Raw genomic sequence first — 227771 nt, 5'->3', positions numbered from 1 at the left:
CGGCCTCAATGGCGGGCTCGGATCGCATGACGTGCCGGAGAACGTCCGTGAAAACCGCCGCCGCATGGCCGCCCATCTCGGCGTCGCGCCCGACCAGTTCCTCAGCCTGCACCAGATTCATTCGCCCGACGTCGTGGTTGCGACCGGGCCCTGGGACGGCCCCGTCAGGCCGAAGGCCGATGCGCTGGTGACCGCGACGCCGAATCTCGCGATCGGCGTCACCACGGCCGATTGCGGGCCGATCCTGTTCGTCGACCCGCATAAGCGCGTCATCGGCGCGGCCCATGCCGGCTGGAAAGGTGCGCTCACCGGCGTGCTCGAAGCCACGCTGCAGGCGATGGAGGAGCTCGGCGCAGAGCGCGGCCGGATCATTGCCGCGATCGGCCCCCTGATCCGCCAGCCGAGCTACGAGGTCGGCGCCGAGTTCGTCACGCGCTTCCTCGACGACGACGCCGAGCACGCGCGCTTCTTCCTGCCGTCGACGCGCGACGGCCACGCGATGTTCGACCTGGCCGGCTTCATCCGGATGCGGCTGGAAAACGCCGGCGTGCTGCTGATCGACGATATCGGCCTCGACACCTATGTCGACGAGCGCTTCTTCAGTTACCGCCGCTCGGTCCATCGCAGCGAGCCGGACTATGGCCGGCACGTCCATGCCATCATGCTCGAAGGCTGAAGCTGGGCGCGATTGTGGCCGCATGTGGATTGCTTAACCCTTTCTGTACAACTGAATGCACTCTGTCCCAATCTGTGGCAGCCGCGACCTAGACGTTAATCGATTTTAACGATATCGCTCCCGACGATGAGGGGAGCGCCGACACCACTTCGACGGATCAGCCGCGCTGCGCAGCACGCCTGCGTTGCCGTTTTGCTAATCACGTCCGCTGCAGCGCTCGGCGGCTGCGCGACCAGCGGCGGTCCGTCCAACGCCTACGCGATGGCGCCTGCATCGGATAACGCCACGATCGCCTTCGAGCAGATCGACGGCCCGCCACCGCAAATCTTCGACCGCATGGTCAGCGTGCTCGACAGCGAGTCCAAGCTGCGCAGCCTCGCCATCGTGTCGCGCGAGGCCCCTGCAGCGTATCGTGTCCGCACCTATCTCTCCGCCCAGGTCGTCGGCGGCAAGGGCGTGATCGCCTGGGTGTTCGACGTCTACGATCGCAATCAGCAGCGCGCGCTGCGGCTGTCGGGCGAAGAGCCGGTCGGCCGCGGCGGCCGCGATCCGTGGAACAATGTCGACGACATGGTGCTTCGGAAAATCGCGCAGGCCGGCTTCAGCGGACTTTCGAACATGCTGAACGGCACCGCGCCCGTCGACGGCGCGCCCCCGGCGGCACCGGCCACCCGCGGCCCTGCGGTCGCTGTGGCCGAGCCCGCATCGCCGGCGTCCGGCGGCACCAGCGTCGCGGCCCTCGGCTACACCGACCGTTAGGCAAGGAGGCGCATTTTGCGCCGTTTTTGACCGGGAAAAACAGCCGTTTGACCGGGAAAAACACTTGCGGCGGGTTGCCATGCGCGCGGTGTCCTTGATATCACCTCGCCCGTGCAAAACTGCCGGTTCCATGGATCGCCCGATATGCTGAACAAGGTCTCCAGCGAGACGCGAGGAGAATTCACGATGTCGGCCAAGAACGGCTCCATCAAACTCGTCGCCGGCAACTCCAATCCGGCTCTCGCCGCCGGCATCGCCGCTGAGCTCGGGCTGCCGCTGACGAAGGCGGTGGTTCGGCGCTTCGCCGACATGGAGATCTTCGTCGAGATCCAGGAGAACGTCCGCGGCTCCGACGTCTTCATCATTCAATCGACGTCCTATCCGGCGAACGACCTGCTGATGGAGCTCCTGATCATCACCGATGCGCTGCGCCGCGCCTCCGCGCGCCGCATCACCGCCGTGGTGCCCTATTTCGGCTATGCGCGGCAGGATCGAAAATCTGCCTCGCGCACGCCGATCTCGGCCAAGCTCGTCGCCAACCTGATCACCCATGCCGGCGTCGACCGCGTCATGACGCTCGACCTGCATGCCTTGCAGATCCAGGGCTTTTTCGACATCCCGGCCGACAATCTCTATGCTTCGCCGCTGATGGTGCGCGACATCAAGGATCGGTTCGATCTCTCCAACCTCATGGTCGTATCGCCCGACGTCGGCGGCGTGGCGCGCGCGCGTGGCCTCGCCAAGCGCATCAACACGCCGCTCGCCATCGTCGACAAGCGCCGCGAGCGTCCCGGCGAGTCCGAGGTCATGAACGTGATCGGCGAAGTCTCCGGCCACACCTGCATCCTTGTCGATGACATCGTCGACTCCGGCGGCACCCTGGTGAACGCGGCCGATGCGCTTCTCAAGCACGGCGCCAAGGACGTCTACGCCTACATCACCCACGGCGTGCTCTCCGGTGGAGCGGCGAGCCGCATCACCTCCTCGCGCCTGAAGGAGCTCGTCATCACTGACTCCATCATGCCGACCGAAGCCGTCCGCAACGCGCCGAACATCCGCACGTTGCCGATCGCGCCGCTGATCGCCGAGGCGATCGGGCGAACCGCTGCCGAAGAGTCGGTGTCGAGCCTGTTCGACTGATATCGTCTCTCGTACGGCAAGAACGTCATCATCAAATTCCACTGTCATTCCCCGCGAAAGCGGGGAATCCAGTACGCCGCGGCGCCTCGATCAATCACAGCCATCTCCCTTTACTGGATCGCCCGGTCCCGTCTTCGCCTTCGGCTTTGACGCGGCCAAGAGCACTTTGGGCGCGCCGCAGCTTCAGCGAAGGCGGCAAGCCGGGCGATGACGCTGGTGTTTGGGCAAAGGGCCTGCCCCACACTCCCGTCATTGCGAGGAGCGCAGCGACGAAGCAATCCAGACTGCCTCCTCTGAAGGATCCTGGATTGCTTCTCTCCGCTCGCAATGACGCCTGTGGTATCTTTCATCAGGACAACATCCGACAGGACTTGCGCATAAGCCTCCGCGATCTCGCGGCGCGTGTTGCGTCCGAGCTTTGATCACAGCATCGCCCTCTTGGTGGAGGGCGCAGGGAAGGCCGGGCGCTGGCCGCGCCCGTGGCCCGCCTGCTAAAAAAATGCAGGCGGCAGGTACCACAGGTCTGGCCGAACACACCCGGCCCTCCCTGCGCGATGGCTTTACGGCTGCTTCGCAGTCTCCCCGGTGCACCGGGCTTTCTGGCCACCGTTGCCCGCGCGGCGCGTGAGCGCCGGCACAGGCGTGACACCAGCGTCGGGGTGTCAGGACCGTGCGACTTGACCGTGCGTGCCGGATCGTTCGTCGGCGCGGCATCCGCCACGCTGCGACCCGACCCGCCCATCGCATTCCGCTGCCGACGTCCGTGACGACCGCGATACGTCCCCTCCGACGCAACGGAACGGCCCGGACCATAATGCTGATTTGGCGAAACCTCCAGCGATTTATTTTTATCCGAAGGGCTGGACAGGACTTGCGGAGAGAAGCGTGATTTGGGCGACGGGCACGCGCTGGACCGAACGGACACTGACGCGGAGAGACGCGGCGGATTACGGCTTCGCCTAATCCGCCCTACGCTCAAACCCGTAGGGCGGATTAGCGCAGCGCAATCCGCCGTTGTCCAGCGCGAGAGTTTCAAGACAGCCTGATCCGGTCAACGCTCGCCGTAAGTCCCGTTCACATCGACATCGCCAGCCCAATCTGCGGAAATACTCCTTCACGCACGTCTCGGTGGAAGGACGAATGCGGCCAGTCCTCCACTCGACTTACCAGGCGAATGCTTCACCGGATTGATGTAACAATACTCCACGTGCCGTGGCATAATCTTCCTCGTCGCGAATGAGATGCTCCCAAAACCGGCGCTGCCAGATGCCGAGTTCCTCCTTGGCGGTGCGACGTGGAGTGAGGTCCTCTGTCTTCGGGAGTGCTCGCGCAAAACGGTTCTTGATCAGCCGCCAACGTGTTGAGAAGTCGGCATCGTCAGGGGGCAGGGTCCAGACCGCATGAAGATGATCCGGCATCACGACAAAGGCATCGATTTCGAACGGAAAACGGCGCCTGATAGCGGCGACGGCAGACCGCAGGACGTCGATGTGCTCGATCAGCAGAGCTTGACGTCGGTCGAGAAGGTTCACGGTGAAGAACCAGGATCCGCCCGGAACGAATGCGCGTCGATAGTTGGGCATGGAGCATGGTCCGCGTCGAGATGACCGACGTAAGCCTACTCGCTGAGGATGTATGGATTCAAGATTTGCGGCGGATTACGGCTTCGCCTAATCCGCCCTACGCTCAAAACCCGTAGGGCGGATTAGCGCAGCGTAATCCGCCGATCAGCCCAACGCCTTGCACAGCTCGTCCCGTTCGGCCAAAACATCCCCTACGACGCCAAGGACAACAACAAGAACACACACCGAGCCCCGCCCCTCCATGTTCAGCGCCATCGAACGCCCCGCGGCCCCGCCGCCCGGCCTCGGCCAGATCATCAGCGATTTCGGCCCGCTGTATGCCTCGCACGGCTTCATCGGCTGGCTGTTCGCGATTACCGGGCCGGTCGCCATCATCCTGTCGGTCGGCGCCAATGGCGGGCTGTCGCAGGCGGAGATCGCGTCGTGGATCTTCGGCGTATTCTTCATCAACGGGCTGATCACGCTCGCGCTGTCGTGGCGCTATCGCGAGCCGTTGGTGCTGTTCTGGACCATTCCGGGCACCGTCCTGGTCGGCCAGTCGCTGACGCATCTGAGCTTCCCGCAGGTGGTCGGCGCCTTCTACGGCACCGCGCTGTTGATGCTGGTGCTCGGGCTCACCGGCTGGGTCAAGCGCGCGATGCAACTGGTGCCGATGCCGATCGTGATGGGCATGGTCGCTGGCGTATTCCTGCGCTTCGGCCTCGATCTCGTCCGCGCCGTGTTCACCGACTTCGCCATCGCCGGGCCGATGGTCGTGCTCTGGCTGCTGCTGACCGCACTCCCTGCGCTGGGCCGGCGCTGCCCGCCGATCATCGGCGCGCTCGTCATCGGCACGCTCGCGGCTCTCCTGTTCGGCAAGTATGATCAGAATGCCTCGCTGCAGATCGCGCTGATCCATCCGGTGATCCCGACGCCATCCTGGTCGCTCGCGGCCATGATCGAGCTGATCGTGCCGCTCGCGGTCACCGTGCTGGTGGTGCAGAACGGCCAGGGCTTTGCGGTGCTGACCGCTGCCGGCCACAAGCCGCCGGTCAATGTGGTGACCGTCGCCTGCGGCATCGGCTCGGCGCTCGCGGCTGTCGTGGGCGGCGTGTCGACCTGCCTGACCGGACCGACCAACGCCATCGTCGTCTCCGGCGGCGAGCGCAAGCGCCACTATACCGCGGCGATGGTCGTCGGCGTGCTTGCGCTCGGCTTCGGCCTGCTGGCGCCGACCTTCACCACGCTGCTGCTGATCGCGCCGAAATCATTGATCACCGCGCTGGCGGGCCTCGCCATGCTGCGCGTGCTGCAGACCGCGTTCGTGACCGCGTTCAGGACCAACTTCTCCCTCGGCGCGCTGATCGCCTTCCTCGTCACCGTGGCCGACGTACCCCTGCTCAATATCGGCGCGGCGTTCTGGGGACTCGTGGCAGGCTTTGCAATCTCGTGGCTGCTGGAGCGGGCGGATTTCACCGCCGCATCGGGCGCATAACGGATTGCCGCGGCGCACCACGCGCTGTCGTCGCATCCCCAGCCGAACGGGCACCATGCTGTTGCAGCGTCGCTGGATCGCGCTACACTTCACGACCAAACAAAAAGTCTTCTGGGAGGATATGATGACCGCGATCACGCGCCGCAACATGCTTGCGGGTACGGCAGCAGCAGGCGCGCTTGCGCTTACCGGCCAGCCCGCCTGGTCGGAGCCACAGTGGAAGAAATATGCCGGCACCAGGCTCGAGGTGATCCTCGCCAAGGGGCCGCGCGGCGACAATCTGCAGAAGAACATCAAGGAATTCACCGCGCTGACCGGCATCGAGGTGGAATCCGAGCAGATCCCGGAGCAGCAGCAGCGGCAGAAGGTCGTGATCGAACTGTCGTCGGGCAAGCCGAGCTTCGACGTCGTCCATCTCAGCTATCACGTGCAGAAGCGGCAGTTCGAGAAGGCCGGCTGGCTCGCCGACATCACCGACATGATGAAGGATCCGAACCTCACCGCGCCGGACCTCGTGCAGAGCGATTTCTCCGCCGCCGGCCTGAGTTACGCCAGCAACGACAAGGGCCGCATGTTCTCGCTGCCGTGGTCGGTGGACTACTTCATCCTCTACTACAACAAGGAGCTGTTCGCGAAGAAGGGCGTCGAGGTGCCGAAGACGCTCGACGAGATGGTCACGGCGGCGCAGAAGCTGACGGATGCCAAGGACGGCATCTTCGGCTTCGTCGGCCGCGGCCTGCGCAACGCCAACATGACGTTGTGGACCAACTTCTTCCTCAACTATGGCGGCGAGTTCCTGGACGCCAAGGGCAACATCCTGACCGACGGCCCGGAAGCCATCGAAGCCACCAAGCTTTATCAGAAGCTGCTGACGACCTGCGCGCCTCCGGGCGTCGCCGGCTTCAACTGGATGGAGTCGATGGCCTCGTTCACGCAAGGGCGCTCGGCGATGTGGATCGACGGCGTCGGCTGGGCGCCGCCGCTGGAGGATCCCAATGCTTCGCGCGTGGTCGGCAAGGTCGGCTACACCGTGGTGCCCGCCGGACCGAAGGGACAGTACTCGGCGACCTATGGCGACGGCATCGGCATTGCGGCTGCGAGCAAGAACAAGGAAGCCGCCTGGCTGCTGTGCCAGTGGCTGGTGTCGAAGCCGCAGGGCGCCCGCCTGGTGCAGGCCGGCGGCGGCGTGCCGTTCCGCAACTCGGTGCTCAACGACCCCGGGGTGCAGGGCGGCGTGAAGATGCCGAAGGAGTGGCTGCAGTCGGCGATCGACTCCGGCAAGATCAGCAAGCTCGGCCTGCCTGTGATCATTCCCGTCGCCGAATTCCGCGATCTCGTCGGTGCGGCGCTGACCGCCACGCTGTCGGGCGCCGATCCCGCGACCGAGCTGAAGAAGGCGCACGAGCAGTTCCGCCCGATCCTGGAGCGCAGCGAGAAAGCGTGAGCACGATCGTCGAACAGGCCGGCGCGGCAGCGGACACTGCTGCGCCGGAACGTGCATTGCGACCGCCGTCCTACTGGCCGTTCGTGGTGCCGGCGCTGGTCACCGTGCTCGCGGTGATCATCTTTCCCTGGCTGTTCACGATCTGGATGAGCTTCCAGGAGTGGAAGGTCGGTTCGCCCACGACCTTCGTCGGGCTGTCGAACTATATCCGGCTGCCGGCCGACCCGCGCTTCGTCGAGTCGGTCGGGCACACGCTGTCCTACACGGCTCTCTCCGTGCTGCTGCCGCTGGTGCTCGGCACCTTCGCGGCGGTGATCTTCCATGCGCGTTTCCCCGGACGCGGGCTGTTGCGCGCGCTGTTCATCATGCCGATGATGGCGACACCGGTCGCGATCGCGCTGGTGTGGACGATGATGTTCCACCCGCAGCTCGGCATCCTGAACTATCTCTTGTCGCTCGTCGGCCTGCCGCCGCAGCTCTGGGTGTTCCATCCGGCCACCGTGATTCCGTCGCTGGTGCTGGTCGAGACCTGGCAATGGACGCCGCTGGTGATGCTGATCGTGCTCGGCGGCATCGCCTCGCTGCCGACCGAACCTTACGAGAGCGCACAGATCGACGGCGCCAGCACCTGGCAGATGTTCCGCTACATCACCCTGCCGCTGATCATGCCGTTCCTGTTCATCGCCGCGATGATCCGCGCCATCGACGCGATCAAGAGCTTCGACATCATCTTCGCAATCACGCAAGGCGGTCCGGGCTCGGCGTCGGAGACCATCAACCTCTACCTCTACAGCGTCGCCTTCGTCTATTACGACCTCGGCTATGCCTCGGCGATCGCGGTGGTGTTCTTCGCGCTGATCGTGGCGCTGACCGCACTGTTGCTGATGCTGCGCCGGCGCGCACAGTGGAATGCGCTGGGGAGCGACACATGAGCGCGCAGACCATCCTCGGCCGGCTCGCCCTTGCGCTCGGCGTCTTCCTGATCGTCTCGCCGGCGATCCTGTTCTTCCTCTGGATGATCTCGCTGTCGGTCAAGTTCGAGGTCGACAACGCCGCCTATCCGCCGGTGTTCTGGCCGGAACACTTCGCCTGGAAGAACTATGCCGACGTGCTGTCGTCCAACCGTTTCTTCACCTACTTCAGGAACAGCCTCTTGGTGACCGGCGGCGCGACGGCGCTGGCGATGCTGGTCGGCGTGCCCGCCGGCTACGGCATCGCCCGCATGGCCGCGCACAAATCGGCGATCGTGATCCTGATCGCGCGCATCACGCCGGGCCTGTCCTATCTGATCCCGCTGTTCCTCTTGTTCCAGTGGCTCGGCCTGCTCGGCACGCTGTGGCCGCAGATCATCATCCATCTCGTCGTCACCGTGCCGATCGTGATCTGGATCATGATCGGCTATTTCGAGACCACGCCGATCGAGCTCGAGGAAGCCGCACGGATCGATGGCGCGACGCGCTGGCAGGTTTTCCGCCACGTGGCATTGCCGGTGGCGAAGCCCGGCCTCGCCGTCGCCTTCATCCTCGCGGTGATCTTCTCCTGGAATAATTTCGTGTTCGGCATCGTGCTGGCAGGGCGTGAGACCCGCACCCTGCCGGTCGCGGTCTACAACATGATCTCGTTCGATCAGCTCTCCTGGGGGCCGCTCGCGGCGGCCGCGCTGATCGTGACCCTGCCGGTGCTGCTGCTGACCGTGTTCGCGCAGCGGCAGATCGTGGCCGGCCTGACGGCGGGTGCGGTCAAGGGCGGCTGACGGGTATAATGCATACCAAGCAGAACCTGCGGCGGAATGCCAAACCTGCCTTGGTCAGGCCATAGTCTGCCACTTGGTTACCTGCGTGGAACCGGGATTCGCCCCGCGCCTGCGGCGCGGCGGTGACCGCGTTGACGGTTTCATCTCGTCTCCGTGCCGGCTTCGTTCCAGCCGAATACCACTGCGCCGCACGATCGACCGGCTCCGGATCTGCGCTCCGCCCGGCCCGTCGTGCAACCCATCACCGGCTGAACGCCAGACCGACGAAAGCTGCATGACGTCCGATCGCGACGCCTCCGCGCCAGACCGATTGACTGCCCTGTTGCAGACCGAGCTGCTCGACTCGCCGCCGGAGCCGGGCTTCGATCGCGTCACCCGTTTGACCTCGCGGCTGCTGCAGGCCCCGGCGGCGATCATCGCGCTGGTGGATCGCGACCGGCAGTTCTTCAAGAGCTCGGTCGGCCTGTGCGAGCCGTGGGCGTCGCTGCGCGAGACGCCGCTCAGCCACTCCTTCTGCCAGCACGTCGTGACCTCGGCGCAGCCGCTGGTGATCAGCGACGCCAACGAGCATCCGCTGGTGAGGGACAATCTCGCGGTGCCGGTTCTCGGCGTGATCGCCTATCTCGGCGTCCCCCTGCGGCTGCCGAGCGGCGAGGTGATCGGCGCGCTCTGCGCCATCGATCACGAGCCGCGGCCGTGGAGCGACGACGACATCGCCCAGCTCACCGAGCTCAGCGAGATCGTGATGGACGAGATCGCGCTGCGCACCGAAAATGCACGGCGACGCACGGTCGAGCAGCACCATCGCGTGCTCGTCCATGAGCTCAATCACCGTGTCAAGAACACGCTGGCGCTGGTCGACAGCGTGATCGCGCTCAGCATCCGCGCCGATTCGGCGCTGGCCGAGTTCGGCGAGGTGCTGCGCGGCCGCATTGCCGCGCTGACGCGCAGCCACGCGCTGGCGCTGGATCGCGGCCGGGAGGCGATCGCGCTCGATGAGCTGGTCTGCGCCGAGCTGGCGCCGCTGCAAGGCGACCGTGTCGCGGTCGACGGCCCGGCCGTGCCGCTTGCGCCGGGCGTCGCGCTGTATCTGTCGATGGGGCTGCACGAGCTCGTCACCAACGCGGTGAAATACGGCGCGCTGTCGAACGATGCAGGACAGGTGACGCTGAGCTGGACCCATGCCGACGGACGGCTCAAGCTGTCCTGGGAGGAGAACGGCGGGCCGCAGGTCTCCCCACCTGCGAGCAACGGCTTCGGCTCGCTGCTGTTCGAGCGCATTCTCGGCGCCGCGTTGAAGGGCGAGGTCACGCGCGACTTCGCGCCGGATGGGCTCCGGGTCTCGTTCGACCTGCCGCTCGCGCCATGACCGAATTCAGCCGCGCTGGCCGCGCCGGCGCACCTGCGTGATCTCGGCCAGGATCGACATCGCGATCTCCTCCGGCGTGATGGCGCCGAGATCGAGGCCGGCGGGCGCCTTGACCTCGTCGAGCAGCGCGGCGTCGATGCCGTCCTTGATCAGCTTGTCGCGCAGGCTGTCCATCTTGCGGCGGCTGCCGACGAAGGCGTGGTAGGCCGCATCGCAGGCGAGCGCGGCGCGCAACGCAGCCTCGTCGCCCTTGCCTTGCGTCGACACGACCACGAAGCGGCTGCTCCCGGCCGGTTGGCCTAGCGCGAAGCCATCGATCAGCACATCGGCCTGCGGTGTCGTGACGAGATCGGACGCCGGCGCCGCCAGCGTCACGTGATAGCCGAGCGGCCGGGCCTGCGCGGCGAGCGCGACCGCGACCGGGCTCGCGCCGAGAATGACCAGCGCGGGATGCGGAAGCACCGGCTCGACGAAGATATCCATGGTGCCCTTGCTCGGGCACATGTTGGCGGCGAAGCGCACGCCTTCCTTGGTTTCGCCCGGCTTGACGCCGAGCTCGGCGAGCAGGTTCTCAGGCTGCACCGAGACCATGCGAGGGATGCCGTCGGCGAGCGCCTCACGCGCCGCCTTCAGCACCGCGCCGCGGGCGCAGCCGCCGCCGATCCAGCCCGCGACGATGCTGCCGTCGGGGCGGATGATCGCCTTGGCGCCGGCCTTCGCGGCCGTCACCGACACCGTGCGGACGACGGTGGCGAGCACGAAGCTTTCCTCGGCGGCCTTGAGCTGCGCGGCGAGATCGAGCAGTTCGACAGTTGCCGTCATGATTGCCTCCTGTGTCGTCGTGAGAGGCGCGGTGCAACCGCGAGGGCAGTCTGTTCCCTCCCCCCTTGTGGGGGAGGGCTAGGGAGGGGGGCGGCTGGCACCGGTGCCCGTGGTACCCCCCTCCCCAGCCCTCCCCCACAAGGGGGGAGGGAGCGCACTGCCGATGCCGTAGCAGAGTGCCTTATGGTCAGATCGATCAGGCTATTCGCCATCCTCACAACCTCGCCAGATACGGCTCCAGTGCGGCCAGCGAATTCAGCGTATGCGCGGGCGCGTAGAGATCGACGAACGGCAGCGCGGCCTTGATGCCGCGTGCGTCCGGCGCGTAGCCGTCCCAGCCGAGCATCGGATTGAGCCAGACGATGCGGCGGCAGCGGCGGCTCAACTGTGCCATCTCACGGCCGAGCAAGGCGGGATCACCGGTGTCGTAGCCGTCGGAGACGATCATCACGCAGGTCCGCGAATGGATGACGCGCGGCGCGTGCCAGCGATTGAAGGTCTGCAGGCTCTCGCCGATCCGCGTCCCGCCGCCGGCGCCCTGCGCCATCATCGAGAGACGGTCGAGCGCCCGCGCGGCGTCCTTCTCCTTCATGGCGTCGGAGACGTAGGCGAGCCTCGTGTGAAACAGGAAGGCCTCGGCCTCGCGAAAGGCGTCGAGCACGCCATGGATGAAGCGCAGGAACACCGCGGTGTAGGGGCTCATCGAGCCGGAGGCGTCCAGCAGCACCACCAGCCGCAACGGCTTGTGCTTGCGTCGCCGGTGCACCAGCGCAATCGGCACGCCGCCATGGCTGATATTGCGGTGGATGGTGCGGCGCAGGTCGAGCCGCTCGCCCGACTTCCGCTGCTGATCACGCCGGGTCAATCGCGTCCGCATCGCCTTGGCGAGCCGCGCCGCGGCCTCATGCGCCAGCGCGACCTGGTCGGGATCGGCGAGCTTGCGGAAGTCGGTATCGCTGATGGCGGCGACGCGCGAGGCGCCTTCGCGCACGCCCTCGCCGCCCGCGTCGCGCGGGGTTTCGTCAGAGGGAATCTGATCGGTCGCGCCGTGAGGCTCCGGCTGAGCGGCATTCGCATCCTGCAGACTCTTCAGGGACGGGCTGTTCGCTCTCGCCGTCGCGCCGGAGACCAGCGAGCGCGAGCGCACGCGCTTGCCGAGCCAGAACGCGTCGAACAGGCCATCGAAGCGATCCCACTCGCTCTTGCGCGCCGAGAACAGATGCTTGAACGCCGAGCGCAGCAGGCCAGGCTTCTCGGCATAGCCCGCACTCATCACTGCCGCCGCGTCCTGCCCCTCCGCCAGGCCGACCGCAAAGCCGTTGTCGCGCAACGTCTTGAGAAACGCACCGAGGCGGCCCGCGACGAGCCGCGCCACCGCATCCAAGTCCTCGTGGTCGGGTGTGGCGCCACAGCAACTCATGCGACCTTCCCCAGCAGCCGCGCCGCGACCTCGCGGGTGATGCGAGCGCGGTCCTCATGGGTCTTGAGCAGGCACATCAAGGTGTCGTGCACGACCTCCGGCTGATCCTTGAGATCGCGCACGTCGAGCCCGACCAGCGCCGCCGCCCAGTCCAGCGTCTCGGCGACGCCCGGCAACTTGCGCAGCTCCTCCTTGCGCAGGGATTCGACCATGCGCGCGATCTGCAGGGCGAGCGAGGCGGAGGCACCTTCGATCCTGGTCAGGATGATGCGCGCCTCGCGGTCGACATCGGGATAGTCGACGTAGTGGTAGAGGCAGCGCCGGCGCAGCGCATCCGATAGCTCACGGGTTCCGTTCGAGGTCAGCACCACATGCGGAATGCTGATCGCCTTGATGGTGCCGAGCTCGGGGATCGAGACCTGGAAGTCGGACAGCAGCTCCAGCAGAAACGCCTCGAACTCGTCGTCGGCGCGATCGATCTCGTCGATCAGCAGCACCGGCGGCATGGCGCGGCGGATCGCCGCCAGCAGCGGCCGCTCGAGCAGATATTTCTCGGAGAAGATCTGATCCTCGAGGGTGTCCGGCTGGCCGCGATGCGCCTCGATCGCCAGCAGCTGGCGCTGGTAGTTCCACTCGTAGAGCGCGGAGCTCTGGTCGAGGCCTTCATAGCATTGCAGACGGATCAGCTCGGTGCCGTGCACGCAGGCGAGCGCCTTGGCGACCTCGGTCTTGCCAACGCCGGCTTCCCCCTCCAGCAGCAGCGGCCGCTTCAACAGCTGCATCAGCGCGATCGCGGTCGCCAGCTCGCCATCGGCGATATAGCCGCAGGCGGCGAGAGATCGGGCGATGTCGTCGCGGGTTTTCATACCGGTTTGTTTCTCGATCTCGCCGCGAAGTCGGTGTGTTCCCTCCCCCCTTGTGGGGGAGGGTTAGGGAGGGGGGTGCCCCGCGCGAGACTGCCGCCGGAGACCCCACCCCCGACCCCTCCCCGCAAGGGGGAGGGGAGCGCACCGGCGATGCGGTTACAGCGCCGTCTCTCTCGGCGTCATTGCGAGCGGAGCGAGGCAATCCAGGGTGATGGACGGGACTCTGGATTGCTTCGTCGCTTCGCGCCTCGCAATGACGAAGGTGCTCTTGGACTTCGTCTATGCAACCGCGCCCAAATTCTTCGCGGCCTGCCAGTTGCGCCAGAAGTCGTGGGGCATCTGGATGTGCGTCGCGCCGAGGAACGAGAACGCGTCGTTCACGGCGTTGGAGAACGCCGGCACGCCGCCGACATTGGGGCTTTCGCCGACGCCCTTGGCGCCGATCGGATGATGCGGCGAGGGCGTGACCGTGAAGTCGGTCTCCCAATGCGGCGTCTCGACCGCGGTCGGCATGAAGAAGTCCATGAACGAACCGGTCACGACATTGCCCTCGGCATCGTAGCGGATCTCCTGCCCCATCGCGATGGCGAAGGCTTCGGTGAGGCCGCCATGCACCTGGCCCTCGATGATCATCGGGTTGATGCGGGTGCCGCAATCGTCCAGCGCGTAGAAGCGCCGGACCTTGTACACGCCGGTATCCACGTCGATGTCCATCACGCAGAGATAGGCGCCGAACGGATAGGTCATGTTGGGCGGATCATAGTAGCTCACCGCCTCCAGCCCCGGCTCCATGCCCGGCGGCACGGAGTTGTAGGCCGCCCAGCAGATGTCCTTCATCGACATCACCTTCTCGGGCAGGCCCTTGACCCGGAAGCCGTCGATGTCCCATTCGAGATCGTCCTCGTGGACCTCGAGCTTGTAGGCCGCGATCATCTGCGCCTTCGCCTTGATCTTGCGCGCCGCCATCGCGATCGCAGCACCCGCGACCGGCGTCGAGCGCGAGCCGTAGGTGCCCAGGCCGTAAGGCGCGGTGTCGGTGTTGCCCTCCTCGACCATGATGTTATCGGCGGGTATGCCGATCTCGCTGGCGATGATCTGTGCCCAGGTGGTCTCGTGGCCTTGGCCCTGGCTCTTGGTGCCCATCCGCGCGATGCCGGCTCCGGTCGGGTGCAGGCGGATCTCGCAGGAGTCGAACATCGCGATGCCCAGGATGTCGCAATTTTTCGACGGACCGGCGCCGACGATCTCGGTGAAGAAGGAGACGCCGATGCCCATGATCTCGCGGGTCTCGCCGCGCTTGAACGCGGCGCGCTTCTCGGCCTGCTCCTTGCGCAGCCCCGCGTAGTCCACGCTCTCCATCATCTTACGCATGGCGGTGTGATAGTCGCCGGAATCGTATTCCCAGCCGAGCGCCGAGTGATAGGGAAACTGCTCCGGCTTGACGAAATTCTTCAGCCGCAGCTCGGCCGGGTCCATGCCGAGCTTCTGCGCGAGAATGTCCATGCCGCGCTCGATGCAATAGGCCGCCTCGGTGACGCGGAACGAGCAGCGATAGGCGACGCCGCCCGGTGCCTTGTTGGTGTAGACGCCATCGACCGCGAGATGCGCGACCGGGAAGTCGTAGGAGCCGGTGACGATGTTGAAGAAGCCGGCCGGCCATTTCGACGGGTCGGCGCAGGCGTCGAAGCCACCGTGGTCGGCAAGCACATGGACGCGCAGGCCGGTGACCTTGCCGTCCTTGGTCGCCGCGATCTCCGTGGTCATGTGATAGTCGCGCGCGAACGCGGTGGCGGTCAGATTCTCGATGCGGTCCTCGACCCATTTCACCGGCTTGCCCGTCACGATGGAGGCGACGGCGGCGCAGATGTAGCCGGGATAGGCGCCGACCTTGTTGCCGAAGCCGCCGCCGATGTCGGGCGCGATGACGTGGATCTTCTGCTCGGGGAGTTTCGCGATCAGCGACACCACGGTTCGGATGACATGCGGCGCCTGGAACGTGCCCCAGATCGTCAGCTCGCCCTTGATCTTGTCGAACGAGCAGACGCACTGGCATGTCTCGAGCGGCGACGGATGGGTGCGGTGATAGGAGATCATCTCCTTGATCGTCACATCCGCCTTCTTGAACGCCGCCTCGGTCAGCTCCTTGTCACCGACGCTCCATTCGAAGATGTGATTGTGATGCTTGCGCGGGCCGTGTGCGCCAGAGGTCTTGCCGGCAAGGTCCTCGCGCAAAACGGGAGCGTCCGGGTCCATGGCCTTGAACGGATCGACCAGCACCGGCAGCGGCTCGTACTCGACGACCACCTTGGAGACGCCGTCATCGGCGGCGTAGCGGTCGGTCGCGACGACGAACGCGACCTCCTGGTTCTGGAACAGCACCTTGCCGTCGGCGAGCACCATCTGCACGTCGCCGGCCAAGGTCGGCATCCAGGCGAGGTTGACCGTCTTCAGCGTCTCGGCGGTGATGACCGCCAGCACACCCGGCACCTTCAGCGCCTCCTCGGTGTGGATCGCCTTCACCCGCGCATGCGCATGCGGCGAGCGCACGAAGTCGCCGTGCAACATGCCAGGCAGCTTGACGTCATCGACGTAGTTGCCCTTGCCTTGCGTGAAGCGAATGTCCTCGACGCGCTTGCGCCGGCAGCCCATGCCTTCGAGGGCGGCTTCGCGTTGTTCCCGCGTGGGAGTCAGGTCGTTCATTCCGCGGCCTCCTGGAATTCCGCGCCGTTGATCTTGGCGGCGGCGTATTGGATCGCCTTGACGATGTTCTGATAGCCGGTGCAGCGGCAGATGTTGCCGGAGATGCCGGCGCGGATCTCGGCTTCCGTCGGCTGCGGATTCTCCTTCAACAGCCGATGCGCGCGCAAAATCATGCCGGGGGTGCAGAAGCCGCATTGCAGTCCGTGCATCATGCGGAAGCCTTCCTGCAGCGGCGACAAGGTGCCGTCGGCATTGGCCATGCCCTCGATCGTGGTGATCTCGGCGCCATTGGCCTGCACCGCGAGCATGGTGCAGCTCTTCACGCTCATGCCGTCGATATCAACAGTGCAGGCGCCGCAATGGCTGGTCTCGCAGCCGATATGGGTGCCGGTGAGCTGCGCCTGCTCGCGCAGGAAATGGACCAGCAAGGTGCGCGGCTCGGCGAGGCCGTCGACCTCGCTGCCGTTCACCTTCATCGTGATGTGGGTTTTGGGCATTCGGTGCTCCCTGAAGACGTCTTCGAACTTTTGCTCAGCTACCAGCCGCGGTGTCAGTGCGCTCCCCTCCCCCTTGCGGGGAGGGCAACCGGCCGCATTCGCGGCCGGCTTTTTTGAAGAACGCCGAAGCAAAGCTTCGGCTGCGGGTGGGGGTCCACGGCGGCGGTCTCGCTTGGGGCTTCCCCCCTCCCCGCCCCTCCCCCACAAGGGGGGAGGGAGAGGAGAGGGCGTGCCGTGGGGCGAGGTGCATCCCGCACGCGGCGACAGTGTGCCAAACTCTGCTACTTCGCCCGGCTCGCCGCGCGCTGCAGGGCGCGCATCACCATGATGCCACCGACATGCTTGCGGTACTCGGCCGGGCCGCGCGCATCGGACGCCGGCTGCATGATCGCGCGCGCCGCCGTCGCGGCGGCCTTTAGCGCGGCATCGTCGAGCGCCGTGCCGATCACGGCGTTCGCCGCGTCGGTCGCGAGCAGCGGCGTCTCGTGCAGATTGGTGAGCGCGATCACGCAGCTCGCCACCTTGCCGCCGGCCATGGTCAACACGACGGCCGCCGCGGCGGTCGCGTAGTCGCCGACCTTGCGCTTCAGCTTATCATAGGCATAGCCGTGGCCCGCGGGTGGAACGGGAATGCTCACACCAGTCAGGATCTCGCCCGGCTCCAGCGCGGTGAAATAGGCCCCCTGGTAGAACTCCCGCGCCGCGACCTCGCGGGCGCCGTTCGGCCCCTCCAGACGGTAGCTTGCATCCAGCGCCAGCATCAGCGCCGGCATGTCGTTGCCGGGATCGCCATTGGCGACATTGCCGCCGAGCGTACCGCGGTAGCGCACCTGCGGATCGGCGATCAACAGCGCGGTCTCGTGCAGGATCGGCAGGCTGGCTCCGATCTCAGTCGAGGCCAGCAGCTCGGCCTGCGTGGTCATCGCGCCGATGACGATGCGGTCGCCCTCGCGGCGGATGCCCTTGAGGCCGGCGATGCCGTGCAGATCGATCAGATGCGCTGGCGTCGCCAGCCGCAGCTTCATCATTGGCAGCAGGCTGTGGCCGCCCGCGAGGGGGCGCGCATCGTCGCCGAGGTCGGCGAGCAGCTTGATCGCATCGCCGACGCTCGCCGGCCGGTGATAGTCGAACGGGCCAGGAATCATGACGTGTCCTCTCCTGTGCTGGCCTGCCTTGCCGGCAAGGCCGTCGCGTTGTTGCGGCGGGCGTTCGTGCTGCGAGAGCGAAGTGCGAACGCGGACGCATCGCGGATTGGCGCGGAGCGTCGATCGTGACAGCCGGCCGCGCAACGAAGCCGGCACGGAGAGCGGCGAAATCGCACGAAATGCGGCTGGCCGCGCACGAATTGCGTCAGCGAGCGCGACCCAATCGCGCGAGTGACGGCATGCGCGGCCGCGCGAGACGCGCGCCCGGTGTTGGATGCGTTGCGAAGAATGGCGGCGCTCTGTTGCGGCCGCGAAATGAACGCTGAGCTCAGGCCGGCCGCCGCAGCCCGAGCCGCGCCTTGACCTCGGCGACCTTGGCGCGGCTCACCGGCACGCGCGGCTTCGAGGGGCCATCGAGCTCGATGATCGCGCCCTCGCCTTCCCGGCCGACATAGATCACATGCTCGATCGCGACGATGTGGCTGCGGTGCACGCGGATGAAGCGGCCGGGATCGAGCTGCGCCTCAGCCTCGGAGATCGACCAGGGGCACATCCGCTCGCGGGTGCCGTCGTGGATCCGGGTGTAGTGCGCATCGGCGCGCACGCTGCGCACGTCCCCGGCATCGATGAAATGGGTGCCGTTGGCGCCCTCCAGCGGCAATCGCGCCGCGGTCGCGCGCGGCGGCTGGCCGATGCCCCCCAGCGGCGCGGCCGTTGCCCGGCTCATGGCGGCGACCTCGACCACCGACTCGGCCGCCGGCGCGGCCGGTTCCGGCGCCAATTGCGGCGCAGCCTCGGCAACGGCCGGCATCGGCTGCGATTGACGGCGCGGGTCCGGCACCAGCGACAGCAAAAATCCGGCGGCGATGACGAAGCACAGCACGGCGACGACGATCGCGAGCGCTTGCGGCGACGCAGCAAGTCCTGGTGCGGCGTGATGATGTCCCTCGCCCATCGGCACGACATGCATTCCCAACATCGCCGTGTAATGCATGCCGGACACGGCGATGCCGAACGCAACCGCACTGATGGCGAGCCGCAGGCCGTCCTGCCGCGCCAGGAAGATGCGCAGGCCGCCATAGGCGGCGCCGATCGCAATCGCCACCGACAGCGCCACCAGCGCCGGATCATGCGTCAGCCCGAACGAGCCGGACAGGCCGTGCATGCCGACATAATGCATGCTGGCGATGCCGGCGCCGAGCAGCAGCGCGGAAGGAACGACGCGCCGGGGCGAGGGATCGCCGATGCTGACGAAGAACAGCGAGATGCCGATCACGAGCGCGCAGATCAGGAACGAGATGATGGTCGGCAGCACCAGATAGACGGCATCGGCCGGCAGCGGCGCCGCCATCATGCCCACGAAATGCATGGTCCAGATGCCCACGGCCAGAATGCCGGCGGCGCCGGACAGCAGCACGCGCGCGTTCTCTCCCGGCCCGCTGCGAATGCGCGCGGTGAGACTGAAACCGGTATAGCCACCCAGGCTCGCGATCACGACCGAGAGCGCGACGAGATAAGGATCGTATCCTTCGATCATCCTTGCCGGCCGCCCGTCGCCACGGGCCAGCCTCCTCCCGCGGATGTTTTACAGGTGCGGCGAGGAAATTGACAACACAAGGCGGGGAGCGGGAGGGGGCGTGATGTCGCTGCGTGGCGGGACTGATGTGCGCGCCACCTTCCGGTCCTCAGCGAAGTTGGGGTTCGAGCTCCCGCCGCCACCCCCTCCCCCTTGCGGGGAGGGGTCGGGGGTGGGGGTCCACGCATTCCGCTCACAATGATGAGCCTCGACTCCCGAGGAAGCAATTTGGCGGAAGTGAGACTCATAGACTACATCGCCCGGAGACCCCCACCCCCAACCCCTCCCCGCAAGGGGGAGGGGAGCCGACTGCCCAGTCGCGAGATATGCGATCGTGCGGCGAGGATACATGTGGCCGGCTCAGCCAGCCACATGCCTTGCCCGTCAGATGATCCCCGCCGCGACCTGGCCGCGCAGCCGCTCCAGGCTCAGCAAGGTCTCGGCACAGGCGGTCGCCACCTCGATGCCCTTGGTCGCAAAATGCTTCCGGAAGAACTCGAAATGCGCCTGCGTCTCGTGGAATTGCTGCGGCGTCAGCACCGCGGAGAACACCGGCACCTCGGTGCGCAATTGCACGTCCATCAGCGCCTTGATCACGGTGTCGGCGACGAACTCGTGGCGATAGATGCCGCCATCGACGACGAGCCCGGCCGCGACGATGGCGGTGTAGCGCCGCGTCTTGGCGAGCAGCTGCGCATGCAGCGGGATCTCGAACGAGCCCGGCACCTCGAAGATGTCGACGCGGTCGCGCGGGATATTCCGTGCTTCGATCTCGTCGAGGAACGCCACCCGGCATTCGGCGACGACGTCGCGATGCCAGGCCGATTGCACGAAGGCTATGCGCTGCGGCTTGCTGAAGCGCGGATGCGACGGCGCCGGTGGCGACTCGTCGGGCGGTGACGCGGCCGGCATGTCCGCCGGCGGCGACGTGGCTGTGGTGAGGGTGTCGGTGGAAGTATCGGTAGGCGCGTCTTGCAACATCTGATTCATGGTTATCCTCGTCAGAGACCAGAATCAGGGCATACGGAACGACGACGCCCCCACGCTGACATGCGCGGGGTGCCGGGACCCGTTCTCTTTCATCCGGACTGTGACCGTCGGCTTCGGAATCGCACCGAATCTGCTGACCCTTCTCTGCGCGGCGCGTTCCGGAGAACAGAATTCTCCAGACCGAGCCTTGCCGAGAAGGCGCTCGCGGGCTCGCGCTCGACCGGGAACGCTTACCGCCGGTGGGGAATTTCGCCCCGCCCTGAGAACATCGGCCGCCCGGGATGGACGGCCTGAACGAACTATGCAGGCGGCCGGCGGCTGCGGCAAGGCCTCACGCCCGCAGTCCGCGACGGGCGGCCATGCAGTCGCCCGCGGCCGTTCCCACGGCCGGATCGGCCCGGACGGAGCGGCTGCGGCGAATCCGATTCCGTTTTGTTCTCATTCGGCGATGATTCCACAGGCCGGACAGGAGTTGTGGACGAAGCGGTGTTTGGCTGTGGACGGACTCGCCCCCCCGTTGCGCAGATTCCGCAAATCACATCAGTTTGTCCTCGCACGCCCGGGTTACCTCCGGGACTGCAAGCCGGGTCTCGAAGCGCCGCGAGGGCGTGGGCCGGGTCGCCGCGTATGTACCAACGAGATCAAGAAGACGAGGTCGAGACGGCATGTCCCTGCTCGAAAGCACTATCGATTCCACCGATCATCCGCTGAGCGTGGTCGAGACCATTGCGGCCGACAACAACTGGATGTTCGAGCGCTCCGGCGAGGACGAGATCACGATCGCCTCCAAGGGCCAGTGGACCGACTACCAGCTCTCCTTCACCTGGATGGCGGAGATCGAGGCGCTGCATCTGGCCTGTGCCTTCGACATGAAGATTCCCGAGGCCCGCCGCGCCGAGGTGCAGCGGCTGATCGCCGCGATCAACGAGCAGCTCTGGCTCGGCCATTTCGACATCTGGACCCACACCGGCATGGTGATGCACCGTCAGGCCCTGGTGCTGCCGGGCGGCATCACCGCGTCGGGACTGCAATGCGAGAGCATGCTGGCCGGCGCCATCCACGCCTGCGAGCGCTATTTCCCGGCCTTCCAGTTCGTGGTCTGGGCCGGCAAGTCGACCCAGGAAGCCATGGCCGCGGCGCTGTTCGATACGGAAGGCGAGGCGTAAGCCGCCGTGGCCTCGACACACTCGGTGTCGTCCCGGCGGACGCCGGGACCCATACCGCGTGATGCATGTGTGAGCCGAGACGCTTGTCGCTCTGCCCTCGCCCCACTAGAACCGCCGGTGGTTATGGGTCCCGGCGTTCGCCGGGACGACAGTGGAGTTCGTCGTGACATCAGCGGACAACAACCTGCTTCATCAGCTCACCGGCACCATCGTGCTGGCCGGCGCCGGCAAGATGGGCGGCGCGATGCTGACCGGGTGGCTGGCCGGCGGCCTTGATCCCGCGCGCGTGGTCGTGATCGAGCCGATGCCGTCGGCCGAGATCACGGCGCTGAAGGCCCGGGGCGTCCGCCTCAATCCGACGACGGCCGCGCCGGCCGAGGTCGTCATCGTCGCCGTCAAACCGCAGATGTTCCCCGACGCCGGCCCCGCCTTGAAGCCGTGGGTCGGCGACGCGACGCTGGTGCTGTCGATCATGGCGGGCATCACGATCGCCGGCCTGCAACAGACGATCGGCGGCGCGGTCGTGCGCGCAATGCCGAACACGCCGGCCGCGATCGGCCGCGGCATCACCGTGGCGGTGCCGGCCGGCAACGTCAGCGCCGCGCAGCGCCTGCTGACGGACGCGCTGTTGCGCGCCACCGGCGCGGTGGAATGGGTCGACGAGGAGGCGCTGATGGACGCGGTGACCGCCGTGTCCGGCTCGGGTCCCGCCTATGTGTTCCTGCTCGCCGAGGAGCTCGCCCGCGCCGGCGTCGCCGCCGGCCTGCCCGAGTCCCTGGCGACGACGCTCGCGCGCCACACCGTGTCGGGCGCCGGCGAGCTGCTGCGCCAGTCGGACCTGCCGTCCGCCACGCTGCGCCAGAACGTCACCTCGCCCGGCGGCACCACCGCCGCGGCGCTGTCGGTGCTGATGGCAGCCGACGGATTCCAGCCGCTGCTGACCAAGGCGGTCGCCGCGGCCACGGCGCGCTCGAAAGAGCTCGCGAAATAGACAACGGCGAGCTGACAGCTCAGCGCGATGGCGTCGGCGGCCCGCCATGCTGCTGGCGCCATTGCAGGAACTGGCGGAACAGGGCACTGCGCTCGGTTGGATCGTTCGACAGCTGTCCGCCGCTCTGGCGCACGAAGCTTTCGAACTGGGTCTGCTGCACGTCGGCGACCTGCGGCCGCGGCACCATGTTGTGCGCCAGCAGCCAGTCTTCCGCGGCCTTGAACCGCTTCCAGTTCGGGATGGCGGCGACGATGCTCGACTCCCGCCATTTCGGATGCCGCGGCGGCTTCATGAACTCGTCGTAGTTGGCGAAGAACGCGTCGACGAAGCGCGCCACCTTGCGGTAGCGCTCGGTATGCTCCGGCCAATTGTAGCTGACGAGCAGCATGCCGATCGCCACCGTCTCGATCGTCTCGCCGGGGTTGAGCAGGTTCGGATATTCCTCGGAGGACAATGTCGTCGGCAGATAGAGGTCCTGCAGCCGGCGGTCGTAGGGGATCGTCACAAGGTGCAGCGCGCGGTTGTCGTTCCTGATGTTGCGGGCGAGCTGGAACACCTTGCCGGTGGAGACGATATAGGCGTCGGCGTCGCCATCGATCAGCTTCTGGATCGATTTGGCGTCGTCGGTCGCGTAGTCGAACGACGCCGTGAGGCCGAGCCGGTTGAAGATCACGCGCGCGGAATAGAAGCCGACATCGGTCGGCGCGATGATGCGCTTGCCGTTGAGATCGAAGATCGAGCGGATCGAGGAGCGCGCGATGACATGGATCTCGTTGTGATAGAGCCGCGCGATGTAGCGGAGCTGCGAGGTGATGTCGGGAATGCCGTATTGCAGGCGGTAGAATTCGGGCACGTCGGCGGCGACCGCGCCCATGTCGATGCTCTTCAGGAACAGAATATCGGAGACGTTGCGCACCGGTCCCTTGCCGAGCACCGGCAGAACGCGGACGTTGGTCTGGTCGTCGAGCACGCGCGCCATGTCCGAGCCGAACACGGAGGTGGCGCCGCCGGCCGGCGCGGTGATGATGGTGACGGTGCCCTCGTTGACGTCGGTCGGGTTGGGCAGCCGCCACACGTCCGGCCCGCTGCCGGGCGCGGGCGACAGCGACGCCGGCAGGCCGGCGGCATGTGGCGGCGCCGGGATCACGGGCGAGCCGTTCGGCCGGGCGGCCGGGGCGACGGGCACGATGATGGAGCGCGTCGCTGCCGGGCGCGGCGGCTGCGGCGGCTGTTGCTGTAGCTGCGGCCAAGCCTGCGCAGATGCCTGGCTCATCATGAGTCCGGCTGCGAGCGCGGCGAGCGCGACTTGCGAAGCTGCTTTCGTGACGGTGGACATAGCGCAACGGCCTCCTGCACCATCGCGGTGCCGCCGCAGCGTTCTCGACCGGTCCGGAGCATTCACCTCGAGGCCTGCCTGGGTCAGGCATGCGACGGGCGACCGCGGCCTCGGCTGAGACCTCGCGACAACCAACCTCGCGATGCGGAGCGCGCCCGAGGCCAAATGGCCACGATCGGCTCCGATCGAGGTCGATAGTTGCGGGAGGTGATTCGATGGATTTGCGGCAGCCGCCGGGATTTTGTATGACGACGTGCATATAAACCCGATATCGGACTCCGGCTGTGGCTCCCGTGCAACGCGTTGCGTTCAGGCCGCCAACCGGTGTTGCCGCCGCGCCAGGATCAGCAGCGTCACGACGATCGCCAGGTTCAGGCCATTCCACGCGATGCCGTTGGCGAAGGCCGCTGAATAGGACCCCGTGGCGTCGAAGATGACGCCCGAGACCCAGCCGCCGAACGACATGCCGAACACCGAGGCGAAGATGATGATGCCGACCCGCGTGGCGGCCTCGCGCGCCGGCATCGCCTCGCGCACAATGATCGCATAGCTCGGCACGATGCCGCCCTGGAACAGGCCGAACATGCCCGAGATCAGATAGAGCGACGTCAGGCCGTCGAAGAACAGATAGAACAGAAGCGCAAAACCCTGCGCCAGCGAGCCGATCAGGAGCGTGCGCATGCCGCCGATGCGATCGGCGAGAAAGCCGGAGCCGATCCGGCTGACGATGCCGAGCGCCATCATCAAGGACAGCATCTGCGCGCCGACGGCGACGCCGTAGCCGAGATCGCCGCAATAGGCGACGATGTGCACCTGCGGCATCGCCATCGCCACGCAGCAGGCGATCGCGGCGATGCTGAGCAGCACAGTCAGCGCATTGGTGGAGATCGGCAGCTCCAGTTGCGGCGGCGCCGCGCCGGCATGGTTCTGCGCGCCGGCACCGTCCATGCGGGCGCGCAGCACCAGCAGCAGCGCGCTCATCGTCACCGCGCAGAAGACGCCGAGCGCGACATGGCTGGCGCGCCAGCCGATCTGCTGCACGCCCCAATTCACCAGCGGCGGCCACACCGTGCCGGCGACGTAGTTGCCGGAGGCGACGATGGTGACGGCGAGGCCGCGATAGCGCACGAACCAGTGCGACGCCTCCGCCATCAGCGGCGCGAATGTGACGGACGAGCCGAGCCCGATCAGGAAATACACCGCCTGAAACTGCCACAGCGTCACCGACGCACCGGCGAGCAGATAGGCCGCGGCGGTCGTCGCGATGCTGAGCGCCATCGCGGTGACGATGCCGAAGCGGTCGGTGATGCGGCCGACGATGACGCCGCCGAGGCCGAAGCCGAACATCGTCAGCGTATAGGCCAGCGAGACGGCGCCGCGGCTGGCGGCGAACTCGGCCTGCACGACCGGCAGCACGACCACCACCGTCCACATCCCGGCGCCGCCGATGGAGCCGATGACGAGCGCAAGCGCCAGCCGCGCCCAAGCCTGGCGCGAGTCCGGAATGAAGTGAGGCGCTTCCTCGAATCTTGTCTGGGGTCCGTGCACGATGCCTGCAACTTCGTTGCCGCACCGCATCAGGTCAAGCCACATTGCTGCGGCATTGGGCATGCAGAAGCAGCGCAACAGGAGGGACCTGCGCGGCAGGGTTCGGCCCTCTTGGCGGCGCGACATTTTGTCATTACGTTGCGCGGGATTGGAGAGATTTGCGCGGATGTCATTGGGACTGACCCGGAAGATGCTGCTGGTGGCAGGACGGTTGCTCGTCCTGGCCTACATCATCTGCGTGGTCAGCCCAGGTGTGGCGCTCGCGCTCGGCAGTGGGGCGCCCTGTCTCGACGAGCCCCCCGTTGCCGCTGTGGTCTCCCCTCATGACGCGACTCGCCACGAGATGGTCATGACGGCGATGCCGCAGACCACGGCGGCGCACGCCCATCATCACGATCACCCTGTCGCCGACGCCGCGATGCATGCTCCGGCGCCCGCGCCGTCGCACCACGATCATGGCAAGATGCCGGGCCCCTGCTGCGCCATGATGTGCGCGGTGGGTCTGGCTGCCGCGCTGCCGGCGGTCGCCCTCCCCGCCTCGCTCGCCGCCACCAGCGTGACGCCGCGCGACGAAGGCCTGCCCGGTCGCACGCCGCAGCGCCTGTATCGCCCCCCCATCGTCCTGGTCTGAGCGAAAAACGCCGGCTTCGCGCCCAGGTGGCGCGGCCGCTCGCGATTCATCGACAGACCAAGGATACCTCATGTTGTCGCAATCCATGGCGGCGCCCGCTGCCGCATGTCCGGCGCGGCGGAGCCTGCCATTCTCCATCGTCGCCAGCGCATTGACACTGCTTGTCGCGACGAGCCTCGCCGCCTGCCAGCCGCGCACGATCGCATTGGCCGGGGCTGATCCGGCCGATCCGGCGGCGAGCGTCGCGCCGGTGCGCGTGTCGGGCGTCGTCGGACCCTACACGCCGCTGCGACCGGCCGCGCCGGCCGCCTGGGGCCAGCGCACCGACCCCGGCGCACCGCGCCCTGAGCCGAGCCGCTAAGGAGCGCCGCATGCAGGGGATCATCAGGCTCGCGGCGCTCGCCGCAGCACTCGCGCTCGCAGGCTGTGCCTCGTTCTCGCCGGACGGCGGCATGAGCGCCGTCGCGGACATCACCGGCCATACCACCGGCAAGGAGATCGCATCCGTCAGAAGCGATGACGACGCCGAACGCGTCCGCGCCGCGACGCGCCGCCTGCTCGCCCGGCCGTTGTCGGCCGATGCCGCCGTGCAGGTCGCGCTGTTCAACAACAAGGGCCTGCAGGCCGCCTACAACGCGCTCGCGCTCAGCGAGGCTGACATGGTCGAGGCCAGCCTGCCGCCGAACCCGACCTTCTCCCTGATGCGCATCAGCGGCGACGGCGCGCTGGAGGCCGAGCGCCAGGTCGCCGGCGACATCCTGGCGCTCGCCACCTTGCCGCTGCGCTCGGAGATCGCGCGCGAGCGCTTTCGCCAGGCCCAGTTGAAGGCGGCGCTGGCGACACTGCGGCTCGCCGCGGAGGTGCGCCGCGCGCATGTGCGCGCCGTCGCCGCCAACGAGCTGGTGGCGCTGCTGGTCGAGGCGCAATCGGCCGCGGAGGCAACCGCGAAGCTCGCCTCCAAGCTCGGCGAGACCGGCGCGCTCAACCGGCTCGATCAGGCGCGCGAGCAGGTGTTCTATGCCGAGACCACGGCCGAGCTCGCCACCGCGCGCCGGGCGGCGGGAAGCGCCCGCGAGCGGCTGATCCGGCTGATGGGGCTGTGGGGCGACGACCTCGCTTTCCGCCTGCCCGACCGGCTGCCCGCGCTGCCGCGCCGCCCGCTGAGCCAGCCCTTCGTCGAGGCCGATGCCGTCGGCCATCGCATCGATCTGCAGATCGCCCGCCTCGAGCTCACGGCGCTCGCAGCCTCGCTGCAGCTCACCGACGCCACGCGCTTCGTCACGCTGCTCGACCTCGCCGGCCTCGACCGCAAGACCGTCGAGCCGGACGGCCGCGTCATCCGCGAGCGCGGCTACGACGTGCAGTTCCAGATCCCGATCTTCGACGGCGGCGAGGTGCGGGTGCGGCAGGCGGCGGAGAGCTACAACATCGCCTTCAACCGTCTCACCGAGCGCGCCGTCACCGTCCGTTCCGAGGCGCGCGACGCCTATCGCAGCTACCGCGCGGCCTTCGACATCGCCGGCCACTACGCCCGCGAGGTGCTGCCGCTGCGCCGGATCATCAGCGAGGAGATGCAACTGCGGTACTCCAGCATGCAGGTCGACATCTTCGCCCTGCTGCTCGAGGCGCGGCAGCGGCTGGCGTCGCGCCGGGCCGCGATCGATGCGGTCAGGGACTTCTTCCTCGCCGACGCCGAGCTGTCCGCCGCGGTCAATGGCGGCGGCACCGGCGGCGAGGACACGACACAGCAGACCGCGAGCGCGCTGGCGCCGGGCAATGACTGACAGGAGAGCATGCATGTTTTCACGCCGCACACTGCTCGGCTCCGCGGCTCTTGCCGGCGCCGCCGCCGTCTCCGGCCGCGTCCAGGCCGCCACGATTCCTGAGGCGCCGACCATGGACAAGGCGGTGATGCAGCCGCCGCTGCATCCGACCGCAGGCCCGGACTATCAGCCGGTGGTCACGCTCAACGGCTGGTCGCTGCCGTTCCGCATGAACGGCGACTGGAAGGAATTTCATCTCGTCGCCGAGCCGGTCACGCGCGAGTTCGCGCCCGGCATGACCACGCATCTGTGGGGCTACAACGGCCAGTCGCCGGGTCCGACCATCGAGGCGGTCGAAGGCGACAAGCTCCGCATCTTCGTCACCAATAAATTGCCGGAATACACCACCGTGCACTGGCACGGCGTGATCCTGCCCTGCGGCATGGACGGCGTCGGCGGCCTGACGCAGCCGCACATCAAGCCCGGCAAGACCTTCGTCTACGAGTTCGAGATGAAGCATGCCGGCACCTTCATGTACCACCCGCACGCCGACGAGATGGTGCAGATGGCGATGGGCATGATGGGCATGATCGTGGTGCATCCGCGCGACCATGTACCGCCTCCGGTCGACCGCGACTTCGTGTTCGTGATGTCGACCTACCGCATCGAGCCCGGCAGCTATCTGCCGAAGGTCAACGAGATGACCGACTTCAACATGTGGACCTGGAATGCGCGGGTGTTTCCCGGCATCGATTCCCTGCCGGTGCGACTCGGCGATCGCGTCCGCATCCGCATCGGCAATCTCACCATGACCAACCACCCGATCCATCTGCACGGTCACAAGTTCAAGGTGATCGGCACCGACGGCGGCTGGCTTCCGGAAACGGCGCAATTGCCGGAGACGACGACCGACGTGCCGGTCGGCGCGGTGCGCGTGCTCGACTTCATCGCCGACAATCCCGGCGACTGGGCGTTCCACTGCCACAAGTCGCATCACACCATGAATGCGATGGGCCATGACATGCGCAACCTGATCGGCGTGCCGCGCAAAGAGCTGGCCGCCGCGGTCGGCAAGCTCGCGCCCGACGGCATGGTGATGGGCAACACCGGCATGGCGATGGGCAGCATGGAGATGCCGGCCCCCGACAACACGCTGCCGATGATGACCGGCAGCGGCCAGTTCGGCGGAATCGAGATGGGCGGCATGTTCACGGTCGTGAAGGTGCGCGAGGGCCTCGCCCGCGACGACTACCGCGATCCCGGCCCTTATCAGTTCCCCAAGGGCACCGTGGCCTACGAGGTCGCGAACGCGCCGGAGCCGCCGCAGCGAACCGGGAGCGCTGCAACGCAGATCCGAACACAACGCTGACGACAGATGCACTAAACGCCACACAACGAGCTGGAGACTACGAATGAAGATTCCGATCGCGATCAGCGCGGCGCTGGCCACCGCCGTGATCATCGCCGCACCGGCTGATGCCCATGAGGCGCACGGATCGCGCGGCTATTCCGCCGGCGAGCCGGGCGATCCCAAGCAGCCGTCGCGCACCATCGAGGTGCTGCTGAGCGAGATGGAGTTCACGCCGGCGCGCATCGAGGTGAAGCGCGGCGAGCAGATCCGCTTCGTGCTGCGCAATACCGGCAAGGAGGATCACGAGTTCCTGCTCGCCACCAAGGCCGAGAACCTGAAGCACGCCGCGGTCATGAAGAAGCACCCGCACATGGAGCACGACGAGCCCAACGGCACCCGGCTCGCGCCGAACAAGACCGCCGAGCTGCTGTGGCGGTTCACCAGGCCCGGCACGTTCGAATATTCCTGCCTGATCCCCGACCACCGCGAGTTCGGCATGACCGGCCACGTCACCGTCAAGTGACGGCAGGTTCGTAGTTCGTAGGGCGGATTAGCGAAGCGTAATCCGCCATTCGGCACCCCCTCAGAAACGCGGCGGATCACGCTTCGCTGATCCGCCCTACGCATCGAGTCAATTGAAGCAGAAGGAACGACACATGAAGACATTCGCTCAGCTCACGACCGCCGCCGCGCTGGCCCTTGCGCTTGTTGCCCCCGCCTTCGCCGCCGAGGCGATCAGCGGCGACGTCAAGAAAGTGGACGAGGCCAACGCCAAGATCACGCTCCACCACGGCCCGGCCAAGAGCCTCGGCATGGACGAGGCCATGACCATGGTCTACCGCGTCAAGGACGCCGCGCTGCTGAAAGGCCTCAAGGCCGGCGACAAGGTGAAGTTCGAGGCGGTCGAGGACGCCTCCGGCTACACGGTGACCAAGATCGAGAAGGGCAAGTAGGCGGCAGCGATTCGAGCCATACCTCTCTCCACCGCCATTCCGGAGCGCGCACGGCGACGACGTCGCCGGACAGCGCGAGCCCGGAATGGCGAGCGGATGGATCGGGTCACGCGCCGGCGGGCGGATGGTTTGCATTCCAAGTTCGGGCTGATCCGCTCTGCGCGAACTGCCCCGTCGCTCCCTGGGCCTTCGCGGGCGCAAAGGCTCCTCCCCGCTATCCCGTTAACCATTTGCTAACCATGGCGCGGGCAAGCTTTGCCGCGTCGCGCCTGCGCGTGGCCGGCGACCGGACGACCACAGGACATCCTGGGCTTTGCTGCCGCCGGGCATGGCGGCGGCCCGGTTGCCGGCCGCAGCGCGTCGCTGCATCCGACGCCCTGCCGTCCTGTCTGTCCGGAGACCCAAGTCCTTGAGCACCGTCGGTTCGCGCGCCTTCCAGAAGGCACGGCAGGAAAAGAAGCAGAAGAAGCTCGTCGAGACGCAGTTGGCGGCGGCGTACAAGGCGTTCCAGGCCGGGCGCCAGGCGGAGACGCAGGCGCTGTGCGCGCAGCTGCTGCAGGAAGTCCCCGGCTGCTTCGATGCGATGCATCTGCTCGGCGTGTCGCTGGTGTCGTCGGCGCGCTTCGCCGAGGCCACCGCCTTCCTGACCCAGGCCGTGGCGATGGAGCCGAATTCCGCCGACGCGCAGTCCAATCTCGGCTGGGCGCTGATCAATTGCGAGCGCTACGCGGAGGCGCGCGCCGCGCTGGAGCGATCACTGGCGCTGCGGCCGAACGCGCCGATCACCCTGCGCAACCACGCCATCGCGCTGCTGCGGCTCGGACAGGGCGAGGCCTCGCTCGCCGCCGCGACACGCGCCCTCGAGCTCAAGCCCGACGACGTCGACGCCTGGTGCAATCGCAGCGTCGCCGAGCTGATGCTGCGGCGCTGGGACGCCGCCGCCGCCAGCGCCGAGCGCGCGCTGGCGTTCAATCCGAACCATTTCGAGGCCACGGTCAACATGGGTCTCGCGCATCTCGAGTTGCACCATTACGAGCTGGCGGAAGCGACCTTGAATGCGGCGCTGGCCGCACGCCCGGCCCATGCCGAGCTGCGGGCGCATCGCGGCCGGCTCTACATGATCTCCGGCCGCACGGCGGAAGCCGAGGCCGATTTCGATGCCGCCGTGACGCTCGATCCTCATCTGCAGATCGGATGGCAGGGCAAGGCGCAGATCTGCATCCTCAACGGCAACGTCGCGCAGGCGATGGCCGCCTGCAAGCGCGTGCTCGACACCAATCCGAAGGCGCAGGTCGCGCTCACCCTGCTCGGCGCCTGCCGCGGCCGGCTCGGCGACGTCACCGGCGCCATCGCGCAATTCGACCAGGCGCTCGCGGTGCAGCCCGACTATGACGAGGCGATCACCAAGAAGATCTTCTATCTCGACTTCCTGCCCGGCGCCGATTTCGCCCTCCAGCAGGCGGCGCGGCAATATTGGTGGATGGCGGTCGGCTCGAAATTCCCCCGCCGCAAGCTTGCGCCGCGCTCGCTCGATCCCGACAGGCGCATTGTCGTCGGCTACGTCTCGGCCGATTTCCGCATGCATTCGGCGGCCTTCGCCTTCCTGCCCGTGCTGCGCGGCCACGACAAGACGCAGGTCCAGGTCAACTGCTACTCGACCTCGCCGCGGCACGATTCCTACACCGCGACGTTCCAGTCGATTGCCGACGTCTGGGTCGAGGCCTCCAGCCTCTCCGACGACGAGCTGGCCGACCGCATCCAGGCCGACGGCGTCGACATCCTGGTCGATCTCTCCGGCTACACCACGGGCACGCGCATGCCGGTGTTCGCGCGCAAGCCGGCGCCGATCCAGGTCACGGCCTGGGGCAGCGGCACCGGCACCGGCCTCGCCACGATGGACTACTTCTTCGCCGATCCGGTCACGGTGCCCGAGAGCGTCCGGCCGCTGTTCGCCGAGCACGTCCACGACCTGCCCTCGGTGATCACGATCGATCCGGTGCGCGACGTTCCGCCGTCGCCGCTGCCGATGCTGACGAACGGCCACGTCACCTTCGGCGTCTACAACCGCATCGACAAGATCTCGGACGCGGCGATCGCGCTGTGGGCACGGCTGCTCGCCGAGATCCCGGACGCGAAGCTCGTCATCAAGCATCTCGCGCTGAACGATCCCGCGGTGCGCGACGGGCTGCTCGCCCGCTTCGTCGCCCAGGGCGTGCCCGAGGCGCGCATCCTCTGCCTCGGCGCCAGCGAGCGGATCGAGCATCTCAAATCCTACGAGCGCATCGACATCTCGCTCGATCCGTTCCCGCAGAACGGCGGCATCTCGACGTTCGAATCGCTCTACATGGGCGTGCCGGTCGTCGCCAAGCTCGGCGCCGGCGCGGCATCGCGCGCCGCGGGCGGCATCCTGACCGCGGCCGGCCTCGCCGACTGGGTCGCCGGCGATGACGACGGCTACATCCGGATCGCCAAGCGCTTTGCCGCGCAGCCCGAGCTGCTGGCAAAGCTGCGGCCCGAGCTGCCCGGCCTGGTCGCGCGCTCGCCGGCCGGCGACGTCGCCAACTACACGCGCTGCGTCGAGGCCGGCTACCGGCAGTTCTGGCGGGACTATTGCGCCAAGGCCGGCAAGACCGGCGCCTGATCGCGCCGGCATCGCCGAGGTCGGCATCTCGCAGCAGGCCGGGAAGCTCCGCCGCACGAACGTCCAGCGACAAACGGCCCCACAACCGCAAGCTGCACCGGTTTCCACTGTGCCATTTCGGCCGGGTGCGATCAGGCGACGACTCGCGGACTGATACCGCGGCGTTTCTCCGTCCAGACCGAGGCGCAATCAAGCCTATGGCTTTTTGGTGGCGATGATGCGCCTCGCAGCAGACCCGGCTGCGACCAACCGGCGAGTAGTAGACCTCATTCGTCAACCAAGGAGATAATGCGCGAAAATCGGCCGTGCCTCACGATCGCCGTGTGGCCGGCAACGGAGGAATTTGGGGCATGCGGGTCGCGGTGTTGAGTTGCGTCGTTGCGGCGGGATTGAGTCTGGTGGCCCCGTTGCTGCCAGCCATGGCACAGACGGCGCGGACCGGAAGGCCGGCGACGGCCGTCGCGGCCGGCGAAGGCGGCAAGCTGCAGGAGTCCAACGAATGGACGGTCGGCATCGCCGGCGGCCTGCTCGAAGGCACCAACATCCGCTTCGCCGCCGAGATGGCCAAGGTGCTCGACGACCGGCCGAACCTGCGCGTGCTGCCGATGGTGACCTACGGCGCGCTGGGGAACATCGAGGACCTGCTCTATCTGCGCGGCGTCGACGTCACGATCACCTCGGCCGACGTGCTCGACGAGTTCGTCCGCAACGGCACGCTCGCCAACATCAAGAGCCGGATCCGCTACATCTGCTCGTTCTACATCAACGAGATGCATGTCTATGTCCGCCCGGAGATCAGGACGCTGGAGGATCTCGCCGGCAAGAAGGTCTCCTTCAACACCGTGGGCAGCGCCGCCAACCTCACCGGCGGCATCGTGTTCGACCGGCTCAAGATCGGCGCGGAGAAGGTGTTCATCAACAATTCGCTGGCGCTGGAGAAGATGCGCAGCGGCGAGATCGCCGGCGTCGTCCACGTCACCGGCAAGCCGACCGATCTGTTCGCCAAGTTCAAGCCCGAGCCGGGCTTTCACTTCCTGCCAATTCCGTTCGCGCGCAGCCTGCAGGACTACTACGTGCCGACCAAGCTGACCTCGCAGGACTATCCCAATCTGCTCAAGCCCGGCGAGAGCGTCGAGACGATCGGCGTGCCGCAGGTGCTGGCGGTCTACAACTGGCCGGCGGAGACCGAACGCTACCGCCGCGTCGCGCGCTTCGTCGATTATCTGTTCAAGCGGTTCGACCAGTTCAAGCAGCCGCCGTTCCACCCGAAATGGAATGAGATCAACCTCGCCTCCTCACTGCCCGGCTGGACCCGCTTCCGCGCCGCGGAGGAGCTTCTGGCCAGCACGCGCCCGCCGCAGGCCGACGGCGCCGCCGTCAAGCAGCAGTTCGACGCGTGGATGAGCACGCGGGCGCCGACCGGCGGCCGGCGGATGAGCGAGGACGAGACCAGGGTCCTGTTCGAGCAGTTCCGCGACTGGATGAAACGGGACGGCAGCCAGCCGGCGCGATAGCGCTGCTGGTGGTGGCGTAGAGCATGATCCGGAAAAGTGGAAACCGGTTTTCCGGAAGGATCATGCTCAACAAAGAGAGGAGGCTACGACGCCGCCGGCTTGCCGCGCAGCGCTGCCGGCGTGTCCGGCTGCGCCAGCGGATGGGCGGAGGCGAAGGCCGGCAGCGCCATCGCCGCCTCGAACACGCGCTGCACCGTCGGCGTCGCGCCGAGGTCGAGGCCTTGATTACGCGCGAAGACGGCGTGGCCGGCGAGGCAGATGTCGGCCATCGTCGGCGCATCGCCATGGCAGAACCGGCCGGTCGCGGCATGGCCGGCGAGCTGGGCCTCGACTGCGGCCAGCATCTCCGCGGCCCAGTGCCTGAGCCAGGCCGCGCGCGCCGCGTCGTCCACGTGCAGCACCTCGGTGAGATAGCGCTGCACCCGCGGCGTCGTCAGCGGATGCGCATCGCAGGCGATCATCGCCGCCAGCGCCCGCACCCCCGCGCGCCCCTTGGCGTCGCCAGGCAGCAGCGCAGCGCCAGGACAGGCCTCGTCGAGATAATCGAGGATCGCCAGCGACTGCGTCAGCACCGTGCCGTCATCGAGCACCAGCGCCGGCAGCGCCATCTGCGGGTTGAGCGCGGCATAGCCGCCGCCACGATGCTGCTGCCGGTCGATATCGACCGCCACCTGCTCGTAGGCGACGCCCTTCAGGTTGAGCGCGATGCGGACGCGAAAGCTCGCGAGCGACCGCCAGAACGAATAGAGCTTCATATGGGCTCTCCTGGGCAGGCGGGTGAATGGCGATCAGTTCACGCTCGATAGAAAGCCTGCGAGGACCGTCCGACTCTGGCTGAGCGCCGCGATGCGTTGATCGATGAGGCCGACCTGCTGCGCCAGCACGCGTCGCAGATTGTCGCAAGGCCGGAAGTCCGGACGGGTGTTGCGCACGCACGGGAGCAACTGCTTGATCGTCTCGAGGGTCAACCCGGCGGCGCCGAGCAGTTTGATCCGGCGCACGGCTTCTTCGTCCGCCGGCCCGTAGTCGCGATAGCCGGACGCGGTCCGTTGCGGCGCAAGCAAGCCCTCGTCCTCGTAGTATCGCAGCATGCGGATGCTCACTCCCGTCCTCCGGGAGAGTTCGCCGATCTTCATCTGAAACCCTCTTGACCCTGACAGTGCTGTCAGACCTTACAGATCGTGCTCATGCAAGTGGAGTCCACTTGTGAAGGGAGCAACGATGAAAGCCTATCATTTGAAGGGCCATGCGGGCGCGGGTCGCCTGGTGCGCACCGAAATCATCAAGCCCGAACCCGCCAGCGGCGAGGTCCGCATCCGGGTCGAGGCGGCAAGTCTCAACTACCGCGACCTGCTGATCCTGGACCGAGCAGGTGAAGGCGGCTTCGACGGCCGCGTTCCGCTGTCCGACGGCGCAGGCGTCGTCGATGCCGTAGGCTCCGATGTCGATCGATGGCGCCCGGGCGACCGCGTGGCCGCATCGTTCTTTCGCGATTGGATCTCCGGGCCGTTCAAGGCGAGCTACGTTCCGTCGTCGCTGGGCGGCAGCACGATGGATGGCACGCTGGCAGAGTACGTGGTGCTGCCGGCGACGGCGCTGGTCGCGGTGCCGGCGCACCTGACGTCGATCGAAGCCGCGACCCTGCCCTGTGCCGCCGTGACGGCCTGGCACGGCCTCGTCACCCGCGGCGGAATGGGCAAGGACGCCACCTTGCTGGTCCAGGGCACCGGCGGCGTCGCGCTGTTCGGCCTTCAGTTCGCCGCGGCGCTGGGCGCCCGCGCCATCGTCATCTCGTCCTCGGATGAAAAGCTCGCCCGCGCCAGGGCGCTTGGCGCCTCGATCCTCATCAACTACCGGGACACGCCCGATTGGGATGTCGCCGTGATGACAGCGACCGATGGCGAAGGCGCCAGTCATGTCCTCGAGCTCGGCGGACCCGGCACCTACGACCGCTCGCTGCGGTCGGTCGCGTCAGGTGGCAAGATCGTCCAGATCGGCGTCTTGACGGGGTTCGGCCCGAAGCCCGACTTGGCCCGCCTGCAATGGGAGAATGCCGATATCATCGGCGTCACCGTGGGTTCGGTCGAACATTTCACGGCCATGAATCGATTCCTGACCGACCACACGATCCATCCGATCGTCGATCGGGTCTACGACTTCGACGACGCTCCCGAAGCGTTTGCCCATCTCCGGTCCGGCTCGCATTTCGGCAAGATCGTCGTGAGGCCGTAGGCGAGACACCATCTCCCCGCGATCACTCCGAGCCGGGCGTGAAATCCTGGTCGGCAACGCTGGCGGTCTGCGGCACCTTGATGACCACCGCGGCGCGATTGAGCGCCTGGTGGCACGAATTGCAGGCTGCCGTAAGATCGGCATAGGAGCGCTCGAAACGGCCGATGTCCTTCTGCTTGATGGCCTGCGCCAGCTCGTCGAACGGCTGCTGCGTCACGGCCGTCGTCATGTCGGCGAACGAATTGCCCTCGACCAGCGGCTGCGCCCGGCCGACCCGGTTGAACGCGCCCTTGAGATTGCCGAGCTCATAGGCACTGAACGCCCAATTGCCGCTATGGCCGGCGATCCAGAGCCTGAGATGACGCGGCTGGATGGTCGCGATCATCAGGTCGCTTATGGTCGGGAGGTAGGCCGGCGCTGGGGGAGGTGTCGGCGTCTCCGCCTTGGGCGCAGCGACCCCGATGAGCGATGCAAGCCCGACGAGGCCAGCGGCTGTCACTGTAAGCCGCAGACGACGGCGGAGCTTCGTTGGATGCATCTTCGGTTCTCCTGGATTTAATTTAGAAGACTTCTAAAGAGCGACGTGCCTCACCGCCAATCGCAAACGCTGATCGCAGCGATCAGAAAAGTTTGATGCCGCCCGCCGTGCCACCCGCACGATACGGCCACATTGCTTTGCGCGACGCGCGCAGCCGTCCCACACGCGAGCGCGGAGCTCTACCGGGTGAACCCGAAAACCTGAATTTCGATTTGACGAAATATTCCTCTTTCATTTTTTCCGAAATCATATATATCTCTCCCCGTCCTGCTTCCGCCGGAGGGGCGTGTCGCGGCCGTCACGAGACGTGGGAGGTGGGATGCGATGGGCGCAGCGAATCGCAGCGTGGCCTCGTGCCGCGCGGACGAACGGTTCGTTGCGTACGGCGAAATCGTGCGGTCCTGATACCCCGACGCTGGTATCAACGTGGCGCAATGCAAACGCATTGCGCCAGGGATGGTGGCCAACAAGCCCGGCGCACCAGGGAGACCACGTATAAGCCGTTCCAACCGTCGCGCAGGGAAGGCCGGGTGTTCCGGGCCAGACCTGTGGTGACTGCCGCCTGCTTTTTTTCTGCAGGCGGGCCACGGGCGCGGCCAGCGCCCGGCCTTCCCTGCGCCCTCCATCTGTTTCGAGGGCGGACCTGACGCACAGCTCGGGCGCGATGCGCCGCGAGACTGCGGGCGCTCGCCGACCAGTCCGATCAACAGCCATGCCGATGAAGGAGGCCGACCAATGTCGTTCAGCTTTCTCCCGCCCGGTTCGCTGCCGCCTGCCCGCAACCTTTTGTTAACCGCCATTAACCGAACGCTAACCATACACCGGGCAAAAATTGCCGAGCGGAACGTGCGTGTCGTGGTTGGGTGCGGTTGACGGAGGAGAGCTTCCGTGGACGCCGGCGCGGTACCTCAGGTTCGGAACGGCGGCCCGTCGGCCGCCGCGCAATCGTTTGGGGCCGGCAAACGCGGCCCGCGGGAAGGGGCGAAAGCCATGGTCGACGTCACGGCGGGTCAAGGCGCGGGGTCTCCGGCCGGCGGGTTCTCATTCGACGATCTGAAGACCGTGATCCTGCGCGGCGACATCGCGCTGGCGCTCGGCATCCTCACCATCCTGGTGGTGCTGATCCTGCCGCTGCCGTCGCTGGTGCTCGATCTTTTCCTGGCGATCTCGATCACCCTGTCGATCCTGATCCTGATGACCGCCCTGTTCATCCAGGCGCCGCTGGAATTCTCGTCCTTCCCGACCATCCTGCTGATCTCGACGATGCTGCGGCTGTCGCTCAACCTGGCCTCGACCCGGCTGATCCTGTCGCGCGGCCATGAGGGAACGGACGCGGCCGGCCACGTCATCGAGGCGTTCGGCAACTTCGTGATGGGCGGCAATTTCGTCATCGGCATCATCGTGTTCGCGATCCTGGTGACGGTGAACTTCGTCGTCATCACCAAGGGTTCGGGCCGCATCGCCGAGGTCGCGGCACGCTTCCATCTCGACTCCATGCCCGGCAAGCAGATGGCGATCGACGCCGACCTCTCCGCCGGCCTGATCGACGAGAAGGTCGCCAAGGTCCGGCGCAAGGAGCTGGAGGACGAAAGCGGCTTCTTCGGCGCCATGGACGGTGCCTCGAAATTCGTCCGCGGCGACGCGGTGGCCGGCCTGCTCGTCGTCTTCATCAACATCATCGGCGGCATCATCATCGGCGTCGCCCAGCAGGGCCTCGGCTTTGCCGAGGCCGCCCGCACCTACACCACGCTGACGGTCGGCGACGGCCTCGTCACCCAGGTGCCGGCGCTGATCGTCTCGACCGCGGCGGGCCTGCTGGTCTCCAAGGCCGGCGTCAGCGGCGCCGCCGACAAGGCGCTGATCAAGCAGTTCTCTGGCTATCCGCAGGCGCTCGGCATGTCCGCCGCGGTCATGCTGGTGCTGGCGGCGCTGCCGGGCATCCCGACCCTTCCGTTCCTGGCGCTCGGCGGCGGCGCCGCCGCGCTCGCGTTCAAGGCGCGCAAGCAGAAGCAGGAGGCCAAGGCGGAGGAAGCCGCCGCAGAAGCTGCGGCCCCTGCCGCCGCCGCCGCGGCCGCGGCCGCCGAGGAGCCGATCTCCGCCGCGCTCAAGATCGACGACCTCAAGATCGAGCTCGGCTATGCGCTGCTGCCGCTGGTCAACGCGCCCGACGGCACCGACCGCCTCACCGACCAGATCAAGGCTCTCAGACGCTCGCTGGCGATCGAAATGGGCTTCGTGATGCCGTCGGTGCGCATCCTCGACAACGTCCAGCTCGAGGCCAACACCTACATCATCAAGATCAAGGAGGTCGACGCCGGCTCCGGCAAGATCTGGCCGAGCCAGTTCATGGTCATGGACCCCGGCGGCAACCAGGTCGCGGTGCCCGGCATCCACACTACGGAGCCCACCTTCGGCCTGCCCGCCACCTGGGTCGACGCCGGCCTGAAGGAGGAGGCGACGCTCAAGGGCTACACGGTGGTGGACGCGGCGACCGTGCTGTCGACGCATCTGACCGAGCTGCTGAAGGCCAATATGAGCGACCTGCTCTCCTACGGCGAGGTGCAGAAGCTCCTGAAGGAGCTGCCGAAGGAGCAGAGCGAGCTGGTCAAGGACATCGTGCCGACGCAGATCACGATCTCCGGCATCCAGCGCGTGCTGCAACTGCTGCTGTCGGAGCGGATCTCGATCCGTGATCTCTCGACCATCCTCGAAGGCATCGCCGACGCGCTCGCCTTCTCGCGCAACCCGGCCACGATCGTCGAGCATGTCCGCGCCCGCTTGGCACGCCAGATCTGCGCGCAGAACACCTCGCCCATGGGCTATCTGCCGCTGATCGCGCTGTCGGCGAAATGGGAGCAGGCGTTTGCGGAATCGCTGATCGGCCAGGGCGAGGAGCGCAGCCTCGCGATGCAGCCGTCGAAACTGTCGGAGTTCATGACCGCCACGCGCGACGCCTTCGAGCGCGCCGCACGCGAAGGCGAGTCGCCGGTGCTGGTGACGTCGGCGGCGATCCGGCCGTTCGTCCGCTCGCTGGTCGAGCGCTTCCGCGCCCAGACCACGGTGCTGTCGCAGGCGGAGATTCATCCGCGGGCGCGGCTGAAGACGGTGGGCAGCGTGTGACGGAACCGAGGATTCCCGAGCGCGTTTCATCCGGGGAGCCGGCGCTAGGCGCCGGCTTGTGCCGTTTTTACCGGCAGGACCACCCCTTGCTTTACCGCCACAGGCAAACGTTTTCTTAATTTTGCGTTAGGTGGCCGAAGTTTCATCCGTACACCGAACAACTATTTAAATTATTGATATAGCTATAAAAAGTGACGTTTCAGCGATTTTCGATCGCGAGACATCACGCATTATCACACACTTGTGATGCGGTCTACGAAACAGAATTGAGGTTTCCTACGTTAGTTGATGCGAGACGATGAACCGGAACGCTCCCGGCTCACACGAATCAGCGAAGGACGGAAGACGGCAGGAGGCTTCCATGAACCACTCGATTTACAGCGCGGACCGGACGACCCACCTCAAGATCGTGGTGGTTGCGCTCGTGGCTGGCATCGCGGTGGCCGGCCTCGGCATCTCCGCCCGGCTGAATGCGGAGCCGAACTACACGCAGACGGCAAAGGTCATCAAGGCCGGCAAGCCGATTGCGGTGACGAGCTCGGAGACCTCGCTGGTTCGCTGACAGGAATTCCCGGAATTCACGCGGTTCTCACAGCCCCCCAACTGGCCGCGTGGATATGTAGTAGACCCAACCCCAAGTCGACTACTGAAAACGCCCGCTCCCCACGGGCGTTTTCTTTTTGGCCGCTTGCCTCAACGCGCCGGCGGCACGGTCTCGATCAGCTTGCCGGTAAACACGATCGGCCCGGTCGCCTGCCCGGTCGGCGACCCGCCCTCCGGCTCGACCGTGACCGCGTAGGTCGCGCGACTCACTGTGTCCGCGTCGTAGGACGAGAGAACGGGACGGCTGGTGAAGTCGCTGCCGCCGATCACGCCGAGCGAGCGCGGCTTCTGCAGCTTGTCGGACACGAGCCACAACTCGAAGCTCTTGCCCGGCTCCGGCGCGGCGCCGACCCGGCGCACGGTGTAGCTCTTGCTGGCGGCATCGACGGTCAAGATGAACGCCGGCGACGCCGCGTCCTTTTGCAGGAGGGCAACGAACTGGGCCGAGGGCTGCACGGCCGGCACCTTGACCTCGACGGTCTGGATTCGCGGCTTCGGCTGCAATGGCCGCGGCAGCAGGTCGGGGCGGTAGACCTGGACACCGACCAGCGCAAGCAGCACGGCGGCGATCGCGGTCATGATGTTGGCGACCGCGCGCAACTGCCGGACCTTGGACGAGAGGCGAACGATGTTCGCGTTGTCGTTCGCAACCTCGTCCGTCGCAGGCGCATTTCGCCGGGCTGCGATGGCCGGGGCTTCGACACCGATGTCTTGCGGAGCGACCTGAATCGCGGGAGCGCCGATCTTCGCGGCTTCGATCTCGGCAACCTCGACGGTTGGCGCCTCGAGCTTGGGTACATCGGCCGGCGGAGCTTCGGCGACGAGCGCTGGAGCCTCGGCAGTTTCCGGCTTCGGCGGAGCGACGACGACCGGAACCTCGACAACCGCCGCAGGCTCGGCCGCGGCGTTCGCGCGCAACTGCGCGATCTCGGCCTTGATGCGCTCCCACAGTTCGGGGCGCGGCTCGACCAGCCCGACCATCTGGTTGAGCGGACCGAGACGGAATTCCCACGCCTGGACCAGCGCGACAAAATCGGTGTCGACCGCCATCATGGTCTCGACCTGCGCCCGTTCGGCGGCGTCGAGCGTCCCGAGCGCATATTCCGCCGCCAGCGCGATATGGTCTTCGCTATACGCCATCACAGGTCCAGATCACGTCACCTACAAGATCTCTCGCCGGCTCGAACAGCACCTCATCCGAGACCGAGACATTGGCGGATGTCCATCATGCTCCGCCGCAGCCAGGTCTTCACCGTGTTCACCGGCGCCTCGAACTTGGTCGCCAATTGCTCGCGGCTCCAGCCGTTGTAGTAGGCAAGCAGCACGAGCTTCTGGCGGTCGGGCTCGAGCTGGCCGACGCATTCCAAAAGACGCTTGAGCTCCTCCGACATCTCGCGGCGCGCCAGCGGGTCCGGCGTCTCGGCAGCCACCTCGAGCGCGGAGGGCTCATCCTCCAACGACAGCTCGCCGCGCTTGCGCACCAGATCGATGGCGCGGTTGCGGGCGATGGCGGCCATCCAGGTGATCGGGGAAGACACGGCCGGGTTGAACTGCGCGGCGTTGTTCCAGACCTTCACATAGGTCTCCTGGACGACCTCCTCGGCGAGGTCCTGTCGGTGCAAGATACGGAGCACGACGCCATAGAGTTTCGCGCGCGTCGCCGCGTAGAGGCGCTCGAAGGCGGCCTCGTCCCCTTTGGCAACAGCGGCAAGCAACCAGACCAGCTCTGCCGGCGTCAGCATTCAGCGTCCCCGAAAATCGCCCCACTCCCTCGTTCGAGCCTACGTCCTCCCGTAGCACAAGTCCTGGGCAACTCTCCACCGGGGCGGGCGCGACGAAAAACCCGGACCTCGCGGCCCGGGTTTTCGAAAGCTCAAGCCGTGACGGCGACGGGCTCAGGCGATGACGCCGAGCCGGGCGCGCATCAGGCCGATCGAGTCCATGTCCGCCTGCTCGCGGGCGCTCTCCTCGGCCTTCTCGCGGGCCTGGTCACGCTCGTCGAGCAGCTCGACCTTCTTCATCTCCTCGAACGCCTCGGACAACGCGGCCTTGGCGTCCTCGAGCTGGGTGCGCAGCTCGTCGGCCGAGCGCGTCAGGTTTTCCCGGCGCTGGATCGCGGCCTTGGCGTAGGTCGGATAGGCAAAATGGGTCGGGTCGTTGATGCCGGCCCGCTCCTGCTCGGTCTGGATCTCCCGCTCGAGCTCGGCCGACATGCGCTGGAAGTCAGCGATCATGCCCTCGATCTGCGTCACCCGGCGGCGTTTCTCATCCACCTGAAATTTCTTCAGACGGATCAGCGTTTCGCGCGACTTCATCGACTCATACTCCCCAGAAGTCCCGTATACGGCGCGGGACAGGGCCGGCCGCCCGTGCTGGGCTCGCCGACTAGGCTCGTTACATGGAGGGGATGATTACCCGACAAAGTTAGCTTTCCGTTTCCAAGCGCCCCAGGATCTGTTCCAGCTCCCGATACCCGCTCTGCAGCGTCGAGACCTCGTCCTTGCGCTGGCGCAGGAACGCCTCCAGCGGCTCGTGCAGCCGGATCGCCTCGTCGACCTCCGGGCTGGAACCGGCGCGATAGGCGCCGAGCCGGATCAGCTCCTCCATGTCGGCATAGGTCGCCATCACCTGGCGCGCCCGCATGATCGTCGGCAAGAATACGGGGTCGGCCGATTTCGGCATCGTCCGCGACACCGATTTCAGGACGTTGATTGCCGGATAGCGGCCGCGTTCGGCGATCGAACGCTGCATCACGACGTGGCCGTCGAGAATGCCGCGGACCGCATCCGCCACCGGCTCGTTGTGATCGTCGCCATCGACCAGCACCGTGAAGATTCCGGTGATGGTACCCTCGCCGCTGCCCGGCCCCGCCCGCTCGAGCAGTTTCGGCAGCTCGGTGAACACCGTCGGCGTGTAGCCCTTCGCGGTCGGCGGTTCGCCGGCCGACAGCCCGATCTCGCGCTGCGCCATCGCAAAGCGCGTGACCGAGTCCATCAGGCAAAGGACATCCTTGCCCTCGTCGCGAAAATATTCGGAGATCGCGAGCGTCAGATACGCCGCCTGCCTTCGCATCAGCGCCGGCTCGTCCGAGGTCGCGACCACCACGACGGAGCGCGCGAGGCCCTCATCGCCGAGATCGTCCTGCAGGAACTCCTGCACCTCGCGGCCGCGCTCGCCGATCAGTCCGATCACCGACACTGCCGCATCGACGTTGCGCGCCAGCATCGACAGCAGCACCGATTTGCCGACGCCGGAGCCGGCGAAGATGCCGAGCCGCTGGCCGCGGCAACAGGTAAGAAAGGTGTTGAGTGCGCGAACGCCGAGATCGAGCGGCGCACCGACACGCCGTCGCGAATGCGCCGGTGGCGGATTGTTCCGATAGGGAACCGGCGAGGCGCCCTGCGGCAGCGGCCCCTTGCCGTCGATCGGCTCGCCCATCGCATTGATGACGCGGCCGAGCCAGGCCGGCGACGGCCGCACCTGATTGGCGGCATTGGCGATCACGGCACGGCAGCCGCGGCGCACGCCCTCCAGCCCGGCGAACGGCATCACCACAGCGTTCTTGCCGGAGAACCCGATCACTTCGGCAGGGATGTAATTGTTGCCGGTCTCGATCACGATGCGCGCGCCGACCGACATCGCATGAATCGGCCCGGCGATCTCCACCATGAGTCCCTTCACGCCGACGACACGCCCATAGGTGTTCACGGCGTCGATGTCGCTGATCTGCTCGGCCAGAGCCTTCATTGCGGAAGAGCCTTCATTGCCAAAGCGCCTTTATTGCGAGAGAGAGGGCATTGCACCAGAGCCTTCATTGCGAAAACCTTAAGTAGGGGCAGATTCGCGTCGTCGGTTTAACTCTGTGTTTACTCGCATCATTAATCATTACGTCATGGTCTGGAGTGACTGACGTGCTTCGCTTTGCCGCCCTCAAAAAGCGGTGAGATCCGAGAGTCGGTTAGGTCCATCTCTTAACATGGAGCTTGAACGAGAGCGGCTAAGAAAAACTGCTTCATCGCAACACCTTACGGCGATTCGATAAAAATTGCACGGATAGAGCTTGCGGAGGGGAATCAGGATTTGTTAACCATCTCTCGTCAGGATCCGAATCAGTTGTTCAAAGGCGTTTTGAGTGCCGCAGATGGCGGCCGACCTGACGCCCGGAGCGGCGACTATGGGGAACTGGCATGCGCGTTTTGCTGATTGAGGATGACAGCGCCGTCGCGCAGTCGATCGAACTGATGTTGAAGTCCGAAAGCTTCAATGTCTACACGACTGACCTGGGCGAGGAAGGCGTCGACCTCGGCAAGTTGTACGACTACGACATCATCCTTCTCGACCTCAATCTGCCCGACATGTCCGGTTACGACGTGCTCAAGCAGCTGCGCGTGTCGAAGATCAAGACGCCGATCCTCATTCTGTCCGGCCTCGCCGGCATCGAGGACAAGGTCAAGGGTCTCGGCTTCGGCGCCGACGACTACATGACCAAGCCGTTCCACAAGGACGAGCTGATCGCCCGCATCCACGCGATCGTCCGCCGTTCCAAGGGCCACGCCCAGTCGGTCATCCAGACCGGCGACCTCGTCGTCAACCTCGACACCAAGACGGTCGAAGTCGGCGGCCAGCGCGTGCACCTGACCGGCAAGGAATACCAGATGCTGGAGCTGCTCTCGCTGCGCAAGGGCACCACCCTTACCAAGGAGATGTTCCTCAACCATCTCTACGGCGGCATGGACGAGCCCGAGCTGAAGATCATCGACGTCTTCATCTGCAAGCTGCGCAAGAAGCTCGCCAACGCCTCCGAGGGCCGCAATTTCATCGAGACCGTCTGGGGCCGCGGCTACGTGCTGCGCGAGCCGCACGACATGGACGAGCGCATCCCCGCCTGATCTTTCACTGGGTCCTCCGGCAGGCCTCACGGCTTGCTCCTCCCAGACTGGGCCCCGCCGCAAATGGCGGGGTTTTTGTTTGTGGGGGTGGTTGTTCATGGAGCGGGCGCCTCCGACGGAACGAGCGCCTCGCGCCTGGCAATCGGCGATGGAGCCAAGCTCTCGCCACGCGCCCGCTGCGCTCCCCTCCCCCTTGCGGGGAGGGCGATCGCATTTGGTGAAAGAGGCAGGGCGCGCAGTCTTTCCGCGACCATCCTTCGAGACGCCCGCCTTCGGCGGGCTCCTCAGGATGAGGGCCTTCTCCGCCGCAAAGCTGTTGATCCTCATGGTGAGGAGCGTCGCTCTTGCGACGCGTCTCGAACCATGAGGCCATGAAAGGTCCGCCCAGGAAAACCATATGCGATCGCCCTGCCGCAAGGGGGAGGGGAGCGCGCCGCGCTCGCACGCCTCAAACGACCGGACACGGCCGCCCTCGCCTTTCATCAGGCAAAGGGCGCCTGGCCCTCGCGCGCCATCGCCCGCCATCGATCTCTCCAAAATCCATCATCCCATGTCATCGCGATCTCGCAGCGCCCCGCGCCCGAGTGATGTGCCATTCTGACCGCCCTCTACCTAACTGAGGGCGCAGGGAAGGCCGGGCGCTGGCCGCGCCCGTGGCCCGCCTGCAGAAAAGAAAGCAGGCGGCAGTCACCACAGGTCTGGCCGAAACACCCGGCCCTCCCCGCGCGATGGCTTTACGATTTATACGCGATCTCCCTGGGGACCGGCTGTCTTGCCCCCATCACCCGCAGGCAGCGCTTGACCGCAACGCCCACGCGATTGGCCTCAGCACCGGGAGGCCAGGACCACGCGATTTCACCGTGCGCCATGGATCGTTCGTCGGCACGGCCAAGCCATGCTGCGATCTCCAACGCCCATCGCATCCCACACCCGACGTCCGTGACGACCGCGAAGCGTCCCCTCGTTGGGGCGGGACGGAGCGAGTAAAACACAAATTCTGCAAAAGCGAAAGAAGAATTTTTGAGAAACCGAAATTCGTCGGGTCGAGCACGAAATGACAGGCTTGCGTTGGGGTCAGCGCAGACCGCAAGCCGTGTCCGCGAAAGTTTCCTGCCGGTTTTCGCTGCATCGGCCCATGTGCAGAAGACTCATCGGCGTCGGAAGCAACCTTTCACCCGACGCCGAAGTGGGAACAGCTTACGAGAAGGCCGACGGCAGCATCGAAGCCAAGGAGCCGGTCGCAAGGATCGAGATGGTCGGCACCTCGCAGCGCAGGCCGAGTGCCATCAGCGCCCCTTCCTCGCCCCGCTCTTCGTTGCTCGCTTAGCGCTCTTTGCCGTCTTCTTCTTGGCCGCCTTCTTGCTCGCCTTCGCTTTGGCCTTCTTTCCAGCGACCTTCTTCGTCGCCGTCTTTGCGGCTTTTTTCTTCGTCGTCTTTTTGCCGCCTGCCACGGTCTTCGCTGCAGCGGCAGCCTTCTTCGCGGTCTTCTTGACGGGCTTGTCGGACGTCGTCGAAGGGTTCGTCTTTGCAGCCGGCTTCTTCGCCGGCACCGTCCCCGCGGCCGGAGCCCCACTCCCACCCGCCGCCGACAGCCAGAACCGCAGCTCCGGTGACTTCTCCTCGGCGCCCTTGATGTACCGGTCCTGCCAGCTGTCATCGCCCTGCAGCGGCTTGCCGAAGATGTCGGGGTGCTGCTGCAACAGGAAGCGCCAGGCGTAGTGGTCGTAGAGGTCGAGGACGTGGCAGGCATAAGCCTCGGCGAGGCCGCGGTGGCCGCGGATGATCAGCATGTTCTCGTCGTTGTTGTGCGAGGCGCGGAAGCCGAGATTGTGCGAGCCGGTGACGACGACGCAGTCGTCGCTGAACGGATCGATCACCACGATCTTGCTGTGGATGATGGCGAAGCCGTATTTGCCGAGCTCCCGCTCCCACTTGCCGAACGCGTCCTGCACCGCGCCGGCCGGCACCGCACGAAAATCGATGCTGCCCGTGGCGCCCGGCTGCTTCGGCTTGCCGGCCTCGCCGACCACCGTCACCTGGGGCGCCGAGTCGTCCGCGCCCGCCTCCGCCGGACGTTCCGAATGACCGCCGGAATGCAGCGCGGCGGAGAAGTTCGTCGCGCGCACCGGGCTGGTCAGCGCGCCGCGCACGAACAGATCGGGCTTGTCCTTGAGCAACTGGCCGGCGACGTCGAGGATCGAGTTGTTGCCGGGGTCGAAGGCGAGGAACAGCACGGCGTACTTGGCGCCCTTCATCAGTTCGAACACGCGGCCCATGTCACCGGGCGTATCGGGATTCTTGCCGAGCTTGCCGTGGGTGTTGGGCGAGAACATCGGCTCGACGGTGACGCCGTGGCCGAGGTCGACCGGCGCCTGGATCGCGTCGGCATTGTTGGCATGGGCGAAGTCGCGCAAGGTCTGCGACTGCAGTGCCGCCTTGTTGCCGGCGGCGGCGGCGACGTCGGCCTTCAGCGCGTTCCAATAGCCGAGGTAGCGCTGCGCCAGCACCGGGCTTTCCACCACCAGCGCGTTGTTGGTCTGGGTGCACAGGCCGGTCGAGGTCCAGTTGGTCGAGCCTGACAGCACCGCGCTCGGCTTGCCGTTCTCGGTGAGCACCATGAACTTGTTGTGCGGGATGCTGCCCTTGTCGAGGATGCGGTCGATCACGGCGACGCCGGCCGCCTTCAGATTGGCGCGGTTCTCGGCGTCGGCATCGTCAGAGTCCTTGCCCTGCTCGTTGCCGAGAATGACGGTGCGGCTTGCCGGGTTCCGGTGGAGCTGCTTCTCCAGGCCGTTGGGATCGTTGAGCTCGTAGAGCGCGGCGTGGATGGTGCCGCCGCCGGCATCGGCGCGCGCGAGCAGCGAGGTCAGGCCGTCCTGGAGCTGGCCCATCAGACGGATGCGAATGGGATCGGCGGGATCGAGGATGTGCGGCGCCAGCGCCGACACGCTCGGCTTGTCGTTCAGCGCATGGCTGAGCGCCTGGGTCGCGGTGATGCCGCGGTTGAAATAGACGTGGAACGGCGGCCGCTCCGGCGTCAGCGTGACCGCATTGCTCTCCAGCGGCGCGACGCCGGCGAGCGGCGTCAGCGTCTGGCCGGGCGTGCCGCCCATCGGCACGACGCGATATTTGTAGGTGCCGCCGCGTTTGGCATAGAGGTCCTTCCACCAGAACTTCTGCACCGGCGCCTGGTCGGTGGCGAGCCTGTCGGCGGTCTGCCCGGCAAACCGCGCCAGCGCCGGCAGCACCGTGTCGGTGTTATCGGCGATGTCGATGCGGTGAATGGCGAAGCCCAGGCAGCCATCGAGGCGGCGGTCGAAGGTCCAGGCGACGACGGCGATATCGTTGTTGGAAAATGCAAGCGCGGGCATGGCGGCACTCCTCGTCTGACAAGGATATGTCTCCGGGTTGCAACAACGGTTCGATGCATCCGGGGCAGGAAAGGGAAATCGAGGGCACGGCAGTGCGGTGCGGGAGGGCGAGGATCGTGACCTGCGAGCTCACGCGGCACGCGAGGTCAGCTCCCCTCCCCCCTGCGGGGAGGGGGTTGGGGTTGGGGGTCCGCCAGCGCTGAAGGTCGTGGGACGCGCTATGGATCCCGGTGTTCATGTGGAATGCTGACGGCGCTTGCACGACACGTGCTCTCACCGAGAGAGCGGAATGCGTGGACCCCCACCCTCGACCTCTCCCCGCAAGGGGGGCGCACCGACGCTGCCGCGAGAGTTTGGCGCCAGACGGCGATGAGTTCGGCGCGATCCATCCTCGCGTCATTGCGAGGAGCGAAGCGACGAAGCAATCCAGGGCTACGCCCGCGACACTGGATTGCTTCCGCCTTCGCTCTGCGAGCTACGGCCCACAAATCGCTTCGCTCGCGACGACGCGAGGATCGAGCGTGCGTTAGGCCACGGCGCCGGGCTTGCCGCGGCTGACGTAGCGGCCGTCGCCCTTGGCGCCGACCAACTCGCCGTCGCGGACGACGAACTTGCCGCGCAGCATGGTCGCGACCGGCCAGCCCGTGATCTCGATGCCTTCATACGGCGTGTAGTCGGAGCCGTGGTGCAAACCGGCCTGGCTGATGGTCGCCGTCTTGTTCGGGTCCCACAGTGCGATGTCGGCGTCGTAGCCAATGGCGATGGAGCCCTTGCCTTTCAGGCCGTAGGTCTTGGCGTGGTTGGTGGCGGTGAAGGCGACGAACTGGTTGAGGGTGATGCGGCCCTTGCTGACGCCTTCGGAGAACAGGATCGGCAGCCGGGTCTCGACGCCGGGGATGCCGTTCGGCACCCAGCGGAAGCTGGTGCGGCCCTTCGGGGTCAGCTTGCCGGCCTCGTCGTCGTAGCGGAACGGGCAGTGATCCGACGAGAACAGCGAGAACACGCCCCTTTGCAGGCCCTCCCAGCAGGCCTCCTGGCTCGCCTTGTCGCGCGGCGGCGGCGAGCAGACATATTTGGCGCCTTCCATGTTGAGGCCCTGCATGTCCTCCTCGGTCAGCACCAGATATTGCGGGCAGGTCTCGCCGTGGATCTTCAGGCCGCGCGCCTGCGCGCGACGGATCTCCTCCATCGCCTCGCGGTTGGAGACGTGGACGATGACGATGGGAACGTCGATCAGCTCGGCCAGCGAGATCGCGCGATGGGTGGCCTCGCGCTCGACCGGAATTGGCCGCGACTTGCCGTGATAGTATGGCGCGACCTTGCCGGCGCGCTCCAGCCGGTCGGTGAGGAAGCGGATGGCGTCGTAGTTCTCGGCGTGGATCTGCACCAGGGCGCCCTGCTCGCGCGCGACCTGCAGCACGCCGAGGATCTCGTAGTCGTTCAGTGCGAGACCCTCATAGGTCATGAAGATCTTCAGCGACGAATAGCCGTCGGCGACCAGCGCCGGCAGCTCCTGGCCGAGCACGGACTCCGAGGGATCGGCGATGATCAGGTGGAAGGAGTGGTCGACATAGCAGGTCTGGTCGGCCAGCGCGTGATAGTCCTTCAGCGCCGCGCGTAGCGGCTGGCCCTTCTCCTGCAGGCAATAGGGCATCACGAAGGTGTTGCCGCCGAACGCCGCGGCGCGCGTCGCGCTCTCGAAATCGTCGGCCATGACGATGCCCGGGCCGGACGGCTGGCTGATATGGACGTGGCTGTCGATGCCGCCGGGCAGCACCAGCAGGCCCGATGCATCGACGATCTCATCGGCATCGGTGATGGCTTCGCCGATCGCGGCGATGCGGCCCTGTTTGATGGCGACATCCGCCTGATACGTGTCGCTCGCGGTGGCGACGGTGCCGTTGCGGATGACGGTGTCGAATGCAGCCATGTGACGCGCTCTCCCAATCTCAGGCGAATCTCTGAAACAGCGATCCCCACCCGCTAACGCCGCGGGGATCCGTACCCGCCAATTTCAGCGACTTCCATACCACGGTGGCGATGGTGTCGAGGATCGGAATGCCGGTCTCCAGCTCGAGCCGCGCCGCCAGCGGCGCGGCGCGCATGTTGGTGCAGACCACCGCGATGGCATCCGGCTTCTCGCGCGCCACCTCGCGGATCATGGTCTCGATCTCCGCGGGCGTCACCTCGGCGAAGGAGAAATTGTCCTGCAAATTGAGATGCCGGTCGCCGCGGCAGGCAATGCCGAGCTTTGCATAATTGGCGATGATGCGCGCCTGCACGTCGTCGCGATAGGGCGTGACGAGACCGAGCGACGTGGCATTCGATGACGCCAGGATCTCGTTCAGCGCCAGCATCGAGGTGGTCGCGGGAATGCCGGTCGCGGCGGTGATCTGCTCGCAGAGGCGCATGTCGGTCTCGAAGCCGAGCCAACCCGAGGATGTGCCGTTCCAGCCGATGACGTCGACCTTGGCATGGGCGAGCAGCTCGGCGGCACGCAGGATGTTGCTGATGTCGAACTGCGCCAGCGCGTCGGTCGACAGCGCAATCTCGGTGACCTTGAAGCGGGAGAAATGCGCCGAGACGTTGGGCAGGCTCGCGACCATCGCCGAGGTGATCGGCTCCAGCGCGGTGTTCGACGACGGCGTCAGCATGCCGAGAAGCGTGCGCTTGGTCATGGGTGAGTGAATCCCTTTGCCATAGCCAACTCCGGCCCATCGGGAAATACTTGAACAGCAGAAGCGGGCGATCCGCCGGTGACTATGCCCTCTCCCCTTGTGGGAGAGGGCATGCACGAACGTGCAGCGGCCTCGCTCGGGTGAGGGGTCTGCCTCGACAGATGAGACCGCGGAGAGAGACCCCTCACCCGGTTTCTCACTTCGTGAGAAACCACCCTCTCCCACAAGGGGAGAGGGTGCACCGCCCGTGCCGCGACAGCACGCGTCATCGGTGATGCGGCGGTTCGGCGCCACTGTGAGAGTAGGTTCAGAATCTCCGCACCATGGAGACAGGCGCCAATCATGCCAGCGCCCTCTCCCGCTCCCCACGCAGCAACGCCAGAATATGCCGCTTCAGCGCGTTGAATTGCGGGCTGGTGATGTCGCGCGGGCGCGGCAGATCGATCGGGATGATCTCGACGATGCGCCCCGGCCGTGCGCTCATCACCGCCACATGGGTGCCCAAGGTCAGCGCCTCGTCGATGCCATGGGTGACGAACACGATCGTGCCCTGGTGCTGCTGCCAGATCCGCACCAGCTCGGTCTGCATGTCCATGCGGGTCTGCTCGTCGAGCGCACCGAACGGCTCGTCCATCAGGATGACCTGCGGGTTCATCAGCAGCGCCCGCGCGATGCCGACGCGCTGGTTCATGCCGCCCGACAGCTCGGACGGATAGTGGTTCTCGAAGCCGGTGAGCCCGACCATGTCGATATAGACCTGCGCGCGGGCGCGGCGCTCAGCCTTCTGGCCGCCGCCGAGCAGGAGGTGAAAGGCCACGTTCTCCCACACCGGCAGCCACGGCATCAGGTTGGCGTGCTGGAACACCACGCCGCGGTCGGCGCCGGGCGCGGTGACCGGCCGTCCGTCGACCGTGACGCTGCCGGCGCTCGGCTGCTCGAAGCCGGCGATCATGTTGAGCAGCGTGGACTTGCCGCAGCCCGAGGGCCCGAGCAGGCAGACGAATTCGTTGCGGGCGATGGAGAGGTCGATCTCGCTCAGCGCGGTGACGTCGGCGTTGCGCTTCCTGTCGGTGAAGATCTTGGAGACGCCGGAGATCTCGATCGTGGCCATCGTTACTCTCCGCCGCGAAGCGTGGTGTTGCGCTGCCAATGCAGCACGCGCGCCATCACGGTGCGGATGGCGAGATCGCTGCAGAAGCCGAGCAGGCCGATGCTCGCCATCGCCGCCAGCACCAGATCGTAGCGCAGGAAGTAGTAGCTGTCCCACAGCACGTAGCCGAGCCCGCTCTTCACCGCGACCATTTCGGCGGTCACCGTCAGCATCCAGGCCGAGCCGATGCCGATGCGCAGACCTGCAAAGATGCTCGGCATGGCCGCTGGGACCACGATGTAGCGCAGCAGCTTGCGCTCGCTGCCGCCGACCATGGCGCCGGCGCGGATGAGGTTGCGGTCGCAGGTCTTCACGCCGTGGATGGTGTTGAGCAGGATCGGAAAGAACGCGCCAAGGAACACCAGGAAGATCGCCGGCTTGTTGGCGATGCCGAACCAGATGATGGCGAGCGGGATCCACGACACCGGCGGGATCGGCCGGAGCATCTGCAAGGTCGGCTCGATGATGAGCTCGGTCTTGCGCGACCAGCCGATGGCGACGCCGAGCGCGACGCCGAGCACCGTGGCAATGGCGAAGCCGGCCGCGACGCGCGACAGGCTGGCCAGCATGTCGGCCAGCCAGTGCGCGCTGTAGGTCTGGGTGTTGCCGTCGGTACCGACCAGCCAGTCCGCCCACGCCCACACCACCGTCGACGGCGCCGGCAGCAAGGCTGCCGGCAGCGCCCCCGAGCGCGAGAACGCCTCCCAGCCGGCGAGCGCCAGCACGGGCACAATGGCGCGGTCGAGCTTCCTGAGCTGGGCGAGCGCCGTCATCTCAGTAGCCGAGCTCGGTCTTCGGCTTGCCGGTGGCCGCCTCCAGGAAGCGGTAGTCGAGGTTCTTCTCGACGGCGGCCGTGACGTCCGAGTTGATGTATTTCAGGTCGCGCATCATCGATGCGATGGCGAGCGCCGAGGCGCGGTACATCTTCGGATCGGGATCGAGATTCTCGACCGCGCCGGTGGCGATCGCCTTGTCGAGGCCGGTGATCTTGGAGATGACCTCGATCAGCGCCGGCTTGTCGGCGGCGATGTGCGCGTCGACCTTGACCACCGCGCGCACCACGCCCTCGAGCGCCTTCGGATTGGAGGCGATGACGTCGGAGCGGGTCAGGATCAGGTTGGTGAGCTTGCCGGCGGCCTGGTCGTAGGGGAAGCCGAAGAACTTCGCCGCCTTGGCCTGCATGATCTGCGTGGCGAACGGCTCGACGGTGCAGATCAGCTCGACCTCGCCGCGGCGCAGCGCCTGCAGATGATCGGACGGATTGGGAATGTTGACGAACTGCACGTCCTTGTTGATGTCGATGCCCTGCTTGGCGAAGGCGCCGCGCATGTGGATGTCCTGCGCATTGCCGCGCGAGGCGGCGACGCGGAACGGCTTGCCGTCGGCCTTGTACTTGGCGATCAGCGCCTTCAAGGCGCCCCAGTCGCCCGGCGCGACCTCTAGGTCATTGCCGAGCAGCATCGCCGAACCGCCATTGACCTGGCCGGAGATGGCGACGACGTCGAAGCCTTTGTCGAGCGCGATGGCGTAATGCAGATAGGTCACCTGCGCGACGTCGATGTTCTTCGACACCAAGGCGGTCAGCGCGTCCGTGCCGGTGTTGAAGCTGACGGCGTCGATCGCGACGCCCTCCGCGAATTGCGGCGTCAGCGACATCGGCGTGCAATGCGCACATTTGGCGTAGCCGAGTTTGATCTTGGACGCGTCGTCGGCGAAGCTGAGCGAGGGCAGCGCCAACAGGGCAAGAATGAGCAGCACGAAACGTTTCACATCCATCTCCAGGGCAGGTCGATCCACGGGCTTGTCTCTCATGGCTTGGGCTCTCATCAGCAAGCGACGTGCCAATTGGATGCGATATGCAATATTGATTTTATACAATAAAATCAGTATGTAGTGACACTGTAATCTTGAAGAATCTGCCTGATCCGCGGGCGCATCGCCCGAATTTCAGGCATCTCGCAGCGGAGCAGCCGCGCCCACATGACCCCACCTGCACCCCGGCCCAGACTGAAGACGCGCTTCAAGCCGGCCCGGCTGAAGCTGTCGTCCGACCACTCCAAGCGGCCGCTCGAGCGGCTGTCGCTGCACGATCAGGTCGTCGCCAGGGTGCGCGAGATGATCGTGGACGGCGAGCTCGCCGCCGGCGCTGCCTTGCCCGAGCGCATGCTGTGCGAGACCTTCGGCGTGTCGCGCACGCCGCTGCGCGAGGCCTTCAAGATCCTCGCCGCCGAAGGCCTCATCGAGCTGCGGCCGCATCGCACGCCCGTGGTGACGCCGATCGACGCAAACGAGATTGCCGAGATCTTCGACGTGATGGTGTCGCTCGATGCCGCCGCGGGCCGCGCCGCGGCCGCGCGTGCGACGGCGGACGACCTCGCCAGGCTCGACGCCCTACATGCCGAGCTGGTGGCGCTGCATCGTGCCGCCGAGCGCGCCGCCTATTTCCGGCTCAACCAGCAGATCCATGCCGAGATCACCAGGCTCGCCGGCAACGCCGTGCTGCTCAACATGTGGAGCACGCTGCACGCGAGCGTCTTCCGCGCCCGCGCCGTGGCCAACTACGATGCGCGGCGCTGGGACGAGTCGATCCGGGAGCACGAGGCCTTCATGGCGTTGCTGCGGGCCCGAGACGGCGCCGGCTTCGCGCAGGCGCTCTCCGAGCACACCCGCAAGACCGGCGATTCGGTGCTGCAGATGCTGGACCAGGCCAGGCAGGACCTGGCGAAGGGCGGATAGACTTTGTTCACGTCGAACCGGGCATGCTGGCATCGCGACAGATGAGAGCTCCTCACGCCTGGCCCGATCATGATCCTGCAATCGCTCGCCGGCCTGCCGGCCTTTCTGGTGTACTTCTGTACCGCGATGGTCGCGGTGACGGCCTACCTGTTCGTCTACACCCGCGTCACGCCCTACAATGAATTCCAGCTGATCCGGGACAATCACCCCTCGGCCGCGATCGCGCTCGGCCTCAGCCTGCTCGGCTTCACCCTGCCGCTGGTCAGCGCCATCGCCCATTCCGCCAACGTGCTGGACTGCCTGATCTGGGCGCTGGTCGCGCTGATCGTCCAGGTGATCGTCTACTACCTCGTCCGCATTCCGGTGCCGGATCTCGCCCAGCGCATCGTCGCCGGCGAGCTGGCTTCGGCGATCTGGCTCGGCCTCGCGTCACTCTCCGCCGGCGCGCTGAACGCCGCCTCGATGATCATCTGACCATGGCCGAGAAACGCCGCGAATTCGGCAAGCGCCGGCCGATGCCGCCCCCGCCCGCGACGCCGCCGGTGAAGCGCTCCGGCCATGTTGCGCTGCTCTTGATGGGCACGCTCGCCGTCGGCAGCACGGCCTATGCGCTGATGCCGCGGCAGCAGAGCTGCCCGCAGCCAGGCGCCGAGACGCCGACGATGGCCGGCCAGCCGCAGACCGGCGAATGCACGACACGCCGCTCGAGCGGCGGCGGTAGCGGCAGCAGCGGCTCTGGCCGCTGGGGATTTTCCAGCAGCGACGGTGATTCCAGAAGCAGCGGCTCGGGCCATGTCGCCGAGGCCTCCTCCACCCATGTCTCGCGCGGCGGCTTCGGCTCGTTCGGGCACGGCTTCGGAGGCGGCGGCTGATTTTCGTCGCGCCGGCGCCGTGAAAACACCGCGTTCATGCTGCTATCTTGGATTCGGATCTTTGACACAGACTCAAAATCATAAAAAACTGGCCTACCGACTCATCGGAAATGATCCGATGCAACGTCCGCACCGGGTGGTGCGGGCGACGATCAGGGCCGCGGTGACCGCCGCCGCCTTGCATCATCTTGCTGGCAAGCGATCGCGTGGTCACCGACGCGGGACGGCGCCGGGACCGCGCGGGCGTGATCATGGCCGCATCATCGATGACGGCCGCGGCCGTGCTGCGCCCTGTTGCAATGGGCACGGCATGCCTGCCGATGCCCGGGGCTGACGCCGATGCAGCGCATCTCCTGTCCCGAGCGTGACGACTGGCGCGAGACGGCGGCGCGGTGCGGATTCGACTTCTGCGAGCTCGACGGCGAGCGCTATTGGGACGAGCGCGCCTACTACGCATTCACGATCGCCGAGATCGAGCTCGGCATCGAGGAGCCGACGGCAGAGCTCGAGCAGATGTGCCTCGCGCTGGTCGCGCGCGTCGTCGGCGACGAGGCGCTGCTGCGCCGGCTGAAGATCCCGCAAGCGGTCTGGCCCCTGCTGGCGGAGAGCTGGCGCCGGAGGGACGGCAGCCTCTACGGGCGGTTCGACCTCAGCTATCAGGGCGGCCGTACGCCGGCGAAGCTGCTCGAATACAATGCCGACACGCCGACCTCGATCTTCGAGGCCGCGGTCTTCCAATGGACCTGGCTCGAGCAGGCGATCGAGCGCCGCATCCTGCCGGGGCGCGCGGACCAGTACAACTCGATCCATGAGCGCCTGATCGAGCGCTGGCGCGCCCTCGGCAAGCGGCGCCGCGTGCATCTGGCCGGGCTGACCGCCAACGCCGAGGACGCCACGACCCTGGCCTATCTGGCCGACACGGCAGCCCAAGGAGGCCTGACGACAACCATCCTTGACGTCGCCGACATCGGCTGGCGCGACACCGGCGGCGGCTTCGTCGATCTCGAGGACGGCGACATCGCGCTCGCCTTCAAGCTGTATCCCTGGGAATGGATGTTTCGCGATGCGTTCGGCGCCAAGCTCGCGCAGGCGCGGACGCAGTGGATCGAGCCGCCGTGGAAGGCCATCCTGTCCAACAAGGGCATCCTGCCGCTGCTCTGGCAGATGCACGAAGGCCATCCGAACCTGCTGCCGGCCTATTTCGAGGACGATCCGAAGGCCGCCAGCCTCGGCCCGAGCTTCGTGCGCAAGCCGATCTACTCGCGCGAGGGCGCCAATGTCAGCCTGGTGTCCGACGGCGTCGCCGTCTCCGCGCAGGACGGTCCCTACGGCGCCGAAGGCTTCATCCGCCAGGCGCTGGCGCCGCTGCCGGATTTCGGCGGCGTGTTTCCGGTGGTCGGAAGCTGGCTCGTCGACCATCAGCCCTGCGGCCTGTCGATTCGCGAGGACACGAGCCCGATCACCGGCAACCGCTCGCGCTTTTTGCCGCACGCCATCCTGTAGGATATTAACGACAGCCGGCGAAAACGCCTCGACTCGCCGGTCGAGAGCATTAGATAGGACCGGGGGCGAATTCCCTGCGCGACTGGGCGCGCATGGCCGGGACGAGGCATGGCGACGGACAAGACCGAACTCGAAGGCTTGCGCATCCTGGTCGCCGAGGACGAGGGCCTGATCGCGCTCGAGCTGGAAACGGTGTTGCAGGGGTTCGGCTGCGAGGTGGTCGGTCCCGTCTCGCGCGTCGGCGACGTGCTGCGCGAGGCCGAGCGCGGCGGCCTGGACGGCGCGCTGCTCGACGTCAACCTGCGCGGCGAGCAGATCTTCGCCGTGCTGCCGCAGCTGATGGCGCGCGAGCTCAGGATCGTCATCACCTCCGGCTATGACGACGCGACGCTGTTTCCGCCGGAGTTCCGCGGCCTGGCCCGGCTCGCCAAGCCGTTCGACGAGCGCGCGCTGCGCGCGATGTGCGAGGCCACGTTCGTTCGCCGTCAACGCAACTCATAACGCTTCGCTCACGCCCCGTGCATCGGGAGGCATCGCGTGTCCATCATCGAGGATACCGTGGCCTACGAGGCCTGGCTTCGCAGCCAATGCAAGGTGATCGAGGACGACCTCCTCACCAAGCACCGGCGCATGCGAAAGTCGCCGTTCGCCCTGCTGCGCGCCAGCTACTATCGCTGGGCGCAGCGCATCGAGGAGATCTGCCCGGAGCTGGCCGAGGCTCCGGTCGCGCTGTGCGTCGGCGACATCCATCTGGAGAATTTCGGCACGTGGCGCGACGCCGACGGGCGCTGGGTGTGGGGTGTCAACGATTTCGACGAGGCCGCGAGGATGCCCTACGCCTTCGACCTGGTCCGGCTCACGACCAGCATCGAGCTCGCGCCCGACATGGCAATCGACAGCCGCGACGCCGCGGACGCGATTCTCCAAGGCTATCGCGACGGTCTCGAGAACCCGCGGCCGGCGCTGCTCGACGAGCACGAGATCTGGATCAGGCGCTACGTCAAATGCTCGGATGATTGCCGCCGCGCATTCTGGGAGGAGATCGACGGCCTCGCGGCCGCCGATGCGATTCCAGCCGCGGTGCGGAAGCTGCTCACCGCCAGCCTTCCGGAACAGGTGGAGACTGCAGCGTTCTTCCGCCGCTTCGCCGGCGGCGGCAGCCGCGGACGTCCGCGCTACGTCGTCGTCGCGACATGGCGCGGCGGCCGCATCGTCCGCGAGGCCAAGGCGCTGGTCCCTTCGGCCTGGACCTGGGCCAAGAACAGGACGGAGAACAGGACGAAGAGCGGGACGCAGCCGAAGCCGGCGCCGCCGCACCCGCACAGATTCGTCGCGCTGTCGACCGGGACCTATCGCGCACCCGATCCATTCCTGCACGTTCACAGAACCAACGACGGGGACTACGTGGTCCGGCGCCTGTCTGCGGACTCGCGCAAGATCGATCTCGGCAAGGAGGCCGGTGCCGATCTCAAGCTCGAGCTCCTGCGCGGCATGGGCACCGACCTCGCCTCCATCCATGCCGCCGACCGCCGCGCCGGCGCCGAGATCGCGGCGGACCTCGGGAAGCGCGGTTCCGGCTGGCTGCGTCGAGCTGCGCGCGCCGCGCGTGAGGCGACGGAAAGGGATCACGATGTATGGCGCCGCAAGGCGCCAGGCTCGATTCCGACCGCGCGCTGAGGCAGGGATCCGGACGCGACCGCTCAGGTCATCAGTCCGGCTGCACGGCCGATGCCGGCAGATGTTCGGGCGTTGTCTCCGCGGTCAGCGCAAACGTCAGCGAGCAGCGAATTCCGGCGGGCTCGAAGTCCAGCAGCGCTTCGCCATCGAGGTCGAAGCGGACGACGCGGTCGATCAGCGTGGTGCCGAAGCCGCGCGTGCCGCCGCCTTCGATCAGCGGTCCGCCGCGCTCCAGCCAGACCAGCTCGAGCCGGCGGCGATCGTCGCGCAGGCGCCAGGAGATCGTGACCTGGCCGTGGGGGGCGGACAACGCGCCATATTTGGAGGCGTTGGTCGCAAGCTCGTGCAGCACCATCGAGAGCGGCAGAACGAGCCGTGCCTCCAGCAGAACCGGCGGGCCGTCGATGGCGATGCGCCCTTCGCCGATGCCGTAGGGCGCCAGCACGGTGGTGAGCAACTCGTTCAGCCCGATGCCGATCCAGCGGGTCTGCGTCAGGATGTCGTGCGCGATCGAGACCGCCTGGATGCGCCCGGAGAACGCCTTGTTGAAGGCCGGCAGCGACGGTGAGGTCCGCAAGGTCTGCCCCGCCACCGACTGCACGATCGCCAGGATGTTCTTCACCCGGTGATTGAGCTCGGCGACCAGCACGGTCTGCTGCTCTTCCGCGCGCTTGCGTTCGGTGATGTCGGTGAGGGTGACGATCGAGCCGACCGTCTCCTTGAGATCGTTCACCAGGGGCCCGCCCGACAGCAGGAACGACCGCCCCGACGCCTGAGCATTGCGCAAGGCGACCTCGACGCCATGGAAGGGCTTGGTCGCCAGCGCCTGATCAAGACTCTCGCGCGAGAAGCGCGTCAACGTGCCTTGCTGGCTGGCGCTCTGCCCATCGAGCGGGAACGCCTCAGAAAACAACTGGCCGACCGGCGGTCGTTCCGCGAGCTGCTCGGCGACCCAGCTCGCATGGGTGATCCGGCCGTCGAGCGCCAGCACCACGACCGCATCGGTCGCCTGCTCCAGGATCGAGCGCGCGAAGCGCTCGGCATTGGCGACCTCCTCGGCGCGCCGCTGAATCGACATGTCCGTCAAGGTCACGAGCGTGGCGACGACGCCGCCCATCGCCATCTGCCGCATCCAGACCGACACCGGCAGCTGGCCGCCATCGGCGCGGCGCAGCTGCGCGTCGGTCATGGCATCGTCGGCGCGCTGCTCGGGCACTGCTCCAGCGAACAGCGAGGCGAAGCTGCGTCCCACCAGCTCCTGGGCGTCGAGGCCGGTCAGCGCGCACAGCCTGGAATTGACATAGACGATGCAGCCGTCGGCATCGAGCGTCAGCGCGCCGTCGCTCATGCGCTCGACCAGCACATGATAGGGCGCGTCCGCGCCCTGCAGCATGATGACCTGGGGTCCGGTCGGGCCCTGCACCACCACGGCATCGACGTTGCCGCGATGAATGGCCTCGACCGTCTCTTCCGCCTCGTTACGCGGCCGTCCCGCCTGCATCGCGTCTGTTGATGCCACGCGTCCTCCGTTCAGCTCGGTGCGATGTCCAGACCAACCAGCACCTTCTCCGCATTGGAGAGATCGCCGATGATTCGCTTGAGGGGCTCGGGCAGTTGACGGATCAAGGTCGGGATCGCAACGATCTGGTCGCGTTGCGCGAGGGCCGGGTCCTTCATCAGGTCGATCACCTCGATGGTATAGCGGCCCGGCAGATGCGTCTCGCACAGCTTCTTGAGATTGGCGAGCGCCGCCAGCGATTTCGGGGTCTGACCGGCAACATAGAGCCGGAGATTGTAGCCATCCTGTTCCATCGGAGCGGCCATCATTTGCTGGATGTCAGCGGGTTGGCGGGGGAGCGCGGACCGCGCCGGGACGAGCGGCTCTCGACCTGCGCCCGGCGAGCGGCTTCACGCTGATCGTCGCGAGCCGCACCTTCCAGATTGATGAGCTCCATTTCGCTTTCCTCGTTGGCCAGTTGAGCCTTGAGCGTTTCGATCTGAGCCGCGAGGTCGCGGCGGCGACGTTCGATCTCGCGCGTGCGGCGTTCCGTCTCCTGCGTGCGCAGAAGGCGCTCGACGCGATCTCTCGCCTCCTGCGCCACCCTGGCCGATCCCGTGAGCACGCCCTCCGGGCCGACATAGACCTCGCGCAGCGAGATGCCGTCGGCACCCATCAGGAATTCGCGGACCTGGTTGGAATGCGCCATGCCGCGCGACTTCAACAGGTAGAGCTGGCGATTGTGCTCACCGTTGCTCTCGCGATTGTAGAGCAGCAGCCAGGTGTCGGTGAGCGACGAGATCTGCATCTCGGTCGTCGCCGTCTCCGCGCTGCCGGCGCCGAGATTGGTGAACAGCGCCGTGACGCCGCGCGCCTTCAGGAAGTCGATCAGGCGCAGCGTCATCGAATGCACGTCGCCGGCAACGCCGGCGCCCATGAGCGCCGAGATGGGATCGACCACGACAGCGGCGGGATCGAACTCCTTGACCTCGCGATGCATCGCGGCGAGGTGCGTTTCCAGTCCGTACAGATTGGGGCGCCGCGCCGAGAACCGCAGCAGGCCGCGATCGACCCATTGCTGCAGGTCGAGCCCGACCGACTTCATGTTGCGGATGATCTGCTGCGGCGATTCTTCCATCGCGAAATAGATGCAGCGTTGTCCGCTCTTGCAGATCGAATTGGCGAAGTGCGCCGAGACCGTCGACTTGCCGGCGCCGGCCATGCCCGAGATCAGGATGCTCGACCCCTTGTAGTAGCCCTGGCCCTCGAGCATCTGGTCGAGATCGGCGATGCCGGTCGACACCCGATCGGTCAACGCATCATGCGCGAGGCCCGACGAGGTGATCGGCATCACCGTGATGCCTTCCTGGTCGATGATGAAGGGGTATTCGTTGGTGCCGTGCGCCGTGCCGCGGTACTTCACCACGCGCAGCCGCCGCGTCGAGAGCTGGTCATGCACGCGGTTGTCGAGCAGGATGACGCAGTCGGCGACGTATTCCTCGAGGCCGTAGCGCGTCAGCGTGCCGTCGCCGCGCTCGCCGGTGATGATGGCGGTGACGCCCTTGCTCTTCAGCCATTCGAACAGCCGGCGCAGCTCGGAGCGCAGCACCGCCTGGTTGTCGAGGCCGCCGAACAGGGTCTCGATGGTATCGATCACGACGCGCTTGGCGCCGATCGAGTCGATCGCGAAGCCGATGCGGATGAACAGGCCGTCGAGATCGTAATCCCCCGCCTCCTCGATCTCGTTGCGATCGAGATGGATGTGGTCGACCACGAGCTTCTTCTGCTCGATCAGCCGCTCGACGTCGTAGCTGAGCGAGCCGACGTTCTTGATCAGGTCCTCGGGCTGCTCCTCGAAGGCAATGAACACGCCCGGCTCGTCATAGGCGACCGCGCCATTGTAGAGAAACGTCATCGCGAACAATGTCTTGCCACAACCGGCCGCGCCGCACAGCAGCGTCGGCCGCCCCTGCGGCAAGCCGCCGAAGGTGACCTCGTCGAGACCGTCGATCCCGGTCGGCGATTTGGCGATGACAGGAAGATCCCGCGTCACAATCCGAGGACGCACACTCGTTTTCATCCAATCCCCCGCCATCAATCCAACACGCATGAGCCCACACAAAGGCATGAGTAGACGCGGCGGGAACCGAAAAGTTCCATGGGTCGACGAGATTTACTCCGGAAAGAGGCCTGCGGGCGCAGAAAGGGCTGGCCGCCCGCGCGGGACGGGTGCGCACGTGACGGAGTGGCCGACCGCCCGACCGCTCGAAGCGCCCTCGGTCACCGACCGCTCCGGCCGGCGTCAGCGCGCCGCAACCACCTTGAGGCCGGGCAGCAGCGCCGCGCCACCGCGCGGGCTGCGCACCGGATTGATCTGGTAAAGACCCCGCCGCTCCTGGTTCGGCCGGAACGCGTCGGTGATGCCGACGACCGATTCGGCGGCTCCCAGCAACAGCGTGCCGTCGGGCTCCATCACCTTGGCCATCCGCTCGAAGATCGAGGCCTTGGTGTCCTGGTCGAAATAGATCAGCACGTTGCGGCAGAAGATGATGTCGAACTTGCCGAGATGCGAGAAGTCCTGCAGCAGATTGAGCTGGCGATGCTGGACCATGCCGCGGATGTCGGCGCTGAGCTGCCAGAGCTCGCCGAGCTGCGTGAAATATTTCACCAGCAGCTGGATCGGCAATCCACGCTGCACCTCGAACTGGCTGTAGAGGCCGGCCTTCGATTTCTCCAGCACCTCCTGCGACAGGTCGGTGGCGACGATCTCGATGCGCCAGCCGGCCAGCGCCGCGCCATGCTCCCGCAGGCACATCGCGATCGAATACGGCTCCTGTCCGGTCGAGCAGGCGGCCGACCAGATGCGAAGGGACCGACGATTGGCGCGCGACTGGATCAGCGCCGGCAGTATGCCCTCACGGAGATGATCGAACGGAATCTTGTCGCGAAAGAAGAACGTCTCGTTGGTGGTCATCGCCTCGACCACCTGCGTCGTGAGCTGCTCCGCGCCGCTCTTGATCTTCTGCACCAGCTCCGTGATGCCCGGCAGGTTGGAGCGGCGGGCCAGCGGCAGCAACCGGCTTTCGACCAGGTACTGCTTATCGGCCGACAGATCGAGGCCGGAGCGATCCTTCAGGACCTTACGCAAGAACTCATAGTCCAGGGGTGTCACGAACGGTCTCCAGCAAACAGACGAACCAGCTTCGGTCCAATCTGATTCAAGGGAAGGACGGCCGCGCAGATGCCGGCATTGGCGGCTGCGCCCGGCATGCCCCAGACCACGCTGGTCGCCTCGTCCTGCGCGATCACGCTGCCGCCGGCGGCGACGATGTCCTTGCCGCCGCGCATGCCGTCGGATCCCATGCCGGTGAGGATCACGGCCAGGGTCGAGCCCTGCCAGACCTCGATCGCCGACATGAACAAGGGATCGACGGCGGGCTTGCAGAAATTGACCGGAGGACCGTTGTCGAGCGCGATCACCACATCGGCGCCATGGCGCGCCACACGCATGTGGCGGCCGCCGGGCGCAAGGTAGATCTGACCCGGCTTCACCACTTCACCGTCGACGGCCTCGTGGGCCGGCCGGCGGCTCGAGCGCGCCAGATGTTCGGCGAGGATGGTGGTGAAGGTCGGCGGCATGTGCTGGGTGATCAGCACCGGAAAGCGATCGATCACGGGGCCGAGCTCGGTCACCAGCGACATCAGCGCCTGCGGGCCGCCGGTCGACGATCCGATCAGCAGCACCTTCGGCATCTGCGAGCTGAATGAGCGGCGCGCCAGCTGGGTCGGCACGGCGGGCGCCACGGGGGCGACCATCGGCCGCGCCGTGGGCGCAGGCCGGAGCCCCTGGACTTGCGGGACGATCGGCGAGGCGGCCGGCGCATGCGGAGCGGGAGCGGCGCGGCGCGCCTTGGCGCCGAGATTGCGGATCTTCTGAATCAGATCGTAGTGGAAATTGTCGGCCGCCGAGGCCTCGCGCGTGCTCTCGGGCTTCGGGATGTAGTCGGCCGCGCCGAGCGACAGCGCCTTGAAGCTGATCTCCGCGTTGCGGCGGGTCAGCGTCGACGCCATGATGACGGCGAGGTTCTTCTTCTTGGCAAGCAGCTTCGGCAGGGCGGCGATGCCGTCGAGCTCGGGCATTTCGATGTCGAGCACGGCGACGTCGGGATTGACGCGATCGATCTGGTTCACGGCTTCGAGGCCGGTGCGCAGCGACGCCGCCACGACCATGTCGGGCTCAGACGCGATCCAACGCGAGATCATGCCGCGGATGACCACGGAATCGTCCACGACCATCACCCGGAGAGGTTCCTGCCTGGTCGAACTTGGGATCGAAGAACTGGCCAACGCGACGCTCATAGTTCACCAACAGGACAGAGGCACGGGGTGACGGCAAGCCCGGATGACCACGGGACCGACGCACGCGACGGAGATCAGATCAGCCCGACTTCCTGAAACTTCGCGGTCACGATGTCCTTGTCGAAGGGCTTCATGATGTACTCGTTGGCCCCGGCGTGCAGCGCGCGCGCGATGTGCGCGACATCGTTCTCGGTCGTGCAGAACACCACCTTCGGCGCGTCGCCGCCCGGCATGCGCCGGAGGTTGCCGAGGAACTCGTAGCCGTCCATGACGGGCATGTTCCAGTCGAGCAGCACCGCATCCGGGAGGCCCCGCTTGCAGATCTCCAGCGCCTGCTCGCCGTCCTCCGCTTCCACGATCTGGAAATCCAGACCTTCCAGAATGCGTCGCGCCACCTTTCGAATGACGCTGGAATCGTCAACTACCAGACAAGTTCTCATTTCAGCCTCACGAGATCAGGGTCCAATGCAACGACGCCTGATGCGCCGCTGCCCTCACGTTGCAGTGTTCAGGCCGCCATCTTGTCGGCGGCGAGCTCGAGCACGCGATCGACGTCGAGAATGACCATCAGCTGGCCGTCGAGGCGGTGCACGCCGCCGGCAAGCTTCGCCATGCGCGGGTCGAGGTTGACGGGGTTCTCCTCCCGGCCCTCCTCCGGCAGCCGCAGCACCTCGCCGATCTGGTCGATCAGGAGACCATAGGACTCGCCGCGCAGATCGACGCCGACCGCCATCGGCGGCTTGCCGTCCTCGGCGCGCGCGAGGCCGAGCCGCGCCCGCATGTCGACGACGGTCACGATGCGGCCGCGCAGGTTCAGGACGCCTGCGATCTCCGCCGATGACAGCGGCACCCGCGTCACCCGCTCCGGCATGAACACGTCCTGGACCCGGGAGATCGGCAGGCCGAACAGCTGGCCGCCGATCATCGCGGTGACGTATTCGACGGCGGCGCCCTCGGTGGTTTCGATCTTGCTGCTCATCGCACGCTACTCCTGTCCGCTTGCTGTCACGCGGCCCGCCGGTTGGCTTCGGCGCGGGCCCGTTCCTCGATCTGTTCCTTCAGCGCCGCGATCAGGCCGGGCCGGTCGAACTTGGCGATGTAGTCGTAGAGCCCGGCCTGGCGGCCGCGCTCGATCGCCGCCGGCGACACCAGCGACGACACCGCGATGACCGGCATCTGGTTCAGGTTCTGGTCGGCGCGGATCGCCTCGGTGAACTCGAAGCCGTTCATCTCCGGCATCTCGATGTCGGTGACGACGATGTCGAAGCTGTGCCCGGAGCGCAGCGTGGCCAGGCCCTCGAGCGCCGAGGCCGCCGTGCGCACCTTGTAGCCGGCCGACTTCAACACCGGCGCCAGCATGTTGCGGAAGAACGGCGAGTCATCGACCAGCAGCACCGACTGCGTCTGCGACTCGGTGGCCATCTCCTTGCGGATGAACCAGTCGGCGAACGCCATCGGCAGGAAGTGGCCGACGTCGATCACCTCGGTCGCCTGGCCCTTGATCACCGCCGAGCCGAGGATGCCGTCCTTGGCGCCGGAGACCTGGATGTTGAGCCGCTCCTCGACGATGTCGATGATCTCGTCGACCACGAGGCCCATCGCGCGGGTCTCGTCGGCGAACACCAGGATCGGCTGCGAGCCCGACGTCTGCACCGACACGCCTTCCATCTGCACCAAGGGCATCAGCTGGTCGCGGTACTGCACCATGTAGCGGCCGTTGGAGATCTCGATCTTGTCGGCCGCGATCTCCTCGAGCCGCGTGACCAGCGCCAGCGGCACCGCCTTGGGCTGCGCCGTCCCGGCCCGGAACACCAGCAGCGAGGTGAGCTGCTCGCCGCCGATGGCGTGATGCGCGGCGTGCTCGTCGGACACCGCCTGCGAGGCCGAGCCGGCGGCGCCGAGCGCTTTCGCAATGCCGTTCGGATCGATGATCATGATCACGGCGCCGTCGCCCAGGATCGTGTTGCCCGAGAACATGTCGATGTGACGCAGCTTGGTCGACATCGGCTTGACCACGATTTCCTCGGTGTGGAACACGCAGTCCACCACGATGCCGAAGGTCTGGTTGCCGACCTGCGTCACCACGATGAAGCCGTTCTCCGGATCGGTCGACGAGCCGTCGTCGATCTTCAGGAGCTTCTTCAGATGCATCAGCGGCAAGAGCTTGTTGCGCAGGCGCAGGACCGCGGTGTCCTTGATGCGCTCGATGCGGTGCTCGGAGTTGGCGCGCGCGCGCACCAGCTCGACGACCGACAATTGCGGGATCGCGAAGCGGTCGCCGCCGGCTTCGACGATCAGCGCCGAGACGATCGCGAGCGTCAGCGGGATCTTGATGGTGACCGAGGTGCCCTCGCCGACCACCGACTTGATGTCGATGGTGCCGCCGATCTGGTCGATGTTGGTGCGCACCACGTCCATGCCGACGCCGCGGCCCGAGACCGAGGTGACGGCGGCCGCGGTCGAGAAGCCCGGCTCGAAGATGAACTTGTGGATCTGCGCTTCGGTCATCTTCTCGAGCTCGGCCTCGGTGACGAGGCCGTTCGCCAGGGCCTTGGCCTTGATGCGCTCGGTGTTGAGGCCGCGGCCGTTGTCGGCGATGCAGATGATGATATGGCCGCCTTCATGATAGGCGGAGAGCCGGATGGTGCCCTGCTCGGCCTTGCCGGCCGCGGCGCGCTCGGCCATCGTCTCCAGGCCGTGATCGGCGGAGTTGCGCACCATGTGGGTGAGCGGGTCCTTGATCAGGTCGAGCACCTGGCGGTCGAGCTCGGTGTCGGCGCCGTGCATCTCGAGCTCGATCTGCTTGCCGAGTTCGGTCGCGAGGTCGCGGACGATGCGCGGCAGCTTCTGCCAGGCATTGCCGATCGGCTGCATGCGCGTCTTCATGACGCCCTCCTGCAGCTCGGCGGTGACGTTGGACAGCCGCTGCAGCGGCACCTTGAACTCGGTGTCCTCGTTGCGGCGGGCGATCTCGAGCAGCTGGTTGCGCGTCAGCACCAGCTCGGAGACCATCGTCATCAGATGTTCGAGCGTGTCGACGTTGACGCGGATCGACTGGTTGGCGACCTTGTCGTTCTCGTGCACCTCGCCGTCGGCATTGGCCTTCGGCCGCGCCGCCTTCTTCGGCTCGGCCTTCTCTGCTTCCGCCTTGGCAGGCCCGGCCTTGGCGACCGGCGCCGGGGCAGCGGCTTTGGGCTCAGGCGCCTTCTCATGCGCGGGCGGCATCTCGATCGCGGTCTCGCGGAAGGCGCGCTCCAGCTCGTCGAGCGACACTTCGCCCGGACGCAGCGGACGCTCCAGCGTCTGGTCGATCAACGAGCCCTGCGTCACCGCGGGCTTGGGCGGCGGTTCGGGCGCCGCGGGCGCGAGCGGTGGCGCGGCCTCGCCGGCGGCCATGGCCGCCATGCCGCGCTCGACCATGGCTTCGAGCTCGCTGATGAGGTCGCGGTCCTCGCCCTCGGGCTCGGCCTCGTTGGCCTCGAGCTGTCCCAGGATGTCCTTGATGCGGTCGATGGTGGTGAGGATCAGCGTCACGGCCTCGCCGGTGACCGGCATGCCGTCGCGGAATTTGCCCATCAGGGTTTCGGCGGCATGCGCCAGCGCCTCGAGCCGCGGCAGGCCGAGGAAACCGCAGGTCCCCTTGATCGTGTGCACCAGCCGGAAGATGTTATCGAGGATCTTGGCGTTGTTCGGCTCCTGCTCGAACCGCACCAATTGATTGTCGACGGTATCCAGGCTCTCGCTGGTCTCCGTCAGGAACTCACGCAACAGGTCATCCATGAAACTGGCCTTCGCACGCAACGGAACGCGACATGACGCGCCCTTCAAACCGTGGCCAGTTTCGGTGCAAAGCGTTTAATATTAGTTGAGTAAGCGCAAATGAACGGACTCAACAAAGAGATAAGATGCATCCGGACGAATTCGGACACATCGGCAAGGCTTGATTAACCGTGGTGAACGGATTGTTGCGCCTGTCCCACGACAAGAGGTCGCAGCACCGGCGCGGCAGGACGTCCGCCCGATCAGGCCGCCTGCACGACCATCGCATTGCCGTCGGCGGTGAGCGTCACCTTGAGGCCGCAGGCATCGGCGAGCAGACGGGTGTAGTAGGGCTGCACCGCGTGGGCATCGATGGTCGACTGCAGGTCGCCACCGAGCAGATTGACGATGTTCTGTGGAAGCCGGGCATTGAGCCCGGTGGCGGCGACGCGGAAGCTCATGGTCTCGCCATCGCCGATCGGGTCGACGGTCAGCATGCCGCCGCGCGGGATCGTCTGCTGCGCCACCACCATCATGTTGAGCAGCAGCTTGACCCGGTTCTTGGGCAACAGCAGCCGCGGCAGATTCCAGGTGATCGAGGTCTTGGCGTCCTCGATGTGGCCGCGCGCCATGGTCTGGGCGTCGCCGAGATCGATCTGCGCGCCCGCCGAGCCGGCCGCACCAAAGGCGAGGCGGCAGAATTGCAGCCGGGCCGACGCCGTCTTGGCGCTCTTGCGGATCAGCTCCAGCGCGAAGTCGCGATCCTCCGGCTTCGGATTGTCGTCGAGCACCTCGAGCCCATTGACGATGGCGCCGACCGGACTAATCAGGTCGTGGCAGACCTTCGAGCAGAGCAGAGCGGCAAGTTCGAGCGTATCGGGAGCGGGAATCGGATTGGCGATCTCGGGAGAGGACGTGCCGGACATTCGATGTTCCTGAAATCCGCGAACCTGGGCGAATCATGCTTGCGTTAACGCTTGATACACTGCGAAAGCAGGGACCGCCACCGGACTGAACGCGGGACACGGGAAAGTACGTAGCGGTCTTCCCGGCAGCCGCGGCTCAACGACCATGCGAACGGCCGTACCCGGATGCGCCGGACGCCAGAACAGGGATACGATGATGCAAGCTGCGTACGGAACGGCCGGAAGGAGCACCGCGCAATGACGACGGCACCGACTGCAGGAACCGTCGAGGTCGAGGCCGCCGCGGCGCTGATGGCACCCCTGACGGAGCTCGTCGTCGAGGCGGCCCACGCGATCCTCGCCGTCAACCGCCGCGCCATGGCCGTCACCGACAAGTCCGACGGCTCGCCGGTCACCGAGGCCGATCTTGCCGCCGACCGGGTCATTGCCGAGGGGCTGGCCCGGCTGGCGCCGGCGATTCCCGCGCTGTCGGAGGAGCGGGTCGGAGCCAGCGCGGGACCGTTCAAGGGCAGCTTCTTCCTGATCGATCCGCTCGACGGCACCAAGGAGTTCGTCGCCGGGCGCGGCGAGTTCACGGTCAATCTGGCGCTGGTCACCGGCGGCAGCCCGCTGCTCGGCATCGTCTGCGCGCCGGCCATCGGCCAGATCTGGCGCGGGCTGGTCGGCCGTGGCGCCGAGCGGCTGTCGTTCACGGAGGCGGGTCTGGCGGCCGCCGAGCCGATCCGCACCCGGCCGATGCCGCCGCAAGGCGCGGCATGGGTCGCCGCGGTCAGCCGGTCGCATGGCGATGCCCGCACCGAAGCCTTCATTGCGGCGCGGCCGGGCGCCGTGCGCCTGCCGCTCGGCTCGGCCGTGAAGTTCGGCCGGCTCGCCGAAGGTCTGGCCGACATCTATCCGCGGCTCGGCCCGACCTCGGAATGGGACGTGGCGGCAGGCCATGCCGTGGTCGTAGCCGCCGGCGGCACCGTCACCAGCGAGACCGGCGCGCCGTTGCGCTATGGCGAGCGCCCCGACGGCTTCATCGTGCCGTCCTTCATCGCCTGGGGCGACCCGGCTGCGGTGAAGGTGTGAGACAGCCCTGCCGCGCGCGCTATTCGGCCAGGTTCTCCTCGAGCTCCGGCCAACGGGCCTCCGCACGCGGCAGATAGCGGCCCGGGTCGGCCGCGAAAGCGTCGCGGCTCGCCTCACGGTTGAACAGGAACAGCCGTTCCTCGACCACGACGAAGAAGCGCGGGTTGCCGGCCACCGTCACGCCGCGGGCCACGTCGGTCGGGTCGTAGCCGCCGAATTGCGGGCCGTAGACCTCCGGATGGGCCAGGAACGAAGCGCGATTGCCCTCGTTGCGAAACCGCCAGACCACCCCGCCCTGGGACGCCTCGAAATCCGGCAGCCCCGGCATGGCCTTGCCATCCACGAAATAGGAAACAGGATCGAAGCCGTCGATCGCCAGCCCGCTGAAGCGGTCGGAGATGATGCGCTGCGTCGTGGCCGCCGGCGCGCCGACCGGCGGCAGCGCGGCGAGCGTGATGGCGGCAATTACAAGGCGAAACAGCGACTTTGACCCGGTCCGGGGCGGTTGTTGCCGTTGTGCGGTCATAGTTGGTGCCGATAACATGGGAGTCGCAGGGGCATCGCCCCTCGCCCGACAATCGCCCGATGTGGTTGGCGTCAGGTTAAGGCGAGGCTCGGGCAGCCGATAGCAGGGGATTTCCATCGATGAGTTTCGCATCCCGCCTTGCCGCCACGACGCTCGCGGCCGTGCTGGCCATGACCGCGTCGGTCGCCGCGCAGCAGGCGCCCCCGCCTGCCGCGCCGCCCTACCAGGCCGCGCCGCCGTATCAGCAGCCCGCACCGCCGCCGCGCCCTGCGCCCGGCCCGGACAGCTTCAACCCGGACGAGCTGGTCAATGCCGGCCACCGCTTCTTCGGCAACGTCTCGCGTGGCCTCGCCTCGGTGATCGAGCGCGCCGTCAGCCAATGGGGCCTGCCGAATGGCTACATCCTGGGTGAGGAAGGTGCCGGGGCCTTCGTCGCCGGTCTCCGTTACGGCGAAGGCACGCTCTACACCAAGAACGCTGGCGACCTCCGCGTCTACTGGCAGGGCCCCTCGCTCGGCTTCGACTGGGGCGGCGACGGCGCCCGCACCATGACGCTGGTCTACAATCTGCCGGCCACCAGCGCGATCTATCAGCGCTTCGTCGGCATCGACGGCTCGGCCTACATCGTCGGCGGCTTCGGCATGACGGCGCTGACCGCCAACAACATCGTGCTGGTGCCGATCAGGTCCGGCATCGGCCTGCGGCTCGGCGCCAATGTCGGCTACCTCAAGTTCACGCCGAGCGCGACCTGGAACCCGTTCTGACGGCGCTGGCTGATACCGCCAGGACACGTTCTCCCGTGACGGATCAAGGTTAACACGGCATTGGGCTGGCAATGAATCAGCCCGCCGTGCATTGTGATTCCGTTAATCATTTCGGATCGGGAGTTGTGCGTCATGGTCGAGCCGATCATGTATTTTGCGATCGGTTTTCTGATCGCCATGCTCTGTGCCCTCATGGTCGTGCCGCTGGTGCACAATCGTGCGGTGCGGCTGACGACGCGACGGCTCGAGGCGGCGACGCCGCTGTCGATGGCCGAGATCCAGGCCGACAAGGACCAGCTGCGCGCGGAGTTCGCGATGTCGGCGCGGCGGCTGGAGATGAGCGTCGACGCGCTCAAGAACAAGGCCACCGGCCAGCTCGCCGACCTCGGCAAGAAGACCGACGCCATCAACCGCATGAAGATCGAGCTCGGCGAGAAGAACGCCGCGATCTTCGCCCTCGAGGCGCGCGAGAAGGCGCTGAAGGACCAGCTGCGCGCCACCGAGGAAGAATTCGCCGCCAAGACGGAGGCGCTGCGCGCCGCCGAGCAGGCGCTGAAGGAGAAGCAGGCCGAGCAGGTGCGCCTGACAGCCGAGCTCAACGACAAGGCGCTGCTGGCCGACAGCCGGCAGGTCGAGCTGGTGTCGGTCAGGACCCAGGTCGAGGAGCTGCGCAGCCGCGTCTCCGACGCCGAGAAGGAATTCTCCGCGACCCAGGCCCGCTTGGCGCTGGAGCGCGACGAATCCGACACCGCGACCAAGGCGCTCAACGACGCCCGCGCGCGGGTCGAGAATCTCAGCCAGCGCGTCACCGAGCTCGACCGCCAGCTGATCGTCCAGGTCAAGGAAGCCGAGATGCTGGCGACGCGCGTCGCCGACCTCGAGGGCCGGCTGTCGACCCAGGGCAAGCTGCTCGCCGAGCGCGACTTCGAGAACAACCAGTTGCGCGAGGCCAACGTGGCCGCCGACCGCGCCTTGAAGGAGCTGCGCGAGGAGCTGGCCGGCATGGGCAGCGGCAAGTCGGCCGCGTTCGAGCGGCTCAAATCCGAGAAGGCCGCCCTCGAACAGCAGCTCCAGGCCGCCCGCGACGAGCGCACCAAGCTGCAGCGCGAGATGAACGCCATCCAGCAGCAGGCCGAGAGCACCTGGGCCCAGGAGCGGATGGAGAACGCGCTGCTGCGCGAGCGCATCAACGACATCGCCGCCGAGGTCGCCAAGCTCGCGATGCAGATCGAGGGCCCGAACTCGACCATCGAGGCCATGCTGGCCGCCGAACCGGCCCCTGCCAAGCCCGCCAACGCCAATGGCGTCGCCGCGGCGCCGGCTGCTGCGGCCGGCGGTGCGCCCCAGGGCGGCACCCTGGCCGACCGCATCCGCGCGCTGCAGTCGCACGCCTCGCGGGCAAGGCAGATCGGGGCCTGAGAACGGGCCAGGGGGGCGCGGAGTGCCGCGGATCTGCTCCTCCGTTCAGCATGGAAGCCGGCACGCCATGGGGCCGGTTTCGGCCCCGATCGAGGACAGCCCGGCGCGCTCCAGCAGTTTTCCTCGCCATCTCCGCCGCAAATCCTTGACACCCCCTGCCCGCGCTTCGTAAATCGCGGGCTCCGACGGACTGCTTCGGGCGCCTCGCTGGCTCACAGCCACGACCGCCACCGGCAACCGGGCGCATAGCTCAGCGGGAGAGCGTTCCCTTCACACGGGAGAGGTCCAAGGTTCGATCCCTTGTGCGCCCACCATTTGCCGCCGCCATCCTTTTTCCTTCATGGGACGCTTGGGCTCGTTCGTCTGGCCTGTCTTCATGCCTCGGGCGACGCGATGGTCACGCAGGATTGAGCGGGATCAACGACTGCGTCGGCGCTTGGCTTATGTTAGCTGTCTCGCTCTGCGACCGGAAAGGTAACTCCATCTCGATGCGGCTCGTCCGTACCATCCTGGCGTTCGCGATTGCCCTGTCCGTGGCGATGCTGCCGATTGGCGCATCGGCGGCTGCGATTGCGTCGTCGGACGAGATGCAGACGAGCATGCAGATGGACGACGGGTCCGGCATGTCGATGGACGAATGCTGTCCCGACGACATGAAGGGCACCGGCTCTCCTTCGCACACCTACAAGTGCGGCATGGGCTTCTGCTGCGCGGGCGGGACGGTTGCGCTCGGCGATGTCAGGGCCGTTGCCTTTGCGCCCCTCGCCGCGAGCGCGACCACGATCGCCATTCCCGCCGATCAGGTCGCTTCTCTTCACAGCGGCAGCCCTCCGTTCCGACCTCCTCGAATCTGATCTCGCACGAGCCGACGCGCGCCGTGCATGCGCGCCGATGACTGACGTGCGCGCCGCGGGCGCCACGGCCGAGATCCATTCATGAGGACAGGACCATGCTTTCCGGAATCAGCACCGCGGCGCTTGCCGCCACCCTTTCGCTCGCCGCATCGGCCGCCGTCGCCGGCGCCGCCGACTACAGCTTCGAGCCCGTCACGGCCGAGATGAAGAAGGGCGACGACGTCACGGTCGCCGTTCGTCTCACCCATAAGCAGACCGGCAAGGCCGTGACGGACGCGGTCATTTTCAAGACCCGCGTCGACATGGCGCCGGACGGGATGGCCGACATGGTGTCGGACGTGGCGCCGCTGCCCTCCAAGGAGCCCGGCGTCTACGCCTTCAAGACCGACCTGCCGATGGCCGGGCGCTACCAGGTCACACTCTCCGCGAAGGTGCAGGGCGAGCCCGAGACAGTCACCGGCAAGGTCGTCGTCAAGGCGACGAAGTGAGCCTGCGGGGCGCTCCCCGCGAGCGCCCCGATCTTCCCAACGGATAGCGCGCGTCGCGCGCCTCACGGTGATGTCATGAATATTTTGCGTCTGCTCGCGGCCGGAACGCTCGGCGCCGGCCTTGGTTTGGCTGGCCTCTGGTCGATCCAGACCTCGCCTCCGTCGCTTCGCAGCCATCTCGCCGCCGCGGCGGCCGAGCGAATGCCGCTGTATTATCGCGATCCCAGCGGCGCCCCTGCCTGGTCGGCAGGTCCCAGGAAGGACCAACGCGGGCGGGATTACCTGCCGGTCTACGACGACGATCAAGCCGCGCCGGACCCTGCCAAGCCGAAGCAGCAGGCGGACTCCTCGCGCCGGATTCTCTACTACCGCAATCCGATGGGCCTGCCTGACACGTCGCCTTCTCCGAAGAAGGACCCGATGGGAATGGACTACGTTCCCGTCTACGAGGGCGACGATGCCGAGGATGGCGTGGTGAAGCTGTCGCCCGGCAAGATCCAGCGCACGGGCGTGAAGTCCACGCCGGTCGAGCGGCGCACGCTCCATGTCGCGGTCAAGGCGCCGGGCACCATCCAGCTCGACGAGCGCCGCGTCTCGGTGATCGCGATGCGCGCCGAAAGCTTCGTGCAGAAGGTCGCCGACGTGACCACGGGCACGCGCGTGAAGGCGGGGCAGTCGTTGATGGAGATCTACAGTTCGGCCATTGCCGCGGCCGCAGCAGAATATCTGTCGACGATCAATTCCAACATCGTCGCCGGCAACGCCGCCTACGGCCGCGGCTCGCGCCAGCGCTTGACTAATCTCGATGTCCCGGAGCCGGTCATCACCGCAATGGAGAAGTCGCGCATCGCCCCGGTCACGGTGCAGTGGTCGGCGCCCCGCGACGGCATCGTGCTCGAGCGCAATGCGATCGAAGGCATGCGTGCCAATCCCGGCGACGTGCTGTTTCGTATCGCCGACATCTCACGGGTCTGGGCGCTGGCCGATGTCGCTGAACGGGACCTCGGAAGCATTGCCGTGGGACAGCCCGTGACGATCCGCGCGCGCAGCTTCCCTGGCCGGACGTTCACCGGGTCGATTGCGGTGATCTATCCGCAGGTGAACAAGGAGACGCGCACGGCACGGGTGCGGATCGAGCTCGCCAATCCCGACCTCGCGCTGCTCCCGGACATGTATGTCGATGCCGAGATCGACACGGCCGCCGCGGCGCCGGTGCTGGCCGTGCCGGCCGATGCCGTGCTCGACACCGGCAGCCGTCAGGCGGTGCTGATCGACAAGGGCGACGGCCGCTACGAGCCGCGCGCCGTGAAGCTCGGCCGCCGCGGCGCCGGCCATGTCGAGGTGCGCGACGGCCTGTCGGATGGCGAGGCGGTCGTCACCTCCGCCAACTTCCTGATCGATGCCGAAAGCAACCTGAAGGCCGCGCTGAAGAGCTTCGCGGACGCCGACGGAGCGCAATCGGCCGGCGGCGACCACGCCGGCATGGGAGAGCACAAATGATCGCCCGCGTCATCGCCTGGTCGGCACGCAACCTGCTGCTGGTCCTGTTCGGCACCGGATTCGCCGCCGCGGCCGGCTTCTACGCGCTCATTCACCTCCCGCTCGACGCGATCCCCGATCTGTCCGACACCCAGGTCATCGTCTACACCGAATATCCCGGTCAAGCGCCGCAGGTGATCGAGGACCAGGTCACCTATCCCTTGACTACGGCGATGCTGACAGTGCCGAAATCGAAGGTCGTGCGCGGCTTCTCGTTCTTCGGCGTGTCGTTCGTCTACGTCATCTTCGAGGACGGCACCGACATCTACTGGGCGCGCTCGCGCGTGATGGAGTTCCTGAACGGCGCCGCCTCGCGGCTTCCGGCGGGGGTCACGCCGACGATCGGGCCGGACGCGACCGGCGTCGGCTGGGTCTATCAATACGCCGTCATGTCGAAGGAGCTGAATCTCGCCGACACCCGCACGATCCAGGACTGGAACCTGAAGTTCGCGCTCGCCAAGGCCGAGGGTGTCGCCGAGGTCGCGAGCATCGGCGGCTTCGTCAAGCAGTACAATGTGGTGCTCGATCCGCAGCGCATGCGCGACCGCGGCATCTCCTTGCAGAAGATCCGCGATGCGATCCGCGCCAGCAACGCCGATGTCGGCGGCCGCACCGTCGAGCTGTCCGAGTTCGAATATGTCATCCGCGGCAAGGGCTATCTGAAGAGCATCAACGATCTCGGCAACATCGTGCTCAAAAGCTCCGGCGGTACCCCCGTGCTGCTGCGCGACGTCGCCAATGTCGAGCTCGGGCCCGACGAGCGGCGGGGCATTGCCGAGCTCAATGGCGAGGGCGAGGTGGCCAGCGGCATCGTGCTGCAGCGCTTCGGCGTCAATGCGCTCGACGTGATCGAGAACGTCAAGAAACGCTTCAAGGACATCGCGAGCAGCTTGCCCAGATCGGTCGAGATCGTTCCGGTCTACGACCGCTCGAACCTGATCTATGCCGCGATCGACACGCTCAAGCACACGCTGCTCGAGGAGAGCATCGTCGTCGCCTTCGTCTGCATCGTGTTCCTGCTGCATGTGCGCAGCGCCCTGGTCGCCATCCTGATGTTGCCGGTCGGCGTGCTGATGGCGTTCGGCGCGATGAAGCTGCTCGGCCTAGGCTCGAACATCATGAGCCTGGGGGGCATCGCAATTGCGATCGGCGCCATGGTGGATGCGGCGATCGTCATGATCGAGAACGCCCACAAGCACCTGGAGCGCGCCAAGCCCGACCAGTCGCGCGTCCAGATCCTGATCGACGCGGCCGCGGAGGTTGGTCCCGCCCTGTTCTTCAGCCTGCTGATCATCACCGTGTCGTTCATGCCGATCTTCACGCTGGAGTCGCAGGAAGGCCGCCTGTTCAGCCCGCTCGCCTTCACCAAGACGTTCTCGATGGCGGCAGCGGCGCTGCTCTCGGTGACGCTGGTGCCGGCGCTGATGGTGATCTTCGTCCGCGGCAGGGTCATTCCCGAGCATCGCAACATCATCAACCGCTTCCTGATCTGGATCTACCGCCCGGTCATCAAGGGCGTGCTGCAAGCGAAAACGCTCGTGATCCTCGCAGCCATGGTCGTTCTTGCCGTCTCCATCTGGCCGGCGCGCCAGCTCGGCACCGAGTTCATGCCGAGCCTGAACGAGGGCACGCTGCTCTACATGCCGACCACCCTGCCCGGCATCTCCGTGACCAAGGCGGCAGAGCTGATGCAGATGCAGGACCGGATCATCAAGTCGTTCCCGGAGGTCGCCTCGGTTTATGGCAAGGCCGGACGCGCGGCGACCGCCACCGACCCTGCGCCGACCGAGATGTTCGAGACGGTCGTCAACCTCAAGCCGAGGGAACAGTGGCGTCCCGGCGTCACCATCGACGGCCTCGTTGCCGAGATGGACAAGGCGCTGCAATTCCCTGGCGTCTCCAACGCCTGGACGATGCCGATCAAGGCGCGCATCGACATGCTCTCGACCGGCATCCGCACGCCGATCGGCGTCAAGGTGATGGGCACGGACCTCGCCGAGATCGATCGTCTGGCCAAGCAGATCGAGCGGGTGATCAAGACCGTTCCCGGAACCTCCTCGGCCTATGCCGAGCGCGGCATCGGCGGCTATTACCTCGAGATCACGCCCGATCGCGAGGCTCTCGCCCGCTACGGCCTCCTGGTCCAGGACGTTCAGGATACGATCGCAGCGGCCCTCGGCGGCCAGACGATCACCACGACCGTCGAGGGCCGCCAGCGCTTCAGCGTGAACATGCGCTATCCGCGCGATCTCCGCGACAATCCGAAGGCCATCGCCAGCGACGTGCTGGTGCCGACGCCCTCGGGCGGCGCCGTGCCGCTCGGCGAGGTCGCGAAGGTCGAGCCGGCCCGGGGTCCCACCTCGATCCGCACCGAGAACGGCCAGCTCGCAACCTACATCTATGTCGACATCCGCGACCGCGACATCGGCAGCTACGTCGCCGACGCGCAGCGCGCCGTCACCGAGAACATTCAGTTCCCGGCCGGGTACTACGTGGTCTGGAGCGGGCAGTATGAGTATCTCCAGCGCGCGGCGGCCCGGCTCAAGATCGTCATCCCTGTCACGCTCACCATCATCTTCCTGCTGCTGTATCTGAATTTCAGGGCCATGACCGAAACCCTGATCGTGATGCTGTCGCTGCCGTTTGCGCTGGTGGGCGGCATCTGGATGATGTGGTGGCTCGGCTTCAACCTGTCGGTCGCCGTCGCCGTCGGCTTCATTGCGCTGGCCGGCGTCGCCGCCGAGACCGGCGTCGTGATGCTGATCTATCTCGATCACGCGTTGGCCGAGATGAAGGCCAGGTGTGCTGCCGAAGGTCGCCCCCTGAACCGCCAGGATCTCCAGGACGCGATCATGGAGGGCGCGGTCGACCGCGTGCGCCCGAAGATGATGACCGTCGTCGCCATCATGGCGGGTCTCTTGCCGATCATGTGGAGCACCGGCACGGGGTCGGAGATCATGCAGCGCATCGCCGTGCCGATGATCGGCGGCATGATTTCGTCGACCCTCCTCACCCTGATCGTGATTCCGGCCATCTTCGGCCTGGTCAAGGGACACAGCCTGTCGACCAGAACAGGGACGGCGGCAGGCGCCCCAAGCGAGTCGCAGGACGTGCCGAGGGCCGCTTGACCACACCGACGGCGCCAACAAACGATCGTCACCCCTGAGCCCGCCGACCGTTGATGTGGATCAACCTGAATGGCCCACGTCTGGCCATTGTTGATCGCCCCCTGAAGGAGGACTTGGTCATGCAAAAACTGCCCCTGGCTTTTCTGTTGGCGTTTTCGGCTTTGGCGCATCCCGCCTTTGCTCAATCCTCTACTGACCATTCGGCCCATCATCCTGATCAGAAGGAAGCGCCAGCAACGGATGCCGGCAAATCGGCCAGCGGGGCGAGTTCGTCACAGACCATGATGGGCGGCGGCATGATGAAGATGATGGACGGCATGCCGATGTCCAACATGATGCCGATGATGTCCGGCATGACGCGGCCGTCCGACGATTGTATGGGCGGCATGGAGGTGCTCGATCATGTGGAGGGACGAATCGCGTTCCTGCGGGCGGAGCTCAAGATCACGGACGCCCAGATGCCGGCATGGAACAGTTTCGCCGACGCGTTTCGCGCGCGTGCGAAGACACTCGGCGATCTCAGGACTGCGATGATGTCGCAGGCCGGCTCGGAGACGGTGCTCGACCAGCTGACCGCACAGGAAAAATCGCTATCGGCTCGCCTCGACGCCACGCGAGCGATCAAGACCACCCTGAGCGACCTCGTCGCAACGTTTTCCGACGAGCAGCGAAAGGCGGCCGACGAACTGCTCGCGCCCAATCTCGGCATGCCGCCGATGCGGATGCGGGGCGGCCGAATGAGCTCCATGCGGATGCAGCGGGGCCATTAGGAGAGGATCCGCTCCATGAAGCCGTCGACTCCGCCTCGCTTGGCAGTCGTCAATCCGAACGGGGATCCGCGGCGCTCGTCGGTGTCGTGCAACGACCGGTACGACGGGGCTGCCGGGGGCCGATTGCAAGCGGATCGGCCGCGAGCGTCGCATTCGACGTCCGCGGTCGACAGGGGACGTTGACCTATATAGGGTACCCCCCTATATTATCGCGATGTCGCATACCATCAAGCACAAGTCCAAGCTGCTCGCGCGCGTCCGGCGCATCAAGGGCCAGATCGACGCGGTGGAGCGCGCGCTCGAGGCGGAGCTCGGCTGCGCCGACGTGCTCATGCTGGTCGCGTCGGTCCGGGGCGCCATCGGAGGCCTGACCACCGAGCTGCTGGAGGATCACATCCGGCACCATGTCGTCGACCCCGCCCACGAAAGCGATCCCGACAAGGCCAAGGGTGCCGCCGACCTCATCGAGGTCGTGCGGACCTATCTGAAGTGAGACTGTCATGACCGATCTGTCCCAACTGCTCCAGCAAGGCAGCGCGCATGCGTGGCTGTTCGTGCCCAGCGCGATTGCCCTGGGTGCGCTGCATGGCCTGGAGCCCGGTCATTCCAAGACCATGATGGCCGCCTTCATCGTCGCGATCCGTGGCACCGTCCTGCAGGCCGTGCTGCTCGGCCTCTCGGCGACCATCTCCCACACCGCGATCGTATGGGTGGTCGCGCTCGCCGGCCTTCACTTCGGCCAGGAGCTTTCGGGCGAGCGCAGCGAAGCCGTCCTGCAACTGATCTCGGCCGTCATCATCATCGGCATCGCGGCCTGGATGGTCTGGCGCACCTGGCGGGACCAGAGTGGACACCATGACCATGACCATCATCACCATCACGACGCGCCGCGATCGGTCGCGCTTGCCGGCCACGCGCTGTCGGTCGAGATCTTCGAAGATGGCGTGCCGCCGCGTTGGCGGATCCGGGACGAGACCGCACTCCCGGCCGCCGACACGCTCCACGTCACGACCGTCCGTGACGACGGCCGCGAGCAGCGGTTCAGCTTCCGGACCAGCGGCGACGTCCTGGAGAGCATCGAGGAGATCCCGGAGCCGCACGCCTTCAAGGCACGCATCACGCTTGCCGGGGAGTCCGTGGAGATGCTGTTCGAGGAGCACACGCACGATCACATGGACCTCGGCGACGAGGACGATGCCCATGCGCGCGCCCACGCCGACGACATTCGCAGGCGCTTCGCCGGCCGTACCGTCACGACCGCACAGATCGTCCTGTTCGGACTGAGCGGCGGCCTGATCCCTTGCCCCGCCGCCATCACGGTCCTGCTGTTGTGCATTCAACTGAAGCAGTTCAGCCTCGGCTTCGTCCTGGTGCTGTGCTTCGGCATCGGCCTGGCCATCACCATGGTGTCCGCCGGCGTGCTCGCCGCACTCAGCCTTCGGCATGTCGAACGCCACTGGTCCGGCTTCAGCCGCTTCGCGCACCGGGCGCCCTATCTCTCGGCTGCTCTGATCGTGCTGGTCGGGAGCTATATGGGTTGGCTGGGCCTGCACGAACTGATGACTTGAGGCGGAAGTGCTCCGGTGGGCGGGCCCGAGCAGCACGTTCGAAGCCGGTCCAATCGCGCCAAGGACATGCCTTGAGCGCAACCTTTCCTGTCAGCGCATCGCGAAGAGCTCCTGGTGGAACCGCTCTCTGATAGGAAAGTCTTGCGCACCGAAGTCTCGCCTGAGCGCCTCGCCGAAGGCAGTCGGACCGCAGAACCAGATGCTTGCGTTGCGCCAGTCGGGCACTGCCCGGCGAACACGTTCGCCCGTCAGCCGCCCGTCGCGGGCATCGATGAGAACGTGCAGGCGAACATTGGCTGAACGCGCATCCGCAGCGAGCTTTCCCAATGCCTCCTCGTCGACATCCGCCGTGGTGTGAAACAAGTCCACCGTCGCGACGGGGCAATCGGGGCTCCCCTTCCGCATCGCCAGCTCTTTCATGCGGGCGACAAAAGGCGTGATACCGATGCCACCACCGATCCAGATCTGGTGTGTGCAATCGTCGTCGAAGGTGAAGCAGCCATAGGGGCCTTCGACCTTCACCTCCTGCCCGACATGGAGCTTCTCCCGCAACTGGCTCGTATGGTCCCCGAGCTCCTTGGTGATGAAGGTGATCCGGGGATCCTCAGCGTTCCAGCCGGACGCAATTGTGTACGGATGTGCGCCCTCGGAGACGTCCGACGTGGCAAAGGCGAACTGGCCCGGCTTGTGCCCGGGCCAGCCATGGGACACCTCGATTTCGGTCTCCATGGCTCTGACGCCGGGATAGTATTTGAGCGACGTGATCCTGCCTTTGACCTGCCGCCCGGCGCCGACGCGTTGCAGCAGCGTAATCGCGGCCGCCCACGTCCCGCAGGCAAGCATCGCCGCCATGGTCAAGCCGAGCGGCGACATCCAGTAGCTGAACTTTGTCAGCGTGACCGCATGAAAGACCAACACCAGGTACGCCAGGGCGAGAAGCCGATGTGTCTTGTAGAACAGCCGATACGGGAAGGACTGAACGAGCGCCAAGGCAATCAGCACCACCGTGCCGTAAAAGGCCCACTCGCCGAGCCCCTCGGCCGATCCATGCAGGCTCGCAAACAGAGACTCGACGGGATTCGCGATGGGCGGCCTTGCCCCACGCTCCGGCCGCGCCAGCAGACCCCAGCCGACCGCCCATTTCGGACCGTTGGCCCAGAGCCAGTGGACGATGGCGGTCACAAGGGCCGCGATGCCGAACCATTTGTGCAGGCGGTACATCTTGTCGAGGCCGCCCAGCCATGCCTCCGGCCAGCGCGGTCGCAATGCGAGGATCATCGCCATGCTCATGCAACCGATTGCCAGGACGCCACTCAGCTGCACCATCCTTTCACGGAGTGGAAAGAAGGCGCCCGGTCCAAATGGATCTGGTTCCGCAACCAGCCACAGCAGCGAGAGAACCGCCAGGGTCCCCCAAAATGCTCGCTTGAGATTTTGCATGCGGGCTTCTCTCACGACGATGTCGGCACAATCCTGGACTGATTGAGCGGCACAGCCTTGAGCTGGCTCAAGCCTGATCGTCATGAGCTGCAAGCCAACTTCAACAGGGCTCGCAGGGTGTTCTCGTTCAGTTAGTTTGGCTGATGACCGTTGATAGCTGATCCGGAAGGCCTCGAGGCAGCGCCCGAGCTTGGCGAGAATGCCGATGCCTGATCGTGGGCTCGAGCAACCTCGGCCGGGATCTCGGCTGCGACGTCGCGCTGCAGGCAGAACTGATCGACGATCCATAGCAGCGCCATGGCCGCTTCGGGCTGGCGAGACTGCGCCGTCCGCAAGGGCGCGAGCGTCGGCACCGCCATGTCACGGCGCTCCGCCTGAGCGTCAGCGAGAGCGCGGTGCGCGAACCTCGCGATCTCCTTGGAAGAGAGAACCGGGCGCTAAACCTTTTGGCATGACATTCATTCCCATGACGCCACGAGGCCACCGCATCGCGATGCGAGCCCGAAGCCCGCAGCCGCAGGTGGAGGCTGCTGCGTAGATGCACTCGGCCAAATTGGCCTCGCTCACCCGCGCATGGGCTCCCTGCGCCCGGCACAATCGTCACAGAACGCCCTCGCCGCTGCCCGTGCCGCCGGTCAAGTCGGCTTTTGCGGGGCGGAACTCTCACGTTTTCCTGATTCCTGCGTCAGAACGCCGCGGGCCGAATTCGCCTATGGTCCGGCGCGTTTCCAACCCACGGAGGTTTTCCGCATGCGTAAACTGATCATCGCTACCGCCGCCCTCGCGTTCGTCTCGTCGGCCGCTCTTGCCCAGTCCACGGAGAAGCCGATGACGACCACCGGCCAGTCGGCGAAGAGCGGCGACGCCATGGGCGGGGGCGACACCATGAAGATGAGCAAGACGAAGAAGAAGTCGGCCAAGAAGACGTCCGGCGACGGCATGTCGAAGTAGATCCAGCGCGGGCGTGCCTCAAGGGGCACGCCCGGCGCTGCCAGTGGCTCGGACCGGTCGGTCCCGGTCCCGTCTGGAGAGCGCAATCGCGTCTGATCTCTTCTTCCCGCGCCTCATGGACGCGCCGCTGGCGGCGCCTCTCACGATGCGGGTCTCAGCGCCCGTGATCTGACGTGTCTATGCGGCCGCCAGCCCCATCTGCTGCAATCGCCCCGCGAACCAGGCCGACAGTACCGGGTCGATTCGGGCCCCGACATAGACCTCCGGCGTGATCACGTGGCGGCGGTCGAGAATCACCAGCACGCCGATCCAATAGGCAAACCACAGATGCGGGTCGGTCAGCGCCATCAGCTTGTGGCGGTCGTGCGCCAATGGCTGGTGGTTGCCGGCCTTGCGGACCTCGATCGCCAGCAGATTGTCGGGCACGGCGCGCTTGTGCACGACGATGTCGGGGTAGATCGATTTTCCCAGCTCGTCGTCGGTCGAGACGATGGTGCCGCGCGGGAGGAGCATGGCGCGGTCGCCGAGCCGGTTGTAGTCGCAATCGACGTCCCAGCCGAGGAAGTTGCGCTCCAGATGCACCGAGAGCCGGTGCGTCAAAGCGCGCTCACCGAGATCGCGGTCGAGGATGAAGCGCTCGCGCGCATAGAACTCCTGCAACGCGGAGATCAGCCGGTTCAATTCGCTGTGCATGCCGCCCAAACAAAACAAACGATGGAGACGTCACCATCAACACGCGATCGTGCTGAGTCGCCAACCACATAAATGCTGACATGACGCTGCCATCAACCGGCGGCCGATTTGCGGCCGCCGGGTTGCGGGCGGAGGAACCTACATCTGCACTTCGATCAGGCGCGGACCGTATTCGGCGTTCGCCTCGGCCAGCGCGGCATTGAACTCGTCGGCCGAGGTGACGGCGCGGCCGGGAACGCCCATGCCCTTGGCCATGGCGACGAAGTCGAGCGTCGGGCGGTCGATCTTGAGCATGTCCTGGGCGCGCTGGCCCGGCTCGCCGGCGCCGACGCCGTCGAACTCGCCGCGCAGGATCTGATAGATCCTGTTGGCGAACACCACCGTGACGACGTTGAGGTTCTCGCGCGCCTGGGTCCACAGCGACTGGATCGTGTACATGGCGCTGCCGTCGCCGACGAGGCACATCACCTTGCGATCCGGGCAGGCCACCGCGGCGCCGGTCGCCACGGGGGTCGAGAAGCCGATCGAGCCGCCCATGTTCTGCAGCCAGTCATGCGGCTTGGCGGCCGCCGTCGGCGGGAAGAAGCCGCGACCCGTGGTGATGGATTCGTCGACCACGATCGCGTTCTCCGGAATCGCATAGGCGATCGCCTGCGCGATGGTGGCGTGGTTGAGCGCCCCAGTGGGCTTGATCAGCTCGGCGAGCGGCTGCGGCTTGACGTCCGCGGCCTTGGCGCCGAGATGGCCGGCGAGCGCCTCGAGCGCGGCGGCCGAGTTCTCGCCCCACGCCGTCATGCGGTGGACCTCGGTGCCCTCGGCCTTCAGCATGCTCGGCTTGTTCGGATAGGCGAAGAAGGCGACGGGGTCGTTGGCCTCGACCAGCACGATGTGCTTGTAGTTCTTCAGGATCGGCAGCGCCTGCTCGATCACGTAGGGAATGCGGTCGATCGAGAACCGGCCGGCGCCGCGCGCCATGCGCGGGTGATAGGTCTGGCCCATCACGCGGCAGCCGGTCTTGCCGGCGATCTGCTGAGCGAAGGTCAGCGCCTGCTCGGTCAGCGCGCCCGCGGTCATCAGCACCAGGGTCTCGGGACCGTGGGCATGCAGGATCTTGGCGGCCTTCTCGACCGCATCGGCCGAGTAGCTCGGGCGCTGCGTCTCCGCCGGAACCTGGGCGATGCCGTCGGCCTCGTTCCAGGCGGTGTCGGCGGGCAGGATCAGGGTCGCGATCTGCGGCGGCGCGCTCTTGGCGGCGGCGATCGCCGCGGCGCCGTCGGCGGCCACGGCCTTGGCGCTCGGCGAGGTCCGCACCCAGTCCGACATCGGCCGCGCCAGGCCCTCGATGTCCGAGGTCAGCGGCGCGTTGAAGCCGATGTGGTAGGTGGCGTGCTGGCCGACGATGTTGACGATGCCGGAGCGCGCCTTCTTGGCGTTGTGCAGATTGGCGAGGCCGTTGGCGAGCCCGGGGCCGAGATGGAGAAGCGTCGAGGCCGGCGTGCCCTTCATGCGGAAATAGCCGTCGGCGGCGCCGGTGACCACGCCCTCGAACAGGCCGAGCACGCAGCGCATGCCCTCGACACGGTCGAGCGCGGCGACGAAGTGCATCTCGGACGTGCCCGGATTGGTAAAGCAGACGTCAACGCCCCCCGCGACCAGGGTCCGCACCAGGCTTTCCGCACCGTTCATCCTATTCTCCTGCTGATTCCGCGCGCCATTTGCAATGCTGGGCAGATCAATCATTGTTCGCCCGCGGCGTCAAAGGGGCTGGCCGCATTGCTGCCATCGCCACGGTGCTCATGCGCGGGCTTGGCTAACAGGATGTTGGTCCAGGACGCGGGCGATTTTCCGTGGGATTTGGGTCACGGACCGTCGCCACATACCGGCCTCACGCCGCCGTGGGTTGCGAAGTGCAACCGTTTATGGCCTGTCTGCGAACGGAATTTGACGTTTGCCAGGGGATGGAAATGAAGCGCTGTTTGGCTTTGGGAATTGCTGCGGTGGCGTCGGTGGCAAGCGCCGGAATGGCGCGGGCGGAAATGTTCGACACCAGGGACATCTTCGGCGGCGGGCCGAACTTCTACCAGGGCGCCGTCAGCCCGATCCCGCGCGAGACCGTGATGTTCCAGAGCCAATATGCGCCGGGCACCATCATCGTGAACACCAGCGAGCGCCGGCTCTATCTGGTCCTGCCCGGCGGCCAGGCGCTGCGCTACGGCATCGGCGTCGGCCGTGACGGGTTCCGCTGGAGCGGCGTGCACCGCATCACCGCCAAGAAGGAATGGCCGGCCTGGACTCCGCCGTCGCAGATGCTGCGGCGCCGGCCCGACCTGCCGCGCCACATGGCCGGCGGCATCGAGAACCCGCTCGGCGCGCGCGCGATGTATCTCGGCTCCACGCTGTACCGAATCCACGGCTCGAACGAGCCCGAGACGATCGGCCAGGCGGTATCGTCGGGCTGCTTCCGCATGACCAATGACGACGTCGCCGACCTCTATGACCGCGTTTCGGTCGGCACCACCGTGATCGTCAAGAACTGAGCGCCGCACGCGGCCGCGACGATGAAGCAAGGTCCCAGCGCGCATCCTCGCCAGGAGCGGCCCCGCTCCTGGCGCCCCGTGCGGAGCGCGGTGGTGGCCGCGCTGGCTGCGCTCGTGACCATGCCGCTGCCGGCGTCCGCCGCCGAGATCCCGGCGATCGCCGCCCGCCAGCGCGTCGAGAAGAAGAGCTTCACCGACGCCGAGATCACCGACGGCTTCTTCAAGACCGCGTTCGGCGCCGAGTATCACCTGGCGGGCCGGGTCGACCGCATCCGCAAGTACAGCGCGCCGGTGCGGGTGTTCGCCGACGGCCGCCGCGCCGACCGCAAGGCGCAGCTCGCCAAGGTCGTCAGCGACATCGCCGCCCGCATCCGCAACCTCGACATCGCGATGACCGAGACCGACGGCGACGCCAATGTCCGCGTCAAGCTGGTGCGCGACCGCGACCTCTACCACACCATCAGCCAGGCCTATGGCAGCGAGCGCGCGCGCGAGATCAAGACCTCGCTGGATCCGCAATGCCTGTCCGGCTTCCGCAAGAACGAGGCGTTCGAGATCGAGCGTTCCGACGTCATCCTCACCGTCGACAACGGCGATTTCGTCTTCCTCGATTGCGCCTATGAGGAGCTGCTGCAGTCGCTCGGGCCTATCAACGACACCGCGAGCGTGCCCTGGACGATGTTCAACGACAACGTCTCGATGGGCTATTTCGACGTCTACGACCAGTACATCCTCAACATGCTGTACGACCCGCGCGTCAAGGCCGGCATGACGCTCGCCGAGGTCAAGGCCGTGCTGCCGGACGTGCTGACGGATGTGCGGGCCTGGGTGAGGAAGACCAACAATCTGGCGGAGTGAGAGGGGTTGAGTTCGCGGGGGGTCTTGGCCCTTAGTTGAGGTTCCTATCGCGCGTCAAACTCTGGTGTCGTCCCGGCGAACGCCGGGACCCATACGCCGCGGCCCTGCGATGAAGCACGCTGGGCGAGACCTTCTTCCAACAATCAAACTCGGTGGTTATGGATCCCGGCGTTCGCCGGGACGACACCGGTTTTGCCGAAACGGACCCGGCAACTCAGTAGCGGCGGCGGCAACTCCGCTACTTGCAAATCCCCTTCAACGCCCGCCATTCTTCCGCGCTCAGCAGCGGCGGGCCGCTCGGCGGCCGGTCTTCGGCGCGCATGCGGGCGAGACGGTCCTCGCTGAGCGGATGGCTGGCCCACAGCGACGGGCGCTTGCCGTCCTCCTTGCCGGTGATGCGGAACAGCAATTCGCCCATCGGGCGCGTCGGCCGTCCGAGCTTGTGCATCACCTCGATCGCGAAGCCGTCCGCGGCCGCCTCCGCCTCGCGCGAATAGGACGCGTTGATCATGGCCCGCGAGGCGAAGACCGCCGCGCCCGCACCGGTGACGTCGCCGAACAGCAGGCCGATCAGGAACGAGCTGCCGCCATTGTGGATCAGCTGCCGCAGGTTGTCGCGATGCTTGAGGTGGCCGAGCTCATGCGCCAGCACGCCGGCGACCTCGTCGGGGTCGTTGGCCTTGTCGAGCAGCCCCCTGAACAGGAAGAACCGCCCGCCCGGCAGCGCGAAGGCGTTGGGGATCGGCGTGTCCAGCACCTGCGACGCGATGCCGTCGTCGAGGCCGGCGGGGCGGCGCAGCGCCGTCACCAGCTTGGCGAAGGCGGCCTGCCCGGCCGCCTCGGTGCAGAGCTTGTCGCCGAACACGGTCTGGATCTGCACCACGGCGGCCTCGCCGAGATGCCGCTCCATGGTCGGCGGCACCAGCGGCGTCAGGCGGTCGGAGGCGAACGGAATCACCACCAGCACGACGGCGACGATGGAGGCCGCGGCCGCCAGCGACCAGCCGACGATGCGCGCGATGGCGCCGCGGGTCATCCTGTTCTGGTCGATGTGGCCGCAACGCGCGATCAGTTCGGCCGACAGCGCCGCGTCGCGGATCTCCAGCCGCGCCAGTGGCGACGCCGACAGGCAGCTCACGCGCAGCGTGCCGCTCGGCGCATCGACACGGCGGATGTCCTCATAGGGCCAGGAGACGAAATTGTCGGCGCTGCGCATCACCAGCTGATTGGCGAGGCCGATCGTGACCGTCTGCCGCCGGTTGGATAGTCCGTCGAAATAGACCGCGGGGCCGCCGAGCGGAGCAGCCGGCTCGACCGGCGTGGCGTTGGCTGGCGCAGCCGCGCCCGCCGGCCCGGGATCAGAATCCGGCGACGTCGAGTCCATCGGCAAACCCTTCGCCGAGCGCGCTGGCCAAATCGCCCTTGGCGGCGACATTGGCCATGGCCTCGATGCCATGCACGTGAACCGACTGCAGCACCTTCGCCCACATGTCGCGCACCAGATAGAGCCGCATCACGACGTTGAGCGCCAGGATCCAGGCGATGTAGCCCAATCCGACCAGCACCAGCATCGGCACATTGTCGGACAGCGCCTGCACCTGAGGCAGGCCGTCGCTTCCCGGCCCCAGCAGCTTGATCATCAGCGCGGCGACGCCGCTGAAATAGGCGCCGGAGGCGATCGACAGCAGGAACCACCAGCCGATCACCTTCCAGTAGAGACCGTAGAAGGCATTGTTCGGCAGGTCCGATTCCAGCCGCACGCCGCCGAAGCGAATGCCCGACAGCCACCAGCGCCACTCGATCGCTTTGAACTGCGCATAGACGAATGGAAACAGCGGAAACAGCAGCAGTGCAAACGGCGCGACCAGCCACAGATACCAGGCGCGCTTGAAGAACTCCCAGCCGCGTCCCTCGAAATCGCCGCTGACATCGCCGTAATGCGAGTGCCGCATCTTGTAGCGCTCGAGCGCGGCGGCGCGCCACGGCCAGGCCAGCCCCAGCGTGACCACCGCCAACAAGGTCCACAGCATCGCGCGGCCGGCATAGGCCCAGCCCGAACCCGTCATCCAGAACCGGATGCCGCGCCAGACCGTGCGCGTCAGCCGGTAGCGGCGCGCGCGGAAGATGGCGAACTGGCCGAACGCGTAGAAGGCGATCACCAGCGGCACGCTGGCGAAGCCCTGGTAGCGCTCGGCCTCGACGCCGATGAGGAAATAGGCGAGATAGATCGGGACGAGGATCGCCATCGCGAACAGGAAGCCGATCAGGAGCTCCTTGCCGCGCCCGGTATATTCGGCGGCATCACCGTCGACAGCCGTGTTGACCCAGAGATGCCGGCGGATGTCGGTCGCGAGCCAGAAGCGGTAGAAGCCCAGTGTGATCAGTTCGATGGCCGCCCCGCGGCTGACCAGCCGGAAGAACTCGCCACGCGCCCCCGAGAAGGTAGCGGTGAGAGGCGGAAGCGGCGGCGGCTGCTCCGGAACGTAACTCATCTGGTTCACGGCTCAGGCCTCCGACACACGCAAAAAGATCTACAATATGCCTCGATGGTTCGTCGCCGGGACGACTCCGAGGTTCGACGCATTTTCTACTTAAGTCGGCCGGAAAAAAACACCGGCCTGGGTGGGGATGATTAAAATATCTGCAACTGGCCGGTTGGCGAACGCATGTCCCGCATACGCCAACCGTTAGGTCGGCGCCTCAGGACGTCTTCTCGAACAATTCCCGCCCGATCAGCATGCGGCGGATCTCGCTGGTGCCGGCGCCGATCTCGTAGAGCTTGGCATCGCGCAACAGCCTCCCGGTCGCATAGTCGTTGATGTAGCCGTTGCCGCCGAGCAGCTGGATCGCGTCCAGCGCACATTGCGTCGCCTTTTCGGCGGCGAACAGAATGGCGCCCGCGGCGTCCTCGCGTGTCGTCTCGCCCCGATCGCAGGCCTTGGCCACCGCATAGACATAGGCGCGCGCGGCGTTCATCGTCGTATACATGTCGGCCACCTTGCCCTGGACGAGCTGGAAGGTGCCGATCGGCTGGCCGAACTGCTTGCGCTCGTGCACATAGGGCAGCACCGCGTCCATGCAGGCCTGCATGATGCCGAGCGGACCCGCCGCGAGCACCGCGCGCTCGTAGTCGAGGCCCGACATCAGCACGTTGACGCCGCGGCCGACCTGCCCCAGCACGTTCTCCTCCGGCACCTCGCAATCCTCGAACACCAGCTCGCAGGTGTCGGAGCCGCGCATGCCGAGCTTGTCGAGCTTCTGCGCGGTCGAGAACCCCTTCATGCCCTTCTCGATGATGAACGCGGTGATGCCGCGCGGGCCGCCTTGCGGATCGGTCTTGGCATAGACCACGAGCGTCTCCGCGACCGGACCGTTGGTGATCCACATCTTGTTGCCGTTGAGGACGAAGCGGTCGCCTTTCTTTTCGGCGCGCGTCTTCATCGACACCACGTCGGAGCCGGCCTGCGGCTCGGACATCGCCAGCGAGCCGACATGCTCGCCCGAGATCAGCTTGGGCAGATATTTGCGCTTCTGCGCCTCGTTGCCGTTCCGGCGGATCTGGTTGACGCAGAGATTGGAGTGGGCGCCGTAGGACAGGCCGACCGAGGCCGAGGCGCGCGAGATCTCCTCCATGGCGATGCAGTGCTCGAGATAGCCGAGGCCCGCGCCGCCATACTCCTCCTCGACCGTGATGCCGTGCAGGCCGAGCTCGCCGATCCGCGGCCAGAGGTCGCGTGGAAACTGGTTGGAGCGGTCGATCTCGGCGGCGCGCGGCGCGATCTGCTCCTGCGAAAAGCTCGCCACCGTCTCGCGGATCGCGTCCGCGGTCTCGCCGAGATCGAAATTGAACATGCGCTGCGCGTTGGCGATCATGGGGCGGCCTCCTGCTAGTCTTCTGCTTTGCAACAATGGCTCAAAGCCATATTCCGTGGCGTGGCGCTTGTCACGCCCGACGTCCGGCCGAACACCAGCCTTGCGACGCAAGACTTGACGGGTCAGCCCCCGTCAAACTCGGCGCTTGCCCCGCGCTCCCGGGCAGGATGTAATCGCGCCAAGCATCGCCGGACAGCGCGAATCCGGCCATCAGGGAGACGTCCATGCACGGGACCAGCACGACGGCCGAGGCACATCGTCACGCCGCGAAGGGCGAGCGCGTCATCGACGCTGCCGCCGGCCGCGCCGCATCGCTGCCGCTCGCCGAATTCGACCCCGGTCATCCGGAGTTATTCCGCACCGACACGCACTGGCCGTATTTCGACCGGCTGCGCCGTGAGGATCCGGTGCACTACTGCAAGGAATCGATGTTCGGCCCCTACTGGTCGATCACCCGCTACGACGACATCATGGAGATCGAGACCAATCACGCGGTGTTCTCCTCGGCGTCCGCGCTCGGCGGCATCACCATTCGCGACGTCGATCCGGATCTCCGCCGCGAGAGCTTCATCGCGATGGACCCGCCGCGCCACGCCGCGCAGCGCAAGACCGTGGCGCCGATGTTCACGCCGACGCATCTCGACGAGCTCGCGATCAACATCCGCAAGCGCTCCGCCGAATGTTTGGACAATTTGCCTGTCGGCGAGGTATTCGACTGGGTCGATCGCGTCTCGATCGAGCTGACCACGCAGATGCTGGCGGTGCTGTTCGACTTCCCCTGGGAAGACCGCCGCAAGCTGACGCGCTGGTCGGATATCGCCACCACGATTCCCGGCCCCGACGGGCTGGTGGCGACCGAGGACGAGCGGCAGGCGGAGCTGATGGACTGCGCGCGCTATTTCGGTCGGCTCTGGCAGGAGCGCGCCAGCCAGCCGCCGAAGAGCGACCTGCTGTCGATGATGGCCCACAGCGAGGCGACGCGGAACATGGACCCGAAGAACTTCCTCGGCAACCTCGTGCTGCTGATCGTCGGCGGCAACGACACCACGCGCAACACCATGTCCGGCAGCATCTATGCGCTCAGTCAGAACCCTGATCAGTACCGCAAGCTCAAGGACAACCCTGCACTGATCGACAGCTTCGTGCCCGAGGTCATCCGCTGGCAGACCCCGCTCGCCCACATGCGCCGCACCGCGCTGGAGGACATCGAGTTCCGCGGCAAGCAGATCAGGAAGGGCGACAAGGTGGTGATGTGGTACGTCTCGGGCAACCGCGACGAGGCCGCTATCGAGCGCCCCTACGACTTCATCATCGACCGCGCCCGTCCGCGACAGCATCTGTCGTTCGGCTTCGGCATCCACCGCTGCGTCGGCCTGCGACTGGCCGAGCTGCAACTCAAGATCATCTGGGAGGAGATCCTGAAGCGATTTGATCATATCGACGTGATGGACGAGCCCAAGCGCGTCTATTCCAGCTTCGTGAAGGGATATGAGACATTGCCGGTCACGATTGCGGCTTAAGTTGTGTTTGAAGGCGAATCCAATTGGCGCCGGCTCGAACGGTCCAGTAGCTGTGCGATACAGTGCCCTCTCCCCTTGTGGGAGAGGGCATCTCCGGCCCATCCGCGCACTCGGTTGGGTGAGGGGTATCTCTCAGCAAACCACCCTCGTGGAGGCATACCCCTCACCCAACCGAGTTCGCAGGACTTTCCTACATGTCCTCTCCCACAAGGGGAGAGGGCGCATTCATGAGCACCGCGCCTGCCGAGCCACAACGGGCGCAATGATTATTTGAACAAAAGGACCACCTCATGACCGTCCAGGCCGCGCTACGTTCCGACAAGGCCGATCTGCTGCGCGACGCGCGCCTCGAGGCCTATGCGACGCCGATCGAGGACTTCCATCCCGGCGCGCCCAGGCTGTTCCAGAGCGACACGATCTGGCCGTGGTTCGAGCGGCTGCGCAAGGAGGCGCCGGTGCACTACTGCACCAAGGCGCCGATCGAGCCCTATTGGTCGGTGACGCGCTATCACGACATCATGCATGTCGACACCAACCACGCGCTCTTCTCCTCGGACGTCAGCAATGGCGGCATCATGATCCGCGACGTGCCGCCCGGCTACGAATGGCCGAGCTTCATCGCGATGGACGAGCCTCGCCATAGCGAGCAGCGCAAGACGGTGCAGCCGATGTTCACGCCGGAGCATCTCGACGAGATGGCGGTGCTGATCCGGCAGCGCTCGGCGAAGGTGCTGGATTCGTTGCCGCGCAACGAGACCTTCAACTGGGTCGAGAAGGTCTCGATCGAGCTGACGACGCAGATGCTGGCGACCCTGTTCGACTTCCCGTTCGAGGAGCGCCGCAAGCTGACGCGCTGGTCGGATGTCTCGACCGCGCTGCCCAAGAGCGGCATCGTGTCATCGGAAGAGGAGCGCCGCCGCGAGCTCGGCGACTGTGCCGAGACCTTCGGCCGGATGTGGAAGCAACGCCAGGCCAATCCGGGCCGCGACCTGATCTCGATGATGGCGCATAGCGAGGCGACGCGCCACATGACGCCGGACAATCTGATGGGCAATCTCATTCTGCTCATCGTCGGCGGCAACGACACCACGCGCAACACCATGACCGCCTCTGTGCTGGCGCTGAACGAGAACCCGGCCGAGTATCAGAAGCTGCGCGACAATCCGGCGCTGATCGAGACCATGGTGCCCGAGGTGATCCGCTGGCAGACGCCGCTCGCCCATATGCGGCGCACGGCGCTGGTCGATACCGAGCTCGGCGGGAAGACAATCAGGAAGGGTGATCGCGTCGTGATGTGGTACGTCTCGGGCAATCGCGACGAGGAGGTGATCGAGAACCCCGACGCCTTCATCATCGACCGCAAGCGGCCGCGCATCCACCTCTCCTTCGGCTTCGGCATCCACCGCTGCGTCGGCATGCGGCTGGCCGAGCTGCAACTGCGCATCGTCTGGCAGGAGATCCTCAAGCGCTTCGACCGAATCGAGGTCGTGGGCGAGCCGAAGCGGGTCTATTCCAGCTTCGTGCGAGGTTACGAGTCGCTGCCTGTGAGGATTCCGGGGTGAGGGCCACGCCTGAGGCCCCCCACCTGTTCGATCGCCCGTCGTCGCAACCCGGCGGCGCAATTCGAGTTAGAAGCCGCGACTGAAATTGCCGTCAGCCCGCCCAATCTCGAGCGCTTGGGCCTTCGATACCCGATCGCGACACATGATGTATTTCAGAACCTGCACGTCGGTCCCGGCACGATGGGCACGCCACATGTCGAGGGAGAAGCCGTTCTTTGCCATGCAGGCTTGAGAGTGAGGACTGTCGTTGCGCTCTCTGGCGTTTGCAACGCTGGAAGCGAAGAGCGCGGTCGATACCAGGAAAAAACCAAGCAGTTTCATCAAATCATTCCCTTGAGATGTCATGTGAGATCAAACACGGGAACAATAGCCAGCACGATCGCAAGCACAAGCGTGGGGTTGCCCATAAAATCACGGGGAGACATGATGACCTCATGTGATGAGGCGCAACGCGTGCTTTGACCAGATCATTCCTCGCACCCTTTGCGGGTGCTCATTTACCGAAAGTCGTCATGGCAGTATCCGACCCGCCGACAACAGGCCCCGACTGGCCGCTTGCCATCTACGAGGCGCTGAAGGCCGCCGACGTCCGGCAACTCTGCTACGTCCCGGACGCCGGCCATTCCCGTCTGATCGGCCTTGCGCATGACGATCCCGCGATCGCCACCACGGTCCTGACCACCGAAGAGGAAGGCGTCGCGCTGTCCGCCGGCGCCTGGCTCGGCGGCCAGCGCGCGGTGCTGCTGATGCAATCGAGCGGCGTCGGCAATTGCGTCAACATGCTCTCGCTGCTTCAGAGCTGCCGCTTCCCGTTCCTCACTTTCGTGACCATGCGCGGCGAATGGGCCGAGTTCAATCCGTGGCAGGTGCCGATGGGAAAGGCCACGCAGGCCGCCTTCGAGATCATGGGCGTCACCGTGTTCCGGCTCGAGCATCCCGAGGACGCCGGCGAGATGGCGGCGGCCGCCGCCAAGCTTGCCTATGACAGCGATCAGCCGATCGCGGTGCTGATCTCCCAGCGCATGATCGGCGCCAAGAAGTGGACGGAGGTGAAGTGATGAGAGCACCGCTCGACCGCCGCACCGCCGTCAAGGCGCTGCTGCAGGACCGTGGCGACCTGCTGGTCGTCAGCGGCCTCGGTTCAGCGTCCTACGACGTGTTCGCCGCGGGCGATCACGACACCAACTTCTATCTCTGGGGCGCGATGGGCGGCGCAGCCATGATCGGCCTCGGATTGGCGCTGGCGCAGCCGTCACGACCCGTCGCGGTCATCACCGGTGACGGCGAGCAGTTGATGGGGCTCGGCAGCCTCGCGACATCGGCTGCGAAGAGGCCGCGCAATCTTGCGATCGTCGTGCTCGACAACGCGCATTTCGGCGAGACCGGGATGCAGATGAGCCATTCCGGGCTCGGCGCAAATCTCGAACTGATCGCGACCGGAGCCGGCTTTCCCTCGGTCAGCACCATCGAGGACAGCGCGGCGCTCGATGCCTTTCGGCCGAAGCTGCAAGATCTGTCCGGGCCGCATTTCGCCCGCGTCGCGATCTCGACCGATCACGTCGACCGCGCGCTGCCCGCACGCGACGGTGTCTTCCTCAAGAACCGTTTCCGCGGTCATCTCGGATTTCCCGTCAGCTAGAACGCAGCCGCAGGCCGCCTGCTCTGTCGCTCCGGCAAGGCTGCTCGGCTGCAACGCTGGCATTCCAAGCTTGCCAAGCGTGACCCGCTTGGTCATAGGCTATCAGGAACAAGTCCAGGGAGAGAGCCCAGGCCGCGTCACGGCGGCCCGCGGAGCAACACATGACAGACCAGCATCAGCACGACGATTACGCCGACATCCGCGACGCAGTGGCCAAGCTGTGCGCGCAGTTCCCCGGCGAATACTGGCGCAAGCTCGATCGCGAGATGGCCTATCCTTCCGCCTTCGTCGATGCGCTGACGCAGGCCGGCTATCTCTCCGTGCTGATCCCCGAGGAGTATGGCGGCGCCGGATTGAAGCTGTCGGCGGCGGCGGCGATCCTCGAGGAGATCCAGCGCGCCGGCTGCAATGGCGGCGGCTGTCATGCCCAGATGTACACGATGGGCACGGTGCTGCGGCACGGCTCGGCCGAGCAGAAGTCCAAATGGCTGCCCAAGGTCGCCAGCGGCGAATTGCGGCTGCAGGCGTTCGGCGTCACCGAGCCGACCTCGGGCACCGACACGACCTCGCTGAAGACGGTCGCGAAGCGTGACGGCGACAGCTACATCGTCAACGGCCAGAAGATCTGGACCAGCCGCGCCGAATATTCCGACCTGATGATCCTGCTCGCGCGCACCACGCCGAAGGACCAGGTGCAGAAGCGCACCGAGGGTCTCTCCGTTTTCATCGTCGACATGCGCGAGGCCAAGAAGGCAGGGCTCACCATCCGCCCGATCCGGACGATGATGAACCACGCCACGACGGAAGTGTTCTTCACCGACATGCGCGTTCCGGCGGAGAACCTGATCGGCGAGGAAGGCAAGGGCTTCCGCTACATCCTCTCCGGCATGAATGCCGAGCGCATCCTGATCGCGGCCGAATGCGTCGGGGATGCCAAATGGTTCATCGCCAAGGCCACCGCCTATGCCAAGGAGCGCGTCGTGTTCGGCCGTCCGATCGGCCAGAATCAAGGCATCCAGTTCCCGATCGCCAAGGCCTATGCGTCGATGCGGGCCGCCGAGCTGATGGTCAAGGAAGCCACCCGCAAATACGAGGCCGGGCAGGATTGCGGCGCCGAAGCCAACATGGCCAAGATGCTCGCGGCCGACGCCTCGTTCGAGGCGGCCAATGCCTGCATCCAGACCCATGGCGGCTTCGGCTTCGCCGAGGAATACGACGTCGAACGCAAGTTCCGCGAAACGCGGCTGTATCAGGTGGCGCCGATCTCGACCAACCTCATCCTCTCCTACGTCGCCGAGCACGTGCTCGGCATGCCCCGGTCGTATTGAGGTCTGCGATGCTGCCGCTTGAGGGAATCACCGTCGTCGCCGTCGAGCAGGCGGTGGCCGCGCCGTTCTGCTCGTCGCGGCTGGCCGATGCCGGCGCTCATGTCATCAAGATCGAGCGGCCCGAGGGCGATTTCGCCCGTGGCTATGACGCCGCCGCCAAGGGGCAGAGCAGCTACTTCGTCTGGCTCAACCGCGGCAAGGATTCGCGCGTCGTCGATCTCGCCAAGCCGGAAGGCCGCGCCGAGCTCGAGAAGCTGATCGCCGGCGCCGACGTGCTGCTGCAGAACCTCAAGCCCGGCTCGATGGACAGAATGGGCTTCGCCCGCGAGCGGCTGCGCAAGGACTATCCGAAGCTGATCTGCTGCACCATCACCGGTTACGGCGACACCGGTCCCTACGCCGACCGCAAGGCCTATGACCTGCTGATCCAGGCCGAGAGCGGGCTCGCCTCGATCACCGGCGGGCCGGATGGTCCGTCGCGCGTCGGCATGTCGATCGTCGACGTCGCCACCGGCGCGACGGCGCATGCCGCGATCCTGGAGGCGCTGATCAAGCGCGGCCGCACCGGCGACGGCGCCGATATCAGGATCTCGATGTTCGACGTGATGGCCGACTGGCTCACGGTGCCGCTGCTCAACGCGGAAGCCGGCAATGCGCCGAAGCGCATCGGCCTCGCCCATCCCTCGATCGCGCCCTATGGCGTGTTCACCTCGAAGGACGGCAAGGACATCCTGATCTCGATCCAGAGCGAGCGCGAGTGGAAGACGCTGTGTGCCAAGGTGCTGGACCAGCCTGCCCTGCCCGACGATCCGCGCTTCGCCAACATGGTCGCGCGCGTGCGCAATCGTGCGCTGACCGACGGCATCGTCGCCGAGCGCTTCGCGGCGCTGTCGCGCGATGAGCTGCTGGGCAAGCTCGCGAGCGCCGACATCGCCTTTGCCGAGGTCAACAGCATGTCGGATCTCGCGGTCCACCCGCATCTGCGGCGGATCGAGGTCGACACGCCAAACGGCGTCGTCAGCTATCCCGCACCGGCGGCGATCGTGGTCGGCGACGACAGGCGTTACGGCGCCGTGCCCGCGATCGGCGAGGCCGCCTCGCCCCATCAGCGAAAGGGATGATCATGACGGACATGCTCGATCTCGATCACCTCCGGCAATGGATCGGCCGCAGCGCCGAGGCGACCGACCTCGTCACCCCGCAGCTCACCAAGGGCCTGCGCGCGACGCTGTTCCTGGACATCGGCGAACCGACGACCGGCGACATCGCGCCCTACACAGTGCACTGGTGTTTGGGCCAACCGGTGTTTCCGCACGATCAGCTCGGCCCCGACGGCCATCCGACGCGCGGCGGCTTCCTGCCGCCGGTGCCGCTGCCACGGCGGATGTGGGCCGGCGGCGAGGTGCAGTTCATCGATCCCCTGCGCGTCGGCGATGTCGCGACGCGTGTTTCGACGATCACCGACGTCACCCTGAAGAGCGGCTCGACCGGCCAGCTCTGCTTCGTGTCGGTGGAGCATGTCGTATCGACGCCGCGCGGTGTCGCGATCCGTGAGCGCCAGGACATTGTCTATCGCGACATGGGCGGCGCGCAGGCTGCGCCGGCAAAAGCGCCGCCGCCTCCGCCGGTCGCGCAGCACAGCGAGACGCGCGTGTCCGATGCGGTGCTGCTGTTTCGCTATTCCGCGCTGACCTTCAACGGCCACCGCATCCACTACGACCGCGACTACGTCACCAGGGTCGAAGGCTATCCGGGCCTGATCTTCCACGGCCCGCTGCAGGCGGCGCTGCTGGTCGAGTTCGCCGCCAAGCTGAAGGGCAAGCCGCCGGCCAGGTTCACCTACCGCGGCGTGCAGCCGTTGTTCGAAGGCAGCGAGTTCTCGGTCAACGCCAACGACAAAGATGGCGGCCTCGAGCTGTGGACGGCCAACGCCGAGGGGCAGCCGACCATGAAGGGCACCGCGACGTGGTGAGATAGGCTATCGTCATTGCGAGCGAAGCGAAGCAATCCAGGGCCGCACCCGGGACTCTGGATTGCTTCGTCGCTTCGCTCCTCGCAATGACGGCAATTCGAGGAAACGCCTTTGGCAAAAACAACCAAGCCCGTCACCGTCAAGCAGGCCACCTTCGACCTGTTGCGCGCCTTCGGCATCAAGAAGGTGTTCGGCAATCCCGGCTCGACCGAGCTGCCGTTCCTCAGCGACTGGCCCGAGGACATCGACTACGTGCTCGGCCTGCAGGAGGCCTCGGTCGTCGGCATGGCCGATGGCTACGCCCAGGCGACGCGCAATGCCGGCTTCGTCAATCTGCATTCGGCGGCCGGCGTCGGCAACGCGCTCGGCAACATCTACACCGCGCACCGCAACCAGACGCCGCTCGTCATCACCGCCGGCCAGCAGGCGCGCTCGATCCTGCCGTTGCAGGCGTTCCTCTACGCCGAACGCCCGTCCGAATTCCCGCGGCCCTACGTCAAATACAGCGTCGAGCCGGCGCGGCCCGAGGATGTGCCGGGCGCGATCGCCCGCGCCTATTACACCGCGATGCAGCCGCCCTGCGGGCCGACCTTCGTCTCGATCCCGATCGACGACTGGATGCATCCGGCGCAGCCGGTCGCGGCGCGCAAGGTCAGCCGCGAGCTCGGCCCCGATCGCGCCACGATGGACGAGCTGGTGGGCGCGCTCGCCGCGGCGAAGAACCCGGCGCTCGTGGTCGGCCCCGGCATCGATCGCGCCGGCTGCGTCGATCTGGTGGTCGTGGTCGCCGAGAAGGCCAGGGCCGCAGTCTGGGTCAGCCCGTTCTCGGCGCGCTGCGCGTTCCCCGAGCGCCATCCGCAGTTCCAAGGCTTCCTGCACGCCTCGCCCGGTCAATTGTCCGACGCCCTGAAGCCGCACGACCTTGTCGTCGTGATCGGCGCGCCGGTGTTCACCTTCCACGTCGAGGGCCACGCCGCGATTTTCGACGGCGCCACCACGCTGTATCAGATCACCGACGATGCCGAGGGCGCGGCCGTGCCGCCGATCGGCACCAGCATCATCGCGACGATGCGTCCGGCATTGTCGCTGCTGCTGGAGCTGCTGCCGGAGACCGGGCGCGCGGCGCCGAAGGGCCGCGTACTGCCGGCGGCGCCGAAGCCAGCCGATCCGATCCCGGTCGACTATCTCCTGCATACGCTGGCGCAGGCGCTTCCGGCGGGCAGCGCCGTGGTCGAGGAGATTCCCTCGCACCGGCCGGTGATGCACAAGTACATGCCGATGCCGGGCGCGGATTCGTTCTACACGATGGCGAGCGGCGGGCTCGGCTACAGCCTGCCGGCGGCGGTCGGCATGGCGCTGGGCCGTCGCACCGGCCGCACGGTGTGCCTGATCGGCGACGGCTCGGCGATGTATTCGCTGCAGGCGCTGTGGACATCAGCGCAGCGCCGGCTGCCGCTGACGGTCGTGGTCATCAACAATTCCGGCTATGGCGCGATGCGCTCGTTCAGCCAGGTCATGCAGGTGCGCAACGTGCCCGGGCTCGAGCTGCCCGGCCTCGACTTCGTCAAGCTCGCCGAGGGCATGGGCTGCGACGCGGTGCGCGTGAGCCATGCCGCCGAGCTCGAAGGTGCGCTGGCGCGAGGCCTCGCCCATGCCGGCACGAGCCTCATCGAGGTGATGGTCGACGCCGCGGTGCCGCTGCTCTACGCGCAGAAGGGCTGAGCCCGCGTTCGTACAGCGGACGTTCTGTCAACCACGCCGTATGCGACAATGCGTCGCATCTTCAATGGCGGCAGCATGGCTCGCCGCGAAATGCTCATCGGCCCGCCGCAACCGTGCAACCGGCGGTGTCGAGCGCAACCGATTGTTTCGAAAGCTTTCTGCTCCCCCGCGCCATCTCGCCGCGGCCGGCTTGCCGCAAACATCGCGAAATCCTGCCGTCAGCTTGCAGGCAGACGCCTTGCTGCTTGCAAGGTCCGACCATTCTGCAAGCCAAAATCATTTTCAAAAGGTTCCATCATCCAATCCAGCGTACCAAGGGAGTTGAGCTGATGGCGGATAAGAAGAATCTTCAAACCGCGGCGTCGAGGACCGATCTCTATCGCCATGTCAGCGTGCTGGCCCTGATGTCCGCTCTGGCGGTGACGGCGCTGCCGCATCAGGCCCATGCGCAGGCGATGACCACCGCCCTTGCCACGTCGGCCACCACCAACGCCGCCGCGAAGGCGGCGCAGGATGCGGCGGCGAAAGCCGCGGCACAGGCGGCCGCCAAGGCTGCCCAGGATGCCGCTGCCAAGGCCGCGGCTGCTGCCGCCGCGAAGGCCGCGCAGCAAGCGGCCGCCAAGGCCGCGCAGCAGGCTGCTGCGAAGGCGGCGACCGACGCGGCTGCGAAGGCTGCAGCCAACGCCGCTGCGAAGGCCGCGGCCAGCGCCGCCGCCAAGGCTGCCTCCACGGCTGCGACCGCCGCTGCGGCGACCGCGGCGAGCAGTGCCGCCAAGACTGCGGCTGCAACGACGACAGCCGCGGCCATGACGACCAGCACCACCGCCAAGCCGGTTGCTGCCACCACCACTTCGGCTGCGACGACCAGCACGGCCGCCAAGCCTGTCGCCGCCGCCAGCACCGCTGCCAAGCCCGCTGCTGCCGCCACCGCGGCAACGACGACGACCGGCACGGCCAAGACCGCCGCCGCGACCACCACAAGCACGACCACCACCGCCGCCAAGCCGGCCGCGGCAACCACGACCACCGTCGCGCTCGCCAAGGCCACCGCGGCGCCGGCAGCCGCAGCGACGCCGGCCAAGGCGGCCGCCGCAGCGTCGAGCAGCAGCGATGCCGTCGCCAAGGCCAATGCCGCCGCAGCAGCCGCGGCGCAGACCGCGGCCGCCGCCGAGGCGCAGGTCGCTGCCGACCGCAAGGCGATCGACGTCGCCCGTCAGGCCGAGCAGAACGCGAAGGGCGCCGCGATCGAGGCGCAGGAACAGGCTGAAAAGAACCCGACAGCCGCCAACCAGGCCGCGGCGACCGCGAACGCCGCGAAGCTGAGCGCGGCCTCGGCCGCGCTGCAGGCCGCGTTCCAGAAGCTCGACAAGGACATCGACGTCTCCAACGAGGCCAAGGAAGCCGCCAACGCCGCCAAGGACACCGCGCGCGAGACGGCCGAGGCCGCCGGCAAGGCGGCCCAGCAGGCCGGCCAGGCGGCCGGCAACGCCAACAATGGCGGCAATGCCAACAATGGCGGAGCGGCGGCCGGCAACGGCGGCAACAACAACAATAACAACAACCAGCAGAACCAGGCGGCCCAGGAAGCCGCCGAGCAGGCTGCGCTGCAGGCGGCGTTGAAGACCGGCGAGCAGGCACGCGCGGTGGCCCAGCAGAAGACCCAGGCCGCGCAGGCGGCCGCGACCCAGAACCAGAAGACGGTCGAGGCTGCGCTGAACCAGAAGATCGGCACGATCGATGCGACGGTCGAAGCGGCCGAGCAGAAGGTGAACGCCGACCGGCAGGCCCTGGAGCAGGCGCGCCAGGCTGCGCAACAGGCCAAGCAGGACGCACAGGAGGCCGCCGAGGTCCTCGAGCGCGCCAACAATGCGGCCAACCAGGCTGCGCTGGCGGCCGCCCAGGCCAAGGCGCAGACCACCGCCAACGCCTTCAACCAGGCCAACGCGACGCTGAACGCCGACAACCAGGCCCTGACCCAGGCCCGCGAGACCGGCGAGCAGCAGGAGCAGGCGCTGCGGGCCACGGCTCAGCAGCAGATCCAGGCCGGCTACACCGCCGCCCAGCAGGCCACCCAGGCCGCCTGGGCCGAGGCGCAGCAGATCGGCAACGCCGCGCTGGCCGCGCTCGAACAGTAAGACCGCTCCGCGCCGCCGCTCGGGTTACGCCGGGCGGCGCGGACACCGATAACGATAACAAGACCATCACCAGCCGCATGCCGAACCGACCGGGGATGGCGCACGCGTCGGCGACCTGACCTCATCCCGCCGCGTGAGACTCCCCGGTCACCCCACCCGTCAGGCATGCGTTGCCTCGAGGCCCCGTCCCCTGCGGGGCCTTTCTTTTTTGCGCGAGATGGGCCAGCCCGCCCTCGACGGCGATGCAGACCGCGCGCATCGGCCGCAAATCCGGTCGGACAGACGTCGCCGCGTCGGAAGCGCGGGTTCGCGTTCGCGCCCTCGCTGTCGCGCGGCTCGCGCGGAACGACGGGCCGAGGTGCACGCGGCGACTGTCGTCCACCCGCCCTGTTGCCCGCTCAATATTGGAATCGCACGCCGACGACGCCGACCACCGCCATGAAGTTGTTCAGCGCGATGTTGGAGCGGGTCCATTCGGTGCGGACCTCGCTCTTGAGCTGAACGTTGCGGTTCATCTTGTAGGTGCCGCCCGCGGCAACGAACATGCGCTGGTCGACGCGGCCGATGCCGACGAACTGATCCTGGCCGTAGCCGCCGCGCAGCGTTCCGATCAGCCACGGCTCGAACTGATGATCCATCTGCAGGATCACGTCGCGCGACAGGATGCCCGAGACGTTCATCGCCGGCGTCTCGGAGGCCTGCGAGCGCGCCACCAGCACGAAGGTGGTGGCGTCGGTCGCGGCCCAGGCGAGCGTCGCATCCGCGATCACGCCGTTGATGTTCGGCATCAGCGGCGAGTCCATGCGGCGCGTGAGATAGCCGACCGAGGCTTCGCCGGTCAGCGTTCCCACGTTGACGACGGCGCCGCCGCGCGCGGTGATGCCGCTGGAATCGCGGCGCTGGCCGTTGAAGTCGACCTGCAGATCGTGGTTGCGCCGATCGAAACTCATGTCGACAAACGGCGAGATGTTCGGCGTCAGCGCATAGGTGATGCGGACCTGCGCGCCCGGCTGGGTGTAGTTGCGGTCCTGCGTCCGCAGCGGCACGTTGGCGACGATCAGCGCGTCGTTGAACACGACGCGGTCGGCCGATCCCTTGAATGCGATCTCGGCGGGACCGATCTTCTGCAGCACGCCGGCGCTGCCGCCGAACGTCGTGGCGCGGGGCAGCTTGAGCGCGCCCGGCAGCGCCAATGCATCGTTGACGAAACGCGCCTCGCCGGTGATCGCGGTGCCCTCGGTGACGTCATAGCGCCCTTGCGCCCGCGCCTCGAAGGTCGGATGGCTGAGCGAACGGACGTTGGTGTCCTCGGTGTAGGCGCCGCGGAAATCGGCGTTGAGCTGATGCCGCTCCCATTGCGAGCGGACCGCGACCTCCGTCGCCACGATGGCGACCGGTGAGCCCTGCCCGCCGTTTCGCCGGGTCGGATTGGTGTCGTAGCCGGCCTGGATCTCGACGGCGGGCTTCACCAGGAACGACCCGACCATCACACCCGTCGGATCGTAGGGCTTCGCATCGGCGGTCACCGGTTGCGGTTTCACCGTGTTCAGATTGCGATCGGGAAGAACGTCGCGGTTGCGCAGCACGGCCGCGGGCTGGGCTGCTGCCACGGTCTCGTCCGGCTTGGCTGGCTGTGCCTCGGCGGCTGGCTTTGCTGCGATCTGCCGTGCGGCGGGTTGCGGCGCGGCGCGTTGAGCGTCTCCCGCCGGCTCGGCCGTGGCGACGCGCGCGCCACGGGCGGGCTGAAACGCGGCGAATCCGAAGCTGCCGACCGCCGCGTCGCGCTTGCCCGGCGCGGCCAGCGACGGCGCACCGGCCTCGCGCACCGGACGCAGCAATGCGCTGACGCCACGCGGGTCCTGGCGCATCATCAGCGTCCGGCTGTCGTTGGTGATCCGCGGAACGTTGTAGTAGATGCTGCGCGCCGTCACGTGACGGAAGAACAGCCGGTCGGCGCGTCCCGGAACGACGTCCGTCGGCTTGGCCTTGATGGTCTGCTGCGCGGACGCGCCGTCCACCACCATCACGGTCAACAGCAGCACCTCGACGAGCGCGAGCGTGACCCCGCGGTGGGATCGCGTCACCATGAGCCGCTTGGTCCGCACCGCGAACGCGCCGGTCTTGTGTGGTGAATGAGCCTGCAAAGCAATGCCGGGGTATGCCAATATCACGCGACGACGTCAGGTCAGGGCGCCGTCGCAATGAATACGCAGCGCATGCACGCGACGAGCTCCCCTTGCCTGGCAGATAGCCGGAAAACGTCGGCGGAAGTTTTGCCGAGCCGGGATGATTTCAGGCGAGATTGAGAGCTGTTCGCAATGAGTCGCCGCGAAGCCGCGCAGCGGTGTCTTGGCGTTCGCAGACCAAACTAATTAGTTGAAACGAAGACGATCGCTGCGCGGAAGCCGGCGAAATTCGGACCTCGGCATGATCCTCTTTCGACGACAATCAAGGGTCCGAGACGGCTGCGGCGATCGCGGGCGCTGCGTCGTCGGCGACGGCCGACGCCTCTCGGATTCAGGACGCGAGGAAGCCGCCATCGGCCGCCAGGACGTGGCCGACGACATAGGACGACGCGTCCGACAATAGCCACAGCACGGCCTCGGCGATGTCCTCGGGCTGCCCCATCCGCCGCAGCGGCAGGCCGGCGGCGACGGTCGCGATGTCGCCGACACCGGCGCGCAGCATCATGTCGGTGACGACGCGTCCGGGCGCGATCGCGTTGATCCGGACGCCGCGCGGCGCCGCCTCCATCGCGGCCGATCGCGTCAACGAAATGACGGCGGCTTTCGACGCCGAATAGAGCGCGAGCCCCGCATTCGGATTGCGCATCCCGCTCACGGAGGCGTTGATCACGATCCGGCCGCGGCCCTGCGCATACATCACCGGCAACTGCGCCCGCAGGCACAGAAACACCGAGCGGACATTGCTATCGAAGACGTCCGCATAGACGCCGTCGCCCTGCTGCTCGATCGGCGCCCGTCGCTCCTGGAATCCGGCATTGTTGAAGGCCGCATCCAGCCGGCCGTAACGATCGAGCACGGCCTGCACGAGCTTCGCCACGTCGTCCTCACGGGTGACGTCGGCCTTCACCGCGAGCGCCTCGGCCCCGAGCGCCCGGCATCGTGCCGCCGTATCGGCCAGCTCGGCCTCGCGCCGTCCGGCGACGACGACTGCCTCTGCGCCGCCGGCGGCGAGCTTCAAGGCGGCGGCCCGGCCGATGCCGGAGCCGCCCCCGGTGACGAGGCAGACCTGCCCCTGCATGCGCGACGCCGCGGGCGCGCTTGCCCCGGCCGTGAGCTGCGTATCACTCATCTCCGACCCTCCGCTGTACGGCGTCGTCGATGCCACGTTGCATCGGCAATTTGTTGTATGATACAACTATATGGCAGGAGTCAAGATGCCCGACCCGGATCTCACGCTCGTCGACGACATCCGCGCCGCCGCGCGCCTGATGGTGCGCGAGCTCGGCTTCATGGAAGCGACGCTGGCCGCCACCGACCTTCCGCCGTCGGCGGTTCACACCATCCTGGAGATCGGCCTGCGCGGCCCGCTGACGGCGATGCAGCTCGGCACGATCCTGCATCTGGAGAAATCCAGCATCAGCCGCATGGTCCGCAAGCTGATCGACAGCGGCGAGTTGCAGGAGACGATCGATGCCGGCGACGCCCGCATCAAGCCGCTCTGCCTCACAACCAAGGGACGGAAAACGCTGGCGGCGCTGCACGCCTTCGGCCGCCAGCAGGTTCGCGGCGCCCTGTCGTCGCTGTCGAAGGCCGAGCAGCGCACGGTGCGCGAGGGCCTGTTGCTGTACGCCCGCGCGCTCGAAGCTTGGCGCGCGGCAGAGCAGGACATGCAGCCGTCGGAGCCATGAGCGCGCCCGACGGGCAGATTGCGCATGCGCGTCATGACGAAACTGCCCGTCGTGTTGAAATGCCGCAGCACGTGGCCTTGCACCGTCGGGCAAATCAGGACGATGTTTCCGCGCATCCCGCCTCACACGAAGGGGCGTTGCGCGCGATCGTCACGACACGCGAGGCGGGGAGCGATGGCCGCGAGATGTCGCAGCGTGCTTGCGCGCGGACGAACGGCAACTTGCGGACGTGAAGTCGCAGGGTCCTGATACCCCGACGCTGGTATCACCCGCGCAATGCGCAAGCATTGTCGCGGCATGGTGGCCAACAAGCCCGGCGCACCAGGGAGACTGCGTATAAGCGTTAAAGACCGTCGCGCAGGGAATGCCGGAGTGTTCGGCTTTGCCTGTGGTACCTGCCGCCTGCATTTTTTTCTGCAGGCGGGCCATGGGTGAGGCCCTCACCCGGCATTCCCTGCGCCCTTCGTCTGTTCGGAGGGAGCCAAATGACCGTACAACTCGGACGCCCAAGGTCGCGAGAACGCGAGGTCATGTCATGAGCCGTGCGGATATGGACGCAGGACCTGCCACGCCGTCATTGCGAGCGAAGCGAAGCAATCCAGGGCAGCGCTCGCGACTCTGGATTGCTTCGCTTCGCTCGCAATGACGGAAACGACCAATGTCCGATGTGTCGCGAAGGGTCCACTGTCAGATTGTCCGACAACTCAAATCATCCGACGACAATGGCTGCAATCCTAGTTGCCGAACTCGTCCCGCATCTTCGCCTGGATCTTCGCCATGCCGCCGAGCCAGCGGTCGTAGTTCTCGGTCTTCTTGCGCATGTAGCCGAGAACCTGCGGATGCGGCAGGATCAGGAAGCTCTCCTCGGCGAGGCCCTTCAGCACGTCCTGCGCGACCTGCTCGGGTGTCAGATCGCCGTCGCCGGATTGCGGGCCCTTCGGGATCGATCGCAGCATGTCGGTGTCGACGCCCTGCGGACAGAGGATCGAGACCTTGATGTTGTCGGCCTTGTGCGAGATCGCGAGATTCTCGGCAAATCCCACCGCGGCATGCTTGGTGGTGGAATAGGGCGCGCTGCCGACCTGCGACAGCAGGCCGGCCGCCGAGATCGTGTTGAGGAAATAGCCGCCGCCGCGCGCCTTGTAGCGCGGGATCAGATGCCGCGCCGCGTAGACATGCGCCATCACGTGAATGGCCCAGCTCCGCGCCCACGGCTCGTCGGAGGTGCCGCCGACATTCACCGACAACGGGTCGAAGCCGCCGCCGATGCCGGCATTGGAGCAGAACAGCGCAATCGGGCCGAACTGCCGCTCGGTTTCCTCGATCACGCGCCGGATGTCGGCTTCCTGGGAGACGTCGCATCTGAACGCGGCGCCGCCGATCGCGGCAGCGACGGCCTTGGCTCCGGCTTCGTCGAGATCGGCCACGATCACCTTGGCCGCACCGGCCGCCGCGAACGCCTCGCACAGCGCCTTGCCGATGCCGCGGGCTCCGCCGGTGACCACAACAATCTTGCCGGTCACCTGCATGCAAAGCCCTCCTCGTGGAATTTTCTAGGTCAAGACCAGGTCGAGCACTGCGGTATAATGAAAGCCGGCGCCCAGCAACACGAAACCATGCCAGATCGCGTTCTGGAAGCGCAAGCGCCGCCACGAGTGGAAGATGACGCCGAGGCTGTAGAGGATGCCGCCGGTGAGCACGCAGGCCAGGACCGAGGCCGGCATCACCGAGATCACCCGGTCGTACATCATGACGCCGCTCCAGCCGAGCGCGAGATACAGCCCGATCGACAGCGCGTCGAAGCGGCCCGGCCAGCGCAGCTTCAGAACGATGCCGAAGATGGCGACGCCCCAGACCCCGAGCAGCAGCGCGGCCGAGAACACCGTGTCCTTCAGGGCGGCGATGAACGGCGTATAGGTGGCCGCGATGAGCACGTAGATGGCGGAGTGGTCGAAGCGGCGCAGCACCCATTTGGTCGGCGACACCGGCCACAGATTATAGGTTGCCGACAGCGTCAGCATCGAGAGCAGTCCCGCGACATAGATCGACACCACCACGATGTCGACGGCGCTGGCATAGATCGAGGTCAGCACGACGAGCACGGTTGCGGCGACCAGCCCGGCGGCGATGCCGACGACGTGGACGACGCCGTCCGCGATCATCTCGACCTTGTCGTAGTTCCAGCGCATCGCGCCGGTGGCGGCATGGACGGAGGTCGAGGCGAACTGCTTCAGTTGAAATACGGTCATGTCAGAGCCTGGTGCCGGTTTTCCGGGACAATTGTGCCGGAAGGATTATGGTTTCCAGTGGTCAACGTTCCGTTCAAAGTCTGGTTCTATCCGGAAACGGGCCGGAATTGTGAGCTTGAATCCAATGTTTTGCATCGCCACCTGTCAACAATCGCTCACGCCCTTTTCAACTGGCGAATTCCCCTCCTCCCATGGTGACCTTTTCCGAACTCGTCGAGGAAGCGCGGCTCTCGGCCCGTGCCCTGCTCGATTATGGCGAGAGCTTCCTCAACCCGACCGTCCGCCTTGGCGTCACCGGGCTGTCGCGGGCCGGTAAGACCGTGTTCATCACGGCGCTGATCCACGACCTCGTTCGCGGCGGGCGCATGCCGGTGTTCGAGGCCTTGGCCTCGGGCCGCATCGCCCGCGCCTATCTGACGCCGCAACCCGACGACGGCGTGCCGCGCTTTGCCTATGAGAGCCACGTGCGGGCGCTGGTCACCGAGCGACGCTGGCCGAGCTCGACCGTCGACATCAGCGAGCTCAGGCTGGTGATCGAATTCCAGCGCGCCAACGGCGCCGAGCGGACGCTCACGCTCGACATCGTCGACTATCCCGGCGAATGGCTGCTCGACCTGCCGCTGCTGAACAAGAGCTATGAGCAATGGGCGCGGGAAAGCCTCGCGCTGTCGCGCATCGAGCCGCGCGCGCATGTCGCCAGGGACTGGCACGCGCATCTGGCGACGCTCGGCCCCGAAGGCCGCGAGGACGAGTCGGCGACACTCGAGGCCGCACGGCTGTTCACCGACTACTTGCGCGCCTGCCGCGACGAGCGCTTCGCCATGAGCCTGCTGCCGCCCGGACGCTTCCTGATGCCGGGCAATCTCGCCGGCTCTCCGGCGCTGACCTTCGCGCCGCTTGACGTGCCCGCCGCCGGCCAGGCGCCGGCCGGCTCGCAATGGGCGATGATGGCGCGCCGCTACGAGTCCTACAAGGACATCGTTGTCAGGCCGTTCTTTCGCGACCATTTCGCCCGGCTCGATCGCCAGATCGTGCTGGTCGACGCGCTGGCGGCGTTCAATGCCGGGCCGGAGGCACTGCACGATCTCGAGGCGGCGCTGACCGGCATTCTCGATTGCTTCCGCGTCGGACGCGGCAATCTGCTGACCGCACTGTTCCGGCCGCATATCGACCGCATCCTGTTCGCGGCGACCAAGGCCGACCATCTGCATCACACCAGCCACGACCGGCTCGAAGCCGTGCTGCGGCGCGCCGTCAACCGCGCGGTGGCCCGGGCCGAGAGCACGGGCGCTGCGATCGATGTGGTGGCGCTGGCCGCCGTCAGGGCGACGCGCGAGGCGCTGGTCGCCCGCGGCCGCGACAAGCTGCCGTCGCTGCTCGGCACGCCGGCCGCCGGCGAAAGCGCCAATGGCGAGATCTTCGACGGCGACACCGAGGTGGCGACGTTTCCGGGCGAGCTGCCGGCCGATCCGGAGGAGCTGTTCAAGGGCGGCGCCTATCGCGGCCTGTCGAGCGCTGCTGCCGACGGCACCGACTTCCGCTTTCTGCGCTTCCGCCCGCCTTTGCTGGCCCCCGATGCTGGCGGCGAGCCCGCTTTGCCCCATATCCGCATGGACCGCGCCCTTCAGTTCCTGATCGGAGACCGGCTGCAATGAGCGAACGCGCCAAGCCTCGTCGTCCCCAGACCTTCCGGCTCGATGATCCCGACGTCGTCGTGGTCGATGCCGAGGACGCCGCCCGGCCCGGCCGGGGCACCATCCAGATCACGCCTGAGGCCGACCCGGCGCAATTGCCGGTGCCGGTCGAGACCGTGCTGCCGGCACGGCGCGGCTTTCGCTGGGGCGCCGTTTTCTGGGGCTCGGTCACCGGCCTCGTCCTGCTCGGCCTCGGCCTCGGCGTCACCCGGCTGATCGAGGATCTGTTCGCGCGCAGCGAGGCGCTCGGCTATGTCGGCGCGGGATTCGCGGCCGCAGCCGCGATCGCATTGGCGGTCGTCATTGCCCGAGAGACCTACGGCCTGGTGCGTCTCGCCACCATCGAGAAGCTGCATCAGCGCGCGGCCGCCGTGCTGCTGTCCGACGATCGCGCCGAGAGCCGCGAGGTGGTCGCCGAGCTGCTGCGGATCGCACATGCCAATCCCCGGCTGGCGCGTCCGCGTGCCGCGCTCGCCGGCCACGCCGACGACATCATCGATGGCGGCGACATGATCAAGCTTGCCGAGCGCGAGCTGATGGCGCCGCTCGACGTCGAGGCGCGACGGCTGGTGTCGGTCGCGGCGCAACGTGTATCCGTGGTCACGGCGGTCAGCCCGCGCGCGCTGATCGACGTGCTGTTCGTCTTTGTCGCGAGCCTGCGGATGATCCGGCAGCTCGCGCGGCTCTATGGCGGCCGTCCCGGCGCGCTCGGCATGATCAGCCTGTTGCGCCATGTCGTCGCGCATCTCGCCATCACCGGCGGCATGGCCGCGAGCGACAGCCTGATCCAGCAGGTGCTGGGCCATGGCATCGCGGCAAAGCTGTCGCAGCGGCTCGGCGAGGGCGTGCTCAACGGACTGCTTACGGCGCGGCTCGGGCTCGCGGCCATCGACGTGACCCGGCCGATGCCGTTCGCCGCGCTGCCGCGACCGGCGCTGGCGGATCTCGCCAAGGATCTCCTGCGCAAGCAGGAGGAGCAGGGATGAGGCTCAGGCCGGCGGCGCGGAATCGAACTCACCGGCGAGCCAGCGCCATTGGTACAATGGCGAGTCCGGCGGCGGCGACAGTTCGGGCGTCCAGCCCGTCAACTTGCCGAAAACGTAGGTGTCCATGACGCGGCCGCGCCAGCTCCGCTCGACGCGTCCGAGCGGCTCGCGGTGCGCGGTCGTGTCCGCCAGCAGCGGGCCGGCATTGTCCGGCTCGCGCACGACGTAGAGGCCGGCATGTCCCGCGATCAGGTTCATGCCGGGATCACGAAAGTCGATGAAGCGGGCACGCTCGTTGATCTGGATCACCGGCACGCGGCCGCGAAAGAACCACCGCATCATCGCGTAGGTGCGATAGTCGGAGGTCGCGATCCAGGTCGCGCCGGTGTTTTGGAGCTCCTGCTCCACCCGGGCCGCCACCTGCTGATAGCCCGCCTCGGCGCCGATCGGATCGGCCCGCCCGAGGAAATTCCAGGGCGCGGCAACGTAGTAGAGGAAGATCAGGACCACCATGGCGATGCCGCTGACGACGGCGATGCGCGCCCAGCGCACGGTGGATCGGACGAACCAGGCGGGCGCGCCGTCCTGCGGCAGCTTGACGATGTTGATCGCGACCGCCGCAAACCCGATCGGCCACATGAACATCGGCCAGGTGTCGCCGATCCGCAAAGTGAACGACTTCCAGAGGAAGTAGAGGAACGGCACCAGCACAGCCGTCGACAGCAGGATCGCGACCGGCTCACGCGTGCGATAGCCGCGCCAGGCCGTGAAACTCAGCGCCGACAGCGTGACCGGCAGCAGCACGAAGCCGACCTGTCCGAACTGCAATCCGATGTAATCGCCGAGCGTCCGCAACGACAACTCATGCGGCGCGGTGGCGCGAACGAACTGGAAGCGGAACGAGGCCCAGTCGTGCTGAACGTTCCAGATCAGCACCGGCGAGAACACGGCCAGCGCAATCAATGCTCCGCACCATGGATAGGGACTGAGGAGCCTGCGGCTGCGCCATGCCGGCACGAGCAGGAACGCCGCCACGGCGGGCAGCAGCATGACGACGGTGAATTTGGACAGCAGCGCCAGCCCGCCGAACAGTCCGGCAGCGAGCCACCAGCGGCCGTCGTCGCTCTCGGCGAGCCGCACCAGCGCCCAGATCATCGCGAGCGCAAACGGGATCGCCGCGACGTCCGGCGCCACCTTGGCCATTAGCAGGCCATAATAGAGCGCGGCCTCTGGCAGCAGCACCACGATGATCACCGCCCGCATGTTGTGAGTGGCGCGGCGAACGATGTCGGCGAGCAGGAGCTGCGTCGCGCCCATCGCGAGGATGCCGGCAAAGCGGACGCCGAGATTGGTATCGCCGAACAGGGAAGTGCCCAGCCGGATGAACCAGGCGATCATGGGCGGATGATCGAGGAAGCAGAGCTGCAGCTCCTTCGACCAGGTCCAGTAATAGGCCTCGTCGGTACGCAGATCGAGCGCAGCGGCGTAGACGAGACGGATGATCGTCATGCTCGTGATCACGGCCGCAGCCATCAGCCACGCAGCGCGCGTGGAGCGAAACTTTGGGCTGTCGATGCCTGGGGGAATGGCCGTCACGCGGTGCTTTTCCCCGACTCCGCCGGGCGAGTCAACGTTCGCGCGCGCAGCTCGCGCCGCCGGATGACCACCGCCATCAGCCCTCTAGGACAACGGGGAATAAATCTCTAGCATTGCGGCTCCAGATCATACGGACCACATGACCATTTCGATTTCCCATCGTTTACAGTCCGCCCGGCGCGGCATCGGTGTGCGGCAGGTACGGCTGATCTGCGGCTTCATCCTCTTCAGCTACCTGCTCAGCCATTTTCTCAACCATGCGCTCGGCAACATCTCGCTGCAGGCCCTCGCCGAGGGCGTGTCCTATCATGTGGCGTTCTGGCAGTTTCCTCCGATCGCCGTGCTGTTCTATGCGGCCGCTCTCACCCATGGCGGGCTCGGCGTGTGGGCGCTTTATCAGCGCCGGCAATTCAGCCGCAGCACGATGGAGCCGCTGCAGCTGCTGCTCGGCCTCAGCATCCCCGCGTTGATCTTCAGCCACATCGCCGGCGTCCGCATCGGGCAGGCCCTGTACGGACAAGAGAAGCTGTACCCGCAGGTTCTGTACTCCTATTGGACCGGCCCGTCCTGGCGGATCTGGCTGATGTCGGCCGCGCTGCTGACGTCATGGGCGCATGGCTGCATCGGGCTGCACTTCTGGCTGCGGCTCAAGCCGTTCTACAAGCGCGCGGCGCCGTGGCTGCTCGCCTGCGCCGTGCTGATCCCGGCGCTGGCGCTGCTCGGCTTCTACCGTGGAGGCCGAGACGTCATCGCGGCAAGCGCAGCGCCGCAGTGGCGGGTCGAGAATCTGTCGCGGCAGATGGGCACGCCCCTGGAGCAGGCAGTACTCGAGACCATCATGAACGGCTTCCTGATCGGCTATGGCGGCCTGATCGGCTTGGCGCTCGCCGCGCGCGGCGTGCGAGCGGTGCATGAGCGACGTGGCGGCATGGTCACGCTATCCTACAATAATGGCCGCTCCATCCGGGTGCCAAAGGGTTTGTCGGTGCTCGAGGCCAGTCTGCGCAACAACGTACCGCATGCCAGCATGTGCGGCGGCCGCGCGCGCTGCTCGACCTGCCGCATCAGGGTGATCGGAGATCCCGGCGCGCTGCCGCCACCCTCGCCTCGCGAGGCCTTCGTGCTCGCGCAGATCGGCGCGGCCGACCCGTCGGTCAGGCTGGCCTGCCAGTTGCGCCCCACCGGCGATCTTTCATTCTTTCAGCTGTTCATGCCGAACCCGACACCCGGCGAGCGCACTAGCTCGCGCGCCGGAATCGGGCAGGAGCGCTACCTCGTCAGCCTGTTCGTCGACATGCGCGGATCGACCGGCCTCGCTGAGAAACGGCTGCCGTTCGACGTCGTGTTCATCGTCAACCGCTTCCTCAGCGCCGTCTCCCAGGCCGTGCTGGCGAATGGCGGGCAGCCCAATCAGTTCGTCGGCGACGGTATGCTCGCGCTGTTCGGACTAGCCACCGATTCACATGTCGCGTGCGGCCAGGCGATCCAGGCGGCGCGCGACATCGCGGCCAACATCGCCGAGCTGAACGCGTTCCTCAGCCATGATCTGCATGACCCGATCCGCTTCGGCATCGGCATTCACGGCGGCGAGGTGATCGTGGGCGAGATCGGCTATCGCGACCACATGGTGTTCACCGCGCTGGGCGACGCCGTCAACGTCGCATCACGACTGCAGGACATGACGAAGACCCTCGGCTGCCAGGTCATCATCTCGGACGAGGTCTACGCGCGGGCGCGACTTGCCGCCGACGTGCTGCCGCAGCGCGAGGTCGAGATTCGCGGCCGCGCTGAGCCGATGCGCGTCAGGACGGCCATGGATGCCGCCGAACTCGCGATGCTCTCGGACGAAGGGACGGCTGCATGACGAGTTGCGTTGAACCTGTTTGCAGCCTGCGCTGTCATACCGAGAACGGTTGCAGCGGGTCCGCGGCGACGGGCGGAACGGTGGCGTTGCGGTCAAAAGCCGCAAAGCCGCCACGATATCGATCATTTCGAGCCAAAACCGCCCGCTGTTTGCGCTATCACGCCTGTCACAACCGCAGTATTCTCGAATTCCGGGCCTGACGGTTTGCGGGGACCGCCGGTTCGAATTGGATTGATCCCGCGGAGGCGACGTATGGCTAAAGGTACGGTCAAGTGGTTCAACCCGACCAAGGGCTATGGCTTCATCCAGCCTGCGGCCGGGGGCAAGGACATTTTCGTTCACATCTCCGCCGTGCAGAAGGCCGGGCTGGCGACCCTCAACGAGGGCCAGACCATCGAGTACGACGAGATTGCCAACCGCGGCAGGAGTTCGGCCGAGAACCTGAAAGTGTAGCGGATCAATTGGCGCGCCATTCCGCCTCGCGGCTTTTCGGCGCGATCGTTCCCCTCACCAAGCCAGCATGATTGTCGACACGTCGAAATAGACAGGAGCGGTGCCCGCTCCTGATCACATCTTTACGCTTGTTTGTAGTTTCAGCTCCCTCCCCGCCATTGCCTCGCCCGCCCGACCCGGGTCAAATGCGCCTCGAACCGCGCCGACAACAGAATTCCAGCGCGCGGAAACAAGCGACGGGAGCGACGCATCATGGACGACAAGGGCATTTTCCATGGCCTGAAGGTGCTGGACTGCGCGAGCTTCATCGCGGCTCCCGCAGCCGCCACCGTGCTTTCCGATTTCGGCGCTGACGTCATCAAGATCGAGCCGCCCGGCGCCGGCGATCCCTACCGCAACCTGCCGAACCTGCCGGGCTATCCGCGCAGCGAGCATAACTACGCGTGGTATCTTGAAGCCCGCAACAAGCGCAGCCTCGCGCTTGACCTGTCGAAGCCGGAAGCGCAGGCCGTCCTGCATAGATTGGTCGGTGAGGCCGATGTCTTCATCACCAACTTTCCGCCGTCGGTCCGCGCCAAGCTCGGCCTCACCCACGACAAGCTCGCGCCGCTCAATCCGCGGCTGATCTACGCGTCGTTTACCGGGTATGGCGAGAAAGGCGAGGAAGCCGACAAACCGGGCTTCGACAGCAATGCCTATTGGGCGCGCTCCGGGTTGATGGACCTGGTCCGTGCCGACGAGAGCACGACACCCGCCCGCTCCGTCGCCGGCATGGGCGACCACCCCTGCGCGATGGCGTTTTATGGCGCGATCGTCACGGCGCTTTACCAGCGCGAGAAGACCGGCAAGGGCTGCCATGTCGCCTCCAACCTGATGGCCAACGGGGTCTGGGCAGCCTCCGTGCTCGCCCAGGCCAAGCTTTGCGGTGCGACCTTCGTCGAGCGGCGGCCGCGCGAGCGCGCGCTGAACGCGGTCGCCAATCACTACAAATGCCAGGACGGCCGCTGGATCATGCTGTCGCTCCTCAATGAGGAGAAGCAGTGGCCGATCCTCGCCCGCTGCCTTGGCCGGGAGGAGCTGATCGACGATCCGCGCTTCGTCACCAAGGCCGATCGCCACGCCCGCTCGGTCGAGCTGATCCATGAGTTCGACGCGGTGTTCGCGACCAGGCCGCTGGCCGAATGGCGCCGGATCCTCGACGGCAGCGGGCTCGTGTTCGGCGTGGTCGGCATTCTCGACGACATCCCGAACGACAGGCAGATGATCGAGAACGATGTGCTGGTGCCGTTCGAGAACGACACCATGCTGACCGTCAACAGCCCGATCTTCATCGACGGCCAGCGCAAGGTCGCACCGCGCAAGCCGCCCGGCATAGGGCAGCACAGCGACGAGATCCTGCGCAGCGCCGGCTTCGACGACGACGCCATCCGCGACCTGCGCGCGCGCGGCGCAGTGGCCTGAGCTAGCGCGTCGCGATGAAGCACATGCCGAACCGCGTCGCCGGCCCGGTCTGACAGGACAGGTTCGCGGCGCAGGTCCAGGTCGAGAAGCTCTTGTCGTTGTCCGCGGCCTCGGCGTGGCGCGCGTAGCAATGCCCGCCCCAGCCGTCATTGTAGACCGTGCCGGCGAGTTCATCGCTGCCGCGCAGCTGCGGGCGGCTGGCGAAGCCGCGCGAGAAATCCGGCGTACGGCCCTCGGCAAAGGCGTTGAGGATGTCGCGCCGGCGGACCTGGTCGCCGAAGAAATGCGGCGAGCCCGGCACCACCACGGTGTTGGACGGCTTCTCCGCCATCCAGTCGACACCGGGGAAGTGGAAGCCGCCGATGCCGCGGGTCTGATGGCACCCGCCGCAGCTCGAATCGTTGAGGCGACGCTCGAAGCCCGCGACCGACTGGATGTTCTGCAGCACGATGCCCTGCGCGACCGCCTTCTCCAGCGCGCCGACCACATCGGACTCGGTGAACACCGCGCCCTGCCCGGCCGCGCTCCCCTGCACCAGCCCGTAGGCCGGCAGCAGATCGGAATTGACGAAGCCGACCGGGGTCGGCGCCACCGCAACCTTGGCCAGGAACTGGTCGGGGATCACCGCGGTGCCGCGGTCGAGCTCGCCGAGATGGACGGGGTCGAGCAGCCAGGCCTTGAACTCGCGCGCCAGCGCGGCATCCGAAAGCAGCCGGTCGCGATCGACCTGATCCTCCAGCACCGCCTCCTCGAACGTCCCGCTCGCGGCCTGATAGTCGAACACCTTCATCATGTAGTCGGTGCGGAAATCGCGGATCGCCGATTTCGGCGCATGCGCGATCTGCAGGTTGGTCTCGATGCGGTGGATGTTCTCCGGCCTGATCAGCGCCAGCGGCCCGTCCGGCGCCATCAGCTTCGCGGCAAGCTCCGGCCCGGTCAGTTGCAGATCGGACGTCGCCAGCCACCGCTTGGCGATCTCGGCGCAGCTCGGGGAGTTGCTCTTGGCTTGCGCGTCGCTGCGCGCCTTGAGCACGATGTTGAGCGTCATCGGCAGCCGCGGCGAGGCGACCTCGCCGTCCTTGGCCTCGGGCGGCGTCGTCCGCGTCAGGCGGTACAGCAGCCGCACCTCGCCGCAATGGTCGGGATCGACGAAGGCGCGATCCATGCGATTGACGACACCGGCCAGCACGAAGCGGGCATCGGACGAATCGAGCACGGTGCGGTCGAACAGCTGGAACGCGTAGGACGTGCCGACGCCGATGCTCTCGTTCGGCAACGTCGTCTTGTGCTTGTCGACGTAGCGGTCGAACTCCGCGTCGAGCGCCTTGCGCACGGGGGCCATCGACGGCAGCGCGAACAATGCTGCGTCGGTCAGCGGCGCATCGCTCGCGCGCGCGAGCATCTTTCCGAGGCCGAACGCGCCGTTGTCGAGCTCACGCAGCGCGAACGGCTCGAGGATGGCGGCGCCGCGCTCGATCGGCGCGCTCTCGTCCGCGTAAGCGAACGGGGCGCAGCACAGCATCACAAGGCCGAATACCGACAGTCGCAAGATCCGCCTCCTCGATTCCATGGCGCAACTGACGGCCTGCTAGCCCTCGAAGATAGCCGAAAGGCGGGCGGCTTCGGACAATTGTGCGACGAGGCGCCTCACGTCGCGGTGAGGCGCCTCGTCAGATTCGTCTCCCAAAACAGATGGTCGGTCAGCGCGAGACGACAAGCCCCTTGGTGGTGACGACCACCCAGCGGCCGTCCTGCTTGCGGATCGCGTCGACCTTGCCGAGGCCCGGCACGGGATCGCCGGCATAGACCTCGTAGAGGCCGCCGCGGCCCTCGATCAGCGCACCGCCACGACCGACGTCGCGCAGCACCCAGCCCTCGACGACCTTGGGCTTGGCGGCCTCCGCGCGGTTCGGCTCCGGACGAGCAGCGGCCTCCGCCCGCGCCGGCTCGGTCCGGCTCGCCTCTGCCCTTGCTGCCTCGGTCCTGGCTGCCTCGGCGCGGTTCGCCTCCTGGCGGCTCGCCACCCCCGCGGGCGGGGCCGCCGCATTGATCGCGCCCACCGCCTGCGGCACGGATGCCGCGCTATCACGTGACGCCGCCTGCTGCGATGTCGCGGAAGCCTGCGCGGCGCGCAGCCGGTCCACGGCCTCGCTCAGACGCTGCAGCTCGCTCGGCTTGGCCGACGATTTCGTCGACAGGTCACCCAGGATCTTCTCGAGCCGGTCGAGACGCTCGGCGGACTTGTTGAGCTCGACGAGGCTGGTCTGATTGGTCTGGTCGAGGCTCGCCTTCAGCGCGGCGACATCATTGTCGATCCGCGCCACCGTCGCGCCAAGCGTGGAATCCGCAGCCTCGCCGGCCGTCGCATCGGCCACGTCACCGCCGCCGGAGCGCGTGACGAATTTGGCGGTGACCAGACCACCGGCAACGCCGCCGACGACCATCGACAGCAGCAGGATCGCGGCCATGGCCGGAAGGCCGAGCCTCCCGTTCACGGCATGCGGAATCACGGCATGCGGAAGGGTCTGCGCCTGCGGAGGCGACGACGCCCCAGCGGCGCGAGCTGCCGTCGCGGCGGCCGCCGACTTGGGCGCCGCATCGACCTTGAACGGCTCGGTCTTGAACTTCGCCCTGGCCCAGGCTGCGGCCTTGTCGACGGCGGCAAGAGCACCAGCCTTGGTCAGCGGTCCGGCGACCGCCTGGACCGGCGTGACCGGACGCGGCGCGGACGCCTCTGGTTTGGCTGCGGATGCCGACTTGGCAACGGGCTCCGGCTTGGCAGCCGGCTCCGGTTTGACGGCCGGCTCGGGCCGGACGACGGCTTCCGTCTTGGTGGCAGTCACGGGCTTGATCGGCGCATCCGGCTTGATGGGCGCGTCCGGCTTCGGCGAGGTCGTAGCCATCGGACCCACCTTCGGCGCATTGGCCGCGAGCGTCGACAGCTTCGGCGTCTCGACCTTGAGGAGCTCGCCGGCCGCCGCCGCCTTGATCGGCTCCGACTTGACCGGTTCGGTCCTGATCAGATCCAGGATCGTCGAGGGAGATTTCGCAGCACTCGGGATCGCTCCGGCTTCGACCTTGCCCGGCGCCGTGCCCCTTGCCGCCTGCGACTTTGTCAGCTCGGGCTTGACCTTGTCGGACTTGCCCTTGTCGGATTTGACCAGGTCGAGCCGCGCAGGCTCGGGCTTGGCGCGCTCCAGCTTCACCGCCTCGATCTTGGCGGGCTCGATCTTGTCCGGCTCGGCCGTGACAACTTCGATCTTCGGCTGCTCGGGCTTGATCGTTCCGATCTCGGTGCCGGCCGTCATCCCGGTATTGATCGCTGGGCTGTTGAGCGCAGGGCTGTTGAGCGCAGACTTGGCGTCGGTCGTGGCGCCGTCCAATGCAACCGGTCCGGCCTTGGTGTCGAGCTGCGGCTCGGGCGCGGTCACCGCTTCCACGATTGCCGCCTTGGGGTCGATGCCCGGACGATCAGCCGCCGGCGCTTCGTGATCCGGCGCGATCATGGGCGGGGCCACCGCGGCGATCGTGGGCACGGCCGGATCGACTGCGTCCGGGGAGGCGGATGTCGTCAGGGCCGGGTCGACGCTCGCAGGGGCCGCGGCAGTCGTACCGGCCACGCCAAGGCTGGCCCGTTCGGGCTTTTGGTCGCTCACGTTCAGAGTCTCCGCATGACGTTGAGCACTTGGTAACCTTAGTTAGCGTTCGATTGATTGCCAAAATCTTACTTTTGCAAGGCTTACCTGAGTTTTAGGGATTCATACCGGGCGGATTTGCGCCGACAAAGTGGAGCAGATGTGGCGGGCGGTGCCCGAATATTCAGCTCTGGGCGGCCCGTCCGGAGGCAGCAAGCTCGATCGGCACGCGTCGCAGCGTGGTCGACGCGGAGTCAAACAGAGCCGCTCTCGCGGCGCGATTGCACCCGAGCTTTTGACCATCATTCCCTCCGCATCGGTCGGAGGGCGCAGGGAAGGCCGGGTGCCGACTGGCACCCGTGGCCCCCGTGCGGAAAGATTGCACGGGGCAGGAACCACAGGTTCAGCCGGAACGACCCGGCCCTCCCTGCGCGATGGCGTTACGGCTGCTTCGTAGTCTCCCCGGTGCGCCGGGCTTTCTGGTCACCGTCATCCGCACGAGGCGAAGCCTGCATGCGAACTTGACATCGGCATCGGGATGCCAGGACCCTACGACTTGACCGTCCGTACCGCGCTTGCTCGCCGGCCCGCTTGCGCAAAGCCCCAAGTCCGATACGGCCACCGCTCCCCGCTGCTACGCCTCGTGACGATCGGCCGAAACGTCCCTCTTCATCGCAGGCGGGATGGCCGGGATCATCGTCGTGATTTGCCCGACGCGACAAGGCCGCCAACGTGCGACAAACTGGCTCGACGGGCAGTTTGCGCATGACGGGATTGCGGAAATTGCCCGTCGGGTCAGTGGTCGATGGACGACTGTAGGCTTGCGAATGTTGTCAGTCTTGCAATGCCATCGACAGACGGAAGGCATGTTTGTCGGCCAACTGAACGCCAGTTCTCGACATCGGACGGCTGGCTGCCTGCTTGGCTGATAGGACGGGCCTGCACCAGAACCTTGAGGGAAGCGTTCGCCGAGCGAGGAACGAAAAACCGAAGAGGGCAACGCGCATGGATTATCAGCCGGCCATCAAAGGCGTGCGGCCCGATGATCTGGTGGGATATGCCGACGAGCTCGGCAACTTCCATATCGGCGGCGCCGGCCAAATGCCCCGAACCGGGATTCCGCTTCTACTACCGGGACGCGAATATGAATTCTGCTTCTACGCAGACAGCAAATATGAAGGCAGCAGCTACGACGTAGAGGTCACAATGACGAGCACTGATCGATTCACGGGCTCGGAGCGTGCAGATTGATCCAGAAGATCTTGATCGCACCACGCGGAACATGAGGCGCTTCTTTTCAGACCGCTGTTTTCTGATGCCGCGGATACCAATTCCTGCCGGGGAGCACTTTCGAAGCCTAAGGATGTTATGGCCCCCCAAGAGACCGGAACAACGATGACGGTCCCGCACTGTCAGCGAGATCGCCTCTGGTCGATACGCAATCATAGATTGCATATTGTGCCGTCCGGCCTCGCCGTTTTCGATGAACGCTCTGGTTGCTTTCGTAGACTAATACTCTGCGTTCGGACTATTTTTTCATTTCCAGCATTTCAAGGGGAGCACTCATGCGAAAGCTCATTTCTTCGATCGGATTTTTGTGCGCCGCACTTTTGATCCTGGCCTCGCCAGGGGCTCACGCGCAGGCGACGCGGACCTGGGTGTCCGGCGTCGGCGACGACGTCAACCCGTGCAGCCGCACGGCGCCCTGCAAGACCTTCGCCGGCGCGATCTCGAAGACCGCCGCCGGCGGTGAGATCGACGTGCTCGATCCCGGCGGCTACGGCGCCGTCACGATCACCAAGTCGATCACCATCGACGGCGGGGGGACCATGGCCTCGGTCCTGGCGTCGGCGACCAACGGCATCAATGTGAATGCCGGCGCCAACGATGTCATCATCCTGCGCAATCTGAGCATCAACGGCGCCGGCACGACCCTCGGCCTCAACGGCGTCAATTTTCTCGCCGGCCGAAAGCTCGTCATCGAGAACTGTACCTTCGAGAACTTCTCGCAAAGCGCAATCTCTGTCGCGCCGACCGGTGCGGCACAGGTGGTGATCGCGGACTCCTCGCTCAAGGCGTCGGCGTTCGGCGTCACGGTCACAACCGCCAATTCGAGCAGCGCAATCAGCGTGCTCGTCTCCAACACCAAGGCCATCGAAAATGGCAATGCCGGAATATCCGCGACGGTCCCGGCCGGAAAGCCGGGTATGGGGGTGTTTCTCGATCGGCTGACCTCCGAGTTCAACAACACCGGCGTTCTGGCAAGCGGCAGCGGCGCCATCGTGACGTTGGGAAATTCCGTCATCCAGGGCAATTCCAACGGCGTCGTCCAGACCGGCGGCGGCTCGGTCTCGTCCTTCAAGAACAACGCGATCAGCAACAACGGCGTCGACGGCACGCCGCTCACGGGGATCAGCCTGAACTAGCGGCGCCGTTGCGGGAAGCCCGGCATCTGGCGACCCGCGCCTGGCGGACATCGTGCAATCACATCAGCGAGGTCCTGTTGCCGGCGGGACCTCGCTCGATTGCCTCGATGCTGGCGCTCAGACGCCGGCGGCGGCCGCGTGCTGGGCCGCCATCTCGGCATCCGCGGCGGTGACGCGCTGGAACGCCGGCCGCTGGGTGATGCGCTCGGCATAGCGCACGAACACCTCCTTGCGCGGCACCACGCCGAACATCATGGTCCAGTTGAAGGCGACGCCCCACAGCACGTCGGCGGCGGTCATGCGCTCGCCGAGCAGATACGGCCCCTTGGCGAGCTGCTGCTCCAGCGCCCCCAGCATCGTGTCGTAATCGGCATAGGGCGACTGCGTGACCGGCGCGGGCTCGCGCTTCATGAAATGGTCGATCACGGCGGGCTCGAACGACGCGCCGTAATACGCGATCCAGCGCAGATAAGGTCCGCGCAGGGCATCGTCGACCGCCGGCGTCAGCCCCGCCTGGGGAAACAGATCGGCGAGATAGATGAAGATCGCGACCTGCTCGGTCACGATCTGGCCGCGATGTCCGATCGTCGGCACCTTGCCGAGCGGATTGACGGCCAGGAATTCCGGCTTGCGCTGCTCGCCCGCCTTCATGTTGAGGACGTGCAGATCATAGGGCGCGCCCAGCTCCTCGAGCAGGATGCGCGCGCCCGCGGCGCGGGTCTGCGGCGAGTAATACAGCGTGATCTTGTCGTCGGTGGTCATGTTGGTCTCCTCCCATTGCCGGCTGCGGTGGCGGGCTTGTCGCACACCATACCTGACAAGGCGTGTCAGGTATGTTTAAACAACGTCATGCGCGCGAGCCGGCTGCTCTCCATCCTCACCACCCTGCAGGCCAAGGGACAGGTCACGGCGCCCGAGCTCGCATCCGCCTGCGAGGTCTCGGTGCGCACGATCTATCGCGACATCGACGCGCTCGCCGCGGCGGGCATCCCGGTCTATGCCGAGCGCGGCGCCGAAGGCGGGTTCCGCCTGCTCGACGGCTATCGCGTGCGGCTGAACGGGCTGTCCCCGGCCGAGACCGATGCGCTGTTCATGGCGGGCCTGCCCGGCCCCGCCGCAGCCCTCGGGCTCGACGACGCGATGAGCGCGGCGCAGACCAAGCTGGTGGCAGCGCTGCCGCAGAGCCTGCGCGCCAATGCCGGCCGCATGCAGGCGCGCTTCCACCTCGACGCGCCCGGCTGGTTCGGCGAGGCCGAGGAGCCGCCGCATCTGCGCGCCATCGCCGATGCCCTGCTCGCCGAGCGGCAGATCGACATCCGCTACCAGACCTGGCGCGCCGAGAAGCGCCGCCGCGTCGCGCCGCTCGGCCTCGTGCTGAAGGGCGGCAATTGGTATCTCGCAGGAGGGGTCGAGCGCAGCGTGCGCACCTATCGCGTCGCGCGCATCCTTGACTGCACGGTGACGAACGAGAGTTTCGCGCGGCCCGCCGATTTCGACCTTGCCGCCTATTGGCGCGCCGCGACGGAGCGGCTGGAGGCGGAACTGCATCCGAAGACGGCCACGGTGCGCCTGTCACCGCTCGGTGTGAAACTGCTGGAAGTGTGGAGCCAGCCTTACGTGCGCGCCCGCATGCGCCTCGCCGACGAGGCCGATGCGCAGGGCTGGCGTATCGCGACGATCCCGACCGGGACGACGCTGTGGCACGCCGCGGGTGAATTGCTGCGGTTTGGCCCCGAGGCCGAGGTGCTCGATCCGCCGGAGTTGCGCGCGAAGATGGCCGAGCTGGCGCAGGCGATGGCGAAGCGCTACGGCGCCTGAGCTGCGACGGTGTGAGTTGTGGACGTATTTTCCATCCGCGTCGTTGCGAGCGCAGCGAAGCAATCCAGGGTGGAGGGCAGGACTCTGGATTGCTTGGCTGCGCTCGCAATGACGGGGCAAGAGGGGGCGCGCTCACATCCAGCTAGGATGAGCGCGACCGGCGAAGTGAGTGCGACTGGTACGATCAGCGCTACAGCACCACTGGCGCGTCGGGCAGCTCGTTCGTCTCTCCCGCATGCGGCGGAAAGTACCTGGCGAGCTCGCGCGACACGGCCGCGATGCCCTGCATCACGCCCTGCTCGAAGCGTCCGGCGCGGAACTCAGCCTCCATCGCGCGGCAGATCGTCTCCCAGCCCTCGGCGCCGACGCGGTGATGAATGCCGCGGTCGGCGATGATCTCGACGTCGCGATCAGCCAAGAGCAGGTAGATCAGGACGCCGTTGTTATCAGCGGTGTCCCAGATGCGCAATTGCGAGAACACGTCGAGCGCGCGCTCGCGCGGCGGCTGGTCGCGCCACAGCGGCCGGCCGTCGAGCGCGCCCTCGACGACGAAGCGGAGCTGGCCGGCATGGGTGCGCTCGCCGTCCCTGATCGCCTGCTCGATGCGGGCCAGCACGGCCGGCGTGAAGATGCGCTTGAGCTGCCAGTGATGATGCAGGAGATGCCGGCCGATCCGCCTGATGCCCATGGTCGCGCGCCCCGTCCTCACCAGCTGCCCGAGGCGCCGCCGCCGCCGAAACTGCCGCCGCCGCCGGAAAAGCTGCCGCTGTCGCTCGAACTGCCGCTGCTCCAGCCGCCGGATGACGAGCCGCTCGACCAGCCGCTGCCGCGGCGCCCGCCCGACGTCGGCATCGACGAGGACAAGCCGCCGGCGATGAAGGCAATGACGATGCCGGCCACGCTGGACAGCAGTGCGAGCGTGATCGAACCCACGAGCACCCAGGTCAGAATCCCCAGCGCGCCCCCGGTCGCAAGCGAACCCAGCAGCCGCCCCAACAAGGCCCGCAGCACGCCACCGAGAAAGATCGCACCGAAGAAGGCGACAGGTGCGAACGAGGAGATGGTGTCGATGTCGAGATCCGTGCCGTGCGAGGCCTGCGGCTGCGGCACCGGCAGACTCTCGCCATTGATCACGCCGATGATGCGGTCGACGCCGGCGTCGATGCCGCCGGCGAAATCGCCGCTGCGAAATCTCGGCGTGATGACCTCGTCGATGATGCGCCGCGCGGTGACGTCGGTGAGGCTGCCTTCGAGGCCGTAGCCGACCTCGATGCGCAGCTTGCGGTCGTTCTTGGCGATCACCAGCAGCGCGCCGTCATCGACCTTCTTGCGCCCGATCTTCCAGGTCTCGGCGACGCGGAGCGAAAACTGCTCGATGGTCTCGGGCTGCGTCGTCGGCACGATCAGCACCGCGACCTGGCTGCCCTTGCGGGTTTCCAGGTCCTTCAGCTTCTGCGTGAGGCCTGCGATGTCCGAGGAGGACAGCGTGCCGGTCTGGTCGACGACGCGGCCGGTGAGCTGCGGCACCGCCACGTCCGCCATCACGACCGTCGCGAGGCAGACGAACAGCGTCGCAAGCAGCGCCTTGAGGACCGGCAGCGCGCGCACGATTCCTTGGCTCCGGCTATTTCGACGGCGCGGGCGATGGCGCGTTGAAGTCGACCTTCGGCGCGACCGAGATCTCGCGCTCGTTCTCGACGGTGAAGTTCGCCTTTTCCTTGTAGCCGAGGACCATGGCGGTCAGGTTGTTCGGGAACGTTCGGATGCCGACATTATACTCCTGCACCGCCTTGATGTAGCGGTTGCGCGCCACCGTGATGCGGTTCTCGGTGCCTTCGAGCTGGGACATCAGGTCGCGGAACAGCGCGTCCGATTTGAGCTGCGGGTAGTTCTCGGTGACCACCAGCAGCCGCGACAGCGCGGAGGTCAGCTCGCTCTGCGCCGCCTGGAACTTCTGCAGCGCCGCGGGATCGTTGACGACGTCGGGCGTGGCCTGGACACTGCCGACCTTGGCGCGGGCGTTGGTGACGCCGAGCAGCACGTCCTTCTCCTGCTGGGCAAAGCCCTTCACGCTGTTGACCAGGTTGGGCACGAGGTCGGCACGGCGCTGATACTGGTTGACCACCTCCGACCAGGCCGCCTTGACCTGCTCGTCATTGGTCTGGATGGCGTTGTAGCCGCAATTGGTCAGGCTCAGCGTCATCAGCGCCGCCAGCACGGTCAGCAATCTCCGCATCGCGCGTCCCCCTCTTCATCCGGTTGTACCGCCTTCACACAGCACAGCTTTGGCGACGGCGCAATGACGGCAGCCGGCCGCCGGACATGGGTCGCGGCGGCCGGTGGGTCGGTTCAGGGAAGTTCCGGGGCTCAGGCAGCGTTGGAGGACATACCCTCCGCCGTCATTGCGAGCGCGAGCAATCCAGAGTCCCGCCCACCACCCTGGATTGCTTCGCTGCGCTCGCAATGACGGGCGGAGGCAGTTGAGACGCAATCTTGCAACCGACTCGCCGAACTCCCGCTCAACTGCCCTTGCGGTCGCGCAGCTGGGTCACAAACATGTCCTGCCAGCTCGCGGGCTTGACCTTGATCGAGCCGACGCCGTGCATGAACTCGGCGATCTTCAGCACGCCCTCGGGCGTCGCGGAGAACCAGGTGTCCTTGTCCTGCAGCATCTCCAGCACGTCCTCCTTGGTGGTCTTCACCTTGGCGGTGCGGGCGTAGATCTCGGCCGCGGCAGCCTTGTCGTTGGCGATCAGCGTGCAGGCCTCGTCGAGCGCGTCGAGGAACGCCTGCACGACCTTGGGATTGGCGTCGACGAAGCGCTTGGGCGCGAACACCACGTCCATCGTCATCCGTCCGAGCACGTCGGCGGAATTGGCAACGCGGCGGATCTTCGAATCCTTCAGCTCGATGTAGGAGAACGGCGGGGAGGTGAAATGCGCCGTGATCTCGGTCTTGCCCGAGGTGAGCGCCGCCAGCGCCTCCGGATGCGGCAGGCCGACGGTCATCGGATCGAGCTTGGCGTAGTTCTCCTTGCCGAACTCCTGCGCTGCCATCATCTGCAGCATGACCGCCGACAGCGAGGTCTTGATGCCCGGCAGGGCGATCTTGTCGCTCGGCTTGAAATCCTTCAGCGACTTGATCTCGGGATTGTTGGTGTTCATCCACAGCGAGGTGGAGCTGAGGCCGCTGACGCCGACCACCTCCACCGCCGGAATGCCCTTGGCCTTGGCCCACAGCGTGATGAAGCCGGGCGCACCGGTGCCGGCGATGTCGAGCGAGCCGGCCATCATCGCGTCGTTGATGATGTTGCCGCCGTCGAGCATCTGCCAGTTCACCTTGAACGGACCGAGCCCGGCCTTCTCGGCCTGCTTCTCCATCAGCTTCTGATCTTCCATCACGATCAGCGGCAGATAGAGGATGCCGTAGCCCTTGGAGAGCCTGATCTCCTTGACCTCGGCCTGCGCGGCGGTGGCGCCGAGCAGCGCGGCGAGGCCGAGCGCGGCGGCCGTGAATGATTTGCTCCAGGACATGGTCGTCTCCTTCCTTGTTGTTGTGCTTATAACTCGAAATTCAGTGCTGCATGCCCCAGCGCCGCACCGTCTTGCGCTCGATGGTGGCGAACACGACGTTCTCGACGACGAGGCCGATGAAGATCACGGTGAACAGCCCGGCGAACACGTTCGCCGTCTCCAGCTGGTTGCGGTTCTCGAAGATGAACCAGCCGAGCCCGCCCGAGCCGGAGGACACGCCGAACACCAGCTCGGCCGCGATCAGGGTGCGCCAGGCGAAGGCCCAGCCGACCTTCAGGCCGGTGAGGATGGCCGGAAAGGCCGCGGGGATCAGGATGAAGCGCACCAGCTTCAGCCCGCGCAGGCCGTAGTTCAGGCCGACCATGCGCAAGGTGTTCGACACCGAGCGGAAGCCGGAATGGGTGTTGAGCGCGATCGCCCACAGCACCGAATGCACCAGCACGAAGATGATACTGCCCTTGCCGAGGCCGAACCAGATCAGCGCCAGCGGCAGCAATGCGATCGCCGGCAGCGGGTTGAACATCGAGGTCAGCGCCTCCAGCATGTCGGCGCCGATCCGCGAGCCGATCGCGATCGTGGTCAGCACGGCCGCCAGCGCGATGCCGATGCCGTAGCCGATCAAGAGCGTCTCCAGCGACACCAGGGTGCGCGCAGGGATGATACCGTTGCCGATGTTCTCGAAGAAGGCTGAGAGCGTATCGGTGAAGGTCGGAAACAACAGGGGATTGCCGAGCCACAGGCCATAGGCCTGCCACAGCGCGGCGAGCGCCATCAGGATGATGGCCTTGCGGACCGCACCGATGCGGTAGATGCGTTCCAGCCAGGACAGGCTCGCCTCGACCTTGACGTCACCGAGGGGCGTGTCTGCATTGACGATTTCGGGGCGCAGCGCCAGCGTCTCGCTCATGGATGCTCTCCTCGTCTCTAGTGATGGCCGAACAGCATGTCGTTGATGCGCCCTTCGAGCGCGACCTGTTCCGGCGAGCCCATCGTGCCCGGCGGCACGCTGTTGAGCTCGGCGCGGACGCGGCCGGGATGCGGCGACAGCAGCAGGATGCGGGAGCCGATCTTGATCGCCTCCTCGATCGAATGCGTCACGAACAGCACGGTGAAGCGGGTGTCCTGCCAGAGCTGCAGCAGCTCATCCTGCATCTTGCGCCGGGTCAGCGCGTCCAAGGCGGCGAACGGCTCATCCATCAACAGCACGTCGGGCTCCATCGCCATGCCCCTGGCGATCGCGACACGCTGCTTCATGCCGCCGGAGAGCATGTGCGGATAGGAGTCGATGAACTTGGTCAGGCCGACCTTGTCGATATAGGACTTCGCCCGCTCGTTGGCCTCGGCCGTGCCGAGCCGGCCGCTGGCGGTCAGCGCGAACACGACGTTCTCGCGCACGGTCTTCCACGGCAGCAGCTGGTCGAACTCCTGGAATACCATCATGCGGTCCGGGCCGGGCTCGCTGACGTCGTGGCCCTTGAGCCGGATGCGGCCCTCGGTCGGCTTCAGATAGCCGCCGATCGCCTTGAGAAGCGTGGATTTGCCGCAGCCGGAGGGGCCGAGCAGCACGAAGCGGTCGGCATCGAACACCTTGAAATCGACGCGATAGGTCGCCGTGACCAGGGTGTCCGGCGTCTTGTACTGGAGCGTCACGCCCTCGACCGAGAGCAGCGGCTCGAACTGAGATGGCGATTGATGGACGGTCATCGTCCTCCCCTCCTCTATATTGCAGTGCGAAATTTCGCCTGGTGCACTTCGGCGCCCTTATTCGAAGTGATAGAGGAGGAGACTGACGCGAACCTGACTCCGAGGCGGACAACGAGACCTTGCGCATCCTGCTGGTGGAAGACACGCCCGAGATCGGCGCCGCCGTGACCAGCCGGTTCGAGCGGATCGGCTACGCCGTCGACTGGGAGAAGGACGGCCGCACCGCGAGCGAGCTGATCGAGGTGCAGACCTATGACCTCATCGTGCTCGACGTGATGCTGCCGAACATGGACGGCTTCGCGGTGCTGAAACATTTGCGCAAGCGCGGCCTGCGCACGCCGGTGCTGGTGCTGACCGCGCGCTCGGCGGTCGACGACCGGATCGGCGCGCTCGATCTCGGCGCCGATGACTACCTGATCAAGCCGTTCGACTATCGCGAGCTCGAAGCGCGCGCCCGTGCGCTGCTCCGGCGTGCGGCCGGCCAGTCCGACAATCTGCTGACTCTGGGGCCGCTGGTGATCGACCGCGCCGGGCGCACCGCCAGCGTCGCCGGCCAGCCGCTGGACCTGACGCGGCGCGAGCTGACCGTGCTGGAAATCCTCGCCGCACGTCCCGGTCGCTACGTCGCCAAGGAGGAGCTGGTCGAGCAGCTCTTCAGCTTCGACCAGGACCCGAGCCCCAACGCAGTCGAGCAGTTCATCGCGCGTCTCCGGCGCAAGCTGGCGGCGACGTCAGTCGAAATCAAGACCGAGCGCGGCCTTGGCTATCAGCTCCACGCTTCGTGACCTCAGGGCGTCGCTGCGCGCGCGGCTGCTGATCGCGATCGGCGCGATCCTGGCCATCGGCGCCGTCGTGCTCAGCCTCGCCGCTTGGCAATATGCCGCGACCGCCGCGCGCGACGCCTATGACAAGCTGCTCGCGGGCGGCGCCGTGCAGATCGCCGAGAACATCTACATGCAGGGCGGCGTCGTGACGCTGGATCCGCCGGCGGCAGCGTTTGCGACATTGTCGGCCTATGACCTCGTGTTCTATCGCGTCACCGATCCGCGCGGCGTCGTCATCGCCGGCTATGACGACCTCGCCGTCACCGCGCCCGCCAGGGCGCTGCGCGAGGGCGTGGTGCTGCGCGACGGCGTCTATCGCGACCAGGCCGTGCGCATCGCCGCGGTGGCGCGCAAGCTCGACGGCGCGCCTGGCGACGGCTGGAGCCTGATCGTGCTGGCGCAGACCCTGCGCGCCCGCGACGCGCTGACCTGGGATCTTGCCTCGAAGGCGATCGGCCTGATCGCGGCGATGAGCCTGCTGGCGCTGGTCGCGACCGCGCTGTGCCTGCGGCTGGTGTTCGCGCCGCTGACGCGGATCGAGGCCGAGATCGTCAAGCGGCGCCCCGATGATCTCAGCCCGATCGCGATCACGCCGCCGCGCGAGGTGCGCGCGCTGGTCGGCGCCATCGACGGCTTCATGCAGCGCCTCGCCGAGCGCATCGCGCTGATGCAGCGCTTCATCGCCGACGCCACGCACCAGCTGCGCACGCCGCTCGCGGCCATCGATGCCGAGGTCGAGCTGCTGAGCGATCACACCAAGGACCCGAAGGCGCTCGACCGGCTGCGCGGCCGCATCGCCGACCTCGCCCGTCTCACCAGCCAGTTGCTCGATCACGCCATGATCCAGCACCGCGCCCAGGCACCACGGTTCGTTGCGACCGATATCAACGCGCTGGCGAAATCGGTGTTGTCGCAGAGCGTCCCGCTGACGCTGGATCGGGAGGTTTCCGTCAGCTTTGTCGCCTCGGAGGATGACGCGGTGGTTGCCGCGGACGCCATCAGCCTACGCGAAGCGCTCGCCAATCTGATCCACAATGCGCTGGCGCATGGGGCGGCAACGCGGCTGATGGTGCGCGTGGAGAGAACGACAGCGCATGTGGTGATCATCGTCTGGGATGATGGGCCGGGCATCGCGGCGGAGGCGCAGGCGGGATTGCTGGTGCCCTTTCAGAAGGGCGACGGCTCGCATGGATCGGGGCTTGGGCTTGCGATCGCCAAGGACGTCGCGGAGGCCCACGGCGGAAACCTGCGGTTTGCGGGCAGCGCGGGCGACTTCAGCGTGATCCTGGAACTACCACCCCAGCCCCATGGCTAAACCTTTAGTTGTTTCATTACACGCCCGTTCTGAAATCAACGGTATGTCGTTCCCAGCATCAGGGGAACCACCATGGTACGGCTTGCCGTTCTAGGAATTGTTGCAGCGGCCAGTCTCTCATGCACCGCACCGGCAACCGCCGCGGATCAGGACGGCGAATGCGCGAAGTCCCTGCTCAGGACCTCCCCCGAGATCGTCATTGCGGCCTGCTCCCGAATCCTTGCCGAGCCCAACACATCCTCGGCCGAGCGTGGCCGCGCCCTCTCGGTTCGAGGCTCGGGCTACTATCACACGAAGCGGTGGGACTTTGCAGCGAAGGATTACGATGCCGCCATCGCGCTGATGCCGACCGATGAAGAACTGCTGCTGTCCCGCGCGACGACGGCGTCCCGTCTCGGCGATCTCACACTGAGCCACTCACTCATCGAGAAGGTCCTGACGCTCAATCCGTCCAATCCGAATGCGATCTGGCGCGTCGGCGCCTCCTATGCAGACGCCGGCGACGACCGCTCCGCGATCCGCTATTATGACATGGCCTTGGCGATCGCGCCGAGAAACCAGTATGCGCTGCTGCTCAGCAGCGACAGTCATCAGCGTTTGCGCCGCTTCGACGAAGCGCTGAAGACCGCTGACGCGCTGGTTGCGCTCGGTCCCGACGAGATCAATCTGCAGCCCTATTTCGACGGCTATGGTAACCGGCTCGACTTCTACATCGTCGCTCTGAAGAACCGCGCGCGCATTTACTGGACAGTCGGCCAGTTTGACCGTGCAGAGCAGGACTTGAACGCTGCCGTAACCTATCGACGGATTCCCCTGTCGCTCACGGCACGGGGCCACTTGCTCACCTACAGACCCGGACGAGAGCAGGAGGCGTTTGCCGACCTGCAGGAAGCCAAATCGCTCGGGTCCGAGCAATATGAGACCTTCTTCGACCTCGGGCTCATCCACGCCAAGCGTCAGCAATTCCGCGAGGCGATCGCCGAATTCGATCGTGCCGCGGCGATTGATCCGCCATCCGGCGAGGCGTTCCGCATGCGTGCACTGATGCATCGGGAACTCGACGAGACCGATCTCGCGTTCGACGACATGGTGCTGGCCGTGAGCATCGAAGAGTCGGTGCTCAAGCGGACCGTTCTGGCGCTGCGCACCGCCGGCTATTGGCGCTCGAACCAGGCGCCTGACGAACTGACGCCCGACTTCAAGGACGCGATCCGCGCCTGCATGCTCGACAAGCTCTGCAAGTGAGTCCTCCGATGACATCCCGCATTCGCTCCGCCGTCCCGCTCATCCTGATCGCCGGGCTGCTGGGCACGCCCTCTCTCGCCGAAGACATGCTTGGAACGGCGGGCCCGATCCGCTCCTTCGGCTTCGGAACATGCAAGCTGCCCTATCCGGCGAGAGCCCGCGGCGAATGTGATCCGCCGGAAGTTTCAGCAACACTGCCGGCGGATGTCCGTTCGCAGCAGCGCGTCGTTCGCGCGCGTCAGCTCACCGAGATCGCCAGGCTGCCGCAGGCGATCGCCGAGCTTGATACCGCCATTACCGAGCAGCCCGGCAACGTGCCGGCGCTGCTGCTCCGCGCCCGCCTAAGGATACCCGCCCAGCTGACCGAGGCCACGCGCGACGTGAAGGCGGCGCTGCAGGCCGCCCCTGAGAATGCCGACGCGCTGGCGACCATGGCCTTCATCCTCATCGGTCAGGACGATCAGGCCGCGCTTCAGTTGGCCACCGACGCCCTCGTCCGCAACCCGCCATCGGTCGATGCGCTCTGGATCCGGGCCATCCTTGCAAACCGAAGCGGCCGGCCGGAGCAGTCGGAGGCGGATCTCGATCGGGCCATCGCAATCGAGCCCGACGATCGGCGAAGCCGCATGACACGCGCCGAGATCAGGCTGCAGACCGGCAAGGCGGCTGGCGCCAAGGAGGATCTCGATGCGATCCTCGCGGCGGGGTCTGATCTCCAGGCGCTGCAGATGCGGGCGACGATACTGGCCGGGCTGGGAGACGACAGCGCAGCGCTTGCCGACCTGAACAAGGTTCTCGGTCCGCCCGGACAGCGGGTGCTTCCCGGCCCGGCCCGACCCGACCTCGTCAACATGTTCGTGCAGCGCGCCTTGATCCTCACCCGCACCGGACGAGAGCCGGATGCCAGGCAGGACCTCGAAACCATCGTCGCGCTGGGCGGCAATCGCGCGATCCTGCAGATGCAGGTCTACCTGCGGGGTCATGGCTTTCCGGACCTCGCTCTGAACGGCAAACGGTCCGACCAGCTCGACGACGCGCTGCGCGCCTGCTTCATCAACAGTGCATGTGGCCGCGGCATCGCCATCCGCGGGTAGCATCTCGTCTGCGGTGGCCTGACCGCCGCATCCTCAATGCCGGCAAGCGGCAGACGGATGCGGCGGTCTGAGAAGTGAAGTTATGCTTACGCCGCCGCCTTCTTGGCCTTCGCATCCCGGATCGCCGCCCATACCTTCTCAGGCGTCAGCGGGGTCTGCAGATTGGTGATGCCCAGCTCGAACAGCGCGTCCATCACGCCATTGGTGACGCAGGGCGGGCCGCCGATGGCGCCGGATTCGCCGCAGCCCTTGGCGCCCAGCGGGTTGGTCTTGCAGGGCGCGGAATCATCGAGCGTGACGACGATCGGCGGCACGTCGTCGGCGCGCGGAATGCAGTAGTCCTGATAGGTCGCGGTCAGGAGCTGGCCATCGGCATCGTAGGCGACGTTCTCGTACAGCGCCTGGCCGATGCCCTGGGCGACGCCGCCATGGATCTGGCCGGCCACCAGCATCGGATTGACGGCAACGCCGACGTCGTCGACGGTGGTGTAGCGCACGACACGGCTGATGCCGGTCTCCGGATCGATCTCGACCTCGCAGATATGGGTGCCGTTCGGCCAGCTCGGACCATCGACCTCGCCCTCGCTGTCGACCGACAGCTTGGCGCCCTGCTCCTTCTGCGCGATCTCGAACAGGCTGATGCGGCGGTCGGTGCCGACGACGGTGAGGACGCCGTCGCGATACTCGATGTCCTCGACCGCGGTCTCCAAGAGGTTCGACGCCTTCTCGCGCGCCTTGCTGATGAGATCGTTGGAGGACACCGCCACCGCGGTGCCGCCGACGAAGAGCGAGCGCGAGCCGACGCTGCCGAAGCCGGTGGCGAGATCGGTGTCGCCCTGCACCACGTCGATCTTGTCGAGCGGGATGCCGAGCGTGTCGGAGATCATCTGGGTGTAGGTGGTCTGCAATCCCTGCCCCATCGCCATGGTGCCGGAGTGCAGGATGACGCGGCCCTCGGAGGTCGCGTGCAGCGACACCTTCTCCGTGTGGGCGCGGCCGCCGGTCCATTCGATGTAGGAGGTGAGGCCGCGGCCGTAGAGCATGCCGCGCTTCTTCGCTTCGCGCTTGCGCGCATTGAAGCCGTCCCAGTCCGCAAGCTTGGACGCGCGCTCCAGCATGTGGGCAAAGGCGCCGGAATCATAGACCTGGCCGACGGCGTTGGTGTAGGGCAGTTGCGCCGGCTTGATGTAGTTGGCCTTGCGGATCGCGCGCGGATCGATCCCGATCTGGCGCGCGGCCGCGTCGAACAGGCGCTCCACGATGAACACCGCCTCGGGACGCCCGGCGCCGCGATAGGCACCGACCGGCGCGGTATGCGTCATCACGGTCTTCACCTCGAAATGCACCAGCGGCAGGTCATAGACACCGGTCTGCACGAACGGCCCGAGCACCAGCGGAATGATGTTGGCCGCACCCGATGAATAGGCGCCGGTGGCGCCGATCGAGCGCACGCGATAGGCCAGCACCTTGCCCTTGGCGTCCAAAGCGAACTCGGCGGTCGAGGTGAGGTCGCGGCCATGCGTGCCGCCGACGAACTCGTCGGTGCGCTCGGCGCGCCAGCGGATCTTCTTGCCGAGCTTGGTCGCGGCATAGGCGACGATGCCGTCCTCAGGATAGAGGTTGGTCTTCTGGCCGAAGCCGCCGCCGATGTCGCCGACCAGCACGCGCACACTTTCCTTCGGCCGCTTCAGCACGGCTTCCGCCAGCACGTCACGGGTCGAGGCCGGCGTCTGCGACTGCACGTACAGCAGCAGCCGGCCGGTCTTCTTCTCGATCTCGGCAATGGTCGAGCGCGGCTCCATCGCCGAGGGCACCAGGCGCTGGCTGGCAATGTCGAGCGACACCTTGTGCGCGGCGCTGGAGAAGGCCTCTTCCACCTTGGCGGCATCGCCATAGCTCATCGCGGCAACGATATTGTCCGGCGCCTCGGCCCAGACGACGGGCGCACCCGGCTCGAGCGCCTTCACCGGATCGGTCACCGCCGGCAGCACCTCGTAGTCGACGACGATCGCTTCCGCCGCTTCCTGCGCGATCGTGCGCGACGCCGCGACCACGGCCGCGACCGCCTCGCCGGTGAAGCGGACGACCTCATGGGCGAGCAGGCGGCGCGGCGGCACCGTCATCGGCTTGCCGTCGGGACGCTTGAAGATCGCCAATGTCGGAATGGTGCCGACATCGTCGGCGACGAGGTCCGCACCGGTGTAGATCGCCTGCACGCCCGCGATCTCGCGGGCGGCGGCGGTGTCGATCGACAGGATCCTGGCATGCGCATGCGGGGAGCGCAGCACGTAGAGCCACAGCGCGCCGTCCTCCGCCTTGTCGTCGATGAACTGCCCCTTCCCGGTCAGCAGCCGCTGGTCCTCCAGACGCTTGACGGGCTGCCCCGCACCAAACCGCATATTGTTGGGAAGAATGTTCATTCGGGAATCCTTGGTCAGTTCAATGTAATTGCATGGGGTTTTAGCGGATCGATGTTCCGCTGGCCAAGCCATGATTGTGCTGGTGCGTCATACCGCACTGTCATGCCCGGGCTTGGCCCGCCTGCGCAGCCGAAACGCTTCGGCCCAGCGAAGGCCCGGGCATCCACAGTCCCGTCTCCGTTTGGGATGGATGGCCGGGTCAAGCCAGACCAACGTCACGCCAGGCTGCGCAGCACCTCTTCGACGACCTTGCGCTGCTCGGGCGAGAGCGGGGCCTGCGGCGGCACGGGATCGCCGACGTCGTACCCCTGGATCGACAGGCCGGCCTTGATGCAGGCCGCGAGGTTGAAGCGGGCGAAGGCCTCGTTGACGCGCCACAGCTTCTTCTGCAGCAGCATCGCATCGTCCCAGCGCGACGCCCTGCAGAGATTGTAGAGTTCGACGCTCTGGCGCGGAATGATGCAAGCCGGCCCGGCCATCCAGCCCTTGCCGCCGATCAGCATCACCGCCGCCGGAATGTGCGAGGACGCCGCGAACACCTTGATGGCGTCGCTGCAGCGATTGATGATCGACAACAGCCGGCCGGTGTTGGTGGACGCGTCCTTGATGTAGTTGATGCGCGGATGCTCGGCGAGATCAGCGATGACGTCGAGCGACAGGTCGGAGCGCTGGAACTGGGGATTGGTGTAGATGACGACGGGAACGTCGACGGCATCGGCAATCGCCCGGAAATACGCCTTGATACCGGCGTCGTTGACCGGGAAGTAGGCTTCGAGCACCGCCAGGATGCCGGTTGCGCCGCGCCTCTGGTAAGCCTTGGCCTGCGCCACCGCATCAGCGATCGCAGTCGAGGCCACGCCTGCGATCACGGGAACGCGGCCCTGGGCGGCCTCGATGGTTGTCTCGACGACGGTCATGCGCTGCGCGCGGTCGAGATAGGCGAACTCGCCGGTCGAGCCGAGCGGCGTCAGGCCGTGCACGCCGGCATGGATGAGATCATCGCACAGCCGCCCCAGCACCTCCGTCCGGATCGTGCCATCCGCGCCGATCGGCGAGGCCAGGTAGGGGAAGACACCATGAAATTCAGTCATGCGGCCGGTATAGCGGCCGGGCCGCCGCCTCCGCAAGCACGCGCATGATCGCGGGCAGCCCCCTCTGCACTGAGTGCTTCCAGCGACGCGTCCGTCCGGGCGGAACCTGGCTCGCGCGGGCGGGTGCAACGGTGTCACACTGCTGCAGAAATCGCATGTTGTCGCTCACAACTGACCTGCCGATCAGTTCGCGTTAAACCCAGCTTCAAACTTCTTCTTCACCATGGAGGAAGGTCCGGCGGCAGAGGCGATGAGAAAGCAGCGATTCAATCTGCGATTGCGCGCACCATGACGAGGAAGGGCGAACGCGGTGGCGTCAAACACGGCAAAAATGGCTACGAACTTCGCCATTTTCAGTCATTTTTCCGCCGGATTGACCAACCATCATGCCAAGCGGAAACAGTTAGTACGAGTGCTCCAGCGTAAATTCGCCGTAGGAATTTCGATCGGAGACGAGGGAAGCCTGCAGCGAGAACGGCGATGAAGACGCTTTACGATTTACTCGGAGCTCTTCCGGACGATGACGCTGACGATATCCGGGCGGCCTTCCGCAAAGCGGTCAAAGAGAGCCACCCCGACGTCAATCCCGGCGATCCGGACGCCGCGCTGCGGTTTCGACAGATCATCCGCGCCAACGACATTCTCGGCGACAAGGAGCAGCGCACGGCCTATGACCGGCTGCTCGGAGCCGCGCAGGACGAGCATCGGCAGGATTCCAAGCTCGCGGTCGTCGCCAGGGTTCACACGGTCGCGTCCGGCGTGATGGCGCTGGCCGGGGCGTCCGCCTTGGCGCTGACGGGCTACCTGCTGTTCACGCACATGTCCTCGGCGTCCGTCGCGCCGCTCGAGCCGATCGTGGTTGCCACCAACAAGGTGAAGCCGAACGAGGTTCCCGCCAAGCCGATCGATGGCCCCGCCGATGCGGCGACGGCCGTCGACGCGGCCGCAGGCAACGAGGCGGCTGCCGGCACAACGGTCGGAAACGCATCGGGCAGCAACAACGCGGCGTCCACCGAGCCACTGCCGCTGCGGGCCAGCAAGGTCGACGTGGTCTATTCGGCCGAGCAGGATCGCGCGCCCTGTGCGGCAGGCGCCACCGCACCATGCGGAGCAGATGCCATGCTCGCCGGGGGTACGGCCTCGAACGAGGCCCAGGCCCATCACGATCGTGGCATGGCCGCGTTCCAGAAGGGCGATTTCGCGGCGGCGCTGGCCGATCTCGACGCGGCGATCCAGCTCGATCCCCGCTACCATGAGGCCTATATCGACCGCGGCATCGTGTTCTATCGCATGCGCAAATTCGACCGCGCCTTTGCCGACGTCGCGGCCGCAAAGCGCATCGAGAAGACGAACCGCGCCGTGCTCGACGCGATGGCGAAGCGTCAGCCGCTGCGGCCGCTGAAGCTCGACCCGCCAAAATCCGACATCAAGGCGGAAACGCCGAAGGCAGAATCGCCGAGAGTGGCAGCGGCGGCGCCGATGCCCTCGCGGATGTCGACGGCGACGCCGGTCTATCCAACCAGCGACCCCAGCCGCGCCCCCTGAGCGATTGACGAAGATTTAAGGTAACTCCGAACCTTCGTCGCGCGAATCGTTCGCGCCCATCAACTGTTAGGAAAGGTGTCCCATGGTGGTCCCATGGGACATGGGCTGCTTTCCAGATTCATCCATCCGAACCCGGCGATCCGGCGCGAGCTCGTCGATCTGCTGTACACGTCTCTGCCGCAGGTCATGTCGATCAACGCGGCCGCCATCACCGGCTCGGTCACGCTTGCGGTCCTGCACGGCGATCCCGGCTACATCGCGATCTCATTCGCGATCATCGTCAACGCCATCGGTCGCGTGGTCAGCCTGCTGCGCTACAAACAATATGCGGGACGCCTGTCCGATCGCGACGTGATCCTCTGGGAGAAGGTGTACGCCGCGGGCGCCGCCGCCTTCGGCCTTGCGCTCGGCGCTCTCACCTTCCGCGCGTTCCAGCTCAACGATGCTCCGGGCGCATGGATCGCCTTCGGCCTGTCGATGTCCTATTGCGTCGGCATGGTGTCGCGCGCGGCGATCCGCCCGTGGGTCGTGCTGACGACAACCGCCGTGCTGCTCGCCCCGACGCTCGTCGCCGGGTTGATGCGCCCGGAGCTGCCCTATCAGCTCGGGGCCGTCCTGCTGGTGCTGTTCTGGTTCTCGATCCGCGAAGCCTCGCGCCATCTCAGCACCGCGTTCATCGAGCGGCTCGAGGCCAAGCACGCGCTGGCCCGCCAGGCCAACCATGATTTCCTGACCGACCTGCCCAACCGGGCGGCCTTCCTGGCTGCGCTTGAACGCACGACCGGGACTGTCGCGATCGTTGCCATCGATCTCGATGGCTTCAAGCCCGTCAACGACCGCCACGGTCACCACGCTGGCGACGACCTGCTGCGTCAGGTCGCAGCCCGGCTGTCGAGCTGTGTCGGCCGGGGCGGTCTCGCCGCGCGCTTCGGCGGCGATGAGTTCATGCTGCTGAAGCCGGTGGCGAGCGGCGCGGACGGACGCGACGAGGCGCTGGCGCTCGCGCGCGAGGCGGTCCGCTCGCTGTCGATGCCGTTCCTGCTGTCCGACATTCCCGTGGTGATCGGCGCCAGCGCCGGCCTGCTGGTGAACGACCGGCCGCTCACGGACGAGTCCATGGACGAGGTTCTGCGCCAGGTCGACAGCGCACTCTACGCCGCCAAGCGCGCCGGGGGCGGCTGCTGCACCTGGGCCGAAGCTGCGGACGGCGCGTTGCGGCAGGCGGGCTGACGCGCGGCCTTCGATCTCAGGCGAGGATCATCTCGCGCAGCAGCGCGTCGATCTCCCCGGCGTCGAGCTCACCTTCGCGTCCGATCAGCACGAGCTGCGCCGTGAGGCCATCGGCGGGCGACACCGGCGACGGCGCCAAGGTGCCACGCGTCGCCACCGACTGAAACAGGATCGGCTGTCCCGGATGGTCGGTGAACAGCAGGATGCCCTTGATGCGCAGGGTGCGCGGCGCGAGCTTTCCGATCACCTGCTGGAAGCGGGCCAGCGACAGCGGAGCACGGGAGGTCCAGGTGAGGGTTGCGAAAGGTTGCGACATCGTCGGCACCTGCTTGGGTAGCTCTCGCGGCGCGCGAATGTCGCGGCTGAACAGCAGGTCCGGCGCGACGACGCCATGCGATATCTCGAAGATCGCCGATTGCGGCTTGATGCCGCCGACGACGCCGCGGACCGCATCGAGCGCGGCGCGGTCGAGCAGATCGGCCTTGGTCAGCAGCACGAAATCGGCGGCGCGCAGTTGCGAGCGCCACAGCGCGTCCTGCTCGATCCCGGGATCATCGCGCAGCCGCTGCGGATCGACCAGCGTGACCACGGTCTCCAGCGGCGCGACCCTGAAGATCACGGGATCCATCAGGCTGCGGATGATCTCGGCGGGATCGGAGATGCCCGATGTTTCGATCACGATCGCATCGGGTGCCGGATCGCGCTTGATGACGGAGGACAGCGTGCGCAGCAGGTCGCCCTGCAGCGAGCAGCAGATGCAGCCGTTCTTGAGGCTGATCACGCCTTCGGTGACGGTGCCGAGCAGTTGCGCGTCGACGTCGACCGCGCCGAAGTCGTTGACAACGGCGGCGATGCGCCGCCCGCCCGGATTGGCGAGCAGATGATTGAGCAGGGTCGTCTTGCCGGCGCCGAGCGAGCCGGCAACCAGCAGGACCGGGACGTTCATGACAGGACCGGACGGCGCACGGCCTGTCCCGGCCTGACGTCGCGAACGAGCTCGCCATTGGCGATGACCGCGCGGCCATTGACAAGCAGATGCCTCACGCCCTCGGACGGCCGGTTCATGTTGAGGAAGTCGGCGCGGTCACGCAGGCCCACGAGATCGAGCACCGCGATGTCGGCGTCGCAGCCGGCCTGCAGCCGTCCCTTCTTGCGCATCGCGGGCGTCGACGGTTCCAGAATCCGGGCCGGAATCAGCGTGCACTTGGCGAGGCCCTCCATCAGCGGCACCGCCTTGCGGTCCAGCACCCATTCGCGCAGGAATTTGGTGAACGTCGCCGATGAGCGCGGATGCGACACCGCGTCATCCGGCAGCGGCCAGGCGTCGCCGGTGTAGTCGGTGCCGTTGGACAGGATCCACGGCATTGCATCGGAAGCGATGGCGCCGCCCGGAAACAGCACGGAGACGTCGAGCAGGTCGCGGTGGCGCTGGTTGACGGCGACATCGAGGAAATGGATCAGCACCAATGCGCCAGGATCGTCCTGCTGCCGCGCGAGCAATTCGTCGCGGCTGCCGAGCCGGTGGCGCTCGGCCACCATCTCGATCGCGTCATAGCCGGTGCCCATGCGCTGGCAGAACGCGGGGTCGGCGAAGAAGCCGGCGCCAACCACGGTCGAGCCGGTGCCGTAGGGATAGGCTTCAGTCGTGACCTTCAGGCCCTGCTTCTGCGCGGTCTGCACCAGTTCGGCGCAGCGCTCGACATCCTGCAGGCTCGTGCTGTTGAAATGGCAGATGTGCATGTGGGCGCCGGTCGAGCCGGCCAGCCCGATCAGCCGCGTGTAGGCATCGACCGAGCTGCGCGGATCGACGTTCGACATGTAGGCGATGTGCGTGTAGGTCGGCACATCGTGCCTGGCCGCCAGGCTGCACAGCTCCGACAGCTCCTTCATGCCGGTGCCGGGCGCGTAGGCGTTCGGGAAGGCGATGCCGAGACCGCCCTGCTCCAGACCCTGCCGGGTGCGCTCGACGATCTCGGCGGTCTCGGCCGCGGTCGCGACCTCCTCGACCCATCGCTTGTCGCGCATCGCCTCGCCCATGCCGGCGATGTTGGACGCGGTCTGCTGGGTCGTCATCGTCGCGATGCGCGCGAACACCCAGCCCGACGCTGCGCCGTAATTCAGAAGGCGGCCGATCGCCGCCTGCTCGTCATACCAGCGCGCCACCGGCATCACGCCGATCTCGAGCTCGAGCGTCGTGGTGACGCCGTCGAACGCCTGCATGCGGTCCGCCGGCAGCGACTGGCCGTGGGCGTGCAGATCGATGAAGCCGGGTACGACGGCGAGGCCGGCCGCATCGACCACCTGATCGGCAGCCCCGCCGACATCGCCCACGGCAGCAATTGCGCCATCCTTGATGGCGACATCGGCCGTGGCGTCGAGCTTCGTTTCCGGGTCGAGCACGCGACCGCCGCGAATGATCAGATCGTAGTGAGGCATGAAATCAGCTGGGCTCGCGAAGTGGAACTGCTGAAAGCCCTAACACAGATGCGCGACGATGAGAACGCGGCGGGAGAGATCGATTCTCTCCGAGCCATGCGTGGCGCACTTATCAGTTCGTCGACCTGCCGCCCCCGCTCTTCCCCTTGCGCAAGCGATCGGTCAGGATTGCGAACAACGACCTCTCGGCATCCGCCGTTCGACAGAGGAGACCCGAATGGATTCGCCCACACGGCGCATCGCCGACTTCACCTGCGAGAAGCAGCCGGCGACCGGCGCGCGCGGGATGGTCGTCACCAACCATCCGCTCGCCTCCAGCGCCGGCGCCGAGATGCTGATGCGCGACGGCAACGCGATCGATGCCGCGGTCGCCGCACTGTTCGCGCTGACGGTGGTCGAGCCGATGATGGTCGGCATTCTGGGCGGCGGCCTGTCGCACATCCGACTTGCGGATGGACGGCACATCGTGCTCGACGGATTGAGCACCGCGCCGCGGCGCGCCACGCCAGGAATGTATGATCCGGTCTCCGACGAGATCGCGCTGGCGCGCGAGACGCGCGGCCGCCGCAATGTCGCAGGCGCGCTCGCGGTCGCCGTGCCCGGTGCGCTGAAGGGATGGTGCGAGGCCCTGTCGCGCTTCGGCCGGCTGCCGCTGGCCGAGGTGATGGCGCCGGCGATCCGGCTCGCCGAGCACGGCTTCGTCGCCAGTCCCTATCTCAACGATTGCGTGCGGCTGGTCGCGGACGACCTCGCGCGCGATCCGCATCTCGCCGCGCTGTTCCTGCCGGACGGCACGCCGGTCAGGCCCGGCGCCCGCGTGATCCAGGCCGACTATGCCCGCTCGCTGCGGCTGATCGCGGAGCACGGTCCGGACGCTCTCTACGGCGGTCCGCTCGGGATCGCGCTGGCCAACTACATGGCCCAAAGTGGCGGCCTGATCGATGCGGCCGACCTCGCCGCCTACGCGGTGATCGAGCGCGCGCCGATCCGCGGGCTCTATCGCGGCCATGAGATCATCGGCCCCCCGCCGCCCTCGTCCGGCGGCGTGCACATCGTGCAGATGCTGAACATCCTCGAGGGCTTCGACGTCGGCGGGCTCGGCTTCGGCTCGGCCGACGGCGCCCATCTGCTCGCCGAAGCGCTGAAGATCGCCTTCGCCGATCGGGCGGTCGCCACCGCCGATCCTGCATTCGTCGACGTGCCGGTCGCGCGCCTGACATCCAAGACCTATGCCGCCGAGCGGCGGGCAGAGATCGACATGCGCCGGGCACGGAGCTTCGGTCCTGGGCTTGCGCCGACGGAGTCCGCCAACACCACCCATGTCACGGTCGCCGATGCCGCGGGCAACGTCGTCGCGGCGACCCAGACCATCAACGGCCTGTTCGGCGCCTGCGTACAGATCCCGGGCACCGGCATGACCGCCAACAACTACATGTACAATTTCGATCCGCATCCGGGCCGCGCGCTGTCGATCCAGCCGGGCAAGCGCGTCTTCACCTCGATGGCGCCGATGATGGCGCTGCGCGACGGCCGCCTGCGCTATGCGCTCGGCCTGCCCGGGGGCTTGCGCATCTTTCCTTCGGCCTTCCAGGCGCTGGTCAACCTGATCGACCACGGCATGTCGTTGCAGGAGGCGGTCGAGGCGCCGCGGCTGTGGACGCAGGGCGGCGCGCTCGAGCTGGAGCCGGCTTTCCCCGACCATGTGGCGCGGGAGCTCGCCGGACGCGGCCACGAGATCAAGCGCGAGCCGGTCGTGGCCGGCGGCATGAACGCGATCGCGTTCGGCGACGACGGCACGCTGACGGGTGCCGCGTGCTGGCGCGCCGACGGCACGCCGATCGCGATCTCCGGCGGGCGCGCCCGCGCCGGGCTCCGCTTCGCCATCGCGTGAGCTCTACAGGCGCTCTCGCATCATCCGCGCGATCGCCTCGCCGATCACGACGGTGGTGAAATGCGTGTTGGCGCGGCAGTCCGACGGCATGATCGAGGCGTCGGCGACGCGCAGGCCGGCAATGCCCTTCACGCGGCCGTCCGGATCGACCACGCCATCGTCATCGGTGAAGCCGCTCATGCGGCAGCTCCCGGCGGCATGTTGGATGTCGCCGGTGACCTGCCGCAGCAGCGCATCGAGCTCGGCATCGGGCAGCGCAGCCGCCTGCGGCAGGGTGAACTCCGTATCGCCGAGGCGAATCCAGTCGGCGATGTCGTGCAGCGCCGGCTGCACCGTGATCAGCGCCAGCCGCCTCACCGCATCGCGCATCCGCGCGATGTCGCGCGGATCGGCCAGCATGTTCTCCTCGACGATCGGATCCACGCGCGGATCGGTCGAGGCGAGCTTGAGCGTACCGCGCGAGAAGGCGTTGAACAGGCCGGCGCCGATCGCGCCTGGTACGCCGATGCCGCGATGATTGAACGCGATCAGGATCATGTCGCGCTTGCCGCCGCCGGCGAGGCCCGACGAGTAGGTGACGCAGCAATTGGTGTGGCGGGTGTCGCGATCGGTCGGACGCAGCGCGTCGCGCAATTGAATGGTGGTGCGGAACAGCGGATGATCGAAGAAGTGCCGTCCCACGGGAAGGTCGCGCAGCACGGCGATGCCGAGCGCCTGAAGATCCGCCGCGGGGCCGATGCCCGAGCGCAGCAGGATCGCCGGACTATGGATGGCGCCGGCGCACAGCACGACCTCGCGCGCCGCGATGTCCATCACGCCTTCACCCTCGACATGGACGCGCACGCCGGTCGCCCTTCCGTCGCTGATCAGCAGCCGCTCGACCAGCGCCCGCCCGCGGATCTCGAGGTTCGAACGGCCGCGGGCCGGCTCCAGATAGGCCTCGTTGGTGGAGATGCGCCGGCCATTGCGGCTGTTGATCGGATAGCAGGCGACGCCCTCGCCATCGGGCCCGTTGAGATCGTCGCACCAGGGATAGCCGCTCGCGAGCGCGGCATCGCGCAGGCCGCGGTCGATCGGCCCCCATTTGTCAGGCGGTGCGCGGTAGACCGGAAGCGGCCCGCCGCGACCGTGGCCCTCGCGATCGCCAAGCGCGAGATCGTCCTCGATCACCGCGAACAGCGGCATGATGTCCTTGGCCGACCATCCCGTGCAGCCATTGGCCGCCCATTCGTCGAACGCATCGGCCACACCGCGGATCGCGATCTGCCCGTTCATCATCGAGCTGCCGCCCAGCCCCTTGCCGCGCCAGTAGAAGCGCATGTCCTGCCCGGCGACGCGGCGGGACATCAACTGCGGCCACTGCCATTTCTCCTGGAAGGCGCGATCATGGATGATCGGAATCGGGTTCGGCGTCGCGATCTCCCACGGCGCGTCGTCCGCGCGCCAGTCGGCGCCGGCCTCCAGCAGCAGCACCCGCGTCCGGGAGTCTTCCGACAGGCGCGCAGCGACGGCTGCGCCCGCGGAGCCGCCGCCGACCACAATGACGTCATGCATGGACTGAATTCCCGCTGTTCTCAGGCGTCGCAATCATGACGGCCAGCTTGCGCTGCCGGGAGCGATCCGTGAAGCCCTTGAAAATTCAGGCCACCAGCATGCCGACGCAGAGCTGCGGCGCATCCTCGGCCACGAGACAGGAGGCCACGGCGATCACCTCGCGCGCCGATTTCCAGGCGCCGCCGCCGCCCGCCGGGCCATTGGTGTAGAGCGTCTCGACCTCGTTGCCGATGCGGACGGCTTCGGCCATCGTCTCGGTCCGCCCGGCAACGCGAACGCGCACCTCGCAGGGCTCGGCGCCCTCTGCGCGATCGTCGCCATGCAGCGCATTCAGCCCGATCAGGTCGCAGCGCAGCTCGCTCACCGCCACGCCGGTGAGCGCGAGGCGCTCCCTGACGATATCGAGCGCGAGGCGGCCGCGCGTGACCGCGCCCGGGCCGGCATAGGAGATCTGCCCTTCGCCGACATAGGAATCGAGATAGCCGACCGAAGTCTTCAGCAGTCCGGTCTTCGGCCGGCCGCGGCCGCCAACCACCCTGACCCGGTCCGCACCGAGCTCCTCGACGGTCACCTGCGAGAAATCCGCCACGACGTCGGGCTGGAAATATTGCGCGGGATCGTGGATCTCATAGAGCAGTTGCTCCTTCACCGTTGCCGGCGTGACGCAGCCGCCGGAGCCCGCGACCTTGGTCACGATCAGCTCGCCGTCCTCGCGCACCTCGCCGATCGGAAAGCCGAGCCGGGCGAGATCGGGAACGTGCTTGAGTCCGGGATCGGCAAAATAGCCGCCGGTGATCTGGCCGGCGCATTCCAGCAGATGACCGACGACGGTGCCCTGCCCGAGCCGATCCCAATCGTCCAACGCCCAGCCGAACTCATGGATGAGGGGTCCGAGGAACAGCGCCGGATCGGCGGCGCGCCCGGTAATCACGACATCGGCTCCGCCCGCCAGCGCCTCCGCGATCGCGCCCGCACCAACATAGGCGTTGGCGGAGACGACGCGATTGCCGAGGGCATGGATCGTATCGCCGGTGTCGAGCACGACATCCGCTGTCTTCAACGGCTCCAGAACATCGTCGCCGGTCACGGCCGCGATCTTCAGCCCCGTCAATCCAAGCTGGCGCGCGATGGCGCGGGTGGCTTCGGCCGCGGCGACCGGATTGGCGGCGCCCATGTTGGTGACGATACGGACCTTGTTGGCGCGGCAGATCGGCAGCACCGCCTGCATGCGCGCCGCCAGCAGCGGATCATAGCCGGCGGCCGGATCCTTCATGCGCGCGTGCTGCGCCAGCGCGATCGTGCGCTCCGCAAGGCATTCGAACACGAGATAGTTCAGGCCGCCCTTCGCCGCGAGCTCCACCGCGGGCTCGATCCGGTCGCCGGAATAGCCCGCGCCGGCGCCGATCCTGATGCTTCGCATCGGCCGCTCCTCCCGACATCATGCGCCGTTCGTCGGCTTCTGCCGGCCACATTAGCGGCCGCGGTGCGACGTTGCCAACGTCCGCATCAGACGATCAGGCATGCTGCTCATCCGCGAGCGCCAGCGTCGGGGCCGCGCTGCTCGCCGTACATGCGACGGCAACGGCCATGTGCTCGTCGGCCCAGCACCATCGCTGGCCGCCGGCGCGCTTGGCGGCATAGAGCGCGCGATCGACCCGGTCGAGCAGCGCTTCCGTGTCCGCCCGCTGATCCCCCGCGACCAGAACGCCGGCGCTGGCGCCGATCTGCACGCGCGTTCCAGCCAGCGTGAAGGGACGCGACAGCGCCGTCACCGCGGCTTGCGCGAGCGCGAGCGCGGCGTCACGTCCGGCTGCGGGCAGCAGCAGCATGAACTCGTCACCGCCGAACCGCGCCGCCAGGCCGGCTTCGCCGAGGCAATCCTGCAGGCGTGCGCCGACCTGGCACAACAGCTCGTCGCCGGCCTGATGGCCGAACCGGTCATTGACGAGCTTGAAGCCGTCGAGATCGACCGCAATGATCGCCACGGGACGATCGCACCGGCCGAGCGCGGCGATGAATGCAGCCCGGTTCGGCAGGCCGGTGAGGAAATCGCGCAGCGCCTGCCGCGCCAGCGCCTGCTCGGCCATGATCCGCTCGGTGAAGGCGGCCGTCAGCCGATAGGACGTCCCGCGCAGCGTGATCCAGAACAGCACGACCATGCCGGCGCCCATCCGGTAGACCGGCTCGGGCTGCATCAGGCAGGCGATGACGGTCGGGATCAGCAGCACCGCCGACGAGGTCATGACGATCCACGGGCTGACGCGCGACACGATGCCGACACAGAACGCCATCGACAGGCCGAAGCACATCCAGATCCCGGGCCCGTCGCCGATCTGGAACGCGCGGGCCGACAGCGCACCGATGGCCAGACCGAAGGCGGCGGCGCCGAGGCCGTAGAGGCGTTCCCAGCGAATGATGGCGTCGTGATCGAGCCGATCGAAGCGCGCGGCGAACATCCGCAGCTTGACCACGCGCAGCGCGCCGATCACCAGCAGCGCCACCGTGATCGCGGCGTAGCCCGGATCGTGCGCCACCCAGGCCATCACGCTGCCGATCACGACGGCCGCGACCGCGATCGTCCCGACCAGCGGCATCGAGCTGTAAAGCAGGTGCGCGAGGTCGCGACGAATGTCCGGGTCCAATCGATGCATCGCAATTCCGTTTCGGCAATTGCGCGCACTCTCGTACCCACGCCTTAACGAAATCTCGCTGCACCCGCGAAGGGCTGCCATGCGCCGCGGATGCTTAAGAGATGCTCACCGCAACCCTGACAATGCGAATGATGTCAGCGCATGACGCGCCAGAGCGACACAGGGCGTCGGATCAGCTCGCCCAATTGTCGCGGAACTCGCCGAACAGCGTGATGCCGCCGCAGGCATAGATCGTCTGTCCGGTGATGTAGCTCGCCTCGGCTGAGGCGAGAAAGGCGAACACGCCGGCGATCTCTTCCGGGCTCGCTACCCGCCCCATCGGAATGTGGGACTCGACCGCCGCGCGCTTGGCGGGGTCATCGGTCCAGGCGGCGTTGATCGGCGTGTCGACCGCGCCGGGCCCGACCGAATTGACGCGGATGCCGCGGCCGGCGAATTCGAGCGCGAGGGTCCGGGTGAGGCCCGCCATCGCACTCTTGCTGATCGAATAAGCGAGATAGCCGGGCTTCGGAATGATCTGGTGCACGCTCGACGTATTGATGATGTTGCCGCCGCCGCGCGCGACGAAATGCGCCAGCGCATGACGCGCGCACAGCACCGCGCCGTTGAGGTTGACCTCGAGGATCTGGCGATAGGCGTCGACGTCGAGCGCCTCGCTCGGCGATTCCCGCTGGAAGCCGGCATTGTTGACCAGGCAGTCGAGCCGGGGCCAGCGCGTCAGCACGGTCTCGAACATCTCGGCGATCTCGGCCTCGACGCCGATGTCGGCCTTCACGGCGAAATGATCGCGCGCGCCGTGACCATGCGCGGCGGAGGCCGCGTGCACCAGCGCCAGGGTCTCATCGCCCGATGGCGACGGACCGCCGAAATTGATCGCGACATGCGCGCCCTCCTCGGCAAAGCGCACCGCGATCGCGCGGCCGATGCCTTGGGCCGCACCGGTCACCAGCGCGTAATGTCCGGCGAGACGCGATGGCTGCTGCATGGGTTCCTCCGGGGATCGGTTGACGCTCGAAACGACAATCGAGGATCACCATACGATCATCTGCTCCGGCCATCTGTTATCCACACGGATGCGCCCCATCAAGACCAGTCTGCATCGGACGAACGGGGAGCATCGGTGCAGTAGAGCTTGGATCGCATTGGTGCCTGCGATTCGGGCTTCGCCCACGTGACCATTGAGGAAAGGTTACCGCGATCTTCAAAACGGTTCTACAATCTAAGATTGCTGAATGTGTGAACCGCTTCACGGTTCGACGCGCCGCCACTGGACTACAATCCTTGCGTTTCCAACCATCCGATATTGAGGAGGACGATTATGATCGAAGCCGGCCTGCACAATTTCCAAGTCCTTCGTGGCCTCACTTCGGCCAATTCGCTGCTGAGCGGCGCGACCAACGGCAGCGTCAGCTTGTCCAGCGAGGACGGCAAGGCAGGTGAGCTCCAAGGCTGGGACTTGGTGCCCGTTGCCGATTTTCCCGGCGTGTACAACATCAGGGTGCAGGGTGGCACTGAGCCCAAATATACGTATCTGAGTTGCACATCCGACGGCGAGACAGTCAACCTGATCGCCGAGGACGATCTCAGCGGGCGGCAGCGCTGGCGGTTCGTTCCCGCAGATTCGCCGATCTGCGAATACTACCAGATCATCGTGGTCGGTGGGACCAGTGGCGGCCGCGTCTATCTGAGTTGCACCTCGGACGGCAAGCAGGTGAACCTCATCAAGGATGATGATGGGTCCGGGCGGCAGCGCTGGCAAGCGCAGAAAATCCAGACTTGAAGTTCAGGCCACCCATCTTCAGTTACGGGCTCCCGCCGCGGCGGCAGCCTCACCTCCGACGACCCCGTCCAAGGCATACGCGCTGGACTTCGCGATACAACGCGATACGGTCAATCCCGCAGGCGGTCGTCGACATCGCCTGCGGCGCTGCTTGTCCGCACTTCGTCGACAACGACTCCTCGGACGTTCGCGACGAAGACCCGTGGCGGGCGCGCGGGCCAACGAGCGGCAAGCGGGTCCTTCATGTATCTCGGCATCGATCTTGGAACATCCGCGGTCAAGACGATCATCGTCGATGACGCGCAGCGCGTCGTTGCGAGCCGCAGCCGCGCCTTGACGATGGACGTGCCGCGACCGGGCTGGGCCGAGCAGGACCCCGCCGCCTGGATCGCCGCGGTGTTCGCCACGCTCGATGCGCTCAAGGCCGATCATCCCGGCGCGTTGACGGCGGTGGACGCCATCGGCCTGTCGGGCCAGATGCATGGCCCGGTGCTGCTCGATGCCGCGATGAATCCGTTGCGGCCCTGCATTCTCTGGAACGACGGGCGGTCGGAGCGGGAATGCCTCGCGCTGGAGCAGCGCTGGCCCGCCTTGCGCATGATCACCGGCAACAAGGCGATGCCTGGTTTTGCCGCGCCGAAGCTGATGTGGATCGCGGCGCACGAGCCCGAGATCTTCGCGGCCACGCGGCTGGTTCTGCTGCCAAAGGCCTATGTCCGGCTGGTGCTGACGGGCGATGTGATCGAGGACATGTCCGATGCGTCCGGCTCGCTCTGGCTCGATGTCGTCGGGCGCGACTGGTCGGACGAGGGCCTCGCCGCCACCGGCCTGACGCGTGCGCAGATGCCGCGCCTCGTCGAAGGCTGCGCGCCGGCGGGCCGGTTGCGCAGCGACCTCGCGGAACGCTGGGGCATGACGAAGCGTCCGGCCTTCGCGGGCGGCGCGGGCGACAACCCGGCCGGTGCCGTCGGCATCGGCGCTGTCAGGCCGGGCGCCACTTTCATCACGCTCGGCACGTCCGGCGCCGTGATCACGCCGGTCGACGCCGTCACGGCCAATCCCGAGCGCGTCGTTCACACCTTCTGTCATGCCGTCCCTGCGATGTGGCTGCAGGCCGGCGCGATGCTGTCGGCGGCCTCATGCCTCGCCTGGGTCGCGCGGCTGCTTGGCGCGAGCGAAACGGAGCTGCTTGCCCCGCTGGGCGCACGGCCCGCCGCGCCGTCGCCAGTCAGCTTCCTGCCCTATCTCGCGGGCGAGCGGACGCCGCATGACGATCCCCATGCCCGCGGCCTGCTCGACGGCCTGAGCCATGCGACAGATCGCAGCGTCATCGTCCAGGCGGTGCTCGAGGGCGTTGCCTTCGCCCTGGCCGACTGCCGCGACGCGCTGAGGGAAACCGGCCTCGTGATTGCCGAAGCGGATGCGATCGGCGGCGGATCGCGCTCCGACCTCTGGCTGGCGATCCTGGCTGATGTCCTCGGCATTCCCGTTCATCGGCTGGCCGAGGGCGAGACCGGCGCCGCCTTCGGCGCGGCCCGGCTGGCACGTCTTGCCGTTACCGGCGAGGACATCGGCGCGGTCTGCACGCCGCCCGCGCGCATGCGGACCTTCGCGCCGGACGTCGCGCTGTCGGCAGCCTATGCCGAGCGGCGGCCGCGCTGGCAACAGCTCTATCGTCGGCCGAGCTAACCCGATCTCCGAAAGGCATTCGTCGCGGCGACGCGTTGCAGCGGCGTCTCTTTCATATTGTATTCGGCAACAGCCTCTAGTTTAATGGCTACCCCGCGCCAGCGATCAACGAGCCGCGGACGACAAGACGACGTGCATTGGGAGGCACGATGAGCGGTCCGATCCTCGAGATGCGAGGGGTGTCGAAGTCATTCTTCACCATCAAGGCCCTGCACAAGGTCGACCTCACCGTCTACGCCGGCGAAGTCCATGCGCTGATGGGCGAAAACGGTGCCGGCAAATCCACGCTGATGAAGATTCTCTCCGGCGCCTATCGCCCGGATCCCGGCGGTGAGATCCGCATCGAGGGCCGGCCGGTGCGCATCGAAGGGCCGATGGGCGGCCGCAACGCCGGCATTTCGATCATCTACCAGGAGTTGTCGCTGGCGCCGAACCTGACGGTCGCCGAAAACATCTATCTCGGGCGCGAGCTGTCGCAGAGCGGCCTGCTCGCGCGCAGCACCATGCGCGAGGGCGCTGGACCGATCCTGGACCGGCTCGGCGCCGATTTCACCGCGTCCACCTTGGTGGCCGAGTTGTCGATGGGCCAGCGCCAGCTGGTGGAGATTGCCCGCGCGCTGCATGCACGGTCCAAGATCCTGATCATGGACGAGCCGACCACGTCGCTGTCCGCCGGCGAGAGCGAGAAGCTGTTCGCGCTGATCCGCCAGCTGCGCGCCGAGGGGCTCGCCATCATCTACATCTCGCATCGCATGGACGAGGTCTATGCGCTCGGCGACCGCGTCACCGTGCTGCGCGACGGCCGGCTGGTCGGCTCGCTCGACAAGCCGGAGATCCGCGCCGACAGCATCGTCCGCATGATGGTCGGCCGCGACGTGTCGTCGTTCTACAAGAAGGATCACGACCCGCACGCCAAGCGTGACCGCGCAGTGCTCAGCGCCGTCGATCTCGGCGACGGCCATCGCGTCAAGAACTGCTCGCTGACCGTTCATGCCGGCGAGGTGGTCGGCCTCGCCGGGCTGATCGGCGCCGGACGCACCGAGCTCGCGCATCTCATCATCGGCGCCGCGCCGAAGACGACCGGACACATCGAGCTCGACGGCGAGAAAGTCAGCATCGACACGCCGCGCGATGCGCTCGATGCCGGGATCGCCTATCTGACCGAGGACCGGAAGGCGCTGGGCCTGTTTCTCGACATGTCCTGCGCCGACAACATCAACCTCGCCGTGATCGGACGCGACGCGAAGCTCGGCGGCATTCTCGATCGCGACAAGGCGAAGACGCGCGCCGACGAAGCATTCGCCGCGCTCGGCATCCGCGCCCCCAATCCCGGCGTCACCGTCGGCGGGCTGTCGGGCGGCAATCAGCAGAAGGTGCTGCTGTCGCGCCTGCTTGCGACCGCGCCGAAGGTCCTGATCCTGGACGAGCCGACGCGCGGCGTCGACGTCGGCGCCAAGTCCGAGATCTATTCGATCATCGACAATCTCGCCAAGTCGGGCACCGCGATCCTGGTGATCTCGTCCGATTTGCCGGAGATCCTCGGCATCTGCGACCGCGTGCTGGTGATGCGCGAAGGGCACCTGGCCGGCGAGCTGCAGCAGAGCACGACATCACCCATCACCCAGGAAGACATCATGGCGCTGGCCACCGGGACGGAGCACGTCGATGCCTGACAACAGTTCGTCGCAAGCCAAGACCGCGCCTTCATCCGGCCTGCCGTCCGCGTCGGACAACAAGCAGCAGCGGCTGCGGCTGATGATCCGCGCCGCCGGCATGCTGCCGGTGCTGCTCATCCTTTGCGTCGGCTTCCACCTGCTGTCGGAGGGACGCTTCTTCACCGGACAGAATCTCGGCATCGTGCTGCAGCAGGCCGCGGTCAACACCGTGCTCGCCGCCGGGATGACCTTTGTCATCCTGACCGGCGGCATCGATCTCTCGGTCGGCTCGATCCTGGCCGCCGCGGCGATGGCCGGGCTGACACTGTCGAAGATGCCAGATCTCGGCGCGCTGTGGCTGCCGGCCGCGGTGCTGACGGGCCTTGCCTTCGGTGTCGTCAATGGCGCGCTGATCGCGCTGTTGCGGCTGCCGCCGTTCATCGTGACCCTCGGATCGCTCACCGCGGTGCGCGGTCTCGCCCGCCTGATGGGTGGCGACACCACCGTGTTCAACCCGTCCATTCCCTATGCCTTCATCGGCAACGCCTCGCTGACGATCATTCCGGGCGTCGTCTCGATCCCCTGGCTGTCGGTGATCGCGTTGCTCGTGATCCTCGGCTCCTGGCTGATCCTGCGCCGGACCGTGCTCGGCGTGCACATCTATGCCGTCGGCGGCAATGAGAGCGCGGCGCGGCTCGCCGGCATCAAGGTCTGGGCGGTGCTGATCTTCGTCTACGGCATGTCCGGCCTGCTCGCCGGCCTCGGCGGCGGCATGCAGGCGGCGCGGCTCTATGCGGCGAACGGCCTGCAGCTCGGCCAGTCCTACGAGCTCGACGCCATCACCGCGGTCATTCTCGGCGGCACGTCGTTCGTCGGCGGCATCGGCTCGATCTGGGGCACCTTGGTCGGCGCGCTCATCATCGCGGTGTTGTCGAACGGGCTCATCCTGGTCGGCGTGTCCGACATCTGGCAATACGTCATCAAGGGCCTCGTGATCATCGGCGCCGTCGCGCTCGACCGCTACCGGCTGCAGGGCTCGGCCCGCACCTGAGACGACATGGCGGGCTCCACCGGGGCCCGCCGCAACGCATTCTTCCACGGCCACTGGTCCGCCGTGCGTAGACGAACAGGAAGGGCCAGGGAGGAAACCAATGTTGAAGTCGGTTTTGTTTGCCGGTGCCGCGCTTGCGCTCGTGATGAGCTCCGCGCCGTCGTCGGCCAAGGAGCTGAAATCGATCGGCGTCTCGCTGGGCTCGCTCGGCAATCCGTTCTTCGTCGCGTTGTCGAAGGGCGCGGAGTTCGAGGCCAAGAAGACCAACCCGAACGTCAAGATCACCGCGGTCGGCTTCGAATACGATCTCGGCAAGCAGGTCACCCAGATCGACAACTTCATCGCCGCGGGCGTCGACATGATCCTGCTCAATCCGGGTGATCCGAAGGCGGTGGGTCCTGCGATCAAGAAGGCGCAGGCCGCCGGCATCATCGTCGTCGCGGTCGACACCGCGGCCGAGGGCGCCGACGCCACCGTGACCACCAACAACGTGCAGGCCGGCGAGATCTCGTGCCAGTACATCGTCGACAAGCTCGGCGGCAAGGGCGACGTCATCATCGAGAACGGGCCGCAGGTGTCGGCCGTGATCGACCGCGTCAACGGCTGCAAGAGCGTGTTCGCCAAGGCTCCTGGCATCAAGGTGCTGTCGAGCGACCAGGACGGCAAGGGTTCGCGCGAGGGCGGCCTCACGGTGACGCAGGGCTATCTGACGCGCTTCCCCAAGATCGACGCGATCTTCGCCATCAACGATCCGCAGGCGATCGGCACCGATCTCGCCGCGCGTCAGCAGGGGCGCACCGGCATCGTCATCACCGCGGTCGACGGCGCGCCCGACATCGAAGCCGCGCTGAAGGATCCGGCCTCGCAGCAGATCCAGGCCTCGGCCTCGCAGGATCCGTTCTTCATGGCGCGCCGCGCCGTGCAGATCGGCGTCGGCCTGCTCAACGGCCAGAAGCCCGCCTCGACCGTCGAGCTGCTGCCCTCCAAGCTGATCACGCGCGACAATGTCGGCGAGTACAAGGGCTGGACCTCGGAGCGGAAGGAATAGCCAGGAATAGCCGACCCGACATAGCTCGAACATCCCACATGAGGTTCGGCGCCGCCCCTTGCCGGGCGGCGTCTTGCTTTGGGAACTGAAATGCGCGGGCGTCACGACAATCAGCATGGCAGTCCACGTCTGTCGCATTTGCGACAATGATCCACTTGATCGGGCGGTGCAGATCGCCCTCCCCGCTGGTCCGGAACTTGCGTGGGCCTGCCTGACGGCATCAATCAGCAGGCGATCCGATGGCTTTCACCGCAGTCTGTCCGACAACCGCCATGGCCGAAGGCGGCATGGGCCTGTACCAGGTCGGCAAGAAGAGCGTGCTGCTGCTCTGGCCCGCCGGCGGCGAGCTGAAGGCCTTTCGCGGCCGTTGCCCGCATGCCGACGTGCCGCTGACGGAGGCGACGTTCGACGGCAAGACGATCACCTGCCCGCACCATCAATGGGGCTTCGACGGCGGCAGCGGCAAGTGCGTCACGCATCTGGTCCGCAACGCGCTGCACGCCTATCCCCTGCAGGTCGAAGGCGGCGAGATCCAGGTCGATGTCGGTCCGATCAAGCCGGCGCGTGCTCCGGCTTGATCGGCACATCGAAGACGAGAGCAACCGCGAGGCACTTCCCTGTCCGTGCTGCGAACGGACGCCATATCGACGAGTTCAGCAGCATGACGGGCGCCGCGGACTGGGTGATCTGGAATGGCTCGGTGGGGATCGTCGACACGGTCCGGCTCGGCGCCATTGTCGAAGGTGCAACGGGCCGGCTCGCGCAGCTCGCGCCGCCCTACGACGCCGTCGGGCCGTTCAGCTTCGACGAGCTGGAGACGCAGGGCCGGGTCGTGTTCGGTGCCTGCCTCGTCATGTCACAACGACGCTGGCGACAGGATCAGGATGCGTTGCGCATCGAGGCGCGGGCCGCGCGTCGCGCCCTGTGGGATCGGCTCGCACGCGACCGGAACGACGACGCCTTTCGCGCGGTCCTCGAGCTGCCCCTGCAGGGCACGCTGACGGCTACGCACATCAAGGATGCGTTCCGCCGGCTGGCCAAGACCGCACATCCCGACGCCGGCGGCAGCAATGACCTTTATCGGCGCATTTCCGAAGCGCGCGATGCGCTGCTGGCACAGTTGGGCTGAAGATCGCTGGCGATGAAGCGGCCGACAGCCACGAAATGGGCTGAGTGAGCCAAGAGCGGGATCCAAGCCGGCGCCCGCGCCGGCCGGACGCTTTCGTGCGACTGGCCGTCAGACGGACGTCGCGTTGCCGCAAGATGGGGCGCACGGGCCCGGTGGTGCGCGCGTGACGACGCGCAACTCCAGGCTATCCCGTGGCCATCAGCCGCTTCATGAACTGGTCGACCTCGCGACGCAGCGTCTCGACCTCGCCATGGACCCGCTCGGAGGCATTGTTGACTCGCGATGCGATCCGGCCGGTGTCGGCGGCAGCGCTGCTGATCGCGCCGACGTCTGACGCGACCCGTGCCGTGCCGGACGAGGCTTCCTGAACGTTGTGCGCGATGTTCTGCGTCGCCGCCGCCTGCTGGTCGACCGCGGCCGAGATGGTGGACGCGATCTCGTCGATCTCGGCGATCGTCCGCGCGATCGCCTCGACCGCCGCGACCGACGTCGAGGTCGAGTGCTGCATCTCGTTGACCTTGGCGCTGATCTCCTCGGTCGCCTTGGCGGTCTGGTCGGCGAGACTCTTGACCTCGGCCGCAACGACGGAAAAGCCGCGCCCGGCATCGCCGGCCCGCGCCGCCTCGATCGACGCATTCAGCGCCAGGAGGTTGGTCTGTTCAGCGATCTCGCTGATCAGCTTGACCACGTCACCGATCCGGACCGCCGCATCGGCAAGCTCGCGGATCTCGCCGCCGGCACGGTTGGCCTCACCGACCGCACGCCCCGCGCTTTCGGTGGAGCGTGAGACCTGCCGGCCGATTTCGGCGATCGAGGACGCGAGCTGATCCGCCGCGCCCGCCGCCGTCTGCACATTGGACGACGCGCGCCCCGAAGCCGCGATCACATCCTCGGTGCGGCGGCTGGTTTCCGTCGCGGCCGTCGCGACGTGGCCGGCGTCGGACTCGAGATCCCCCGCCGCGCCGACGAGGCTGACGACGATCTGATCGAGCTGCGTGCCGAACTGCCGTGCCAGACCCGCAATGTCGACCACCCGGCGGCCGAGGCCGTCGGTGCCCTGGTTGATGATCGCCGCCGAGCGGCGGAATGCGCCAGGCAGGCCCCGCACCATGATCTTGCGGAAATGCTTGCCGCGGCTGGCATAGTCCATCGACGCCGACGCCTCGCGCACGAAGGCGTCGGTGATGTCGAGCATGTCGTTGATCGATTTCTGCAACAGACCTATGTCGCCGTGCTGGCGCCGGCTCAGCAGCCGCGGCTCGAGATTGCCCTTGGCTGCGCTGTGACAGACCTTGGCCGCCTCCGCGATCACGGCAGATGCCACCCGCAGTTGCCACAAGCCAAGGCCGAGCAGCAGCGCAACAGCGATGAGCAGCGCTCCGCCTGCGGCGGGCGGGGTCGCGCCGGCGACGACGAGCCAGGCCAGCCCGCCGAGTGCCAGCAGCGCCGCGGCCGCGATCGCGATCTGGGCCTTAGAGAGAGAGCACGAACTCATCATAATCAACGCCTTGTTGTTTGATCGCCGAGACCATCATGTCAAAGCTTGCGCGCAGGCCGTCCTTGGCATTGGCGTGGCGCGCCTCCTCGTCGCACAACGTCTTGTAGATCGGCTTGAGGCTCTCGATCGGCCCACGCTCGGGTCTGCGGCGGTTGGAATGGTAGCCGATGATATTGCCCTGGTCGTCCAGCGTCGGCGTCACATGGGCGAGCACCCAATAATGGCTGCCGTCCTTGGCCAGGTTGACGACATAGGCGAAGATCTCGCGCTTGGCCTCCAGCGTGTCCCACAGCAGCTTGAAGACGCATCGCGGCATCTCGGGATGGCGGATCAGGCTGTGAGGCGCTCCCAGGAGCTCGTCATAGCTGTACCTGGCCATGCGAACGAAGACGTCGTTGGCGTAGGTGATGCGTCCCTTGCGGTCGGTCTTCGAGACGATCAGGTCTTCTTCGCCGAGCATGTGCTCGATGCCGGTCGGTTTCACAATGTGGGCCATGACTGGTCCTCCTTGCGGTCATCACGATGCGGGGCGGACAGACGGGATGGCCCGGCCCGTACGGCCGGTCCGGTCGACGCGCGGGCACAACCGGCGCCGCCCGGCGTGCGGCCAGGTGTCGCCAGGACCCCATCGGCCGGCTTTCGCCGGGCCCAGGAGAAGGCTGTCCGCCTCCCGGCCTCAATCTGACGTTAACTGTGAAACATCGCGTTAACTGGGAGCCCCCGCCAGAATACAGGTGGCGCCCGCGGCGGGGACGGGGCGCGCCGGCTCGATGGCCGGCGATCGGTGCGGACCGCTGGCCGGAGGATCGCGTCGGCCGTCGCCTTGTTGGAAGATGTGGCACAAGGACCAGGAGGTGCGTACGTGACGCCCCGCAACCTCATGAGACGCGCACGGGCCGGTCGGGGCGCTCATGCCCGACCGGCCCGGCGCCCCCTGCCTCAGAAGAAGCCGAGCTTCTTCGGGCTATAGCTGACCAGCATGTTCTTGGTCTGCTGGTAGTGGTCGAGCATCACCTTGTGGGTCTCGCGTCCGACGCCGGACTGCTTGTAGCCGCCGAATGCCGCATGCGCCGGGTAGGCGTGATAGCAGTTAGTCCAGACGCGCCCCGCCTGGATATTGCGGCCGAAGCGGTAGCAGGTGTTGGCGTCGCGGCTCCACACGCCGGCCCCCAGGCCGTAGAGCGTGTCGTTGGCGATCGCCAGCGCCTCGTCCTCGGTCTTGAAGGTCGTGACCGAGACCACGGGTCCGAAGATCTCTTCCTGGAACACGCGCATCTTGTTGTGCCCCTTGAACACCGTCGGCTTGACGTAGTAGCCGCCGGCGAGATCGCCGCCGAGCACATTGCGCTCGCCGCCGATCAGGAGCTGCGCGCCCTCCTGCTTGCCGATGTCGATGTAGGACAGGATCTTGGACATCTGCTCGGAGGAGGCCTGCGCGCCGATCATCGTCGCCGGATCGAGCGGGCTGCCCTGCACGATCGCCCCGACGCGCTGCAGCGCGCGCTCCATGAAGCGCTCGTAGATCGACTCGTGAATGAGCGCGCGGCTCGGGCAGGTGCAGACCTCGCCCTGGTTGAGCGCGAACATCACGAAGCCTTCGATCGCCTTGTCGAGAAAGTCGTCATCTTCGGCGCAGACGTCCTTGAAGAAGATGTTCGGCGACTTGCCGCCGAGCTCCAGCGTCACCGGGATCAGGTTCTGCGAGGCGTATTGCATGATCAGGCGCCCCGTCGAGGTCTCGCCGGTGAAGGCGATCTTGGCGATGCGGTTCGACGACGCCAGCGGCTTGCCGGCTTCGAGGCCGAAGCCGTTGACGACGTTGAGCACACCCGGCGGCAGCAGGTCGCCGACGATTTCCATCAGCACCAGGATCGAGGCCGGCGTCTGCTCGGCCGGCTTGAGCACGACGCAATTGCCGGCGGCGAGCGCCGGCGCGAGCTTCCACGCCGCCATCAGGATCGGGAAATTCCACGGAATGATCTGGCCGACGACACCGAGCGGCTCGTGGAAGTGATAGGCGATGGTGTCGTGGTCGATCTCGGCGATCGAGCCTTCCTGGGCGCGGATCACGCCGGCGAAATAACGGAAGTGATCGATGGCGAGCGGGATGTCGGCGGCGGTGGTCTCGCGGATCGGCTTGCCGTTGTCCCAGGTCTCGGCGAGCGCGAGCTTGTCGAGATTGGCCTCCATGCGGTCGGCGATCCTGTTGAGGACCATCGCGCGTTCGGTCACGCTGGTACGGGCCCAGCCGTCCTTGGCGGCATGCGCGGCGTCGAGCGCGGCCTCGATGTCGGACGCATCGGAGCGCGCGATCTGGCACACCGGCTGGCCGGTGATCGGCGAAATGTTGTCGAAATATTTGCCGGCGTTGGGGGCCTTCCAGGCGCCGCCGATGAAGTTGTCGTAACGCGCAGCGAAAGGCGGCTTGAGCGCCGCATTGACGTCAACCTTGGTCATCTCTCTCTCCCATTCACGCCGATGCACACGGCGTTGCAGGGAGGCTCGATCAAACCGGCACGACAGACCAGAGGCTGAAACGAGCGCGTCCGGACAAGTGTCGCAGTTCTGCGACATGTTGGCTGCGATTCGACAGTCGCGGCGCGTTCATCGCTCGAGCCCGAGCCGCTTCATCTTCCGGTGCAGGGTGGCGCGCGACATGTCGAGCTCCTTCGCCGCCTTCGAGACGTTGCCGCCGGCGCGCGCCAGCGCGCGCTTCAGCACCGCGCGCTCGGCGGCGTCGATGTCGTCGCCACCGGTGGTCGTGTCCTTGATCAGGTCGCCGGCCGGCACCGGGCGCGCCAGCGCGGACGGAGACAGGTTGAGCGCCCGCCGCGCCGCCCGTGTGGCACCGATGACGAGGTCGTTGCGATCGACCGCCAGCAGCGAGTTGATCTCGCGCTCGCTGTCCGGCGTCAGCACGATGCGGGCGTGTGGAAAGGCCTGGCGGAAATTCTCCGCCTCGATCAGCCGCGCGGCATCCGCGACGGTGGTCGCGATCAGCCGACTGAAGCCTTCGGTCAGATCGGCACGGCAGGAGGAGACGTCGAGCGCGGCCTTGAGCTGGCCATGCTCGTCGAAGATCGGCGCCGTGGTACAGAACAGGCGCGCGTTGCGCGACAGGTAGTGCTGGTCGCGGTCGATGGTCAGCGGCCGCTTCTCGACCAGGCAGGTGCCGATCGCGTTGGTGCCCTCGTGCCGCTCGCTCCACACCGCGCCGGTCCACAGGCCCCAGGATTCGAAGGTGGCGTCGTCGCCGCGCGCGCCGCGGCGCTCGAGCACGGTGCCCTCGGCATCGGCCAGCAGCACCGAGCAGCCGACGCCCCCGACCGCCAGGAACAGCCGGTCGAGGCTCGCTTGCGCGATCGCGAGCAGCCGCCCGAGCCGAGCGCGCGCATCAGCGATCTCGGCGGCCGTCAGCCGGGCCGGCAGCTTCGGGGTGGCAGGATCGAGCGCATGCAGATGGCCGGAGCGGCGCCATGATGCCGCCAGCGCCGAGACCGCCGGCGTGGTCTTGTCTGCTTTGCTGTCAGCTCTGTTTCCCGGCCTGTCGTCAGGCTTCGCATCGCCCTTGGCGAGGGCGTCGAGCACGCGACCCGAATGGGCATTCCCGGGCGAACGCCCCATGTCCGTCCTCCCGGCTCTCTCCCCCAGGCCCTGCGTTCCACGCGCAGCCCGACTTGGCGGCATATTGGAGCAAATACAGCACCGCTCCTTGACGCGCGTCAAGGAACGGTGATGAAGCCGGTCGCCACCAGAATACGCACGAAGATGGCCCTGCTGCGGTGCTCCCGACGTCCCCTGCTCTATCCAAGGCTGATGTCCGACACACTCAAGAGATGCATCAATTAATATTTGCTATCTTTACGTGAAAACCTTCGCCCCGCTAGTCTGACCATCGCCATTGCATCATCGGCGTCCGACCTTGCTTGATCGTGCACGTGGAGTGAGTTGAGACGCCCCTCGCGAATGCCCGTCCGCGTCCTCATTCGAGCCATCACACGATCCGTCGAATGAAAGGCCAAGGCGGGCACCGTTGCCCGACCGAGCCTGCCACGAATGCCGCGACGAGGCCACGTCATGAAACACATCGCCCTGCTTGGATCTGCTGCCCTCCTCCTTCTCGCCTTTCCGTCCGAGGGCTGGTCGCGGAAGGGCCGGCTTCAATGCCAAACCGATCAGGTCCGCCGCCTCGTGGCGAACTGGGCGGAGGCGTTGAACAACTCCTCGTCAACGGATCCGGCGCCGGTTCTCAGGACCTATGCTCCCAAAGACGCGGTCCTGCTGCCAACCTGCGCCAACGGTCCCTTGACCAATGAAGCAGACATCAGGAAGTATTTCGTAGATTTCCTCAAGAAGAAGCCAAGAGTCACGGTCGATCCGAACAAGGCGGAGATCGGCGGCTGCGACTACACATTTGCAAGCGGGCTCTACGAGTTCGCGCTGAACGGGCAGCCCACCCCGATCCTGCTACGCGCACGCTACACCTACATCTTTCACAACGGAAAGATCATGCAGCATCACTCTTCGGCGGAGCCGGATGTCGGGCCGGGCAACGTCTGTCCGCCGAAGAATTCCGGCTCATGACCAGGAGCACATGTCGACCGAAGTCCCCCGCATCGCCGCTGCCACCGCGGTGACCGGCGGCGAGCAGACGATCTGGACGACGCAGGGACGCGGCTCGTTCGACGGCAGCTCCCTTCGCATCGGCCATGACAGGCGCCGCAACGGCGGCCGCGGCCCCCGAGGGCACCAGGCGGTGCAAGGCGCTTCCCGACGAAACAGGTCACTTGGACGAACGAGACCGCGTTGTCCGCGGTGTGCGCGACTTGTCACCGGACGGCGCACGACTGCACCGAGCGGTGTCCGGGGAAGCGCAGCGAGAGCGCCCCTCCTCCGTCGGTGAGGGCAGTCGCACCGGCACAGAGGCCCCGGATGACTACGGGGGTGTCGCAAGGCTGCGACACTCTCTCGCCCGAATGGGACCGGCAGCCCCCGCACGAATCCAGTTTCTCAAAACGCGTTAATCCCCGTTGCGGATGGTTCCCGCACGCGCTTCGCACCGACGAACGTCATTGCCGGTCTCGCGAAGCAATATGAGAGGGAACCATGCGCTTATCCTTTGCGGCAATACGCTCCATCCAGACCAAGATCGCCTTGATCGCCGGCTTCTGCCTCGCGCTCACCTGCGTCATCCTGATCGGCTACGGCCTGTTCTCGACGCAGAGCATGAACCAGTACGTCAACCACGAGGTCATGCAGCTGGTCGATCGCCAGACCAAGGAGAGCCTGATGAATCGGGCCTCCACCGAGGCCAACGTCATCAAGGCCGAGCTGGAGGTCGGGTTCGACGCGGCGCGCACGCTGGCGCAGTCCTTTGCGGTTCTGGCCGATGCCAAGACCGGGACCGCCGCGAGCGCACGCCGCGCGCAGCTCAACGCCGTGCTGCGGCGTGTCCTGGAGCTCAATCCCGCCTTCAACGGCACCTACTCGGCCTGGGAGCCCGATGCGCTCGACGGCAACGATAGCACCTTCAAGGCCAACAAGGAGATGGGCTCCGATCACACCGGCCGCTTTCTCCCTTACTGGACGCGAAGCGCCGGCGGCGCGATCGCCGTCCAGCCGCTGGTCGAGTACGACAGCAGCGAGCGCCATCAGAATGGCCTCGTGAAGGGCGCCTGGTACATCAACCCGAGCACCACCGGGAAGGAGAACATTCTCGGGCCGCTGCCCTACATCGTCCAGGGCAAGCCGGTGTTCCTGGCCACGATGTCGGTGCCCGTCATGATCGACGGCAAATTCCGCGGCGTTGCGGGCGCCGACTACAATCTGGACTTCGTGCAGAGGCTGGCGGTCAAGATCAACACCTCCCTGTTCGACGGCAAGGGCAAGGTCGTGATCCTGAACGACACCGGCCTCGTCGTCGCCGACAGCGCCAATCAGAACGTCATCGGCAGGCCCGCCGCCGAGGCCGACTCGCGCTGGACCGACAGCGCCGCCATCGTCCGCACCGGCAAGGGCACCGTCCTCGACGAGCCCAGCAATCCCAATGTCGACATCTACGCCCCGATCACATTCGGTGTCACCGACACGCCCTGGTCGGTCGTGATCTCGATCCCGCGCGATGTGGTACTCGCCTCGGCACGGCAGCTCGACGCCTCGCTCAGCGGCCGTTCGACCAGCAACACGCTGTGGCAGCTCGGGGTCGGAGCGGTGATCACGGCGCTTGCGATCTTCCTCATCTGGGTCGCGGCACGGGGCATTGCCCGTCCGATCCGGGATTGCGCCGTATTCGCCAATGGCATCGCCAAAGGCGACTTCAACCAGACCCTGACCATCGAGCAGGCGGATGAGGTCGGCGCCCTCGCCACCTCCCTGAAGGCGATGCAGGGCGACCTGAAGCAGAGCATCGCGCAGCGCGCCGAGGACCAGGCGGCCGCCGACGCCCAGCGGCGCCACGCGATGAACGCGATGGCGGATCAGTTCGAGGCGTCGGTCGGCGGCATCGTCGAAACCGTGTCGGCCGCCTCGGGCACGCTGGAGACGTCGGCCGGATCGTTGAGCGCGACCGCGGAGCGGGCGCAGTCGCTCGCGACCACGGTCGCTGTCGCCTCGGAACAAGCGTCGACCAACGTGCAGTCCGTGGCGTCCGCCACCGAGGAGATGGCCTCCTCGGTGACCGAGATCAGCCGCCAGGTGCAGCAATCCGCGCGCATGGCCAACGAAGCCGTGACGCAGGCACGCTCCACCACCGGACGGGTCGGCGAGCTCTCGAAGGCGGCGGCGCGCATCGGCGACGTCGTCGAGCTCATCAACAGCATCGCCGGCCAGACCAACCTGCTCGCCCTCAACGCCACCATCGAGGCGGCGCGGGCGGGCGATGCCGGACGCGGCTTCGCCGTGGTCGCCACCGAGGTCAAGGCGCTCGCCGAGCAGACCGCGAAGGCGACCGGGGACATCGGCCAGCAGATCGCGGGCATCCAGACCGCCACTCAGGAGTCCGTCGGCGCGATCCGCGAGATCAGCGAGACCATCGAAAGGCTGTCGGAGATCTCGGCCACCATCGCCGCCGCCGTCGAGCAACAGGGCGCGGCGACGCAGGAGATCTCGCGCAACGTCCAGCAGGCGGCCCAGGGCACGCAGCAGGTCTCGTCGAACATCACCGACGTGCAGCGCGGCGCCAGCAACACCGGGACCGCGTCATCCGAGGTGCTGTCCGCGGCCAAGCTGCTGTCGCGCGACAGCGGCCGACTGAGGGAGGAGGTCGGCAAGTTCCTGACCTCGGTGCGCGCCAGCTGAACGCCGGCCGACAAAAGCGAAAAGGCCGCCTGGATGATCCAGGCGGCCTTTATCGTGTTGGATGCGATGCGTCCGCCGCTGATCTCAGCGGCCGCCGCGCGACAGCATCTCGAAGCGGTAGTTGACGCCGATCATCGCCGTGTGGAGCTGGGTCTTCTGGCTGACGACGTTCGGCCCGCCGGTGATCGCGGCGGCGCCCGGCAGCGTGCCGGTCACCGTGCCGAAATCGGCGTAATCATACTCGGCGAAGGCCGACCAGTTGCGCGCGAACATCCACTCGACGCCGGCGCCGACCGTCCAGCCGCTGCGGTTGAACGCCACGCTGGCGGACTGTCCGGTGGCGGTGTTGACGACCGAAACATTGGTCCGTGTCCACGCCGCGCCACCGCGCACATAGGCCAGGATCTCAGGCGTCACGAGATAGCCTGCACGCACCGTGGCGGTGTAGAGGTTGCTGGTTCGCGTGTTCATCGTCAGCGCCGGTCCGAGCTGGCTCGACGCGTTGATGATGCCGAGATCGGCCATCGCCTGGATGCCGACGACGAAGCGGTCCATCTGGTAGTCGCAACCGAGCTGCAGGCCGCCGACGACGTCGCTGCCATTGCTGGAGATGGCGGTCGGAATCTGCACGGCCGCGACGGGCAGCGGCGCCACGTTGCCGCCGCCGGCCACCGGCGGCGGATTCTGCGCCGGCGGATTGCCATTGTTGCCCTGGGGCGGCGGGTTCGGTTGACCGCCGCCATTGTTCGGCGGCGGATTCTTCGGCGGCCAGGGCTTGTCCGGATGATGCGGCCATCCGCCATGATGGTAATTGCCGCCCTGCTGCTGCCAATGATCCTTGTCGGGCTGCTTGTCGCCATAGCCGCCCTTGCCGTCGTCATTGTCGTGCGGCTTGCCGCCCCAGCCGTAGCCGCCATGCTTGTCGTCGTTCCGGTCATCCGGCTTCATCCAGGCGTAGCTGTCACGCTCGCTCTTCATCGGCTGCTTCGACCAGCCGAAACCAAGCGGCTTGTCGGTGCCGTCGTCCTTCTTCCCACCCCAGCCGGAAGCCGGCTTGTCGTGATCGTCCTGCCGATCACGGTGCAGCCAAGCCGATCGGTCGGAGTAACCGCTCGAATGCAGCTGCGACCAGCCGCTCGACTTGCCATGGTCGTCGTCGTGAGGCTTGTCGAACCAGCCGCTGCCATATTTGACGTCGTTGTAATTGTCGTCCTTGTTCGTGGATGGAGCCGACGGCCAGGAAGACTTGTTGTCGCCGCCTTTCGATCCAACCTGTGGCCAATGATGACCACCGTCGTGATCGGGCTTGTAGGACGGCTTGTCGTTCGGCCAGCCGTGATCCTTGTCGCCATGATACTGCTTGCCGGGCTGCCACCAGCCCTTGTCGTTGCGCTCGCAGATCGGAGGCTTGCCCGGCGGCTTATGCGGCGGCGGCTTCCATCCGCCGTTGTTCCCGCCGGGGTTGTTCGGCGGCGGCGGGTTCGGCGCGGGGTTTGCAACCACAGGCGGCTTGACCACCGGCGGGTTGTTTGCGTTGCCGACGGGCTGCTGCACGGGCTGAACCGGCGCGGCGGCGGCATTGGCGACCTGGCTCCACGTCTGCTGCTGACGCGACCAGGCCATCCCGGCGTTCGCGCCGGCATGGCAGCCACTCCACCTGTAGGCGAAGACGTCGGGCGGCGGGAGCGGGGGAGGCAAGGCGAGATCAGTCGCCCAGACCGATGTCGTACTTCCTGCGAAAGTAGATAGGCAAAGGCATACGCCAAATACGCGACGCATCGAACTCACAACTCCTGAACACGTGCCGCAACAAACGGCGGCCGCATCAGGAGGGTGAGATTGTGTCGCGAACTGAATTGAAAAATGTCATTCGGAAGGAATGCAGATCGCGACGCCGACGCGATCGAAATTCGGCTTTGACTGTTGCACGCAAGATGCAGGATTCTGGCAAAATGAAGCAGCGCGCGACACGATTGCGACAAACGGCGCGACACGCGATGCCGCAGCGGCTCATGAGTTCGTAGTAGACGAACGTCCGCACCGAACTCACAGCAAGCGCAGAGCGCGCTCGGCGGCATGCGTCCTGATCGCGCGCACCTCGCGATCGTCGGCCTTCACATCAACCACACGCTCCGATTGCACTACAGCGAAGAGGGCGGCACTTGGTCTGTGCGGTCGCCTTCGCCGTCGACGCGCCGACGCTCGGCTATCCATGCGCGTCGACAAGTCCTGCCCTTGGTTTCGCCGCTATTGCGCAGCCCGCGCGACGTCATCGATCGGAAGAGAAAGCGGCAAAGGCCGCCGCAATCGCACCGAATGGGGCGGACCCTCGTCGACGTCGCGGCAATTGATCGGAGCAGCGCGCCGCAAAACATCCATGATTGCGGCCGGATGTAGCGCGGCGGCGCGCGGCAGATTTCGTGTCATGCCATCGGCATCACGGATTGCGCCGCGAGAACGAGATGGCATAGGCGCCGTTGCGGATGTCGATCATCGGATCGTCGGAGGCCTCGATGCCGTCGGTGAGCTGGCCCGGCAGGAACAGCAGCTTCTTCTGCGCGGCGTCACTGTCTTCGACCGCCTTGTCGATCGTCAGCACGCCGAGCTCGACCAGCTTGCGATCGTCAGGCCACGGCTTTGCCGGATCCTTGGTGTCGTCGCCGGCCGCGGCGAGCTGCGCCATGAAGCGGAACGTCACCGGCCCCTGCTTCAGCCGCGCCGGCAGCTCGGCCATCAGGAAGTCCGGCGCCCGTTTCGCCGCGTCCTCCTTGTCGAGATGCACGACCTTCTCCGGCAGCATCTGCCAGCGCACCGCCTGCTTCTCGCCGGCCTTGTTGACGAGGACGAAGGCGTTGACGCCGAAATAGGCCTCGTCGGCAAGACTGTCCGGCGTCGCGATGGTGCCGAGCGCCGCCGGCACCGACGGGTGGCTGCCGATGAACTGCTCGAGCCTGGTCGGCTTGGCCGCACTCGGCCCGGAGTCCGCGATCGCCAGGAACAAATCCCGCAACTCCGCACCGGTCGAGACAGGGAAGAATTTCAGCGAGTTGATCACGAGGTCCATGTCGCTGCCGTCGGCGAGATGAAACTTCACCGCCATGCCGTGCGGATTGGCATCGCCGGAGCCGTCCGGCAGGTTCGGCACGCCAGTGGAGTCCGAGAACCGCACCGTGACCGGAACCTCGCCGCCGCTGAACAGCGACGCCTTGCTCAAGGTCGCCGCCTCGGCCGACGGCTTGAACTTGCCCTCGACGACGACGCCCTTGGCGTGATTGGCGCGAAAGCCGGCGTGCACGCCGAACACCTTGTTCATCGCATTGACGAGCTGCTCCTCGACCGGCGGCTCCTGTGCGAGGGCAGCGGCCGGCAACGCGAGGGCAATCCCGGCCAGCGCGGCAACGAGTGTACGTGTCGTCATGAGCGGCGTCCTCCTTGTATGAGGGATGCAGCATAGCAGCATGAATTGACGCGCGAGCGACTTTCGAGCGCGGCCGATGGGCGCCCCTCACCGCATGATCCACCTTGCCGTCTGACAGGAGCCATTACGCCCCGTCACCCGCTCCTTGCGGCGAGATGGCGAATGTCTCTATTGTAGTCGCGCGTGTCCGGTCTGCCTCCCTCCGCGGTGCGGATCGGGGGATCGTGCCCCCTCCGACCCTGACGCCGGACGGCGCGCCCACGACGGAGTTTCGACTGTGTCCGCACCGGAAAGCTTCCCCATCGACAGGATCCACGTCCCCGACAAGAAGCGCAAGGCGCTGAGGCAGGACGCGGTCGACGCGCTGGCCGAAAGCATTTTGGAGGCCGGCCAGCGCGAGCCGATCCTCGTCCGCCGCGACAAGGACCATTTTGTCCTGGTCGAAGGTCTGCACCGCCTCGAAGCCTGCAAGGCCCTCGGCGAAAGCGCCATCATGGGTCTGCTGATCTCCGCCGAGGAAGCCCGCCAGCGCGAGCTGCCACCGCCGCCGGTCGATCCGGAGCGCGAGAAGATGGAGCGGCTGCGCAAGCTGCGGCTGGAGAAGGAGGAAGCGGAGAAGCTCGCAACGGCCCCGAGAGGCGTCTCGGGCGCCCATGCCGCGACGCGCCCGCGCGGGCCGACCGAGACGACGAACCGGAGCAACAGGACTGCCACCGCGAAGCCATCGCGCCCCGGACAAGGATCGTCGCCCCGGACCTTGTCGGATTGGATCAAGCAACAAGAGCGCAGCGGCGGGCGATACTGACGGTTTCAACGCGCGAGTGCCCCCCGGCCTCGGTCTGATTGAGCGGCAGTCCGTCTGGCGGATCAGCGCAGCGTGATCCGCCGCCTCGCGTCGCAGTTCAGCACAGTCACGTCCATCCCCGCACATGCGCGCAGCAGCGCTGGACCCCGGCCCGCGCAGGGGCAGTTTGACGCGCCTCTCGCGGCGATCCGTGGGGAACGCGCCCCGTGGCCATACGTTGCCGACACTCGCGGGAACGAAATCCGCAAAGCCGGCGCGGCGTTGCCGTGCAGCCAAGCCGACCCGCGTCCTTCAACCGGCGCAACCCAGCCTCGACAATGAATTGGAGCCCCTGATGCGAGCAACCATCGTTGCACTCTCCGCCATCCTTCTCGTCAGCTCCGTCGGAGCCTCGGCGGCGCCGATGGCCGTCGCGGCAGATGAGGGCGAAGCGGCTGCTTCTCCGATGCGCCTTGCGCAGCGGGATCACGGCAACGGAGACGGTCGCTGGCAGCACGAGCAAAGACGTCACGGCTATCGCGGCCACGACGGACGGCGTCACGGTCCTCCTGCCGGCTGGCACCGCTATCGCTTCCGCCCGCACGACCATCACCGCCGGGGCTGCATGCAGATCGGACCGGCCTGGTTCTGCCCGTAGGCGCCGCGTGTCCGTCCCGCACGTTGCTCCGCGGAGGACAGTGCTGGACGGGCTAGGCAACTCCGATCACGCCCGTCCGACTCAGCGCGATGCGACGGGCGCGGCAAGCACTGCGAGCATGCCAATGGCAGCGACGTTGGCCGCCACGTCCCTCCGTCGCAGCCGCCTTCGGCTGAAAGAGCCTATTCTCGGAGCTGTCGCCGCGTTCGCGGCGCAAATGGCGCGGCCGACTGGACGGCGGCGAGGTCGCGATCGCCGGCAGGCGCATCTTCATCCCTCCGCCCGCCCCGCCGTTAGCACGTCTTTAGGCGATGTCCGCCTTCATCAGGTCGCGCAGCGCTTTCGGTATCGGCTGCGCCCTGCCGCCGCTGATGAACGCGACTCTCACGTCGGCCTTGACGAGCACCTCCTCGCCGCGCCTGACCTCCTGCGCCAGCGTGATCGACGCCCCCTTCACCGCCACGGGCCAGGTGACGACGTCGAGCACGTCGTCCATACGGGCTGGCCGCAGGAAGTCGAGCGTCATCGAGCGCACCACGAAGGCGAAACCCGGGGCTTCGCTTGCCGCCTCCGCGAACAGCGCGTGCTGCTCGGCGCCCATCAGCCTCAGGTGATTGGTACGGCCGCGCTCCATGAAACGAAGGTAGTTGGCGTGGTAGACGATGCCTGAGAAATCCGTGTCCTCGTAGTAGACGCGGACCTGCATGTGGTGACGGCCGTCGCGGATCTCGCCGTCGAGATGGTGATGGGTCAAGGGACGCCCTCGATAGCCGGAAATGGCGATCGTTTCGCCCAGTTCAACGGCCAGCGCAAGAGCAGGCTAGGACGTCACCTCGACGGGTTCCCTGCCGACGGTGACCAGCACGATTTCCGGCGGCATGCCGATCCGGACTGGCATGATGCTGCAGCCGAGGCCGCCGGAGACGATCACGTCGCATTGGGTGCGGATGTGGCCGTAGGCCAGATTGACGCCATTGCGCGCGGGAACGGCCGGCGACCAGCCGAGCAGGCGGATCTGGCCACCATGCGTATGCCCCGACAGTTGCAGCGCCACGCGCGGCGGCACCCGAAGCGCGACGTCGGGCTCGTGCGCCAGCAGAATGACCGGGGCGCTGTCCGTCACCTTGCGCAGCGTCCCTGCGAGATCATCGATGCCGATCCGCGGCATCGGCCGGAAGCGGCGCGCCGGCATGTAGGCCAACTGATCGCCGAGGCCGGCAAGCCAGAAGGCATGGCCGTTCTTCGTGAGACGCACGACGTCGTTCTCGTAGACGGGAATGCCGGCGGCCTCGAGCGCCTTCTGGGCATACGGCGCGCCGCGGCCGTCGCGCTGCACGGTTCGATCATCCCAATAATCATGATTGCCCAGGATGGCGTGCACGCCCAGCGGCGCCTTCAGGCCGCCGAGCACCGGCGCCCAGGCGGCGGCGTCGATGCGTCCGATGTGATGACGATGACCGGCGACGTAGTCGCCGAGCAGGACGATCAGATCCGGCTGCAGCGCGTTGGCACGCTGGACAATCCCGTCGATATGCACCAGCGACATCCAAGGATCGCAGGCATGGATATCGGCGATGGCCGCGATCTTCAGTCTCAGCCCAGCGGGCCAGTTGTGCGTATGGACGTGATAGTCGGTGACGCCGAGACGGAGCGGCTCGACGCCGACGCCATAGGTCGCAGTCGAAAAACCGGTCGCGGCAAGACCGCCTGAGAATGACAGAAAGCGACGGCGTGACAGCATCGATAAACTCCTCGCAGCGGCTCCCTTCTCCCTGATCATTGCAACCGATTTCGGGTGCGTCTGTGCAGATTGTCAGCAGTTTCGTTAATCATCGTCCTCATTGCCGAACAGGCCGAACTGGCTGGGATCGCGGTTCGGCTCGGCCAGGCCGAGATGCTTGAATGCGTGCGTGGTCAGCAGCCGGCCGCGCGGCGTGCGCTGCAGATAGCCGCATTGGATCAGATAGGGCTCGATGATGTCCTCGATCGCGTCGCGCGGCTCCGACAGCGCCGCCGCCATGGTCTCGACGCCGACCGGGCCGCCGCCGTAGTTCAGCGCGATGGTCGAGAGATAGCGCCGGTCCATCGCGTCCAGCCCGGCGGCATCGACCTCCAGCGCGCTCAGCGCGTGATCGGCGATGGCGCGATCGATCGCGTCCGCGTTTGCCGCCGAGGCGAAGTCACGCACACGGCGCAGCAGCCGGCCGGCGATGCGCGGGGTGCCGCGGGCGCGCCGCGCGATCTCGTTGGCGCCGTCCGCGGTCATGCCGACCCCGAGCACGCGGGCACCGCGCGTGACGATGCCTTCGAGCTCCTCGACGGTGTAGAAGTTCAGGCGGATCGGGATGCCGAAGCGGTCACGCAACGGATTGGTCAGCAGGCCCGCGCGGGTAGTGGCGCCGACCAGGGTGAACTTCGACAGATCGATCTTCACCGACCGCGCGGCCGGTCCCTCGCCGATGATGAGGTCGAGCTGGAAGTCCTCCATCGCGGGATAGAGCACCTCCTCGACCGCCGGGCTGAGACGATGGATCTCGTCGATGAACAGCACGTCGCGCTCTTCGAGATTGGTCAGCAGCGCCGCGAGATCGCCGGCCTTGGCGATGACCGGACCCGAGGTAGCGCGGAAGCCGACACCTAGCTCGCGCGCCACGATCTGCGCCAAGGTCGTCTTGCCGAGGCCGGGCGGCCCGACGAACAGCACATGGTCGAGCGCCTCGCCGCGCTTGCGCGCCGCCTCGATGAAGATCGACAGATTGGCGCGCGCCTGCTGCTGGCCGACGAACTCCGACAGCTGCTGCGGACGCAGCGCGGTGTCGCCGACATCATCGGAGCGCCGCTCCGGACTGACCATGCGCGCAGGCGGCTTCATTCGTTGCCGCGCCTGTACTTGTTCGGCAGCAGCTCGCCGATGGTCACCGCCGCAGGCCCCTTGCCGTTCGACGGCACGATGACGCGCGCCTTGGCATCATAGTCGTGGATCAGCTCGCGGCAGGTGCCGCAGGGCGAGACCACGGCGACCTCGCCGGGCTCGCCGGGCTTGGGATGGCGCACCGCGACGATGGTCTCGATGCCGTGGTCGCCGTGCTCCGTGATGGCGCGGCCGATCGCGATGGCCTCGGCGCAGACGGCGTTGCGGCCGAGATAGGCATCGATGTTGACGCCCGTGATGATGCGGCCGTCGCGCGTGCGCATGGCTGCGCCGACCTCCTGCCAATCGTTGCGATAGCGGCTCTTCACCGCTGATGCGGCCGCCTCGATCAGCTCCTTGTCCTTCTTGCTCACCATGGTGAAGATCGTTGTCCTTCTGCTCGCCCGGTGCGGCGACCTACTTCGCCAGCTCCTTGAGGCCGAGGCGGATGAGTTGGGCGGTCTCGGCCTTGTCGCCGGCCGTACGCGAGGCGGCGGCGATGGCGGCGGCCGCCTGCGGCTGGCCGTAGCCGAGATTGATGAGCGCCGAAATCGCGTCCGCAATCGGCTGCGGCGCGCGGGACTCCTCGATGGCGCCGGACAGCCGCACCACGCCGGGATCGACATCGGCGAACGCCGGCGCCTTGTCCTTCAGCTCGGTCACGATGCGCTCGGCGACCTTCGGACCGACGCCCGGCGTGCGCGCCACCGCGGCCTTGTCGCGCAGCGCAATGGCGTTGGCGAGATCGGCCGGCGGCAGAGTGCCGAGGACGGCGAGCGCGACCTTGGCGCCGACGCCCTGCACGGTCTGCAAAAGGCGAAACCATTCCCGTTCGACATCCGAGCGAAAACCGAACAGCTTGATCTGGTCCTCGCGCACATAGGTCTCGATCGACAATGTGGCGGCTTCACCGGGCGACGGCAAGGCCTGCAAGGTGCGCGCCGAGCAGTGCACCTGGTAGCCGACGCCGCCGACATCGAGGATGACGAAGTCCTCGGCATACGAGTCGATCAGCCCCTTCAGCTTGCCGATCATAGCCCGGCCACCTTCATGCGCAGCGCCTGGCCCTGGCGGTGATGGGCATGGGTGATCGCAATCGCGAGCGCGTCCGCCGCGTCGGCCGACGGCGGCTCGGCCTTCGGCAGCAGGATCTTCAGCATCACCGCGATCTGGCCCTTGTCGGCGTGCCCGGCGCCGACCACGGTCTTCTTGACCTGGTTGGGGGCGTATTCGGCGACCGAAATTCCGAACATCGCTGGCGCCAGCATCGCGATGCCGCGAGCCTGGCCGAGCTTCAGGGTGGCGACGCCGTCCTTGTTGACGAAGGTCTGCTCGACCGCGGCTTCCAACGGCTGGAAGTCGGCGAGCACCTTCGCCAGCCCCTCGTGGATCGCCAGCAGCCGGCTGGCCAGCGGCAGGTCGTCGGGCGGCTCGACCGAGCCGCAGCCAACATAGATCAGTCGGTTGCCCTCGCTCTCGATCACGCCCCAGCCGGTGCGGCGGAGGCCGGGATCGATCCCGATGATGCGGACGGCTGCGCGAATCGGCTGGGCTTTCATGGGTTCAGAGATAGCCTTGCGCCGCACCGATGGAAACATAAACGGAACGCACGAATGACGTGGTCAAGCGTCCGTCAACCGCCCATCTTCGCCATCAGCGCGTCCGAAATCTCGAAATTGGCGTAGACGTTCTGGACGTCGTCGTGCTCGTTCAGGAGGTCCATCAGCTTCAACAGCTTCTCGCCGGTCTCGTCGTCGACCGCCACCGTGTTCTGCGGCTTCCAGGTCAACGCCGCCTTGCGCGGCTCGCCGAACTTGGCCTCGAGGTTCTTGGCGACCTCGTGGAAACTGTCCGGCGAGGCATAGACCTCGTGGCCGCCCTCGCCCGAGATCACGTCATCCGCGCCGGCCTCGATCGCGGCGTCCAGCACCGCGTCGTCAGAGGCGACGCTGCGGTCGAACTCGATGATCCCGACGCGGTCGAACATGAACGAGACCGAACCCGTTTCGCCGAGATTGCCGCCGGACTTGGTGAAATAGGAGCGAATGTCGGAGGCGGCGCGGTTGCGGTTGTCGGTCAGCGCCTCGACGATGACGGCGACGCCGCCCGGGCCATAGCCCTCGTAGCGGATCTCGGCATAATTGTCGCCCTCGCCGCCGAGCGCCTTCTTGATGGCCCGCTCGATATTGTCCTTGGGCATGTTCTCGGCCCGGGCGGCGACCACGGCGGCGCGCAGCCGCGGGTTCATCGCCGGGTCGGGCGTGCCGAGCTTGGCGGCGACGGTGATTTCGCGCGCCAGCTTGCCGAACAGCTTGGACTTCATCGCATCCTGCCGGCCCTTGCGATGCATGATGTTCTTGAATTGGGAATGGCCGGCCATGCGAGGTCTCTTGCAATCGTAGGGGATCAATGAGGGAAGCGCGGCCTTATAGGCCGGGAATCGGCAAAATCAAAGATTTGAGGTGGATTCTGCGGTGGCTGCCCCCTTCGGGAAGCCGGCCGGGTGCCCTGCAGCATAAGCCAATGTTAACCATGGCTTCACAGTCAAGTGCAACGATCCCGCCCCTCTGCACCGTTTCACCCGCACCGGGGCCCACCCCATGGCGTTTGGTTTCCTTGCAAGACGACCCTCTGCGCCCGATCCGGTGGCCGAACCGAAGCCGGTGGCCGCGCCGGAGCCGCCGACGTCGTCGGATGCCGATTCGGCCAAGGCCATCCTCGACCTGCTGGAGCTGGAACTCGGCGGCATGATTCGTCAGCTCGAGCGCGCCGCCGATGCGGTCGCCAGCGGCGCCGAGGCGACGGCGGGGACGCTGACGGACATTCGCCAGCGCGCCGATGCGCTGAGCGGGCGCAGCAGCGCCGCGCAAGGAACGGCGGCGACGTTCGCCCACGCCGCGGAGAAGGTGACCCAGTCCGCCCACGGTATCCGTGCCCAGGTCCAGGACGCCGGCCAGCTCGCCGACCAGGCCAGCGCCGCCGCCACGGAAGCCCAGGCCAACGTCGACCGCCTGCGCGAATCCTCGGCGGCGATCGGCAACGTCGTCAACCTGATCTCCCAGATCGCGCGCCAGACCACCCTGCTCGCGCTCAACTCAACCATCGAGGCCGCCCGCGCCGGCGAGGCCGGCCGCGGCTTCGCGGTGGTCGCGACCGAGGTCAAGGCCCTCGCCGTGCAGACCCAGAACGCGACCGAGGAGATCACGCGCAAGATCGAGGCACTGCAGAAGGACGCCGCCGGCTCGGCCGACGCCGTCCACCGCATCGCCCAGGCGATCGAGGCGATCCGCCCCGTCTTCACCAACGTCAACGGCGCCGTCGCCGAACAGAACCAGACCACCGGCGAGATGTCGAACAATGCGGCCCAGGCCTCGCAGTTCATATCCTCGGTGGTCGACAGCGCCGCCGACATCGGCAGCGCCACCCAGCAGGCCGAGAGCTATGGCGAGCGCGTCACGAACGCCGGGCGCGCCGTGACCATGTACGCCCAGAAGCTGAAGGCGCGCTGCGCCGTGCTGCTGCGGCAGGGCGATCGGCCCGTGCGCAGCGGCAGCGAGCGTCTGCCCTGTCACCTCAAGCTCGCGATCAAGTCGGGCGCACGTACGATCGATGCGCCGGTCTATGAGATTTCCAACGACGGCCTTCTGATCACCGGCCCAGATGCCAGCCGCCTGCCCGTGAACGAGCGTCTCGACGCCGTGCTGGAGGACGTCGGTCCGTGCCGCCTGCGCGTCACCGAGCAGGTCAAGGCCGGCGCCCAGGCGCGGTTCGATGCGCCAAGTGCCGAACTGCGCGAGAAGATCGAGGACAAGCTCTGGGCGCTGCACGAGGAGAACAACGAGTTCGTCACCCGCGCCATGGAAGCCGGCACCGAGCTGAACCGGATGTTCGAGAGCGCCGTCGCGCGCGGCGAGGTCACGATCGAGGACATGTTCGACACCAACTATGTCGAGATCCCCGGCACCAATCCGCAGCAGCATCGCAGCCGGATCCTCGACTGGGCCGAGCGCGCGCTGCCTGCGTTCCAGGAGGCCTTCCTGGCCAAGGATCAGCGCTTGGCGTTCTGCGTCGCGATCGACCGCAACGGCTATCTGCCGGTGCACAACAAGATCTATTCGCATCCGCAGCGGCCGGGCGATGTCGCCTTCAATACCGCCAACAGCCGCAACCGCCGCATCTTCAACGATCCGGCCGGGCTCGCGGCCGGGCGCAACCAGCGGCCCTATCTGATCCAGAGCTACGCGCGCGACATGGGCAACGGCAACACCATCATGATGCGCGAAATCGACGTACCGATCCGCGTCCGCGGCCGGCACTGGGGCGGCTTCCGCACCGCCTATAAATTGTGAGCCAAGCGGCGATTTTCTGATCCTATCAAGCCCGGGAGTCTGGACATGTCGGTCGCGCAACGCGCCATTCTGGAAAGTCACGACGCGCGCACCGGCGCCGAGCGGCTGATCGACGAGATCGCCGACCGCATCGGGGGCCTCGGCGTCGAGCTCGCCGACGTCGCCGGCAACGTCCAGGAGGTCGCCAACCGCGTCAGCTACCAGTCGCAGCGGTTCGGGCATCTGCAGGCCACAGCCAAGACCATGGTCGCGGCCAATCACGACATCGCCACCGCCTCGCAGGCGGTGCAATCGGCCACGACCGCCGCGGTCGGCGACATCACCCAGTCGCGCAACGTGGTCGACACCGCGGTGCGGCACATCGCCGAACTGGTCGAGTCCGTCGAGCGCATCGAGCAGCGGCTCGGCTCGGTCGGCGATGCGCTGTCGCAGGTCGCCAAGGTCTCGGTGGCGATCGAGGCGATCGCCAAGCAGACCAACCTGCTGGCGCTGAACGCCACCATCGAGGCCGCGCGCGCCGGCAGCGCCGGCCGCGGCTTTGCCGTCGTCGCGAGCGAGGTGAAGTCGCTCGCCGAGGCGACCCGCCAAGCCACCCAGGAGATCGGCGATACCCTGCGTGGGCTCGACTCGCAGGTGAAGAGCCTGCTCGGCGAGAGCGGCCAGGCCTCGTCGCGCGCCAAGACAGCGGGTGAAGGCGCCCAGCAGATCGGCGGCATCATCGTCCGCGTCCAGGACGGCTTCACCAGCGTCGGCCAGGAGATCGACGGCGTGGCGAAGGCCGCGACCTCCAACCTCGCGCATTGCGACGCCGTGATCAGCGAGCTCAACGAGCTCGCCAAGGGCGTCGACCAGTCCTCGGTCGAGCTCAAACAGGCCGACAGCCGCATCGCCAAGCTGCTCGATCATTCCGAGGCGCTGATCGGGCTGATCGCCGAAAGCGGCGTGCAGACCACGGACGCGCCGCTGATCAAGACCGTCGTCGAGACCGCCCGGCAGATCTCGGCGACCTTCGAGGCGGCGATCGATCGCGGCGAGATCACGCTCGCCGACCTGATGGACGAGACCTATCGCGAGATTCCCGGCACCAATCCCAAGCAGTACATGACGCGCTACGTCGAGTTCACCGACCGCGTGCTGCCCGCGATCCAGGACCCGATCCAGGGCAGCGACCCGCGCATCGTGTTCTGCGTCGCCTGGGCGCGCGGCGGCTATCTGCCGACGCACAATCCGAACTACCGCAGGCCGCAGGGGCCCGATCCGGTCTGGAACAACGCCAACTGCCGCAACCGCCGGCTGTTCGACGACCGCGCGGTGAAGAAGGTCGCCGCCGCCAGCAACAAGCCGTTTCTGCTCCAGACCTACCGCCGCGACATGGGCGGCGGGCAGTTCGTGCTGATGAAGGACCTGTCCGCGCCGATCGTCATCAAGGGGCGGCATTGGGGCGCGTTCCGGATGGGCTTTCGCCTCAAGGCCTGACGCAGGCTCTCATCCTCCCCAGAACGCCGGCCTCGTCTGCGACAGCCGGCCGCCGATCCGCACCGGCGCGACCTTGGTCGCAAGCCCGGTGCCGTTGTCGGTCTCGACCGCCACCCCGCTCAACGTCGCCTCGCCCGTCGCCGGCTCGAACCGCGCCGACGGGATGCCCGACTGGAAGCGCCGCAACGGCTCGTCCTTCTGCATGCCGATGATGGAATCGTAATCGCCGGTCATGCCGGCATCGGTCATGTAGGCGGTGCCGCCGGGCAGGATCTGGTGATCGGCCGTTGGCACATGCGTATGGGTGCCAACGACGAGGCTGGCGCGGCCGTCGCAGAAATAGCCCATGCCCTGCTTCTCGCTGGAGGCCTCGCAATGCACGTCGACCACAACAGCATCCGCCGCCTCGCGCAGCGGGCAGGCGCCGAGCTCGCGCCCCAGTGCCGCGAACGGATCATCGAACGGCGTCATGAACACGCGGCCGAGCACGTTGACCACCAGCGCGCGGGCGCCATTCTTGGCATCGATCAGCGCGGCACCACGGCCGGGCGTGCCCGCCGGATAGTTCGCGGGACGCACCAGCCGCGGCGCGCGCTCGATGAACACCAGCGCCTCGCGCTGATCCCAGGAGTGGTTGCCGAGCGTGACCGCGTCGGCGCCGGCATCGACCAGCTCCTGATAGATCGCCTCGGTGATGCCGAACCCGCCGGCCGCGTTCTCGCCATTGACGATGACGAGATCGAGCGCCCAATCGCGGATCAAGCCTGGAAGGTGGTCCGAGACGGCGCTGCGGCCGGCCCGGCCGACGACGTCGCCGACGAAGAGAATTCGCAATTCAATTGCTCCGGAAATCCAAGGTCTCGCGCTCGGTTAGCACATAATCCAGCGCCGCGTCGTGGGCCAAGGCCGGGATGGCCTCGGTTTCCTGCACGGCAAAGCCGAGCCCGACGCCGATGAGATGATGTGTCTTCCGCAAGTGCGAGAAGGTGTAGTCGTAGTAGCCGCCGCCATAGCCGATGCGGTGGCCGGTGCGGTCGAAGGCGGCGAGCGGGACCAGCATCACGTCCGGCACCAGCTCGGCCGCGACCGGCGACGGCTCGGGGATGCCGAGCGAGCCCAATGTCAGCCGATCGCCCGGCGACCACGCCCGGAAAGAGAGCGAATGGCCGCGCGCCAGGATGACCGGCAGCGCCAGCCGCGCGCCCTTCGTCGCCAGCACGCGCATCAGCGGCACCGGATCGAGCTCGTTGCGAATCGGCGCATAGCCCGAGACCACCTGGCCCGGCTCCAGCGCGAAGGGCAGCCCTCGCACCGCGATGGCCTCCGCCGCGGCGCTGCGCGCCTCGTCGCTCAGCGCATCGCGCGCGGCCAGGGCTGCAGCCCGCAGCTGCTGCTTGGTGTGCTGGACGGCCTTCATCGGCATGCGGCGGGACCTCCGTCAAGAGCGCGCGGACGCGGGCACTCCAACGTTCTCAGAAACGCAGCAGGTCGGCAATCGAAGGGGCAGAGGAGAGATACAAAGAGGAGAGAGACAAGCGCGAAGCCGCAATCGCCGTTGAAACGCTCGATCCCGGAGTTCCCTACGAAAGTAGGTGGGCACCATATGTCCAGGTCCACGGACCTGGCCAGGGACAGTTCCCTAAAGGATCGATAAGGCCCCGGGGATATGTTGGTTCCGGACGCGCGTCGCAGCCTCGCCGGCGCAATGTAACCATGGCGGGGTGATTTTGCCAGCGGTGCCGACGGATTGGGACGGGACGCCGTCGCCCATCCTCGGTGTCGTCGCCCGGCTTGACCGGGCGACCCAGTCCGCCGTGACGGCAGTGGCTCAGCCGAGAGGCCGCGGCGTACTGGATCGCCCGCTTTCGCGGGCGACGACAGCGGTGAGGTGGCGGCAGCCGGGCTGATCCCTGCTGAGCCGATTGCCGCGGGGCCTTTCATTCCAGTGCAGATCACGGTGGATTCGGCGTCGGCCATGGCTTCGACTCCTCGCGGCGCGTAGCGTCCGAGCTGTTGAACTTCGGTCGCCCTCCGTGAACAGAGGGCACAGGGAAGGCCGGGCGTCGGCTGACGCCCGTGGCCCGCCTGCTCAAAAAATGCATGCGGCAGGTACCACAGGTGCAGCCGGACACGCCCGGCCTTCCCTGCGCGACGGTTGGAACGGCTGCTTCGCGATCTCCCTGGTGCGCCGGGCTTGTTGGCCACCATGCTCTGCGCGACGCCTCAAGCGTCGTCGCAAAGGTAACACCAGCATCGGGGTGTCAGGACCACGCGACTTGACCGTACGTGCATCGCCGTTCGTCCGCGCGATCAACTCACGCTGCGGCAATCCACGCCCATCGCATCCCACTGCCAACGTCTCGTGACGGTCGCGACACGCCCCTCATGCGGCAGCAGGACGAGCGGAAGCATCCGCCTGATTTGCCCGACACGGCAAGCGACGTAGCCTGCGACATCGTAACGCGACGGGCAGTTTGCGCATGATCGACATGCGCGGCTTGCCCGTCGTGCAGTTCACCGCGTGCATCTGCTCACGTGCCGCCGCCCTAACATTCCGCCGTCGTCCCGGCCTCGCGCGCTTTGCGCCGAGGCAATTCAGGATCTCTCCGCAGTTGCAGCCTGGATTGCTTCGCCACGGCGCTCGCAATGACGCCGTGGCGATGACGGCGCTCCCGCGGCAGCGCCGCGCCGGCAGCGCATAGTCTTGCCACGATTCAGGCCCATCGACTGGAAGCCGAGGTTGTGGCAGATCATGCCCACATCCGAATGCCCCGTATCGTACGTTGGAGTCCTGGCATGCGCTTCAATCTCACAACTGTCACGGCCGCGTGCGCGCTGCTGATTGCGTCGGCTGGAGCGGGCCTCGCCGCCGAGGTCAAGATTCATCGCGTCGCGATCCAGGTCGATCAGAACGATCCGGCGATCATGAATCTGGCGCTCAACAACGCCACCAACATCATGGAGACGTTCAAGGAGAAGGGCGAGGAGGTCGAGATCGAGCTCGTCACCTATGGACCCGGGCTGAACATGCTGCGCGAGGATACCTCGCCGGTGAAGGACCGGCTCAAGCAGATCGCCGAGCTGAGCTTTCCCGCCAAGATCAAATTCTCCGCCTGCAACATCACCAAGCGCGGCATGGAGAAACGCGAAGGACATCCGATTGCGATCGTCGCCGAAGCGAGCCTGGTGCCCTCGGGCGCAGTGAGGCTGATGGAATTGCAGGAGAGCGGCTGGAGCTACCTGAAACCTTAAGTAGTTCTTGCCCCAAAACTGCCAGGTTTAGGGCTCATTGAGATACGATCTTGGATTGATCTGTGTCATCAGTCTGCTCGGGGGAATGGCGAGCAGACGCGATCGGGGACTAGTCACATGCACAGAGTACTCGCCCGGCCGGCGCTGCTGGCGCTGGCAACGCTTTCGGCTGCCTTGCTCACCCCCGTCGGCGCGGTGCGCGCGCAAGAGCAGTCCGCCGCTCCGCTCTCGATCAAGCCTGCGCGCGCGTCGGAACGGCGGGCCGTCGAGCCTCGGGTCTCAGAGTCCCGCGAGCCGCGGAGCGCCTCGGACGAAGCCGCCATCAAGACGCGCATGAACCAATGGACCGTCGGCCTGGCCGCGGGCCTGCCCGACGGCGGCTTCGTGCGCTTCGCCAGCGAGATGGCGCGGACGATGGACGATGGCGACAACATGCGCCTGATCCCGATGGTGACGCGCGGCACCACCTCGAACATCGCCGACCTGCTCTATCTGCGCGGCGTCGACGTCGCGATCACCTATGCCGACGCCTTCGACTTCTACGCCAGGCAGGCCGGTCTTTCCAACATCAACGACCGCATCCGCTACGTGCTGCGCTTCTTCATCTCCGACGTGCACATCTATGCGCGCGACGAGTTCAAGACGCTGCAGGACCTGAAGGGCCAGAAGGTCGCGGTGGGCACGGCGGGCGTCGCCGCCGCCCACACCGGCCCGCTGATCTTCCGGCGCCTCGGCATCGACATCGAGCCGGTCGCGGTCGGTGGCCCTGTCGCGCTGGAGAAGCTGCACAAGGGCGAGATCGCCGCGATGGTCTATGTCGCCTCCAAGCCCGGCGAGCTGTTCAGCGGCAAGAAGGCGGATCCCGGATTCCACTTCGTGCCGGTGCCGTACACGCAGCAATTCTCGGATTTCTACTATCCGACCAGCATCAAGGCCGACACCTATCCAGGGCTGGTCGCACCTGACACCGCCGTGGAAACCATCGCCGTGCCGTCGGTGCTGGCCGTCTACAACTGGAAGCCGGGCAGCGACCGCGCCGACCGCGTCAACCGCTTCGTCGACACGCTGTTCACCAACCTCGCGCGGCTGCAGCAGCCGCCGTTCCATCCGGGCTGGAAGGATCTCAATCTCGAGGCCCAGGTGCCGGGCTGGCAGCGCTATCCGTATGTCGACGCCGTGCTGGAACGGATGAAGAAGGAGGCCAATGTCGGCCTGGCGCCCGCCGCGACCGGCGGTCTCTCGCAACAGGACCGCTTCGAGGCGTTTCTCGAATCGCAGGCCAAGGCGCCGACCTCGAAGGCGGAGAAGGAGGAGCTGTATCGCTCGTTCCTGGACTGGAGCCGCAAGCGGCAGAGATGAGGGGGACCGCCAATAGCGGCTCGGGCAGTCGGCTCCCTCTCCCCGTTCTTACGGGGAGAGGGTTGGGGTGAGCGGCCGCCACACGGGAAGTGTGAGTTGGGGCAGACGCGCAGGGAGCGTCCTTGGTGAGACCTGTACCCCCTGACCCGGATTGCATCTGACGATGCAATCCGACCTCTCCCCGCAAGCGGGGCGAGGTACACCGAGCCAGCCGCGTGAGCGATCGCGCAAACTTGCTTGCAATCAACTCAACAACAACTTCATCCCCGGATCGCCCTTCTCCATCGCCCGCTGATAGGCCGGGCGGGCGGCGATGCGTGACAGATAGGCGCGGATGTTGGGGAAGGGGCTGAGATCGTAAGGCAGGAAGTAGCGCATCGTCGTCAGCGAGAACACGGTCATGATGTCGGCGGTGGTGAGCGCCGCCCCCGCCAGATAGTCCGCCTCGCCGCAGCGCGCCTCGACGGCCGCGAAGGCGCGATCGACCCGCGCCCGCATCGCGCCGAGCATGGGATTGTCGTCGGGCAGATCGAGACGGTTGAGGATCATCAGCCGGCCCATCGCCGCCTGCAAGGTGCCGTTGGCGAAGTGGAACCAGTAGAGGAATGGCGCGAAGTTCGGATCATCGGGGCCTGGCCGCAGCCGGCCCTGGCCGTATTTGGAGATGATGTAGTCGACAACGGCGCCGGATTCGGCGAGCACCAGATCGCCGTCGGTAATGACCGGCGCGGCGCCGATCGGGTGCAGCGCCTTGTACTCCGCGGGCGCCAGGACCGTCCTGGCGTCGCGCGTGTAGCATTTCAGCTCGTATGGGATCGCCAGCTCCTCGCAGAGCCAGACGATGCGCTCGGATTGGGACTTCCCCAGATGATGGATTGTCAGCATGCGCTATCTTACCTCACCATCGCGCCGTACACGATGTCCTGCACCTGCTCGCGATAATATTTGCGCAGGTCGCCGGGCGCCGCGGTGCCGACCACCACGACGAGGCGCTCCTTCGGGTCGCAGAAGAACTGCGTGCCATAGGCGCCGTTCCAGCTGAACTCGCCGGGATTGCCGGGCACGGCTGAGAGGCCCTCGCTGACGCGCACCGCGACGCCGAGCCCGAAGCTGAAGCCGGCGCGATGCGGCTCGACATTGGCGACGGTGTTCTTGATTTCCGGCCCGAGATGGTTGGAGGTCATGTGGTGCACCGTCTTCGGACTCAGGATGCGCGCGCCATCGAGCTCGCCGCCATTGAGCAGCATCTGGCCGAAGCGGACGTAGTCGCCGATGGTGGCGAAGGAGCAGGCGCCGCCGCAGTCCGACTTCGTCGACGTATCCAGCAGCTTGATCGCCTGCGGCTTGCCAGTCAGCGGATTGTTCGGAAACGGATGCGCCAGCCGCGGGCGTTGTGCGTCGGTTGGCGCGAAGGTCGCGTCGACCATGCCGAGCGGCTTCCAGACATTGGCTGAAAGATATTCGCCGAGCCGCTGCTCGCTGACCTTCTCGATCACCGCGCCGAGCACGTCGATGGAGAAGCCGTATTCGAACTGCGTGCCGGGCTGGTGCGCCAGCGGCAGCTTGGTGATGCGCTCGATGAAGGCCTGGGTGTCGCCCTCGATCGCGGGCGCGGTGCCGTCGGGATAGAGCCGCGCCACCGGGCTCGAGCTGTCCGGCCGGCCGCCATACATCAGGCCCGAAGTGTGGCGGTAGAGATCGTGGATCAGGATCGGGCGGGCCTGCGGCACCAGCAGCAGCGCGCCGTTCTCCTGGGTAACGCCGACCTTCATGTCGGCGAAGGCCGGATAGTAGTCGGCGAGCCTGGCCTGCAACGGCAGTCGCCCCTGCTCCATCAGCGTCAGCCCCGCCACCGCGGTCATCGGCTTGGTCATCGAGGCCAGGGCGAAGATCGCGTCGAGCGGCATCGGCGTGCCCTTCACCGGATCGAGCTGGCCGTAGGCCTTGTAGTGCACGAGCTTGCCGTCACGCGCGATCGCCACCACCGCGCCGGGGACGCGCTTGGCCGCGATCTCGCGGGCGAAGAAATCATCCATGCGCGCCAGGCCAGCTTGCGAGAAGCCGACCTCGTCGGGCTTGGCCTCCGGCAGGGGCGCGGCGGCGAGCTGCGTGATGATCATGGTGAAGGCTGTGGCTACGGCCGCCTTGAGCAGCGTCTTCATGGGCACCTCCCTGATGCGCGGATGATCCCGCTTGTCTCGCGGGATTCGATCGCTCCGCCTGACCAATGGGTAGAGGACATGGGAAAGAACGACAAGCGCTCGCAACACGAACACATCGCGATGACGTGATCGGCTTCGCTGCCGCACAATGGCGTATCCGCGCGACCCATCGGAAGGGGACGGGTGAGACCGCTGACAGGCGATATCACGCATGCTGAGGACGATCGGACTCATCCTTCACACGCTCTGGGCCATCTGTACGCTTGCGACGGGAGCCTTCGTCGGTGCAACCGTCGGCTTTCATTCGGGCGGCTGGATCGGTGCCGTCGTCCTCGGCCTCGTCGGTCTGGTCATCGGCGCAGTAGGTGCGGCATTGCCGTTGGAAACCATCGCATTGATCATAGAAGGTCTTTGATCCCTGTTCGGAACCGTTGCCGCTGCGAGAGGTTGCCTGCTCTCGTCTCGAACGGACGCAGCGCCATGACCGGACCCGAGCTCGCCAATCACTATCGCGCCTACATCGTGTGCCTGAATGCGCAGGCTTGGCCGGTGCTCGGCGATTTCGTGCACGACCACGTCGTTCACAACGGCCGGCAGCTCGGGCTCAACGGCTATCGCGATATGCTGGTGGGAAACTTCGCCGATATCCCCGACCTTCGCTTCAACATCGGCCTGCTGCTGTCAGAGCCGCCTCGCGTCGCAAGCCGGCTGGAGTTCGACTGCACGCCGCGTGGCGCGTTCCTCGGGCTGCCGGTCAACGGCCGGCGGGTCGCCTTCACGGAGAACGTGTTCTACGCATTCCGCGACGGCAGGATCGCGGAAGTATGGTCGGTGATCGACAAGGCCGCCATCGAGGCGCAACTCGCGCGAGCGTGAGTGAGGCTGCGAAGGAAGAGCGTGCTCTCAGATACAGCGCCCTCGCCCCTTGTGGGAGAGGGCATCGCCGGCCTATCCACGCACGCGGTTGGGTGAGGGGTTTCTCTCCACGAACAACGCTCGCCGCGAGAGACCCCTCACCCAACCGCGCTCGCCGCACTGTCATACATGCCCTCTCCCACAAGGGGCGAGGGCACACTCATAAGCACCGCGAAATGAGGCGGTCCACGTTGACTGCACTAGGACTGACTTGTTAGTTCCGCCTATCCGATCGCCACCCCGCCACCGATGGTCCGGTTGAGCACCTGCGTGGTGCGCTCGATGCGCTCGGCGGCGGCGTTCAGCGCCTTGGCCACCGCGACTTGCGTGGCGCGGGCGCGGTCGCTCGCCTGGTTGCGCACGTTGCGCAGGCCTTCCAGCTCCTGCTCCAGCATCTGCACGCGCTGATTGGCGTCGATCAGCTCATCGCACACGGTGAGCGCAGCCATCACGGTCAGGCGGGCGTCGCCGATCTCGCCGAACTTGCCGCGCAGATTCGTGATGCGCGATTCCAGACTCTCCGCGAGCTTCAGCAGCCTGAGCTCCTGGCCCTCCTCGCACGCCATGCGATATTGGCGGCCGTTGATGGTGACGTTGATGTGGCTCATTCCTCGTCCTCATCGTCTTCAGCGGCGCCCTGCCCGTCGCCGCCAGCGAGCACGGCGCGGATGGTGCCGATCGCGGTGTCCAGACGTTCGGCGATCTCGCGATTGGTGCGCTCGAGCCGGCGCGTCTTCATCAGGGAGCCGTCGAGCTCGTCGGCGAGACGCGAGCGGTCGGCGCCGAGCGCCTGGATGCGCGTCGCCAGCTCGTCCTCGTCACGATCCGCCTCACGCCGCCGCTCGACCGCGCTCTCCAGCGCGTCGAGTGCCGTCATCAGTCGCCGCGTCGCCGCCTCGAGATCGGCGGCGCCGGGTTCCACCTGGCCGGCAAGATTGGCAGGGTGATCGTTCATGGCGCGGATGCGAGGCCCTCGGAGCAAGCGGGACGCGACAAAAGCGCTGTCCGGCAAGCGGTTACGGGCAAAATCTTACGTGCTGGGCGAGCCAAGCGCAACGCTCGGCCGAAACTATGCACTACTAAGCAACTTTTGGGACGTCCGGGACGTTGCATTGCCTTTGATTCCCGGAACCGAGGTGCTAATCAGCCCGCAAAATCCCGGCCCGCCAGCAATACCGGCGGCGTCCCTGTCATCAGCATTTCACGTTTGGACGGATTCCAGCATGACGCAGGTCGATCATTCCCGCATGGCCAACGCCATCCGCGCGCTCGCAATGGATGCCGTCGAAAAGGCGAAATCGGGCCATCCCGGCCTGCCGATGGGCGCCGCCGACGTCGCCACCGTGCTGTTCACCCGCGTGCTGAAATTCGATGCCGCGGCGCCCGCCTGGCCGGACCGCGACCGCTTCGTGCTGTCGGCCGGCCACGGCTCGATGCTGCTCTACGCGCTGCTGTATCTGACCGGCAACGAGGAGATGACGCTCGACCAGATCAAGCGCTTCCGCCAGGTCGATTCGCTGACCCCCGGCCATCCGGAGAATTTCCGCACCAAGGGCATCGAGACCACCACCGGCCCGCTCGGTCAGGGCATCTCCACCGCGGTCGGCATGGCGCTGGCCGAGAAGATGCTGCAGGCGGAATACGGCAAGAAGATCGTCGACCACCACACCTACGTGCTGGCCTCCGACGGCGACCTGATGGAGGGCATCTCCCAGGAAGCGATCGCGATGGCCGGGCACTGGAAGCTCAACAAGCTGATCGTGCTGTGGGACGATAACGGCATCTCGATCGACGGCCCGCTGTCGATCGCCGACTCGGTCGACCAGGTGAAGCGCTTCAAGTCGGCCGGCTGGGCCGCCGAGCTGATCGACGGCCATGATCCCGAGGCGATTGCCGCCGCGATCGCGCGGGCGCAGAAGTCCTCCAAGCCGTCGCTGATCGCCTGCAAGACCACGATCGGCTATGGCGCGCCGACCAAGGCCGGCACCTCCAAGGTGCATGGCGAGGCGCTGGGAGCAGAAGAGCTGAAGGGCGCCAAGGAGAAGCTCGGCATCTCCTTGGAGCCGTTCTCGGTGCCCGACGACGTGCTCGCCGCCTGGCGCGAGGCCGGCCGCCGCGGCGCGGCTGCGCGCACGGAGTGGGAGACCCGGCTCGGCGAGATGGGCCCGCGCAAGCGCGCCGAGTTCGAGCGCCGGCTGCGCCACGAGCGCCCGGCGTCGCTGGCGAAGGCGCTGAAGGACCACAAGAAGGCGCTGCTGGAGACCCCGCTCAACGTCGCCACCCGCAAGTCCTCGGAGGCCGCGATCGAGGTGATCGCCGCAGCGATGCCGTTCGAGTTCGTGGCGGGCTCGGCCGACCTCACCGGCTCCAATAACAACAAGGCGAAGTCCGCGACCTCGTTCTCGGCCAAGACGCCGAAGGGCCGCTTCATCCATTACGGCATCCGTGAGCACGGCATGGCGGCGTGCATGAACGGCATCTTCCTGCATGGCGGCTTCGCGCCGAACGGCGCCACCTTCCTGGTGTTCTCCGATTATGCCCGTGGCGCAATGCGCCTGTCGGCGCTGATGGGCGCCGGCGTCGTCTATGTGCTGACCCACGACTCCATCGGCCTCGGCGAGGACGGCCCGACGCATCAGCCGGTCGAGCATCTCGCCGCGCTGCGCGCGATGCCGAACATGCGCGTCTTCCGCCCGGCCGACGCGGTCGAGACCGCCGAGTGCTGGGAGCTGGCGCTGAACCGCACCAACGGCCCGACCGTGCTGGCGCTGACGCGGCAGAACCTGCCGCAACTGCGCACGTCCGCGCCGGCGGACAATCCCTGCGGCCGCGGCGGCTATGAGCTGGTCGCGGCGCAAGGCGACGCCAAGGTGTCGCTGTTCGCCACCGGCTCGGAGGTCGAGATCGCGGTCGCCGCGCAGAAGCAGCTCGCCGAGCGTGGCATCCCAGCCCGCGTCGTCTCGGTGCCGTCGCTCGAGCTGCTGCTGGAGCAGCCGGCCGAGACCCGGGCCGCGATCATCGGCAAGGCGCCGGTCAAGATCGCCATCGAGGCCGCGGTGCGCTGGGGCTGGGACGCGGTCATCGGCCAGGATGGCATCTTCATCGGCATGCATTCGTTCGGCGAGAGCGGCCCGGCCAAGGAGCTCTACAAGCATTTCGGCATCACCGCCGAGGCGGCTGTCGAGGCCGCCGTACAGCGGCTGGCGTAAGGCCTTCGGTCCCCCGCGCGGCCGTCCATCACGTCTGAGCGACCGGACAGCCGCGCTGGCGGATCCCTGATTCGCGACGGTTGAGCGAGCGCAAAAAAGGGACTACGAAAGGGCCATATCGTCCGCTCCCGCCCGGCAGAACCGGGCGTCAACAGGTCCAAACCCTCGTAGAGCCCTTGCCAGGGGCCGGCTACGAGGGACGAGAAACGTCATTGAACGATAAACGTCATTGAAGGAGACGAAAATGGCAGTCCGGGTCGGGATCAACGGGTTTGGCCGCATCGGCCGCAACGTTCTGCGCGCCATCGCGGAATCGGGCCGCAAGGACATCGTGGTGGTCGGCATCAACGATCTCGGCCCGGTCGAGACCAACGCCCACCTGCTGCGCTTCGACAGCGTGCATGGCCGCTTCCCGCACACCGTGACCGTCGACGGCGACACGATCGATATCGGCCAGGGCAAGATCAAGGTCACCGCCGAGCGTGATCCGTCGAAGCTGCCGTGGAAGGATCTCGGCGTCGACATCGCGCTGGAATGCACCGGCATCTTCACCTCCAAGGACAAGGCCTCCGCGCACCTGACCGCCGGCGCCAAGCGCGTGCTGGTATCGGCCCCGGCCGACGGCGCCGACGCCACCATCGTCTACGGCGTCAACCACACCACGCTGACCAAGGATCATCTGGTCGTCTCCAACGGCTCCTGCACCACCAACTGCCTGGCGCCGGTCGCCAAGGTGCTGAACGATACGGTCGGCATCGAGACCGGCTTCATGACCACGATCCACGCCTACACCGGCGACCAGCCGACGCTCGACACCATGCACAAGGATCTCTATCGCGGCCGCGCGGCGGCGATGTCGATGATCCCGACCTCGACCGGCGCCGCCAAGGCGATCGGCCTGGTGCTGCCGGAGCTGAAGGGCAAGCTCGACGGCGTCGCGATCCGCGTGCCGACGCCGAATGTCTCGGTGGTCGATCTCAAGATCGTCGCCAAGCGCAACACCGAGCCGAAGGAGATCAACGAGGCGATCAAGCGCGCCGCCGAGCAGGAGCTCAAGGGCGTGCTCGGTTACACCAATTCGCCCAACGTCTCGATCGACTTCAACCACGACCCGCACTCGTCGACGTTCCACATGGACCAGACCAAGGTCATGAACGGCAACCTCGTGCGCGTGATGTCCTGGTACGACAACGAGTGGGGCTTCTCCAATCGCATGGCCGACACCGCCGTCGCGATGGGCAAGCTGCTCTAACAAAATTGACTGTCATGGCCGGGCTTGTCCCGGCCATCCACGTTTTACGCCCATAGAAGGACGACGTGGATGCCCGGCACAAGGCCGGGCATGACGCCTGGGAGGCACCGCATGAAACAATTCCGCACCCTCGACGACGTCGATCCCAAGGGCAAGCGCGTGCTGCTGCGCGTCGATCTCAACGTGCCCATGGAGAATGGCCACGTCACCGACGCCACGCGCCTGGAGCGCGTCGCGCCGACCATCAATGAGCTCGCCACCAAGGGCGGCAAGGTCATCCTGCTCGCGCATTTCGGCCGGCCGAAGGGCCGCGACGCCAAGGACTCGCTGAAGCCGGTCGCCGCCGCGCTCTCGCAAGTGATCAAGCGCCCGGTCGCCTTTGCCGACGACTGCATCGGCGAGCCGGCGGCGACCGCCATCGCCGCAATGAAGGACGGCGACGTGCTGTGCCTGGAGAACACGCGCTTCCACAAAGAGGAAGAGAAGAACGATCCGGCCTTCGTGGCCGAGCTCGCCAAGCTCGGCGACATCTGGGTCAACGACGCCTTCTCCGCAGCGCACCGCGCCCATGCCTCGACCGAGGGCCTCGGCCACAAGCTGCCGGCCTATGCCGGCCGCACCATGCAGGCCGAGCTCGACGCGCTCGACAAGGCGCTGGGCCGCCCGGCCAAGCCGGTGATCGCGATCGTCGGCGGCGCCAAGGTCTCGACCAAGATCGACCTGTTGGAGAACCTCGTCACCAAGGTCGATGCGCTGGTGATCGGCGGCGGCATGGCCAACACCTTCCTGCATGCCCAGGGCGTGCAGATCGGCAAGTCCCTGGCCGAGAAGGATCTGGCAGCGACCGCGCTCAGGATCATGGAGAAGGCGGAAGCCTCGAACTGCGCCATCATCCTGCCGGTGGACGCGACCGTCTCCTATCACTTCGCAGCCAACTCGCCGTCCTTCGCCTATGGCCTCGACGCGATCCCGCCGGACAGCATGATCCTCGATGTCGGCCCGCAATCGACCGCACGCATCCATGCCGCGATCGACGATGCCGCGACGCTGGTCTGGAACGGTCCGCTCGGCGCCTTCGAGCTGACGCCGTTCGACCGCGGCACGATGGTCGCCGCCAAGCACGCAGCGGAACGCACCAAGACCAAGAAGCTGGTCTCGGTGGCCGGCGGCGGCGATACCGTCGCGGCCCTCAACCAGGCCGGCGTGGCCGCCGACTTCAGCTACGTCTCGACCGCCGGCGGCGCCTTCCTGGAATGGATGGAAGGCAAGCCGCTGCCGGGCGTGGAAGTGCTGAAGGCCTGATCCTCAGAGCTTGTCGGCCATGGATGTTTCTGTTATGTTCCATTCATGGCTGACACTCCGACAGACGCCGTGCACTCGATCCTGATCAAGATTCAGGAGAGCATTGCTGCGTTCCGATCGGAGTTTGGACAGTTCAGACAATCGACCGAGACGCGGCTCGATAGCTTGGAAACCTTGATCCGCAAGCAGCGGCGTGATTCCGCCGGCATGCTGGTCATGATGCGCGCGGCCGCCAGCGACTTCGACGAGCGTGTCACCGAGGTCGAAGAGCGCATCGCGGCTCTCGAAGCCAGGAAGAGCTGAGCCAGCTCTTACGTGCTGTCCGTTGCGACGGATTTGGCTGATAACCTATGAATGGCCGCTGATAGCGCGGTCTGGTGGCCTGCGTCGCCCGCAACCCTTGGAATCTCCCGACCACCGCGTTATGCACGGTGCAGCAGTTTCGACACGTGCGCATCCTGCCGCACGGTCCAATTCTTAATCAGGGAGTTCCAGCCATGGCTCGTATCACGTTGCGTCAATTGCTCGACCACGCGGCGGAAAATGACTACGGCGTCCCGGCCTTCAACATCAACAACATGGAGCAGGCACTGGCGATCATGGAGGCGGCCAATGCGGTCGACGCTCCGGTGATCATCCAGGCCTCGCGCGGCGCCCGCTCCTATGCCAACGACGTCATGCTCAAGCACATGATGGACGCGGTCACCGAGATCTATCCGCACATTCCGGTGTGCGTGCATCTCGACCATGGCAACGGTCCCGACACCTGCATGACCGCGATCCAGTCCGGCTTCACCTCGGTGATGATGGACGGATCACTGAAGGCCGACGGCAAGACGCCGGCTGACTGGGACTACAATGTCGGCGTCACCAAGACGGTCGCCACCATGGCGCATCTCGGCGGCATCTCGGTCGAGGGTGAGCTCGGCGTGCTCGGCTCGCTCGAGACCGGCATGGGCGACAAGGAGGACGGCCACGGTGCCGAAGGCAAGCTGTCGCACGACCAGCTGCTGACCAACCCGGACGAGGCCGTGAAGTTCGTGCGTGAGACCCAGGTCGACGCGCTCGCGATCGCGATGGGCACCTCGCACGGCGCCTACAAATTCACGCGCAAGCCCGACGGCGACATCCTCGCCATGAACGTGATCGAGGAGATCCATCGCAAGCTGCCGAACACGCATCTCGTGATGCACGGCTCGTCCTCGGTGCCGCAGGACCTGCAGGAGATCATCAACGCCTATGGCGGCAGGATGAAGCCGACCTGGGGCGTGCCGGTCAGCGAGATTCAGCGCGGCATCAAGAACGGCGTGCGCAAGATCAACATCGACACCGACAACCGCATGGCGATGACCGGCCAGATCCGGAAAGTTCTGTCGGAGCACCCGGAGGAATTCGATCCGCGCAAGTACCTGAAGCCGGCGATGGAGGCGATGGCCAAGCTGTGCAAGCAGCGCCTGCAGGAGTTCAACACCGCCGGCCAGGCCTCCAAGATCAAGCGCGTGCTGACCACGGCCGAGATGGCCAAGCGCTACGCCAAGGGCGAGCTGGCTCCGAAGGTGGCGTGAGGCAGCTGCCGCCGCGCTGCGTTGAGCTTCTCGACCCCAGCAGCCGCCGCAACGGCGGTAAGCTCCCCTCCCCCTTGCGGGGAGGGGTCGGGTGGGTCCGGGGCGTACTATCAGTGATGAGATCGAAGGCGCATATCGACCATCGCGCTTGCGATTGAAGTGGCCGAACGCGTGCGCGCGACAGCGTTCACCACTTACGATCTCAACGCGTAACTCACTGAGTTCAGTGCGTGTGGCCCCCCCCCCAAACCCCTCCCCGCAAGGGGGAGGGAAGCCGACCACCGGTGACGTGATCGCTTGCTCCGATCAGCAACCTCCCCTTCACCTCTTCGAGAGTCCGCCTCACCGGCGGCCAATGTTTGCTCGGCATCCGCCCGAGAACCGTCTATTTTGATGGGCAGGGCAGGTGCGTCTGGAGCCAAGCATGAATCTCTCCGCACTGAACACCACGGCCCTTGCCATGGTTGCACCGGGCAAGGGCATCCTCGCCGCCGATGAATCCACCGGGACGATCAAGAAGCGCTTCGATGCCATCAAGGTCGAATCGACCGAACAGAACCGCCGCGACTATCGCGAGATGCTGTTTCGCAGCGAGGGCATGTCGTTCATCTCCGGCGTCATCCTCTATGACGAAACCATCCGGCAGCATGCCGCCGACGGCACCCCGCTGGTGAAGCTGATCGAAGCGGCCGGCGCCATTCCCGGCATCAAGGTCGATGAGGGAACACAGCCGCTGTCCGGCTGCCCCGGCGAGCGGGTCACGGTCGGCCTCGACAGGCTTGCGGATCGGCTGGCGACGTACTACGCGCTGGGTGCGCGCTTCGCCAAATGGCGGGCCGTGATCGATATCGACAAGGACAACATCCCTTCGATGACAGCGATCCATGTCAACGCGCATGCGCTCGGCCGCTATGCCGCCCTGTGCCAGGCAGCGAACATCGTGCCGATTGTCGAACCGGAGGTGCTGATGGACGGCGATCATGACATCGGTCGCTGCTTCGACGTCACGCGCCGCGTGCTGAACGAGGTGTTTCGTGAATTGCGCATCCAGCGCGTCGCGTTGGAAGGCATGATCCTGAAGCCCAACATGGCGGTCGCGGGCAAGCAGTCGCCGGACCAGGCCGGGGTGCAGGAGGTCGCCGAAAGGACCGTCCAACTGTTGAAGGAATGCGTGCCTGCGGCGGTGCCCGGCATCGCCTTCCTGTCCGGCGGACAATCCGACGAGAGCGCGACCGCGCATCTCGACGCGATGAACCGGCTCGGACCGCTGCCCTGGAAGCTGACCTTCTCCTACGGCCGCGCGCTGCAGGCGGCGCCGCAGCAGGCATGGGCAGGCAGGGCGGCGAACATCCCCGCCGGCCAGCGCGCCTTCACCCACCGCGCCCGCATGAACGCGCTTGCCAGCCGCGGCCAGTGGACCGCAGCGCTCGAGAAAGAGGCCGCCTAGTGTCCGGCAAGACGACATCCGCGCGGCCCGCGCCGCGCCTCTATCTGGCAACGCCGGTCGTGACCGATGCGGCGGCGCTGGCCGCCGGCCTGCCCGAGATCCTCGCCAGCGCCGACATCGCTGCGGTGCTGGTGCGGCTGAAGGACAGCGATCCGCGCAGCATGATCACGATGGTCAAGACGCTGGCGCCGGCGATCCAGGGCGCCGGCGCAGCGCTGCTGATCGACGGCCATCCCGACATCGTCGCCCGCGCCGGCGCCGATGGCGCGCACCTGACCGGCATCGCCGCGCTGGAGGAGGCGCTGCCCGGCCTGAAGCCGGACCGCATCGCCGGCTGCGGCGGCCTGTCCACACGCCATGATTCGATGCGCGCCGGCGAGCTCGGCGCCGACTATGTGCTGTTCGGCGAGCGCGATGCGCAGGGACGGCGGCCCTCGCCGGATGCCGTCAACGAGCGCCTCGCCTGGTGGGCGGAGCTGTTCGAGCCGCCCTGCGTCGGCTATGCGATCTCGCTCAAGGAGGCCGCGGACTTCGTCGCGGCGGGAGCCGATTTCGTGCTGGTCGACGACCTCGTCTGGAACGACGCCCGCGGCCCGGCCGCGGCGCTTGCTGAGATCAGCACCGCGATCCGCAGCGCCCATGCGGCCGCGCCAGCCGACGCGCCAGGACAGAGCTGAACGGCGGCCGATGACGATCCTGCGCCTGACATGTGTCGTTGCTGCGCTCGCCATGGCGATGCCGGGCGCACGCGCGCAGATCTCGTTGACGCCGCCGGCCCTGCAGCCGGCCCCGGCGGAAAAGCCCAAGCCGGTCGAACGGCCGGCGGAGAAGGCGGCCGAGAAGGCCAAGCCGCCGGCAACGTCCGCGGCAAAGAAGCCGGCCCCCGCCCCGTCGGCCAAGCCGGCCGCTCCAGCGCCGGCCGCGACGCCACCGCCCGCCACCAATGATCCCAATGTCGACCTGGTCTACGGCGCCTATCAGCGCGGCCAGTACAAGACCGCGTTCGATCTCGCCACGCCGCGGGCGCAGGCCGGCGATCCCAAGGCCATGGCGATGCTCGGCCAGCTCTACGAAAACGCCCAGGGCATCCGCCGCGATTACGAAAAGGCGGCGATCTGGTACAAGCGGGCCGCCGAGGCCGGCGACCGCGAGGCGATGTTCGCGCTGGCGATGATGCGGCTGGCCGGGCGCGGCGGCCCTGTCGACAAGCTCGAGGCGGTCAAGCTGCTGGCCTCCGCCGCCAAGCTCGGCGAGCCCAAGGCGGCCTACAATCTCGCGCTGCTCTATCTCGACGGCCAGACCTTGCCGCAGGACCTCAGGCGCTCGGCCGAGCTGCTGCGCCTGGCTGCGGATGCCGGCAATGCCGAGGCGCAATACGCGCTGGCGACCTTCTACAAGGAAGGAACCGGCGTGCCGAAAGACCTCGAAAAGGCCGCGCAATTGCTGAAGGCGGCCGCGATCGCCGACAATATCGACGCCGAGGTCGAATACGCCATCGCGCTGTTCAACGGCACCGGCGTGCCGAAGGACCAGCCCGCGGCCATCGCGCTGCTGCGCCGGGCCGCGCGGCAGAACAGCCCGGTCGCCCAGAACCGGCTGGCGTGGGTGCTGCTGTATGGAATCGCCACCCCGATGGACAAGGTCGAGGCCTACAAATGGCACCTGGTGGCCAAGACCGCCGGCAAGGGCGATCCCAAGCTCGACGAGAAATTCGCCGACATGCCCCCCGAAGACCGCGCCAAGGGCGAACAGGCCGCCAAGCACTGGCTGGGCACCATCAAGTGATCGGCCGCTGATCCGGCCTTGACGCGGCCGCCCCGGCAGGGCACCCACAGCCAGCCATTTCACCCGCCTTCGTCCGCTTCCGGGGAAGGCGCGCACCGCGAGGTGCGGTCAGCCCAGCGCATCGAGCTCATGATCCATTCCGCCCTCATCAACGTCATGGTCAAGGCCGCGCGCCGCGCCGGCCGCAACCTCAAGCGCGATCTCGGCGAGATCGAGCACCTGCAGGTGTCGCTGAAGGGGCCGGCCAATTTCGTCTCCCGCGCCGACAAGAAGGCCGAGGAGATGCTCTACGAGGATCTCTCCAAGGCCCGGCCCGGCTACGGCTTCCTCGGCGAGGAGGGCGGCAAGCGCGAAGGCAGCGACAAGTCGCACACCTGGATCGTCGACCCGCTCGACGGCACCACCAACTTCCTGCACGGCATCCCGCAATTCGCGATCTCGATCGCGCTGCAGCGCGAGGACACCGTGATCGCCGGCGTGGTCTACAATCCCGCCAACGACGAGCTCTACATCGCCGAGCGCGGCAAGGGCGCGTTCCTCAACGACCAGCGGCTGCGCGTCGCCGCGCGCAAACAGCTGCATGAATGCGTCATCGCCTGCGGCCTGCCGCATATCGGCCGCGGCGATCACCAGCTGTTCCTGCGCGAGATGACCTCGCTGCAGGTCAAGGTCGCAGGGCTCCGCCGCTTCGGCGCCGCCTCGCTCGACCTCGCCTTCGTCGCCGCCGGCCGTTTCGACGCCTATTGGGAGCGCGACCTGCAGCCCTGGGACATCGCCGCCGGTATGATCCTGGTGCGCGAGGCCGGCGGCACCGTGTCCGGCATCGACGGCAAGGAGGACGCGCTGGCGACCGGGCACGTGGTGTGCGGCAACGAGGTCATCCACCGCGAGCTGGTGAAGGTGCTGAAAGCGGCGGCGTAGCTTTGATTCTGCGCGGCCACCGGCCGCCTTCTTACGGTTTGCCAAACCGCTCGCCTCACACGCGGTGTCGTCCCGGCCTTGAGCCGGGACCCATAGCCACCGGCCGTTTTGATCGAGCAAGATGGGTCGACCAGAATGCCTCACACGTCTCCCTGGGGTTATGGGTCCCGGATCGGCGCGCGCGTGACGCGCGCTTGTCCGGGACGACACCGAGGGTGAGGCTGGCCGCGCCTAGTATCGCCGTCCGCTGGTGAATGCCTGCGGCGTGGCACCTGGCAGCGCCGGAGAGTTGATGTCGCTGTCGACGCGATCGGACGACTGCCCGGCATAGCTGAAGCCGAGCGACAGGCTGACATTGGAGGTCGGCTTGAACTCGACGCCGCCATTGATCGCGTAGGCCGGCGTCGAGGTCGATCGCCCGTCGAATGTCGCGAACGGGCCACCGAGGCCGGGATTGTATTTCAGCGTCTCGAAGCCGCCATAGAAGCTGACGCCGCTCTTGAAGGTGTAGCCGTATTGCGCGCCCTCGGTCGTGTACGACCCGAGCCCGCCGTAACGGTTGACGAGGTTCGAGCTCAGGCCGACGCCCGACAACGCCGCCCAATTGTTCGTCACGCTGTAGCTCCGCGCGAAGAAGCCGCTGTCCTTGCCGCTGCCCGTGAAGCTTGGAAAGTCACCGTAGGCGTCGAGGCTGCCGGAGTCGCTGAAGCCGACCGGCCAGCCCGGCAGCCAATATTTGACGGGACCGGATTGGGCGTGGGCGGCTGAGGCGCCGAGAGCAGCGAACACCAACGCGAGAACAGATTTGCGAGAGACCATCGACATGCCGTACCCGTCACGTGTCGTCGCAGCATACACGGACGGACCAAGAAACTCCAGTCGCGGGGATTGCAGCATCATGTCCCAGCGCCGGCGGTGCTCTCCCCTCCCCCTTGCGGGGAGGGGTCGGGGGTGGGGGTCCGCGAACTCCGAACGCCGATAAGGGAACATATCTTCGGGCGCCCACGAATGAGCAAGCGGCTTGCGTTTCTCGCTCAAGCAAATGAGCCGCGTCGTGGATGGGAGTAGATTTCATCACATTGAGCGGGACTGGTGGACCCCCACCCCCAACCCCTCCCCGCAAGGGGGAGGGGAGCGCACCGACGGCTTGGCGAGATTGCGGCTCGCTTGATCGAGCGAGGTAATTCGATCGCCTACGGCTTCGCCGGCGCCGGCGGCCCGTACACCTCGCGCCCCGCCGCGGGCTCCGTCTTCTCCCGATCGCCCGCGAGCACGCGCTGCACGGATACGAAGAACACCGGCACCATCAGCAGCGCCAGGATCACCACCGCGATCATGCCGCCCATCACGTTGGTGCCGAGCGCCTGCTGGCTGGCACCGCCGGCGCCCGTCGCCATCGACATCGGCAGCACGCCGCAGACGAAGGCAAGGCCGGTCATGATGATCGGGCGGAAACGCAAGGAGCAGGCCTCGATCGTCGCCGCGACCAGCGGCTTGCCGTGGGCGCGCAGATCCTTGGCGAACTCGATGATCAGGATCGCGTCCTTTGCGGCGAGGCCGATGATGGTGATCAGCGCCACCGTGAAGTACACGTCGTTCGACAGGCCGCGCAGATTGGCGGCGACGACGGCGCCGAGGATGCCGAGCGGCACGGTCAGGAGCACCGCGAGCGGGATCGTCCAGCTCTCGTAGAGCGCAGCGAGACACAGGAACACGACCAGCGCCGAGAGACCGAGCAGCAGCGGCGCCTGCGAGCCCGACAGCTTCTCCTGCAGCGACTGTCCGGTCCATTCATAGCCGAAGCCGCGCGGCAACTTGCCAGCGAGCCGCTCCATCTCCTTGAGCGCATCGCCCGAGGTGTAGCCCGGCTTGGCCTCGCCGGAGATGCGGATCGCCGGATAGTAGTTGAAGCCGGCGATCTGGGTCGGTCCCTTGGCCCATTGGATGGTCGCGAACGACGAGAACGGCACCAATTGTCCCTTGGCGTTCTTGACGCTGTAGTTGAGGATGTCGTCCGCGTTCATGCGGCTGATGCGGTCGGCCTGCACCACGACGCGCTGCATGCGGCCGCGGTTGGGGAAATCGTTGACGTAGGTCGAGCCGAGATTGGTCGAGATCGTGTTGTTGATGTCCTCGAAGGTGACGCCGAAGGCACCGGCCTTCTCGCGGTCGATCATCAGATTGACCTGGGGACCCTGCGGCAGGCCTTCGATGAAGACCTTCTGCAGCACCTGGCTGGCATTGGCCTCGGCGATCAGCTGGTCGGCGGCCGCGGTCAGCGCGGCATAGCCCTTCTGGCCGCGGTCCTGCAGGCGGAAGCTGAAGCCGGAGGAGTTGCCGAGATTGTCGATCGGCGGCGGCTGCAGCGCGGTGATCTTGGCGTCGCGCAAGCCGGCGAGATCGCGGTTGATGTCGGCGACCAGTGCCGCGGCGCTGTCATGCTTGCCGCGCTCCGACCAGTCCTTCAGCGAGATGAAGGCCTGCGCGGTGTTGACGCCCTGGCCGGCATAGCTGAAGCCGGTCAGGAAGGTGACGTCCTCGATCCCCGCGCGCTTGGCGAGATACTTCTCGACCGCCTCCACCGCGGCCTGCGTCCGCGCGTAGGACGAGTCCGCCGGCGTCTGCACGTCCGTCGTGATGAAGCCCTGGTCGTCGACCGGCAGGAAGCCGCCGGGCAACTGGATGAAGGCGAAGGTCAGCCCGACCAGGAAGATCGCATAGATCAGCATCAGCCGGCCGGTGCGCTTCAGCGCGCCGCCGACCACGCCGGTGTAGCGGTTGCGGCTGTTGTCCATGAAGCGGTTGAACCAGCCGAACAGGCCTTTCTTCGCGTGACCGTGACCGGCCGTGACCGGCTTGAGCAGGGTCGCGCACAGCGCCGGCGTCAGCGACAGCGCCAGCAGCGCCGAGAAGCCGATCGCCGCCACCATGGTAACCGAGAACTGCCGGTAGATGATGCCGACCGAGCCGGGGAAGAACGCCATCGGCACGAACACCGCCATCAGCACCAGCGTGATGCCGATGATGGCGCCGGTGATCTGGCCCATCGCCTTGCGCGTCGCCTCCTTCGGCGACAGCCCCTCCTCGGTCATGATGCGCTCGACGTTCTCGACCACGACGATGGCGTCGTCGACGAGGATGCCGACCGCGAGCACCATGCCGAACATCGTCAGCATGTTGATGGAGTAGCCGACCAGCATCAAGGTGGCGCAGGTGCCGAGCAGCGCCACGGGCACCACGATGGTCGGAATGATGGTGTAGCGGATGTTCTGCAGGAACAGGAACATCACCACGAACACCAGCACGACGGCTTCGACCAGGGTCATCAGCACCCGCTTGATCGAGGCCTTCACCACCGGCGTGATGTCGTAGGGAATCTCATAGGTGATGTTGGAGGGGAAGAAGCGCGACAGCTCCTTCATCTTGGCCTCGACCGCACCAGCGGTCGCCAGCGCATTGCCGGTCGGCGACAGCAGCACCGAGAGACCGGCGGTCGGCTTGCCGTTGAGGCGGGTGTTGAACTGATAGCTGAGGCCGCCGATCTCGACGCGCGCGACGTCGCGCAGCCGCACCGTCGAGCCGTCGGGGTTGGCGCGCAGGATGATCGCGCTGAACTCGTCGGGTGAATCGAGCTGGCCCTTGACCAGCACCAGCGCCGAGGTGCGCTGCGAGGTCGTCGCGGGCTCGGCGCCGATGCTGCCGGAGGCGACCTGGGCGTTCTGCGCGCCGATCGCCTTGGTGACGTCGTCGGCGGTCAGGCCGTAGCCGATCAGCTTGGCGGGATCGAGCCAGACGCGCAGCGAGCGCTCGGTCGAATACAGCGTGGCACGGCCGACGCCGGGGATGCGCCGGATTTCGCCGAGCACGTTGCGGATCATGAAGTCGCCGAGGCCGACCTCGTCGAGGCTGCCGTCGGTCGACTGCAGGGTGATGATTTGCAGCACCGCGGCGGAGGCTTCCTCGACCAGGATGCCCTGCTGGATGACGGCGCGCGGCAGCCGCGCCTCGACACGCTTGAGGCGGTTCTGCACCTCGACCGAGGCGTCGTTGGTCGACGTGCCCGGCACGAAGTTGGCGGTGATCTCGACCTGGCCGAGCGAGTCGCTGGTGGATTCGAAGTTGAGAATGCCGGAGGCGCCGTTGAGCTCCTCCTCGATCAGCCGCGTCACGCTGTTGTAGAGGTTCTCGGGCGACGCGCCGGGATAGCTGGTCGAGATCGAGATCGAGGGCGGCGCGATGATCGGATATTGCGCCACCGCCAGCAGCGGGATCGCGATCGCGCCGATCAGGCAGATGAACAGCGCGACCACCCAGGCGAAGATCGGCCTGTCGATGAAGAAGCTCGGCATGGCGAATTACCGCGACGTCGACTTCGATTCGAGCTGCGTCGCGGCGCTGACCTCGGTCCAGACCTGCGGCGCGACCCTGTCGCCGGCGGCAAACTTCTGGAAGCCGTCGACCACGACCTTGTCGCCGGCGCGCAGACCGTCGGTGATCAGCACGAGGCCGTCCTGGATCGGACCGGTGCGGATCGGCCTCGCGATCGCGCGGTTGTCGTCGCGGATGACGTAGACCTCGGAGCCGCCGGCCGCATTGCGCTGCACCGCCTGCTGCGGCACGCCGACGGAGTCGCTGTCGATGCCCTGCTCGATGCGGACGCGGACATACATGCCCGGCAGCAGCTCGCGCTTGGGATTGGCGAACTCGCCGCGCAGGGTGACCTGACCAGTGGCGGCATCGACCTTGGCGTCGGAGAATAGCAGCTTGCCCGGGATCGAGTACGGCGTGCCGTCGTCGAGCACGAGACGGACCTTGATCGCGTCGGGCGAGATCTGGTCGAGATCGCCGGACTCGAACGCGCGGCGCAGGCGGTTCAGCTCGCTCACAGACTGGGTGAAGTCGGCATAGATCGGGTCGAGCTGCTGGATCGTGACCAGCGAGGTCTCGTTCTGGACCGCGATGGCGCCTTCGCTCACCTGGGCCGCACCGACGATACCGTCGATCGGCGCGCGCACGGTCGCGTAGTCGAGATTGAGCTGGGCGCGCGCGAGATCGGCCTTGCGGGCCTCGATATCGGCCGCAGCCTCACGTTCCGACGAGATCGCCTTCTCGTTCTCGACGGCTGGCGCCGCGCGCTCCTTGAACAGCTGCGCGATGCGGTTCGCCTGCTGCACGGCGCGCTCATGCACCGCTTCGGCCTTGGCCAGCGCCGCACGGCTCGACAGGATCTCGACCTCGAAGGGTCGCGGATCGATCCGATAGAGCGGATCACCCGCCTTGACCTCGCTGCCCTGACGGAACAGCCGCTCGACGACGATGCCGGAGACGCGCGGGCGCACGTCGGAGACGCGGGTCGGCGCGATGCGGCCGGGCAGCTCGCGCACGATCGCGCGCGCCTTCTGCTCGACGGTCACGATGCCGACCTCGGGGATGACGATCTGCTCATTGGCGGAGGCCTGAGCCTGGATGGGGTCGTTGCAGCCGGCCAGCAGCGGCGCGGCGGCCGCGAGCATCAATGCACTGCTGACCAGCGACGCGCGAAAACGAGACATGAGTGGAGGAGCCCCCTCGATGATGATGAAAACCAGTCGACCGGATGACCCAGTCATGGCGCCATTCTGGCGCTCGCCTCGCGTGCAACATAGAAAACAGCTGCTGCGACGCAACGCGGAACCTGGGCGGCTTGATGTCACACGAACTACGTAGCTGATAGATTTAGCTTTTTCGCGACTCACCTGATTGTGAGCGCTTTGTGGCAACAAGTTCCAGGCAGGTTCCGCAGAGCGAAACGCGAATCCCATGACGGCGCTGCGGCATCCCGCCGCAGCGAACAAATTAGTTGGCCGGCCGCAGACGGTAATGGCTGACGCCCCATTCGCGGCCTTCGTCATGGCCGAACAGACCCGCGGTGGCGAGGAAGAACCAGCGCCAGCGGCGCATCCACAGCGTCGCGTCGTCGCCATAGACGGGCTGCAGCACCTGCAGGATGCGGTCGCGGTCGGCGTCGAAATTGGCGAGCCAGTCCCGCGCCGTGCGCTGATAATGCGCGCCGCTCCAACGCCATTCCTTCTCGACCGCGAACAGATCGTCGTACTGCCGGATCAGCCCGTGGCTCGGCATGATGCCGCCGGTGAAGAAGTGCTGCGCGATCCAATCCTCGCGATCGTTGCGGTCGAACAGGTAGGATGCGGTGCGATGGGTGAAGATGTGCATGAACAGCCGGCCATCCGGCAGGAGCCATGCCCGGACCCGCGACAGCAGCTCGCGCCAGTTCATCATGTGCTCGAACATCTCCACCGAGACGATGCGATCGAACCGCGCGTCGGGAGCGAACCCGTTCATGTCGGCGGTGACGACCCGCAAATTGAGCAGGCCGCGCGCGGCCGCCATCTCCTCGATGGCGCGGCGCTGCGAATGTGAGTTGGAGACCGCCGTGATCTTCGCACGCGGGAACTGCCGGGCCATGAACAGCGACAGCGAGCCCCAGCCGCAGCCGAGTTCCAGAATGCTCTGGCCGTCCTGCAGATCGGCATTGGCCACCGTCTGGCGCAGCGCCTCCTCCTCCGCCTCCTGCAGGGTCGAGACCGGCTCCTTGTAGAAGCAGCAGGAATATTTGCGGTTCGGCCCTAGCACGCGGGCGAAGAACGCCGCCGGCACCTCGTAGTGCTGGCTGTTCGCCGCGTCGGTATGCTCGGCGATCGGCCGCGTCGTCAGCAGGCGGGCGAACTCTGCGTCACCCATCGCATCGGCCCCGCCGAGCCGCGCCGCCGTGCGCGCGCACAATTCGGAGATCGCCGAGCGGATGACGGCATCGGGCAGCGGCACACGCTCGGCGGCGCCGATGATGGTCGAGATGAAGCTCATGCGGTGGCTCCGTTACTTCGCAAAGTGATTTGGCGGCAGGGGAAAGAACGCGCTGGTGCGCGCCTGGTAGGCCCGGTAGCGTTCGCCGCGCGAGCGCAGCATCTGCTGCTCCAGCGGCGGGATGCCGGTGACGTGGACCAGGATCCAGTACATGAACAGCGGCGCGAGCAGGCTGGCGAAGCCCCACGGGTGGTCGAACGACAGCGCGATGACCGGGTAGGACAGCCAGCACACCCATTCGAAGAAATAGTTGGGATGGCGCGACCAGCGCCACAGGCCGACGTCGCACACCTTGCCCTTGTTGGCGGGATCGGCACGGAACGCCTTGAGCTGAGCGTCGGCGACGCCCTCGCCGGCGATCCCTGCGAACAGCACGAGGATGCCGAGATAGTCCTGCAGCCGCAGCTCGGCGGCCGGCGCATGGGCGGCGACGAACATCGCGAACACCAGCGGGATCGAGCCCCAGGCCTGCTGCTGCAGGAACAGGAACATCTTTCGCGGTGCGGCCGCGCCCCATTGCCGGGCAAACTCCGCATAGCGCGGGTCGTCGGAGATGCCGCGGCTGCGCACCGCGACATGGCTGCCGAGCCGCAGCGCCCAGACCGCCACCAGCACCGCGACCAGCCATTGCCGCGCGTTGGGGGCGGCACCGCCGGCGGGCCAGATCGCGCCGACGGCGCCGACCAGCCCGACGGAAAACGTCCAGATGGTGTCGACCCAGCCGGAGTTGCCGCTGCGCTGCTGCACGACCCAGGCGAGCCCCATCAGCACCGACATCGCCACGGCCATCGCCAGCAGCGCTTGCAGATATTCAACGACGGTCATGACAAAGCCAGGGCGTTCCCGCTAGATATGAGCCACGGGACTAACTACGCCGCGGATGCCCGCCGGTTTCAGCCATAGTTCCGCGCAGGGGACGGGATTGCGCCGATCGCGGCTTTTTTCCCGCTGCTGCTGTGCCATAGTGGATTTCAGGGACCGGTCCCCGCAACGGATGTCATCGACAATGCCTCAAGGCTCCCCCTCCCGCTCCGCGATGGACGTCGAACGGACCAAGCTGTCCACGCCCCGGATCTTCCTGGTGCGGATGCTGGTCTTCCTGGTGCTGTGCGCCCTGGTCGGCGTCGTGCTCTACAAGCAGATCGTCATGGCGTTCTTCGCCAATCCCGGCCTCAACGCCCTGATCGGGGCCGTGCTGCTGATCGGCGTCATCCTGTCGTTCCGACAGGTGGTCCGGCTCTATCCGGAAGTGTCCTGGGTCAACAATTTCCGCATCGCCGATCCCGGCCTGGCGGTGCCTCGCCACCCGGTCCTGCTGGCGCCGATGGCGGCCATCCTCGGCCGCGAGCGCTCGGGGCGGATGTCGATCTCGCAGCAGACCATGCGCCATCTGCTCGACTCGATCGCCACCCGGCTCGACGAGGCCCGCGACATCTCGCGCTACATGACCGGCCTCCTGGTGTTCCTGGGCCTGCTCGGCACGTTCTGGGGCCTGATCGAGACGGTCGGCTCGGTCGGCAAGGTGATCGAAGGGCTGAAGGTCGGCGGCGACGCCGGTGCGCTGTTCGACACGCTGAAGGGCGGCCTTGCCGCGCCGCTGGGCGGCATGGGCATCTCGTTCTCGTCCTCGCTGTTCGGCCTCGCCGGCTCGCTTATCCTCGGCTTCCTCGACCTGCAATCGAGCCAGGCGCAGAACCGCTTCTATACCGACCTGGAGGACTGGCTCGCCGGCACCGTGCGGGAATATGGCGGCAGCGGCGACACCGGTGCCGACCTCTCGGTTGCCATCGAGCGGCTGCGCACCGCCATGGAAGAAGGCTCCAACCGCGGCGCCACCGCGGCGATGGCCAACCTCGCCGAGGCGATCCAGGGCCTGGTCGGGCACATGCGCACCGAGCAGCAGATGATCCGCGAATGGGCCGACGGCCAGGGCGAGCAGAACCGCGAGATCAAGCGGCTGCTGGAGCGGCTGGCGCGGCAGACGGAGAAGAGTTGAGCTGCTCCGTCGGCCGGCCCAGGCCGAACTACTAGACGAGCTAGGAGACGCTGAATGGCGCTTGCCCGTACCCGCCGCGGAGATTCCGGCCTCAACTACTGGCCGGGCTTCGTTGACGCGCTGTCGACGCTGGTGCTGTCGATCGTGTTCCTGCTGACCGTGTTCCTGGTGGTGCAGTTCTTCCTGTCGCAGGAGGTCACCGGCAAGGACAAGGCGCTGGAGCAGCTCAACGCCAAGATCGCGCAGCTCAACGAGATGCTGTCCCTGGAGAAGCTCGGCAAGCTCTCGCTGGACGACCAGGTTGCGCAGCTGCGCGCCGGGCTCGCGAACGCCGAGGCCGAGCGCGACCGCGTCAAGGGCCTCTATGACGGGCTCGCCAATGCCGGCAGCAATGCCGCCGGCCGCGCCAACGAGCTCAACCGGGCGCTCGACTCCGAGAAGCAGGTCACGGCGCGGGCGCTGGCCCAGATCGAGGTGCTCAACCAGCAGATCAGCGCACTGCGCCGCCAGCTCGCCGCGCTCGAGGATGCGCTCGATGCCTCGGAGAAGCGCGACAAGGAATCGCAGAGCCGCATCGCCGATCTCGGCTCGCGCCTCAACGTCGCGCTGGCACAGCGGGTGCAGGAGCTGACCCGGTACCGCTCGGAGTTCTTCGGCCGGCTGCGCGCCATCCTCGGCAACCGTCCCGACATCCGCGTCGTCGGCGACCGCTTCGTGTTCCAGTCGGAGGTGTTCTTCGACACCGGACAGGCCACCCTGCTGCCCGAGGGCCAGCAGGAGCTGAACTCGGTGGCGACCGCGCTGGTCGACCTCGACAAGCAGATCCCCGCAGAGATCTCCTGGGTGCTGCGGGTCGACGGCCACACCGACGTTCGTCCGATCAACAGCCCGGTGTTCAAGTCGAACTGGGAATTGTCCTCGGCGCGCGCCATCTCGGTGGTGCAATATCTGATCTCGCTCGGCGTACCGGCCCAGCGCCTGGTCGCGGCGGGCTTCGCCGAATTCCAGCCGCTCGATCCTGCGAACACCGAGGAAGCGTTCCGCCGCAACCGGCGTATCGAGCTGAAGCTGACGGAGCGGTGACGTCGAACTCCACCCTCCGCCCCTATCGCGCCGAGGACGAGGACGCCGCGATCGCGCTGTGGCAGGAGACGTGGCAGCTCGCCTATCCCGCCATCGATTTTGCCGCGCGCGCTGCGTGGTGGCGTGAGCGCTGGCGCAATGAGCTGGTGCCGAAGGCGGAGGTGATCGTCGGTGAGGCGGAAGGTGCACTTGCCGGATTCGTCACGATCGATGCAACGGGCTATCTCGATCAGCTGGTGGTCTCGCCGCGGTATTGGGGCTCACCGCTCGCGACGCAATTAGTGGACGCTGCCAAGGAGCGATCCCCTGGAGGCATCACGCTGCTGGTCAACAAGGATAACGCGCGAGCAATCAGCTTCTACAAGCGCTGTGGCTTTGTTGAAGCCGGCGAGGACGTCAACCTGACCTCGGGCCGCCCGGTGCTGCGGATGGCGTGGACGCCTTAGTTGCCGACACTCGGCCTCGCAGCCGCATGCTCTGCTGTCGTCCCGGACAACCGAGCGAAGCGAGGGCAGATCCGGGACCCATACTCCGCAGCAGATGTGTTGCGAACAATGGCGGTGACGGGCATTTGCCAGCCAAACATCTGCCTGTGGTTATGGGCCCCTGCTTCGCAGGGGCGACACCGAGTATGCGGCGAGCTGCAACTACACGCCGCGGAACAGCACACCGATGGTCAGCACGACGAAGGCAATCGCGAGTGCATCGAAGGCGTGTGCTGCCGACAGCAGCGGCACCGAGGCATGCATGTAGTGTGCGAGCATCGCGACAAGCGCGAGTACCAGGGCGATCGCGAAGATGACGAACGAGGGCGGGGTGAGGGCAAAACTGCCACGGCGATAAGGCATGCGCGTTGCTCCTGTGCGGTTGGGCGCGCAGCAGGACGGCGCGCCATCTGTTCCGGCAGGGAACGTATAAAGCGGGAGAAAGGTTGCAGGGTCGGGAACAAGAATTCCGAGAGTGTTGCCGCTCATCCACGGTGTTGCCGAAACTACACGCCCTCGAACTGCAACCGCGCCAGCCGCGCATAGAGGCCGTTGGCCGCAACCAGCGACGTGTGGGTGCCCTGCTCGACGATGCGGCCGCGATCCATGACCAGGATGCGGTCGCAGGACAGCACCGTCGCGAGGCGATGCGCGATCACCAGGGTGGTGCGGTCCTTCATCAGCCCCTCGAGCGCGGTCTGCACCAGCGTCTCGCTCTCGGCGTCGAGCGCCGATGTCGCCTCGTCCAGCAGCAGCAGCGGCGCATCGCGCAGGATGGCGCGCGCGATGGCGATGCGCTGGCGCTGACCGCCGGACAGCGTGACGCCGCGCTCGCCCAGCGCCGCGTCGAAGCCGTTCGGCAGGCGGCGAATGAATTCGCTGGCATGAGCGAGATCGGCGGCACGCTCGACCTCGGCGTCGGTCGCCTCGGGCCGGCCGAAGCGGATGTTCTCGCGCGCGCTTGTCGCGAACACCACGGATTCCTGCGGCACCAGCGCGATGCGCTCGCGCATCTTGCGCGGATCGGCCGCGCGCACCGGCACGCCGTCGAACGAGATCGAGCCGGAAGCGGGATCGTAGAAGCGCAGCAGAAGATGGAACAGCGTGCTCTTGCCGGCGCCGGAGGGGCCGACGATCGCGACCTTCTCGCCGGCGCGGATCGCAAACGAGACGTCATCGAGGACGCGGACGTCGGGGCGGCTCGGATAGGCGAAGCTGACGTGGTCGAAGCCGAGGTCGCCGCGCGCCGGCTCCGGCATCGGGCGGGGCTGCGCGGGCGCCGTGATCTCCGGCTGCACATGCAACAGCTCGAACAGCCGCTCGGCCGCGCCGGACGCCGCCGACACTTCGCCCCAGACCTCCGAGAGCTGGCCGAGACCGGCGGCGGCAAAGGCCGCGTAGAGCACGAACTGACCGAGCCGGCCGGCGCTGATCGCGCCGGTCAACACGTCGTGCGAGCCGACCCAGAGGATCGCGACCACGCTGGAGAAGACGATGAAAATGATGATCGCGGTGAGCACGCCGCGCGCCTGGGTCGAGACCCGCGCCGCCTCGTAGGCCTGCTCGACCTCGCCGCCGAAACGCGCCGCAGCGAGCTTCTCGCTGGTATAGGCCTGCACGGTCCTGATCGAACCGATCAGCTCGGACGCATAGGCCGAGGCGTCGGCGAGCGTGTCCTGGGCGTTGCGCGACAGCCGCCGGACCCAGCGCCCGAACGCCACCAGCGGCAGCACGATCAGCGGGATCGCCAGCAGCACGAAGCCGGACAGCTTCGGGCTCGTGATCACCATCATCGCGGTGGCGCCGATGAACAGCAGCAGATTGCGCAGCGCGATCGACACGGAGGCGCCCGCCGCCGATTTGATCTGGGTGGTGTCGGCGGTGAGCCGCGACACCAGCTCGCCGGAGCGGGCGGAATCGAAGAAGGACGGTGACAGCGACATCAGATGCGCGAACACGTCGCGCCGGAGATCGGCGACGATGCGCTCGCCGATCGTCATGACGAGGTAGTAGCGGGCGGCGCTTGCCAACGCGAGCACCGCCACGACGGCGATCATGACGCTGAAATAGCTGTTGATCAGCTCGATGCCCTTCGGCGTGAAGCCGAAATCGATCATCCGGCGGACCGCGATCGGCACCAGCAAGGTGGTCAGGGCCGCCACCGTCAGCGCGATCAGCGCCAGGAAGGCGCGGCCGCGATAGCGCAGGACATAGGGAGACAGCGCCAGCAGCGGGCGCAGCTTCGAGCGCCGCACAGGGCTTGCCGGCTCCGCCAATGCCTCGACGGCCGCAACGGCATCTCCGACCGGATCCTGCCCTGGGGCAGCGCCCTGCCGTTCGTCAAGCCGTTCCACTGCGCTCATGGGCCACCTGAGAATTCTTCCAAATACCGATCTGCCGTCCTGATAGGCCTGCCGGGCCGGGCTTGGCAAATCCGGAAACGTACCAAGGTGTTCAACCGCGACCTTGGCTTGTTTTGGGCAGAACCTTGGGCTATAGAGCCGGCCAATTGTCCCCCTTCAGTGACGACAGGATCAGGCGCGGCCGCGCCGCATCATGTCCTCGCATCGTGCCGCAGGATCAGCCATGAAAGCCGACATTCACCCGAATTATCATACGATTACGGTCGTGATGACCGATGGCACCGAGTACCAGACCCGCTCGACCTGGGGCAAAGAGGGCGACAAGCTCAACCTCGACATCGACCCCAAGTCGCACCCGGCCTGGACCGGCGGCACCCAGCAGATCATGGATCGCGGCGGCCGCGTCTCGCGCTTCCAGAAGAAGTTCCAGGGCTTCCTCAAGAAGGATTGATCCTTCCTGGGCCCTCGGCACCGGCCATCCTGGCCTGCGCCCATGGACAGCTCACAGCAAAACGCCCCCGGACACGGGGGCGTTTTTGTTTCTGGGCTGGACGCAACGAGACCTCCGGGTGAGGCGAGCGGCCCGGCAGGGCCGCCCGATGCCGCGGCCTACTGCTCGAACGCAGCCTTCAGCCGATTGAGATGCGGGACCAGCGGATTGCCGATCGCGCTCTGGTCCGGCGGCGGGGAATGAATGGTCGAGTCGAGCCGGCGGACCCGCACCTGAAGGCTCATCGAGCGCGAGATCAGACTCTGCAGCTGCTGCGGCAGCTTCTCCAGCAGATCATCCGGCCCGGGATCTGCGGCGGTCAGCTTGACCTTGGTCTTCTCGCGGTTGGCCTGGCTCAGGGTCATCTCGCCCTCCTTCACCGCACGGTGCAGGAGCAGCCAGGACGCCAGCTGCATCAGGCGGGTGGTGAGGCGCATGCTCTCGGTGGCGTAGGTCAGGCTGACGGCGCGGTCGAGCGCCTTGGCCTCGTTGCGGCCGTCGCCATCGAGATAGGCGGCGGTCTCCTCGACCAGATCCATGCCTTCCCGGAACAGCGCGCCGAATGCAGCAGAATTGGTGAGCCGCTCGTTGAACTGAACCAGAGCGCCATCGCTCAGCAAACGGTCCGACATGGTTAACGCCTCTTAAACGCGACTGTTTACGCAACCCGGCAACGGCGCCGGTATGATGAACAAATCATTGCGCGGCCGGTTTCGAGAGTCCAGCAGCAACGCCTTTTATGGTTTCCACGGCGTGGGCCATGCCGTGCCCTCGTACCACTTGCGACTGCCACACGGCCGATCGCGGCCGAGTCGCACGATCAGCTCAACTAGCAACCATGATCACGGCAATAGTTTGCAGTCGTCGAACCAGGATCGTCACGCCTGCCGCTGCGCACAGGATTTTCGCGCGTGGCCGGCTGGCGACCGAAGACCGGCACGGGCGCAATGAGCAGGTACGACGATCGTTCCACGATCGCCCGCCTGCGGATGGACGAGCGCGCCACGGGCGACCGCCCGGTTCGCCCGGCTCGGTGAGCGCGCAAAAAAAGAGCCGCCGTTTCCGGCGGCTTTGAAGTTGATAACAGGGAGGCGTCAAACAGAGTGGACAGGAGCCACTCGGTGTCCAAACGAGGACGGTTCCGGTTGTAAACGCGAAAGCTTAATCAACCGTAAATGGCGAAAATTTTTCAATCTTCGTTAGCCATGTCGGCCACTGGCCGACCGTGTTTCCACGGCCGCGAGGCTCACGACTTGAAGATGCTGGCGGCGGCATCACGCGAGGCGCGCTTTTTCGCCACCGCCTGCTCGATGCGCTCGATCTCGGCGCGGAGCAGCGCCACCCGGCTGGTCAGTTCCTCGACCGACAGCATCGACAGATCCTGCCCGATCTCGTGCGAAACGGCCTTGCGCGGCCGGTCGTCGTCCTCGTTGGCCATCTCACCCTCCTCCCGGTTGCCAGCCATGCCCCGGCTGGCTTAAGCACGCGGCAGCATCGCTTTCAGCCCTCGCCGAAGGATTTCTCATGGAACAGCTGCCCGCGCAAATGACCGTGGTCGCCATCAGCCAGCCGGGCGGACCCGAGGTGCTCAAGCCGGAAACCCGGCACCTCCCCAAGCCGGGCCCCGGCGAGATCCTGATCAAGGTGAAGGCCGCCGGCGTTAACCGTCCCGACGTCGCCCAGCGCTCCGGCAGCTACCCGCCGCCGCCAGGCGCCAGCGACCTGCCCGGGCTGGAAGTGGCCGGGGAGGTCGTGGCGCTCGGCGAGGGCGCGGTCCGGCACAAGCTCGGCGACACCGTGATGTCCCTGGTCGCCGGCGGCGGCTATGCGCAATATTGCATCGCACAAGACGCGCAGGCGATGGCGGTCCCCTCCTCACTCTCCATTCTGGAGGCCGGCGCCCTGCCCGAGACCCTGATGACGGTCTGGCACAACGTATTCGAGCGCGGCGGTCTGCAGGCGGGTGAGACCCTGCTGATCCATGGCGGCTCTTCGGGCATCGGCACCATGGCGATCCAGCTCGCCACGGCATTCGGCGCCAAGGTGCTGGTCACCGTCGGCTCGCAGGACAAGGCCGACGCCTGCGTCAAGCTCGGCGCCATCAGAGCCATCAACTACAAGACGGAGGACTTCGTCGCCGTGGTCAAGGAGGCGACTGGCGGCAAGGGTGCCGACGTCATCCTGGACATGGTCGGCGGCGACTACATCGAGCGCAACTACGACGCCGCGGCGATCGATGGCCGTATCGTCCAGATCGCCTTCCTCGCCAGCCCCAAGGCGTCAGTCAATTTCGTCAAGCTGATGGTGAAGCGCCTGACCCATACCGGATCCACGCTGCGCCCGCGCAGCAACGCCGACAAGGCGGCGATGGTGGCGGCGATCGAGGCCAAGGTGATGCCGTTCCTGCGCGAGGGCCGCATCAAGCCGCTGATGGACTCGACCTTTCCCCTCGTGGACGCCGCGAAAGCGCATGCACGCATGGAGACCAGCCAACATATTGGCAAAATTGTGTTGGAAATCTAGGCGCAGTCTAAACAGAGCGTGTTTGGAAACTCTTTGATTCTCCTCGCTTTCGTGCCAATGATCGCGCACATCTGAACCGTGCCTGGAACGGCTCCAATTAGCCCGGCGACGACCTCTTTCGATTTGGCTTGTTTCGCTTTGGATTGGTGTCGAACGCGGAGATTTGACATTGCGTCTGATCAGGTGCCTCGCGTCGTTGGCGGCGCTGGGCCTCGTGATGTGTGGTGCCGCTGCCCCCGCTCAGGCCGTTGACGCCGTCAGCGTTCGCAGCGACGCGCCTGCGATCGACCTCACGGGCATCCTCGATCATCAGCGCAGCGAGAACGACCGCATCCAGGTCTCGACCGCGCCCGGCACCGACGGCATCGTCCGCCGCATCGAGGTGCGGGCCCGCGAGGGCGGCCAGAACTGGATCGTGTTCGCGCTGGCCAACAACACCGACGACCAGCTCGACCGCCTGATCGTGGCACCGCACTACCGCGTGGTCGGCTCCGGCGTGTTGTGGCCCGATCTCGGCCTGTCGCGCATCGCCACCATCACGCCCTCGGTCGGCGACCTGCCGGAGCGGCAGGAGAGCCCGACCGCCGACGTCTTCCGCGTCACCCTCGATCCCGGCTCGGTCGTCACCTTCGTGGCCGAGCTGCGCACCGACAAGCTGCCGCAGCTCTATCTGTGGGAGCCCGAGGCCTACAAGGACAAGGTCAACTCGTTCACGCTGTACCAGGGCATCGTGATCGGCATCTCCGGACTTCTCGCCCTCGTTCTCACGATCCTGTTCGTGGTCAAGGGCAGCATCATGTTTCCGGCGGCCGCGGCGCTGGCCTGGGCGGTGCTGGTCTATATCGGCGTCGATTTCGGCTTCTGGGGCAAGGTCCTGGACATGTCGAACAATGCCGAGCGCGTCTGGCGCGCGGCCGGCGAGGCGATCCTCGCCGCGACCCTGCTGGTGTTCCTGTTCGCCTATCTCAACCTGTCGCGATGGCACGTTCGCTACTCGCACATCACGCTGGGCTGGCTGTTCTTCTTAGGGTCGCTGGTCGCAGTGGCGCTGTTCGACCCGGCGGTGGCCTCGGGCATCGCGCGCATGTCGCTGCTGCTGATCGCCGTGCTCGGCTTTGCGCTGATCGTCTATCTCTCCAGCCACGGCTTCGACCGCGCGGTGCTGCTGATACCGACCTGGTTCCTGCTCACGGTGTGGGTCGCCGCCGCCGGCATGACGGTCGCGGGCCAGGTCACCAACGACATCGTCGGTCCGGCTCTGCTTGGCGGCCTCGTGCTGATCGTGATGCTGATCGGCTTCACGGTGATGCAGCATGCCTTCGCCGGCGGCGGCGCCACCACCGGCATCGTCTCCGACGTCGAACGCCGCGCGCTGGCGCTGGCCGGCTCCGGCGATTTGATCTGGGACTGGGACGTCTCCGCCGACAAGGTGTTCACCAGCCCGGAGACCGAGAGCCTGCTCGGCCTCAAGCGCGGCACGCTCGAAGGCCCCGCGGCCAAATGGCTCGAGGTGCTGCATCCGCTCGACCAGGACCGCTTCCGCGCCGCGCTCGACAGTGTCCTCGACCAGCGCCGCGGCCGCCTGGTGCAGGACTTCCGATTGCGCACCCCCGACGGCCATTTCATGTGGTTCGCGCTGAAGGCGCGGCCCGTGGTCGGCTCGGACGGCGAGGTCTCGCGCGTCGTCGGCACGCTGACCGACGTCACGGAGTTCAAGAATGCCGAGGAGCGCCTGCTCCACGACAGCGTGCACGACAACCTGACCGGCCTGCCCAACCGCAAGCTGTTCATCGATCGTCTTGCCGCCGTCGCCAATTTCGCCAAGTCGATGCCGGCCATGCGGCCGACCCTGATGGTGATCGACCTCGACCGCTTCAAGCAGGTCAACGACTCCGTCGGCATCGCGGTCGGCGATTCCATCCTGCTGACCCTGGCGCGGCGGCTGTCGCGCATCCTCAAGCCCCAGGACACGCTGGCGCGGCTGGCCGGCGATCAGTTCGGCCTGATCCTCTTGTCGGAGCAGGACCCCGCCCGCATCACCGCGTTCGCCGAGACCATCCGCAAGACCATCCGCGCGCCGATCGCCTTCAACGAGCGCGAGATCTTCCTGACCGCCTCGATCGGGCTCGCACTGTCCGATCCGCAGACGCAGCTGTCGGAGGACATCATCAAGGATGCCGAGCTTGCGATGTATCACTCCAAGCGCATCGGCGGCGACCGCATCGACGTCTACAAGCCGGCGATGCGCGCGCGCAAGAACGACCGCCTGACGCTGGAGAGCGAGCTGCGCCGCTCGATCGAGCGCCAGGAGATCACGATCCTGTACCAGCCGATCGTGCGGCTGGAGGATCGCTCGGTCGCCGGCTTCGAGGCGCTCGCGCGCTGGGATCACCCCAAGCTCGGCCGGATGTCGCCGATCGAGTTCATCACCATCGCCGAGGAGATCGGCCTGATCGTCGATCTCGGCACCTTCGTGCTCGACCAGACCGCGCGGCAGCTCTCGGTGTGGCAGCGCGCAACGCGGCTGCGCGAGCCGATCTTCGCCAGCGTCAACGTCTCCTCGCGCCAGCTGCTCCGCCACGACCTGATCCACGACATCCGCTCGGTGCTGGCGCGCTCGTCGGTGGCGCGCGGCTCGCTCAAGATCGAGCTGACGGAATCGCTCGTGATGGAAAACCCCGAGCACGCCGCGCAGATGCTGGCGCGCATCCGCGAGCTCGGCGTCGGCCTGTCGATCGACGATTTCGGCACCGGCCATTCGTCGCTGGCCTATCTGCAGCGCTTCCCGTTCGATACCTTGAAGATCGATCAGTCGTTCGTGCGCACCACGGCGCGCGGCACCCGTCCCGTGATCCTCAAATCGATCATCGCGCTGGCGCACGACCTCGGCATGGACGTGGTGGCCGAAGGCGCGGAGACCGACTCCGATGCCGTCGAGCTCTACCAGCTCGGCTGCGAATACGCCCAGGGCTACGCCTTCGGCGAGCCGATGGATGCCGATGCCGCGATGCGGCTGCTGACCGAAGAGCGGCTGGAAGCGGCGAGCTGAGGGCCGCAATGCATCCATGATGGCAACAGCCTCAGGATGCATCTTTCCTTTTGCCTCGTTTGAGGTAGAGTTACCACGGTACCGCGTAAAGGGTGCCGTGTGAGTGATGACCAATGCGTGCTTGCGGGGCAGAAGGCTCGCGACATGGCCCGTTCGCGACGAGCCTAGTCCGTCTCGAACTGCGACAGCGCGGTGAGCGCGCGGCGATAATTGTCGGCACCGAGCCGGCGTGCCACCCGCTTCTCGTGCGCGGCGACGAGTGCATTGGCCTTCTTCAGGATCAGGCGGCCACGCGGCGTCAGGCCGAGCGCATGGGCCCTGCGGTCGTGCGCGGAGCGTTCGCGCACGACCAGGCCGGCCTGCTGCAGGTCGTCGAGCAGCGCGACCATGCGCGCGCGCTCGATGCCCAGCGCGCCGGCGATCGCGATCTGCGCGGCGCCGGGATTGGCGGCGATCGTCTCCAGGATCGAATAGAGGATGACGTCGAGGTCGATCGTTGCGAGCGCGGCGTTGACGTCGCGGAAGATCCAGTGCTGCAGGCGGCGGACGAAATAGCCGAGATGGTTCTCGAGCTCACCGAGACCGATCCCGGACTCCCGGCTGGTTGCGTCTCGCTGCGCTCCGGCGCTCGCGCTCTTGGGCATGCTGGCTCGCTGACATGAAGCATCCCTGCCTAGACCGATGCCGTCGCCAGGGCAAGCCGCCCCAATTGGTCACATCCACAATAATTGCAAAGTACAACCATTCTGTTAGTCTCGCGCTCAACGACTACACCATGGGAGGGAAACGCATGCCGTCAAAGACGACGACGGCTGCCTGCATTGCGACCGCAATGCGGCGGCAGATGGCACCCGATCGCGGCGCCTGCCGCGCGGCATCCTCCCTCCCCGCCTCCTCCCGTATTGCGGCTTCCGCGATCACCTCCCGCAGCCCGGAGACACGCCATGGCTGATGCAGAACGCCGCGCCTCCGAGCCTGCGATGTTCGCCGAGCCGTCGATCGAGGCTGTCAGGCGCGACGACGGCACGATCATCCTGCGCTCGCGCATGCCGCTGCAGCCGGCCGCGCGCTGCACCGGCGAATGGCTCGAGCATTGGGGCCGCCATTTCCCGGATCGCACGTTCCTGGCCGAACGCCGTGGCGACAACTGGACCTGGCTCACCTACGGCGAAACATTGATGCAGGTCCGCGCCGCCGCGGCCTGGATGCTCGCCCAGGGCCAGGGTCCCGAGCGTCCGCTCGCGATCCTCTCCGACAACAGCATCGCCCATGCCGTGCTGGCGCTCGCCGCGCAACATGTCGGTGTCCCCGTCTGCGCGATCTCGCCGGCCTATTCGCTGATGTCGACGGATCACGAAAAGCTGCGTGCGATGATCCGTCTGCTCGATCCAGGCGCCATCTTCGTCGCGCAGCGCGAGCCGTTCGCGCGCGCGCTCGCGGCCGTCGACGGCCTGCATCGGGCAACGATCATCGCCGGCGATGGCGATGGAACGAGCGCGGTGCCGCTGCAGACCCTGCTCGCGACGAAGCCAGGCGCCGAGGTCGACCGCGCCTTCGCCGCGGTCACGCCGGACACGGTGGCCAAGCTGCTGTTCACCTCGGGCTCGACCGGGCAGCCGAAAGCGGTGATCAACACGCACCGGATGCTGACCATGAGCCAGCAGGCCAAGGCGCAGCTATGGACGTTCCTGCGCGAGGTCGAGGGCGGCCCCGTCATCGTCGACTGGCTGCCATGGAGTCACACCTTCGGCGCCAACCACAATTTCAACCTGGTGCTGAGCCACGGCGGGTCGATCTACATCGACAGCGGCAAGCCGGCGCCCGGCCTGTTCGAGACGTCGCTCGCCAATCTGCGCAGCCTGGTGCCGACGATCTATTTCAACGTGCCGCGCGGCTTCGACATGCTGGTCGCCGCACTCAGGGCCGATGACGATCTGCGCCGCAGATTTTTCTCCGGCGTCAGGTGCATCCTCTATGCGGCCGCGGCCCTGCCGCAAAATCTGTGGGATGCGCTCAATGAGATGAGCCGGGCCACGATCGGCCGTCCTGCACCGCTGGTGTCGGCGTGGGGCGCCACCGAGACATCGCCGCTCGCGACCGACTGCCACTTCTTCGCCGAGCGCGCCGGCAACATCGGCGTGCCCATCCCCGGCACCGAGCTCAAGCTGGTGCCGACCGGCGAGAAGCTCGAAGTCCGCGTGCGCGGGCCGAACGTGATGCCGGGCTATTGGAAGGCGCCCGAGCTCACGGCCGCGGCTTTCGACGAGGAGGGCTTCTACAAGATCGGCGACGCCGTGAAGCTCGCCGATCCCGAGCATCCGGAGCGCGGCCTGTTCTTCGACGGCCGCATCACCGAGGATTTCAAGCTCAGCTCCGGGACATGGGTGAACGTCGGCGCGCTACGCGTCGCCGGCATCGCGGCGCTGGCACCATTGGCGCAGGATATCGTGATCGCCGGCCACGGCACCGACGAGGTGCACTTTCTCGTCGTGCCCAACATCGCAGCGTGCCGCAGCGCTGCTGGGCTGGCCGAGACGGTCCCGGCCAGCGACGTTCTGGCGCATCCGTCGGTGCGCACCGCCATCGCGCGAGGATTGGCCAGGCTTCGCACTGAGGCGGTCGGCTCGTCGCGCTATGCGAGCCGTGCGCTGTTGATGGCGGAGCCGCCCTTGCTCGATGCCGGCGAGATCACCGACAAGGGCTATATCAACCAGCGCGCGGTGCTCAGCCGCCGCGCCGATCTGGTCGCACGACTGAAGGATGAAACCGCGACCGAGCTGATCAGGCCCGACATGTCCTGATCCGGAACTACACGACTACTCGACTCACTCACAAAATGTCGCACGTATAATTACGGAAACGCCTCGCGAATACGGCAATTAGCTACCAGTCACACTTAACCGGGCATCAACTGCGAATCCTTAAAATGGCTTGCATCTAGCTCCCTCATTTGTCCGGACCGCCCCATGGCCAAGCCGCGTTTCTCTCTCGCCCTCCGCATCTACGCGATCATCGGCCTGTCATTCTGTGGACTGGTCGGGCTCGCCGCAACGCAGAGCCAGAACCTCGAGACCGCTCTCAAGGATCAGCGGCAGAGCGAGCTGAGCCATCTGGCACAGACGGCAGTCAGCATCGCCCGCGAGGAATATGACGCGATCGCGCGCGACAAGGTGGCGCCCGAGGTCGCGCAGAAGAAGGCGGCCGAGCGGATCGGCAAGCTGCGCTACGGCAGCGGCGACTATTTCTGGATCAACGACATGGGTCCGAAGATGGTCATGCATCCGATCAAGCCGGAGCTGAATGGCCAGAACCTCGCTGACAACAAGGACCCGACCGGCAAGCGGCTGTTCGTCGAAATGGTCGATGTCGTCAAGCGTCAGGGCGCCGGCGTCGTCGACTACATGTGGCCGAAGCCCGGCAAGGATGCGCCGCAGCCGAAGATGTCCTATGTCGCCGGCTTCGAGCCCTGGGGCTGGATCATCGGCACCGGTGTCTATGTCGACGATCTCGAAGCCCAGATGTGGGAGAGCAAGCGCAGCGTGTTCATTGCCGCCATGCTGGTGATGCTGATCATCGGATCGATCACGCTGATCATCGCGCGGCGGATGTCATCGGCGCTGGCCGCGATGAGCGGCGCGCTGACCGAGCTCGGCAACGGAAACTTCGACATCAAGCTGCCGGGTCAGAACCGCAGCGACGAGCTCGGCGACATGGCGCGCTCGATCGAGCAGTTCAGGCAGAAGACCGAGGAGAAGGCGCGGCAGACCGCGATGCTCGAAGACGAGCAGCGCCAGGTCGCCGAGCGCATCAAGACCAGGGCGCTGCAGGAGATGGCCGAAGCCGTCGAGCAGGCCGCCAGCAACGCGGTCGGCGAGGTCGCGCAGGGCACCGGCCACATGGCCGACAATGCCAAGTCGATGACCGACAGTGCGCTGACGCTGGAGCGCAACTCGAGCAGCGTTGCGGCAGCGGCCGAGCAGGCTCTCGCTACCACCCAGACGGTCGCCAAGGCGTCCGCCCAGCTCGCCGCCTCGATCTCGCAGATCTCCAGCCAGGTCAGCTCGTCGCGCGAGCTCACGCGCAAGGCCGTCGCCGCCTCGTCCGATGCCCAGGCCACCATCGCGAAGCTGTCGGAGGCCGCCGACAAGGTCGGCGCCGTGACCAGTCTGATCAGCGAGATCGCCGGCCAGACCAATCTGCTGGCGCTGAACGCCACCATCGAGGCCGCCCGGGCCGGCGATGCCGGCCGTGGCTTTGCGGTCGTCGCCTCCGAGGTCAAATCGCTCGCCGAGCAGACCGCCAAGGCGACCAGCGAGATCGCGCAGCAGATTGCCGAGATTCAGGACTCGACGCGCGCCTCGGTGACCTCGATCGGGGCGATCGGCGAAGTCATCCGCAACGTCGAAGCCGTATCCTCCGGCATTGCCGATGCGATCCAGGCGCAGAACGGTGTGACCATCGAGATTTCGCGCACGGTCGAAGAGACGTCCGCCGCCGCGCGCGAGGTCGCGAGCCAGATCGCCGAGGTCTCGCGCGAGGCCAGCGAGGCCGGCCGGCGCTCGACCGACATCCGCGACGGCTCGACCGTTGTCGCCGACAAGGTACAGCGACTGCGCACCGAGCTGGTGCGGGTGATCCGGACCTCGACGGCCGACGTCGATCGCCGGCTGTCGACGCGGCTCAACATCAATCGCCCGGGCACGCTGCAGGTGAACGGCGAAGCGATCCCCGTCACCGTGCGCAACCTCTCGCTCGGCGGCGCCCTGCTCGAAGCCGTTCCGGTTCGTCTGACGATGAACACGTCGGTGACGCTTGCCATCACCGGCATGGTGTCCGATCTGCCGGGGACCGTGACCCGCGTCGGCGACCGCACCGCGCTGGTGCAGTTCGCACTGAACCCGGAGCAATCGGCGCGGCTGACGGCGCTGGTCTCGGACCGTCAGGCGGCGTAGCGCGCCGACCTCCGCCTCAACGGAAATGGCAGGCGACGAGATGCCCCTCGGCGCTCGCCTTCAATGGCGGCACTTCCTTGCTGCAGACGTCCTTGGCGATCGGGCAGCGGGTGTGAAAGTGACAGCCCGATGGTGGATTGATCGGGCTCGGCACCTCGCCCTTGAGCCGCACGCGCTTGCGCTTGATGCTCGGGTCCGGAATCGGCACTGCCGACAACAGCGCTTCCGTGTAGGGATGTTTCGGCGCCGAATAGAGCTGGCGTGACGGCGCGGTCTCGACGATGCGGCCGAGATACATCACCGCGACGCGGCGGCTGATGTGCTCGACGACCGAGAGGTCGTGCGCGACGAACAGATAGGCGATGCCGAACTTCTGCTGCAGGTCCTCGAGCAGGTTGATGACCTGGGCCTGGATCGAAACGTCGAGCGCCGACACCGGCTCGTCGCAGATGATCAGCTTGGGCTCGACCGCGATCGCACGCGCAATGCCGATGCGCTGGCGCTGGCCGCCGGAGAACTCGTGCGGATAGCGCGTCATGTGATCGGCCTGCAGGCCGACGGTCTCCAAGAGATGAACGATGCGCGCCTCGTATTGCTGGCGTGAAGTCGCCAGCCCGTGGATCGTCAGCGCCTCGCCGATGATGGCGCCGATGGTCATGCGCGGGTTGAGCGAGGCATAGGGGTCCTGGAAGATGATCTGGATGTCGCGGCGGAGCGCGCGCAGGCCTTCGCCGGACAGCGCGATGACGTCCTTGCCTTCGAAATTCAGCTCGCCCGAGCTCGGCTCGATCAGCCTGAGCACGCAGCGCCCGGTGGTCGACTTGCCGCAGCCGGACTCGCCGACGAGGCCGAAGGTCTCGCTCGGCTCGATGTGGAAGTTGACGCCGTCCACCGCGCGCACGCTGCCGATCTGGCGCTTCAAGAGCCCACCCCGGATCGGGAACGCCTTGGTCAGGTTGCGTACGCTGAGCAGAGGCGCGGGTGCGGCGGGCGTGGCAATCGCAGCTTCGGTCATCACAGTAACGTCTCTTCGGCGCGGATGCACGCCACCTTGTGGCCGGGCTCGATCTCGCGCAGCAGAGGCTGCGCGGTCCTGCAATCGGGAATGGCGAAGCGGCAGCGCGAGGCGAAGCGGCAGCCCTCCGGCGGATTGACCAGCTTCGGCACGCTGCCGGGAATGCTCTCCAGCCGGCTCTTCCTGACCGCGTCGAGATCGATGCGCGGGATCGAGCGGATCAGGCCCTGCGTGTAGGGATGGCGCGGATTGGCGAACAGACGATCGACCGGCGCCTCCTCGGCCACCCGGCCGGCATACATCACCACGACGCGCTGGGCGACCTCGGCGACGACGCCCATCGCGTGGGTGATCAGCATGATCGACATGCCGAGCCGCTCCTTCATGTCGAGCAGCAGATCGAGGATCTGCGCCTGGATCGTGACGTCGAGCGCGGTGGTCGGCTCGTCGGCGATCAGGAGCTTCGGGTTGCACGACAGCGCCATCGCGATCATCACCCGCTGGCGCATGCCGCCGGAGAAGTGATGCGGATAATCGTGCACGCGGGCTTTCGGATTGGGGATCTGCACCAGCGCCAGCATCTCCGCCGCCCGATCCATCGCCGCCTTCTTGGACAGGCCCTGATGCAGCCGGATCACCTCCGCGATCTGATCGCCGACGGTGTAGACCGGGTTGAGCGAGGTCATCGGCTCCTGGAACACGATCGCGATCTCGCTGGCGCGGATCTTGTTCATCTCGGACGAGCCGAGCGACACCAGGTCACGACCCTGCCACAGGATCTGGCCGCCGGCGATGCGGCCGGGCGGCATCGCGATCAGCTTCAGCACCGACATCGCGGTGACGGTCTTGCCGGAGCCGGACTCGCCGACCACGCACAGGGTCTCGCCGCTGCCGATCGAGATGTCGACGCCGTCGACGGCCTGGACCTCGCCCTCGTCGGTGTTGAAATAGGTCTTCAGCCCCTTGATCTCGAGCAGCGGAGCCACGCGCGCGTCCATCACATCACCTTCCGCGGATCGAGCGCATCGCGCAGGCCATCGCCGATGAAGTTGATCGCGATGACCGTGAGGAAGATCGCGCCGCCGGCGAACAGCGCCCAATGCGGCGCGATGTCGAGATAGTCCTTGGCGTCGAACAGCAGCCGGCCCCAGGTCGGAATGTCCGGCGGGAAGCCGAGACCGAGGAACGACAACGTCGATTCCGCGATGATCGCCGCCGCGACGTCGATGGTGCCGGCGACGATCACGGGTCCCAGCGCGTTCGGCAGGATGTGGCGGACGACGAGACGGGCGTTGGAGGCGCCGAGCGCGCGCGCCGCCTCGACGAACTCCTTCTCGCGCAGCGACAGGAACTGCGCGCGCACCAGCCGCGCCACCGGCATCCAGCGGAAGCCGCCGATCACGAGCACGATCAGGACGAAGGTGCCGCCCTCCGGCCCGACGAGGCCCTTCAGCAGGTCGCGGAACAGATAGATCACGAGCAGCAGCAGCGGCAGCTGCGGCAGCGACAGGAACAGGTCGGTCAGCCACATCAGCGCGGCATCGACCGGCCCCTTGGAGTTGCCGGCAATGGCGCCGATGACCACGCCGACGAACAGGCCGACCGCCATTGCCGCAAAGCCGACGGCGAGCGAGATGCGGCCGCCATAGATCATGCGCGCCAGCAGATCCTGCCCGAGATCATCGGTGCCAAACGGATGGTCCCAGGACGGCGCCGCGAGCCGCGCGGTGAAATCGATCTCGTTGATCGGCACGCGCCAGATCCACGGGCCAACGACGATCGCAAGCGCCAGCAGCGCCAGCACGACAATACTGACGGCCGCGAGGCGGTGACGCAGGAAGCGCCTGACCGCATCTCGTCCGGGCGAGAATCGGCGCTTCGTCGAAGCCGGCGCGAGCGGCGTCTCAACGGAAGGAGATGCGTGGGTCAAGCCAGCCATACAGGATATCGGCGATAAGGTTGAATAGGACGACGAGGCAGGCGAACACGAAGGTCACCGCCATGATGACGGGCGTATCGTTCGCGAGGATCGCGCTGATCAGGAGCGAGCCGATGCCGGGAATGCGGAATATCTG

198 protein-coding genes, 1 tRNA gene, 1 other RNA gene, 1 pseudogene and 1 riboswitch (2 of these 202 only partly in view) are annotated in these 227771 nt (G+C 66.7%); of the genes and pseudogenes, 102 read left to right on the top strand and 99 right to left on the bottom strand.

Going from position 1 to position 227771, the window contains the following annotated elements:
* From pgeF to ACQR1X_RS07520, 3 genes are all read left to right on the top strand, one after another.
* Positions 1-676, top strand: the 3' portion of a protein-coding gene (gene pgeF / locus ACQR1X_RS07530; protein ID WP_410053148.1) for a peptidoglycan editing factor PgeF. Its footprint begins 71 nt before the window's first position; 676 of the gene's 747 nt are visible here — the last part of the coding sequence; its start codon lies beyond the left edge, outside the window; it ends in the stop codon at positions 674-676.
* Positions 677-802: 126 nt separating this feature from the next.
* Positions 803-1435 carry a hypothetical protein gene (locus ACQR1X_RS07525; RefSeq protein ID WP_434898594.1) on the top strand — a complete coding sequence of 211 codons (633 nt, stop codon included), beginning with the start codon at positions 803-805 and terminating at the stop codon, positions 1433-1435.
* A 186-nt stretch (positions 1436-1621) separates the two neighbouring features.
* Positions 1622-2575 carry a ribose-phosphate pyrophosphokinase gene (locus ACQR1X_RS07520; RefSeq protein WP_315803270.1) on the top strand — a complete coding sequence of 318 codons (954 nt, stop codon included), beginning with the start codon at positions 1622-1624 and terminating at the stop codon, positions 2573-2575.
* Between the two features lie 1051 nt (positions 2576-3626).
* On the opposite strand, the pseudogene ACQR1X_RS07515 reads toward ACQR1X_RS07520, so the two are convergent.
* Positions 3627-4158 (bottom strand): annotated as a pseudogene (locus tag ACQR1X_RS07515) (REP-associated tyrosine transposase).
* Between the two features lie 241 nt (positions 4159-4399).
* Between ACQR1X_RS07515 and ACQR1X_RS07510 the strand changes: the two are divergent.
* The 5 genes from ACQR1X_RS07510 (at position 4400) to ACQR1X_RS07490 (ending at position 10198) form a co-directional block, all read left to right on the top strand.
* Positions 4400-5632, top strand: a complete 1233-nt coding sequence (locus tag ACQR1X_RS07510; RefSeq protein ID WP_316217515.1) for a benzoate/H(+) symporter BenE family transporter — start codon at positions 4400-4402, stop codon at positions 5630-5632.
* 124 nt (positions 5633-5756) lie between these two features.
* Positions 5757-7076, top strand: coding sequence for an ABC transporter substrate-binding protein (locus ACQR1X_RS07505; protein ID WP_316177548.1), 1320 nt, complete (start codon positions 5757-5759; stop codon positions 7074-7076).
* Complete coding sequence (locus ACQR1X_RS07500) at positions 7073-8008, top strand: carbohydrate ABC transporter permease (protein WP_316177547.1); 936 nt, start codon at positions 7073-7075, stop codon at positions 8006-8008. The genes ACQR1X_RS07505 and ACQR1X_RS07500 overlap by 4 nt, the downstream gene beginning before the upstream one ends.
* Positions 8005-8829 (top strand): carbohydrate ABC transporter permease, encoded by an 825-nt coding sequence (locus tag ACQR1X_RS07495; RefSeq protein ID WP_315803265.1) that lies wholly within the window; start codon positions 8005-8007, stop codon positions 8827-8829. Before ACQR1X_RS07500 ends, ACQR1X_RS07495 begins: the two co-directional genes overlap by 4 nt.
* A 274-nt stretch (positions 8830-9103) precedes the next feature.
* Positions 9104-10198: an HWE histidine kinase domain-containing protein gene (locus ACQR1X_RS07490; RefSeq protein ID WP_316177544.1), complete on the top strand. Its 1095-nt coding sequence runs from the start codon at positions 9104-9106 to the stop codon at positions 10196-10198.
* Positions 10199-10204: 6 nt separating this feature from the next.
* On the opposite strand, the gene ACQR1X_RS07485 is transcribed toward ACQR1X_RS07490, so the two are convergent.
* From ACQR1X_RS07485 to ACQR1X_RS07450, 8 genes are all read right to left on the bottom strand, one after another.
* The gene (locus ACQR1X_RS07485) at positions 10205-11020 is read right to left on the bottom strand and encodes an XdhC family protein (protein ID WP_315803263.1); all 816 of its coding nucleotides are present in this window, start codon (positions 11018-11020) and stop codon (positions 10205-10207) included.
* 214 nt (positions 11021-11234) lie between these two features.
* Positions 11235-12440 carry a vWA domain-containing protein gene (locus ACQR1X_RS07480; RefSeq protein ID WP_434898593.1) on the bottom strand — a complete coding sequence of 402 codons (1206 nt, stop codon included), beginning with the start codon at positions 12438-12440 and terminating at the stop codon, positions 11235-11237.
* On the bottom strand, positions 12437-13306 hold the full coding sequence (locus ACQR1X_RS07475) for an AAA family ATPase (protein ID WP_434898592.1): 870 nt from the start codon (positions 13304-13306) through the stop codon (positions 12437-12439). Before ACQR1X_RS07475 ends, ACQR1X_RS07480 begins: the two co-directional genes overlap by 4 nt.
* A 279-nt stretch (positions 13307-13585) precedes the next feature.
* The gene (locus tag ACQR1X_RS07470; RefSeq protein ID WP_434898591.1) at positions 13586-16006 is read right to left on the bottom strand and encodes an aerobic carbon-monoxide dehydrogenase large subunit; all 2421 of its coding nucleotides are present in this window, start codon (positions 16004-16006) and stop codon (positions 13586-13588) included.
* Positions 16003-16503 (bottom strand): (2Fe-2S)-binding protein, encoded by a 501-nt coding sequence (locus tag ACQR1X_RS07465; RefSeq protein ID WP_434898590.1) that lies wholly within the window; start codon positions 16501-16503, stop codon positions 16003-16005. The genes ACQR1X_RS07470 and ACQR1X_RS07465 overlap by 4 nt, the downstream gene beginning before the upstream one ends.
* Before the next feature lie 281 nt (positions 16504-16784).
* The gene (locus ACQR1X_RS07460) at positions 16785-17648 is read right to left on the bottom strand and encodes an FAD binding domain-containing protein (protein WP_434898589.1); all 864 of its coding nucleotides are present in this window, start codon (positions 17646-17648) and stop codon (positions 16785-16787) included.
* 328 nt (positions 17649-17976) lie between these two features.
* Positions 17977-19185 carry an MHYT domain-containing protein gene (locus tag ACQR1X_RS07455; RefSeq protein WP_316177536.1) on the bottom strand — a complete coding sequence of 403 codons (1209 nt, stop codon included), beginning with the start codon at positions 19183-19185 and terminating at the stop codon, positions 17977-17979.
* Between the two features lie 423 nt (positions 19186-19608).
* Positions 19609-20214: a 6,7-dimethyl-8-ribityllumazine synthase gene (locus ACQR1X_RS07450; protein ID WP_316217527.1), complete on the bottom strand. Its 606-nt coding sequence runs from the start codon at positions 20212-20214 to the stop codon at positions 19609-19611.
* A 77-nt stretch (positions 20215-20291) separates the two neighbouring features.
* Positions 20292-20485, bottom strand: a riboswitch (FMN riboswitch).
* Positions 20486-20879: 394 nt separating this feature from the next.
* Here ACQR1X_RS07450 and ACQR1X_RS07445 point away from each other — a divergent pair.
* Positions 20880-21380, top strand: a complete 501-nt coding sequence (locus tag ACQR1X_RS07445; RefSeq protein ID WP_315734012.1) for a YbjN domain-containing protein — start codon at positions 20880-20882, stop codon at positions 21378-21380.
* Positions 21381-21543: 163 nt separating this feature from the next.
* Positions 21544-22371: a pyrroline-5-carboxylate reductase gene (proC, locus tag ACQR1X_RS07440; protein ID WP_434898588.1), complete on the top strand. Its 828-nt coding sequence runs from the start codon at positions 21544-21546 to the stop codon at positions 22369-22371.
* Positions 22372-22390: 19 nt separating this feature from the next.
* Here the strand turns inward: proC and ACQR1X_RS07435 are convergent, their stop codons facing one another.
* Positions 22391-23707: a TAXI family TRAP transporter solute-binding subunit gene (locus ACQR1X_RS07435; protein WP_434898587.1), complete on the bottom strand. Its 1317-nt coding sequence runs from the start codon at positions 23705-23707 to the stop codon at positions 22391-22393.
* A gap of 309 nt (positions 23708-24016) precedes the next feature.
* Entirely contained in the window at positions 24017-25255 is a 1239-nt protein-coding gene (locus ACQR1X_RS07430; protein WP_315803254.1) for an MFS transporter, read from the bottom strand.
* A gap of 166 nt (positions 25256-25421) precedes the next feature.
* Between ACQR1X_RS07430 and ACQR1X_RS07425 the strand changes: the two genes are divergently transcribed.
* From ACQR1X_RS07425 to ACQR1X_RS07390, 8 genes are all read left to right on the top strand, one after another.
* Positions 25422-25886, top strand: a complete 465-nt coding sequence (locus ACQR1X_RS07425; protein ID WP_434898586.1) for a hypothetical protein — start codon at positions 25422-25424, stop codon at positions 25884-25886.
* 70 nt (positions 25887-25956) lie between these two features.
* On the top strand, positions 25957-26247 hold the full coding sequence (locus tag ACQR1X_RS07420) for a hypothetical protein (RefSeq protein ID WP_434898585.1): 291 nt from the start codon (positions 25957-25959) through the stop codon (positions 26245-26247).
* A 10-nt stretch (positions 26248-26257) separates the two neighbouring features.
* On the top strand, positions 26258-27670 hold the full coding sequence (locus ACQR1X_RS07415) for a TolC family protein (RefSeq protein ID WP_434898584.1): 1413 nt from the start codon (positions 26258-26260) through the stop codon (positions 27668-27670).
* 13 nt (positions 27671-27683) lie between these two features.
* Positions 27684-29018 carry a multicopper oxidase family protein gene (locus tag ACQR1X_RS07410; protein ID WP_434898583.1) on the top strand — a complete coding sequence of 445 codons (1335 nt, stop codon included), beginning with the start codon at positions 27684-27686 and terminating at the stop codon, positions 29016-29018.
* A gap of 43 nt (positions 29019-29061) precedes the next feature.
* Positions 29062-29523, top strand: coding sequence for a cupredoxin domain-containing protein (locus ACQR1X_RS07405; protein ID WP_434840226.1), 462 nt, complete (start codon positions 29062-29064; stop codon positions 29521-29523).
* A 133-nt stretch (positions 29524-29656) separates the two neighbouring features.
* Positions 29657-29953: a copper-binding protein gene (locus tag ACQR1X_RS07400; RefSeq protein ID WP_434840225.1), complete on the top strand. Its 297-nt coding sequence runs from the start codon at positions 29657-29659 to the stop codon at positions 29951-29953.
* 409 nt (positions 29954-30362) lie between these two features.
* The gene (locus ACQR1X_RS07395) at positions 30363-32594 is read left to right on the top strand and encodes a tetratricopeptide repeat protein (protein WP_434898582.1); all 2232 of its coding nucleotides are present in this window, start codon (positions 30363-30365) and stop codon (positions 32592-32594) included.
* Between the two features lie 350 nt (positions 32595-32944).
* Positions 32945-34108: a TAXI family TRAP transporter solute-binding subunit gene (locus ACQR1X_RS07390; protein ID WP_434898581.1), complete on the top strand. Its 1164-nt coding sequence runs from the start codon at positions 32945-32947 to the stop codon at positions 34106-34108.
* Between the two features lie 83 nt (positions 34109-34191).
* On the opposite strand, the gene maiA is transcribed toward ACQR1X_RS07390, so the two are convergent.
* Both maiA and ACQR1X_RS07380 read right to left on the bottom strand, forming a co-directional pair.
* Positions 34192-34863 carry a maleylacetoacetate isomerase gene (gene maiA, locus ACQR1X_RS07385; protein WP_434898580.1) on the bottom strand — a complete coding sequence of 224 codons (672 nt, stop codon included), beginning with the start codon at positions 34861-34863 and terminating at the stop codon, positions 34192-34194.
* Between the two features lie 33 nt (positions 34864-34896).
* The gene (locus ACQR1X_RS07380; RefSeq protein ID WP_316177507.1) at positions 34897-35244 is read right to left on the bottom strand and encodes a MerR family transcriptional regulator; all 348 of its coding nucleotides are present in this window, start codon (positions 35242-35244) and stop codon (positions 34897-34899) included.
* Between the two features lie 85 nt (positions 35245-35329).
* Here ACQR1X_RS07380 and ACQR1X_RS07375 point away from each other — a divergent pair, with 85 nt between their 5' ends.
* Entirely contained in the window at positions 35330-36340 is a 1011-nt protein-coding gene (locus ACQR1X_RS07375) for a zinc-dependent alcohol dehydrogenase family protein (protein WP_434898579.1), read from the top strand.
* Positions 36341-36362: 22 nt separating this feature from the next.
* Here the strand turns inward: ACQR1X_RS07375 and ACQR1X_RS07370 are convergent, their stop codons facing one another.
* Complete coding sequence (locus ACQR1X_RS07370) at positions 36363-36725, bottom strand: cytochrome family protein (protein ID WP_434898578.1); 363 nt, start codon at positions 36723-36725, stop codon at positions 36363-36365.
* Between the two features lie 1143 nt (positions 36726-37868).
* Between ACQR1X_RS07370 and flhA the strand changes: the two genes are divergently transcribed.
* Both flhA and ACQR1X_RS07360 read left to right on the top strand, forming a co-directional pair.
* Positions 37869-39998 carry a flagellar biosynthesis protein FlhA gene (flhA, locus tag ACQR1X_RS07365; RefSeq protein ID WP_434898577.1) on the top strand — a complete coding sequence of 710 codons (2130 nt, stop codon included), beginning with the start codon at positions 37869-37871 and terminating at the stop codon, positions 39996-39998.
* Between the two features lie 361 nt (positions 39999-40359).
* Positions 40360-40560 carry a hypothetical protein gene (locus ACQR1X_RS07360; protein ID WP_315803233.1) on the top strand — a complete coding sequence of 67 codons (201 nt, stop codon included), beginning with the start codon at positions 40360-40362 and terminating at the stop codon, positions 40558-40560.
* 131 nt (positions 40561-40691) lie between these two features.
* Here the strand turns inward: ACQR1X_RS07360 and ACQR1X_RS07355 are convergent, their stop codons facing one another.
* The 4 genes from ACQR1X_RS07355 to fliI form a co-directional block, all read right to left on the bottom strand.
* Positions 40692-41741, bottom strand: a complete 1050-nt coding sequence (locus ACQR1X_RS07355) for an anti-sigma factor (protein ID WP_434863795.1) — start codon at positions 41739-41741, stop codon at positions 40692-40694.
* 53 nt (positions 41742-41794) lie between these two features.
* On the bottom strand, positions 41795-42343 hold the full coding sequence (locus tag ACQR1X_RS07350) for a sigma-70 family RNA polymerase sigma factor (protein WP_315714037.1): 549 nt from the start codon (positions 42341-42343) through the stop codon (positions 41795-41797).
* Positions 42344-42496: 153 nt separating this feature from the next.
* On the bottom strand, positions 42497-42916 hold the full coding sequence (gene fliJ / locus ACQR1X_RS07345; RefSeq protein WP_315714036.1) for a flagellar export protein FliJ: 420 nt from the start codon (positions 42914-42916) through the stop codon (positions 42497-42499).
* Positions 42917-43025: 109 nt separating this feature from the next.
* Complete coding sequence (gene fliI, locus ACQR1X_RS07340; protein ID WP_315803231.1) at positions 43026-44348, bottom strand: flagellar protein export ATPase FliI; 1323 nt, start codon at positions 44346-44348, stop codon at positions 43026-43028.
* 440 nt (positions 44349-44788) lie between these two features.
* On the opposite strand from fliI, the gene ctrA reads away from it, so the two are divergent.
* Positions 44789-45490 (top strand): response regulator transcription factor CtrA, encoded by a 702-nt coding sequence (ctrA, locus tag ACQR1X_RS07335; protein WP_012046382.1) that lies wholly within the window; start codon positions 44789-44791, stop codon positions 45488-45490.
* A gap of 1286 nt (positions 45491-46776) precedes the next feature.
* Here the strand turns inward: ctrA and ACQR1X_RS07330 are convergent.
* The 6 genes from ACQR1X_RS07330 to ACQR1X_RS07305 all read right to left on the bottom strand — a co-directional run bounded on the left by ACQR1X_RS07330 (position 46777) and on the right by ACQR1X_RS07305 (position 54465).
* Positions 46777-48861, bottom strand: a complete 2085-nt coding sequence (locus tag ACQR1X_RS07330; RefSeq protein ID WP_316216660.1) for a phospholipase D-like domain-containing protein — start codon at positions 48859-48861, stop codon at positions 46777-46779.
* A 526-nt stretch (positions 48862-49387) separates the two neighbouring features.
* Entirely contained in the window at positions 49388-50791 is a 1404-nt protein-coding gene (gene hydA / locus ACQR1X_RS07325) for a dihydropyrimidinase (RefSeq protein ID WP_315803229.1), read from the bottom strand.
* Between the two features lie 19 nt (positions 50792-50810).
* The gene (locus ACQR1X_RS07320) at positions 50811-51539 is read right to left on the bottom strand and encodes a maleate cis-trans isomerase family protein (RefSeq protein ID WP_315803228.1); all 729 of its coding nucleotides are present in this window, start codon (positions 51537-51539) and stop codon (positions 50811-50813) included.
* A 340-nt stretch (positions 51540-51879) separates the two neighbouring features.
* Positions 51880-52650: an ABC transporter ATP-binding protein gene (locus tag ACQR1X_RS07315; RefSeq protein ID WP_315803227.1), complete on the bottom strand. Its 771-nt coding sequence runs from the start codon at positions 52648-52650 to the stop codon at positions 51880-51882.
* 2 nt (positions 52651-52652) lie between these two features.
* Positions 52653-53462, bottom strand: a complete 810-nt coding sequence (locus ACQR1X_RS07310; protein ID WP_315803226.1) for an ABC transporter permease — start codon at positions 53460-53462, stop codon at positions 52653-52655.
* Position 53463: 1 nt separating this feature from the next.
* Positions 53464-54465: an ABC transporter substrate-binding protein gene (locus ACQR1X_RS07305; RefSeq protein WP_315803491.1), complete on the bottom strand. Its 1002-nt coding sequence runs from the start codon at positions 54463-54465 to the stop codon at positions 53464-53466.
* A 204-nt stretch (positions 54466-54669) separates the two neighbouring features.
* Between ACQR1X_RS07305 and ACQR1X_RS07300 the strand changes: the two genes are divergently transcribed.
* From ACQR1X_RS07300 to ACQR1X_RS07275, 6 genes are all read left to right on the top strand, one after another.
* Positions 54670-55425, top strand: a complete 756-nt coding sequence (locus tag ACQR1X_RS07300) for a GntR family transcriptional regulator (protein ID WP_316216659.1) — start codon at positions 54670-54672, stop codon at positions 55423-55425.
* A gap of 69 nt (positions 55426-55494) precedes the next feature.
* A complete protein-coding gene (locus ACQR1X_RS07295; protein WP_434898576.1) occupies positions 55495-55899 on the top strand; it encodes a DUF350 domain-containing protein in 405 nt (134 codons plus the stop codon).
* A 2-nt stretch (positions 55900-55901) separates the two neighbouring features.
* Positions 55902-56297, top strand: a complete 396-nt coding sequence (locus ACQR1X_RS07290; RefSeq protein WP_434898575.1) for a hypothetical protein — start codon at positions 55902-55904, stop codon at positions 56295-56297.
* A 339-nt stretch (positions 56298-56636) separates the two neighbouring features.
* Complete coding sequence (locus ACQR1X_RS07285; RefSeq protein ID WP_434898574.1) at positions 56637-57800, top strand: glutathionylspermidine synthase family protein; 1164 nt, start codon at positions 56637-56639, stop codon at positions 57798-57800.
* A 108-nt stretch (positions 57801-57908) separates the two neighbouring features.
* Entirely contained in the window at positions 57909-58301 is a 393-nt protein-coding gene (locus tag ACQR1X_RS07280; RefSeq protein ID WP_316237634.1) for a hypothetical protein, read from the top strand.
* A gap of 36 nt (positions 58302-58337) precedes the next feature.
* Positions 58338-59477, top strand: coding sequence for a DUF2252 family protein (locus ACQR1X_RS07275; protein ID WP_434898573.1), 1140 nt, complete (start codon positions 58338-58340; stop codon positions 59475-59477).
* 31 nt (positions 59478-59508) lie between these two features.
* Here the strand turns inward: ACQR1X_RS07275 and ACQR1X_RS07270 are convergent, their stop codons facing one another.
* The 9 genes from ACQR1X_RS07270 to chpT all read right to left on the bottom strand — a co-directional run bounded on the left by ACQR1X_RS07270 (position 59509) and on the right by chpT (position 70019).
* On the bottom strand, positions 59509-60996 hold the full coding sequence (locus ACQR1X_RS07270) for an HWE histidine kinase domain-containing protein (RefSeq protein WP_434898572.1): 1488 nt from the start codon (positions 60994-60996) through the stop codon (positions 59509-59511).
* Between the two features lie 11 nt (positions 60997-61007).
* Positions 61008-61304: a circadian clock KaiB family protein gene (locus tag ACQR1X_RS07265; protein WP_315803219.1), complete on the bottom strand. Its 297-nt coding sequence runs from the start codon at positions 61302-61304 to the stop codon at positions 61008-61010.
* On the bottom strand, positions 61301-63055 hold the full coding sequence (gene kaiC, locus ACQR1X_RS07260; protein ID WP_434898571.1) for a circadian clock protein KaiC: 1755 nt from the start codon (positions 63053-63055) through the stop codon (positions 61301-61303). Before kaiC ends, ACQR1X_RS07265 begins: the two co-directional genes overlap by 4 nt.
* A gap of 222 nt (positions 63056-63277) precedes the next feature.
* Positions 63278-64147, bottom strand: a complete 870-nt coding sequence (locus tag ACQR1X_RS07255) for a CheR family methyltransferase (protein WP_316237638.1) — start codon at positions 64145-64147, stop codon at positions 63278-63280.
* Entirely contained in the window at positions 64144-65334 is a 1191-nt protein-coding gene (locus ACQR1X_RS07250) for a protein-glutamate methylesterase/protein-glutamine glutaminase (protein ID WP_316177476.1), read from the bottom strand. The genes ACQR1X_RS07255 and ACQR1X_RS07250 overlap by 4 nt, the downstream gene beginning before the upstream one ends.
* Positions 65335-65408: 74 nt before the next feature.
* On the bottom strand, positions 65409-65774 hold the full coding sequence (locus ACQR1X_RS07245) for a response regulator (RefSeq protein ID WP_006613312.1): 366 nt from the start codon (positions 65772-65774) through the stop codon (positions 65409-65411).
* A 68-nt stretch (positions 65775-65842) separates the two neighbouring features.
* Positions 65843-66313: a chemotaxis protein CheW gene (locus ACQR1X_RS07240; RefSeq protein WP_315714012.1), complete on the bottom strand. Its 471-nt coding sequence runs from the start codon at positions 66311-66313 to the stop codon at positions 65843-65845.
* Positions 66314-66339: 26 nt separating this feature from the next.
* The gene (locus tag ACQR1X_RS07235) at positions 66340-69114 is read right to left on the bottom strand and encodes a hybrid sensor histidine kinase/response regulator (RefSeq protein ID WP_315800635.1); all 2775 of its coding nucleotides are present in this window, start codon (positions 69112-69114) and stop codon (positions 66340-66342) included.
* Positions 69115-69356: 242 nt separating this feature from the next.
* Positions 69357-70019, bottom strand: coding sequence for a histidine phosphotransferase ChpT (gene chpT / locus ACQR1X_RS07230; RefSeq protein WP_315752676.1), 663 nt, complete (start codon positions 70017-70019; stop codon positions 69357-69359).
* Positions 70020-70256: 237 nt separating this feature from the next.
* On the opposite strand from chpT, the gene cysQ reads away from it, so the two are divergent.
* Positions 70257-71090, top strand: a complete 834-nt coding sequence (cysQ, locus tag ACQR1X_RS07225) for a 3'(2'),5'-bisphosphate nucleotidase CysQ (protein ID WP_315803215.1) — start codon at positions 70257-70259, stop codon at positions 71088-71090.
* Positions 71091-71109: 19 nt separating this feature from the next.
* Here cysQ and ACQR1X_RS07220 read toward each other — a convergent pair whose 3' ends face one another.
* On the bottom strand, positions 71110-71616 hold the full coding sequence (locus tag ACQR1X_RS07220) for a YHS domain-containing (seleno)protein (RefSeq protein WP_434898570.1): 507 nt from the start codon (positions 71614-71616) through the stop codon (positions 71110-71112).
* Between the two features lie 119 nt (positions 71617-71735).
* Here ACQR1X_RS07220 and ACQR1X_RS07215 point away from each other — a divergent pair, with 119 nt between their 5' ends.
* The 10 genes from ACQR1X_RS07215 to ACQR1X_RS07170 all read left to right on the top strand — a co-directional run bounded on the left by ACQR1X_RS07215 (position 71736) and on the right by ACQR1X_RS07170 (position 82146).
* Positions 71736-72380, top strand: a complete 645-nt coding sequence (locus ACQR1X_RS07215) for a DUF1134 domain-containing protein (protein ID WP_315803213.1) — start codon at positions 71736-71738, stop codon at positions 72378-72380.
* Between the two features lie 132 nt (positions 72381-72512).
* On the top strand, positions 72513-73799 hold the full coding sequence (locus tag ACQR1X_RS07210; RefSeq protein ID WP_316177469.1) for a hypothetical protein: 1287 nt from the start codon (positions 72513-72515) through the stop codon (positions 73797-73799).
* Between the two features lie 239 nt (positions 73800-74038).
* Positions 74039-74113: transfer RNA gene (locus tag ACQR1X_RS07205), tRNA-Val, on the top strand.
* A 174-nt stretch (positions 74114-74287) separates the two neighbouring features.
* Positions 74288-74653 (top strand): hypothetical protein, encoded by a 366-nt coding sequence (locus ACQR1X_RS07200; RefSeq protein ID WP_434898608.1) that lies wholly within the window; start codon positions 74288-74290, stop codon positions 74651-74653.
* A gap of 95 nt (positions 74654-74748) precedes the next feature.
* Positions 74749-75141, top strand: a complete 393-nt coding sequence (locus tag ACQR1X_RS07195; RefSeq protein WP_316177460.1) for a FixH family protein — start codon at positions 74749-74751, stop codon at positions 75139-75141.
* 75 nt (positions 75142-75216) lie between these two features.
* Entirely contained in the window at positions 75217-76641 is a 1425-nt protein-coding gene (locus ACQR1X_RS07190) for an efflux RND transporter periplasmic adaptor subunit (protein ID WP_434898569.1), read from the top strand.
* The gene (locus ACQR1X_RS07185; protein WP_434898568.1) at positions 76638-79808 is read left to right on the top strand and encodes an efflux RND transporter permease subunit; all 3171 of its coding nucleotides are present in this window, start codon (positions 76638-76640) and stop codon (positions 79806-79808) included. The genes ACQR1X_RS07190 and ACQR1X_RS07185 overlap by 4 nt, the downstream gene beginning before the upstream one ends.
* A gap of 53 nt (positions 79809-79861) precedes the next feature.
* Positions 79862-80578: a Spy/CpxP family protein refolding chaperone gene (locus ACQR1X_RS07180; RefSeq protein ID WP_434886714.1), complete on the top strand. Its 717-nt coding sequence runs from the start codon at positions 79862-79864 to the stop codon at positions 80576-80578.
* Between the two features lie 214 nt (positions 80579-80792).
* Positions 80793-81071: a metal/formaldehyde-sensitive transcriptional repressor gene (locus ACQR1X_RS07175; protein ID WP_315714001.1), complete on the top strand. Its 279-nt coding sequence runs from the start codon at positions 80793-80795 to the stop codon at positions 81069-81071.
* A 7-nt stretch (positions 81072-81078) separates the two neighbouring features.
* Entirely contained in the window at positions 81079-82146 is a 1068-nt protein-coding gene (locus ACQR1X_RS07170) for a nickel/cobalt efflux transporter (protein WP_434886715.1), read from the top strand.
* 90 nt (positions 82147-82236) lie between these two features.
* Here the strand turns inward: ACQR1X_RS07170 and ACQR1X_RS07165 are convergent, their stop codons facing one another.
* Complete coding sequence (locus tag ACQR1X_RS07165; protein ID WP_434898567.1) at positions 82237-83586, bottom strand: ferredoxin reductase family protein; 1350 nt, start codon at positions 83584-83586, stop codon at positions 82237-82239.
* Positions 83587-83717: 131 nt separating this feature from the next.
* Positions 83718-83945 carry a hypothetical protein gene (locus ACQR1X_RS07160; RefSeq protein WP_315803202.1) on the bottom strand — a complete coding sequence of 76 codons (228 nt, stop codon included), beginning with the start codon at positions 83943-83945 and terminating at the stop codon, positions 83718-83720.
* A 391-nt stretch (positions 83946-84336) separates the two neighbouring features.
* On the opposite strand from ACQR1X_RS07160, the gene ACQR1X_RS07155 reads away from it, so the two are divergent.
* Positions 84337-84537: a hypothetical protein gene (locus tag ACQR1X_RS07155; protein WP_315803201.1), complete on the top strand. Its 201-nt coding sequence runs from the start codon at positions 84337-84339 to the stop codon at positions 84535-84537.
* A gap of 177 nt (positions 84538-84714) precedes the next feature.
* Here the strand turns inward: ACQR1X_RS07155 and ACQR1X_RS07150 are convergent, their stop codons facing one another.
* Both ACQR1X_RS07150 and ACQR1X_RS07145 read right to left on the bottom strand, forming a co-directional pair.
* Entirely contained in the window at positions 84715-85230 is a 516-nt protein-coding gene (locus ACQR1X_RS07150; protein ID WP_316177447.1) for a hypothetical protein, read from the bottom strand.
* 138 nt (positions 85231-85368) lie between these two features.
* Positions 85369-86916: an acetolactate synthase large subunit gene (locus tag ACQR1X_RS07145; protein ID WP_316177445.1), complete on the bottom strand. Its 1548-nt coding sequence runs from the start codon at positions 86914-86916 to the stop codon at positions 85369-85371.
* 278 nt (positions 86917-87194) lie between these two features.
* On the opposite strand from ACQR1X_RS07145, the gene ACQR1X_RS07140 reads away from it, so the two are divergent.
* Positions 87195-87767: a L,D-transpeptidase gene (locus ACQR1X_RS07140; protein WP_315803198.1), complete on the top strand. Its 573-nt coding sequence runs from the start codon at positions 87195-87197 to the stop codon at positions 87765-87767.
* 120 nt (positions 87768-87887) lie between these two features.
* Positions 87888-88625 (top strand): DUF2927 domain-containing protein, encoded by a 738-nt coding sequence (locus tag ACQR1X_RS07135; RefSeq protein ID WP_316177662.1) that lies wholly within the window; start codon positions 87888-87890, stop codon positions 88623-88625.
* 238 nt (positions 88626-88863) lie between these two features.
* Here ACQR1X_RS07135 and ACQR1X_RS07130 read toward each other — a convergent pair whose 3' ends face one another.
* The 3 genes from ACQR1X_RS07130 to ACQR1X_RS07120 all read right to left on the bottom strand — a co-directional run bounded on the left by ACQR1X_RS07130 (position 88864) and on the right by ACQR1X_RS07120 (position 92498).
* The gene (locus ACQR1X_RS07130; protein ID WP_315803197.1) at positions 88864-90009 is read right to left on the bottom strand and encodes a M48 family metallopeptidase; all 1146 of its coding nucleotides are present in this window, start codon (positions 90007-90009) and stop codon (positions 88864-88866) included.
* The gene (locus ACQR1X_RS07125; RefSeq protein ID WP_434898607.1) at positions 89984-91117 is read right to left on the bottom strand and encodes a DUF898 family protein; all 1134 of its coding nucleotides are present in this window, start codon (positions 91115-91117) and stop codon (positions 89984-89986) included. Before ACQR1X_RS07125 ends, ACQR1X_RS07130 begins: the two co-directional genes overlap by 26 nt.
* 208 nt (positions 91118-91325) lie before the next feature.
* Positions 91326-92498 carry an isovaleryl-CoA dehydrogenase gene (locus ACQR1X_RS07120; RefSeq protein ID WP_315803196.1) on the bottom strand — a complete coding sequence of 391 codons (1173 nt, stop codon included), beginning with the start codon at positions 92496-92498 and terminating at the stop codon, positions 91326-91328.
* 224 nt (positions 92499-92722) lie between these two features.
* Here ACQR1X_RS07120 and ACQR1X_RS07115 point away from each other — a divergent pair, with 224 nt between their 5' ends.
* Positions 92723-94018, top strand: coding sequence for a cytochrome P450 (locus tag ACQR1X_RS07115; RefSeq protein WP_316216574.1), 1296 nt, complete (start codon positions 92723-92725; stop codon positions 94016-94018).
* Positions 94019-94308: 290 nt separating this feature from the next.
* Positions 94309-95580 carry a cytochrome P450 gene (locus ACQR1X_RS07110; RefSeq protein ID WP_434898566.1) on the top strand — a complete coding sequence of 424 codons (1272 nt, stop codon included), beginning with the start codon at positions 94309-94311 and terminating at the stop codon, positions 95578-95580.
* Between the two features lie 66 nt (positions 95581-95646).
* On the opposite strand, the gene ACQR1X_RS07105 is transcribed toward ACQR1X_RS07110, so the two are convergent.
* Positions 95647-95901: a hypothetical protein gene (locus tag ACQR1X_RS07105; RefSeq protein WP_316216572.1), complete on the bottom strand. Its 255-nt coding sequence runs from the start codon at positions 95899-95901 to the stop codon at positions 95647-95649.
* Positions 95902-96092: 191 nt separating this feature from the next.
* Here ACQR1X_RS07105 and ACQR1X_RS07100 point away from each other — a divergent pair, with 191 nt between their 5' ends.
* The 7 genes from ACQR1X_RS07100 to ACQR1X_RS07070 all read left to right on the top strand — a co-directional run bounded on the left by ACQR1X_RS07100 (position 96093) and on the right by ACQR1X_RS07070 (position 104376).
* Complete coding sequence (locus ACQR1X_RS07100) at positions 96093-96638, top strand: phosphonopyruvate decarboxylase (RefSeq protein ID WP_434873308.1); 546 nt, start codon at positions 96093-96095, stop codon at positions 96636-96638.
* Positions 96638-97219: a thiamine pyrophosphate-dependent enzyme gene (locus ACQR1X_RS07095; RefSeq protein WP_434873309.1), complete on the top strand. Its 582-nt coding sequence runs from the start codon at positions 96638-96640 to the stop codon at positions 97217-97219. The genes ACQR1X_RS07100 and ACQR1X_RS07095 overlap by 1 nt, the downstream gene beginning before the upstream one ends.
* A 161-nt stretch (positions 97220-97380) precedes the next feature.
* The gene (locus tag ACQR1X_RS07090) at positions 97381-98547 is read left to right on the top strand and encodes an acyl-CoA dehydrogenase family protein (RefSeq protein ID WP_316238091.1); all 1167 of its coding nucleotides are present in this window, start codon (positions 97381-97383) and stop codon (positions 98545-98547) included.
* An 8-nt stretch (positions 98548-98555) separates the two neighbouring features.
* Positions 98556-99668: a CaiB/BaiF CoA transferase family protein gene (locus tag ACQR1X_RS07085; protein ID WP_434883552.1), complete on the top strand. Its 1113-nt coding sequence runs from the start codon at positions 98556-98558 to the stop codon at positions 99666-99668.
* A 2-nt stretch (positions 99669-99670) separates the two neighbouring features.
* On the top strand, positions 99671-100519 hold the full coding sequence (locus ACQR1X_RS07080) for an FAS1-like dehydratase domain-containing protein (RefSeq protein ID WP_434898565.1): 849 nt from the start codon (positions 99671-99673) through the stop codon (positions 100517-100519).
* A 111-nt stretch (positions 100520-100630) separates the two neighbouring features.
* Positions 100631-102241 (top strand): benzoylformate decarboxylase, encoded by a 1611-nt coding sequence (gene mdlC / locus ACQR1X_RS07075; protein WP_434898564.1) that lies wholly within the window; start codon positions 100631-100633, stop codon positions 102239-102241.
* Positions 102242-102570: 329 nt separating this feature from the next.
* Entirely contained in the window at positions 102571-104376 is a 1806-nt protein-coding gene (locus ACQR1X_RS07070) for a hypothetical protein (RefSeq protein ID WP_434898563.1), read from the top strand.
* A 398-nt stretch (positions 104377-104774) separates the two neighbouring features.
* Here the strand turns inward: ACQR1X_RS07070 and ACQR1X_RS07065 are convergent, their stop codons facing one another.
* Positions 104775-106463 (bottom strand): outer membrane beta-barrel protein, encoded by a 1689-nt coding sequence (locus tag ACQR1X_RS07065; RefSeq protein ID WP_316238096.1) that lies wholly within the window; start codon positions 106461-106463, stop codon positions 104775-104777.
* A gap of 430 nt (positions 106464-106893) precedes the next feature.
* Positions 106894-107691 carry an SDR family NAD(P)-dependent oxidoreductase gene (locus tag ACQR1X_RS07060; RefSeq protein WP_434895026.1) on the bottom strand — a complete coding sequence of 266 codons (798 nt, stop codon included), beginning with the start codon at positions 107689-107691 and terminating at the stop codon, positions 106894-106896.
* Between the two features lie 85 nt (positions 107692-107776).
* Between ACQR1X_RS07060 and ACQR1X_RS07055 the strand changes: the two genes are divergently transcribed.
* Positions 107777-108250, top strand: a complete 474-nt coding sequence (locus tag ACQR1X_RS07055) for a MarR family winged helix-turn-helix transcriptional regulator (RefSeq protein ID WP_315803183.1) — start codon at positions 107777-107779, stop codon at positions 108248-108250.
* Positions 108247-108483, top strand: a complete 237-nt coding sequence (locus ACQR1X_RS07050) for a hypothetical protein (protein WP_315803182.1) — start codon at positions 108247-108249, stop codon at positions 108481-108483. Before ACQR1X_RS07055 ends, ACQR1X_RS07050 begins: the two co-directional genes overlap by 4 nt.
* 501 nt (positions 108484-108984) lie before the next feature.
* On the opposite strand, the gene ACQR1X_RS07045 is transcribed toward ACQR1X_RS07050, so the two are convergent.
* Together ACQR1X_RS07045 and trhA are read right to left on the bottom strand one after the other, a co-directional pair.
* On the bottom strand, positions 108985-109779 hold the full coding sequence (locus ACQR1X_RS07045) for an SDR family NAD(P)-dependent oxidoreductase (protein ID WP_434895025.1): 795 nt from the start codon (positions 109777-109779) through the stop codon (positions 108985-108987).
* Between the two features lie 24 nt (positions 109780-109803).
* A complete protein-coding gene (trhA, locus tag ACQR1X_RS07040; RefSeq protein ID WP_315759485.1) occupies positions 109804-110499 on the bottom strand; it encodes a PAQR family membrane homeostasis protein TrhA in 696 nt (231 codons plus the stop codon).
* Positions 110500-110690: 191 nt separating this feature from the next.
* Between trhA and ACQR1X_RS07035 the strand changes: the two genes are divergently transcribed.
* A complete protein-coding gene (locus tag ACQR1X_RS07035) occupies positions 110691-112154 on the top strand; it encodes a YcjX family protein (protein ID WP_434898562.1) in 1464 nt (487 codons plus the stop codon).
* Positions 112151-113179 carry a YcjF family protein gene (locus ACQR1X_RS07030; RefSeq protein ID WP_316177418.1) on the top strand — a complete coding sequence of 343 codons (1029 nt, stop codon included), beginning with the start codon at positions 112151-112153 and terminating at the stop codon, positions 113177-113179. The genes ACQR1X_RS07035 and ACQR1X_RS07030 overlap by 4 nt, the downstream gene beginning before the upstream one ends.
* 3 nt (positions 113180-113182) lie before the next feature.
* Here the strand turns inward: ACQR1X_RS07030 and ACQR1X_RS07025 are convergent, their stop codons facing one another.
* Positions 113183-114712, bottom strand: a complete 1530-nt coding sequence (locus ACQR1X_RS07025; protein ID WP_434898606.1) for a glycosyltransferase family 39 protein — start codon at positions 114710-114712, stop codon at positions 113183-113185.
* A 202-nt stretch (positions 114713-114914) separates the two neighbouring features.
* Here ACQR1X_RS07025 and ACQR1X_RS07020 point away from each other — a divergent pair, with 202 nt between their 5' ends.
* The 3 genes from ACQR1X_RS07020 to ACQR1X_RS07010 all read left to right on the top strand — a co-directional run bounded on the left by ACQR1X_RS07020 (position 114915) and on the right by ACQR1X_RS07010 (position 118553).
* A complete protein-coding gene (locus tag ACQR1X_RS07020; protein ID WP_315803177.1) occupies positions 114915-116639 on the top strand; it encodes an adenylate/guanylate cyclase domain-containing protein in 1725 nt (574 codons plus the stop codon).
* Positions 116640-116891: 252 nt separating this feature from the next.
* Entirely contained in the window at positions 116892-117092 is a 201-nt protein-coding gene (locus tag ACQR1X_RS07015; RefSeq protein ID WP_315713975.1) for a cold-shock protein, read from the top strand.
* Between the two features lie 252 nt (positions 117093-117344).
* Positions 117345-118553 (top strand): CaiB/BaiF CoA transferase family protein, encoded by a 1209-nt coding sequence (locus ACQR1X_RS07010; protein WP_434898561.1) that lies wholly within the window; start codon positions 117345-117347, stop codon positions 118551-118553.
* Position 118554: 1 nt separating this feature from the next.
* Here ACQR1X_RS07010 and ACQR1X_RS07005 read toward each other — a convergent pair whose 3' ends face one another.
* Both ACQR1X_RS07005 and ACQR1X_RS07000 read right to left on the bottom strand, forming a co-directional pair.
* Positions 118555-120123 (bottom strand): hypothetical protein, encoded by a 1569-nt coding sequence (locus tag ACQR1X_RS07005; RefSeq protein ID WP_434898560.1) that lies wholly within the window; start codon positions 120121-120123, stop codon positions 118555-118557.
* 130 nt (positions 120124-120253) lie between these two features.
* Positions 120254-122209 (bottom strand): hypothetical protein, encoded by a 1956-nt coding sequence (locus tag ACQR1X_RS07000; RefSeq protein ID WP_434898559.1) that lies wholly within the window; start codon positions 122207-122209, stop codon positions 120254-120256.
* Between the two features lie 984 nt (positions 122210-123193).
* Here ACQR1X_RS07000 and ACQR1X_RS06995 point away from each other — a divergent pair.
* Both ACQR1X_RS06995 and ACQR1X_RS06990 read left to right on the top strand, forming a co-directional pair.
* Entirely contained in the window at positions 123194-123439 is a 246-nt protein-coding gene (locus tag ACQR1X_RS06995; protein ID WP_434898558.1) for a hypothetical protein, read from the top strand.
* Positions 123440-123753: 314 nt separating this feature from the next.
* Entirely contained in the window at positions 123754-124614 is an 861-nt protein-coding gene (locus ACQR1X_RS06990) for a right-handed parallel beta-helix repeat-containing protein (protein ID WP_434898557.1), read from the top strand.
* A gap of 117 nt (positions 124615-124731) precedes the next feature.
* On the opposite strand, the gene ACQR1X_RS06985 is transcribed toward ACQR1X_RS06990, so the two are convergent.
* The gene (locus ACQR1X_RS06985; RefSeq protein WP_434898556.1) at positions 124732-125376 is read right to left on the bottom strand and encodes a glutathione S-transferase family protein; all 645 of its coding nucleotides are present in this window, start codon (positions 125374-125376) and stop codon (positions 124732-124734) included.
* 87 nt (positions 125377-125463) lie between these two features.
* Between ACQR1X_RS06985 and ACQR1X_RS06980 the strand changes: the two genes are divergently transcribed.
* A complete protein-coding gene (locus ACQR1X_RS06980; protein ID WP_434898555.1) occupies positions 125464-126432 on the top strand; it encodes a helix-turn-helix transcriptional regulator in 969 nt (322 codons plus the stop codon).
* A gap of 190 nt (positions 126433-126622) precedes the next feature.
* On the opposite strand, the gene ACQR1X_RS06975 is transcribed toward ACQR1X_RS06980, so the two are convergent.
* From ACQR1X_RS06975 to ACQR1X_RS06950, 6 genes are all read right to left on the bottom strand, one after another.
* Positions 126623-127120: a TPM domain-containing protein gene (locus ACQR1X_RS06975; RefSeq protein ID WP_434898554.1), complete on the bottom strand. Its 498-nt coding sequence runs from the start codon at positions 127118-127120 to the stop codon at positions 126623-126625.
* A gap of 17 nt (positions 127121-127137) precedes the next feature.
* The gene (locus ACQR1X_RS06970; RefSeq protein ID WP_434898553.1) at positions 127138-128040 is read right to left on the bottom strand and encodes a TPM domain-containing protein; all 903 of its coding nucleotides are present in this window, start codon (positions 128038-128040) and stop codon (positions 127138-127140) included.
* Between the two features lie 16 nt (positions 128041-128056).
* Entirely contained in the window at positions 128057-128668 is a 612-nt protein-coding gene (locus ACQR1X_RS06965) for a LemA family protein (RefSeq protein WP_434898552.1), read from the bottom strand.
* Positions 128669-128951: 283 nt separating this feature from the next.
* Entirely contained in the window at positions 128952-129965 is a 1014-nt protein-coding gene (locus tag ACQR1X_RS06960) for an ABC transporter substrate-binding protein (RefSeq protein ID WP_316216543.1), read from the bottom strand.
* Between the two features lie 40 nt (positions 129966-130005).
* The gene (locus ACQR1X_RS06955) at positions 130006-130872 is read right to left on the bottom strand and encodes an ABC transporter permease (RefSeq protein WP_315804830.1); all 867 of its coding nucleotides are present in this window, start codon (positions 130870-130872) and stop codon (positions 130006-130008) included.
* 17 nt (positions 130873-130889) lie between these two features.
* A complete protein-coding gene (locus tag ACQR1X_RS06950) occupies positions 130890-131669 on the bottom strand; it encodes an ABC transporter ATP-binding protein (RefSeq protein WP_316177392.1) in 780 nt (259 codons plus the stop codon).
* A 119-nt stretch (positions 131670-131788) separates the two neighbouring features.
* Here ACQR1X_RS06950 and ACQR1X_RS06945 point away from each other — a divergent pair, with 119 nt between their 5' ends.
* The 4 genes from ACQR1X_RS06945 to ACQR1X_RS06930 all read left to right on the top strand — a co-directional run bounded on the left by ACQR1X_RS06945 (position 131789) and on the right by ACQR1X_RS06930 (position 136147).
* Positions 131789-132454 (top strand): response regulator transcription factor, encoded by a 666-nt coding sequence (locus tag ACQR1X_RS06945; RefSeq protein WP_011924536.1) that lies wholly within the window; start codon positions 131789-131791, stop codon positions 132452-132454.
* Positions 132429-133808 (top strand): sensor histidine kinase, encoded by a 1380-nt coding sequence (locus tag ACQR1X_RS06940; RefSeq protein WP_434898551.1) that lies wholly within the window; start codon positions 132429-132431, stop codon positions 133806-133808. The genes ACQR1X_RS06945 and ACQR1X_RS06940 overlap by 26 nt, the downstream gene beginning before the upstream one ends.
* 72 nt (positions 133809-133880) lie before the next feature.
* Positions 133881-135053: a tetratricopeptide repeat protein gene (locus ACQR1X_RS06935; protein ID WP_315804827.1), complete on the top strand. Its 1173-nt coding sequence runs from the start codon at positions 133881-133883 to the stop codon at positions 135051-135053.
* An 8-nt stretch (positions 135054-135061) separates the two neighbouring features.
* A complete protein-coding gene (locus tag ACQR1X_RS06930) occupies positions 135062-136147 on the top strand; it encodes a tetratricopeptide repeat protein (protein ID WP_434898550.1) in 1086 nt (361 codons plus the stop codon).
* 86 nt (positions 136148-136233) lie between these two features.
* On the opposite strand, the gene ACQR1X_RS06925 is transcribed toward ACQR1X_RS06930, so the two are convergent.
* From ACQR1X_RS06925 to ACQR1X_RS06915, 3 genes are all read right to left on the bottom strand, one after another.
* On the bottom strand, positions 136234-138567 hold the full coding sequence (locus ACQR1X_RS06925) for a xanthine dehydrogenase family protein molybdopterin-binding subunit (RefSeq protein ID WP_434895018.1): 2334 nt from the start codon (positions 138565-138567) through the stop codon (positions 136234-136236).
* Positions 138568-138782: 215 nt separating this feature from the next.
* Complete coding sequence (locus ACQR1X_RS06920) at positions 138783-139658, bottom strand: dihydrodipicolinate synthase family protein (protein WP_434895017.1); 876 nt, start codon at positions 139656-139658, stop codon at positions 138783-138785.
* A gap of 183 nt (positions 139659-139841) precedes the next feature.
* Positions 139842-140009, bottom strand: a complete 168-nt coding sequence (locus ACQR1X_RS06915; RefSeq protein ID WP_315804823.1) for a hypothetical protein — start codon at positions 140007-140009, stop codon at positions 139842-139844.
* Positions 140010-140138: 129 nt separating this feature from the next.
* On the opposite strand from ACQR1X_RS06915, the gene ACQR1X_RS06910 reads away from it, so the two are divergent.
* Positions 140139-141203, top strand: a complete 1065-nt coding sequence (locus tag ACQR1X_RS06910) for a DnaJ domain-containing protein (RefSeq protein WP_434846179.1) — start codon at positions 140139-140141, stop codon at positions 141201-141203.
* A 93-nt stretch (positions 141204-141296) separates the two neighbouring features.
* Complete coding sequence (locus ACQR1X_RS06905; protein ID WP_316238115.1) at positions 141297-142433, top strand: GGDEF domain-containing protein; 1137 nt, start codon at positions 141297-141299, stop codon at positions 142431-142433.
* 16 nt (positions 142434-142449) lie between these two features.
* Here ACQR1X_RS06905 and ACQR1X_RS06900 read toward each other — a convergent pair whose 3' ends face one another.
* Positions 142450-143379 (bottom strand): CobW family GTP-binding protein, encoded by a 930-nt coding sequence (locus tag ACQR1X_RS06900; protein ID WP_434895016.1) that lies wholly within the window; start codon positions 143377-143379, stop codon positions 142450-142452.
* A complete protein-coding gene (locus ACQR1X_RS06895) occupies positions 143376-144869 on the bottom strand; it encodes an amidohydrolase family protein (protein WP_410051914.1) in 1494 nt (497 codons plus the stop codon). Before ACQR1X_RS06895 ends, ACQR1X_RS06900 begins: the two co-directional genes overlap by 4 nt.
* Positions 144870-145086: 217 nt before the next feature.
* Here ACQR1X_RS06895 and ggt point away from each other — a divergent pair, with 217 nt between their 5' ends.
* Positions 145087-146760 (top strand): gamma-glutamyltransferase, encoded by a 1674-nt coding sequence (gene ggt / locus ACQR1X_RS06890; RefSeq protein WP_434895015.1) that lies wholly within the window; start codon positions 145087-145089, stop codon positions 146758-146760.
* A gap of 3 nt (positions 146761-146763) precedes the next feature.
* On the opposite strand, the gene ACQR1X_RS06885 is transcribed toward ggt, so the two are convergent.
* The 4 genes from ACQR1X_RS06885 to ACQR1X_RS06870 form a co-directional block, all read right to left on the bottom strand.
* Complete coding sequence (locus tag ACQR1X_RS06885; RefSeq protein ID WP_434898549.1) at positions 146764-148314, bottom strand: GMC family oxidoreductase; 1551 nt, start codon at positions 148312-148314, stop codon at positions 146764-146766.
* An 85-nt stretch (positions 148315-148399) separates the two neighbouring features.
* Entirely contained in the window at positions 148400-149734 is a 1335-nt protein-coding gene (locus ACQR1X_RS06880) for an acyclic terpene utilization AtuA family protein (RefSeq protein WP_434898548.1), read from the bottom strand.
* A gap of 94 nt (positions 149735-149828) precedes the next feature.
* Positions 149829-150965, bottom strand: a complete 1137-nt coding sequence (locus ACQR1X_RS06875; protein WP_434898547.1) for a diguanylate cyclase domain-containing protein — start codon at positions 150963-150965, stop codon at positions 149829-149831.
* 172 nt (positions 150966-151137) lie between these two features.
* Complete coding sequence (locus tag ACQR1X_RS06870) at positions 151138-151950, bottom strand: SDR family oxidoreductase (protein ID WP_316216531.1); 813 nt, start codon at positions 151948-151950, stop codon at positions 151138-151140.
* A 333-nt stretch (positions 151951-152283) separates the two neighbouring features.
* Here ACQR1X_RS06870 and ACQR1X_RS06865 point away from each other — a divergent pair, with 333 nt between their 5' ends.
* The 7 genes from ACQR1X_RS06865 to ACQR1X_RS06835 all read left to right on the top strand — a co-directional run bounded on the left by ACQR1X_RS06865 (position 152284) and on the right by ACQR1X_RS06835 (position 159317).
* Positions 152284-152745, top strand: coding sequence for a hypothetical protein (locus ACQR1X_RS06865; protein WP_316216530.1), 462 nt, complete (start codon positions 152284-152286; stop codon positions 152743-152745).
* 243 nt (positions 152746-152988) lie between these two features.
* Complete coding sequence (xylB, locus tag ACQR1X_RS06860; RefSeq protein WP_316216529.1) at positions 152989-154434, top strand: xylulokinase; 1446 nt, start codon at positions 152989-152991, stop codon at positions 154432-154434.
* 149 nt (positions 154435-154583) lie between these two features.
* A complete protein-coding gene (locus tag ACQR1X_RS06855) occupies positions 154584-156107 on the top strand; it encodes a sugar ABC transporter ATP-binding protein (protein ID WP_316177369.1) in 1524 nt (507 codons plus the stop codon).
* Positions 156100-157140 carry an ABC transporter permease subunit gene (locus ACQR1X_RS06850; protein ID WP_315804813.1) on the top strand — a complete coding sequence of 347 codons (1041 nt, stop codon included), beginning with the start codon at positions 156100-156102 and terminating at the stop codon, positions 157138-157140. Before ACQR1X_RS06855 ends, ACQR1X_RS06850 begins: the two co-directional genes overlap by 8 nt.
* 100 nt (positions 157141-157240) lie before the next feature.
* On the top strand, positions 157241-158188 hold the full coding sequence (locus ACQR1X_RS06845; protein ID WP_316177367.1) for an ABC transporter substrate-binding protein: 948 nt from the start codon (positions 157241-157243) through the stop codon (positions 158186-158188).
* Between the two features lie 239 nt (positions 158189-158427).
* Positions 158428-158766, top strand: coding sequence for a Rieske 2Fe-2S domain-containing protein (locus ACQR1X_RS06840; protein ID WP_434838621.1), 339 nt, complete (start codon positions 158428-158430; stop codon positions 158764-158766).
* 83 nt (positions 158767-158849) lie between these two features.
* Entirely contained in the window at positions 158850-159317 is a 468-nt protein-coding gene (locus ACQR1X_RS06835) for a J domain-containing protein (RefSeq protein WP_434838620.1), read from the top strand.
* A 184-nt stretch (positions 159318-159501) separates the two neighbouring features.
* Here the strand turns inward: ACQR1X_RS06835 and ACQR1X_RS06830 are convergent, their stop codons facing one another.
* From ACQR1X_RS06830 to ACQR1X_RS06815, 4 genes are all read right to left on the bottom strand, one after another.
* Entirely contained in the window at positions 159502-160812 is a 1311-nt protein-coding gene (locus ACQR1X_RS06830) for a methyl-accepting chemotaxis protein (protein WP_315804846.1), read from the bottom strand.
* Positions 160790-161311: a PAS domain-containing protein gene (locus ACQR1X_RS06825; protein WP_315804809.1), complete on the bottom strand. Its 522-nt coding sequence runs from the start codon at positions 161309-161311 to the stop codon at positions 160790-160792. Before ACQR1X_RS06825 ends, ACQR1X_RS06830 begins: the two co-directional genes overlap by 23 nt.
* 443 nt (positions 161312-161754) lie before the next feature.
* Positions 161755-163272 carry an aldehyde dehydrogenase gene (gene adh / locus ACQR1X_RS06820; RefSeq protein WP_315804808.1) on the bottom strand — a complete coding sequence of 506 codons (1518 nt, stop codon included), beginning with the start codon at positions 163270-163272 and terminating at the stop codon, positions 161755-161757.
* Between the two features lie 147 nt (positions 163273-163419).
* On the bottom strand, positions 163420-164439 hold the full coding sequence (locus tag ACQR1X_RS06815) for a helix-turn-helix domain-containing protein (protein ID WP_434898546.1): 1020 nt from the start codon (positions 164437-164439) through the stop codon (positions 163420-163422).
* Between the two features lie 453 nt (positions 164440-164892).
* On the opposite strand from ACQR1X_RS06815, the gene ACQR1X_RS06810 reads away from it, so the two are divergent.
* Positions 164893-165399: a hypothetical protein gene (locus ACQR1X_RS06810; RefSeq protein ID WP_434846192.1), complete on the top strand. Its 507-nt coding sequence runs from the start codon at positions 164893-164895 to the stop codon at positions 165397-165399.
* Positions 165400-165921: 522 nt separating this feature from the next.
* Positions 165922-168111 (top strand): methyl-accepting chemotaxis protein, encoded by a 2190-nt coding sequence (locus ACQR1X_RS06805; RefSeq protein WP_434898545.1) that lies wholly within the window; start codon positions 165922-165924, stop codon positions 168109-168111.
* An 84-nt stretch (positions 168112-168195) separates the two neighbouring features.
* Here ACQR1X_RS06805 and ACQR1X_RS06800 read toward each other — a convergent pair whose 3' ends face one another.
* Positions 168196-169734 (bottom strand): outer membrane protein, encoded by a 1539-nt coding sequence (locus tag ACQR1X_RS06800; protein WP_434898544.1) that lies wholly within the window; start codon positions 169732-169734, stop codon positions 168196-168198.
* An 814-nt stretch (positions 169735-170548) separates the two neighbouring features.
* Positions 170549-171529, bottom strand: coding sequence for a catalase family peroxidase (locus ACQR1X_RS06795; protein ID WP_434898543.1), 981 nt, complete (start codon positions 171527-171529; stop codon positions 170549-170551).
* 277 nt (positions 171530-171806) lie between these two features.
* Between ACQR1X_RS06795 and ACQR1X_RS06790 the strand changes: the two genes are divergently transcribed.
* Entirely contained in the window at positions 171807-172334 is a 528-nt protein-coding gene (locus tag ACQR1X_RS06790; protein WP_315804803.1) for a ParB N-terminal domain-containing protein, read from the top strand.
* Between the two features lie 941 nt (positions 172335-173275).
* On the opposite strand, the gene ybgC is transcribed toward ACQR1X_RS06790, so the two are convergent.
* The 7 genes from ybgC to ACQR1X_RS06755 form a co-directional block, all read right to left on the bottom strand.
* Positions 173276-173725, bottom strand: coding sequence for a tol-pal system-associated acyl-CoA thioesterase (gene ybgC / locus ACQR1X_RS06785; RefSeq protein ID WP_316216520.1), 450 nt, complete (start codon positions 173723-173725; stop codon positions 173276-173278).
* Between the two features lie 66 nt (positions 173726-173791).
* Positions 173792-174712 carry a metallophosphoesterase gene (locus ACQR1X_RS06780; RefSeq protein ID WP_434898542.1) on the bottom strand — a complete coding sequence of 307 codons (921 nt, stop codon included), beginning with the start codon at positions 174710-174712 and terminating at the stop codon, positions 173792-173794.
* Between the two features lie 84 nt (positions 174713-174796).
* On the bottom strand, positions 174797-175843 hold the full coding sequence (gene ruvB / locus ACQR1X_RS06775) for a Holliday junction branch migration DNA helicase RuvB (RefSeq protein WP_315804799.1): 1047 nt from the start codon (positions 175841-175843) through the stop codon (positions 174797-174799).
* On the bottom strand, positions 175840-176259 hold the full coding sequence (locus ACQR1X_RS06770) for a cytidine deaminase (RefSeq protein ID WP_015664393.1): 420 nt from the start codon (positions 176257-176259) through the stop codon (positions 175840-175842). Before ACQR1X_RS06770 ends, ruvB begins: the two co-directional genes overlap by 4 nt.
* A 40-nt stretch (positions 176260-176299) precedes the next feature.
* Positions 176300-176917, bottom strand: coding sequence for a Holliday junction branch migration protein RuvA (gene ruvA, locus ACQR1X_RS06765; protein WP_315804797.1), 618 nt, complete (start codon positions 176915-176917; stop codon positions 176300-176302).
* Positions 176914-177441: a crossover junction endodeoxyribonuclease RuvC gene (gene ruvC / locus ACQR1X_RS06760; RefSeq protein WP_434898541.1), complete on the bottom strand. Its 528-nt coding sequence runs from the start codon at positions 177439-177441 to the stop codon at positions 176914-176916. Before ruvC ends, ruvA begins: the two co-directional genes overlap by 4 nt.
* 74 nt (positions 177442-177515) lie before the next feature.
* Positions 177516-178262, bottom strand: coding sequence for a YebC/PmpR family DNA-binding transcriptional regulator (locus tag ACQR1X_RS06755; protein WP_315804796.1), 747 nt, complete (start codon positions 178260-178262; stop codon positions 177516-177518).
* 220 nt (positions 178263-178482) lie between these two features.
* Between ACQR1X_RS06755 and ACQR1X_RS06750 the strand changes: the two genes are divergently transcribed.
* Together ACQR1X_RS06750 and ACQR1X_RS06745 are read left to right on the top strand one after the other, a co-directional pair.
* A complete protein-coding gene (locus ACQR1X_RS06750; protein WP_316238129.1) occupies positions 178483-180231 on the top strand; it encodes a methyl-accepting chemotaxis protein in 1749 nt (582 codons plus the stop codon).
* A 45-nt stretch (positions 180232-180276) separates the two neighbouring features.
* Entirely contained in the window at positions 180277-181707 is a 1431-nt protein-coding gene (locus ACQR1X_RS06745; RefSeq protein ID WP_434881805.1) for a methyl-accepting chemotaxis protein, read from the top strand.
* A gap of 9 nt (positions 181708-181716) precedes the next feature.
* Here ACQR1X_RS06745 and ACQR1X_RS06740 read toward each other — a convergent pair whose 3' ends face one another.
* The 3 genes from ACQR1X_RS06740 to ssrS all read right to left on the bottom strand — a co-directional run bounded on the left by ACQR1X_RS06740 (position 181717) and on the right by ssrS (position 183405).
* Positions 181717-182541 (bottom strand): TIGR00282 family metallophosphoesterase, encoded by an 825-nt coding sequence (locus ACQR1X_RS06740; RefSeq protein ID WP_434898540.1) that lies wholly within the window; start codon positions 182539-182541, stop codon positions 181717-181719.
* 1 nt (position 182542) lies between these two features.
* Positions 182543-183124 carry a 5-formyltetrahydrofolate cyclo-ligase gene (locus tag ACQR1X_RS06735; RefSeq protein WP_434838673.1) on the bottom strand — a complete coding sequence of 194 codons (582 nt, stop codon included), beginning with the start codon at positions 183122-183124 and terminating at the stop codon, positions 182543-182545.
* 119 nt (positions 183125-183243) lie between these two features.
* Positions 183244-183405, bottom strand: a non-coding RNA gene (ssrS, locus tag ACQR1X_RS06730) — 6S RNA.
* A gap of 782 nt (positions 183406-184187) precedes the next feature.
* Between ssrS and ACQR1X_RS06725 the strand changes: the two genes are divergently transcribed.
* The 3 genes from ACQR1X_RS06725 to ACQR1X_RS06715 all read left to right on the top strand — a co-directional run bounded on the left by ACQR1X_RS06725 (position 184188) and on the right by ACQR1X_RS06715 (position 186318).
* Positions 184188-184409 (top strand): hypothetical protein, encoded by a 222-nt coding sequence (locus ACQR1X_RS06725; protein WP_434898539.1) that lies wholly within the window; start codon positions 184188-184190, stop codon positions 184407-184409.
* Between the two features lie 94 nt (positions 184410-184503).
* Positions 184504-184959, top strand: coding sequence for a DsrE family protein (locus ACQR1X_RS06720; protein WP_434898538.1), 456 nt, complete (start codon positions 184504-184506; stop codon positions 184957-184959).
* A 117-nt stretch (positions 184960-185076) separates the two neighbouring features.
* Positions 185077-186318: a TAXI family TRAP transporter solute-binding subunit gene (locus tag ACQR1X_RS06715; protein WP_434898537.1), complete on the top strand. Its 1242-nt coding sequence runs from the start codon at positions 185077-185079 to the stop codon at positions 186316-186318.
* 243 nt (positions 186319-186561) lie between these two features.
* Here the strand turns inward: ACQR1X_RS06715 and ACQR1X_RS06710 are convergent, their stop codons facing one another.
* On the bottom strand, positions 186562-187203 hold the full coding sequence (locus tag ACQR1X_RS06710) for a glutathione S-transferase family protein (RefSeq protein ID WP_316238132.1): 642 nt from the start codon (positions 187201-187203) through the stop codon (positions 186562-186564).
* 8 nt (positions 187204-187211) lie between these two features.
* Complete coding sequence (locus ACQR1X_RS06705; protein ID WP_434846203.1) at positions 187212-188480, bottom strand: serine hydrolase domain-containing protein; 1269 nt, start codon at positions 188478-188480, stop codon at positions 187212-187214.
* Between the two features lie 211 nt (positions 188481-188691).
* Here ACQR1X_RS06705 and ACQR1X_RS06700 point away from each other — a divergent pair, with 211 nt between their 5' ends.
* A complete protein-coding gene (locus ACQR1X_RS06700) occupies positions 188692-188895 on the top strand; it encodes a hypothetical protein (protein WP_316177337.1) in 204 nt (67 codons plus the stop codon).
* Between the two features lie 65 nt (positions 188896-188960).
* Entirely contained in the window at positions 188961-189356 is a 396-nt protein-coding gene (locus ACQR1X_RS06695) for an ester cyclase (protein WP_316177335.1), read from the top strand.
* Between the two features lie 263 nt (positions 189357-189619).
* Here ACQR1X_RS06695 and ACQR1X_RS06690 read toward each other — a convergent pair whose 3' ends face one another.
* Together ACQR1X_RS06690 and ACQR1X_RS06685 are read right to left on the bottom strand one after the other, a co-directional pair.
* A complete protein-coding gene (locus ACQR1X_RS06690) occupies positions 189620-190003 on the bottom strand; it encodes a cell division protein ZapA (protein ID WP_315804786.1) in 384 nt (127 codons plus the stop codon).
* A complete protein-coding gene (locus ACQR1X_RS06685) occupies positions 190000-190350 on the bottom strand; it encodes a DUF4164 domain-containing protein (RefSeq protein ID WP_315804785.1) in 351 nt (116 codons plus the stop codon). Before ACQR1X_RS06685 ends, ACQR1X_RS06690 begins: the two co-directional genes overlap by 4 nt.
* Positions 190351-190618: 268 nt before the next feature.
* Here ACQR1X_RS06685 and tkt point away from each other — a divergent pair, with 268 nt between their 5' ends.
* The 9 genes from tkt (at position 190619) to ACQR1X_RS06640 (ending at position 200876) form a co-directional block, all read left to right on the top strand.
* Positions 190619-192604: a transketolase gene (tkt, locus tag ACQR1X_RS06680; protein WP_434898536.1), complete on the top strand. Its 1986-nt coding sequence runs from the start codon at positions 190619-190621 to the stop codon at positions 192602-192604.
* Positions 192605-192848: 244 nt separating this feature from the next.
* A complete protein-coding gene (gene gap / locus ACQR1X_RS06675) occupies positions 192849-193856 on the top strand; it encodes a type I glyceraldehyde-3-phosphate dehydrogenase (RefSeq protein WP_316238135.1) in 1008 nt (335 codons plus the stop codon).
* Between the two features lie 111 nt (positions 193857-193967).
* Positions 193968-195158 (top strand): phosphoglycerate kinase, encoded by a 1191-nt coding sequence (locus tag ACQR1X_RS06670; RefSeq protein ID WP_315804782.1) that lies wholly within the window; start codon positions 193968-193970, stop codon positions 195156-195158.
* Positions 195159-195203: 45 nt separating this feature from the next.
* Positions 195204-195461: a hypothetical protein gene (locus ACQR1X_RS06665; RefSeq protein WP_315804781.1), complete on the top strand. Its 258-nt coding sequence runs from the start codon at positions 195204-195206 to the stop codon at positions 195459-195461.
* 194 nt (positions 195462-195655) lie between these two features.
* The gene (fba, locus tag ACQR1X_RS06660) at positions 195656-196723 is read left to right on the top strand and encodes a class II fructose-bisphosphate aldolase (protein ID WP_315804780.1); all 1068 of its coding nucleotides are present in this window, start codon (positions 195656-195658) and stop codon (positions 196721-196723) included.
* Between the two features lie 424 nt (positions 196724-197147).
* Complete coding sequence (locus ACQR1X_RS06655) at positions 197148-198170, top strand: class I fructose-bisphosphate aldolase (protein ID WP_315804779.1); 1023 nt, start codon at positions 197148-197150, stop codon at positions 198168-198170.
* Positions 198170-198847, top strand: coding sequence for a thiamine phosphate synthase (locus ACQR1X_RS06650; protein WP_434898535.1), 678 nt, complete (start codon positions 198170-198172; stop codon positions 198845-198847). The genes ACQR1X_RS06655 and ACQR1X_RS06650 overlap by 1 nt, the downstream gene beginning before the upstream one ends.
* Before the next feature lie 10 nt (positions 198848-198857).
* Positions 198858-199955 (top strand): tetratricopeptide repeat protein, encoded by a 1098-nt coding sequence (locus ACQR1X_RS06645; protein WP_316216505.1) that lies wholly within the window; start codon positions 198858-198860, stop codon positions 199953-199955.
* A 129-nt stretch (positions 199956-200084) separates the two neighbouring features.
* Complete coding sequence (locus tag ACQR1X_RS06640; protein ID WP_434898534.1) at positions 200085-200876, top strand: inositol monophosphatase family protein; 792 nt, start codon at positions 200085-200087, stop codon at positions 200874-200876.
* A gap of 231 nt (positions 200877-201107) precedes the next feature.
* On the opposite strand, the gene ACQR1X_RS06635 is transcribed toward ACQR1X_RS06640, so the two are convergent.
* The 5 genes from ACQR1X_RS06635 to ACQR1X_RS06615 all read right to left on the bottom strand — a co-directional run bounded on the left by ACQR1X_RS06635 (position 201108) and on the right by ACQR1X_RS06615 (position 208565).
* Positions 201108-201701 (bottom strand): outer membrane protein, encoded by a 594-nt coding sequence (locus ACQR1X_RS06635; RefSeq protein ID WP_434898533.1) that lies wholly within the window; start codon positions 201699-201701, stop codon positions 201108-201110.
* Positions 201702-202069: 368 nt separating this feature from the next.
* Positions 202070-205225 (bottom strand): multidrug efflux RND transporter permease subunit, encoded by a 3156-nt coding sequence (locus ACQR1X_RS06630; protein WP_315804774.1) that lies wholly within the window; start codon positions 205223-205225, stop codon positions 202070-202072.
* A 6-nt stretch (positions 205226-205231) separates the two neighbouring features.
* Positions 205232-206428, bottom strand: coding sequence for an efflux RND transporter periplasmic adaptor subunit (locus ACQR1X_RS06625; protein WP_315804844.1), 1197 nt, complete (start codon positions 206426-206428; stop codon positions 205232-205234).
* A gap of 283 nt (positions 206429-206711) precedes the next feature.
* A complete protein-coding gene (locus tag ACQR1X_RS06620; protein ID WP_315804773.1) occupies positions 206712-207740 on the bottom strand; it encodes an SAM-dependent methyltransferase in 1029 nt (342 codons plus the stop codon).
* Between the two features lie 12 nt (positions 207741-207752).
* The gene (locus ACQR1X_RS06615) at positions 207753-208565 is read right to left on the bottom strand and encodes a DUF1295 domain-containing protein (protein WP_434898532.1); all 813 of its coding nucleotides are present in this window, start codon (positions 208563-208565) and stop codon (positions 207753-207755) included.
* Positions 208566-208746: 181 nt separating this feature from the next.
* Here ACQR1X_RS06615 and ACQR1X_RS06610 point away from each other — a divergent pair, with 181 nt between their 5' ends.
* From ACQR1X_RS06610 to ACQR1X_RS06600, 3 genes are read left to right on the top strand one after another with little or no spacing between them, the layout of a single operon-like run.
* Complete coding sequence (locus ACQR1X_RS06610; protein WP_315804771.1) at positions 208747-209736, top strand: flagellar motor protein MotA; 990 nt, start codon at positions 208747-208749, stop codon at positions 209734-209736.
* A gap of 54 nt (positions 209737-209790) precedes the next feature.
* Positions 209791-210819 carry a peptidoglycan -binding protein gene (locus tag ACQR1X_RS06605; RefSeq protein WP_315804770.1) on the top strand — a complete coding sequence of 343 codons (1029 nt, stop codon included), beginning with the start codon at positions 209791-209793 and terminating at the stop codon, positions 210817-210819.
* Positions 210816-211265: a GNAT family N-acetyltransferase gene (locus tag ACQR1X_RS06600; protein WP_434881820.1), complete on the top strand. Its 450-nt coding sequence runs from the start codon at positions 210816-210818 to the stop codon at positions 211263-211265. Before ACQR1X_RS06605 ends, ACQR1X_RS06600 begins: the two co-directional genes overlap by 4 nt.
* Before the next feature lie 201 nt (positions 211266-211466).
* Here ACQR1X_RS06600 and ACQR1X_RS06595 read toward each other — a convergent pair whose 3' ends face one another.
* Both ACQR1X_RS06595 and ACQR1X_RS06590 read right to left on the bottom strand, forming a co-directional pair.
* Entirely contained in the window at positions 211467-211667 is a 201-nt protein-coding gene (locus ACQR1X_RS06595; protein WP_006614616.1) for a hypothetical protein, read from the bottom strand.
* Positions 211668-211810: 143 nt separating this feature from the next.
* Complete coding sequence (locus tag ACQR1X_RS06590) at positions 211811-213667, bottom strand: ABC transporter ATP-binding protein/permease (protein ID WP_434898531.1); 1857 nt, start codon at positions 213665-213667, stop codon at positions 211811-211813.
* Between the two features lie 223 nt (positions 213668-213890).
* On the opposite strand from ACQR1X_RS06590, the gene rpmE reads away from it, so the two are divergent.
* On the top strand, positions 213891-214118 hold the full coding sequence (rpmE, locus tag ACQR1X_RS06585) for a 50S ribosomal protein L31 (protein WP_012046762.1): 228 nt from the start codon (positions 213891-213893) through the stop codon (positions 214116-214118).
* A 158-nt stretch (positions 214119-214276) separates the two neighbouring features.
* Here the strand turns inward: rpmE and ACQR1X_RS06580 are convergent, their stop codons facing one another.
* Positions 214277-214789, bottom strand: a complete 513-nt coding sequence (locus ACQR1X_RS06580; RefSeq protein WP_315804767.1) for a DUF1465 family protein — start codon at positions 214787-214789, stop codon at positions 214277-214279.
* A gap of 614 nt (positions 214790-215403) precedes the next feature.
* Positions 215404-215595 carry a DUF1192 domain-containing protein gene (locus tag ACQR1X_RS06575; protein WP_315713892.1) on the bottom strand — a complete coding sequence of 64 codons (192 nt, stop codon included), beginning with the start codon at positions 215593-215595 and terminating at the stop codon, positions 215404-215406.
* Positions 215596-215681: 86 nt separating this feature from the next.
* On the opposite strand from ACQR1X_RS06575, the gene ACQR1X_RS06570 reads away from it, so the two are divergent.
* Both ACQR1X_RS06570 and ACQR1X_RS06565 read left to right on the top strand, forming a co-directional pair.
* Positions 215682-216680 (top strand): NAD(P)H-quinone oxidoreductase, encoded by a 999-nt coding sequence (locus tag ACQR1X_RS06570; RefSeq protein ID WP_434892664.1) that lies wholly within the window; start codon positions 215682-215684, stop codon positions 216678-216680.
* Between the two features lie 169 nt (positions 216681-216849).
* Positions 216850-219729 carry an EAL domain-containing protein gene (locus tag ACQR1X_RS06565; RefSeq protein ID WP_315804765.1) on the top strand — a complete coding sequence of 960 codons (2880 nt, stop codon included), beginning with the start codon at positions 216850-216852 and terminating at the stop codon, positions 219727-219729.
* A 164-nt stretch (positions 219730-219893) separates the two neighbouring features.
* Here ACQR1X_RS06565 and ACQR1X_RS06560 read toward each other — a convergent pair whose 3' ends face one another.
* Entirely contained in the window at positions 219894-220373 is a 480-nt protein-coding gene (locus ACQR1X_RS06560; RefSeq protein ID WP_434892665.1) for a MarR family winged helix-turn-helix transcriptional regulator, read from the bottom strand.
* A gap of 300 nt (positions 220374-220673) precedes the next feature.
* Between ACQR1X_RS06560 and ACQR1X_RS06555 the strand changes: the two genes are divergently transcribed.
* Together ACQR1X_RS06555 and ACQR1X_RS06550 are read left to right on the top strand one after the other, a co-directional pair.
* On the top strand, positions 220674-222530 hold the full coding sequence (locus ACQR1X_RS06555; protein WP_434898530.1) for a feruloyl-CoA synthase: 1857 nt from the start codon (positions 220674-220676) through the stop codon (positions 222528-222530).
* A 165-nt stretch (positions 222531-222695) separates the two neighbouring features.
* Positions 222696-224681, top strand: coding sequence for a cache domain-containing protein (locus ACQR1X_RS06550; protein WP_315804762.1), 1986 nt, complete (start codon positions 222696-222698; stop codon positions 224679-224681).
* A gap of 16 nt (positions 224682-224697) precedes the next feature.
* Here the strand turns inward: ACQR1X_RS06550 and ACQR1X_RS06545 are convergent, their stop codons facing one another.
* The 4 genes in view from ACQR1X_RS06545 to ACQR1X_RS06530 are tightly spaced (each overlapping or abutting the next) and all read right to left on the bottom strand, a layout consistent with a single transcriptional unit that may run on beyond the window.
* A complete protein-coding gene (locus tag ACQR1X_RS06545) occupies positions 224698-225696 on the bottom strand; it encodes an ABC transporter ATP-binding protein (protein WP_315804761.1) in 999 nt (332 codons plus the stop codon).
* A complete protein-coding gene (locus ACQR1X_RS06540) occupies positions 225696-226694 on the bottom strand; it encodes an ABC transporter ATP-binding protein (RefSeq protein WP_315804760.1) in 999 nt (332 codons plus the stop codon). The genes ACQR1X_RS06545 and ACQR1X_RS06540 overlap by 1 nt, the downstream gene beginning before the upstream one ends.
* Positions 226694-227635: an ABC transporter permease gene (locus ACQR1X_RS06535; RefSeq protein WP_316177309.1), complete on the bottom strand. Its 942-nt coding sequence runs from the start codon at positions 227633-227635 to the stop codon at positions 226694-226696. The genes ACQR1X_RS06540 and ACQR1X_RS06535 overlap by 1 nt, the downstream gene beginning before the upstream one ends.
* Positions 227601-227771: the 3' portion of an ABC transporter permease gene (locus tag ACQR1X_RS06530; protein ID WP_316177308.1), read on the bottom strand. It continues 789 nt past the right edge of the window; only the last 171 of its 960 coding nucleotides appear in the window; its start codon lies beyond the right edge, outside the window; the stop codon is at positions 227601-227603. Before ACQR1X_RS06530 ends, ACQR1X_RS06535 begins: the two co-directional genes overlap by 35 nt.

Origin of the sequence: Bradyrhizobium sp. HKCCYLRH3073 (genome assembly GCF_051167995.1) — a bacterium.
Lineage (GTDB): Bacteria > Pseudomonadota > Alphaproteobacteria > Rhizobiales > Xanthobacteraceae > Bradyrhizobium.
The sequence above is the reverse complement of the archived record's forward strand: the minus strand, read 5'-3'. Positions and strand labels throughout refer to the sequence as shown.

Excerpts from the sequence above, each read along its gene's own strand:
- ACQR1X_RS07525 (WP_434898594.1), top strand. The coding sequence starts at position 803 with ATGAGGGGAGCGCCGACACCACTTCGACGGATCAGCCGCGCTGCGCAG.
- ACQR1X_RS07520 (WP_315803270.1), top strand. The coding sequence starts at position 1,622 with ATGTCGGCCAAGAACGGCTCCATCAAACTCGTCGCCGGCAACTCCAAT.
- ACQR1X_RS07510 (WP_316217515.1), top strand. The coding sequence starts at position 4,400 with ATGTTCAGCGCCATCGAACGCCCCGCGGCCCCGCCGCCCGGCCTCGGC.
- ACQR1X_RS07505 (WP_316177548.1), top strand. The coding sequence starts at position 5,757 with ATGACCGCGATCACGCGCCGCAACATGCTTGCGGGTACGGCAGCAGCA.
- ACQR1X_RS07495 (WP_315803265.1), top strand. The coding sequence starts at position 8,005 with ATGAGCGCGCAGACCATCCTCGGCCGGCTCGCCCTTGCGCTCGGCGTC.
- ACQR1X_RS07490 (WP_316177544.1), top strand. The coding sequence starts at position 9,104 with ATGACGTCCGATCGCGACGCCTCCGCGCCAGACCGATTGACTGCCCTG.
- ACQR1X_RS07485 (WP_315803263.1), bottom strand. The coding sequence starts at position 11,020 with ATGACGGCAACTGTCGAACTGCTCGATCTCGCCGCGCAGCTCAAGGCC.
- ACQR1X_RS07480 (WP_434898593.1), bottom strand. The coding sequence starts at position 12,440 with ATGAGTTGCTGTGGCGCCACACCCGACCACGAGGACTTGGATGCGGTG.
- ACQR1X_RS07475 (WP_434898592.1), bottom strand. The coding sequence starts at position 13,306 with ATGAAAACCCGCGACGACATCGCCCGATCTCTCGCCGCCTGCGGCTAT.
- ACQR1X_RS07470 (WP_434898591.1), bottom strand. The coding sequence starts at position 16,006 with ATGAACGACCTGACTCCCACGCGGGAACAACGCGAAGCCGCCCTCGAA.
- ACQR1X_RS07465 (WP_434898590.1), bottom strand. The coding sequence starts at position 16,503 with ATGCCCAAAACCCACATCACGATGAAGGTGAACGGCAGCGAGGTCGAC.
- ACQR1X_RS07460 (WP_434898589.1), bottom strand. The coding sequence starts at position 17,648 with ATGATTCCTGGCCCGTTCGACTATCACCGGCCGGCGAGCGTCGGCGAT.
- ACQR1X_RS07455 (WP_316177536.1), bottom strand. The coding sequence starts at position 19,185 with ATGATCGAAGGATACGATCCTTATCTCGTCGCGCTCTCGGTCGTGATC.
- ACQR1X_RS07450 (WP_316217527.1), bottom strand. The coding sequence starts at position 20,214 with ATGAATCAGATGTTGCAAGACGCGCCTACCGATACTTCCACCGACACC.
- ACQR1X_RS07445 (WP_315734012.1), top strand. The coding sequence starts at position 20,880 with ATGTCCCTGCTCGAAAGCACTATCGATTCCACCGATCATCCGCTGAGC.
- ACQR1X_RS07435 (WP_434898587.1), bottom strand. The coding sequence starts at position 23,707 with ATGTCCACCGTCACGAAAGCAGCTTCGCAAGTCGCGCTCGCCGCGCTC.
- ACQR1X_RS07425 (WP_434898586.1), top strand. The coding sequence starts at position 25,422 with ATGTCATTGGGACTGACCCGGAAGATGCTGCTGGTGGCAGGACGGTTG.
- ACQR1X_RS07420 (WP_434898585.1), top strand. The coding sequence starts at position 25,957 with ATGTTGTCGCAATCCATGGCGGCGCCCGCTGCCGCATGTCCGGCGCGG.
- ACQR1X_RS07415 (WP_434898584.1), top strand. The coding sequence starts at position 26,258 with ATGCAGGGGATCATCAGGCTCGCGGCGCTCGCCGCAGCACTCGCGCTC.
- ACQR1X_RS07410 (WP_434898583.1), top strand. The coding sequence starts at position 27,684 with ATGTTTTCACGCCGCACACTGCTCGGCTCCGCGGCTCTTGCCGGCGCC.
- ACQR1X_RS07405 (WP_434840226.1), top strand. The coding sequence starts at position 29,062 with ATGAAGATTCCGATCGCGATCAGCGCGGCGCTGGCCACCGCCGTGATC.
- ACQR1X_RS07400 (WP_434840225.1), top strand. The coding sequence starts at position 29,657 with ATGAAGACATTCGCTCAGCTCACGACCGCCGCCGCGCTGGCCCTTGCG.
- ACQR1X_RS07390 (WP_434898581.1), top strand. The coding sequence starts at position 32,945 with ATGCGGGTCGCGGTGTTGAGTTGCGTCGTTGCGGCGGGATTGAGTCTG.
- maiA (WP_434898580.1), bottom strand. The coding sequence starts at position 34,863 with ATGAAGCTCTATTCGTTCTGGCGGTCGCTCGCGAGCTTTCGCGTCCGC.
- ACQR1X_RS07380 (WP_316177507.1), bottom strand. The coding sequence starts at position 35,244 with ATGAAGATCGGCGAACTCTCCCGGAGGACGGGAGTGAGCATCCGCATG.
- ACQR1X_RS07375 (WP_434898579.1), top strand. The coding sequence starts at position 35,330 with ATGAAAGCCTATCATTTGAAGGGCCATGCGGGCGCGGGTCGCCTGGTG.
- ACQR1X_RS07370 (WP_434898578.1), bottom strand. The coding sequence starts at position 36,725 with ATGATCGCGACCATCCAGCCGCGTCATCTCAGGCTCTGGATCGCCGGC.
- flhA (WP_434898577.1), top strand. The coding sequence starts at position 37,869 with ATGGTCGACGTCACGGCGGGTCAAGGCGCGGGGTCTCCGGCCGGCGGG.
- ACQR1X_RS07360 (WP_315803233.1), top strand. The coding sequence starts at position 40,360 with ATGAACCACTCGATTTACAGCGCGGACCGGACGACCCACCTCAAGATC.
- ACQR1X_RS07355 (WP_434863795.1), bottom strand. The coding sequence starts at position 41,741 with ATGGCGTATAGCGAAGACCATATCGCGCTGGCGGCGGAATATGCGCTC.
- ACQR1X_RS07350 (WP_315714037.1), bottom strand. The coding sequence starts at position 42,343 with ATGCTGACGCCGGCAGAGCTGGTCTGGTTGCTTGCCGCTGTTGCCAAA.
- fliJ (WP_315714036.1), bottom strand. The coding sequence starts at position 42,916 with ATGAAGTCGCGCGAAACGCTGATCCGTCTGAAGAAATTTCAGGTGGAT.
- fliI (WP_315803231.1), bottom strand. The coding sequence starts at position 44,348 with ATGAAGGCTCTGGCCGAGCAGATCAGCGACATCGACGCCGTGAACACC.
- ctrA (WP_012046382.1), top strand. The coding sequence starts at position 44,789 with ATGCGCGTTTTGCTGATTGAGGATGACAGCGCCGTCGCGCAGTCGATC.
- ACQR1X_RS07330 (WP_316216660.1), bottom strand. The coding sequence starts at position 48,861 with ATGCCCGCGCTTGCATTTTCCAACAACGATATCGCCGTCGTCGCCTGG.
- hydA (WP_315803229.1), bottom strand. The coding sequence starts at position 50,791 with ATGGCTGCATTCGACACCGTCATCCGCAACGGCACCGTCGCCACCGCG.
- ACQR1X_RS07320 (WP_315803228.1), bottom strand. The coding sequence starts at position 51,539 with ATGACCAAGCGCACGCTTCTCGGCATGCTGACGCCGTCGTCGAACACC.
- ACQR1X_RS07315 (WP_315803227.1), bottom strand. The coding sequence starts at position 52,650 with ATGGCCACGATCGAGATCTCCGGCGTCTCCAAGATCTTCACCGACAGG.
- ACQR1X_RS07310 (WP_315803226.1), bottom strand. The coding sequence starts at position 53,462 with ATGACGGCGCTCGCCCAGCTCAGGAAGCTCGACCGCGCCATTGTGCCC.
- ACQR1X_RS07305 (WP_315803491.1), bottom strand. The coding sequence starts at position 54,465 with ATGGATGTGAAACGTTTCGTGCTGCTCATTCTTGCCCTGTTGGCGCTG.
- ACQR1X_RS07300 (WP_316216659.1), top strand. The coding sequence starts at position 54,670 with ATGACCCCACCTGCACCCCGGCCCAGACTGAAGACGCGCTTCAAGCCG.
- ACQR1X_RS07295 (WP_434898576.1), top strand. The coding sequence starts at position 55,495 with ATGATCCTGCAATCGCTCGCCGGCCTGCCGGCCTTTCTGGTGTACTTC.
- ACQR1X_RS07290 (WP_434898575.1), top strand. The coding sequence starts at position 55,902 with ATGGCCGAGAAACGCCGCGAATTCGGCAAGCGCCGGCCGATGCCGCCC.
- ACQR1X_RS07285 (WP_434898574.1), top strand. The coding sequence starts at position 56,637 with ATGCAGCGCATCTCCTGTCCCGAGCGTGACGACTGGCGCGAGACGGCG.
- ACQR1X_RS07280 (WP_316237634.1), top strand. The coding sequence starts at position 57,909 with ATGGCGACGGACAAGACCGAACTCGAAGGCTTGCGCATCCTGGTCGCC.
- ACQR1X_RS07265 (WP_315803219.1), bottom strand. The coding sequence starts at position 61,304 with ATGATGGCCGCTCCGATGGAACAGGATGGCTACAATCTCCGGCTCTAT.
- kaiC (WP_434898571.1), bottom strand. The coding sequence starts at position 63,055 with ATGAAAACGAGTGTGCGTCCTCGGATTGTGACGCGGGATCTTCCTGTC.
- ACQR1X_RS07250 (WP_316177476.1), bottom strand. The coding sequence starts at position 65,334 with ATGAGCGTCGCGTTGGCCAGTTCTTCGATCCCAAGTTCGACCAGGCAG.
- ACQR1X_RS07245 (WP_006613312.1), bottom strand. The coding sequence starts at position 65,774 with ATGAGAACTTGTCTGGTAGTTGACGATTCCAGCGTCATTCGAAAGGTG.
- ACQR1X_RS07240 (WP_315714012.1), bottom strand. The coding sequence starts at position 66,313 with ATGAGCAGCAAGATCGAAACCACCGAGGGCGCCGCCGTCGAATACGTC.
- ACQR1X_RS07235 (WP_315800635.1), bottom strand. The coding sequence starts at position 69,114 with ATGGATGACCTGTTGCGTGAGTTCCTGACGGAGACCAGCGAGAGCCTG.
- chpT (WP_315752676.1), bottom strand. The coding sequence starts at position 70,019 with ATGTCCGGCACGTCCTCTCCCGAGATCGCCAATCCGATTCCCGCTCCC.
- cysQ (WP_315803215.1), top strand. The coding sequence starts at position 70,257 with ATGACGACGGCACCGACTGCAGGAACCGTCGAGGTCGAGGCCGCCGCG.
- ACQR1X_RS07220 (WP_434898570.1), bottom strand. The coding sequence starts at position 71,616 with ATGACCGCACAACGGCAACAACCGCCCCGGACCGGGTCAAAGTCGCTG.
- ACQR1X_RS07215 (WP_315803213.1), top strand. The coding sequence starts at position 71,736 with ATGAGTTTCGCATCCCGCCTTGCCGCCACGACGCTCGCGGCCGTGCTG.
- ACQR1X_RS07210 (WP_316177469.1), top strand. The coding sequence starts at position 72,513 with ATGGTCGAGCCGATCATGTATTTTGCGATCGGTTTTCTGATCGCCATG.
- ACQR1X_RS07200 (WP_434898608.1), top strand. The coding sequence starts at position 74,288 with ATGCGGCTCGTCCGTACCATCCTGGCGTTCGCGATTGCCCTGTCCGTG.
- ACQR1X_RS07195 (WP_316177460.1), top strand. The coding sequence starts at position 74,749 with ATGCTTTCCGGAATCAGCACCGCGGCGCTTGCCGCCACCCTTTCGCTC.
- ACQR1X_RS07190 (WP_434898569.1), top strand. The coding sequence starts at position 75,217 with ATGAATATTTTGCGTCTGCTCGCGGCCGGAACGCTCGGCGCCGGCCTT.
- ACQR1X_RS07185 (WP_434898568.1), top strand. The coding sequence starts at position 76,638 with ATGATCGCCCGCGTCATCGCCTGGTCGGCACGCAACCTGCTGCTGGTC.
- ACQR1X_RS07180 (WP_434886714.1), top strand. The coding sequence starts at position 79,862 with ATGTGGATCAACCTGAATGGCCCACGTCTGGCCATTGTTGATCGCCCC.
- ACQR1X_RS07175 (WP_315714001.1), top strand. The coding sequence starts at position 80,793 with ATGTCGCATACCATCAAGCACAAGTCCAAGCTGCTCGCGCGCGTCCGG.
- ACQR1X_RS07170 (WP_434886715.1), top strand. The coding sequence starts at position 81,079 with ATGACCGATCTGTCCCAACTGCTCCAGCAAGGCAGCGCGCATGCGTGG.
- ACQR1X_RS07165 (WP_434898567.1), bottom strand. The coding sequence starts at position 83,586 with ATGCAAAATCTCAAGCGAGCATTTTGGGGGACCCTGGCGGTTCTCTCG.
- ACQR1X_RS07160 (WP_315803202.1), bottom strand. The coding sequence starts at position 83,945 with ATGGCGGTGCCGACGCTCGCGCCCTTGCGGACGGCGCAGTCTCGCCAG.
- ACQR1X_RS07155 (WP_315803201.1), top strand. The coding sequence starts at position 84,337 with ATGCGTAAACTGATCATCGCTACCGCCGCCCTCGCGTTCGTCTCGTCG.
- ACQR1X_RS07150 (WP_316177447.1), bottom strand. The coding sequence starts at position 85,230 with ATGCACAGCGAATTGAACCGGCTGATCTCCGCGTTGCAGGAGTTCTAT.
- ACQR1X_RS07145 (WP_316177445.1), bottom strand. The coding sequence starts at position 86,916 with ATGAACGGTGCGGAAAGCCTGGTGCGGACCCTGGTCGCGGGGGGCGTT.
- ACQR1X_RS07140 (WP_315803198.1), top strand. The coding sequence starts at position 87,195 with ATGAAGCGCTGTTTGGCTTTGGGAATTGCTGCGGTGGCGTCGGTGGCA.
- ACQR1X_RS07135 (WP_316177662.1), top strand. The coding sequence starts at position 87,888 with ATGCCGCTGCCGGCGTCCGCCGCCGAGATCCCGGCGATCGCCGCCCGC.
- ACQR1X_RS07130 (WP_315803197.1), bottom strand. The coding sequence starts at position 90,009 with ATGGACTCGACGTCGCCGGATTCTGATCCCGGGCCGGCGGGCGCGGCT.
- ACQR1X_RS07125 (WP_434898607.1), bottom strand. The coding sequence starts at position 91,117 with ATGAGTTACGTTCCGGAGCAGCCGCCGCCGCTTCCGCCTCTCACCGCT.
- ACQR1X_RS07120 (WP_315803196.1), bottom strand. The coding sequence starts at position 92,498 with ATGATCGCCAACGCGCAGCGCATGTTCAATTTCGATCTCGGCGAGACC.
- ACQR1X_RS07115 (WP_316216574.1), top strand. The coding sequence starts at position 92,723 with ATGCACGGGACCAGCACGACGGCCGAGGCACATCGTCACGCCGCGAAG.
- ACQR1X_RS07110 (WP_434898566.1), top strand. The coding sequence starts at position 94,309 with ATGACCGTCCAGGCCGCGCTACGTTCCGACAAGGCCGATCTGCTGCGC.
- ACQR1X_RS07105 (WP_316216572.1), bottom strand. The coding sequence starts at position 95,901 with ATGAAACTGCTTGGTTTTTTCCTGGTATCGACCGCGCTCTTCGCTTCC.
- ACQR1X_RS07100 (WP_434873308.1), top strand. The coding sequence starts at position 96,093 with ATGGCAGTATCCGACCCGCCGACAACAGGCCCCGACTGGCCGCTTGCC.
- ACQR1X_RS07095 (WP_434873309.1), top strand. The coding sequence starts at position 96,638 with ATGAGAGCACCGCTCGACCGCCGCACCGCCGTCAAGGCGCTGCTGCAG.
- ACQR1X_RS07090 (WP_316238091.1), top strand. The coding sequence starts at position 97,381 with ATGACAGACCAGCATCAGCACGACGATTACGCCGACATCCGCGACGCA.
- ACQR1X_RS07085 (WP_434883552.1), top strand. The coding sequence starts at position 98,556 with ATGCTGCCGCTTGAGGGAATCACCGTCGTCGCCGTCGAGCAGGCGGTG.
- ACQR1X_RS07080 (WP_434898565.1), top strand. The coding sequence starts at position 99,671 with ATGACGGACATGCTCGATCTCGATCACCTCCGGCAATGGATCGGCCGC.
- ACQR1X_RS07070 (WP_434898563.1), top strand. The coding sequence starts at position 102,571 with ATGGCGGATAAGAAGAATCTTCAAACCGCGGCGTCGAGGACCGATCTC.
- ACQR1X_RS07065 (WP_316238096.1), bottom strand. The coding sequence starts at position 106,463 with ATGGTGACGCGATCCCACCGCGGGGTCACGCTCGCGCTCGTCGAGGTG.
- ACQR1X_RS07060 (WP_434895026.1), bottom strand. The coding sequence starts at position 107,691 with ATGAGTGATACGCAGCTCACGGCCGGGGCAAGCGCGCCCGCGGCGTCG.
- ACQR1X_RS07055 (WP_315803183.1), top strand. The coding sequence starts at position 107,777 with ATGCCCGACCCGGATCTCACGCTCGTCGACGACATCCGCGCCGCCGCG.
- ACQR1X_RS07050 (WP_315803182.1), top strand. The coding sequence starts at position 108,247 with ATGAGCGCGCCCGACGGGCAGATTGCGCATGCGCGTCATGACGAAACT.
- ACQR1X_RS07045 (WP_434895025.1), bottom strand. The coding sequence starts at position 109,779 with ATGCAGGTGACCGGCAAGATTGTTGTGGTCACCGGCGGAGCCCGCGGC.
- trhA (WP_315759485.1), bottom strand. The coding sequence starts at position 110,499 with ATGACCGTATTTCAACTGAAGCAGTTCGCCTCGACCTCCGTCCATGCC.
- ACQR1X_RS07035 (WP_434898562.1), top strand. The coding sequence starts at position 110,691 with ATGGTGACCTTTTCCGAACTCGTCGAGGAAGCGCGGCTCTCGGCCCGT.
- ACQR1X_RS07030 (WP_316177418.1), top strand. The coding sequence starts at position 112,151 with ATGAGCGAACGCGCCAAGCCTCGTCGTCCCCAGACCTTCCGGCTCGAT.
- ACQR1X_RS07025 (WP_434898606.1), bottom strand. The coding sequence starts at position 114,712 with ATGGCTGCGGCCGTGATCACGAGCATGACGATCATCCGTCTCGTCTAC.
- ACQR1X_RS07020 (WP_315803177.1), top strand. The coding sequence starts at position 114,915 with ATGACCATTTCGATTTCCCATCGTTTACAGTCCGCCCGGCGCGGCATC.
- ACQR1X_RS07015 (WP_315713975.1), top strand. The coding sequence starts at position 116,892 with ATGGCTAAAGGTACGGTCAAGTGGTTCAACCCGACCAAGGGCTATGGC.
- ACQR1X_RS07010 (WP_434898561.1), top strand. The coding sequence starts at position 117,345 with ATGGACGACAAGGGCATTTTCCATGGCCTGAAGGTGCTGGACTGCGCG.
- ACQR1X_RS07005 (WP_434898560.1), bottom strand. The coding sequence starts at position 120,123 with ATGGAATCGAGGAGGCGGATCTTGCGACTGTCGGTATTCGGCCTTGTG.
- ACQR1X_RS06995 (WP_434898558.1), top strand. The coding sequence starts at position 123,194 with ATGGATTATCAGCCGGCCATCAAAGGCGTGCGGCCCGATGATCTGGTG.
- ACQR1X_RS06990 (WP_434898557.1), top strand. The coding sequence starts at position 123,754 with ATGCGAAAGCTCATTTCTTCGATCGGATTTTTGTGCGCCGCACTTTTG.
- ACQR1X_RS06985 (WP_434898556.1), bottom strand. The coding sequence starts at position 125,376 with ATGACCACCGACGACAAGATCACGCTGTATTACTCGCCGCAGACCCGC.
- ACQR1X_RS06980 (WP_434898555.1), top strand. The coding sequence starts at position 125,464 with ATGCGCGCGAGCCGGCTGCTCTCCATCCTCACCACCCTGCAGGCCAAG.
- ACQR1X_RS06975 (WP_434898554.1), bottom strand. The coding sequence starts at position 127,120 with ATGGGCATCAGGCGGATCGGCCGGCATCTCCTGCATCATCACTGGCAG.
- ACQR1X_RS06965 (WP_434898552.1), bottom strand. The coding sequence starts at position 128,668 with ATGCGGAGATTGCTGACCGTGCTGGCGGCGCTGATGACGCTGAGCCTG.
- ACQR1X_RS06960 (WP_316216543.1), bottom strand. The coding sequence starts at position 129,965 with ATGTCCTGGAGCAAATCATTCACGGCCGCCGCGCTCGGCCTCGCCGCG.
- ACQR1X_RS06955 (WP_315804830.1), bottom strand. The coding sequence starts at position 130,872 with ATGAGCGAGACGCTGGCGCTGCGCCCCGAAATCGTCAATGCAGACACG.
- ACQR1X_RS06950 (WP_316177392.1), bottom strand. The coding sequence starts at position 131,669 with ATGACCGTCCATCAATCGCCATCTCAGTTCGAGCCGCTGCTCTCGGTC.
- ACQR1X_RS06935 (WP_315804827.1), top strand. The coding sequence starts at position 133,881 with ATGGTACGGCTTGCCGTTCTAGGAATTGTTGCAGCGGCCAGTCTCTCA.
- ACQR1X_RS06930 (WP_434898550.1), top strand. The coding sequence starts at position 135,062 with ATGACATCCCGCATTCGCTCCGCCGTCCCGCTCATCCTGATCGCCGGG.
- ACQR1X_RS06925 (WP_434895018.1), bottom strand. The coding sequence starts at position 138,567 with ATGAACATTCTTCCCAACAATATGCGGTTTGGTGCGGGGCAGCCCGTC.
- ACQR1X_RS06920 (WP_434895017.1), bottom strand. The coding sequence starts at position 139,658 with ATGACTGAATTTCATGGTGTCTTCCCCTACCTGGCCTCGCCGATCGGC.
- ACQR1X_RS06915 (WP_315804823.1), bottom strand. The coding sequence starts at position 140,009 with ATGGCGAAGTTCGTAGCCATTTTTGCCGTGTTTGACGCCACCGCGTTC.
- ACQR1X_RS06910 (WP_434846179.1), top strand. The coding sequence starts at position 140,139 with ATGAAGACGCTTTACGATTTACTCGGAGCTCTTCCGGACGATGACGCT.
- ACQR1X_RS06905 (WP_316238115.1), top strand. The coding sequence starts at position 141,297 with ATGGGACATGGGCTGCTTTCCAGATTCATCCATCCGAACCCGGCGATC.
- ACQR1X_RS06900 (WP_434895016.1), bottom strand. The coding sequence starts at position 143,379 with ATGAACGTCCCGGTCCTGCTGGTTGCCGGCTCGCTCGGCGCCGGCAAG.
- ACQR1X_RS06895 (WP_410051914.1), bottom strand. The coding sequence starts at position 144,869 with ATGCCTCACTACGATCTGATCATTCGCGGCGGTCGCGTGCTCGACCCG.
- ggt (WP_434895015.1), top strand. The coding sequence starts at position 145,087 with ATGGATTCGCCCACACGGCGCATCGCCGACTTCACCTGCGAGAAGCAG.
- ACQR1X_RS06885 (WP_434898549.1), bottom strand. The coding sequence starts at position 148,314 with ATGCATGACGTCATTGTGGTCGGCGGCGGCTCCGCGGGCGCAGCCGTC.
- ACQR1X_RS06880 (WP_434898548.1), bottom strand. The coding sequence starts at position 149,734 with ATGCGAAGCATCAGGATCGGCGCCGGCGCGGGCTATTCCGGCGACCGG.
- ACQR1X_RS06875 (WP_434898547.1), bottom strand. The coding sequence starts at position 150,965 with ATGCATCGATTGGACCCGGACATTCGTCGCGACCTCGCGCACCTGCTT.
- ACQR1X_RS06870 (WP_316216531.1), bottom strand. The coding sequence starts at position 151,950 with ATGCAGCAGCCATCGCGTCTCGCCGGACATTACGCGCTGGTGACCGGT.
- ACQR1X_RS06865 (WP_316216530.1), top strand. The coding sequence starts at position 152,284 with ATGATCGAAGCCGGCCTGCACAATTTCCAAGTCCTTCGTGGCCTCACT.
- xylB (WP_316216529.1), top strand. The coding sequence starts at position 152,989 with ATGTATCTCGGCATCGATCTTGGAACATCCGCGGTCAAGACGATCATC.
- ACQR1X_RS06855 (WP_316177369.1), top strand. The coding sequence starts at position 154,584 with ATGAGCGGTCCGATCCTCGAGATGCGAGGGGTGTCGAAGTCATTCTTC.
- ACQR1X_RS06850 (WP_315804813.1), top strand. The coding sequence starts at position 156,100 with ATGCCTGACAACAGTTCGTCGCAAGCCAAGACCGCGCCTTCATCCGGC.
- ACQR1X_RS06845 (WP_316177367.1), top strand. The coding sequence starts at position 157,241 with ATGTTGAAGTCGGTTTTGTTTGCCGGTGCCGCGCTTGCGCTCGTGATG.
- ACQR1X_RS06840 (WP_434838621.1), top strand. The coding sequence starts at position 158,428 with ATGGCTTTCACCGCAGTCTGTCCGACAACCGCCATGGCCGAAGGCGGC.
- ACQR1X_RS06835 (WP_434838620.1), top strand. The coding sequence starts at position 158,850 with ATGACGGGCGCCGCGGACTGGGTGATCTGGAATGGCTCGGTGGGGATC.
- ACQR1X_RS06830 (WP_315804846.1), bottom strand. The coding sequence starts at position 160,812 with ATGAGTTCGTGCTCTCTCTCTAAGGCCCAGATCGCGATCGCGGCCGCG.
- ACQR1X_RS06825 (WP_315804809.1), bottom strand. The coding sequence starts at position 161,311 with ATGGCCCACATTGTGAAACCGACCGGCATCGAGCACATGCTCGGCGAA.
- adh (WP_315804808.1), bottom strand. The coding sequence starts at position 163,272 with ATGACCAAGGTTGACGTCAATGCGGCGCTCAAGCCGCCTTTCGCTGCG.
- ACQR1X_RS06815 (WP_434898546.1), bottom strand. The coding sequence starts at position 164,439 with ATGGGGCGTTCGCCCGGGAATGCCCATTCGGGTCGCGTGCTCGACGCC.
- ACQR1X_RS06810 (WP_434846192.1), top strand. The coding sequence starts at position 164,893 with ATGAAACACATCGCCCTGCTTGGATCTGCTGCCCTCCTCCTTCTCGCC.
- ACQR1X_RS06805 (WP_434898545.1), top strand. The coding sequence starts at position 165,922 with ATGCGCTTATCCTTTGCGGCAATACGCTCCATCCAGACCAAGATCGCC.
- ACQR1X_RS06800 (WP_434898544.1), bottom strand. The coding sequence starts at position 169,734 with ATGGCCTGGTCGCGTCAGCAGCAGACGTGGAGCCAGGTCGCCAATGCC.
- ACQR1X_RS06795 (WP_434898543.1), bottom strand. The coding sequence starts at position 171,529 with ATGACGACACGTACACTCGTTGCCGCGCTGGCCGGGATTGCCCTCGCG.
- ACQR1X_RS06780 (WP_434898542.1), bottom strand. The coding sequence starts at position 174,712 with ATGCTGTCACGCCGTCGCTTTCTGTCATTCTCAGGCGGTCTTGCCGCG.
- ruvB (WP_315804799.1), bottom strand. The coding sequence starts at position 175,843 with ATGAAGCCGCCTGCGCGCATGGTCAGTCCGGAGCGGCGCTCCGATGAT.
- ACQR1X_RS06770 (WP_015664393.1), bottom strand. The coding sequence starts at position 176,259 with ATGGTGAGCAAGAAGGACAAGGAGCTGATCGAGGCGGCCGCATCAGCG.
- ruvA (WP_315804797.1), bottom strand. The coding sequence starts at position 176,917 with ATGATCGGCAAGCTGAAGGGGCTGATCGACTCGTATGCCGAGGACTTC.
- ruvC (WP_434898541.1), bottom strand. The coding sequence starts at position 177,441 with ATGAAAGCCCAGCCGATTCGCGCAGCCGTCCGCATCATCGGGATCGAT.
- ACQR1X_RS06755 (WP_315804796.1), bottom strand. The coding sequence starts at position 178,262 with ATGGCCGGCCATTCCCAATTCAAGAACATCATGCATCGCAAGGGCCGG.
- ACQR1X_RS06750 (WP_316238129.1), top strand. The coding sequence starts at position 178,483 with ATGGCGTTTGGTTTCCTTGCAAGACGACCCTCTGCGCCCGATCCGGTG.
- ACQR1X_RS06745 (WP_434881805.1), top strand. The coding sequence starts at position 180,277 with ATGTCGGTCGCGCAACGCGCCATTCTGGAAAGTCACGACGCGCGCACC.
- ACQR1X_RS06735 (WP_434838673.1), bottom strand. The coding sequence starts at position 183,124 with ATGAAGGCCGTCCAGCACACCAAGCAGCAGCTGCGGGCTGCAGCCCTG.
- ACQR1X_RS06725 (WP_434898539.1), top strand. The coding sequence starts at position 184,188 with ATGATCGACATGCGCGGCTTGCCCGTCGTGCAGTTCACCGCGTGCATC.
- ACQR1X_RS06720 (WP_434898538.1), top strand. The coding sequence starts at position 184,504 with ATGCGCTTCAATCTCACAACTGTCACGGCCGCGTGCGCGCTGCTGATT.
- ACQR1X_RS06715 (WP_434898537.1), top strand. The coding sequence starts at position 185,077 with ATGCACAGAGTACTCGCCCGGCCGGCGCTGCTGGCGCTGGCAACGCTT.
- ACQR1X_RS06710 (WP_316238132.1), bottom strand. The coding sequence starts at position 187,203 with ATGCTGACAATCCATCATCTGGGGAAGTCCCAATCCGAGCGCATCGTC.
- ACQR1X_RS06705 (WP_434846203.1), bottom strand. The coding sequence starts at position 188,480 with ATGAAGACGCTGCTCAAGGCGGCCGTAGCCACAGCCTTCACCATGATC.
- ACQR1X_RS06700 (WP_316177337.1), top strand. The coding sequence starts at position 188,692 with ATGCTGAGGACGATCGGACTCATCCTTCACACGCTCTGGGCCATCTGT.
- ACQR1X_RS06695 (WP_316177335.1), top strand. The coding sequence starts at position 188,961 with ATGACCGGACCCGAGCTCGCCAATCACTATCGCGCCTACATCGTGTGC.
- ACQR1X_RS06690 (WP_315804786.1), bottom strand. The coding sequence starts at position 190,003 with ATGAGCCACATCAACGTCACCATCAACGGCCGCCAATATCGCATGGCG.
- ACQR1X_RS06685 (WP_315804785.1), bottom strand. The coding sequence starts at position 190,350 with ATGAACGATCACCCTGCCAATCTTGCCGGCCAGGTGGAACCCGGCGCC.
- tkt (WP_434898536.1), top strand. The coding sequence starts at position 190,619 with ATGACGCAGGTCGATCATTCCCGCATGGCCAACGCCATCCGCGCGCTC.
- gap (WP_316238135.1), top strand. The coding sequence starts at position 192,849 with ATGGCAGTCCGGGTCGGGATCAACGGGTTTGGCCGCATCGGCCGCAAC.
- ACQR1X_RS06670 (WP_315804782.1), top strand. The coding sequence starts at position 193,968 with ATGAAACAATTCCGCACCCTCGACGACGTCGATCCCAAGGGCAAGCGC.
- ACQR1X_RS06665 (WP_315804781.1), top strand. The coding sequence starts at position 195,204 with ATGGCTGACACTCCGACAGACGCCGTGCACTCGATCCTGATCAAGATT.
- fba (WP_315804780.1), top strand. The coding sequence starts at position 195,656 with ATGGCTCGTATCACGTTGCGTCAATTGCTCGACCACGCGGCGGAAAAT.
- ACQR1X_RS06655 (WP_315804779.1), top strand. The coding sequence starts at position 197,148 with ATGAATCTCTCCGCACTGAACACCACGGCCCTTGCCATGGTTGCACCG.
- ACQR1X_RS06645 (WP_316216505.1), top strand. The coding sequence starts at position 198,858 with ATGACGATCCTGCGCCTGACATGTGTCGTTGCTGCGCTCGCCATGGCG.
- ACQR1X_RS06640 (WP_434898534.1), top strand. The coding sequence starts at position 200,085 with ATGATCCATTCCGCCCTCATCAACGTCATGGTCAAGGCCGCGCGCCGC.
- ACQR1X_RS06635 (WP_434898533.1), bottom strand. The coding sequence starts at position 201,701 with ATGTCGATGGTCTCTCGCAAATCTGTTCTCGCGTTGGTGTTCGCTGCT.
- ACQR1X_RS06630 (WP_315804774.1), bottom strand. The coding sequence starts at position 205,225 with ATGCCGAGCTTCTTCATCGACAGGCCGATCTTCGCCTGGGTGGTCGCG.
- ACQR1X_RS06625 (WP_315804844.1), bottom strand. The coding sequence starts at position 206,428 with ATGTCTCGTTTTCGCGCGTCGCTGGTCAGCAGTGCATTGATGCTCGCG.
- ACQR1X_RS06620 (WP_315804773.1), bottom strand. The coding sequence starts at position 207,740 with ATGAGCTTCATCTCGACCATCATCGGCGCCGCCGAGCGTGTGCCGCTG.
- ACQR1X_RS06615 (WP_434898532.1), bottom strand. The coding sequence starts at position 208,565 with ATGACCGTCGTTGAATATCTGCAAGCGCTGCTGGCGATGGCCGTGGCG.
- ACQR1X_RS06610 (WP_315804771.1), top strand. The coding sequence starts at position 208,747 with ATGCCTCAAGGCTCCCCCTCCCGCTCCGCGATGGACGTCGAACGGACC.
- ACQR1X_RS06605 (WP_315804770.1), top strand. The coding sequence starts at position 209,791 with ATGGCGCTTGCCCGTACCCGCCGCGGAGATTCCGGCCTCAACTACTGG.
- ACQR1X_RS06595 (WP_006614616.1), bottom strand. The coding sequence starts at position 211,667 with ATGCCTTATCGCCGTGGCAGTTTTGCCCTCACCCCGCCCTCGTTCGTC.
- ACQR1X_RS06590 (WP_434898531.1), bottom strand. The coding sequence starts at position 213,667 with ATGAGCGCAGTGGAACGGCTTGACGAACGGCAGGGCGCTGCCCCAGGG.
- rpmE (WP_012046762.1), top strand. The coding sequence starts at position 213,891 with ATGAAAGCCGACATTCACCCGAATTATCATACGATTACGGTCGTGATG.
- ACQR1X_RS06580 (WP_315804767.1), bottom strand. The coding sequence starts at position 214,789 with ATGTCGGACCGTTTGCTGAGCGATGGCGCTCTGGTTCAGTTCAACGAG.
- ACQR1X_RS06575 (WP_315713892.1), bottom strand. The coding sequence starts at position 215,595 with ATGGCCAACGAGGACGACGACCGGCCGCGCAAGGCCGTTTCGCACGAG.
- ACQR1X_RS06570 (WP_434892664.1), top strand. The coding sequence starts at position 215,682 with ATGGAACAGCTGCCCGCGCAAATGACCGTGGTCGCCATCAGCCAGCCG.
- ACQR1X_RS06560 (WP_434892665.1), bottom strand. The coding sequence starts at position 220,373 with ATGCCCAAGAGCGCGAGCGCCGGAGCGCAGCGAGACGCAACCAGCCGG.
- ACQR1X_RS06555 (WP_434898530.1), top strand. The coding sequence starts at position 220,674 with ATGGCTGATGCAGAACGCCGCGCCTCCGAGCCTGCGATGTTCGCCGAG.
- ACQR1X_RS06550 (WP_315804762.1), top strand. The coding sequence starts at position 222,696 with ATGGCCAAGCCGCGTTTCTCTCTCGCCCTCCGCATCTACGCGATCATC.
- ACQR1X_RS06545 (WP_315804761.1), bottom strand. The coding sequence starts at position 225,696 with ATGACCGAAGCTGCGATTGCCACGCCCGCCGCACCCGCGCCTCTGCTC.
- ACQR1X_RS06540 (WP_315804760.1), bottom strand. The coding sequence starts at position 226,694 with ATGGACGCGCGCGTGGCTCCGCTGCTCGAGATCAAGGGGCTGAAGACC.
- ACQR1X_RS06535 (WP_316177309.1), bottom strand. The coding sequence starts at position 227,635 with ATGGCTGGCTTGACCCACGCATCTCCTTCCGTTGAGACGCCGCTCGCG.